Genomic DNA, 230686 nt, shown 5'->3' on the forward strand with positions numbered 1-230686 from the left:
GGCGCGTCTTGTCGGCGAGATCCTTCAGGAAGAGGGCGTTCATCGTGCCCTTGAGACCGACGTGCAGATGCGTCACGTCACCCTCCGACAGCGTAACGATACGCACTCCGCTGAAGGCCATACGCTTGAACAGTCCGGCGATATCCTCCTGATCGCGGCTCAGGCGATCCATCGCTTCTGCGAGCACGACGACGAATTTGCCGCGCATCGCATCGCTGATCAGTTCCTGAATGCCGGGACGCAACAGCGACGCGCCAGAGATTGCGCGATCGGTATAGCTGTCGACGACCGTCCAGCCTTGCTTCTCGGCGTGCAGGCGGCACAGCCGTAACTGATCCTCGATTGAAGCATCTCGCTGATTGTCAGATGAGTAGCGGGCGTAGAGCGCGACCTTCACGAGGCGGCCTCCTTACTCCGGAAGGTCTTCTCGCGTCCGGCTATCAGTTTCGGCTCGAACGAAGTCCCGTGCGGCCTGTCGCGCCAGCAGTCGGACCAGGTTGAGGAGGCGTGGATCGCGCTTTGATGACGCAAGCGCAACCGGTTCGCGGGTCGCGTCGGCGACCACAAGAAGCTGTTCGGCTGTTGTACGTCGCGGTCGCGCCACGATCGCGTCCTTGTCCTAGCACGGAATACCCCGCTGCGCGACAATGATGCCCAGTAACGGTGCATCGGCAAGATGAAAATGTATTGCAAGTCAATGGCCTGTGGCGCATCGGAGCGGATGGTGGCGGGTGACAGCGCATGGGGGGCACGGGTCGACCGTCGTCGTAGCCATAATATTTTTGTGAGCGCCCCCCTTGGAAGAGGGGCGTCTGGTCATGGTGGCATCCCCCGGCGGCACCCATACCTTCGAGAGGCCATCTTCATTTGGCGAGACCGATAACAGTTCCACCAGCCTTGCGCTCCAAAGAAAATGCGGTTATATATCTGGATATAGCACGGAGGCACGCGATGAGCAACAGTGCGCAGAAGAGAGCCCTCGAGAATTATCGGACTCGCCTGACTAAGCGTGGCATCGCGCGGTTCGAGATCCAGGCGCTCGACGTCGACCGTGATCTGCTTCGATCCCTTGCCCGGAAATTAACGGAGGACGGTCCGGATGCCGGACAGCTTCGCCGGACCATACGGCAGGCAGTGGCGGGTGAGCCTCCAAAAGCGGGGGGTATTCTCGCCGCGCTGCGTCGCTCACCTATGGTCGGCGCGGATCTTGGCCTCAGCCGCCCGCGAGAAGAGGGGCGTAAGGTCGATCTGTGACGCGCTACCTCCTTGATACCAATATCATCAGCCACATCATAAAGCCGGAGCCGTCGGATTCGCTGCTGGCTTGGATGGGGGCTCAGAAGGACGACGACCTCTTCATTGCTTCGCTTACCGTCGCCGAAATCCGCCGAGGCATCCTAGAGAAGCCAAAGGGCAAGAAGCGCAACAGCCTTGAAACTTGGTTCGCGGGCCCCGAAGGTCCGCAAGCGCTGTTCGCTGGCCGCGTCCTATCGTTCGACGAAAAAGCTAGCCTCGCGTGGGCGCGGCTGATGGCCAACGGCAAAGCTAAAGGCCGTTCGCGAAGCGCGCTAGACACAATCATTGCCGCAGTAGCCGAAGCCAACGAGTGCGTCGTCGTGACCGATAACGAAAAGGACTTCGAGGACATTCAGATCATCAATCCGCTCCGTAGCTCTGGGAGCCGGGAGGTAGGCAGGTGACGATAGCTCGGACGGTCCGGTCGATTCACTTCGAGGATTTCAGCGGCACCGAGTTCGAACGCCTCGTGTTCGCCTACCATCTTTGCGACGGCTGGACTGATCTCGCTTGGTTCGGCCAGACGGGAAGCGACCAAGGGCGTGACATCATCGGCACACGTCCGTTCGACGACCAACCGGACGAGTGCACTGTCATTCAATGCGTCTGACCCAAGCGAAGGCGGAGACCCGCATCGCGCAGCTGCCGCGGCGTCGTCAGGCCCCGCCTTCAGTTCCAGATAGGTCTGCATCAGACGGTCGCGCTGCTCCGCTAGCAGCTCGATCTTCATCGCTCGGGCTGCGAAGACCAGCGCATCCTCGGTGACGCGCCAGAAATCGGCGTAGCGTCGGCCAAGCGTCCTGAGCCGACCATACTCAAACTGCCGCGAGCGCCAGGAGGCACTCAACTCGACGCCTTGCCCGGAAACATCCCCTCAACGCGCGCGAACACCGGACGTGGATCGATGATCGGAAAACCGTCGAAGGCGATCGCCGTGAATGACGAACGCCCTGTGGCGTGCGCCTGGTAGGGCCGCGCTGCCACTGTCGCGACCGAAGCTGCGGCGCCATGGCCGTGAACGTGCGGCGATTGAGGAGCATGTGATCTCATCGAACGAGCAACGACCGTTCACAGAAAAAACGCACCGGCACAATCGCCCGATTTCGGCAGAGACCATTCCAGATTTCAAAACGATCGACGCCTCCTCGCGCGATCGTTCAGGTCAGAGAAGATTCTCGAACGCGTCTCGCGAGCTGCCCTTCACGGCCTGAAGGTGCTGTGCTAATTTAGCGTGGCGGCGAGCCATCGGATTCCGGTCGAATAATCGAAAAAGTGGGTCTTAAGAGAAAAACACATGCGTCAACCGCAACGCGCCATCGTTTCGCTCAGCCTTGCACTCGGGCTCGCCGCCTCGTCCGCCACGGTCCATGCCCAAACTGCAGCCTCATACGACGAGCTTGCCAGGAGCGCGGCGGCGGCGAACGCCGAGAACGGCAAGCGGGTCGCGCCGCTCAAATCGATCGGCAATCCCACGAGTGACGTCTCTCCCGAAATGCAGGCGATCATCGGCGCGCCCTATCCGCCGTATTTCAACGCCGACCCGAAGACCCCAGCGGAATGGAAGGATCTGTTCTTGATCACGGGTGTTCCGGCCATGAAGGCGAAGCTCGGCGTCAAGGTCGAGGAGACCAGTATTGCCGGCGTGCACTGTTTCGTCGTCACGCCGAACACGATCGCGCTCGAGAACAGGCGACGCCTGCTGATCCACGTGCACGGCGGCGGTTACGTGTTCGGCGCCGGCGAAGCGGCGTTGCCGGAGGCCATCATGATGGCGGGCTTTGGCGGCTTCAAGGTGATCTCGGTCGACTACCGGATGCCGCCGGACTTCCCCTATCCGGCCGCGCTGGATGACGCGATGGCGGTGTGGAAGGAGGTTCTGAAGTCGCATGAGCGCCATCGGCTGGCGATCTTCGGCACCTCGACCGGCGGCGCGATGGCGCTCGCGATGGTGTTGCGCGCGAAGGATGAGAGGCTGCCGCTGCCCGCCGCCATCGCGCCGGGCACGCCGTGGTCCGATATCGACAAGATCGGCGACAGCTATGCGAGCAATGAGTGGGTCGACAATGTGCTGGTGACCTGGGACGGATGGCTCGGCCGCGCGGCAAAGCTCTATGCCAACGGGACCAGCCTGAAGAACCCCTACATTTCGCCGATCTACGGTGACTTCAAGGGCTTTCCGCCGACCATCCTGACGTCAGGTACGCGCGACCTGTTCCTCAGCAATACGGTTCGCACCCACCGCAAATTGCGGCGCGCCGGCGTGATTGCCGATCTCAATGTCTATGAGGCGCAGTCGCACGCCCAGTACCAGTTCAACGTCGACGCGCCCGAGACGAAAGAGGCATTCACCGACATCGCCAAATTCTTCGACCGATATCTGAAGCAGTGACCGTGAGGGATTCTGCACCCACTTCGCTCTAAAATGCTCTGATCAGATGCCCGCGCTTGTCGCGGGCATCCGTGTACCTGTAGATTGCCGCGCAATCGGCGTTCAGGAACGGGTGAGTTGCGATGAATTACTTGCTGGTGAAATCCGAACCGTCGGTCTGGTCATGGGACCATCAGGTCGCCAAGGGCGCGAAGGGCGAAGCCTGGACCGACGTGCGCAACTTCACGGCCCGGCAGAATCTCGTCAACATGAAGAAGGGCGACAAGGCGTTCTTCTATCATTCCAACGAGGGCAAGGAGATCGTCGGCATCGCCGAGATCATCAAGAAAGCCTATCCGACCCGACCGACAAGACCGGCAAGTTCGTCTGCGTCGACATCAAGGCCGACAAGCCGCTGAAGACGCCGGTGACGATGGCCGCGATCAAGACGGACAAGAAGCTCGCCGACATGGCGCTGGTGAAGTATTCGTGGCTTTCGGTGCAGCCGGTGACCCCTGAGGAATGGAATACGTCTGCAAGACGGGCGGGCTGCAGCGGCTCACGAACTCTACTGTCGTTCCTGCGAAAGCAGGGACCCGTAACCACAGGCGAGCATTGTTAGAGCGCGCTGTGGCCACAACTCGTTCCAACAATCAACAATTAGGGTAATGGGTCCCGGCCCCGTGCGCAATTGCGTCTGGTCCCGGAGTGGGGGAATCAGCCAAACTGATCCTTCATTCCGGGAGGACCTATGGGCCAGATACTCCATGGCAGCGCCACGACCACGCACGCGATCCGAGCGGCAGTACAGCGATCGACGGCTCCGCTCAAAGAGCTAGCCGGCTCAACACGGCCGCGGACCAGCCGGGCGAGCTTCTCGGCATCCCGGCGGTTTGTTTTGATCCGATCGCCAGGCTTGTGTGGGATCAGGGACGGGGCAATGACAGCACATTCATGGCCAAGGGCTTCGATCTCTCGCTTCAGCCCATATCCCGTCGGCCCAGCCTCGTAGCAAAATCTCAAGCGTAAGCCTGGCCGCGCGAGCTTGCTGACGAGCCGTCGCACCGACGCGTTGTCAGAGGATATTTCACCCAGATAGCGGACCTCGCCGTTGCGCCCGCTCTCGGCAACCGGCCACAGCATGTTTGTGTTTGGCGACGTCCAAACCTACGAAAAGGTCGTTATAATCTTTCATGGTTCGTCCTCCTGGCGTGAGGATGGGCTCCTTGAGCAACCCTCGTTCAATACCGCCAGTGTAGGGCGAACCACCTCACCGCCGGTATCCAGAAAGGACATACGGTCTTACGATCAATTTGGCCGCAGCTCGAATTCTGTGCCTAGCCGGCCGCGGGCAACGTCGCAAGTCGCACCGCATCGCAGCGGCTACGGCCTTGGCCAGATGGTCGTGCGTACCAGCGAGGGTCTGGCGTCAGTGCCGGACAACTTAGTGATCACACAAGGAGCTGCGCACGCGGTTGTTCTGCGCCTCGAAGGAACGCCTCGTTGTGGTGGTGGGAACCGCAGTTCCCCGGGAGCTGCGCAAATATTATCGCGAGAACGTGCAGGACATCGTCTACGGCGCGATGGTGAAGTGAGCCGTCGTCTCCATGGTGCTGCGAACGTCGAGAGCTCGCGGTTCCGGCGTTCCCCACATCCAGCGATGACCGGCGATGCATTTCGACCAGAAAGAAGAGAATATCGCTTTTCCAGACTCAATGAAAAAGAGTTTGGCTTGGACTCGCCCGCCCGCAATTCTCTGAGACTATTGATTGTCAATCGATGGTGCTTGCGCGGAGGAATTCTGATGACGTGCGCCGACTTCTTGGGCGTAATGAAAGCCTGCGCATCGCGAACGTCGTGTCACACGACCTGTTGTTGACGCGCTGACATTGCAATGCGGATCAGGGCTTCTGACCGCTACGATGTTCCAAAAAGTTCCCAGGCTGACAATGGTCTCAATCAGCTCTCTCAACTCGCTGACCCCGCGCAGCGTGAATGCATAGCGCTGCCTGCTTCCGACGCGCGTCTTGCAATACTCGAAAGGGACTACAATGATGCGTTTGTCAAACGCTCTCGCAAGAAACCCGTGACAACAGAGAGCTTGGAGAAGAATGCATGACTAAGCGCCAAATCGGGCCGGCCGTCGCGGCCGCGGTCGTTCTTTGCGTCTCCGCAGCCGACGCGCAACCAGCCCACGACGGCTTCTACTGGATTGGCGAGATGAACAAGGCTTCGGCGGTCATGGTTGTCGACACCAAGATTGTCGACCGCGACCTCGGCGGCACCATTGCCGAAGCTGTTGCTAAAGTGATTCGGGATGGCGAGCGACCGGGGGCGGCTCGTTCTGATGATTACCTGCGCGTCGAGCCCCTGCTGATAGCAGCCGGAGGACCCGACGTTACGCGGCTGCACTCTGGCCGTAGTCGCCAAGGTCCTATCGAAAACTCGTTCGATGCAAACCACGTCTCGCCATTTGATCTCGATGCAGAGGTCGCAAGTCTGGTGACGGCCTCCGCAATTGTCAATAGCGCGTTGCTGGCGGATCTCCTGGACCAATACCGACAAATCCGTCCATGGTTCCTGCTGGCGGCAAGTGAAACGACGCCGAGCAGCATTATGCCGCAAAAGCGGAATCCATTACCGATGCTGCTCGCGCGTGAACAAGCGAGCCGGACTCTGGGCTTAGCTCATAATGTCGTAATGCTTGCGCATAATATTGGACCCGGTGTCATCGAGTATCGCGGCGATGCTGCGAACAACGCGTTGCAAGAGGCAACGCAGCTACAGGTGATCATGACGCGCCTCGTTCGGACTTTGCGATTCGATGGGGCCCGAGCGCTTGAGGAGGTAAACGGCGACTACGCAACTACGACAGAGTTGGCCGACGTGCTGCAGCGAGAGGCCAATATCCCGTTCCGAATTGGCCACCATTTCGCGTCCGAACTCGTGAATTTCGGACGAGGCCACGGCCTACGCGCAGTCGAATTGCCCTATGAGGTTGCGAATCGGATTTTCGCGCAATTGACTAAAGACTTGCTTGGTCAAGAGGCCGCCTTTCCGCTTTCCGAGGCCCGTTTCCGGGAAGTGCTGACGCCCGAGAATATGGTTCGCGCCAGCCGTGGCCTAGGTGGCCCGCAACCTACGCAGGTTGCCCGGATTCTCGCTGTCCAGGAAGCGCAACTCGCAGCAGATGGGAGCTGGCTCGAAGGGCGGCGCTCGGCCCTCGCGCAGGCGAGCGCATTGCTAGATGTGGCCTTCACTCACCTTAAGAACTGTGGCCTCCAAGGACCGGTGAGCTTCAGCCGCGCATAGCGCCGGCTTGTGCCCCTCTTCATTTGGAAACGGCATCCAAACTTCGGGTGGTCGAACGGGATCACATTCTCGCAGCCGTTGCCCAGCAGCCCCAAGCGCGCATCAACGTTCTCCCGCTTCAGGTCGCACTCATCGATACGCTTGAGCAGCTCGTCGAGTTTACGGAGAGCCTGCTAACGTCAAGCACCACGCGCCTCCGCGGCTAGGGCCGGAGAGGAATTATCCGAAAATGCCAGCCCCGTTCATTGCTGGGGTCGTTCACACCGTCAGAGAACTTATAAAGAAGGTCATCGATATCCGACTCGCTCAAGCCGCAAGGGTTCTTTAGGACGGTTTGGTCGAATCCAACATTCCACAAGGTGAGCAGCTCGGACTTCTGGTTCCACCGGGGATGTGCAAAGGTGATGGCCATCAGCCCGGGATATTCCCGAAAGATGCCATTTCGGGTCTGGTGACCTGTAAGATTAGTTTTGCCATCGAATTCGGGCAACGAAAACAATTGCTCACCAGGATTCCCAAACCCGATCTGCCATAGCTCCCCATCGAAACCAAGGAAAGCATTCGATGGCTGGAAAACCTCAAGCAATCCACGGAGCTTTTCGACGATCCCACGCAATGCATCCATATCGGCGATCGCGAGGCCGACATCTATGAATTGTTTTGCGAGGCGCAGAAAGTTGGAACGCACTTTTGGTAAGAACCTGTGTCGATCGTTTGGCAGGAGACGGCGATCATACTGTTGCAGCAGCGATGGATGAAGTCGCAGTCAAAGGCCTGCATCGGCTCGAGGTGCGGGACAGCAAGGGCAATCCGGACAAGGCCGTTCTTGAAGTAAGATATCGCAAAATCCGCATTCTGCCGTCGATTGGCAAGAAGGCGCGCTATCCCGGTCTGACTTTGACGGTAATCCATGCGACCGAAAGGGGAACTCCGAAGAACAGAAAGAAGATCGAATGGAAGCTCTTGACCGATCTTCCAGTGCACTCTCGTAAGGATGCAATCGAGAAGTTGGAGTGGTATTCTCTAAGGTGGAAAATCGAAGTCTTCCACAAGATCTTTAAGTCTGGTTGCAAGGCAGAGGACTTGCAGCTGCGGACCGCGCAACGATTGACAAACCTGATTGCGTTGCTCTGCATTGTGAGCTGGCGTCTATTTTGGATGACCATGCTCAACCGAGCGGCATCAAAGGCACCGCCAGAATTTGCTCTGACCAAGGCCGAAATCAAATTGCTTGATCGGCTTGTCAAAGACAAAAACCCGGTGAGCCCGTTACGAAGGACGCTCTCGCATTATCTGATCAAGATTGCCAGACTTGGCGGTTACCTCGCCCGTGCTAACGATCGGCCACCCGGCAACCTGGTCATGTGGCGCGGATTATCGCGTCTCATCGACATCGCAATCGGAGTTGAAATCTAACCCAGAAATGTGGGTAATCGTAAGCCGACGGACTGGCGCACTGCCGGACCGAGCAAGAAGCAGAGGCCATTAGGGCGGAGCTTCAAGCGAGGCTGGAAGTGTGCGGACTTCAGATGCATCCGACAAAGACGCAGATCGTCTATTGCAAGGATAACAGGCGTCGGCGCACGTATCCGAGGGTCACGTTTGACTTTCTCGGATATCAGTTCAGGCCGCGGCGGGTGGCAACGTCACACCGGAAGGAATTCTTCTGTGGATACACCCCGGCAGTCAGTCCGACAGCTCTGAAAGCCATGCGAGCAACGATCCGAAGCTTGCACATTCCCCGGCAAACGCCGGGGACGCTGGCTGAGATCGCCCAACAGATCAATCCGCTTCTCCGAAGGTGGATAGGTTATTACGGCCGGTTCAGTCGTTCGGCGCTGTTCTCTCTGGTCGACTACGTCAATCAGAAGCTGAAGGCGTGGATCATGCGAAAGTACAAGCGCTTCCGGCTCCACAAAACCGGTGCTTCGCTGTTCTTGCGAAAGTTGGCTCGGGACAATGCGGAGCTGTTCGTACACTGGCGGTTGTTCGGAACGACCACGTTCACCTGATGGGAGCGGTGTGAATCGAGAGGTTCACGCACCGTTCTGCGAGAGTTGCGCCTTGCAAGCGCGTTGAAGTCTGCCGTCTGCGATGACGGCCGCGGCAAAGCCTAGCGAGCAGCCGCGAACCGAGTCTTGCGTGGCGTCCGGTAACGGCCGTTGCGAAGCGTAGACGGGGAGGTTGGACAGGAGCATCGCCTCACGCGTTGCTCAATGCTCGTGGACCCGAGTTCTATCGAAGCCGGGAGACCTGACGTCTGTGCGCAGATCGTGGGTGTTTGCGCGCGTACAGCGAGACCCAGCGCTCTGATGGCATCTGGACCCGCGCTTGTTGCATTCGCGACGAGACAGCATGACATTCTAAAACAACCGGCGGCACTGTCGTTGGCAGGATAAGCTTTTCTCTTGGTAAATGAACAGTTTGAGTCCCTGTTTTCAGGACTGGCACGCTGCTTGCTGGGGGATCGCCCGTAACCCGAGATCGGCCCATGAAAGCCAGGATGTCACCTGCAATCCGCCCGCACCCAGGCACTTCGCACTAGTGCCTGGAACGCGACGAGATCGCAAGGACACTTACCGAAGCGATGTGTAGCGCCGTGGTGAGCAAAGACGCGATTTCGCCTTCGATCCGCGGCTGCATGCATCTGATGGTTCGTTGTTCCGCAAGGAGCGCTTCGCCGCGGATTTTGACGAATCCCTTATGCGCTCCGCAATATGGCGTTCACCCATTTGTGCGGCGGCTGAATAGCTTTGTCTGGCGAAGACCGTAAAACTGGAGAGTATCACCATGAGTGAAACGGCTTTGATCGATAATGTCATTCCGCGTGCCGACGTCATCAAACGCGCAGCGCGCATCGGCGCTGAAATCAGAAATATCAAGCTCTCGGGCGATTTGTCGAACCAGACAATCGCTGCGATCAATAGCCTGCTGCTCGCGCACAAGGTCATCTTCTTCCGCGATCAGAGGCATCTCGACGACGCAGAGCAGGAGCGTTTTGCTGCTCGTTTGGGAAAGCTTGTGCCGCATCCCACGCTCGGTGCCACCAAGGGAACGGTGTCGATACTCGAACTTGACTCCGCCCGTGGCGGTAGCCGGGCCGATGTGTGGCATGCCGATGGGACCTTCCTCGATGCCTATCCCAAGATTTCGGTGCTGCGAGGCGTTGTGATCCCACCATTCGGCGGCGACACGGTATGGGCAAACACCGCGGCCGCTTATCTTGACCTGCCGCAGCCGCTGAAACGGCTAGCCGACGAGCTCTGGGCCGTTCACAGCAACGGCTTCGACTACACCGGAATGGCCCGTACCCGCGAAGTCGACAAGAAGCATTTTGACGAGGTCTTCACCAGAACGATCTTTGAGACCGAGCATCCCGTGGTGCGTGTCCACCCCGAGACAAGCGAGCGCACGCTGGTGCTCGGCGATGTGGTGCAGCGTTTTGTTGGCATCCCGAAATATGACGGCCAAAAGCTGTTCGATCTATTCCAGTCTCATATCACCGCACCCGAAAACACCGTGCGCTGGACCTGGAAAGAGGGCGATGTCGCGATCTGGGACAACCGCGCCACCCAACATTATGGGGTCAATGATTATGGCGACCAGCATCGCGTCGTTCGTCGCGTCACCATTGATGGTGAGGTGCCCGTCAGCGTCGACGGCCGGTGCAGTATAACGCGCCTTAAGGCCAACAAGCAGCCGCCCATGAAGGTCGCGTAGCGCGCTCGCAAATTCACAGAGATCCGGCCGATGTAGACTCTGCTCTTATCGGCGCGTTCGCTGCATATGGTATCCGCCGATCAAGAGGCCTCAGGCCGGTCAGAGCAAGATCTAATCTCGACCACGCGTCTAGGTTTTAGGCGCCCAAGCCCATCCCGCTTGGGTAGGGAAGGGGAGGCTCGCGGGCATCCAGCACGGCTGTGCCACCTGCATTGGGGAGAGAACCTGCTGTCCGAGCGAACCTATGCAGCATCCATCCCGAAACCCGGAAAACCGATCCGTTCTGTTCTAGGGCCGGAGCTGAGAGCAAATGAGCGATCAACGAAGGATTGCAAGGAGATGCAGTACTTCCAGGGCGAGTTGTTTCCGTTCTGCCAGGGCGGCCGTACGGATAAGGAGGAAAGCAGTGTCGAGGGCATGCCTAACTTACCGGCACCGTCATATGGCCGTCACTCACCGGGCCGTTTTCGACTGGTTAAAGCGCGTTGAAAGAGGACGCGCCATCTGTCCAGGCCAAAGGGCTCCTAAAGCCTTGGTCCACCGGCATCGCCTAGGAAGTTATGATCTGATACGCATGGCGAACCTGCTTTCGCCGATGAGCGAGGTTGCGGGCAAGCTTGCGATCGAGGCGGCCGGTATCGCCGCGCGTTTGGCCGGCTACACATGCCCAGTGACACCACTTTGAGACCGTGCCTTCGTGACCCACGGCGACAGCTATGTCGCAGAAAATTTCGATCTCTAGCCGGCAAACGGTATCAGGTCGCTTCGTTCACTCGCAATCGGAAACTCCAAGCCACGTGCCAGCATACTACCAGTGGAGGCCTTTATTCGTCCTGGCCTTCACGCAAATCATCGCAAACTTGCAGGACGTTCGGGCTTCGGCATTATGGCGCGGCTCAACAAGGCAAGCGCAGAGTGCTTTTGAAAGATCCAGATGCCGGCAATCAACTTTGCGGCGCGTTCACGGCGACAGCATTGCATGTGCTTTTCCCGCACACGGCGTGAGCTTTGCGGCACTTATCGATGCGGCGTTCTCTTTGCCAATAAGCAACAGTCACGCCGTCCGAACGATCGCGAGAGCGTTTGACTTTGGCGATTTTTGCTTCGCACCGGGCATAGGGCCGCTTTGGCACGTGCGGTACATTATGAAGATCGACGTGCATCGCTGCGCGTCGTGGACATGGAGATGTCAACGCCGGACAGGACGTTCGCGAGCACTGAGATTTCGTTGCGGCTGTCCGTGTGATGCGAAGTCCAAGTTCCTTCCTCTCCGCCAGCACACACAGAGCTCCAATAAAATCCATAGGTCATTGATTGTCAGACGCTGGATTGCCGAAGTGATGTAAGGACAGATGGATCGTCGGCGGATGCCGAGCATGACAAATCTAGCACGTAATCTTTCGGACTGACCACGCCCCGTCGGTGCGTAATGGCCACGATCGTCGTTTGGCAGGCGAGTTGACGAAGCTCGTTGAACAACCGGCGCTCGGTCTGTTCATCGAGCGCGGAGCTGGCTTCATCAAGCAGCAACAGTCGGGGCTTGGCGATGACCGCACGGGCGATCGCAACGCGCTGCCTCTCGCCGCCACTCAGCAGCTGGCCACGCTCGCCGACCCGGTAGTTCAAGCCTCCCGGCAAGCCAGCCACCTTGTCAGCCAAGCGCACGGTCTGCAGCGCGCGGAACACGTCGACGTCCGAAAGCGGTCGACCCAGCAGCACGTTCTCGCGGATGCTCAGATTCATCATCATGGGCTCTTGAGGCACATAGCCCACATGCGCCAGGTAATCCTCCCGATGCACCGTGGCCAGATCCAAGCCGCCAACGCTCACCATACCGCTGTAGCCCTGATTCATCTGCAGCAGGATTTGCATGAGCGTCGATTTGCCGGCGCCGGACTGGCCCATGATGAAGTTAATGACGCCAGGTTTGAAATCGGCCGACACCTCGGAGAGCACCGGCCCGGCGGCGCGCGCATAGCTAAACGAAAGGGAGCTGATCGATACGATGGGTGGGGCGCAGATCGGTACCGTGAGCCAGGGCGGGAGAGCGCGCACGGGTGGCGGGTGTGCGTCGAGCAGCGCTTGCAGCGGCTTAGCCATGGCACGGGCAACCATGATGTCACGCATTGACATGCCGATAAGCTCGAATGGCCTATTCAGCTGGATTAGGATCATGCTTACAATGACAAGCCCGCTGATCTCGCCTGACCGGTCATAAAGCCACACCAAGAGTCCGAAGATCGACGCGTACTGTACGAATAGGAAGGCGGCTTGCAAAAGGCCATAGCGCAGCCGTACTCTGTAGAAGGTGAGCCAGGCTCGACGCGTGGCGGCGGCTTGGCGATCATACAGATCGGCTACCCAGGCTTCGCCGCGGAACGCTTTGATGCAGACGATGTTTGCGATCACGTTCCCCAAAAAGTTTGCGCCCTCATTGCTCGAGTCCTGCGCCTGCTCCTGGTACTTCCTCGTCACCCTATTGCTGACTAATGTGATCCACACGACCATGGAGCCGTAGGCCAGGACGAACAGTGCCACAACCCAGTTCACCGTGCCGCCCACCGCAAAAAACGACAGCACTACGTCGGCGGCTCCGGCCATCAGCACCATAAGATAGACCTGGATGTAAGTCCTGTTGGACTGATGCCAGCTTTCTACCATTGCGGCAATCTTACCCGGATTATTCTCAGCAAACAGCGTGCTCTCGGCGCGCACGAGCCCAGCCATGATCTTCTTGCTTGATAGGTTGCGAACCTCCTTTTCCAGCCGATTCGAGACAACGATCTTCACGTCCAGCAAGCATCGGGCAAGCGCTGCCGCGCCAGCAAATAATAGCAACAGGCTCAACGTGTACCAGGACGGCCCGCCGGCCAGCGTGGCCACAGCGCGCGAAAACAGCAGCGGCCCGGCGACCGTACAGGCTGACGCCGCAATGGTCGCCAGCACGAAGGCCGCGACAAGGCGGCGAGACGATCGCAGGCTCGCCTTGATGACTTGCCACTGCGGGGGTAGGAACCACCTACCTAACTTCATAAGAGTCCATCCACTCAGCAAGAGCACAGGCGCGAACCATCGCAAAGACTCGCTCCAGTCTTTGCAAGGCCATCAGCTTCACTGGAAGCATATCTCGTGTTCAGCGGTGTCCGGTTGAGGACGTCTATGTCCGGAGCCCGACACTAAGGCGGAAATATTCCGCCGGCGCGGCACGAAACACCTTGGTGTTGCTCCCTTGAAGCAAGACGGGCGCCAAGTTTAGTCAGGCATCGGGTTCGGGCGGAGGCAACGCAATCCAGATCTTAGCCAGCAGCCTCGCAGTGCGAGCTTGATCACGCAGACGTGGCATCTCATGAGGGTTACACGTTGGGCTTTGCCACAGAAGCAAGAGGTACCTGAAATGTCCGACGTAGACCCAATATCGATCCGTATCCGCTCATCACTTATGTCGCCTGTGCTGGCAAGCGCAGTAAGGGTTCGACCTTGAAAACGTTCCAAGGAATCGTTCACGCGGAGGGTGACGCGCTTGGTGCCGGACTGCATATTAATTACTTCGCGCCGCGTTTTCTCAATGTTCGGTTTCAGCCCTCCGACTGCGATCAAGATGTCTTAGCGTCCAGCAAAAGATACCTCGCCGAAGCCGGCAACGATAACGTTGCTTGTCGCCTCGCAGGTCGAACCGAATCGCGGCTAGAAACGCTGGCAGGCCATTCGCCAGCAGTAGCAGCCGATCAGCCCGTACTTTTCAGTCGCATATCGCAGCACCTTATTGAACCGTGGCGGGAACCAAGGAGGCTGTTGCGAATTCTCGCCTCCAGTCGGCATTACGTCGATAAGCTCCCTCGCATTTTCTTCACCCCAGCTCCATCCCCGGCAGGTGACTGCAGCGATACCAAGTCTCGCGGCACGTGCGGCCATCCCGGGCGCAAGAGTCTCACTGATGCGCGCCTCCTTGGCGAATCGGCGCGCTCCATCACGCTGCTTCACCACGATTGCCCACTGTGTCGATACTTTAATCTTGATTACCGCAATGAGCGGCCTATCGACGGTTAATTGCTGCTTTCGAGTGCCTTTCTTCGACGGATTTCAATTGGCCGCGATGCGCGTGTAGCAGCACTTGTCTGGAAGTGAGTACCAAGCCGAGGTGCGCTCTCTTTTTGTGGCCCTTCTTACGCGGCTCCGTCGTAATCTGAGGCGGAATGTCCGCGTGCACCACGGCAGTGGGAGCCACTACGCTCTATCTATGCCTGCTCCAGCAGGACCAAGCCTACACGTTTTTGAAATTCCCTAATCCGCCGATACGCTGCATCGCGTTCTGGGCCGCTCGGAAGCTGCCTTACGGACGCTAGGATGTTGATCAGCAATCCGAGCAGCTCCTCAAGGTTGGCCGCGTCGTCCGCCTTGTAAAGCCCGTCACTCATGCGAACACCTCCTCTATTGCCTTCCACCTTCCGCGAAGCGGGGATCGCAATGACCCAACCCCAACGGGGGGGGCCAACTCGGCAAGGATTAAGCCGCCAGCAAGGTGGGTTTATCAAGTAGCAAATATTTCCGATGAAGGAGGTCGCCAAGCTGAGGCGGCCTTACTTTTTGTTCAACGGCTTGCCTGTCTTTCGATTCAAAGGTGCAGCTTGGCATGCCAGGACAGGTGATAGGAGCGCGTCCGCATAGCGTCTGCGTGGTTGAACAAGCAACCCAGCTACGATGTTGCTGTCCAGAAGAAGAGGGGGAACGCATTTTCGCTGAACGCGTCGATAACAAAACATTTTGCCCTTTCGTTACGGAGCGATGACGAAGTCGATTGAATCCGAATTCGATAAAGCATTTTCTCGTTTGGGACGAACTGCCCTTGAGTGAGCCGCTAAGTAGGAGCCAAGGTGGTGGTCCAATGAGGAAGTGCACCGAACTACCGAGACTATTTTTCTTTTCCTCATGATTTCCCAGCGCTGATCTTGCGTTTTGCGTCGTCTTTACGGGCGCACCGGAAATCAGCTTCGGTGCCTCACGCGTAGCCTAGCGCAGAACCCGGGTGCCAGCCCATAAGCCAAGCAGGAGCGGCACGCGCCGAGCGCGTAGAAGGCCGCTAATTGTGCAGGCCTGGCGCCACTATTGTCAGCGCGCTCCTGATGCGCACCGTGGTTGGATCTGGGCCTCACATCAGTTTTCCCTTGGTGTCAGATATTTCAGCATCTTGTTGCAAGCCTCCTCGGCCTCGGCGAACGTTCTGAAGGGCGAGCCACCGACCTTGATTGCGCTACGGCTCTCGTAAAGTTCGCGCCATGACGCCACAAAGCCGGGACGCCCGTGAAAGCCGGGGCCGGTGGGGCTCTCATAGGTGATCACGAACGAGAATCCATCGCCGCTTGCGCTCCATACTTCCAGATGCTCGACGGCGCGGTGAAATTGCAGGGTCATCGCCAGTCATTCACCTGTAGCAGCTCGGCGCCGCAATCGAAATGGCCCGGGGCGCTGCGTCGTTGGGAATCGTCATTGCCGCCTCAGGTTATTCGCATGAAGAGTCGTTTGCGCCCGCAACCCGCGGTCATTGGAAAGTGAAGCAATATCCAGGCCGGACAATGTGATCACACCCGATAAGTCGGATTCCGCATTGGAGTCGCAGAAGTCGATCGCGCCGAGCGGCGCGAGATAGTCCACGAACGAGACGCTGCGTTGGTGGAGTGAGAGATCAAGCGCGATTTCGGACTTGGACGAGAAGCTCGTGATCATCTGGTCGAGGCTGGTCGTGACGCTGTGCTCGGTCGAGCTCTGCACCTCCAGCGACAGCATGTGGTGTCGAGCCGACGCTCGTCGAGCATGATCCTGGCGGTGAGGCCGAATGAACCGACGATCTGGTCGTCGTTGAACACCTGCGGATAGGTGCCCCGCGCGTTGGCAGTGCGCAATTGCCCGCAGCGCAGTTTGCCGCTGCTGGATGAGGCCGCGGTAATGCTGGCCGTAGTTGTTGTCGTAGTCGGTGCGACCCGGGAGCAGACGTCCGGACGGAAACCCACATGTCGTTATAGGCGCGCCAGCGTGGAATCGAGCGCGGTTGGAAGCGGGAAATGCGAGCTCACGATAAGGGTTGGCCGAGCGCGGGGGCAGCTTGCGAAAGCACGTGTGATCTGCGCCGCGTGTGCCTCTGTCCGAATGCAAACGCGGTTCATGTCTGAAACCCGCCGCCGACTTTCTTGGAAAGCCACATTGCGCCTAAAACGCAAGCGTTCCGTTGCTTCGTACTGGCCCAAATCCTGCACCGCGCTTTCGCGCGAGGGAAGGTGGGCGGCGACAATAGGATGGGAGTCGCGTTTGAGTCTCGATCTGCCAATCGACGATGCGGCTGCCGGTCAAGTGTCGGCGACGAAGCTCGCCTATCCGCGCCCCGCAACGAAAACGAACGACGCGCGTGCTCACCAGGGCCTCGCGCGGCATCGATCATGCTACCCGAAAGCTGTTTTCGGAATCGGGCCGGTGCATCAATGTTTGCGCGCACCAACCCTTCGATGGCGTGCGATGTCCGTAGGATTCGGTGGCAGACAACCATGTAAAGGTCGATCTAGGCAATCGGCGGACGGTGCCGGGCGTCATCGCCGAGGTCGCGGGGCGGCTTGCGGGCGCACCGCTACGCGCATTGATCAACAATGCCGGCATCTCACCCAAGACGCCGGACGGTACACGGCTGACGTCGTCAGTCGGAAGCTGGATGAGGGTATTCCGTCTCAATCTGCTAGCCCTGTTCCTGTTTCCCCAAGGCCGCTTTCACGAGTTGAAGGCGGCCTGGCAATCGATTGTCGAGGTGACCTCGATCGCCGACTCACGCGTACACGCGCTTGCCGTCCATGCCGCTCTCGTCAAGGCTGAGGGATTGCTTGCTCATTCTGAAGTGAGGCGTCAATACATGGTCGACGAACTAGATTTGCGATCATTCCAGCTACATCCACAGCGCGACGCCGTGCTCGGTGAGGTGCATGTTCGCCCTTTCTCGCGCCTTGTCTCGCCATTTAGCGTGATCCACTTTGCTTTTCTTGCGCAGGGCGAGGCGGCCGCAAGCGATCGCCGCTGCTTTGTCGATTTTTGCCGGCAGCACAACGTTCCGCCGCCTGAGCTATTGGCGAAACATCACCAGATTGGGATCGGACCCGTTGGGCTACGCTGGGAGCAGCATTCGGAATTTGCAACATTCACTTGGATCTGGAGTACCGCGAATACTCCTGCGACTCGCCAATTCGGCGAAGTCGGTGATACCGTCCAATCGCTAATCCGCGGGTTGCGGCAGGCCGGACAATTATTGGTGGCGATCAAGTTGGAGGTGGAGCGGGTCGCCTCTCCCACGAAACGCGCCGAACAGATTTTTGACAAGAGCAGTCTGGCCATGGTTGCCACAAAGGGCGGCGCGGGCGTTGTGGCCTCAGACTTTCGCGTGGACGAAAACGGCTTCGCCAGAATCCTAGTCTGCGACCTCGGATTGACGCCGCACAATCTCGGCGCGCTGGTGCAACGGCTCCTGGAAATCGAGACCTACCGTCCTGTGGCGCTGCTTGGTCTGTCGACGGCCCTTGAGCTTGCGCCGTCTGTCGATCGCATCGATCGCCGTCTTATTGAGACGCTCGAAGAGATGCAAGGCGCCGAGGGGCTGAAGTTCAACAACCATCTGCTTGCCGAACTGACGGCGTTGGCCGCCTCCTTCGAAAGGGGCGCGACCGGCAGTCTGTTTCGCTTCGGCGCCAGCAGGGCCTATAACGAGCTGGTCCAATCGCGACTATCCATCATTGAAGGCAACGATGTCGCGGGTTATCCGACCTGGTCATCGTTTCTGGCGCGCCGTATGGCGCCAGCGATGCGAACCTGCGCAACCGTTGAGGATCGTCAGGCGAACCTGTCGGTCAAGCTGGCCCGTGCCGCCGATCTGTTGCGAACACGCGTCGATGTCGAAATCGAGCAACAGAATCGTGACCTGTTGCGCGCTATCAGCGAGCGCACGAGACAGCAGCTTCGGCTGCAGTGCACTGTCGAGGGATTGTCCGTCGGGGCGATAGGATATTATGTGGTCAGCCTGTTTAGCTACCTTGCCAAGGGCGCGCACGACGTCGGACTGCATGTAAAGCCCTCGTTCCTAACCGCAGCCTTCGTGCCGATCGCGCTCGGCGTGATCTGGCTTGTCAGTTACAATATTCGGAAGCGACACCTCAAGCACGATGACGCACCGTCCGCGGCTGGCGACTAAAGTTCCTTGAGCGAAGTCAGGGCATCCGTCCTACGACGATGCGCAGGGCAGAAGCCGCATGGTCCAGCGAAAACACCATGTCGCCCGGCTCGATCGTAAGGAGAACACTTAAAGCCGGCGGTTTAGCGAAATGCCGGGCGAATTGCGAAACCTGCAGCAAATACGAATCCCGCGTGTGGTGCGACAGGTTGCGGACCTGCATGTCTTCCACCATGCGTAACCGAAGCGAGGTCATAACGAACTCCTTGACAAGCGGGACGCTGCGCGCGGACAGCAATACCATCTTGCCAAGGGCAAGCGCTTCTGAAATGCGGTGGATTACGTTGCTGTGCGGGTGGTGCCGGGGCCAGAGACACGGGCCGGCTTCAAGGGGGATGCCCCGCGCTCAACGCGGATACCCTCGCGCGGGGCGGGTTCGTCCAATGGCAGTTTATGCCGACTGCCGAACTATGCCGAATGGTTTTGAGAAGAACCCGTCGTTTGCGCGTACTTGCGGCTGGTCAAGCCGTCGTCGTCCCGGTTCATTCTGAGCTTGATAGCTGGATCGGGTTTGCGGCCGCCACAAGCGAGGGCAAGCACGTTCAGCTGTCAGCAGATCAGCATGCTTCCCTCCGCAACAACCCGCTCCTTGTCAAGACCACAATCCTGTCGGTCCCACAAATCGTGCAGAGTCGAGAGTGGATGTCGCCTCGTCGAGGATCAGGATCTCCGGGTCCCGGTACAGAACCGGAGTTCACGCAAGGCGCTGCATCTCGCCGCCGGAGAGGGGCGCGCCGATCTAGCCCAGATAGGCCTGGATGCCGCCGGACCAGCGCTCGATCAACACCCGCAGCCCTATTTGATCGCAGATTGGGTCTCATCGCGTTGCTCTGCTGTTGCAGAAGAGATCCTCGTTTGTCGAAGATGCTGAAGATACTCAAAATGGCTCGGCAATGTGCGGACTAACTCGCCCGTGCGATCCCGCACTGCTTGGAATGCCGCGACGGCAGCGCTCACGTTGGCGTGCCGCAGAGTAGGCAGACTGCGGACGGGCCGATAGTGCAACCCAAGCAGCATCACAGAATAGGAGTAGAATTCGAAGCCGTGGTAGCACGGATTGATATTCCTTTCGTTCGGAAGCCGTTTTTTCCAAAGCTGAAGACGTTGGTTGACCGAGGGAGGGACAGAGATCTCCTTTGTCGCCCGCCAAAACGGCGTGTCGGCCCTGTCAGAAGCGCGATAATGAAGGACAAGAAAGTCGCGCACCCCGTCGATGCAATCGGCCATGATCCTATTGTAGTCGGCCACTACATCCGGGTCCATCGTGGGACCTGAATAATGACGCAGGAGCTCCTCAATGCCGAACTGAATGAAGAAAATCCCGGTCGACTCTAGTGGCTCCACGAAACCGGAGGACAAACCGATTGCGACGCAGTTCTTGACCCAAGAATTGCGGCAACGGCCGATTCGCATCTTGATGTGATTCGCGATGCAATCTTTTGCGCGCGGACCCAAATGTGCGCGAAGATCAGATTCAGCTTGTTCGGAAGAGACGAACTGACTGCAATAGACGTAGCCGGTCCCCACTCGGTTATAGAGAGGAATGTTCCAGACCCAACCGGACGGTAAAGCAGTGGCTGAGGTAAAGGGCTCGATATCTGATGTGTCAGCTTGGTAGGGGACCTGCAGCGCTACCGCGCGGTCGTTCAGTAAGACGTCTTGGAACGAAACGAACGGTTCCTTGAGCGCTTGATTGATAAGGAGACCGCGAAAACCGGTACAATCTACATAAAGCGATCCTTTCACTGCCCCATTTTTGCGGGTCCTAAGACAGTCGATCGAACCATCAGTTGAGAGAAGCACGTCTTCGACATCGTCTTCGATGCACCGAACGCCAAGCGCCGTCGCATAATTCTTGAGAAAGCTCGCGAGCAGACTGGCTTCAAAATGATACCCATAAGGGTACTGCAACCGGTGATCAGATAGGAATGTATTTGGCGGCGCCTCGTTAGCAGAATTGAACGTGGCTTTGACCTTGCGATCGAAGACTTCGCCGTTCAGGTATCTTGGAGATCTGTTGTTCTCGCATAGAGAGGAGGTGCTAAAGCAGGCGGAATCGAATGGTGTCTCATTAGGCTTTAGGTGTAACCACCATTCGCCAAGATTGTTTCCGTCTATGACCTCATAGCGTTGAAACGGATGATAGAAATGACCGCCGCCAGCAGTCCAATTGGTGAATTTGATCGCGAGCTTATAGGTAGCATTGCACGGTGGCATCCATTCCGATTCATCAAGGCCAAGATAATCAAAAAATAATTTAATTGTGCTGAAGCTGGCTTCACCAACCCCAATGGTGCCAACGTTAGCAGACTCGATAAGCGAGATATCGACACCCCTCAACGCCTTTTTGAGATAGGCGGCAGTCATCCATCCTGCCGACCCGCCCCCCAAAATCACGATAGATTCACCGGTCATCATGGCTCCCATTTTCGTTCATCAAACGTTAGTTGTTCGTTGGAGTTGTCCAATCGACGGAGAGCTCCAGCTCCGCTCGAGCGAGAAGAGCATCGCTTGGCACGCTCGCGTCGAGGTCGTGTGAGGGATTTCACCGCTTGTGAGATGAAGCTAGTCCGTTAAAGGCGATAGCTCAAAACCACCGCTTGAAGGCACAGATCGCGTTCGTAACGACAGATCTGCATCGGAAATTCATAAACCTCCACTTGCGTAATGCCGTCGTGTTGGTGCTCCCGGGTACATTCGAGGCGGAACGGGCTCGCATCGGGTGAACTGACAACAACACCGCCACCATTGCTAATGAAGAGCGTGGAGACCGCCCAAATCGTCCTGCTTTTCGCTGATGACGGGATTCCTGCGGCGTGAGCCTAAGAGTTGAGACATTCGCAATCCTTGTCAGTCGTTGGAGAGCTTTTGCGTGGTCGGGGACCGCCGCCACCCATCTGAGATCGTACAATTTAACGCTACGTGCGATTCAAGCCCGCTTCGAGAACTCGGCGCATGAATATGTCCAAACTCCCGGCTCCCAGAACAGGAACAATACGAGCCGAGTCGTTCATAGGGATAGCCCCACGAAGAGACCTACAGATCCGTGAGCAGCGGTTTGCCGCGTTCCTGACGCAGCCGCAGGCGATCTTCGGCGCTCAGGCGTTGATTTCGCGCTCGATCTCGAACAGCGCGTCGATGCGCTTGACCAGCGCGATCGGCGAGATTGCCGCCGCCGTTCGTCCCCGCAGCGCACTCTTTGCGATGTCGGCCAGCGCAATAGGTTGCTGATTTTGGCTTAAGGTAGCCCCGAAAGAGATCGCAAATTCTGCGGCCCTGCGTCGAGCGGCCATCGCCGCCAGCGGATCGTTCGTGACTGCCGAGCAATTGGCTGGATTTGGCAGCCGGGAACCGGCACAGGGTTCGTGAGTTCCGCGTCGATCAAGGCACCGAGTTCGTGTCACGCGATCTTGACCTGTGGGCCTATCAGCGCGGTGTTGCGTTGGACTTCTCCCGGCCGAGCAGGCCGACCGACAATGCCTTCATCGAGGCCTTCAACGGACGTTTCCGGGCCGAATGCCTCAACGCGCACTGGTCCTGAGCCTTGCGGACGCCAAGGAGGATTGGCGCAGGCACTACAATGAAGAGCGGCACGCCAACGTAAATAATCCTCTCGTGGGGTTTCATTCTGTCGGTCTTATTGATGCAGCGAATACGTGCGCGTTTGGCCATTCTGGTGCTCCTACATTTTGCCCTTTGCCCCTTGCGTGCTCACCTACCAGGATTGGTTGGCCGCTAAAATGGAAAGCAGCGCGGGCGCGACTCGGCGTCGGTGAACGCGTGAGAAAGGCCGACAATGTCCCTACCGCGCTGCCAGAGAAGTTAGCGGCGACGTGACTCGGCGCTCAGGGCGCCCACACGCACGGGCAAGCGCTGTCCCTATCACGCGCCGCCCACTTCTACTGCCATCCATCGCCCCAGTCTGCGACGCCGACCAAGGCCGCCGGGGTGTATCAAGTTCGATGGAGAAAAATTACGTGCTCCAGGCCGGGTGGTCCCTGTGTGGCCATGTGATTCACACCTCGAAAAGTGAGATTTGACTGCGGCTGAGACGCGCTCGGCAGGATGTTATGCAAGCGCATTCCTTGTATCAGCTCTTCCGGCGCCCATTGGTCGCCGTGCTGCCAGCCCCGGGAACGTACAGTGACAGATTAGGCACGGCAGGCGCCCAGTAAGCCGCTTGATGCGCCGGGCCGGAGGTCGATGCCCCAAGGTTTTGATCCCGAGGCGCCAGGCCAATTGTGATCGAGCGCACTCATACTCTGGCCTCGACGGCCGAGCTCATCCCCCAATCCGTGAAGAGCCCGACTGTACTCAAAGGCTGTGCTCTCTTTTAAGTTTTTCCGAGCTGCGATCGCCTTATCGATGAGGCTCCGGTCTTGATCAGACAGATCAGGATGGTACGGGTTTGGACGCGCGGCAGTCTCTGCGACGGCGGCATCGGCCTCAGGCGCTTCGCCCAGGTGCTGCTCAAACTCCTCTTGCCCTGCCTGTCCCGTTTCGCAATCCTTCCTCGACGGCAGATTTCCCTTGTTGCCCACTGTCCATGTCCCGCGCGTGCTGCCACCATTACCCCGGTGGGATCCTGGGGTGTTTTTCTCGCTCGCTTCCCCCCCCGGACGCCGGCCTTCCCCGTTAGAATGGCGGGTCGGCTCCACGATGACGCTTTCGGAGCCTGCTCAGTATTCACTCGCAAGTTGCGGCCCGCATCGAGAATCTCCGCAAACACCGTGCCGTCAGCACCCAAACGGTTGCTGCCTACCGTGACACGTTGAGATTGCTCCTGGACTTCGCCTCAAAGCGATTGCGCCGCACTCCAAGCGCGATCACGCTGTTGGAACTCGACGCGCCGCTGTGCCGATCGGCCAGGTCTTTCCGTATCTGGTGGCGATCATCGATTGGGCGAGCCGTGCGGTGCTGGCCTAGCGCCTGTCGAACACGATGGACGTATCGTTCTGCGTGTCTGCGTGCGGATTCCGACGAAGTCGCCCAGGCGTACCGATATGAAGTCGCCCGTGGATTCCGAGACGATGTCGCCCACCTTTCCGATTTGATCTCGCCCAGCGGCGAGGCGTTCTGGCCGGCTGGTTCTCTGGCATCGGTCAAGCCGCGTGGTCAATCTGGAATCGCGACTTCAACCTGTTTTTCTTCTGTTGCGGTTGCTGTGGGCATGTGGGCAACGCCTTGGCGTTGTCCAAGCGCAGCGGCATGTCCACAGCGCCACGGGGCTCAGGTCTTTCGGGCGGATTGCCGGGTTCGGCGCAGGCTCTCACCGGTGAGGTCGAGCCGATGGGCATTGTGGACGAGGCGATCGAGCACGGCGTCGGCATAGGTGGGATCTCCAATGAGCAGATGCCACTGGTCCACGGGGAGCTGGCTGGTGACGATAGTGGAGCGATGACCGTAGCGATCTTCGAGGATTTCCAGGAGGTCGTGACGGGCGCCGGCATCGAGCGGCTCGAGCCCCCAATCGTCAAGTCACGTTGAGCTCAACGTGATTGGACTTATGTGCAGCGCGCAGTGATGTAGAGTTGACGGTTGACAATCAGCGCTGGTCCGGTTTTTGACAGCCCCCAACTCCACATAATTTACCCTGTAGGTCATAGCCTTCTCAACCAATCAACAATGTTGATCGCCGCAGAAGAGACGCGCCCGGCGCGAGGCGGTGCGAGGATCTCGGGGAACACCTGCATAAGCGCTTGGCGTTTTAGATCGATGTCCGCCCTTGCATAGGTCATGGTTGTGTTCAGCGACGAATGCCCAAGCCATTGGCTGATGGTCGCGAAGTCGACTCCCGCCTTCAGGAGAAAGATGGCGGTCGTATGCCGCAAGGAATGGGGATGGATCCGCTTCTGCTGCAGCGTGCGGGTTGCGTTGGCTCCGGCCGTGATGTGCTTCTTGAGCAGGTAACGAACGCCAAAGCGAGTCAACTTGTTGCCCTGGCGGTTCACGAACAGCGGAGCGTCGCTACCTCCCGAATGAGCAGCACTGTTCGACAGTTCTTGCAGAAGTCGTGCGGTTTGGGGCCAAATTGGACACAATCGCGTTTTGTCGCCCTTGCCGCGCAGCCGGATTTGATGAGGAGGATCAGTGCGGATGTCGCACAGCCGCAGATCGAGTATCTCCTGAACACGGGCTCCCGTGTTGAGCATCAGTGCGAACAAGGCATAGTCGCGCTTGCCCCGTTCCGAGAAGCGATCGATTGATTTGAGCAACGCTTCGACCTCCTGCGGCTCAAGGTATTCGATCGGCTTGCTGCGCGCGCCGCGTTTGAACGGTACGCCTAGCACGCGCTGCAGTTCGGCGAGATAGGCGGGCTGTTCGGTTGCGAGAAAGCGAGCGAACGTATGCAGCGCCGCCAGCCGCGCATTGCGAGTGGCTACTCCATTGTGACGCTCAGCCTCCAGAAACGCCAGAAAGTCCTGAACCTGCTTCGCCGTGAAATCGATGAGATCGAGATCCTCGATAGCCTTGGCCGATTGCGATGAAGTAAAGCGCAGGAACAGAACGATCGCATCCCGGTAGTTGCGTATGGTGTGTCGGCTGGTACCCCGGAGCGTCGGCAGATACTCCCGGAAGAACCGCTCGATGCTCTTGCCGAGCTCGTTAGGTCTTTGGGATCTCATGCGGCATCTCCTGTGATGAGGTGGCCGAAATGCCTCTCGAGCCGATCGCTGGCCGCAGCAGCAAGTTGTGGAATCCAGCGGAGGTAATAGGCAGTCGAAACAATTGAGACGTGCCCCATGTACATCGCAAGCTTTGGCAGATTGGATTGGACATCCGCCCCTTGCTGGTACCATCGCAACAGCGATCCGACGGCAAAGCTATGACGAAAGTCATGCACCCGCGGGATTCGCCCGTCGGGGCCCCGAACGTTGGCGACTTGGAATAGCGTTTGGACTCCTTCTCGGAGGCCGGTACCTGTGTAGCCGCGCATGCGCCCCTTGGTATTGCAAAGCAAGGGTGAATCCGCCGAATGGCTCAGAGGTGATCGAAACCGCTTCCTGAGATACAACCTCAGCTCCCGACTGGCATCCGGCGACAACGGGACGATCCGCGACTTGTGGAACTTCGACGCACGAATGTGCAAAATGCCATGGCGGGCATCGACGTCGGCCAAGGTGAGATGCAGCAGTTCGCCCCTACGGAGCCCCGCGGTGTAGAGCAGGACCACGGCAAGTCGCATCACCGCTGGTCGCAGCGGCGAACCTGACGTCGGGGCCAAACGATCGGCTATGGCCAACATCCTAGCGACTTCGGCCGCCCCAAAGATGACCGGCGGTGCATGGGGGCTCCGACGCGGGAAGCGATTGATATCCGGAACGAAGCAACTTGGCTCGGTACGCTGACGATAGAGACAAAAGTTGCGCACGATACGCTGGCGATTGCGCCGCGTGTTTGCAGAAAGATGACCTTGTGACACGCACCATCCCTCGAAGAGTGCTTGGTCGAGGTCAGTACAGGTGTTCTTCTCCAGGAATAGACGCAGAGCGTCGATTACGCGCTCCTCATGAACATAGCCGCGCCCGAGTGAACGTTGCCTCTGCAAATAACGGTCAACCACTTGGTTGAACGCGCTCGCCAATGATGTCGCGCTCATGCTGCGGCCTCCTCGATGCCGATGGTCGCCGTCGGCAGAGGAAGCGCGACCTCTCGCAGGGCCCCGGTCTGCAGCCGGAGATAGACACAGGTGCTCTCCAGAGTACGATGGCCGAGCAGATCACCGATCACCTTGACGCCGACACCACGATCGAGCAGACGCATCGCAAACGAATGGCGCAGGCAGTAGGAGGATGTATCCTGCAGCGGCAGACCGCTCTGACGTGCGCGCTTCTGGTAAAGATCGCCTATGGCGTAGTGCGTGAGGGGACCTACCGGGGTGCTTGCGCGGAGGAAAAGTTCACGATGCGCCCCGCCGGGCCGGCCGCGGCGCAGATAGCTCCTGAGAATGCGTATGGTTTGTTCGGCTAGAGGAAGTGCCAGATCTGATTTGGTCTTGCACTGCTTGACGCGAAGCGTCCGGCTATCCCAATCGATGGAGCCAAGCGTCAGTGCGATGATCTCGGAGGGCCGCAGGCCGTAATGCGCCATCAAATGAAGGATCGCATAGTCTCGCCAGCCAAGCGGCTCCGATCGGTCGATGGAGCGTAGCAGCCGCTTTACAAGCGGCCAAGCCAGAGCTCGAGGCGGTCGTTCACCTCGGTAGGCGCGCGGCGCGTCAATTGCGTCGAGCCGTTGCCGGATCTCGCCCTGGTCGAAGCAAAACCGAAGAAAGGCGCGAAGGCGAGCGACAACGTGCTGTAGGGTTTGTCGCTTAACGCGCCGTGCTTTGGTCATTACGAACCGCTCGACTGTGGCAGCTGACAACGCGTGCAGCGGGGCGCCAGCTAGCAAAGCGTGCGCGAGCAAGCTCTTCACTGTTATGATGTGCTGTTCCAGGGTCGCGCTGGTAAGACCACGCACCTCCGATAAATGCCATCTGTAGCGACCAAGAAGTGCTGAGAACGCCTCTGGTATTGGTTCTTGGACGAACAGCCGTCTCGCGGTGAGAAACCGTTCAACGGCGCGTCGGGTGCCTTGCAATGACGCGGGGGCAAATGCTTGCGACAAGAACCTTCCTGAAACGACGGTATCGCAATCAAGCCGCGCTGAACACATTCGGTCGAGAGCTTCCTTTAGGCCTCGTACGTGGTGGCAGGCCGTAGATCGGGCGTAGCCAGCCGAGATGAGCCAAATAGCGAAATCCTCCAACAAAGTGCCATTGGGCGACGCCGTGTAACTCGCGTGAACCTTCCGGAATAAGTGTTCGAGCATGGTTGCCTCCTTCGGATGAACGAGAGAGAACCACGCTACCGTCGTCAGTTATGTTGAGTAGGGACGGTCGAAGCGGCTGTTAATAGCGGGGAGATCTATATCGCTCCACATCATTGCGCGCTGCACATAAGTCGAGGATCAGCAGATCGACACGGCCCAGGCCGCGCAACAGGCGTGGATGGCGGCCGTCGCCGCGGGCGAGCGCCAGATCGTCGAACAGGCGCGGGACGCGCTGATAGAGCACGGAGCGATTGTCGCGACAGGCCTTGTGGCCGAGCGCCGAGGCGAGCCAACTCTTGCCGACGCCGGCCGGGCCGCAGATCAGGAGATTGACGTGGTCGTCGATCCAGCGGCCCTCGACAAGCTTGGCGAACAGCGGGCGGTCGAGTCCGCGCGGGGTGCGGTAGTCGACGTCCTCGACGCACGCCTGCTGGCGCAGCTTGGCGTAGCGCAGGCGAGTGGCGAGCCGCTTGTCGTGGCGCAGCGAGGCTTCACGTTCGAGCAGCAGCGCAAGCCATTCGGCGTGACCGAGGCTGGCAGCCTCGCCGGTGGCTTCGATATCGGCGAAGGCCTTGGCCATGCCGTGCAGGCCGAGGGCGTTGAGGCGGTCAAGGGTCGGATGGGTGAGCAAGGGATGGTCTCCTAATTGTAGTAGCGCGGTCCGCGGATGTTGGCATGCAGGATCGGCGCATCGTCCGCGGAGCGCTGGTGAGCGGGACGCCGATCGAGGTTGTTGGCGAGGATCGACTTGACCGATCCGTAGGTGCGTGCGCCGATGTCGATCGCCCGCGCAGCCGCAGCGTCGAGGCGCTCGCGCCCGTAGGAGGCGGCGAGCCTGAGGATGCCGAGGCAGGCGCGGAAGCCTTGCTCGGGGTGCGAGCGCTCGTCGAGAATGAGGTCGCACAACGCGCTGGTCGCCGGCCCAATGGCGGCGGCGTCCTGGCGGATACGCGCGATGGTCCAGCCGGCGTAGCGCCGATGGCTGGAGGCCATGTGCTCCGGCACGGTGGTGTGCTTGTGATTGCCGCTCATGCGCTGATGCGCGGCGATCCGCTCGCCCTTGTGGAAGATCTCGACGGTGCGGGCCGTGAACCGCACCTCGACCTCGGCGCGGGCGAAGCGATGCGGAACGCTGTAGTAATGCTTCTCCACCTCGACGTGGTAATCGAGGCTGACACGGCGGATACGCCACTCGGCGAGCACGTAGGAACTCGCCGGCAATGGCTTGAGCGCCGGCCGGTCGACCTCCTCGAGCAGTCGGCGGCGTGTCACGCCGAGCCGCCGGATCGGCCGTTCCTCGTTGAGCCTTGTGAGCAGTTCGCCGATCGCCGCATTGACCTCGGCCAGGCTGTAGAAGGTGCGATGACGCAGGCGGCCGAGCAGCCAGCGCTCGACGATGAGGACGGCCTGCTCGACCTTTGCCTTGGAGAAGGTCGTCGACTGCAGGCCGTGTAGGTACGACCCGCCAAAGGGTGCGGATCACTCATCCCTTCCATCCGCTGTGCGGTCGCATGTTCGATCTGATCTGCCGGCGGCGACATTGGGGCGAAGACCGGGTGATCTATGAAGGGCAGAATGGACGACTTTGCACGATTGCGAGCGCCTGGACCGACATCGATCCCGGGGATGAGTTTCGGCTGATTGCCGCGGGTCGAGCAGCCTTTAGGACCGTTGATCTGCTGGCCCTGTGTGATGCGCTGGATCGGCTCGCCGAGGGATTGAGGTCCGACGATGCGTAAAGAGAATTACGCCGCGTGTGTAAAGGGATTGACGCCGCTCCACAGCCGCCAAACGACGGATTTTTACCAGACTATCGGCCAAATATCGGAATGTGGTGCTGACTTGGGGCTTGATCATCAAGATATAGAGGCGTATTTATATTTACGACGATTCGAGGCCACGCATGAGGAAGGCCAAAAGACAGGATCCGAAGAGCGCGGCGCTGGCGCAGGACGGCGTCCTCAATCCCGACCCCGAAGCTGTCCGCGACATGCTGTTCGTCGGCAATCCATTCTTCGATGCCAAGGACTTGGTCCAAGTCCGTTACGAGATGGTGCGGCGGCATCAAGTCGACGGCGTTGCCATCAGCGAAGCCGCCGCGACGTTCGGCGTCACCCGCCCAACCTTCTACAAGGCCCAGAGTGCGCTGCAGAGCGCAGGAGTCGCCGGCTTGCTGCCGAACCGGCGAGGCCCCAAGAGTGGCTACAAGATCTCCGCCGAGGTCATTGCGTTCGTAGCCGATCTCAAGGCCGCAAGCCCCGAGCTGACGACATCGCAATGTCTCGATGCGATCGAGACACGCTTTGGCGTCAAGGTGCACCGGCGCAGCCTGGAGCGGGCGCTGGCGCGCAAAAAAAAACGACTCACTTCAACCTGATCGTTCCGCCGGCAGACGCCACGGACCGTTACGAGGAGCTACGCGCCGCGGTATTGCGAGGCGAGCTCACTGCCTGCTTTGGCCTCGGCATTCTTCGCCGCCAAGGGCTCGCTGCATGGATCAGAGCGCTCGGGCAGCGCCGTCACGCCGAGATGGCGTGCTGCGATCATCCGACCACGCCAGCGATCACGGTCGATCCATTGCCTGCAGCGGGCGACCTCACGCGACTCATCGCCGGCATCATTATCGCCATCGCAATGGAGCCTGCCCATGGCTGACCTCAAAGTCACTGCCGAGCATCTCAAGCGCGCCGCCTACCTCTATGTCCGCCAATCGACCCTCCGCCAAGTCGCCGAGCACGGCGAGAGCACGCAGCGCCAATATGCGTTGCGCGCTCGGGCAATCGCCGTGGGCTGGCCGATTGAACGCATCCACGTCATCGATTGCGATCTCGGCAAATCAGGATCAAGTACGACAGCACGCGAGGGCTTCCAGCAACTCGTGAGCGAGGTGGCGCTGGGCAAGGCCGGCATTGTTATGGGTCTGGAGGTCTCGCGGCTTGCACGCAACTCGGCTGACTGGCACCGCCTCATCGAGTTGTGCGCGTTGACGATGACGCTGATTCTCGACGAGGACGGAATCTACGATCCAGCCAACTTCAATGATCGCCTCCTGCTCGGCCTTAAGGGCACGATGAGCGAAGCCGAGCTGCATATCCTCAAAGCACGCATGCGCGGTGGCCAACTCAACAAGGCGCGACGTGGCGAGCTCGAGATGTGCCCTCCAGTCGGCTTGGTCTACCGGAATGATCGGACCCTCGGCCTCGATCCTGACGCCCAAGTGCAGAATGCCATCCGTCTCGTGTTCGACACCTTCGAGCGGACCGAAAGCGCCATGCAGACCGTCCGCTTCTTCCGAGAGCAAGGTCTGTTGTTCCCACGTCGATTGCGCGCAGGTCCAAACAAGGGAGACCTCCTGTGGGCGCCGCCGAATCATGCGCGCATCCTGCAGGTGCTCCACAATCCACGCTACGCCGGCGCCTTCGTCTATGGTCGCACGCGCACACGGCACAGGCCCGACGGCGGCAGCAGTGTCGTCAGGGTTGCCCGGGCGGACTGGCAGTTCGTCATGCCGGGCATGTACCAAGGCTACATCGACTGGGAACGGTTCGAAGCCAATCAGCGGCGGCTCGCCGACAATGCTCGCGCCTTCGGCGGCGAACGGCGGTCGGGGCCGGCACGCGAAGGACCGGCGTTGCTGCAAGGTCGCGTGGTCTGTGGCCTCTGTGGCGAACGCATGGGTGTGCGCTACAGCCAAGAGCACAGCCGCACAGTACCGACCTATGTCTGTCAAGCTAATGCGGTGCGGCGCGCGGGATGGACATGCCAAACGGTTCCCGGGAAGCTCGTCGATGCCGCGATCGCCGCCCTGATGATCGAGCTGATGACACCGATGAGCCTGGCGGTCACTTTGGAGATTCAGCGCGAGCTCGAGGCGCGCGCCGCGGAGACTGACGCAGCGCGTCGCCAGCATGTCGAGCGGATGCGCTATGAAGGCGAGCTCGCGCGGCGGCGCTACATGAAGGTCGATCCCGACAACCGCCTCGTCGCCGATGCACTCGAAGCGGAATGGAACGAGAAGCTGCGCATTCATGCCGATGCGGCGGAAGACTACGAGCGCCGTTGCAAACAGCAGGCCGCAGCACTGAGCGCCGAGACCCGACGGCGCATTCTCGATCTTGCCGAGCAACTGCCCCGAATCTGGCACGACCCGCGTGTCGACGTCCGCGAGCGCAAGCGCATTGCGCGTCTACTCATCGACGACGTAACCCTGATCAAAGCGGAGAAGATCACCGTTCACGTGCGCCTGTCGGGCGGCGCCACGCGCTCCTTGGTGCTCGAACGGCCGTTGCCTATCGCACAGATCCGCAAGTTCAAACCTGAGCTCGTCGCCGAGGTCGATCGTCTCCTCGACCATCACTGCGATCGTGAGATCGCTGAGATTCTCAATCAGAACGGACGGCGCACATGGGAGGCAAAGCCGTTCAATCTCAAGAAAGTCGCCTGGATTCGTTGCGCCTACAAGCTCTCGAGCCGTCATGATCGACTGCGCCGGCGCGGCATGCTCACGACGCGCGAGGTGGCCGCGAAGTTCGGTGTCTCAAAGACAGCTGTGCGCGAATGGGGCAATCAGGGGCTCATCAAAAAATGCTATACGGACAGCCTGAACCGCGGACTGTGGGAGATCCCGCCGGGCAAAATCATCATCAAGGGCCATGGCGGCCCTCGCGGTTGCCCAGCACAACTCATCTCGATCACCGCGCCATCACAGGAATGAGGTGCAGTATGAAGCAATCGTCTTGTCGCGCGGCTTGCGCGGCCGCGCCGGCAAGATGGCGGTGCCGTAATGCGCCGCCATCTCCGCATAGGTACGATTGATCTGCGGGTCGTACAGGCTCGCCTTGATGACCGCGACCTTGGTGTTGTCGGGCACCAGCAGCGCCGGTACGCCGCCGATCGCCGCGAAGGCGCCAACATGGGCGCTGATCCAGTCGGCGAGCCCCTGCGTCCACGTCGCCTGCGCGTAGGTGAAGCTCGATGCGCCGAGCACGGCAACGAAGATCTGCGCCGTTCTGCGCTCGCCGGTCAGGCGGTCGACCACCACCGGCACGCCATCGCCGGCATAGTCGACGAACAGCTTGTCGCCGGCCGCATGGGCCTGGCGCATCGTCACCGACAGGCGGCCCTCCCAGGCGCGGTAGAGCTCACAGAAGCGCGAGTACCGGTATCCGCCGGGCTCGGCGGCGATGTATTCCTCCCACAGGATCGACAGCGTCACGTGCTTGCGCTTGAGCTCGCGGTGAACGGCTGCCCAGTCGGGCTCGGCGATGCGGCGGTGACCCTGGCGGTTGCCATTGCCGGTCTTGGCGAACAGGCGGAGTTCCAGAACCGTGTCGGTGACGTCGTCCGGCAACGGCCAGCTCAAGCCCGCGGCCTCGAACCGCCGGAGCGCCAGCCGCACCGTCGAGGGCGCCGCGCCCACCCGTCGCGCAATCTCGCGGCTCGGCAGCCCGGCCGCCTTCATTCTGATCACATCGCGCACACGGCGCATCGCAAGCCTCTCCGTCGGCATCCAGGGTCCCCTTCGCAAAGCCGAAAGGGTTGACCCTATGGGAGCCAGAAGAGGCCTCGTCACCCGGGCGACATCATCCCGGAATGGTGGGCGACATCATCTCGGAATGGGTGGGCGACTTCAAATCGGAATGGTGGGCGAGATCATCTCGGAATCCTGGGCGACATCGATCGGAATCCGCAGTCTGCGCTCAAAGAGGCCTTGGCGTGCTTCGGCCGGCCTGAGATCTCAGCGCGATGCGAAGCATCGTCGCGACAATACCGACCAGGGCAGCCAGTTCACCAGCGCCGCCTTCACCGGCGCGCTGGCCGCCTGCATCGTTTGACGTACCGGCGCCTCCCGGCTGCGCTCTCCGGCACGGACGCTCCATGAGAATCGACTGCCAGGTCCACGCCTTCCTCCAAGAGATCCGGTGGGCCGCGCCCGTCATTGACGGTGCAACAGCTGGAATGCGTCGCGCGCGAGTGCCGATCACCGGGCTTTACGCTCACGTGTCTTGGTCGGCCCGACACGGCTTATTGATAACGTCATGCTTGGGTGAGAACTCATGCCTCTTGGCGATCGCAATGATTTCGAGCGCGACCGTGAGGCACCGAGTACGTCGCATTCAGCGATGTTAAAGCGGTGGCAAGTTGCGGCCAGCTGACATCCTCTTCGTTGCCAATCGGGTAGCGATGCAGCTGCGACCAGGAGAGAGCCTCTGTGTGACCAGCAATTATACAAAGTGAAGCGACCTCGGGCTCCTCCCGGAAGTGGTAGGGGGGCGCCGCTCCGTTTTCGGATATTCTTCGCCAATTCGAATGACAAACCTGTTCGCAACTAAAGCGCCGCAGCAATCACGAAACCATGGTTCGAGACATCCAGAAATCGTGAGCTCTCCAGAGGCATCCACGCGCACGGAAATCCCGAAACGTTGCCTGTTACTGATGGCCGGCTCAAGTTCTATTAATCGTTCTTTTTCGACGGAGTCGCGGGGGGAATTCTCAAAAAGGGCGCCTAGGCGGGCGAAGCAAGAGTTAGAGGCCCAAGGGAGACGATCATGAAAACGTTATTGGCAGAGCGCGGACGCGAGGATGCGTGTGTTACCCCGCTGAGCGGTCTGGATGTAAGCGAGGCCAAGCGCTTTCAGGATGATAGCATATGGCCTTGCTTCGAGCGGCTGCGAAGTGAAGATCCCGTTCACTACTGTCGAGACAGCCCGTACGGTCCATATTGGTCCATAACAAAGTACCACGATATCATCGCAGTAGATACGAATCATAGAGTATTCTCGTCACAGCAAGGTGTCATCATCGTCGACGTGCCCGAGGAGCATTGGACTCCGAGTTTCATTAAGATGGGGCCTCCTAAACATGGCGAGCAGCGCAACACCGTAAGTCCGATAGTGGCACCGGAAAACCTGGCAAAGCTCGAAGGCTTAATCCGCTGTCGCGTCAAAACGATTCTGGACGGCTTGCCGCGCAATGACACCTTCAACTGGGTCGACAAGGTCTCGATCGAGTTAACGACGCAGATGTTGGCCACGCTGTTCGATTTTCCGTTTGAGGATCGGCGACTCCTGACGTATTGGTCGGAGGTAGCCATTACAACTCCGAAAATGGGCCACGAGATCGACACTTGGGACAAGCGAAGCGCAATCCTGTCCGAGTGCTTGGACTATTTCGCACGGCTTTGGCGGGAGCGGATAAATGCCGAGCCGCGCGTTGACCTGATTTCGATGATGGCGCATTCACCCGCGACTAGGAATATGGAGCCACGTGAGTTCCTCGGAAACCTCATTCTGCTGATCGTGGGCGGGAACGACACCACGCGCAATTCGATTAGCGGAGGCCTCTTGTTCATGAACCAGAACCCGTCCGAACTACGAAAGCTACGGGACAATCCCATGCTGGTGTCGAGCGCTGTGTCCGAGATTATTCGATACCAGACGCCCATCGCACACATGCGCCGCAACGCCATGGCCGATATCATGATAGGTGACAAACAAATCAGGCAAGGCGATAAGGTCGTCATGTGGTACATCTCTGGTAACCGGGACGATGAGGTCATCGAGAACGCCAACAGCTTCGTCATCGACCGCAAGAACGTACGGCAACATCTCTCGTTCGGATTCGGCATCCATCGCTGCGTTGGTAGACATCTTGCGGAGCTGCAGCTGAAGATCCTTTGGGAGGAGATGCTGAATGGACGCCTGGACGTCAAGGTCGTCGGCGAGCCGGAGCGAGTCGCATCTAACTTTGTGCACGGTTATTCCGCACTCCCAGTGCAGATTATAGCTTAGGTCGTGGTGCTCTGAGATGGGCGGGAGCCTTGAACTTCCTGCGAATGAGTGGACAGCTGAGTAGGCTCTGAGAGCTCGGAGGTGTCGAATGTCGGCACCTTCGGACGCCTCCGTTTGCGTCGCGTTGATGCATTTTCCCGGTGCTGCGTTGCAGCCAGGTGGTCCGCATATGCAGGCTGTTTGTCTGCTGTAATGTTCCTCGGATCTCTCTGATGACGCAGATATCGGTGAGCTGGAAGCGACCGCTTTCAGTTCCATCGCACAAACGCGCAACCGTTGCGCGTTTGGCCCCCTCGGCCCTGTAACGTGCTTTGCGCCTAGGCATTCCCGGATGTCCTTTGGATCGGACATTCTGAACCGGGTCAGAAGGGAACACCTGCTTTCATGCCGCCTCCGGCGCTCGCCAACCGCCTCATCAGCCCGGCATTCTCTGCACGCGCGTAATGCTCACGGCGTGCTCCGATGACCTGACTTCAGTAGATGAGATGGTGCGCTCATGCGAGCGTAGCCAAAAGCCGCGTATAGCCTCGATTCCTTACGTCTGGACGTTTCAGCAATCCAGTTTTGCAATTGCACGCTCAAGTGTTGACATAGATAGTAATACATTGGAGATTGTATCTCGGTGGCAACCCGCCCCGACTTTGCCTCTGCCACCTCCACGCAAACGAGCCGCTCGACGAGATCAACTTCAATGGCTGCCTGCGAACGGAAGCGACGCAAGGTTCGCATTTCCAACGAACGGCGCCGATTGTAAGGGGTAGCCCCATGCTGACAAGCAATGCGCTTATTGTTGATGCTTTGCTGACGATTGGGTTCGGGCTCCAGCATTCCTTGATTGCGACGCCTGCAGTAAAGGCGCGGGCTAGTAAGTGGTTCAGGATTGATCCGTTGGGCTGGCGGTCGGTCGAATCCCTCATCAACGTTCTCTATATTCTGGGCGCAGCGATGACATGGCAGCCGGTGGATGTTGTTGTATGGCGTCTGGAAGGGATTCCGGCGGCGACCATGCTAGTGCTGTGTTGCCTGTCTTGGATTTGGTACTGGCAGCTGCATCTGTTTGAATACGATTGCGGTTTGGCATTCGGCTCGACGACTTTCGTAAGCCGGCTGAGCGGCCCGGCATCCAAACCGAAGCTGGTACCCTGGAAGGTCGGAAGCCGGCGCTGGATCAGATTTCCGGTGCACACGGCTTTCTTCGGAATGTTCTTTTTGCTTCCGACCATGAAGCTGGATCTGCTGGTCCTCGCCGTCCTTCTCAACATCTACAACGTGATCGGCAGCGTTCTCTATGACAAGCGACTGGAAAAGATCGGTGGGAGTGCCTATGCCGACTATCAGGCGGTCACGGGGTTGATCTGGCCGCCGATCTATCGCGCGCCCCATGGGGCGTGGATGGTAAAAATGCCTGAGCCGCAGCATTGGCGACGCCCGCAGATGCACTTTATGGGCATCGTCGCGGGAATCGGGCTGGCCGTTCTCTATTACTTTGTCCTTGGTGCGACTGAGCTCACGCTGGTCGACATGGTGAAGGTAGGTCTGTTCGGCCTGCTCGGGGCGATCATGGTCGGTTTGGTGCTGGGTCTGGCCTGCAAACCGGATGCCGATGACTGGGCGCAGCAGCAGACGGACCTCTCGACGACCGTCGCCTTATCCGCCGCTTTGGGAGTCATTCTCTGGGTTGGAGCGATCTGGCTCAAGACGGGCGCGCCTCCCACATTCGCGGCTTATCTTCCGCTTTGGTTTACGGTCCAATATGTCGGCCACGTCTTCGCCGTTCTCGCGGGCTGGCGGAAATGGGCCCCGACAACAGTGCCATCTATAGCGAAGCAAAGGCGACAGGAGGCGGCTGACCCAAGGTCCTTGGGAGTGGTTTCCACTGGCGGGCCGAGGGGATGACTGCAATGAACCGCTTTTGGCCCCCAAGGCCCACTCACACGGTTCTTTCTGTCTCATTGCCTGCGGCCACTCCGCTCGTCGGTTCCTTCGCGGCGAACTCGCTCAGACGCGTAGCTCAGATAGCGGAGATCATCCGGGGGTACCAGGACCTCGCGCCTGTCGAGCGTAACGATCAGGCGAAGGAGATCACCCAGCTCCGCCACGCGGAGGCCGCGGCGATGGAGGCATGCGCTGATGTGCTGGATTGTGAGGCATCGGCGACGTGCCTTCGCTTGCGCGCCGAAGCATTGCGGGGCGGCTCCTCGGCTGAACGGGCCGAGCGGTACATCGGACTTGACGAGACGAAGTTGATCTCTCTGAGCGGAGACTTGCACACCTGGCACAACAAGTCGACCGAGGTATTTCATTCGGCCTTCTTTGCCTCAGTAGACCAGCGTTACGATCGGTTGGTGGCGGATCTCGACGGTCAACTCGATGCGCTGACTCGCTACATTCGAGCGACCGTGAACCCGCGACTGATCGTGAGGGCGCCGCCCCTGTTTAAGGTTGGCAACCTCATCTTCTGCGGCGGGGAAGCCAATCGCTACCCGAAGCATTTTGCGTATTTCCTGCCGGAAGATGAAGGGATCAAGCGAGCCAAGAAGAAGAAGACGGTGGTCTTCAGCAATGTCTACTCGGCAATCTATCACGGCGTAAGCGAGCCGTTTGGTTCATCCGCCCTGATGATCGAGGGGGACGACCGTCAGATGACGGCTCTTTCGGTCGAGGACCATCTGATCTGCTGGTTTCGCGGCCACGACATCGGCCACGGGGTGGTTCTGCCGGAAACGGATTTCCGCGTGCTTGGGCAGCAAGGACGAGGGGCGTCAATGATGCTTCAGGAGGTTCTCGCCGACTTGTTTGGTCTGGTGATGGTCAGCGACGGGCCTTGGACGGGCATGGCCAACCTGCGTGGCGATGTCGCCGTCAAGGTGTTCCTGAACGAGATGCTGCGCTACGTGCGTCGCGGCGAAACCTATTTTCCGGACGCGGAAGCCGCATTTCTGGAATTGTCGTTTCTCGAGCTCAACGGTTTCGTCCACGTCGATTTCGACCGGCGAAAGATCATGACCTCGGTCGAACGCGTCCTGTCCGGCGTCCGGCAATTGCTGGCGCTTCTCACCAAAACGGCTCTCGCGAATGACGTGGAAGGCACAAAATCGATCATCGAACGATACGGAATTGGAGCTCGGGCAGAGTTTTCGTCACGATTCCGCGCGTGCTTCGGGCAATCCACCGAAGTGCTTGATTATGTGCAGACGGTCTGAACCGACGGGCTCGCGCGCGGAGGTGTTGAACTTGTCCGCTTTGAGAGGTCATACGTGAAGCCAAGGTATCCGGAGTTCCGCGGCCGACGTGTTCTTGTGACTGGCGCAGCCAGGGGGATCGGTTATGCCACCGCGTGCCGTTTCGTGGCGGAAGGCGCGCGGGTCATTGCTCTCGATGTCGATGCAATGGCTCTGGCGGCGAGTTTCCCGCGGTCTTCCGAACGGGTCCATGTGATCGTCGCCGACGTAGCCGACTACGCCGCAATGAAAAAGGCGTTCGGCGAAATCGAGTCGACGTTTGGCGGACTCGATGTGGCATTTGCCAACGCCGGAATAAGCATAAGGCACGCGTTTATCGATATCACGATCGAGGAATGGCGACGGGTGGTCGACGTAAACCTGCATGGCGTCTTCCATACCGCCCAGCTTGCGGCGCGTTGCATGGTCGCATCCGACGGCGGGAACGTGGTTCTTATGGGATCCACCAATGGAATGAGCGCGCATCCCTTTTACGCAGATTACAACGCGACCAAAGCCGGCGTGATCCTTCTTGCCCGCACGATGGCGCTCGAGTTAGCGCCAAAGGTGAGGGTCAACGCGTTGTGCCCCGGCTACGTGCTGACACCGATGCAGCGCGCCGAATACACCGACGAAATGTTAGCCGCCGTCAATGACAGGATTCCGCTCCGGCGACACGCGGCGCCCGAAGAGGTCGCCGCGCTGGTCGCCTTTCTGGCGTCCGACGAGGCCAAATACATAACTGGCCAGCACATCCCGATCGATGGAGGGGAAACCGCGTGAGTTGGCGGTAAGGCTAGCGAACCGGGTTGGTGGAGCGTTTGCTCCAGGGCTCCGCAGGCATGAGACAGGGATCATGGGAGGTCGTCGCAGATGGCAAATAGCACCTTGATGACAAAACTGCCTGGCGCGGAAGAGCTGTTCTTGCGAAGTCGGGACAGCGTAAGCACGTTCGATCTGCCGCAGGATCTTCGAGGGTATTCCGTGCTTGATCCAGGCGTAGTGCTGGACTCCGGAACGCAAGACGAGATCTATTCAGTACTGGTCCCGGTCACGACGTCGTCCTTTGGGGCTGACATGACTCCCTACTGGGCGCAACGTCGACAGCAGGGCTATTTCAATCGATTGGCCGAATTCATATTCGTTGCCGATGCGCAAGACCAGATCGTCGGCTGGACCGGATACTCCGTTCTAAAATTCGACGGCTACCAAAATATCTACATCGACTCCTCGGGAATGATTCCGGCGAAGCAGTCTCAAGGAATCATGCGGGCGCTGTGGGCCAAACGATTGGTCAACAGTGCTTTCGTGCACAACAAATCGCCGCGACTGTTGGTTTCGGCGCGGAGCGAGAGTCCGATACTCTACAAGCTATTCTGCGGCTTGGTCGGACGAGACCGCGTATACCCGAACGTGGGCGGGGCGCTGCCGGATCACATCATTCGATGCGCCGCGGATCTCGCGGCCTGGCTCGACCAGAGCGCGCTTCTGGAACGAGAGCGTCTCATTGTCCGCGGCGCATACGCGAACCTCGATGCATTGTATGACGAGCTTCCGTCGACGGGAGATTTCGCCCTCGACCGTCTCTTCCGGGAAGAGCTTGGGCCGCTTGATGCGTATCTGCTCATCGGTGAGGTGTCAGCGCCGGAGAGGCTGTGTGAGCGCGGCTGTGCAACTGGGGTCCCGATGACATGCGGGACCGTCGAGCCGTCGGACCGGTCTCTTCGGGCGTGTCCCGTTTGTATTGACGCGATCGTGCGAGGAAACTAAAAGAGCCGCACAATTCTAGGTCGTGTCGTCGTCGTGCATCATCTAGAGCTCTAGGACAGGGGCCCGGGAAGAAGGGCCTGTCGGTCGACTGAGAGGGCCGGAGGCGGTCGCGCGGGTTTCATGACGCCGTGCTGAAAGCGCGGAACATTCGTGATCGAATGACTTGATCGGGCAAGGATACGTCCATGCAAAGCGGTCTGCCGAAGATATCATCGATCTGCTACTCGGTAGGTCAGATCAGGCCTATTGAAGCGCTGGTCGAGCTCGGCATCGCCGATCAGAATGCCATCGAATCCCTTGCCGCAAGGGGAATACAGAACTTCTGTGAGGATAGTCGTCCGGCCCACGACATGTGCACGTCGTGCATTGGGGATACGCTGTTGGAGTCCGGCCTCCAGCCCTCGGACATCGGCGCTGTGGTCCTCGGACACTCCATGGCGAAGTGGGATTTCAAGGAAGAGCAATCCTTGCTTGCTGCGCTCGCTTCGATGGGTTTCTCGCGGACCCAGATTTTCGGGGTTTCGATGCAAGCATGCACCGCGGCGAATGCCGCGCTGGACCTCGCGCGACTGCTCGTCTCTTCTTCGTCCGGACCGAAGAATGTGCTGGTGATCGTCTTTGGAAAGGATTGCGAGGGAAATCGCCTGGCGCCGCAAGCGGCGACGCTCTTCAGCGACGGCGCAGTGTCCTGCATCGTTTCTTCCGACTCTGGAGCCCTCGAAATCATCGGCGCCGCGAGCCTGACGGATCCCGCGCTCGCGACGTTGGAATGGGCAGAGCCCAATTTTCCGAAGTATCTGGTTTCGGGCGTGGCTTCGTTGCGCAAGGTCTGCGAAAGCGTCTATTCGCAAAGCCGGATTTCGTCGCGCGATATCGCCGCGGTGTTCGCGACCAATGGAAGCTCGATCTATTTGCAGATGATCGGTTCCGCTTCCGGTGTCGCCGACAATCATGTCTACCGGGAGAACCTGCCGCGCTATGCCCACGTCTATGGCTGCGACAATCTGATCGGAATGCGGGATCGAATGCTCGCCCAGGACTTCAAATCGGGGGAGTACATCATTTCGGTGGCATGGGCGCCCAATGTTGCCAGTGCTTGCCTGCTGAGACGCGTCTAGGGGAGGCGACCGTGAGCTATGAAATGAGACACTGGACAGAAAAGGAAAAACTGATGGCGTCCATCTGGACGTCGGTCCTGGGACAGGCCATTCGCTCGCCTGAGGCCCAGTTCCTCGCTCTGGGTGGGTCCTCGCTTCTGGCCATGCAGATCGCCGCCAAAGCCACGGACAGGTTCGGAAGAACCGTCAGCGTAGCGGACGTTCTGATGAGTGCTTCATTGCGGGATCTCGTTTCCGGGATCGAGGTTGGCGAATAATGTTGGATCCAGAGCTTGTTTTAGCCGCGTCGGTCCAGCCAAGGTATGACTTTTCGGACCCCGTGAAGGTTCGGCTGCAAATCGCCAAGCTCTCGGCCGCATTGAAGGCCCAGGGATATTGGAGCGCGGAAGAGCAAGCGGTCTACTGCGAGGATGTGTCCGTCGCGCGGGGTGATGGAACCGCGTTCGCAGCGCGGATTTACAGGCCAAACGGCATCGTCCACCCGGCGCCTGCAATCGTTTTCTTTCACGGCGGCGGCTTCATGGTGGGCGATCTGAACTTCGAGCACGGGCGCTGCCTGAAGTGGGCGGCGGGCACGTCAAGTGTCGTCGTCTCGTGCGACTATCGCCTGAGTCCTGAGCACCGATACCCGGCTGCCGCGGAGGATTGCTATGCGTGCTTGCGCTGGGTGGCGGATCGCGCGACCGATATCGGCGTCGATGCAAGCCGCGTTGCGGTGGCCGGAAGCAGTTGCGGCGGAGGGCTTGCGGCCGCCACAGCTCTGCGAGCCCGCGACGAGGGCGGTCCCCCGATCCTGTGTCAGACGCTCATCTACCCCGTCTTGGACGATCAGATGCAGACGGGCTCGATGCGGGCCTTCGTCGATACCCCGGGTTGGGACAGCAAGAGCACGGCGCACATGTGGGCCCATTACCTGCCGGAAAGACGACTGGAAGGCGTGCCGCCCTATGCGGCACCGGCGCGTGCCTGCGATCTGTCAGGATTGCCGCGGACCTACATCATGACGGCGGAGATGGATCCATTGCGAGATGAAGGGCTGGCCTATGGCTTGAGATTGCTTCAGGCCGGTGTGCCGACCGAAATTCACAATTTCGCCGGCGCCTTTCACGCGTTCGACGCCATCGCATCCTCGAAGCTGGCTCAGCGCGCTCTCAACGAGCAGATTTCCTGCTTTCGACACGCATTCTGTCGGGAGCCAGGCAGCTCGAAAGGTTGAGAGTAGTAGCGTCATGGACCTCGAACCGGTGATCTCCGTTGCCGAACGCCCGAGCCAGGCTCTCGAGCGTCAGGTCAATGGAGGCATCATTGTTGTCGAAGGAAGCAACGTTCGCGAACGCAGCGTGCGCGAGCTCGCGCGGGACGTCGATCGTGTCGTCGGATATCTGAGCAGGGGCGGACTCGAAGCGGGCGATCGGGTTGGTATCCGGGGGCCCAATTCCTATGAGTGGCTGGTGCTGGATCTGGCCCTCGTTTCCCTCGGATGCGTCTCCGTCTGCGTGCCTTGCGAAGCGCCCGAGCTCGATTCCATGCCCGTTGCCTCATTGATCGAGGCGTTGCGGGTGACGGTGATTTTTCAGGCGCCGGACGGCAGGACAGAGCTTTTGCAGCCCGGTGTCGTCGCTCTTTCCAGAATTTTGGATGCCGCGCCGCCGGAGTTGAAGATTGGCGACAAGACCGGACGCCAGACCATCTCGATGACGAGGGACGTGTTTACGGTCGCGTTTTCCTCAGGTTCGACTGGACGGCTGAAGCGGCTGCCGATCTCATGGACGACCAATCTGAAGCACATGGAGGCGTTCAGCGAAGCCTTTGGCTTGAGCGCGAGCGATCGAATTCTGGTGGTATTGCCGTTCTCTGCCTTCCAACAACGGCACCTGATCCACTGCGCCATATGGTATGGCTGCAAAGTCCTGCTTGCGCGGCTGGACAACTTCCTGAGCGCACTGCAATACGGCAAGCCGACCTTCATGTTGGGCCCGCCCAGCTTTTACGAGATTGTCGAACAGCGGTTTAGTCTTTTGCCTGCCTGGCGTCGCTTCGGCCTATTGGCGCTCTCGCAAGCGGGAAGCATCTTCCCCGACAGGTTGCGCCGGAAATGGCGAGCGACGTTGTTTCGCGCGTTTCACCAGCTCTACGGCGGCGACATGCGGATCATGTTGGTTGGCTCGGCGCCCGTAAAGCGCTCCACCTTGGACTTATTCATGCTGGGCGGCTTTCCGTTGTTCGAGATCTACGGAATGACCGAGGCCGGCTGGATTGCCTGGAACCGCCCGGGCGCCAACAAGATCGGGACAGTCGGACGGGCAGCCTTTCCTGGAGCGGTTCGAATCGCCGGCGATGGTGAAGTAACGGTCGCGTGCCGCTGGAACCAATGCAGCTCATACGAGGCGTGCGAGGGCGAGACCGTCGAGAGTGGCGTTTTCGTCGCCGAGGGCACCTTGGCGACAGGGGACGTGGGCGCGCTCGATGGGGATGGTTACCTCACGATATCGGGCCGAAAGAAGAATGTGATCGTGACGGTTGGCGGGGTGAAGGTCGCTCCGGAGGAAATCGAGGAGAAGATCTCGGCCTTGCCGATGATCCGACACGCAATTGTGTTCGATCATCCGAATATGCCGTCCCTTGCCGCGGCGATCTGGACAGTCGCTGACACCAAACAAGACCAAAGAATTGCGGTGCAGGCGCTCACCGCTCTCAATGCCACCGCGCTGAGGAAGACTCCGGTGCTCGGAATCGTCTTCCCAACAATGAGCCTCTCGCTTGAAAGCGGCTTGCTCACCCGAAACCTCAAGGTCGATCGCGCAGCTGTGCGACGGAGGTTTTGCGAGGATCTGCGTTCGTTGAGCGCGACGCTGGATGCGCCTTGAATCGTAAAGCGGCAGTTCAGCTTTTCGTGCGGATCTCGTCCTGCCTGGCGTCCATCGGGCGATAGGGTTCACGCAGAGTAACTGCACATTCCGGATACCCTGTCGACGTGTCCGAGGCTGTCACTTTGGAGCCAATGGATCGAGTCGAAAAGGGCGGCCGCGTTTGGTCTATCGCCGGCAGGTGTTGTTTGATATACATTCTATCTAGAATAGAAGCGGCGCCGAGATGAAGCGCTGGCATATGCGTTTGTCGTTTGAGGGCATCGCGGGCTCATGAAAATTGCCATCGTAAATACCGGCGGTACGATCAGTTGCGTCGGCACACCTCTCGCCCCGATGTCGGCACAGGCGTTCGCCGAGGCCTGCAAGACGCTGATCGACGAGACCATCATCGTTCAGAATTACCCGGACACAGAACTTCACTACGCCGTGGACGTGAAGTTCCCGGAATCCTCGACGGGGACACTGGACAGCACCAATCTCCAGCCGACGGACTGGTGCATCATCGCCAGCTACATCCTCGATCACTATGCCGAGTATGACGGCTGGGTGATCCTCCATGGCACCGACAGCATGGATTTCACCGGCACGGCGCTGCCCTTCCTGCTGTCGGTCTTCAACGATCGCGGCGTCACCACCGCGCAATTGAGCAAGCCGATCATCATCACCGGCTCGCAATTGCCGATGTTCTATCAGGGGCCGACCGAGAAGGAGCCGTCGGCGCTCAGCTACAACACTGACGCGTTTCAGAACTTCTGCGGCGCGATCGCCGCCGCCCAAAGCGGCATACCCGAGGTCTGCGTCTATTTTCAGAACCAGCTCTATCGGGGAAACCGGGTTCTGAAGACCAATGCCAGCGAATTCAACGCTTTCTCTTCGCCGAACTATCCTTCGCTCGGCGAATACGGCATTCAGTTCGAAATCCTCTTCGAGAACGTCCTGCCGCCGCCGGTCTCGAAAGGCGTCAGCCTCGATGATGAGACGGCGCGAAATTCGGCGATACAACAGCTCAAATACCTCACCGCGAACATCAACAGTTTTCCGGTGATGCAGTTCAACGCCTTCCCGGCCTGGTACGCATTCAACGACAGCACCAAGACCTGTTCGGGCCTAATCGCAAACCTTCTCAACGCCTGTGTCGCAAGCGGCATCAAGGGGCTGATCCTCGAATCCTACGGCGAGGGAAACTTCCCTTCGGGCAACCCCGACAACCCCTCGGGCGGCGCCGCCTATCAAGCGCTCGCGGCTGCTAACGCCGCCGGAGTGGTGATCGTCGATTGCACCCAGGTGATTGCGGGCGTGGTCAACGACAATGCCTATGCCGCCGGTGCCTGGCTGCCCGCGGTCGGTGCTCTGAATCCGGCTGACATGACTCCCATGGCTGCATTCGCCAAGCTGATGGTCTTGCTGACGGCGGCCGGCTATCGGAAATGGACGGCCGCCCAGGTCAAGACGTTGATGCAGACCAATCTCCTCGGCGAGATGATGAACGTCAACAAGTTGGACAGCCGCATCAATCCGTTGCTGCTGGCCAATCAATCGCTGACGGCCCTGGACGGCAGCGCGACGCTAACCAACGACCCGGTGGCGGGGCCGGTGTTACGCGACAGCACGGGCGCGCAATTGTGGGCGGCCATGTCTCCGCTTCCACCGGCCGACCAGTTGCCCGGACGCCTCATCATGCAGAACGATGGAAACCTGGTGTTCTACAGTCGCTACAACGCGCCGATGTGGGCCACCAACACCGGCGTGAACACCGGCGCCTCGTCCATGCTGGTCTTGAGCGGATCAGCGGGCACGCCCGCTGATCTGTCTCTCGAAGTCTACAACTACGACCACAACAGAGTGACCAAGACCTTGTACCCCCAGACGTAGGACTGATCGGAGGAACAGATGACCAGCAGCCGTTTCGTTCGGCGTTTCAAGCTCAGCGGCCGAATTGCCGAAGACGACCAGTTCCATCAGATGATACTGCCGGGGCGAGCCCTCGAAGCGCCCGACGAGCATTTGATCCCGCCCACGATCGTCAACGTGGCCATCACCGTGCCGCCTGGCACCGGCACCATCGGGGTCCCGCAATACGGCCCCACGGTGGTCGGCGGGCCGGCGGCCAGCTACGACCCGCCGGGCGATTGCAGCGGCAACTACATGTCCTACAAGTATCAGCCCAACAACAACTGCTACGCCTACGGCTGCAACATCGCCACCAACACCTTTCCGCAGCCCGGCCGTCAAAGCGGATTCTTGCTGACGGCGTCGAACTTCGCCACGTCGGTGGCCGCGCTGGGCCAGACCGTGAGCTCCTACGCCGAGAAGGACGGCCTGGTCTTTATTGGGACCACGATGAGGGATGTCAACGGCTTCAAGTCGTCCCGCCGGAGCGCATCGGGCCTCGCGGGTCATTTCGTGGCGCTGATGGTCTCGCCGGCGGGCGATCAGAACTGGCCGGGCGACTATCACTGGGCACGCTGCGACAATTCCTCCGGACGTTGCGATTCATGGTCGCAGAAGGATGGCGGCGACCAGGTCACCAACTTCGATTTCGCAGGTCAACCGATCACGAATCCCGCCACTGCCAACTGGATGGTCAATCAGGGACCGCTATCACAGCAGTCGAACAACAACCAGGATCTGGTGGTGGACTACCAGTTCTATTGCTTCATGTTCGTGCCGGCCAGCGGCGCAAACATCATCTGACGATGAGAATGATGCCTTCGGCTGGAGCGTGATGACTCTTCTTCGAATCGTCTCCCGCTCTAGTTCTTTGTTTGAGCATGATCTCCGCGCAAACGCTTTGCGTTTGTCGCGAGGGAAAACCGGTCTCCACTTTTCCGGATCATGCTCTTAGTCACGGTCGGCTGAACTGCCGATGGTTTGACGTGCGGGGCGATCGGGCAGCCAGGTGGGCGAGTTGACGTTCCTCGAAACGTCGCCTCGCTCTATCTTGTCTTTGTCTCCTTGCGCGAACCCGATCCGGAAAGCCGGACGCAAATTTCCGGCTTTCAAAGCAGACGCTCCTGCCTCAATGTCATTACGCATATCGAAGCAGCGATTCTTCGAGCTTGGTCACCAGTACTTCGCTCTGCGCGGCTTTGATGCGCTCCGCAATCTGCTCGACGATCGTCCTCGCAAATTGCCGCACGGTGGGAGCGGAAAAGAGGCTGCGCACCGGGACACGAAGGCCCAATTCGCCGTAGACGCGCGCTATGATGCGTGTCGCCATCAGGGAGTGCCCTCCCAGATGGAAGAAATCGTCGTGTACGCCCACCTGCTCCAGACCCAAAAGGTCCGACCAATATGCGGCAAGCATCTGCTCGAGCGGGGTCGCCGGCAGTTCGCAATCCTCGGACTGACTATTGTTCGCCATCGGTACGCGCATCAAAGCTTCCCGATCGAGCTTGCCGCTTGGCGTCAGAGGCAGTCCGTCAACACAGATGATCGTGGCCGGCATCATGTGTTCCGGCAGCCGTGTGACGAGCCGGTCGCGGATATGGCCGGTATCGTTCATCGGCGGCTCGGCAACGACGAACGCAACGAGACGCCTGGTGTCCGCCGACCCGCCGACCACCACGACCGCCGCCTCGAGGACGTGTTCGATTTCCGTCAGTGCCAGTTCGATCTCGCCGGGCTCGATGCGGTAACCCCTGATCTTTATCTGGTGATCGTTGCGCCCGCAGAATTCGATGCTGCCGTCGGCGAGGCGACGCGCAAGGTCGCCCGTACGGTACATCTTCGCTCCGTACGAACCGGTCCATGGATCCGGCAGGAAGCGCTCCGCTGTTTGCTCCTCGCGATCGAGATAGCCCGACGCCACGCATGCGCCTGATGCGTATATCTCGCCAATGACGCCGATCGGCGCAGGCTGTTGGAATCGATCCAGAACGTGAACCGCCACATTTGCGATCGGGACTCCGATCGGCGGCAGGGGCGGCCACGATCGCGCAGGCCCCGCGAGGACATGCTCGGTGACGACGTGGGTTTCGGTCGGGCCGTATTGGTTGCGAAGAGAACAGTCGCCGAGCCGTTCGAACAGCCGAACGATCGCGAGCGTGATGCGAAGCTGCTCGCCCGCGGTGATGATCTCGCGCAGGTGAGGCAGCGATCCCTGGCTCATCCGCGATGCTTCCGCGAGTTGCTGAAGCGCGACGTAGGGCAGGAAGAGCCGCTGCACTTGATTCGTCCGCAGACATTCCAGGAGCTGCGTCGGATCGGCGCGTACCGCCTCATCGACAAGGACAAGCGCACCGCCGGTTGTCCATGTCGAGAACAGCTCCTGAAAGGAAACGTCGAAGCTGAGCGATGAGAACTGGAGCGTGCGGGTCCCGGCGGCACAATCGGTGTTCTCGTTCTGCCATTGAATCAGGTTCACCATCGCCCGGTGAGTCATCATCACTCCCTTGGGCCGTCCAGTCGAGCCGGAGGTGTAAATGATGTAAGTGTGGGAATCCGGGGACAGGGGCATCCGGAGATCCTTTGCCGACTCCTTCAGGCGGCCCGCATCGCCGGCAGCCAGCTCGAGCACGGGCGTCGCCCCTGCCGGATCGGCTGAGCCCGGTTGCCGAATGAGCAGAGACGCCCGCGAGTCCGACAGCATGAACGCGCGGCGAGCCGCCGGATAGGACGGATCGATCGGAACATAGGCCGCGCCGGCCTTCAACACGGCCAGCACGGAGATGAGCATCTCCGGACTGCGGGGCATCGAAATTGCCACGTGACGACCCTTGCTGACACCGAGGCGCAGCAGATGCCGCCCCAGCCGGTTTGCGCTCTGATTGAGCTCGGCGTAGTCGATGACGCGGTCGGCGGTGATGATCGCAGGTTGTTCGGGCGTGCTGCGCGCCTGCGCGGCAACCCAATCGACGACCGTCGCATACGGAGGCGTCACCATGGAGCTGCCGCGCGAGGCCGTCGTCACGCTGGCCTGCTCGCCCGCTGTCAGGATCTGCAGGTGCCAGATCCGGCAATGCGGATCGGCTGCGGCGTGTTCCAGCAGTGCGCGCAACTGCTGGATCATGCGATCGATCGTCTCGGGCTCGAACAGCTCCGCGCTGTATTCGATACCGCCGGTCAGGCCGATTCCGGTTTCGATCAGCGTCAGTGTCAGGTCGAACTTCGAGGTCCCGACCGATGGCGTTGCCGTCGGATCGGGTTGTGCCGGCTCCATGCGCTGGAAGGCTTCGGCGTAGTCCCGCAAGCTGTCCTCGGTGCCGGGCATGTTTTGCAGCACCAGCATGACCTGAAAGAGCGGATTGTGATTGAGGCTGCGCGCGGGTTGCAGCTCCTGAACGATCTTCTCGAACGGGACATCCTGGTGTTCGGCGGCTTCCATCAACACCCGGTGCGCGGTCGCTATCAGCTCGAGGAAGGTCGGGTTGCCGGAAAGGTTCGTGCGCAAGACCAGTGTATTGGCAAAGAAGCCGACCAGGGCTTCCGTCTCGACCTGCGTCCGATTTGCGATGGGCGAGCCGACGACGATGTCCTCCTGCCCCGACAGGCGCATGAGCAGGACGTTGAAGGCGGCAAGGAGGACGCAGAAAAACGTGGTGTTTGCCTGTCGGGCGAGCGCCCGCAGGCCTTCTCCCAGCGGCTGCGGCAGCGAAAACCAGCGGGCGCCGCCGCGGTGGGTCTCGATTGCGGGGCGTGGGTGATCGGTTGGCAGGTTGAGGAGTTCAGGCGCATTCTCGAGCTGGCGTCTCCAATAGCTCATGTGCGATTCCAGAAGGCTTCCGGATAGCCAGCGGCGTTGCCATCGCGCGAAGTCGGCATATTGCACGGGCAGCTCGTCGAGCGGCGGGCGTCGCCCCTCTGTGAAAGCGTTGTAGATCGTCCAGAACTCTCGGGTTAGGATTCCGAACGACCACCCGTCAAACGCGATGTGATGGATGACGATCGAGAGATAGCTGCCGGCTTCTCCTGCGCGAATGAGTCGTACACGCAGCGGCGGCCGGCGGGCGAGATCGAACGGCTTCTGCAAGTCTTCCATCACCAGCCGTTCGAGCTCCGTGTGACGCTCGTGCACCGGCACGTGCGTCACGTCGACGACCGGCAGCGCGACCGTCTGGACCGGGCCGATGATCTGTTGTGCCAATCCGGCGACCGAGGGAAATGTCGTGCGCAAGATCTCGTGTCGACTGGTGATCTCGGTGAGCGCGCGCCGGATTAGCTTTGCGTCGACGAACGTGCCGAGAGGCACCATCACGAGCATGTTGTACACCGTCGACGACGGCTGAAACTGGTCGAGAAACCAGAGCCGTTCCTGCGCATAGGACAACGGTGCACGAGACCGCCGCGGTCCGGGCGGGGCGCGGCGAATGCGGCCGAAGTGCAGCGGCTCCGGTTCGCCGGCGCCAGCCGAATCGGTCGGCGCATCATCTGCCTCAGAAATGCTGGCACCCGCCGCCTGGACGGCTTTGGCGAGCTCGGCGATGGTTGGGGCCTCGAAGAGGCGGTGGAGCTGGAGGTCGATGTGGAAGGTCTCGCGGATGCGCGAGATGACCTGGACGGAGGTGACGGAGTTTCCGCCGCGATCGAAGAAGTTGGCGTTGACGTCGAGTTGCGGTCGCTTGAGGACCTCGGCCCAGATGCGGGCGATCACCGCCTCGACCGGGTTGCTCGGCTTGTCGGTCTCTTCCGGCTCGGTGAGCGCGAAGGTGAGAGGCAGCTTGTCGGTCACCAGGATCCGACGCGGCACCAGTGCGGCCGGCAGGCGCTCGCCGGCATAGGCCAGCAATTCCTCCTCGCCGATCTTGCGGCCCGTCTGCGGCACCACGCAGGCGGCGAGCCATCGCTCCTCGCCCTGGTCCTGCACCCACACGGCGGCCTGTTGCAGCGCCGGATGCTGGCACAGCAAAGCCTCCAGCCGCTGCGGGTCGCCCCGCATCCCCTGCAAGCAGACGAGCCGCTCCTCGGCTCCGATCAGCTCGATCCGGCCGTCGGTGCGGCGCCGGCCGAGCAGACCGGTCCGGTACAGCCAGCCGCCGGCCGCGAACGGATCGGTCACCAGCGCCTCGCCTATGGCCGGACCCGGCTGTCCCACAACCGCGCCGCCGACATGGATCGCGCCCCACACATCCACCGCCTGCCGCCGCATCCGCTCGTCCAGGACCTCGATCACGCAGCCGGCGAGCGCTTCGCCGATCACCGCTTCCGGCTCCTCGAATGACAGCGTGGCGCAGCAGGGCAAAGCTCCGACGCCCCACAGGCCGACGATCCGCCGCGCCTTCCAGCGCTCCAGCGCGGCCGCGAAGCAGGGCAGTCCGAGGATCACGAGCACCGCCTTTTGCGGCATCTCCTCCGTGTTCAGCTTCGCCAGCATCTCGGGCCGCACCAGCACATGGCTTGCCCGCATCGTTGGAAGGCGCGCTGCATCGACCAGCGCAACCTCGGCGCCGGCCGCGAGCGCGGCGGCCTGTCCGAGCCGCCGCAGAGTCTCGTCACCGCCATCGAGCACCGCCAGGACACTGCGCCGCCCAAGCCCCATCGCCGCCGCTGCCGCCCGTGCCGCGACCGCCAGCGCGGTCCGGTCGCCGCCGAACGGCGCCATCGCCTCGACCAGACCCGGCTCGACCGGCAAGGCCGGACGACGCGCCGGCGGCGTCTCCTCCGGCAGCAGCATCGGCAATTGCCAGAGCGGCCTGTCTGCATCCGTCACTGCCGCTTCCAGCATGCGAAGATAACGCCGCAACAGCCGGCCGATCGTGCGATGCCCGAACAGGTCCGTCCGGTACTCGCAGCTCCCCACCAGAAGCCCGCCGCGCTCGGCCAGCGACAGCGTCAGGTCGAACTTCGAGGTGCCCACCGAATGCGCCGGCTCGCGATCCCAGCTCGGCTCCGCGATCTCCGCAGCCGCAGTCGCCGACGCCGCATCCGGCGTGTTCTGCAGCACGAAGGCCACCTGATAGATCGGGCTGTGGCTCAGGCTGCGCCGCGGATGCAGTTCGGCCACCAGCTTCTCGAACGGCACGTCCTGGTGCTCATAGGCCCCGAGGGTGACTTCCCGCACCCGGTCGATCAGCTCTCCGATGCTCAGCTCCGCCGACACCTGCGTGCGCAGTGCCAGCATGTTGACGAAGAAGCCGATCAGCGCCTCCAGCTCCGCCCGGTTGCGGTTGGCGATCGGTGAGCCGACCACGATGTCGTGCAATCCGCTTGTTCGCGCCAGCAGCGCCTTGAACACCGCCAGCAGCACCATGAACAGGGTTGCCTGCCGTTCCCGCGCCAGCTCCCGCAGCTTGTCGGTCACGCGCGGCCCGACCGTGAACATCTGCGCCGCGCCGCGATAGCTCTCCATCGCCGGCCGCGGGCGATCGCAGGGAAGATCCAAGAGCGGCGGGATGCCCGCGAGCTGATCGCGCCAGTAGCCGAGATGCTGGGCCAGCATGTCGCCCTGCAGCCACTCGCGCTGCCACACCGCGAAGTCCGCATACTGGATGCGCAGCTCCTCGAGCGGCGAGGGACGGTTCTGCACGAAGGCGGTGTAAAGCGCCTCCAGCTCGCGCATGAAGACCCCGAGCGACCAGCCGTCGGAGACGATGTGGTGCATGTTCACCACGAACAGCGCCTCACCCGGTCCGCGGCGGATCAGCCGGGCCCGCACCAGCGGGCCGCGTTGCAGCTCGAACGGCCGCGACATCTCCTCGGCCAGCAGCCGGTACGCCGCCGCCTGCGCGTCGGCCTGCCCGCGCAAGTCGATCTCCTCGATGGCAATCGACAGATGCGGCGCCACCCGCTGCACCGGAACCCCGCCCGACATCACGAAGGTCGTCCGCAACGCCTCGTGCCGCGCGACGATCGCGTTCAGCGCGCGCTCCAGAACCGCGCAGTCCAAAGGATCGCCAAACGGCAGGACGAGCGGAAGATTGTACGCGCTGTTCCCAGGCTGAAGCTGCTCCAGAAACCAAAGCCGCTCCTGCGAATAGGACAGCGGCGCCGGTTCGGACGGATTTCTCGGCACGATGGTTTCGAGCCGTTGATCGAGCGGACTGTCCATCTCGCTCCAGCGCACGAAACGCGCCAGCATGCGCAGCGGAAGCTGAGCTATTCTGTCGGCAAGGGAGCTCATTGGGCCGCCATCTCGGCTCGTCCCAAAAAGCCGCGTACGACCGCCTCATAGAGCTCGGGCTCCTCGAGGTGCTGGACATGCGCGCTGTCCTCGAACACGACGAATTCCGACCCCGGCGTCTGATGATGATATGCGGCGGTGGCCTCGGGCGTGATCTCGTCATATCGTCCGCAGAGATAGAGCACCGGGCGGTTCAAATCGCGCAGCCGGCCCTCGCGCTCGTAATCGGCGAGATTTCCGATCGGCGTGAACTCCGCAGGTCCCCACATGGTGTGATAAACCGGCCAAGCCCAATTCCGCTGCGAGCGTACCAACGGCTCCGGCCAATCCGTCTTGCGACAGACGTGCCGGCGATAGAACACCATGGCGGCGGCGCCGTAGGCCCCGCAATCGGTGTCCCCTTCGGCTTCACAGGAATCGAGGACACGCTGCACAGACGGCGGCAACGCGGCGCGCAGCCGTTGCATGTCGCTACGAACGCGCCGCATGCTCAGGCACGGCGAATTAAGGATGAGACTGGCGACCTTCTGTGGATAGGCGAGGGCGTAATCGACCGCAAGCATCGCGCCCCAGGAATGACCGAGCAGATGAACAGGCTTGCGTCCGACCGTCTCCACCACCGCGTCCAACTCGGCGACGAAACGATCGATGGTCCAGAGCGACGTGTCGGTCGGACGGTCCGACCGCCCGCAGCCGAGCTGGTCGTAGAACACGACCTCGCGGTCGTCGCCGAGAGCCGCGAGCGGCTCCAGATAATCGTGCGGAGAGCCCGGCCCGCCGTGCACGGTGATAAGAGGAGCTCTCGCGCCCCCGCCGCTGCGACGCATCCACACGCACCCCCCGGGCGCACTCACATAAGCGTCTTCGAATCGCGGTTGGGTCACGCGCATCTCGTCGCAATGGCGCGCACCAGCTCCTCGCGCGCGGAATCGATCAGATAGTGTCCACCGTTCACCATGAGAGTTTGGAAAGCTCCGGTCGTATGGTCGCGCCAGGCGGCCAGCTCGTCCGACGATACGATCGTGTCCTGGATGCCGCCGAACACGGTCAGCGGGCAATCGAGCGGACGTGAGCCGCGGTAGAGGTAGGTTTCGGCCAGCTCGAAATCCGCCCTCAGCACTGGCGACAGGACGGACCGCATTTCGGGATGCGCGGTGACGATCGCCGGCGTGCCGCCGAGGCGCTCGATCTCGGCCCAGAGCCGGTCTCCGGGCAGGGCGTGAATGGGCAGGTCGCGGTCGGGAAGATGCGGGGCGCGGCAGCAGGAGGCGAAGAAGTGACTTGGCTGGATGTCCAGAGTGCGGCGGAGCCGTTGCGCCAGCTCAAAGCCGACAAGAGAGCCGGTGCATGTTCCGAAGATTGCAAACGGCAGATCCAGATAGGGGCGGATCGCCTGCTCGAGCGCCTGAACCGCAAGGCTCATCCGGGTGTAAGGCCGCTCCGCCGCCCGTTGCTGCCTGCCGGGAAGCTGCACGGCACAGATGTCGATGTCTTCAGGAAACAGATTGACCCATTCCTGGAATGCGGACGCATTGCCGCCGGCCGCCGGCAGGCAGAACAGCCGCAACCGCGCCAGCGAATTCGGACGAAACGTCGTGATCCAGCGGTCGGCAGCGACCGTCGTATTCATATTCGACCCTCCGGGCGGGCGTGATCGAGATTGAGGGCTCGCGCCAGACCGGCAATGGTGCTGCCGCCGCACAACGCCGACAGCGAAAGATCGCTGCCGAGCTCCTTGCGGATGCGTGCGACGATGCGCGTTGCGAGAAGCGAATGGCCGCCGACCGCAGCAAACTCCTCATGGCGGCCGATGTTCGGATGGTTAAGAACCTCGCTCCAGATCCGGCTGAGTTGCCGTTCGAGCTCGCTGGGCGGCTCTTCAAGCACGGCCTCATCCCAGGAGGCATGCGGATCGCGCAGGAAAGCATCGATCGCCTTGCGGTAGTACCCTCCGAGACGGGCGATATGTTCGGCAGCAAGCTGGTCCGCATCATACTGGAAGCTCAACCGCACCTCGCCCTGACCGGGTTTCACCTCGAAATCGACCGCGAGCGGAAAATCGATGTCGGCTGGAACCGTGCGGCTGTCCGATATGGTCACCGGGGCGCCGTCGGTCTGTCCCGGCAGGAGATGGAATTGCGAGAAGTTGAAGAATGAATCGATCAGCGGCGTTCCGCCGTGCATGCGCTGAATGTCGGCGAACGGAAGTCGCCGGTGTGGCACCAACTCCGATTCCAGCTCGAAAGCCCGCCGGGCCAGGTCGAGCCAGGAGCCGCTGTCCAACGTCATGCGGAACGGCACCGTGTTGATGAACAGACCGATGATACGATCGCCCTCCGGCTCCTCCGGCCGACCGTTGACGACGAGGCCCGTCACCACGTCGCGTATGCCGCTGGCGAGGCCGATGACGCGGACATGGATCGCCAGCATGATGCTCTTGAGAGGAACGCCGGTGCGTCTGAAGAGATCCGACAGCGCCGCGCCGATGTCGCCGGCCAATTCGACCGCGTGGCCTTCAACCCGTCCTCGCCCTGAAAATGCCGCGCTGCTGCAACGGGCAAGAGGCGTGCGCGGCGCGTTCGCGAGTTTGCCGCTCCAGAATTGTCGTGCGTGATCTGACGCCTGCGTCTCACGCTCGGTCTCGATGAATCGCCGATAGGTGAGACGCGGCGGGTCGAGCGACAGCGTCGCGCCGAGTCCGAGGCGTCTTGCGTAGCGCTGACAGATCTCGGCAAGCAGGAGATGCAGGCTCCAGCCGTCAAGAATCCCATGATATTCGGCAACCATCAACTGAAATTGAGACGGGCCGATGTGGTAGGCGCCGAATCGCACCAGCGGAGCCTTGTCCCATTCGAACGCGCGTTGCAGCTCTGCGCGAACGTCGGCATCGATGATGCGATATTGCTCATCGGCCTGACATGCCGACAGGTCCTTGATTTGCAGGGTGGCGTGCGCCTGGCGATGCACGATTTGGAGAGGTTCGCTGAAGCCCGTCAGGTGAAATGAGGTCCTCAGCACCGGATGAGCCGCGACCAGCTCGTCGATCGCGCTGTGAAGCACATCGGGTTCGAGCCGGCAAAGCACACGATGCGAGGTTGCGTTGTGATAGGTCGAGGGCCTGCCGGTCAACTCGGTATGATAGACCATGCCTGCCTGCAGCGCACTCAACGGATAGGCATCTTCCGCATCCGCGGGCATGCGCGCACGATCTTCCGCGCGTATGAGGCCAAAAGCCGCGACAGCGCCCTGCGGTTGCGCCGGCTCGCCCGTCGCCTCGATGTCGCGCACCAATTCGCGTATGGTCTGACGGGCAAACAAGCGCGACAGACCAAACCGCAAGCCGCGCTTCTGGGCAAGGGCCTGAACCTGGATGCTGCGGATCGAATCTCCGCCGAGCTGGAAGAAATTGTCCTCGACACCGATCTCATCGAGACCGAGCACCTCCTTCCATATCGCCACCATGGTTCCTTCCCGCCAGTCCTCGGGAGCCGCAATGGCGCGTTGAAGGTGCAGCCGACGCGCTCCGGGCTCAGGCAGGGCCGAGAGGTCCACCTTGCCGTTACGCGTCAGCGGGAATTTCGCAAGGGCCACAAATGCCGCGGGCAGCATGTAGTCGGGCAGGCGCTCGGACAAGAAGGTGCGCATCTCGGCCGGCGAGGGAGGGGCAGTCAAGGGCCCCGCAATGTCATCCTCCGAAAGAGATCGTTCGTATTCCGGCCGCCAGGCATAAAGGCCATAGCGATCGGTGCCGTGCAGCAGCGATTCCTGCTCCACGCGAACCTCAAAACCTCTGCTCTCCAGAAGATCGAGCAGAATGTCGATGCGGCCCTGGGTCGGCGTGCCCGCCTGGTCGTGCACCTCCATCACGATCTGCTGGACGCGCGGCCAGTGGTCGTCGTCGATACCCTGCAGGACGTCGAGCTCGGCGCGCTGAACGTCGATCTTCAGTAGGTCGATCTGCTCGATTGACTGTTCGCGGATGACGTCCGAAAGGCGTCGCAGCAGGCAGGATAGCTCGACCGTGCGCAAGCGCTCCTCCAGCAGCTCGTCGGCATGCTCGATCAGCTCCGACGAGCCCTGTCCAGCGGCCCGCTCGTTGCGCAGGTACTGCTTGATGACCCTGACTTCTCCAGCTGCGTCCGAATAGGCCTTCTGGCCGGACATCATCGAATAGCCGGGATAGAAGGTGAAATCCTCGTGGAACTGCCGGCTTGACAAGCCGATCGGAAACAGCCTCGTACTCGGCGCGTGCCGTGCGAGGTTCGCCTCGAGCCGATCGAAGATCGGAGCAAGCGGCTCAAAAGCGTAGATCCGCGGACGGTGGCAACGTCGTGCGACGTAGGCCGAGAACATCCCGATATTTGCACCGACGTCGAGGACGCACGCCTCATGCCGCAGGCGAATGTTGTGCCTGACATAGATCTCCTTCTTGAAGATCTCGTCGTAGAGATATTCGGTCTCGTGGTTGTTGAACTGTGCGAGCGTCGACTTGAATGTCGACCCATCAGAGCAGGCAGCGCGGCATCTTGCATAGGCGACCAGCCGGCGATCGCCGGGTTCGCCACGCGCCACCACCAGGGCGTCTTCGACCGCGGGATGCTGGCGTATCGCGGCAGCGACCTCCCCCGGTTCGATGCGATATCCCCTTACCTTGACCTGGTCGTCCAGGCGGCCGAGAAACTGGATGCGTCCGTCGACGAGGTGGCGCGCGGAATCGCCGCTGCGATAGAGCCACTCGCCGTTGGCGCTGAAGGGATCGGGAACGAAGCGTTCCGCGGTGGCCTCGGGGTTGCCGAGGTAGCCGCGGGCGACGCCGGCGCCGGCGATGCACAGCTCGCCGGATACGCCGACCGGAACGGGATTGAGGTCGGCATCGAGAATGTAAGCGCGCACATTTCTGAGCGGTCGGCCGATATTCGGGGGTACGTCACCTCTGATGCGCTCCGCCGAGACATTCACCGTCGTCTCGGTCGGGCCGTAGACGTTGAAGAATGCGACGCGATGGCGCGCGAGTACATTCCAGCTATCCGCGTCGATCGCCTCGCCGCCGACCAGGACCACCGATGGATACTCGCCATTCCAATCCGCAAAGCCCGCGCCCATCAAGAGTTTCAGGTGCGAGGGCGTGCAATCCAGCACGTCGATCTTGTTGGCGAGGACGAAGTCCAGGAGCTCTTTGCCGTCTTGCCGGGCCGCTTCGGGAACGATGCAGAGGCAATGACCGTTCAATAGCTGGACGATCTGCTTGACCGACGCGTCGAATGACAAGGGCGCATTGACGCTGACGTTGAGGTGGTCGCCGAGTCCCGAATAGATGCGGTCGTGCAGGGCGGTGGCCAGATTGATCGCCGAGCGATGCTCGACAACGACCGCTTTCGGAGCCCCGGTCGATCCCGAGGTGAAGATCACATAGGCAGCGTTTGACGGCCGCACATCGTCCGGCTGTGGCAGGGGGGAGCAAGCGACGAGCGACGGGCTCGAGAGGCTGATCCTGGAACAGGTCTGCGCGGGGACATCGGGGGAGTCGCCGTTGACGATCACCGCGCTGACCGAGGCCGCTTCCATTAGCGCGGCAATGCGTTGCGGCGGATTGTCGGGATCGAGCGGCACGTAGGCGGCGCCCGCCTTGAGCACGCCCAGCACGGCGATGATCAGCTCGGCGCTGCGCGTCAGCAGGATCGCGACCCGCGCTTCCGGCCGAACGCCCGCTGCCCGCAATTGGCAGGCGAGCTTGTTGCTGCACGCATCAAGCTCAGCAAAGGTGAGTTGCCGCTCAGGCGACTTGACCGCCATGTCGTCCGGCCGTTCGCGCACGACGTGTGCAAACAGGTCGTGGATGCATGCATCCTCGACCGGTGCCTGCGAGGTGTGGTTCCAGTCGTTGACCAGGAGATTGCGTTCGCGTGGTCCGAGGAGTGGAACCCTCTGCAACGGCGTGGCCGCCGTCGCGTTCTGAAGCGTCGCCTTGACCGATTCTGCGATTAGGCCAACGACCATCCCATCATGACGGTTCACGTCGTAGAGGATGTCGAGCCGTAGCCGCCGGCCCGCCGAGACGCAACGCAGCAGGAGATCGCACGTCTCGAGTTCGCCGCGCATTTCGACATCGCGAAATGATATCGCCGAAGCGGTGGGAAATTCGGGAGCTTGCTGATAGTCAAATCCGATCTGCGCCTGCTCGGCGCCTGCAGAACGGCCATCGAAGTAGGGCAGGTTCTCGGTCGCCTCGGCAAAGCAGCGATCGATGCGCTCGGCAAACGTGGAGAGCGGCTCTTCTGCGGACCATGTCATTCTGATCGGAACGGATGCCGCCATCGGCCCGACGGCATCGGCAAGCTCGTCGAACATCCGCCCCGACAGGCGGCAGTGGATGGTGATGTCGCGCCTTGCGGCATAGCGGGCGACAACCAGAGCCCAGGCGGCCAGCACCGTCGATCGATCGGATGCCGGGCCCTCGACGTGCACTTCGCCGACCGCGCCAGCCGCTGCGGAACGGGCGAACGGCAAAGCAAGGCGCGACGCCGCGCCTTGGCTGACCTGGTCCCCCCAGAAATTCCAGCGAGCTGCGTTGTCCGGGTCCTCGCGGACCTCGTGGCACCATTCCGACAGGTGCAGAAACTGGATCTCAGGTCGCGGGCCGGGCTCGGCGCCATTGGCACGGGCTGCGATCTCGCGCAGGATGAACGAAAGGCCCTCGGAGTCGGCCACGAGCGACGGCGCGACGATCTGCACCACCTCCTCGTTGTCGCCGGTTCTTGCCAGCGACACGGCGAGCAGTGGCCCCTCGTGAAGCTCGAAGGCCGGCTCCTGTTCCCAAAGCTGGCGCAGCTTCTCTTCCCGCTCCTGTGTGCTGCAGGTGCGCCAGTCATAAGCCTCGACCAGGGGCCGAGCGTAGTCCTGAATGACCTGGAGCGGCGCCCCCATGCCGGGAAGCTGCCGAAAGCTCGCGCGCAGGATGTCATTGCGGTCAACGATGTCGGCGAGGCACTCTGCGAGCCAGCCAGCATCCAGAAGTCCATCGACGGTCACCCGAGCGCGGCTCAGGAACACTCCGCTCTTTGATTGACGCCGCCACAAGTCCCATTGTGAGGGCGAGAGTCGAAATCCGCTGATCGTCGCGGCTTCTGCGGTCTGCTGTACATTCATGAGCTGAGCGCTCCGCTCACATGGAGGTCCGCCATGGCGACGAGAATGCGCCGCGCACCCTTGTACGGTTCTCTGGCGTGCACGGTGATGAAGTTGTCCAAGAGCATCACGTCCCCGCGCTGCCAGGGAAAGGATACGGAGCACTCGCGATAGAGCGAGCGGATCTCGTCCAGTATCGAGGTCTCGATCGGCGTGCCGTCGCCGAAATAGGCGTTGCGCGGCAGCCCCTCGCTGCCGAACGACTGGAGCAGCACCTCGCGGATTTCCGGCTCCAGATTAGACTGGTGGAACATGTGCGCGTGATTGAACCACACCGTTTCGCCGCTCTGCGGATGCGTCGCGACGGACTGGCGGACCTGTCGGGTCCGCAGCCGGTTGCCGTCGATCCATTCGAAGTCAACGCTAAATCGCCGGCAATAATCCTCGACCGCCGCTCGGTCGTCGGTCTGGAATGCGTCCTGCCAGGTCAGGTCGAGGCCGCGGCCGTAGTTGCGGACATACATCACCTTGCGCTCGATGAAGCGCCGCTTGATCGCCGCGTCGAGGCGGGGAAAGAACTGGCGCTCGCTTGCGATCGGGGTGCAGCCGCCCTGCGCCGCCGGCGTGTCGCAGTAGAAGTAGATGCGCGCGGGCCAGTTGTGCGAATAGGACATCTCGTGGTGGTGCGGGATCCATTGGTCAGCGGCGAGCTCGGTCGACGTGAACACCTTGGGCGTGACCTTCGAACGCGCCGCCGCGCGTTCGAGATAGTCGAGGAGATTCGGGGTGAGCGCGCGCGCGAGCTCGGCGAATTTCTCCGGACTGTCGATCGAAAAGCCGCGAAACAGCAATGCGCCGTGCTCGATCAGCTTGAACATGAGCGCTGCCCGGTGCGCGCCCGCCCACTGAATCAGGTCGACTGCAGCGTGGTTAGGCTCCAGCACGAGGGGCGGTCCGCCGTCTGTGTCGAGCGGGGATTCACGCACGAGCTCGGTCTCGGACACCTGGGTGGCCTTCAGAGGCCTCCGCAGCGCGAACGCGCTTCGCTCGATTGCCTTGTTGGGCATCACAACGTCCTCTCGATCGGAGCCTGTGGGCCGCTCGCAGGGCTGCCATAGAGCTGCTCATAGGGATCGGTCATCGCGGTGCGGACCTTGCGCGATCCCTCAAAGGGCTCGCGACCGTGCGCGACCAGCATGTTGTCGAGCAGAAGCACGTCGCCCTGCCGCCACTCGAATGATGTCGTTTCGGCGTCATAGGCCTCGCGCAGCTCTCGCAGGACCGCGTCCTCGATCGGCGAGCCGTCGCCGTAATAGGTGTTGTACGGCAGGTCCTCGTCCGCGACGGCCGCGCGCAGCGATCGGCTGATCTCGTCGGGCAGACCGGTGACGTGAAAGAACAGGGCGTGATTGAACCAGGTGCGCTCGTCCGTCACCGGATGAACGCGCACGGCATGTCGGATCTGCCTGGTGCGCAGGCGCTCGCCGTCCAGCCATTCGAAGTCGAGCGATGCGGCCCGGCAATACGCTTCCACCGCGCCGCGGTCCGTGGTCTGGAACACCTCCGTCCAGGGCAGGCTGATGCCCGGCAGATAGTTGCGCGTATACAGTACGCCCAGGTGCTCGAACTTCTCGACGGTTGCCGGCGACAGGCGGGCGAGCACGCGACGGCTGTCGGCGAGCGGTGTGCGGCCGTTCTTGAGGGCCGGCTGCTCGCAGAAGAACATGATGCGCATCGGCCAGTTCAGCGTGTAGGACTGCTCGTTGTGCAGGAGAATGGGCTGATCCGACGGATGGTCGGTCGAGGTGTAGATGCCCTCGGCGAGCTCGGTGCGCGGCGAGGAGCGCTCGCCATATTGGATCAACTCCGACGCGATCGCGCGGGCGAAGCGCTGGAAATCGCCAATGCCCTCGACCTGGAAGCCACGGAACAGGACGCCACCACACTGGCGCAGATGATGCTCGACCTCGTCGCGGCGCGTGCCGACCCAGTCGGCGAGGCTCAGGCCCGGCACTTGCGCGCTGATGCGCGTGGGCAGCGCTGTGCCGAGCCAGTTCGGCTCGGTCCTGACGAGATTGCCAGCGGTGAGGGCGCTCGGCGCGGCGCGGCCCGGAAACGACCTGCGCGGTGTGGTGGTGGCCATGCTTCTTGCTCCACAATCGCCTTGAAGTGCGGTGATGGTGCTTTCGGGCGCCTCCACGATGCGACGGAGAAGCTTCGCGTACATGGTGTGGAAGCCCGCGATCTGCGCGTTGGTGAAGAGACTGGTGCGGTAGGTCCAGACGGCGCGGAGCGGACCGGTGCGGCGGTCGACCCACAAAGTGAGGTCGAGCCGCGCCTGGTCCGGGCGCAACTCGATGCCGGCATAGCTCAGGCCATCCAGCTCGCAACGCGCCTCGGGGGCATTCTGGAAGCCGAACGCGACCTGACCGATCGGCGTGTAGCGCGGATCGCGCGGGGGGCGCAGATCCGCGATGATCAGCTCGAATGGGACCTCCTGATGCTCCAGCGCGCCGAGCACGACGGTCCTGACCCGTCCGAGCAGTGCGAGAAAGGTTTCGGACGGACGAAGCGCGGCGCGGATCGGCACCATGTTCATCAGGCATCCGATGAGGTCCTCGGTCTCGCGGTGGCGCCTTCCGGCGGCCGCGGTCAAGGTGACGAAGTCGTTCTCGTTGGCGAGCGCCGCGACCAGAGTCTGGAATGCCGCGAGCATCAGCATGAACGGCGTCGCCTGCTCGCGTGCCGCAAGGGCATCGACGGCATCCGACAAATCGCGATCGAGGACAAACGATGCGCTGCCGCCCTGCGAGCCATGTTGCTCGCCCCTCGGATGGGCCGTCGGCAGGGTGAGACAGAACTGAGCGCCGGCAAGCTGTCGGCGAAAGAACGCCGTCCCCTCGCTCCAGTCGCGGCTCTGCTGCCAGGCGCAATAGTCGGCAAATTCGATCGGACGGACCGACGTCGCGGGCGGCTCGTGCCGCGCCGCTGCGCGGTAAGCAACGGCGATCTGGCGCACCAGGAGCCCGAGCGACCACTCGTCAAAGACGATGTGGTGCGCCACGACGACGAGGCACCAGTCGTCGGGCGCGAGGCGGAGCAGCTTGATCCGCACGAGCGGCGCATGCGCAAGGTCCATCGCGGTGGCCGCGAGCTCGAGCGCCTGTCGCCTCAACGCCGCTTCGCCGTCTCGGCCCGAGACGTCCTCGACGGGCAGGCGGAGCGTCAGCTCCCGCTCAATCACCTGGACGACTTGTCCGCCGCGCGACTGGATGCTCGTACGCAGCGCCGACTGACGGCGCACCACCTCATTCAGCGCAAGCTCCAACAGCGCCGGGTCGACGGGGCCGGTGATGCGAATACTGCAGGGCACGAGATAGGACGTGTTCTGCGGATCGACCTGCGCGTGAAACCACATCTGCCGCTGCGCGGCCGACAGATCGGCCTGGCCGCGCCGCGGTGCTGCGACCAGATCGGGCGCCAGCAATCGCGGCAGTCCGGCAATGGTTTTTGCCAGACCCGCGATCGTCGGGTGAGCAAAGAATTGGGGAAGCGACAGGTCGCGTTTCAGTTCGTCGCGCACGCGCGCGACGATGCGCGTCGCCAGCAGCGAATGTCCGCCGATCGCGAGAAAATTCTGCTCACGCCCAATGCGGGGCAGACCCAATAGCTCGCTCCAGATACGCGCGACGGACCGTTCGAGCGCCTCGGCGGGCGCTTGCGCGGCGGCGGCGCCATCGGTTATCGCGCTCCAGTCGGGCGGGGGCAGGCGGCTGCGATCGCGCTTGCCGTTGGGCGTTCGTGGAATGCTGTCGAGGTGGATGAAGGCCGCGGGCACCATGAATGTCGGCAGCCTGGCGGCCGCCGCTTCCCTCAGCCGGGCAATGTCTGCCGATCCGGTGAAATAGGCCGCGAGCCGCGCATCCCCCGCAGGCCCGGTTGCGACCAAGGCAATACATTCGGCTACGTTGTCGATATCGGCCAAAACACGCTCGATCTCGCCAAGCTCGACTCGGTAGCCCCGGATCTTCACTTGATCGTCGATCCGGCCGAGATATTCGAGCTGGCCATCCGGCCTCATCCGGACATGATCGCCGGTTCGGTAGAGCCGCGCCTGCGGATCGCTTCCGAAGCGATCGGAGATGAAGCGTTCGGCCGTCAGTTCTGGGCGACCGAGATAGCCGCGTGCAAGCCCCGCTCCCCCGAGATAGAGCTCGCCGACCTTGCCGGCGGGACACAGCGCCATCTCGCTGTCCACGACGTAGGCGCAGGTGCCGGGCAGAGGGCGCCCGATCGGCGGCGCCTCCTCGCTCGTCAGGTCGACTTCGGCCCATGTCGAATAGGTGGTGTCCTCGGTCGGACCGTACAGATTCAGGACCCGGATTGGCTGCGGCTGCCTTTTTAGCTCGCGGGCCAGCGCGGCTGGAAAGGCTTCGCCAGCAAGACAGATGGTCATCACGCTTGTCGGCAATTGCTGCAGCCGCAGCAGTTCTCGCATGGCAGACGGAACCGTATCGATCAGCGTGACCCGGTCGCGATGCGGGGATTCAGGTAGTTCGAGGATATTGTTCACGAGCAGGACCGTCCCGCCCCAGCACAGCGGTGCGAAAATCTCAAAGATCGACAGGTCGAAGCAGATCGATGTCGCCGCCAGCACGCCAGCCAGTTCCGCAGCCGAGAAGGCGGCCTTTGCCCAGTGCAGGAAAACGACCGCGCTGCGATGTTCGATTGCGACACCCTTTGGGCGACCAGTCGATCCTGAGGTGTAGATGATATAAGCAAGGTCGCGCGAACTAACGGCTGCCGCCGGATTGGCGGATTCCTGCAACAGTAAGTCCGCATCACAGCAGTCGAGAAACACGAGCTGCGACGATCCGAAGTCGGTCCTCAGGATCGAATTGGTGACTACGAACTGGCAGCCGGAGTCGGCGATCATGAAGGCGAGCCGTTCGGGCGGATAGGCCGGATCGAGCGGCACATAGCTTGCCCCCGTCTTGAGGATCGCCAGCATGGTCACGATCAGATCAGGCACTCGCGGTAGCGCGATGCCCACGCAGTGCTGGGGCCGGAGGCCGCGTTGCTGCAGCAAGTGTGCCAGCTGGTTCGCCCGCTCATCCAGCTCGCGATAACTGAGCCGGCGGTCTTGCCAGATCACCGCGTCGGCAGCCGGGCTGCGCACGACTTGCTCCTCAAAGAGCTCGTGGAGCGCGCACTGAGGCTCCCAAGCAGCAGGCAGCGGCGTTGCGATCACGCTCATTCCCGCGGCATCTGCCGCGTCCGGTGGCGGGGCGCTGAAAGACAAGTCTCGCGTCCACAGCTGTCCGGCGCTCAGAATTGACGTCGATAGAGTCTGCACGACGACCAGGCCCCGCGGTCAATCCACAGATAGCTTCCGCCAAGCGGCGACGTAGCTGTCGAGCAGCCCTCCCGATGCAAAATTGCGTCCTTCGGGACGTCGATGCACCACAACAATTGAGGATCGCAAAATACCCGAACGGCCTTATCATCGGGCGAATTTGTCATATAGCCGCAGAGCAGCATCACGTTCGGAATTTTGTTCGGATCCTCGATCACTTTACTCAGCCATGGGTCGAACCACTCGCTGAGATCGGCAGGGCGACCAGGACCGCCTTCGGGCACCGCTTCGTCATTGCGCTCAGCCATATTCGACCTCCGCGGTTATCATGTAACAAGACAGTCGTAGGTTGAGTACTCAGTGAACTACCGATAGTTGAGTACGTCAAGCCCCAGCCCGCAACTTTGCATTTGGGCGACATCGAAAGGCATATCATGTCGACTCCGAGTTCTCGTGCCTCGATCATCTTGCCCGAATTCGTCGCGCATTTTAGCCATCCATCATCCGATCGCCTACCGCGCCTGATCGGAGAAAATTGGGAAGACCAATTGCCGCATCACATGCGCAACTGCGTACCGAAGAGACAGCATGAGTTCATCATCGGCCGATACTGCGCCTATCGGGCCGTTCGCCAAATTCAGCCGGATTTCGATTGGCGAATGCAAATCGGCAGGGGACCGACGGGCGCGCCCGTCTGGCCGGACGGCATCATTGGCTCGATAACCCATACCGATGGCCACATCGCAGCGGCAGCGGCCCATCGCGATCGCGTGGACGCCATAGGAATCGACTCCGAGCGGATCCTGAGTGCCGAAGTCGCGCACGAAGTATCAAGCCTAGTCGTAAGTACGAGCGAACTAGTTCGAATTGCAAGCACAACCCAACTTGATCCTATCAAAGCCCTGACCCTGTGTTTTTCCGCCAAGGAATCTCTCTTTAAGTGCCTACATCCTTTGATTGATCAATACTTTGACTATTTGGACGCCGAAGTGGTGAGCGTTCAGGTCGAAGCACGCCGTTTTGGTATTCGCCTCGGACGGTCACTTTCGAGTTACCTCCCATTGGGAATGGTTCTGTTCGGCCACTTCGCCTGCGGCGATGGCTTCGTACATACCGGACTGACATTCCGGCACCGGCGTTAGCGGGATGTGGTAGTTGAGCGAGGCCAATGCTGCCTGCAGTGAGTCGCGGTCTTTTGCCAGGTCCTCCCGAGAGACTTAGGAAAGACCAGCGGCGCGCGTATGCCATGTCGATGTTGTAAACCCGTCAATTGTCCTTAGCTTCCTGAGGCGACTCCAGCAGCGACGGCGTTCTCGACGTCAGCATGAAGCTCGAGATCTCCGGCGCTTCGGACCTCGAAGATAGCGCCCGTGGTTGCTTGGCAATGAAAGCCAACACAGAGACTGCGTCCAATCGTCATACCGCGCCAAGTAAAAGGCCGCACGATCTTCGATCCTGTCATCAGCCTTCGCCGCGTGCTTTCCGACCGTACGTGAACTGGATGTTCGAATCGTACCAAGTCAGTTCCTAGAGGTCGCAAATGTGATCTGTTCAGCTTGGCACAATTGAAATGCGGCTGCATTTTGCGTGACACGACCAAAGGTCGGGAACAACCTTACATTGATTCATCTTGAGTGGATGGTACCTTTCAAATAAGACAGCTGGCGGCTCGGCATCGGGCCGGGGCGATGTGGTCGTTTTCTCGAGTGGATGATGCCTAGTGAAACGAATGGCCAATGCGACAAGCGGCCTGGCGGCAGCTTGTGCAGTTCGCGATTTAGCTATGAGTCGGTGCCCTCCAATGTCGCCGCATTTCTGAGAGGACAAGCTGATCGAATCAGGCAGCAGTGTGCCATCTCAGTTATTCAGATCGGCAAAGCTCTGATAGAGGCGAAGCGATACTTATCTCATGGCGAGTTCCTTCGTTGGGTCGAAAGCGAAGTGTGCATCCCATCTCGTTCTGCTCAAGCCTACATGCGGGCGGCAAAATGGGCAGCAGATAAACACGCAACCGTTGCGCGTTTGTCGCCGTCAGCCCTCTACTTGCTCTCTGCCTCGGGCACCCCAGAGGAATTCGCGACTGACATCCTAAACCGCATAGAGGCTGGGGAATATATTTCTCCGTCGGCCATGCGAGCCGAGCTAAAAATGCTTCGCGCTAACGAACACCAAGAGCGCGTCGGACCAGAAGTCTCGCCGGCCGAAGATCGGCTAGACCAGTCTGATTGGGAAACGACTAGAGCAGAGAGAGCGACGTCCCGCGTCGTAACCGAACTAGTGGCCATCCTGATACAGAATCTGCCGGCTGACGATTTTGCGCGGGTGCGCGACATAATGACCAGCGACGTCGTGCTATCCGATCCTCGATTGGCTCAGAATTTGGAGCGGGCGTTTCAACGGATAGCAGAGGACCGCGGTGTTCCGCGAATGGAGAGCGTCCTGCGAACAGAATGCTCGAACTTTCGCTCAGACTGAGATACGCCAGCCACGATTCAACTTGCCGGTCGACCGGCGACCGAAGTGGTTAGGACAAGCGGACGAAGAGATCGCGCCAAAGGCTCGACGGCTAGGCCTATTCACGCAAAGCAATACCCAGGTTGCGCAGCATGGCCGCGCTCTCGCCTGCGATGAAAGCGTGGGTTCCGCCGCGCTAGTGTTGGTGCGTTGATACCATATCCCATGTCGAGGGCATAAAATGCGTCTCCGGTTCGCCACAAGCTGCCGATCGCCGATCAATGAAACGCCGCTGCCGGTAATGACATAGATAACCGTCTCATAGTTATAACGGAGCTTTCGCGTGCACTCCCCGGGGCAGCTAAGCCGCCGATTGTCATGCTGATCGCTCGGCTCGGTAGATCGACCATCGAACAAGGTGCCCTCGCTGTTGCGAGAACCTAATATCGACGTCACCTTTGTGCAGCACATCGGGTGGAGCAATCTGTTGGGATTGTCCGCCACCCAGCGTCCCTTGAACCTTGTCGAAGTCTGCCGAAGCGTATTGCTTGCATTCCATTTTAAGGACCTCTTTCGAGGAGAGCGATGAAGCGAAGCAGGCCCGATATCTCCGGCGTTGAGCGTTGTTCTCTTGCAGCACGACGACCCCTTGGGTTGCCTAAATAGGATCTCATACATGGTCGGTTCTTGATCGTCGTCGCACTCGATATGGATTGAGAAGAAATCGGGTCTGCCGAGATCAACGTTAACGGCGAAAGCCTTCGACGATTTCGAGCGTCCATCGCCGCAACCAAGCCTTCCGTACCCAACACATCGCCCCGAGGCCTGCTTACCGCGCAGCTGTCGGCAAAGCATGAACATGGTATCGACTCTGCATTTCTGGAATATCGCGATCCGCAGCAAGGTCGATATCGAAGTCTTTCAGCATGTTGGGCATGAATTCGCGAATACGGCTGCGTGCATCCGTATTCGCGCCGTAACCAAGCTCGTCGGTGAGGTTGTCGGCGAGCCTCAGCACGTCTTCACCGCGGTCAAGTTGCGAGATGAGAGCGCGTAGATACCGGGTAAAGTATCCATGCTGAACAAGAAAACGGCGCACTTGATCGAGTGCACGCTTTCATCGGCGCAGCCCGTTAGAAACGGGTGACGCAAGACCCGATCCGGCCGGCCGTTAGTAGCTCTGCTATTCCGGTCGACTGTGTGGTTGTTCGACGTGAGTCATAGTCAAAAAAGGAAGTCTTTCATTGCATCAGGACCTTCTACATGTCGGGCTAGCCAATGTTGTGAGCTGAGCTATTCTTGCATTTGTCATCTGCAACATATTTTCCTGGGAGCGGCGTCGTTTCAAGGTGAGAACGTTGACTTCGTCGCCGAGAACATTCTGAATGAGTATGCCCATAACTGGCTGTATCTGCTACAGGAGATCTCACGTTTTCAGTCGACAGGTGGCGCGTGATGTACACGTTGCCGTCGGGTACGCTAAATAGATCGGTCACGGCCGTCATTGATGCCGCGTACGTGGCGGCGGTACTGCGCCATTATTACAGCAAGCTCGACGAGACGGACCGAAGAAGGGAGCTGACCAGGTACGTCGCGGGCTGTCTGACGCAAATGAGAAACGACCCCAATCTTACGCGTGTTGGATTGGCGGTCTGTCGACGATCGTGTAAGCTGATCGCTATATCAGAATAGGTTTATCGTGAGTTATGTGTAAGTTGTGCCGGCGCAGACGCTGGCGCGAGGGCGCAGCCCGCGGGCGCGAAGGTCGTCAAAGTAGTTGGTACCCAAGACGATTTCTTAGAGATCGCAAAGGCGAGTGCCGATCATTTACGTCGCAGCGTATCATCCAATGCGCGCGGTGGTACCGCATGCTTCGCAGTTTGCAGCAAACGCTCGATCAAAGTTGCAATGTAACTCCAAAACAGTAGCATGAGTGCGGCGCGTCCGGAGGGGCGCTCGACCTTTGGGAAAATGTTGAAAACCTTCAAACTTTGCTCCTATTCAGACTGAAGCCCCCTTAGAATTGGCAGTAGTAGTCATCTCTTGCTCGCTGATCGTGAGCGTCTCGGGCGAGAACCTGCGCCATAGGCCGGACCCACCAATGATGGTAACGGTGGTGGCACTTGCGGAGAATCTGAAGCTCGAACATCAAGCTTGGATTGCCGTGTACACTTGGCGAAGCTGTTGGCCCCGACGACGCAGCGGTACTTTGGCTTGAGCTATGCGCGGGCAGGCCGTGTAGCGTTGCTGTCACGGCGCCAACTTTACGGGAACGATGGTCGCCACGGCCCGGCACACCCCGAGGCCGTTTCAATTCCGGCGCCCCGCTGCCAGCCACAGATGAACGACTGGCGATGACCCTGCAATTCCATCGCGCCGTCGAGCATCTGGAAGTATGGAGCGCAAGCTGCGATGGCTTCTCATTCGTGATCACCTATGAAAGCCCCACCGGTGCCGGCTTTCACGGGCGTCCCGGCTATGTGGCGTCATGGCGTCTACTTCACGACAGCCGTGGCGCGATCAAGATCGGTGGCTCCCCCTTCAGAACGTTCGCGGAGGCCGAGGAGGGTTGCAACAGGATGCTGGAATATCTGGCGAGGGAAAACTGATGTGAAATCAGGGCCAACTACAGCGCGCATCGCTAGCGCGCGGACGGCATGTGACGTTGGGCCTGCACTCTTGGGATGGCCGGTGTTGACCGTCCGGAGGAAGGGGTAGGTTTCGGCGCCGCGGATCTTGTTCAGTCAGGTTCGGCGCCGCATGCTGCTCCACCGCCGACTGGATGACGCGCTCCCCCAAACTAGCGCAAGCGAATCGGCCTGGGGCGTCCGCCCCGACATTGGACTTGAGCTGGTTGGCTTACGCCTTTCGTTGTCGATCGTCGGGCTTTCGTTGCAATTCCGCCTTTCTCCGTTGCGAGCGTCTTGTCTAATTCCTCGCTCAGCCGGCAACAGCTTCGCTAGGCTTCCTCGCGCAGGGCTATGCCCAAGCTTTGGAGCATAGGAGCATTTTCGCAGGCCACATACAGCGCCGATTCAGTTCCGCTCGTGTTGCGGTGCTGATGCCAAGCCCATGTCGGAACATAGAATGCGTCTCCCGCGCGCCACGGCACTTCGCGGCCCTCGATCACTGAAACGCCACTGCCTGCGATCACATAGATGATCGTCTCATAGTTATGCCGATGCTTGCGGGTCGCTTCGCCTGGAGCGAGACCACCAAGGGTCATGCTGAGCACACGACTCGGAAGGTCGACCATGCGAACCAGGTGCCTGCGCTCCTGGGAGAACTTGACATCCTCCGACGTGGCGTCCCGAAGAACATCCGCGTGCAGCAACCGTTCGGGCATCGCGGCGATCAAGGAAGGGGGCACCTTACCGAAATCGGCCGAGGTAAAGTGGTTGGGTTCCATCATGAGGCCCTCTTCATTAATGCGTCAAAGAAGCGAAGCCGGGCGCTAACCGCAATGTCGCCTGCGTTGAGAGCGGTGATCCTGCTGGACGGCGACTGCTCCGACTGTCGCTCGAGAATATCGTACATGGTCGCGGCATGATCATCGTCGCATTCGATATGAATCGAGAAGAATTCGAGCCGCCGGAGATCGATACCATGATGCTGGAAGCCCTGGATGATCCGCGCATACATCGCAGGCACCAGACCCTCGGCACCCAGGCACATCGCTCCCAGGCCAGCCGTTCCGCGCGGCTGGCGGCACAGCATGAACATCGTATCGATCAAGTTCTGCGTCTCGGGATTGGTCTCGTGCGTCAAGATATCGATGCCGAAGTCCTTCAACATTGCTGCATAGATACGCGAATGCGGCGTCCTCACCTCCGCCTCCGGACCGTAGCCGAGTTCTTCAGTCAGATTCTCGGCGAGCTTCAGAACATCGTCGCTTTCGTCAAGCTGCGAAATGAGTGCACAAAGATATCGGGTAAAATATTTCGAGTATTTGCCATGTTGAATGAGAAACACCTGGAGCTGGTCCAGAGTTACGGTGCCTTCGGCGCACCCCTGGAGAAATGGATGACGCAAGACGCGGTCAATCAACTGGGCACTGGCAGCTTGCAGTTCGCCGATCTCCGGCAGTCGTTCTGACGGCTGTTCTAAGGCAGACATGGTCATGATTTCTTCTTTCAGAGGAGCGTGAAGCTCATTCAGCCTTCCGATGCAGCTCCAGTTGTGCATCCGCAGGCTCGGTCGTGTGCTGGCGCAGATCGCATGCAGAGGCGATCAACCGAACGAAGCATTCTAATACATAGCCAAGCTTAAGTAGTGTCAATCGACCTCGAAACGCTCAGGGACGCAACCGCCCGGGTGGCCCAAAGGAAGGTATCGAAACTGATATCAGCTCCGACCGCAGCGACACCCCGGAGCGAAAGCAAAACATTCATTACTTCATTGGCATTCAACTCGCTGATAGAGCGTGGCGAGACCGCGGAACCCGGGTTAGCTGGACATTGAGCGATCTATTCTGCTGCTCCTCTAGATTGCGCCACCTGCCTCGCGGGATGTTGTCCACCCCGATCGCTGCTGCTCGGACAAGCAGCGAGTTTCCAGGCCGGGCTGGAGTCCCGTCGAACATGGTATCGGGGACCCTGCCTGTAAGATCGATCTGAACTTTCCACGCTTGTTGACTCAGACGCTGCGTGGCGGACGAACCGATATGTTCCAAACGCGGCCGCGCTCGCTCGACCCGTACTATCTGTTCCTTGAGGCCAGTGGAGCGGCGGGTGCCGCAATGGCGCTGAACTCTGGCGTCGCAAGGGTTCGGGGGATCCCTGCGCGATGTTGGTGAGTGGGCAACACGCCGACGTCGGTCGGAAGCGGTCAGCAAACAACAGTTGCAGAGGATTCCCTCGACCAGAACTATCGCTCATCTCATGACCATCAAACGAAATTGCATGACCAAGGCTGACGCCGTGATCATCGCCGCCATCGAGGCTGGTGTGCCGTCCCTGGTTGAGGCCCGCGTGCTAGTCGACCAGTTCCACGACATGATTCGAATGACGAGGCCAAACTCGATGTCTGGATCGCAAACGCAAAGACAAGCCTCGTCTCATCCCTCGCCACAAGAGTTCTCAAGGACAGAGCCACAGTGCGCGCTGCGATTACCCAACCTTGGTCAAACGGCCAGGTTGAAGCGCAGATCACGAAACTCAAACTCGTCAAACGACAAATGTATGGCCGAGCGAAAATCGACTTTCTCGAAGCTCGATTGCTCGGGACTGCGTGATCCGCGACACTGTCATCAAATATGCGTCAGACCCAACCTTCGGCGCGGATAGGGGGACAAACAGCGCGCCGAATTACAATCTTGGTCTGGTACGGCCATTCGTACGATCCGCAAAAAGAGCCAAGTTGACCTTGACGATGGACACCGCCGCTTTGGAACGGGTCAAGAAATCCGCGACAAGCTGCGCAAACCCGAACCTGTCTCGAGACGCATCCCCTCACCGGCCTCGATCACGCTGGCGACAAGGGGCGCCAAGCCGCTCCCAGGTCTTGATCCGTGGGACTTTTAGCGTTGCGGTGCATCGCCCTTCGGGCCTGCGGTAAGCGTGAACCGTACAGGACATCCCAAGCCGCGAACGGCCATATAGATCTTAGTGCACAGGCCGCCGCGCGAGCGGCCGATCGTCTAATCTTCAGACCCCCTTTTTCGCCAAAGCGGCGTGCTGATGCGCCCGGACAATGGTGGAATCGACGATCAGATATTCGAAGTCCGGATCATCTGACATCGCCTCGCAAATCCGCCACCAAACACCCTTGATGCTCCATCGACTGAAGCGCCGCAACACGCCCTTCCAATCCCCAAACGCTTCCGGAAGATCACGCCAGGGAGAGCCTGGACGCACGATCCACAGCACACCTTCCACAAACATGTTGTCGCGCCCGGTGGAGCCCTTCTGGTCAGGTCGGCCTATAATCAGCGGTGGCATCCGTTCCCACGTCCCGTCGCTCAAAAAACCAACCGCTCCATCACACTTAAAACCGCCTCCCCAAAAGAAGTCTTGAATCTGATTTGCTCCTAAAAGGGAATTCTTAGAGTCCACACCGCCTAGCACTACAGTTGCATTTATCTGAGGGCTCTGAATCTATAGGCAACCATGATTCTGGATCAGATGAATGGTGGTGCTTCGGTTGAGGATATGCTGTCGCTGTGGGCGGCCTCATTGCGGGAGGCCAAGCAGCGTATTCGACCTTTGTTCACGCAGGAGCGTGTAGCCGCTTCGGCGGGCCAGTTTCTCGACGCGTTGCTCGGCAACGAGCCGCGCAAGACAGGCTGGATGCGGGCCGAGGCAGCTGGCGACAGCGGACCGTGGCGACAGCAGGCGTTACTGGGTCGTGGGCGCTGGGATGCCGATGGCTTGCGCGATATCGTTCGTGATCATGTCATCGAACATCTGGGCGACAACAACGCAGTCCTGGTGATCGACGAGACCGGCTTTCTCAAGCAGGGCAAGGCCTCGTGCGGCGTGGGGCGGCAATACACGGGTTCTGCCGGCAAGATCACCAACTGCCAGATCGGCGTGTTCGCCTCCTACGTGTCCGTCAAGGGTCACGCCTTCATTGATCGTGCGCTCTATCTGCCGAAAGCCTGGACATCCGATTCCACCCGATTGAAAGCAACCCATGTGCCGGAGACGGTGGCATTTGCCACCAAGCCACAGTTGGCCGTCAGCATGGTCAAGAGGGCGATCGCGGCCGACGTCCCCTTCGCTTGGGTGGCTGCCGACAGTGTGTATGGCGTCGGAGACCTCGAAACCGCTCTACGACGTGCCGGCAAAGGCTACGTGCTGGGCGTCCACGCCAACCACTGGTTCGGCTCATGGCACCCGGATTACCTCGTGGCTGGTGAAGCAAAGGAGATTGCCGAGGCGCTCCCCGACCAAGAGTGGAAGCGCCTGTCGGCAGGTCATGGCACCAAGGGCGAACGTCTCTACGATTGGGCCTATTGCCCACTGGCCGATCTCGACGCTGCCGAATACGACATGCAGCTTCCAGGCATCTGGACCCGCGGGCTCATGATCCGACGCGGCCTTGCCGACGGTGAACTCTCCTACTTCACCACATGGTGTCCCGAGGGTACCTCGATCGAGAGCCTCGTTCGTGTTGAAGGAACGCGATGGCGTGTCGAAGAAGGTTTTGAGACGACAAAGGGCGAGCTCGGTCTTGACCACAATGAAAGTCGCTCTTGGCACGGCTGGCACCGGCATGTCTCCCTGGTCATGCTGGCTTACGCCGTCATGACCACCGTCCGATCCCAGGTGAACGCGATCATGCCGAAAAAAACGAAATCGACGCACCGGTAAGACTCATCCGCTGGTCGGTCCAGGAAATCCGACGCCTCATCTTAAAGCTCGCGCAGCGCCGGATCCCAATCGCTCGCGTCCTGGCATGGTCCACATTCCGACGCGCCCATCAAGCCGCAGCCCGAAAGGCGCATCTCAAATCAAAAATGCAACTGTAGTGCTAGCGGACATGTGAAAAGATGGGCCGCAACCGAATTGCGCTCACCTAGTTTGACGAGTAACAACGGTTTAGAGTTTCGCAACTAGGTCAGCAAACTTCCTGCTGACCAGCTTAAAGCCCTCTTCTGTCGGATGCAGCTCGTTTGCCCAATCCTTCTTATAGGTCGTCCCGTCGTGCTTAAGCGTGTTGCGAAGATTCAGATAGTGAACATGTCCAAAGCCAGGAGTAGCACTTACGTCCTTCAACATCGCGTTGAACTGATCGATGAGCTTGACGACCACCGCGGAGTTCTTGCCGAAATCAACGTGGCCTTTCTTCCGGAACCCGGGCTCCAGCCAAGGGCCGGGCAGCAGCCAGAATCCACCCAGGTAGCCCCGGCCATCGGGAAGCGCGTAGTCGTAGCCGTGTGTCACGATGGGAATCGGCCGACCGAGATAGGTCTGCGCGATCTTGGTGAGACCGCTGATGATCCGTGCATAGGCCGCTCGCAGGCGCACATCGATCAACCCACGAACAATGTCGTCATTGATGGTCGGAAGGGACGATGCCGCGTGGTTCAGCAGGATCGCGAATTCGTCTCCGGCAATGTCATTGCCGCCGCCGGACAGCAGAATCGCTCGCGGGACCTTGTTGGCGCGCAACAACTTCTCCAGCCGGCGCGCAAACTCCTCGAACTGCCCGCCTGAATGCGCCATGTCGTCGACGGTATCGCCTTTGTGAGCAACGGATTCCACGTCGTAAAGATAATCGTCCTCGAGCATCTGCAGGACGTCGTGAAAGGGATAGTCAAACCAGGAATCGCCTTCGGCGATCAGCACGCCCGCGCTCACTGGACTTCCGAGCAAGGCTCGTGTCCGGGAGGGAATCTGTGGCGGGGCCGGCGCTCGTCGTGCTCCGGGCGCACGGTCCATCCGTCTGACCGTCGCTGCCCGCTTGCGAGTCTGTTTGGTCCGGAACGCGATGACATCCTCCGCCATCGCCTGGCCGCTCTTTATTGCGGCGCTCACGCCGGCAGGAACGCGCGCTGACCGTCTTGACCTGCGTACCTTCTTCGCCATCACTCATCTCCCGTCATGGAAAGACATTGAGCAATGCATCGAGCGCATCGAGTTTCGCGCCGAGACCCTTCAGTTTTCTTCGGCAATCCTTGTCGAACCGCTGCCGGCCGGCGACATGTTCGAATTCGCGCTGCTGGTTGAAGAACAGCGGGCACTCTTTGCTTCCCCTCGCGTGGCTGCCCAGATTGCCGTAAAATCCGGCAAGGCTGGAAACCATCTCGTTGGCGATGACGCGATCGGTTTCGCGTCCTTCCGGCTCAAGCTGGTCGAATCCAGCCACGGACTGGATCAGGATCGGCGGCTCACGATTGCTCGGCCACCAACCGTAGATATTCTCCCACTCATCATCCCGCATCCAATGACGCGTGATACAGGCGAGGATGTCGACTTCCAGTTCGACCGGCGTCCCGCGAAATCGATCTGCAAGGCGTTCCGCCCATAGATACATCGTTTTGCCTTCCTGCAGGTCCCAGACATCGAGTGGAACCGAGAGCTGGACTAGCTCGAAACCTAATTCCTTCTGAGCGGCATTCATCTGCGCGAGCGTGCGATCCAATGCCGGAAAGACATTGTCCATGTCCCAGACGGCGATGCGGGCGCTGCGTGCAGCAGTCGCGCGTCGTGCGTCAGGACGCACACGGGTTTCGGGGACGAAGCTGCGCTTTGCCGGGGGCCTGCACAGCACCAGGCTTGAATCTCGCGCGTACAGCACGGGAACGGCCCAGTCGATCGGTTCGCCGTGCAATGAATAGTTGACCGCGATGCGCGCTTCCCGCGCCGACTCGCCGAGAGAATTACCTTGGGCGAGCGACCAATAGAAGTGCTGTGCGAACGAGGTGGCGGACGAGTCCAGGACGCTGTACTGGTTTGCGACCACCGCCGGCAGCCCGTGCGCGACCAGCGACTGCGCGACGCCCTTGTTGAACTCGGCGCGCCCTGCGGCGCCGGTTTCGCAGGCGTTGAGAAACACCAGGCTCAGGTTTCGGCGGCAGAAAATTTCGCGCACCGAGCGTTCGCCGAGGCTGTGCTCCTGTCCCTGCTCATTCACGAAGACGAGGCGTCCCTCGCCGCGCTCCTCATCGTACGTCCCGTGGCCGATGAAATGGACGACGTCGAATTCGCCGTTCGAGAGATAGCCGTGCAGCTTTATGGGCGTTGCCCGCGCCAGCGTCGTAGCGGTCACGAGCCCAGCCGCGATGAGCGGCTCGAAGCCGCGCCGGATCACCGCCTCTTCCTGCTCGATGGACAAACGGGCGTATCCGACAGGCTGAGCCGAGGCGACCAGGATTCGCAGCGGTCCGAAGCCAGGGTTGATCTGGTCGGCGGGAATACTGGTCAGAACATTGCGCGTGAATCGCATCTCTTCGGTCGCAAGGAAACACTTCCGCACCGGGTCGTAGGCGAACTCCCAGGGCTTTTCGGCGATCCAGGGAATCATCGAGGTGAAGATGAAATCGAGCTTGCGGCCCTGCCGCGTGCGTGCTTCGTCGTACAAGCGGCGGACGTCGCCCTGAAACAGCGTATCGAACAGCTGTTCGCCGAAGACAATCATGTCTTTGTCCCCGGGAAGCGAGCCTTCTTCCCGGTTGGTGTATTTCTTGATGCGCTCGTGCGTGCCGATGATCTTCCCGAACTGAGTCTTCTCGCCGTCGCCGGCGCGCAGCCGCATCACCGATGTGACGCGGGCGCCGCCGTAGCTCGCGAGCACCTGGGCGAATTCAGGTGTCTCACCGCTGCGCGGCGCATCACGGATCGGCCGAAACTCGTCCATGATCACGAGCTCGAATACGTTTCCCAGACCGCTGTGCGGTGCGCTGGACGGGGCTCCGGTTCCGGGTCCCGGCGGTGTCGTGGCGTCCGGTTGCTCCCGGGACCCAGGCTCCGCCGATTCCGGCGGTGGCTGCGAGATGTCCTCGATGTCAAATGGCGGCGGTGTGGCGGTCCTGCTCTTTTTTGGGTAGAGCGACGCCGCGAACGCATGGTCCCTCAGATTGATGTCCTTGCCGCCCTTGATGGGCTTGCCGTTCTTCATGATGGCGGCGGGCAACTGATAGCACATGATCGAGATCGGATCGGCCTCCTTGGTGCCCATGATCGATTTTTTCGCCAGCGGTGTCAGAACCTGCTCTTCCACTTCTTCGGGAGTCCAGCCCTGGTCCTCGTCGAAGAAACTGATAGCCCTGTCGCGATCGATGAGCTTGACGATGTCGCTGCGCATGTGCTCGTGGTCAAAGCCCAAGGTATGCCCGGCCTCATGGCGAACGACGCGCTTGAATTCGGCTTCCGACGTTCGCATCGTGAAGCCTTCGAGGTTCATGGTCGGCTTATCCTTGTCGATCTCCAGGATCTCAGTGCCGACGTACGACCAGTAGCCTGCCTGGTCTTCGGGAGAGTCGAGCCGCGCAATGCGGACCTGTCCAACGCCGGAGGTCTCGGCAAATTTCACGTTGGCTTTCTGTCCCCAGGCGTTCATGTGCAGCAGGATGCGCTTCCGCAAATCACTCTTCGGGCTGTCCATGAAAGAGACGCTCAATTGCACTCCTTTGGCCGACCATTTGCGCCCGATCACCACGGCGATGCGCCGCGCGCCACCTCGCCGCCCGACAGGCGTGCGTTCGATCGTGTGCCGCTCGGTCTCGTTGGCTGGGTTGATTATCAGCGCTTTCCGCTCCGCGTTCGCGAGCATGTCGAGCTGAAGACTCTTCGGTCGGCAGATGATGACTGACATCGGACCCTCTGGCTCTCAGCGGTTGTTACCATACAACGGAATCACGCAAGCGTTTGCCGCGCGCGAATAGCGAGACTATTTGCTCTCTGGCACCTGCCGCCCCTATGGCGAAATTGCAATGTGCTCAGCTCTGTAAGCAGCGCTAGCTGCTGGATTACGAAGCAGATTGGTCACGGCAATATCTCGACGTACCACGCGTTCAATGGTCAAAGTGTTTGAAGCCCCCAAAAAAACCAGCCACGTAAGTGCATCGACTTCCAATGCCGACGTCAGGTTGAATGCCAGGAATCGGATTGTCAACAAGACGATCAACGGGCGTTGGACGGTTGTGCTTATTACGTAAGTTAGACCAGATGCTTAGGGTCTGTCAGACCTCGGCAATTTTCTCAGCGTAGCTCTTATTTCGACAGCCAAGCGCGGAGTGCGATAGTGAGCCGCACCGCGACCGCCGCCTGCCAGACCAGAGAGAGTACCGAGGTCATCGAGGCTGAGCGCGGTATCGACGGCGAACAGGCTACCTGCATCGTGCCGGTGATGAGCATCGGCAGCCACGGCGCGGCTTGCCGTGGGCCTGCCGCCAAGAGCGCAATCCCCAGCGCCATCGCGCGCAGCCGAGGAGGCCGCCGGCAAGCCGCGCAAGCAACGCTATCCTGACATGGGCCGATCAGAGCCGCGTCGCCTGGCCCTGCATCGCGCCGCGCAAGCCCATGCAGAACGCCTTCACGCGGGTCGCTCATCGAGACCTACAAGCGCTGCGAGAGCTTCATGTATAGACGGCCCGCGGATGCAAGGGATTTCGGCAGCACTTTGGATAACGGTCGGGTGCGTTCATGTATACGGCCTGTTTGTGCGACCGATGCCATGGCCGCTGGCCCTGATGGAGATCGCGGATCGAGGCCTCATCAACGGGTCGCGCTTGTTGCGCTTAAAGCTCTTCGGGCTTGCTCGATCCCCAGCTCCGCCGGTTTCCATCATGCTGTCATTTGCCCTCACACCTTAAGATGGCCAGGATACGCGGCAGCTCAGGCCGCGAGCTTAGGCCGATAGAATTCCCAGGTCGTCATCATCGCCCAGATGATCCGAGCCAACTTGTTGGCAACGGCGATAGCGACGACCATGGGCCGACGTCGTTCCAGCAGAGCTTCGATCCAGCCCCCTCCAACCCGTGAGCGTACCTTTGGGTACCGAACGACGTTGCGTGCCCCGATGACAAGCAAGTGCCTGAGATAGGAGTCGCCCTGCTTCGTTATGCGGCCGAGCCGGTCCTTACCGCCGGTGGAATTCTGCTTAGGCGTCAAGCCCAGCCAAGCCGCGAACTCTCGTCCGGAGCGGAACACGGTCGGGTCCGGCACGGTCGCGGCGAGGGCCGTGGCCGTTATGGGACCAACGCCGGGAATCGAGGACAGCAACTTCGCAATCGGATTTACTCTCTGAATGTGCGCCAGCTCACGCTCGATGGCATCGACCTGCCGCTCCAATTCCTTCAGTTGGTCCAAGGACAGCCAGCGCCATACGGGCGTTGGCAGGCAGTGTCAGCCCCTCGTCATCCAACAAGTCCACCAGACCATCCACCCTTTGCGGGCCTTGCCCGACAATGATTCCGAACTCAGCAAAGTGAGCTCGAATAGCGCTAGCCGTCATGGTTCTCTGACGGACCAGCAGCTGCGCAGGGATGCGCGGCCGAACGATTGGCGGGATGTTCGGTGACGAGCGCGGCCACGGCGACATCGGACATTGCGACCGAGAAGGTGATCACGGAAGGGGGGATGGTGCAAGCGCAGGTTGACGTGTCACAACCAACCGGATGGTCATCCTCGAAACCAGCGCCTCGATGCCGAGTTTATGCAGACCGGCCCCGAGCGGGAGCAAATGATAATCATGCACCCAGAATGCGTCCCGATCCCTCAAGTCGAACGCCGCGCGCGCCATGACGTCGTTGATCTCTCGGTAGCTGTCTCGGGGAGCGGCATGTCCGCCGCCTTGTATATCGCGGCCGCGATCTCTTGAGGGCGGTTTCGTTGGTCCCTCCGATGAGGGATCAGCGAGGTCCTGCTCGGCTCAGATTGGGTCCAAAGATTACGCTTTGATAGCCAAGCGAGATCGTTGGTTTCGGGCCACCAGCCTAATCCGGCATTCCGTCGTCGATCCACTCGGCGATGACCGCAAGCTGCTCGGGCGTCGCATACGGGCCGCCAAAGGGCATCCGTTCGAATCCACCGATGCCGACTGTCAGCGCGATATAGATATTCGTTTCCTTGGCCCGGCCGACGCCGACGAGTGACGGATCGATCAGGCGAAAGGCCGGATCGGAGCCAAACGGGCGGGCGACTGCATTCGCTAGCATCGCCTTGTCCGCCCAGCCGAACGCGTCTCCGTGTACGAAGGGAAGATTATCTTCGCGTCCCTTGACCAATAAATCGAGGATGGCTTTGACGTCCGCGAAGCCGACCTGTTTCTCGGTGTTGCCCATCTATTTTTTCCCGCTGAGTGCGTCCGTTGCTTTGAGCGCGCGATCGACGGCTGGAAGCTTGGTCGAATCGACCTTCCTCAACTCGGTCGCGAGCTCGTTGAGCTGGACCTTGCTGAGAGCGGCGCCGCGAGCCTCGACCGTTGCCGCCAAAGCCCCTGCGGCCTGCTCGCGGAGGGTTGGCTGCTCCTGTGCATTCTTCACCACCGCAAGCAGCGGGTCGGTTGCTCCCGAATTTCCCGCGGCGAGGCTGCGAATTGCCGCCGATCTCACGGCCTCGGGTTGGCTGCGGTCGGCGAGAACTGCCTCGATCGCCGGCCGGCTTGTTGCGTCGGGTGCAAGTGCGACGATGGCAGCCGCGCGCACGTTGCTGTCGCCGGTTGCGATATGCTTGCGGATGCTTGGCGCGTATTTGACCGCCCCGCCTGCCACAGCCAGACCGCGGATCGCATCGACGGTTGTGAAGGTCTTGTCGGCGGGATTGTCGAGCGATGAGACGAGCTTGGCAATCAATGCCGGGTCGCGATGCGATGCTAGAACGCGCAACGCGGACTGACGGACGGCGAGATCCCGGTCGGTCAGCGCGGCATGAAGCGCGCCCATCGCGGCATGGTGCGCATGGTGATCGGATTGCCCGAACATCATTTGCAGCGAAAGCGCTTCGATCGCCGCAGCGCCAAGCGCTTCGCTCCGCCCCGCCTCGTTGAGCACGCCGATGGCGGCAGGAACAACCGTGCTGTCCGGCAAGGCGGTCAAGTTTCGTAAAGCGTTGATGCGCTCCGCTTCCGGCCGGTTTCTGTCGTTCAAGACCGCGAGTGCCGCGACCGCCTCCTGATCGATTGGCCCGGAGGCAACGCCTGCGGTTTGTTGAACGGATGTCATGGTAGTCGCCGGTGTTGCCGCAGTTGCGAGCTGTGGCAACTTGATGCCGAAGGGAACGTCGTCATAGGCGAAGCCCATATCGAGGCGCTGTGCGGTAGCTCCTGCATAGTCTATTACATCCCCTGGAGTCGGGGTGGCTGGTTGAGAGGGCCACAACCCGTCAATCGAAGCCTTCGGGAAGGGACCAATATAACCCTGTGAAAGATCGGCCGGAGGCCGGTTTCCCTTGATCGTTGCGCCGGGCCCGACTGCGCTGTTCCAGGGCCACATCGTGTCTTGCAGATGGTGGCCGATAGCGGCACATCCGTTGGGCAAGGCGACGTTGCAGCCGGCTGCCGTGTCGTCATAGGCGTCATTGGGGAAATAGCTTTCACCGCTGCCATTCGGGTTCACTCGGCCGCCGGTCCATTGCCACTTGGCCCATTGCCGGTCGAAGCCGGTGTGGAACGGCCAGAACACCGGATCGCTTGGAGAGATCATGCAGTTCTGCATCCATGGGCCGGTCCAGTTGTGACCGAGATTGTGCGGATTGCCTTCCAGTTTCCTGGAAAACTTCGAGTAAGTTCCTTCGACAAACAAGGTCTCGTCGGAGAAGAACCTCGTCTTCAGATCCTGCGCATCGCTTCGCTGATATGGAAACCGGTACAGCGCCTCGCCATTCACCGCCCAATGAGCCAGAGGGTTGGATGCGGAGAACGTCGGTTCGACGAAAGTTCCGGCTTCCGCCGAAACGGCATTGGCCCCCATGAAGTTTTCGTCGAACACGCTGGGAAGCTCATCCATGATCCAGTAAGGGAGTGCAACCGAGGGGTCGATCTTCTGTAGCTCGCGTTCGAACGACAGAAGATATGCGCGATGGAAGGCCAGGAACGCGGGACCGCGGTGTGCGAGGTCGGGCCAAAAATAGACGGCCGGATCCTGGTATTTTCCCATCGACGCCAGTTCGTGAACGCGCACAAACCGCTCGTAGCCTCTCTGCTCCCGAAGGAATCGCGAGAGGGCCGTGAGGAAATTGATGCGTTCCTGATCGGTGAGGTCCCGTTGATTCTTGCGGATGCGCACCATGGCGGCGTGACTGTGAATCCGCGGACCCGTCGCCGATCCTTCGTGGACCTCGATGACGGCGTCCTTGTCGGCCGAGCTGGCACGAGGGAAACTGCCGGCGACAAAGAAGTTCACCCAGGTCCCGTCCTTTGGCAGGACGAGCTCCAACGTCTTTTCGGTCGCGGTCGCGCCGGACGTGATCGACTTGGCAAAGGCAACATTGCCATCGAGCGGATATTTTCGGCCGGGCGGGACCGGCCCCTCCGCGTCATTGGTGAGGATGACGACCTTGTCTGTCGCCCCCGCCTGTGGAATTTGGCGGATGCGCGCCGGCGCCGGCGCCCAGGTGAGATAATCGTCGGTGGGGTCCGCCGTGCGAATCTGAGTTTCGATCTGCTGTGCCAGGCCCGCCGCAGGCGCAATCGCGACCAGCGCCAGAAAACCTGCAAGACATCCCGATGCAGCCCGCGCTGCAGGAGCGCGATAGGAAATCCCGGCAACCACATTCGACCTGTGCCAAACGCTTGTCATTGGTCTTCCTTTCGGTTCAGGCGATGCCGAGCAATGCAGCGGCAGCGCATCCTTCAATGGTGCCCATTCGCCACGCCGCCCGCACCGTCGGGGATTGCGATCCGGACGTTTTGCATCATCCCCTGATCCTCGTGGTCCAGGATGTGACAGTGCAATACGAAATCGCCGACATAGCGCCGGTAGCGCGAACGGACGATGGCCGTGTAACCTTGCTTGACGAAGAGCGTGTCGCGCCAAGCCCCATTCAGTTTGGCATATTGAGGATCGTCCGCTTCGCCATCGACGCTCACGTCGACATTTGCAGGATTGCGGATTGCGACGATCTGGAATGGATTGACGTGGATGTGGAACGGATGTCCAGGCGGTCCGGCCGTCAACGTCCATTCGTCCGCCGATCCGAGCGTGAGCACGCGCGGCGCTCCATTCGGATCGTAAGGCACGCCGTTCACCTGGAATCCCGCCGGGCCGATCCTCAAGTCGGCCGTTTGCTGTCCCTTGATCTCGTTCGTCTGGATGTCGGCGTGCGGCGCAAACGATTTGAGGCGCAGATCGTTCGACAGATCATCGCGCACCGTCTGGCGCACGCCAACGGGCATCGTTCGGTCTGCAGCGGCAAGGAGTTGCGTCTGGAGAAACGTCTTCAGATCGTCGCCAGGCGAAACACCCACACCGACGTTGATCCGGCCGAGCAGCTTGCGGCTCTTCAAATTGGCATTGACGGTGGCGGTCGCCAGTGCTTGGTCGTCGATGACGCAATAATCGCCGGCCTCGGGGAAGACGATGAGAAGGTCTTCGCGATATCCCGGCTGCAGCACGGTGGTCTGCCGTTGCGCGATCTGGCCCCGCGTCAGGCCGTCGCTGGCAAGCGCGAAGTGCGATAGCGGACTGTCGAGACAATTGGCAGCGACCCAGTCCTGCTGCGCCTGTGCATCCGCAAGCTGGTCCTCGCTGGCACCCGGGCGCATCTTCTTGAACTGCAGCTTGACGCTGTCACGCACGCCCGCATGCGCGATGCGCCAGCGCTCAATGCGACCCGCTTGGGCACCAGCGAAGACAGGCAACACCTCGCCGTTGATGCTGGTGTATCGACCGGAACGCGGCCAGGAATTCGGACCGAACTGGTCGTATGCGTCGATGCCGCCGACCTGACCCGGCTTGCACACATAGGCATTGTTGGCGCCGACCTCGATCTTACCATTGGCGTCCCGGCAGGCGTACTGGACCTGCTGCAGCAGCACGAGCCGTTCGGCAAAGGGCGCCCCCGTCGGCTCTTTCAGCAGCGTGTCGATGTCCCCGGACGACGCCGGCGTCGGCAGACGGCTGCCCCGAATGATCAACAGCCCGGCCATGCCGCTTGATACCTGGAGCGCGGTCGAACCGTGCAGGTGCGGATGATACCAGAACGTTCCCGCGGGATGATCCGGCGGCACGTTGTACTCGTACTGGAAGTCGACGCCGGGATTGATGCTGACCAGCACATTGTCGCCGTTGCCCGTCGGGCTGATCCACAGTCCGTGCGAATGCAGATTGGTACGATTGAAGCAATGCGGTGTATTCACGTTGCCGTCTGGCGCCGGGCAATTCTGGTTCGCGACGGGCAACTTGTTGTGGAGCGTGAGGCGAACGGTTTCACCCGGCACAATCTCGATGGTCGGGGCAACGAACGGGATCTTTGGCGGTGCGGCCTGTTTGGTGTCGCGATAGGAGCGCAGCCGCACCGGGGCGTACTGGCCGGTCGCTGGATTGTAGATTTTCGAATCGGTGAAATCGATATCGAGCTCGATCAGCGCTTCACCGCTGGCTGCCGGCGGACCGGCGATGATCGCGTCCAGCGCGAACGGAGTGATGCTGGGGCGCGCGCGGAGCACCTGGGCGGCTGGCGGCGAGGTCACGATTCGCTGCAGCCGCTGTGCCTGCTGGCTGTGAGCGGGATTTGAGCCTGTGGTCAGCGCTGTGACTGCGGCCAACAGCGCGGCGTGCAAGACGCCGCGGCCACGCAACGCGCCTGCGCCACGCGACCTGATAGAGTCTTGCTCGACATGCATGGATGCTCTCGCTTTCGCATTGGCGCCCGAAGAGGCCACTAGCTTTGCTTCACGGCAATAAACGACGCGACATAGCCCGCAGGGGCACCATTGTGTGGTTTTGCTCGGATCACCGTGCCGACCAGGGCGGGGACCTGATCAATGCCGTTAGGCCATTGGTAGGCGACGCTTGCGCGGTAGTCGTATTCCCAGCCTGCGGTATCAGTGTCCGGCCGTCCTGTTCCGACGATTGCGACGGAAAGGGGGGGTCCCGCATTCGCCGGCTGGATCGTCCCCTGCAAATTGAGCCCGCCGCCTTGCCAGTCGAGTGCGCCCGTCAGCATCGTATCGGCCACCTCGAAGGTGAAGACTGCCTCAGCCGAAGATCAAGCGCAGTGCCTCTTGCGGATCGCCGGCAACCAGTGCGGCACGATTGTGGAAACTGCGATAAGTCCATTTGCCATCGAACATCGTGCCCTCCTATTTGCTGACACTTCGATCCTGCGTTGCACCAGGCCAACCACTCATCCCGATCACGGATCGTTCAGAACGATCATTCAATCGAACCGCCGATGATGCGTTTTTGCGCTAGCGCAACCGCGGCTAACGGAACATGCGAATCTCGAACGAGTAATCTCAGCATCCCGGGTGGCGCTTGAGCCAGCGGGTCTTCGGCCGCTGCATGATCCGTATCCCGAAGCAACTACGATCGCGGCCGGCCACGGCAACGACCACCTTCGTGGCAACGAGATACGGCACATCGCGCTGGAGATCCGCACAGCGTCCTTTCGCTTGGCAGTTTTCGGGTGCCTTCCTTACTAACCTCAAAAAATTTGGATGGTACTCCAATGAACTGGCATCAACGGGATTGGGGTTGTCGCAATGGAAACTATTCAATCTACTGTTGCATTCAGCCAGAGGTTTTGCAATGAAAAACTGGCATCCGTCGATTGGGCAGATTGCTTTACTCGATTTTTAGGCCTGTGCAGTTTGTTGCTGTAATATGACAGAAGCGTTGAATAGCCTGACCGCAGGTGTGGGAAAGGCGGTACCGCTCCGGGCTCCGAACGATTTTCGGCGACTTCATGTGTGAGCTTCGCGGGGGGCCTGGGAAAGCTGAGCAACAATTTCAAGCTTTTTGCCCGACTCGATGGCAAACCCAGGGTCGTTTTCTACAACCTACATGGATCGTGGTAGCGCAAGCCCAAGGGATACGAAGATATCCAGCCCGCCCAAGACTACAGCCGCCTAGCGAGACTGCTTGAAAACAAAGCAAAACTCTTGCGAAGAGTTGGGCGAAAGCGCGAAGCCAAGGAGACCGAAGAGCGCCGCCAAGAGATATGACCGTCCTAACAACCGCTTCAGGTGTTTGCTATCCCTCTTGAAAATCGTCCGGCCAGCAGTCGCTTGGCAACCTCCGTCCGGCGATCGATCTCAGCCGAATTCCGAATTGCGGATGTCATCTTAGCGATTTGTGCACGACGAACTGTCATTCGTGCACGCGGCGTCTTGCCTCTGCTTTTCCGAGTCCGCAACTCGCTTTTAGGGACATCTAGAGGTGTCCCGCATGGTCGATCATCCGAATGCTGGTGCCACATGAAGCGGCAAGAGTGCGGGCCTGTAGGCTCGCGATTATTGCTCGATGCTACAGTAACTGCGGTCCACCTACGCGAAGTTGCGTGGCTTCGAGGCGGAACGAGCAACCATCAAACTGATCGCGACGGTAATGGTCAAAGAGCACGGGCGCGTTTGTGAGCGGTCTGGCGTTTGAAATAGGCCAAGTCCAATCCGTTCGGAGCTTGTCTGCATTTCTGATCGGCCGAGCCGCCCCGTCGGGTGCACGCAACGGTAGCCCGACGGGTAGAAGTGAAAAGACCGCCGTGGTTTACGTGGGAACAGTGGTCTTCTACAGCAACACCACCGATGGAGGCGATGGGCGCGAATTCCTCAAGTTCATGGGCACGGGGAACCAGCTGAACTAGGTGATGCTTTCCGACGGAGACGGAGACGCGGATCAGCCCGAACGTGAGCGAGATGTCTCTGGCACGTGATTGCGAGGATGCGTAGAGTCCGCGTGGTGTTTCGAAAATCCTAGGTCGGAGGGACAGCTCGTTGTTGCCGCTTGCCATTATACGCGCGTGGCTCGGCGCCATCGGCGCGATGCTGCGATTTTTGGGAAGAAGAGCGCATACAACCCTGTATGGGGCACGCACCACCCTTGCATTCATCGCCGTTATCCTGCTGACGTTTCTTGCCGCGCCGCAAGCTGAAGAGCTGGCAATGGCCCGCGCCGAAGCTCCGCTGGCGCAGATGCGGATGTTGGTTGCCTTAATCTGGTTTTCGGCGACGATCTGGCACTGTTCCGACACGATGTTCAGGTCTAGGCGCATTCTGCTGGCGGGCCGCGTCGCCGCGTTCCGTCGCTCGGTGATGCCGGCACTGCTCGCGATCAGCTTTGCCGCGGTAATGGCAGCCTCCGAAGTTCGGGCGATGCACATCGCGGCTGCAATGCCGCTCCATCCAATTCGGCCGTATCCGCTTCTCGAATTGCAATCTCTTGGCGTGCTGATCCTTCCGGCGGCTCTTCGCTCCGTCGAAATGTACGCCCGCCGCGATCTTTGGTGCGCAGGGCTTGCACTCGTCCGCACCTTGCGAAGCCGGCTGCTGTTTGGCGCCGTGGGTCTCGCCTTGTTCGTATGGGCTTTCTTTACGCCGGTCGGCTTCGCGTGGACCGTGGGGCCCGAAGCAACATTGCTGTTGGCTGCGTCATGCTGGCTGACTGCGGTCACCTACGCCCAACTTTATTGGCGACGTGCGTGGGCTGCGATTCCGTTGTGTTTGATGGGGGTGGGGATGATAACGAGTCTTTGGATGGACTCCCACTCGATCCGATGTACCGACTGCAGCGAGAAGTCGTTTCCCGAAATCCGCACGACACCGTCGGAGGGCTCCAAGGAAGACGATCGCAAAGTGAGCCTTCGCGGGCCGGCACCCCTTACGAACAAGCTCTATGCCTACGAATTCCTGCACGAAGTCGACGAGCGACGACCCATCTTCCTGGTATCAGCCGCAGGAGGCGGTCTGAGGGCCGCATATTGGACGGCAACGATACTGGGCGACATCCAGGATCGGTTTCCCGCGTTCGATCGGCACACGTTCATGATCAGCGGCGTGTCCGGCGGCTCTCTCGGGGCTGGTGTGTATCGGGCCCTGCTTCAGCACGCGCGACTTGGCAAGCCGGTCATGTGCCGAGACCACGCGGGAGGGACCATTGTGGGCTATCGACTATGCGCTCAGGCCATCCTGGATCACGACTTTACGGGCCCGGTGCTTGCAGCGCTTCTCTTCCGCGACCTTCTGCCCCTGCCATGGGTACCAGACCGCTCGGCCGTTCTTGAGGCCGCCTGGGAGGCCGCGTGGCAAAACACTATGCTCGATCCCGGAGAAGGACTCTCCCGGCGATTTGATTGGATCGACGCGATGTCCCGCTTTCCTGTGCTTGTTCTAAACGGAGTTTCTGCTCTGACCGGGCAGCGGGTACTTGCCGCCGGCCTAACCCAGAACGAGCAACTGCTCAACGTCGCGAAAGTCCGGCCACTGCCTCTCTCGGCCGCAATCGGGATCAGCGCGCGTTTTCCTTACATCGAGCCGGCTGGCTCCGTATACGACAGAGCCGGCCGCTTCTACGACTCAGTTGTGGACGGAGGATACGTGGAAAACTTCGGATCGAATTCTGCCCTGGAGGTGCTTCGCGAGATCGGCAATCTCATTCAGGACGACCGTGAACCCCATCCCGTCGGCACTCGAAAATTCATCCGGACCGCCGTTTTCGTGCAGGTCAGCAGTGATCCCACTTTGGACGATGGATCGAATCTTCTGTTCAGCAACGGCCTCACTTCGATCTCCGTGTTGCCGATCGGCCCGGCACGGGCGGCGGACACGGTGCCTAATCTGGAGCAGATCTGGCTGCCATTCTTCGCGCTCCTACGTGGCCAGTCGACGCAGAGCACTTTCACGGCGAGCCTGGTGTCCACCTACGTGGCCTCAATCAACGGAGTGTTCAGTCACTTCCGCCTTGCCGACCGCTACGCTCATGCGCCGGTCCTCGGGTGGACGCTGTCGAAGCGATCGCAGGCACAAATCGACGGCGAACGTATACAGATGGGAGGCCGGATCATTGTGCATCTCGAGCGGCTCCTTTCCGGTCCCTGACCGCCATCCCGTCCGCTGGCCGAGTGGCATAGCCGGCTGATGTGGGGAAAAGCGGTAGCGCCCCCGACTCGACTCCCAATCGATCCACTCGTGCAGCGAGGCGCACCTGTCGGCACAAGGCCAGCACCGAGCGCTGCGCCAATCTTGCCCGATACGTTTGTAAGTCGCAGTTGGGCGAATGATCTTCCGGCGGGCGGGGGATAGGGTCTGTAGGACCAACCCGTCAGCAGGCAGCGCCATGTCATCAAGTCCAGGGCCATTTATTGCGGCACTCGGTGTTCTGGTCTGTGGTCGGACGGAATCCTCCGACAATTGAAGGATTGATCGACGCGGTATCCCGGTGCAGCGGCGCTGACGCGTGAGATCGGTGACCGGGTGCCGCGATGACCGATGCGGACAAACGACATCATCGACAAAGGCCGAGGCGCTAAATCCCGCCACCGCGATATTTCAGGCGAAAACATGATGCCGATGGAAGGGCGGGCTCCGAGCGTGTCTGACCGGACCGACCCTTCGTGCTCTCGGCGCGTGCCGCGGCAGAACAAACTGGTGATTGTAGCGGTGCCCCAACGCTATAGTCGGTGCGTGGGGGACAAAAGTGTCGAATTTCGGTTGGGCCTATCTATCGCGGAGCGTGCTGCGGCGTGCCGAGCACCAATTATCCGGTGCCGGGGAGGGCGTCCGCTACGAAATCGGCTTCCTGACTATTCATCAACGTTACGCCGATTATTTTTTCCTGGCACGTCGGTGTTGCACACCCGCGTCCGATATGCGCTTTTCGTGCCCTGGATTTACCAGACCCTCTACGAGGAAGCATCGCCGGGACGCGTCGCCGAGAGCCTACAGAGGGCCGAAGTCAGGCTTGCGGGCCGTCTGAAGCCGGCCAATTCCTGGGGGGTGATCGGGGGCTTGAACTTTCGCGCCCGACCAGCCAGCCGCCATCGGTCAGCTATTGGGCCACACTCGGCGCATGGGGGATTCTTCGAAAGCTGGATGGACGGCTACCTTCGCGTGCGTACGTGCATGCGGTTCTGCAATCGAAGCACCGAAGAGCCTTGGACGATGATGGTCAGGCGCTTCACCGCGCGGAACTTCCGTTTTCAACCCTGCCATCACGGCCGCCCGATCTGGCTAGCGCTGATCCAATGCCTTTTGATCTGTTGCCGCGTGAAGCTGAGTTCTTGCATCGGCAGTTCATCGACCTTCGTCCGGCGCGTGCGCCCGGGCACGTAAGCGTGCTCGCAAAGCTCGCCGCTGGCCGACCGGTCCATGCCGACATCTGCTATGCGCCGGGCATCCGCGAGATCGCCAAGGAGGACGGCGCGATCTTGCGCCGCGCGGGACATGCCGCGTCGCTGGCCGCTGTCGGTCGGGCCGTCTATGCAGCCCTCGTTGAAACCTTGCGTGAGGAGGATGATCAGGCGACGTCGCGCGTTCACCGCGACTATTCTTCGACAACATTGATCAAGTGGTCGCGATGTCGGCTTGAAGTCTCCCGCTTGTTGTCGGCCTCGACCATATGTTCGAGAAGCGCGTCGTAGACGGCGCGGCCCACACCGGCGAGACTTGCGGCCTGTCGCGCCCGAACAAGCGGTGCTTGGTCAGAGCCGGCGATCGCACGAGTCTCGTCGGCCCACATAGCAGGTGGTGCCGCAACCTCGGTCCGGACCAGCCGTGGAGCGGCTGTCCATCGTCATCAATCGCCGCGCCCGCGCTCTTCAGCAACCGATGTGCTTCCGCCCGCGAAATTGTTCGTCCGTCCGGACGTGGACGCAATATTCCCCAGACCGCCATCGCATCCCAATACACGGTTGATGGCGGCTGGCTTGATGGTTTGGAAGACACGGCCGCCAATCACCTGGCTTTCGCCTGCATCCTTGAGGCGGCCAGCGAGCTCCCGTTCGCGTTCGCGCAAAGCACGCACGGCCGCCGGCCCCGTCAGTCCCGCCAGATCCTCGAACAGTCAGGGCACGAAGACGGCATAGCGGGCGCGGGTATGCAGCACCGATGTGCCGGGAAAAAAGCGATCGGCATAACGCTGATGGATCGTCAGGAAGCCGATCTCATCGCGCACGCCCATGGATTCTTCGTCCATCCGCGCCTTGGCGCGGGCGAGCGCCTCTCGTGACAGATAGGTCCATCCTAAAGCGGGCTCGATCGGCGAGCCGCTTCTCGTGCGGGATGATCTTGTGGGTTGGCGCATGCCGCTCAGCCCCATAAAGAGGACAAGGGCGCCCCGGCCAGCTTATCGCCGAAGGGCACAAGGTTAGCGCTGTCATAGATCGCGACGCCGAAGGCAAATCGGTGCGTGAAGGGATCGGCAGTCATAGGCGGGTCCTAGTTTCGTTGAATTATATTGAAAAATGGACGTTTTTTGGCGAAATTTGCATATGCCGCTGGTTTTTTTCCAGATTCATATTCAAAAATGGACATTTCAAGGCTATTTTTGAATATGATGATGCAAGCCGGTTCCAGTCTCCCGAACTTCGTCACGTCCCTCCAATCGGAGGGTCGCATTACGTTCACGCGCGCCGAAGCCATCGCGGCCCTCGGCATCACGGAGGCTGCCTTCCTCAAAGCCGCCGCGCGACTCCAGAAACGCCACATGCTGTTCAACCCCCGGCACGGTTTCTACGTGGCCGTCCCGCCGCAATTCATGAGCTGGGAGGCACCACCACCCCCTTGGTACATCGACGCGCTGATGCGGCATGAGGAGCGTCCCTACTATGTCGGCCTGCTCAAGGCGGCTGAGCTGCACGGCGCCACCCATCATGCCGTCATGGAATTCCAAGTCGTGACTGACAAGCAACTCCGCAAGATCCGGGCGGGGCGCTCTTGGGTTACGTTCTATTTCCGCAAAGACCTGGAGAGCGTCCGCCAGGGTATCGTTGATCGAAAGACGGATACGGGCAGCATGAAGATTTCAGGGCCAGAACTAACGGCGCTTGACCTCTTCCGTTACATGCATGTGGCGGGCGGCATCGATGCCGTGGCGACCGTCATGACGGATCTGGCGGAAAGCATTGAGGGTCAAAAGCTAGCGGAAATGTCGGCGCATTTCGAGCGCGCTTGCGGCCAGCGGGTCGGCTATCTACTTGATCGGCTCGGTCATGCCGAGCGCGCCAATGCGCTTCGCGACCGGCTCTTTGAAAAAGAGGCAATGCCGTGGGTCACGCTCGAACCGGAGCATCGAAAGGATAAGGCGCAACGCACGCCTGTCGAGCGCAACGAGCGTTGGCGCGTGATTGTGCAGCGTTATCCGGAGATCGATGAATGATCCCCGCTCAGAACATCATCGCATGGTCAAAGCATGCGCCGTGGGCTGAGCGGCGGCAAGTCGAGCACGACCTCATCATCGCACGGGCGCTCGTCGAGCTGTTCAACGACCCATTCCTGCGCAAGGAGCTTCGCTTCCGTGGCGGAACGGCGCTCAACAAATTGCACTTCCCAAAGCCTCTGCGTTATTCGGAGGATATCGACCTTGTGCGGACCACGGCGGGCGCAATCGGCCCGATCCTCGACCGTGTCCGTGATACCCTTACGCCTTGGCTCGGCAATCCGCGCTTCGATCAAAGCGAAGTAGCACCCAAGTTTCGCTTCAGGACCGAGGCCGAAGACGGATCAGGCCTCATCCGCCTGAAGGTAGAGATCAACACGCGCGAGCGTGAGGCTTATGACCCGGCCATCACGTTTCCTTTCAAGGTCGATAACCCGTGGTTCTCCGGCGCGACGGAGATTCCGACGTTTTCCAACGAAGAACTCCTCTCGACCAAGCTGCGCGCGCTGCTTCAGCGCAACAAGGGGCGCGACCTCATTGATCTTTCACATTCGCTCGACATCTTCGAGACGCTCAATACGAAGCGGCTCATCGAGCTGTTCGGGAAGTATTTGGATCTATCCGGTCAGGCGATTTCGCGCGCACAAGCCGAACAGCGCATGTTCGAGAAACTGGAGCGGCCCGATTTCCTCGCCGACGTCAAACCCTTGCTCACGGCGGAAGAGGTGGCGCGCTTCACCGACGAGACGGGCAGGGAAGAGTTCGCAGCCGTGTTCCGCGACATTATTCAGGTGATCCCAGGCGAACCTTGGGCGAATACGGCCGATAAAATCGAGCAACACGAGCTTGCCGATCTGCTCGCGTCGTAAAAGTGCGGTTCATTGCCGGAGCAGAGCTGAGATCTTCGCCCGCAGAGCGGTGCCGCGCCGCAGAACCTCAGCGCCCCCTGGGACCGCAAGCGCTGAGTCGCCTGAGACAAGGCCAAGCTGGACATTATAGCGGTTCCATTGCTGGCCGCCGGGATGGAGGAGGCCGCCGAGAGTGCGAGCCCCATCGAGGCGCCCGATAGCCGCAAGATGTTCGAGCGCGCGCAACGCATTCGGTTCGAAGGGCACAAGCCAAGCCTTGGGCAGCATGGCAAGTTCGACCGCAAGGTTCTCTTCGATCATACGCCGCATGAAGGGGGGCCGCAATGCGGCTGTCTCCGGCGTAGTTGCCGGATTTCTTCAGCACTGGATAGCGCAAGGCCGATGTATAGTGCGCCCGGTGTGCAGCGCTGGGCGACCTGCTCGGTCACTCCGTTCGATTTGGTGTCGGGGGCGAAGTTATGGCGGCCGGCGAGGGCATCGAGACGATGCTGTCGCTCCGTTGGGTGTTGCCGCGGGAGCTGATAGAGGCGCTGAGGCCTCCTCAGTAGTGGGCGGTTACTTGGCGAGAGCTAGCGCCGAATGAATTCCTGCAATTCATCATTCACTTCGTGCCGGCCGTGCCGATGTACAGGCGTGGAAACCATCGATCGACGACCGTAAGCGGGAAGCCAAGCCGTACGGGCGCCCGCGATGTTGACGAGACCAGGAAGCCTTTTTCAATGAGTGTGTTGAGCACCGTTCTGGCCTGGCGTTCTTGATAGCCAGTAAGCTCGGGAGCTTTGCCACGGATAAATTCGCCCGCGAGGAGGGCTTCGCGAAGCAGCGCCCAGCTGCCTTTCGGCAAACGATCGGCACGGACTTCTTCCTCGCACCAGATTTCCATGCGCCGCTGAAGCTCGGTGGGTTCGAACAGGGATTCCATGAAGATCACCTGGTCAACACAGCTAGAAAGGAAAAACGTGCAGAAATCGACCAGGCCTGCTTGGGTCAGGTTGCCGCGACCGGCGAGGTCGCCGCGGCGCGGTTCATCGGCCGCTTGCAAGACTGCCTTGTATTTGTCGACAGCGCGGGCGAGACCGCGCGAGACTGACCAGAGGCTTGAGCCGATGCCGAGTTCTTTCAGGAATGCATGTGAAAAGAGGCGCCCGACGCGGCCATTGCCGTCAGCGAATGGGTGAATCCACAGCAGGCGGTGATGTGAAGCTGCCACACCAATGATGCGCTGGATCTTGGGAAGCCTCTCATTGCCGTAGGCCGTAGCGAAGCGCTCGAGAAACGGAGCGAGATCTCCTGGGGCAGGGGGGATGCGCTCGGCGCTGTAGTCGCCAGCCAGAGCCCTATCAATATCGATCGGATGGGTATCGTGGCCCTCAATGAGGTTGCTGTAATAGCAGTTCATCGAACGGACGAGATCGCCCATGCCCTGCTGAATGAGGGGATGGAGGCGGCCCGCCAGTGCGTTGCTCTTGGCGACGAGATCAGTGGCGAGGTCGGAAAGGGCTTTGTTTTCGTCTGGCAGCAGGGGTTCCATCGTGGTGGGAGAGGTCGTTTTTGCCACTTTCTTTGCCGGTTATTGTGTATAGAAATCAGTATATTAAATAAGATTAAGATCTCGAAATTGCCGGCTCCTTTTGCCGGTTTTCGTGCCGGTTGGCAACGGAGGATCGCATTAGGGTCGACAGCATCTTTGGCTTGCCAGCGAGCATGGGTAGTGGGTCAGTTTGAAAAATGACCCCGAAAAAATTCGCGGCTTGTCGTCGAAAATCATTGGAGCCACGATAGTCGCTGCGCAGATCCTTTAGCCGCGCGTCTGATGGAATTAGCTGCAACGTCCCCGGCCCGAGCGGCGTCGTAACTCGCCAACCTGATCGAAGAACACGGCCTTGTGCCTGGCGACCTGCCCGAGGAGCTCGAAATCGGTGGCAGCCGCCTTCCCCTCGGCGGTGTCGAGCAACATCGCGATGTCGTAATAATGCCGCGAGAAGTATTGCGGCGTCGGCGACTCCTTAGGCCGGTGCGCCTCGCAGACAGTACGGTGACGATGCAGTCGGGGTTCGAAGAAATCGGGATAATCATCCGCTGCGTAGGGACGGATAGCTTTCTCTTCGGTCGGCCATGGACCGCCGCGCGCACCGAACTCCAGCTTTACCGGGGAGTGTAGGCCATGCCTTCATACTCCTTCTGGGAGAGCGCGATCGGATAGTGAAAGTTCACGGTTTGCGGATCGCTCTCTCGGGATCTCCGCGCGTAGAGCGGGCATCAACTTCTCGGATATGCCTTTCAACGTCCCGAACAAGATCGTCGATCAGCTTGCCTGCCTGCCTGCTTCTTGCTGATCCCTTCCTTTTCGGGGTCGCGATCACCGGTATAACCGAGATCGGCACGGTCGAATGAGAGGTCGATGTCTTCGGAGAAGCGGCGGATCGCGTCGAAGGCCTTGGACAAGGATGTGCTACCCTTGACGATCAGGGTGGGCGCATCCTCGTTCTGTAGCTCGAAGAGGCGCTTCAAGGTCCAGCAGACCCAGAAGTCCTTTTCAATGATCGTGTTGCCGACGCCTCGCGTTGCGCCCGTCTCGCCGAACAGAGCCGAACGCTCGGAGCCGTCGAGAAGGGCAACCTTATCCATCGGCCGTACTCGACATCTCGGCGATGGAGACGAGCGTCGGCCGCATCCATGCGGGCGCTTGGACGGCGCTTGTCGCTAGCAGTCTCTTATCGCTTGCCGAAAGTCGGCGCGCGGCGACACGAGCAACATCGCTCGCCCGCATGGATCCGAGATGCCGTAGAGCCTGGACGACCATGCCGGCGGGCCTACCTGGGGCAATGAGGTGCTTGGGCGAGGCGTGGCGCAGGTCGACGACCCGCTTGCCAAGCACGACACGGCGGGACGGACCGTCGGTCAGATAGGTGGTCTTGGCCGGGACCTGGTTGGTCAGGCCGAGAGCGTTCGCCGCACGGGCGCCGGTGATCTGCACCTGCGAGCCGGTCTGCCGGGCGAGCGCCTGTGCGACATCGTCGGGAGCGGGCGAAAGCGGTCCGAGCTTGGGATGCACCTTGGGAAAGTCGTACAGGCCGCGCGCCAAGCGACGCAGTTTGCCGGCCTTAGCCAGGCGGGACAGTGCCTGGTCGACGGCCGCGCGACCGGCCACATCCAGAAAGTCGCTGGGCGTAAAGACGCCGCCGCGTCCACTGGCGCGTGCGCGCTTCATGATCTTGTCCGGAACTGATGCGATCGGTTTCATGTGTCAGAAAATAATCATCTGACATTCAAGCTCTTACATGGCCCTCCTCTCGCCTGCCCCGCGGCTATCTACCCCTCCGGCAAAGAGACGCACCCGGTTCCAGACGGTAGAAACTGCAACAGTTTCGTGTCATGGTTGCCATAAGGGGAGATTCACAACCATGGCTGACGGGTACGAATCGCTTGCGCGACGGCGCATGCATCCGAAGCTTCGGGTCTTGGCCAACAGCGACGCGCGGGTTAACGCCGCCAAAGCCGAGGTGCAGGGCTGCCTCAAGGTGACTTCCGCCCTCGCCGCACAAGCCCCGCGGCTCGGCACCGCCGTTGCTCCTGGGGAGATTTCCAAACGTAAAACCACGGTCAAAGATCTGAATACCGCCGACCGGCGTGAAAATGTCGAGGTGAATGTTTTCGTCCGGTCGACCGAGCCGGTGAGGCTCGGACCGCATGATCGCGCTCAAGGCCGGCTCGCCGCGATGCGGCTCGGGCTTGAAGAGATCGAGAACCTCGCCGGCGATGCCAATATCGTCATCATCGAGCCGGCCGAGACTTTGAAACCGCCGCGGCCGCTCAAAGGCAGCGCAACGACTAGCAGCCCGACGCTCCGCGTGGTCGGCAACGAACGCAAGAAGCATGGCGACGGCGCCGGCGTCATCATAGGCATCATCGACGTCGAAGGATTCGACTGGGCCCATCCCGATTTCCTGGATCAGGCTGGCAAATCGAGATTCGTCAGCATCTGGGATCAGGGCGCGAAAGGCGGCACGCCACCGAAGGGCTTCAGTTATGGCCGCGTCATTACTTCACCCGACATGGCTCAGGCGATTACCGAGGCCAAGCAGGTGCATGTGTCGCCGCATGATCTCGAGCCGCAGTCGCAGATGGTCGTGGGCTCGCACGGCACGCATGTGGCCAGCATTGCGGCGGGCGCCAGTGGGGTTTGCAGCAAGGCCGACATCGCCGCAGTCCTAGTCTCGCTTCCGGACGAAGACCTCGAGCGCAGAACCTCATTCTACGATTCGACGCGGCTGCTCGACGCCGTCATCTACCTGCTTGATCTCGCTGCCGGCCGACCGATCTCGATCAACATTAGCCTCGGAACCAACGGGCATGCGCATGACGGCTCTAGCGCACTCGATCGGTGGCTCGATGTCCTGCTCGCCGAACCCGGCCGATCGATCTGCATTGCGGCCGGCAATGCGGGTCAGGAGCGACCCGAAGCGCCGGACGACCTCGGATACATGCTGGGCCGCATTCACGCTGGCTCGTGCATCGCGGCTCAGGGACTCGATCACGACCTTGAATGGGAAGTGGTCGGAGACCGTATCAAGGATGCTTCCGAAAACGAGATGGAGGTTTGGTACGAACCGCAGGACCGCTTCGCAATCAGCATCCGTCCGCCGGACGGGCAATGGATCGGACCAATCGCGCCGGGCGAATTTCTGGAGAACTTCCAGCTCGGCGACCGCACCATGCTCAGCGTCTACAACGAGCTGCATCATCCCGCGAACGGCGCCAACTATATCGCGGTCTACTTGACACCTTTCATGGGCGACGTCGTGGTCGGCGTGAAGGCAGGAACCTGGCTGGTGAAGCTCCACGGTTTTGTAGTCCGCGACGGCCGCTTCCACGCTTGGATCGAACGCGACGATCCGGCCGATATCGGCGACGGCGCACACTACTGGCCTTCGTTCTTCTCGGCGCGATCGAACGTCGATGCCTCCTCAGTGAGCGCGCTCGCTTGCGGCCAGCGCGTCGTCTCGGTGGCGAATCTCGATGAGGCGCGGCGCAGCGCACATATCACATCGAGCCAGGGACCGACCCGCGACGGCCGGCCCAAGCCCGACATCGCGGCACCCGGCACCGACATTGTCGCCGCGAACGGGTTCGGCGATCCGGCCGAGCCATGGCTGCCCATGACCGGCACCAGCATGGCGAGCCCGTACGTGGCGGGCGTGATCGGATTGATGCTCGCGGTGGAGAAGACCCTCACGGCGGCGCAGATCCTCGGCATTCTGAAAGCGACCGCGCAACCGATGCCGGGTGGCACGTTCGAATGGGTGAACGATTGCGGCTTCGGGGTAGTCATGCCGGAGGCCTGCCTCAAGGAGGCGGGACACGTCACAGCCCGGTTCGACGCCAAGGATCGTTTCAAGGGACGCGTGTCATGAAGATCACGTTGCTCCCCTCGGAGAAGGGCGATTGCTTGCTGATCGAATCCGGCGACGTCGCCATCCTCGCAGATGGCGGCATGCCAGGCTCCTACGTGGCCGAGGTACGGCCTTTCCTCGGACGCTTCGCTGCGGCGGGTGGTGAGCTCGATCTCGTGTATGTCTCGCATGTCGATCAGGATCACATCGCCGGTGTCCTGCAGCTCCTCGAAGACATGGTCCAGTGGCGCGTCCACAAGCACAAGGTCGCGAACAATCGACCTTCGACCAAGCCCAAGTTCGATGAGCCGCCGGCCGTCAAGCGCATCTGGCACAATTCCTTCAAGGCGCTGGTTCCGCAGAATGCCGGCGAAATCGGCACCATGCTGGCGGCGCGGGCCAACACTCTGTCGAGTTCAGGCAATCCCGCCGCGATCAAGCTCGCGGCCGCCTACAGCAACATCGCCAACTCCATCCCGGAGGCGATCAAGGTCTCGCGGCGCATCGCGGCCGATCAACTCGACATCCCCTTGAACGGCGAGTTCAACCACCTCCTTGCCATGGTGCGCGGCAATAACGCCATCAAGCTCAAGCACGGAAGCAAGCTGTCGATCCGCGTCATCGGGCCATTCGAGAAGGATTTGGAGATACTCCGGGACTATTGGAATGCATGGCTCAAGGACGTAAAGAACGCCAATGCGATCAGAAGCCTGAAGGAGTGGCTGGAAACCAACCGGGCGGGTCTTCCCGCCGGGACGCTCGGCCTCTCGATCGACGACGAGATTGGCCGGCGCTCGAAGGTCACGGAGCCGAACCTCGCATCGCTCATGTTGCTGCTGGAGGAATCGAAATCCGGCGGCGGCGTCGCGCGCGCCATCATGACTGGCGACGGCCACCACGAGGACGTCCTGGCCGGGCTGGAGCATCACGGCCTCCTGGCGGACGGCCAGGGACTTCATGTGGACCTGCTCAAGATCCAGCATCACGGCTCGGAGCACAACCTGGACCGGGATTTCGTCAAGCGTATCACCGCCGATCACTACGTTTTCTGTGCCAATGGGGAACACGAGAATCCCGACCTGCGGATCATCGAGGTGCTTTTGAAGTCCCGCCTCGGAGAGGACGACGAGCTCTCGCCCAATCCCGAGGCCGGCCAGTCCTTTACGGTGTGGCTCAACTGTTCGAGCCAATATCTCAAGAAGCAGATCGAAGCCAAGGAGGAGGCCGGCAAGTCGACCAAGAAGCTGGAGAAATCGCTCGAGCATTTCCTGCTTGTCGAGGAGGCGCTGGCGGAAGCGAAGACCGGGAGCGGCGGCAAGCTCAAGGTGAAAACGCTGAAGGCCAATCCGCTCGTGCTGGAGATCTGATCGGGGATCGCGCGCAGCTGCCGGCGTTGGACCACCCTTCACCATCGGACCGACGGGTACGCCGGCAACAGAGAAGAGCCGATGGAATTTCAGCTCGGTGTTTCTCGCTGCCACGGCCGCGATGCCCGCCTGCCGGTCAGGCGCGCGGTCGACGCCACGGCTGGTGAAAGTCGGGTCACTGGAGCTTGTCCTGATCGCGCCAGGGATAGAGCATGATGGGAGCGATTAAGCTTGGCGTTTTGTCAGCTCTGCGCCGTTCTTCCTTTCGGTGCATGCCGAGCGAGAGATAGATCAGGGCCGCGCGCGAGCCGGTAGAGGTGGATCGTCTTGGCCTGAAGATCGTCGCGAGCGATGGAATAGGCAAGACGATCCGCAAACATATCCGAGATCGGGCCGCCGCCGGATCGAGGCAGCAGCATTTCGTGGACCCTTGAGATAGCTGTGCTCCAGCTTGTTCCGGATAACCGCAATTGCTTAAGACCTTCTTGCTGAATCAGAATCGGGCGGAGAGCGGCAGAGCGCGCGCTCTTGCACCCAACTGACCTTGCCTTGTGGCCCACCGTGACGAGGGCAACCATAAGGGCTTAAATTGGACAGAATGCTTTCTGCCATCCATATCGGCGCGCGGCAAAGCTTTCCGGGGCCTACGGAGTCCACCGCGCGCCAAAAATACTGGTTTATGCGCGCAGGCAGTCTCGAATAGGCCGTGGGCGAGTTGTCGATGTCGGGAAATCGTGCAGCTGCCGGCCCTCGCCGAAATACCATCCAACAACTACGCTGGTTTGTACGAGGTCGTAGGCGCCTGGCTCGCCAAAGTTTCCTCATCTCGCCAGCCGATCTTGCTCTTCAGGAAGCGGAAACCCAGCACTTGAAAACCGGCGCGCTCCTTGTTGTTCTTGCCATAACCGTGGCCGCCAGCGGCGAGTTCGTAGAGATAGGCTTCATAGCCCATCGCCTGCAGCTTCGCCACCATCTTGCGGGCATGGCCGGGGTGAACGCGATCGTCGCGCCGCGTGGTGGCGATCAGGATCGGCGGATAGGGCTGTCCTGGTTTTGCAGCATGATAGGCCGAATAAGTCTTCAGCCACCTCCATTCCGCTGCGCTGTCGGGGTCGCCATATTCAGCGATCCAGCTCGCTCCCGCGAGGAGCTTGGTGTAGCGGCGCATGTCGATCAGCGGGATCGTGCAGAACAGCGCGCCGAAGCGTTCAGGATATCGCGTCAGCATGTTGGTGATGAGAATGCCGCCGTTCGATCCGCTCTCGGCGGCGATGCGCTTTGGCCGCGTTACGCCGCGGCGGACGAGGTCGGCGGCGACCGCTGCGAAATCATCGTGCGACAATCTCTTGCCGGCGAAGCGGCCGGCATCGTGCCAACGCGTGCCGAACTCGCCGCCGCCGCGCGCAAATTCGCCTGCACAGTGGTGCCGCCGCGCTCCAGCCACAGCTTGCCGAGCGCTGAATTGTAGTACGGCTTCAGCGAGATCCCAAAACCGCCGTAGCCGCTCAGATGGACCGGCGCATGGCCTGTCTCGTCGGCCGGACCAGTCTGTACATAGGGAATGCGCTCGCCATCGATCGAGATGGCCTCGTGCCGCGTGACCACGAGACCATCCGCCGTAAACGTCTTCGGCGCTCGTTTTAGCACGGCCGGACTGGCGACGCCGCGCTCAATCAGCATCAGGGAAGGCGGCGTGAGCGGATCCTGGACGTTGGCGAGCAAGTCGCCATTGCTCTCGGACGGATCGCAATCGAGAGACCAGACGTCCAAGACGCCAATATCGGGAAGTCCGCGCAACTGCTCGCGGGTCCAGCCGTTAGCGTGTGGCGTGAAGATCTCGAAGACGGGTCGCAGCTCGTCGAGAATGGAAAGCACAAGCTTGCCCGCACTCCAAAAGAACCCCTGCAGCGCGCGGCGTGGGCCTGGCTCGAAGAGGACCTCGAACTGACGGTTGCCTCCAAGGAAAGCCGCCAACGAGATGACGAGTATCGTATCCGCCGCATAGGCCTGCCCTGCTACAGACCACGCTTCGCGCGGCTTCATGGCAAGCCAGTCGCGATGAGGCTGCATCCAGACGCTGGTCGGCAGATCTAATTTCGTCCTGGCGCCCGATTCATCGCCGAGCCAGCCGGCCGAATTGAAGGCGTCCACCTGATCGACGAACCACATCCTCGATGGTGCGGCGGTGTGGTCGACATTGCAGCCGACTCCCACATGATCGGCTGTGGTCTCAAATATCACTGGCGCTTGGTCCGCCGGCGTGCCGCGCCGCCACAGCCTCACCGTGCGTGCATAACCGGAGATCGTCGCCATGCCGGCTCCATACGAGCTCGACAGCACCAGCGTATCGGGATCGACCCAATCGACGCTGCTCTTGGCTTCCGGCAGGACGAAGCCATTGCCGACGAAGTTGTTCGTGTCGGTATCGAACTCACGCAACGTGACGGCGTCGCTGCCGCCGCGCGACAAGCCCAAAATCGTCCGCGAATGATTCCCAGGCAGCGAGGTCGTCGCGTTCAGAAGCCAATCTTCGCCTTCGCTGAGGGCGAGCTGATCGATGTCGAGCAGGATTTCCCATGTCGGCCTCGGCGCGAGAAACTCATCCAGAGTGGTTCGCCGCCACAGGCCACGTGGATTGTTGTCGTCCTTCCAGAGATTGTAGAGATAGCTGCCGCGCCGGCTGACATGGGGAATATTGTCCGGCCGGTCGTAGATCGCGGTCAGCGCGTCGCGATCCCGTCCAGTTGCCGCTCCGCCGAACACCTGCAGCGTTCTGCTATTCTGCCGCTCGACAAAGTTTAGCGCCTTTATGCCTTCGATCTGTTCCAACCATAGATAGGGATCATCGTCTGGATCGGTGAGCGTGGGCTTTCCAACCCCCGACTTCGTCGGCGCGCTTGCTTTGACCACGTTTCACTCCCAACCTCGGCAGCGACGCGCACTTTCGATGTGGCATCAAAGCGGCACTGCGAACGTTTGCTCCCCAAGAATGTAAGCTAACACGGCGACCTTTGAGAGCTACTAGGGTCTGTAGGTAAGCTTCCGAGGGTGTCCGAGGGAGGCCACCTTGGTGTACGACTGCATGATTACCGGCGGTGTGGATACCGTATCGACTGTCAATGATGTGAAGGCTTTATTCGCTATCTACCAGCGGTAGCTGATTTGACCGCCGACCGTGCCACCGGTCGCATTGTAGCACCCCATGAAAAGGGGCGGTGCGACGACAATGCCGCCTGCGTTGACCGGGTCCCAGCACTAATGCGCGGAGCTGCCGGCGCTATTGATGCCGACGTAGAAGCCGGTCCAATCCTAGAGCGGAATGACCATCGGGGCGCTTTGGCGTTAAGCCGTGCGGCCAGATCAGCAATAGAGGCAGGAGCGGCCAGCGCGGTGGGGCCATCGTGCCCGGCAGGACTTTTGCATACGTCTTGACCCAGTTTCGAATCAACTTCGTCGACCACGAGACCCCATGCGTCCATTTTCTCCATCAATTACTTAGGTTCGTAGTTGACTGGATCGCAAGCGTCGCCTCACAGTCCGGTCGATAGACAAAAATGTATGTCGGATCGGTGGCGGATGCCGTGAGCCGCGGGGCGAGCTTACTTGCCCAGAACTTTGACGGCGAGGGCCTGCAGACCGTCTTCACCGAGCTCCTCGACATAGCTGACACGCGAGCCGACAGTGATATTCGCGCGACCTTCCACAACACTGATAAAACTGAAGTAGATCTCCTGGCCGTTAGCGCTCTCGAGGAAGCCGAACTCGGCACCTGGATCGATCCACACCACGGTCCCAACCGGCTCTCCTTCAGAGAACCTTGTCTGGCCGCTAACCATCGGGTGCTCTTTGGACTGCAGCTGGCTCCGCGCTAGGTTGAACGTATTGTCCACGGCATAGGTGAGATCAGCGTAACGCTCATCCTGCTTAAGCGTCCGTCCGACATTGACCTCGCGCCCATTGGAAAGCACGAGCCGGATGCTCACCTGATACTGACCACCCGGCTCGTGACGACCAAGCGGCCTTCGCATGGTGATGCGCCCCGCCGTCACTCGACCATACAGTTTTTCCAGCTCGAAGATGTGCTGCTCGATGGCGGCTTGCAGGTCTGGGGGCGGCGTCAGATCTTCGAATTCGATTTGAGCCGTGGTTTGCATAGTGTTGCTACTCCGATCTGACCACGCTGGCGCCTGCCAAGCTCCATGAAAATGTCTTTTGACCATCAGCGACGTGAAACTTCAAACGAGAACCAATTGGATGCCGGCAGCGACCAGAATCGCCGAGAGGATTAATCTGGCGGCTGTTTGGCCAACCATTTCAGGGCCGATGGTCATTCCTGCGACGGTGCCCCCCAAAGTGTGGCGATTGCGTAAAGCCTGAAATACAAAGACGAAAATGGCGAGTGCAAGGAACTCCGACCAACCACGACGATGGCGTTCGCCAGGATAAAACGGGCCCACAGTGCGGCGGTCTGCTTCGGTGACGCCCAATTCAGTGCGATGAGCGTCGGGGCCAGGAACACTCCACCGGGTCAGTTTAGAAATAAGGCCGACGATCGCTCCAACACTCACGGCTCCCCAGAGCAGAGTTTCGCGATTCCGATCGACGGCGTGGCCGCGCCGCGAGATCATCGCGACGCCTGCTAGAAGTACGACCCCGGTCAGCGTCTTGTAAATGCGTTCTCCGAGCGCGATAAGGCCACCGGCGAGCGCCGTTGGCATCGATGAAAGCAGAAGCGCACGCAAAATTGTCCAATCGAAGATTTTGTTGCGTTGCGGATGAAGACCCATGTCGAATAACTCGCGACCACAATGTTAGGCGCAAGCACCGTCGGGCGCATTTCTGTCGGTGAAAGAGCGGCGAAAGCCATAATCGGCGATGCCCTCGTCGCGATGATAACGACGAGTTTGCGCATCCAGGCATCGGCGTGGCCTGATCTATATTGCATTCAAGTTCCTTGACGGTTGATTGACCACGATTGCCATGCATCCGTCATCCTCATCAACTGCTAAGCTTGGTAGCTGATTGAGCCGCAAGGCCTTGTAGGGGATTGCGGCTATCGCCGAAAAGTACAAGCCGTTCTGTCTGCGGAAAAACCGGTGCTTCATTGGCCTTGGGAAAGCTGGCCTCGCGAGACGAAGCTGTTGGTGCACCGGACGCCGGAATGACCACATTTGTGTTGTAGGTCAGCGAGGGCCTGCGTGGCACGCCCGTTATTCGAGGCGGGTCGCTGTGTTTGGTAACAGCCGACGGAGGGCGCGTGAAATTGTCCCAGTCCGGTCGGGTTTCAGGCCGCAAATCTTCGGCGATCAACCCTCGCAAATTGATCGAACGCCCGGGTAAACGGCAGATCAGACGGGAAAGGATGACTTGTGAATCTCGTCGTCGTGTCGAACCGTGTTGCCGGCAGCGACGTCAATCAACCCAAGACAGGCGGGCTTGAGGCGGCGCTGGTTCCGCTGGTGCAACAATCCGGAGCAATTTGGGTAGGGCCCTCGCGCCCGTTGCAGGCTGATCCGCCTGTCCTGGCGCTCCGCAAAGGCAAGCTCGTGAGGGTGGATCTGCCTGACTATGGCCGACATTACATTCGCTGACAGACCGGATCTCCTTCTCGGAAGGCGATTATAACAGCTACCGCAAAATCAACGCCCTCATGGCGGATGCGCTGCTCGAGTACATGGACCGGGACGCGTTCTGGGTGCATGATTATCATTTCCTCACGCTCGGTGCTGAGCTGCGTGATCGGGACGTCGACCGGCCGATCGGTTTCTTCCTGCACACGCCATGGCCGGCGCCCAACGTGCAGCTGCTGCCGCATCATCGCGAACTGACCGAATTGATGCTTGCGTATGATTTGGTGGCGTTCAGACGGACGAGGACCGGCAGAATTTCCTTGCCTGTGTCCGTGTTGATCTCGGCTCATACCCAGCGAAGACGGTGTTGTGATCTCACGCAGTGGTGGTGTGACGAGATGCCAAGTGTTTCCGATCGGCATAGATACAGACAAATTTGCACAATATGCTGCAGACGCGGGTTCGAATGCCGATGTCTCGTCGCCATTGGAAGGTCTCGATCATGAGAAGCTTGCCGTCGGCGTCGACCGGCTCGACTACACCCAAGAATCTTGACAATCGCGTTCGGGCTTTCGATCACCTTTTGAAAGAAGACCCGCGCCGCCTCTCGCTTTTGCAGATCGCCCCACCTCACCATCCAGCATCAAGAGCTACAGAGATTATCGGAACCATGTCGCGACTCTCGTCGACGACGTCAACGCTCGCCACGGCGCGGACGGCTGGAAGCCGTTCCGCTACGAGACGAAGCCTGTCAGCCAGGCCGTACTCGCGGGTCTCTACCGGGCCGCACGTGTTGGCGTGGTGACGCCGTTGCGTGATGGGATGAATCTCGTGGCGAAAGAATATGTCGCCGCGCAAGAGCGCAGCGATCCCGGCGTCATGGTTTTGTCGAAATTTGCCGGCGCGGCCAAGGAGCTCGACGCGGCGCTGCTCGTCGATCCCAACGATACCGATGACATAGCAGACAAGAATTCGACGGCAATTTCGATGTCGCAGCCCGACCGCATCTCGCGCTGGCAAAAGATGATGGCGAAGCTTCGAGCGTATCCCATCCAGAAATGGTCGGCGCACTTCATTGACGAGTTGGAGAAAATTCGGACTGAGAAACTCGCGGGACAGAGCCCGCGAGATGTGGGGGAGCCCAGCAGTGCGAAACGAAAGGTCGAGGGGAAATTAGCCGGCGGGGCAAGCCATTTGGACCTGCCGCGGCAGTTGTCGCGTTCCGCGTTCGATCTGCAGGCTAGGAGATTATTAGACGATGATTTCACGCACATCGTAGGCTCGGGCTGGAACCACGGCCCCCAACCGGCCCCGGATGTTCTGCTCGGCGAGCCGAATAGAGTGGACGCCTTCCCGAGGCCGTTCCGGCCGACGACAAATTTTTACATCCACGGTCATCCCTACATGGCGCTGTTGGCTGCAGGGATAAGGGAGGTGACCCCTAACAATCCGTTGGGCGTCAACGTTATTCTCATACCTCGACTCAAGGGTGGCTGAACAGCGGGTCTGGAGTGTAAGCCGTCGCTAAAGCTTTCACTTATCCATAACGCTGAGCACTCTGACTGGTCCGCTGATAGGCAAAATCTTGCCGAAAGAATAACTTGTGGTTCATGCCCAAGATCTGCACAGTTGTCGCCTACGATATCCTGCGCTCCTACCACAGTCGGATCAAGGACGCGCTCCCGGATCCGGCCGGAGCTAATGGAGATCAACTCTTGTCGCAGTACAGGAACGGGACACAGGGCAAAGAGAGTGCCGCACTGCCGCACCACGAAGCTAAATAGCTCCGAGCACCGCAACTTGCGGTGAGCGCACAGGACACTCACCGTTCAGCTGTCGTCGCCGTTAGCATCCCTTCCAGTTAAGACCCGACGGCGTCCTCAGTGTCGAGCCAATTGTCGGGCCGAGGCTCGTCAGCTTCTCGAAAGCTAGCGCCGCTACTATGAGATCTCTGGACAATTGACCAACGCAAGGCTCTTGGCTCGGCCGCAGTGAAAATTGCAAGGGGTATATGTCAGATTTCAAGGGCTGTTGTCTTCGAGGTCGGCGATCAGCTTCTCAAGCTGAACCCAGCGGCCGGTACGCCAGATCCGAGCTTAGCTCGGAGGTTGCGAAACCTCTATCTTCTCCAGCGAGAGTAGTGTGTGGATCAGAACAATTCAATCGACCGATGCAACCTGGCAGGCGTTCCAAATGCGGCGTTGACCAGCCAGATGGGGAAGCGTCGCGGCCGAGCGAGATCCTGACCCAGGAACCGAACCCATCCGCCCGTGATGATCTGTCCGGGCTCCGGGCACTGCACAGACACTTGTGCGCATTCCTAAGGACAGCACAGCGGTTTGATTACAGCGAACACATTGTCGGCTGCATCGGAGATCGACTTTGATGAACATTAGCGGACGTGGGCGGTCGGACGCTTCCGAATCTGGAGCTGACGGTACTGAGGGCGCGGACGGGGTTCGCGCTGAACTAGATGGTGCCCCCGGACAAGGAGGCCAATCGTTCAGCTCTGTCTTGCAGCGGATCCGCTTTGATCCTCAACAGTCAGGCGTACCAAATCGGGAAGCAAGCTCCTCGCGTTCTGGCGAAGAACATTGGCGAGGTGATCGAGCATCCGGAAGTTCTCAAACAGGTGCGCCCCGCCCCCGTAGGGAATCCCTGCTGCCTGAATCAGGAAGGCAGCGTATCGAAGATAGCCTTCATGAGCAGTCTCATAGATATTATCGTGACGCGCTAGATCGAGGGGCAAGCTCCTCACGTTCGCGCGGTGAGTCCTGGCGTACCGATCAAGCACAAGGGAGCTCGCATCTGGACGCGCCCCCACGACATGGGCAATTCGTACCCGATCGCAGGGTTGGACCAGGAAGGCCGCGTGGCGGCGAAGTCGCTGCTGTGAGCGTGAAGGAGCAGCCTTATAGATCTGATCGTGATGCCCCAAATCGGGGAACGCCCTCGGTGCGGTTTGGCGGCGAGCATTTGCGGGGCGATCGAGCAGCAGGGGCCTCGCAGACGGGCGCGTTCTTGCGAGGTAGCCAATCCAGATCCACCCTGGGTGGCGGGCTCGGAAAGCGGCGCCTCGACGAGGTGGCTGGCTATAGCGTGCACGGTGCAACCTCGGAACGACAGAGGCACGCAGAGCTTGACGAGCCAAGATTTCGTAAGGCGGTAGAAACGATTGACCGCGCTCGTCGGGCCCACGACCTCTATAGATTCTCAACCGCTGTGGTGGACCATACAAAACAGGGGCATCCCAAGCAGCTGAAGATGCCGGAACTGGCAACCTTCCTGCAAAAGGCTGCGACCCATTTCAAAGATGAGTTCGTGCCACGCTGGGAGGACGATGTCCGCCGCGGGAAGTCATGGGGGTACGCGACGACATGCAACGCCGTGAGCCAGCCGGCTGGAGGTCAAGCAGGTCTGCAAGCCTGCGAGGCCGTGGCAGGACAGGTGTCGCGGCTTGATAACCGGCTGATGAAGAAAGTCGAGCCGAAAGCGCTTTCGCTCTTCGCATTGTCATTCGGTCGTCACCCAGATTCGACGACCTGCCGCGATGCAACGATGAGAATCGCCAGATTTTGTCGCGACGAAAGCTGGGTACTTCAGGAGCTGAACAGTCAAAATCTGTCATTGGTGGTAAATGGGTTCAGCAAGTGGCCGAAAGAAGTGGACTGTCGCGACGGCATAATCGCGGCTGCTAGAGAAGTCGGCGGCCGCGACCGGCTCTCTGACTTTACTCCGCAAAGCCTGGCGAACCTGGTGAACGGCTTCAGCAAGTGGCCGGGAGAGACGACCTGTGGCCAGGCCACAGTCGCGATAGCCAATGAGATCCTAGGCCCCGCCCACCGTGCCGACCGCCTCTCTGGTTTTAATAACCAGGGCTTGGCGAACCTGGCGAACGCTTTCAGCAAGTGGCCGGGAGAGACGACCTGTGGCCAAGCCACAGTCGCGATAGCCAATGAGATCCTGGGCCCGCCCACCGTGCCGACCGCCTCTCAAGTTTTACTAACCAGGGGTTGGCGAACCTCGCGAACGCTTTCAGCAAGTGGTCGGACGAGGCAGCCTGTAGCCAAGCCACCGCCGCAATCGCCCATCAGGTCCGCGATAACGAACGGCTCTCTACTTTTAATCCGCAGGAGCTGGCGAACCTGGTGAACGGCTTCAGCAAGTGGCCGGACAATACGACCTGTGGCCGAGCCACAGTCGCGATGGCCAATCAGATCCTTGGCCCCGATCGACGTGCCGACCGGCTCTCAACCTTTAATTACCAGGAACTGGCGAACCTAGTGAACGGCTTCAGCAAGTGGCCGGGCGCGACGAGCTGTGGCCAAGTCACCGCCGCCATTGCCAGTGAGATCCTTCGCCGCCGCGCCAATCCCAAGGACCGATTCTCTGGTTTTTCGCCGCAGGAGTTGGCGAATCTGGCGAACGGCTTCAGCAAGTGGCCGGACAATCCGACCTGTGGCCGAGCCACAGTCGCGATCGCCGATGAAGTCGACGGGAGCGATCGGCTCTCTCAGTTTACTCCGCAGCAGTTGGCGAACCTGGTGAACGCTTTCAGCAAATGGCCGGGCGCGACGACCTGTGGCCCAGCCACCGCCACCATTGCCAGTGAAATTCTTCGCCGCCGCGCCGATCTTAAGGACCGATTCTTTGGTTTTACGCCGCAGGAGCTGGCGAACCTAAAGCGGATTCCTGTCATTTAGAAGCATAGCCTGCGTGAGCGAAATAGTTGGTGCATTCGCGTGGGCTTAGTTGTGGGATGAACGAACGGATCGCGCGCGTGAGATGCGGAACTGTTCGTGCCGCGACCTTACGCAAGTATGCCTTAAATTTGCTGTAGGGCAGCTCGATCGGATTAAGATCAGGCGAGTATTTCGGGAGATACCGCACGCTCGCCTTTGCCTTCTCAATCGCGTGCCTAACGGCAGGCGCCATGTGAACTCGGCAGTTGTCCATCACGACGATGTCGTTGCGCCGAAGGGTTGGAACCAAGCACTGCTCAACATAGGCGAGGAACATTTCTCCGGTCATAGCTCCCTCGATCACCATCGGGGCAGTCATTTTATTGTGGCGCAAGGCCGCCACGAAAGTGATGGTCTCCCATGACCCCAGCGGAACGGCGCCGATCACCCTGACACCCCTTGGCGCACGCCCCCGGAGCCGCGCCAGATTTGTGCTGACCGCAGTCTCGTCGATAAAAACGAGCCGGGCGGGATCAAGAAAACCTTGCTCTCGTATCCAACGTCGGCGAGCTCGCGCAACGTCCTCTCGCTGCCGTTCAGTAGCCTGCAGGCTTTTTTTTAAAGGTGATGTTGTGACGGTCGAGAAAGCGCCAGAGCGCGCTGCGGCTGGTTCGAATTCTCCGCTTGCGCAGCTCTGCAAGCGTCTCCACCAGGGTCAGGTCTGGATGCTCAGCAACCACAGCCAAAATCTCGGTTGCGAACTCTTCGAGCGGCGAAACGCTTCCGCCGCGCGGCTTCGCAGCGGCGCTGTTATCGTCCCGCCAGCGCTGCACCCACTTGACCGCCGATGCTACACTCACCTCGAAGCGTTCGGCCGCCTCGCGCCGCGACGCGCCCGCAGCCACGGCCTCGATAACGCGTTCCCGCAGGTCACAAGAATAGGCCTTCGGCACCGCCCGCCCCCGCCGGCAAGGAGAATCAATGCACACAGTCTCCATCATCGCTAACCGTTTGGGAATCCCCCAGATTCAAATCGGGCGAAAACCGCTATAGTGAACGGCTTCAGCAAGTGGCCGGACAATCCGACTTGTGGCCGAGCCACAGTCGCGATCGCGGATGAAGTCGGCGGGAGCGGTCGGCTCTCTCAGTTTGCCCCGCAGCACCTGTCGAATCTAGTGAGTGGCTTCAACAAGTGGCCGGACAATCCGACCTTTGGCAAAGCCACGGTCGCGATCGCCAATGAGATCCTTGGCCCCGATCGACGTGCCGATCGGCTCTCAAACTTTAGTAACCAGGACCTGGCACGACTGATGACCGCCTTCAGCAAGTTGCCGGACGATCCGACTTGTGGCCAAGTCACAATCGCAATCGCCGGTAAGATCTGCGACAACGACCGGCTCTCCGGTTTTAATGAGCAGGACTTGGCGAACCTGGTGAACGGCTTCAGCAAGTGGCCGGGAGAGACGACCTGTGGCCAAGCCACGGTCGCGATAGCCAATGAGATTCTCGGTCCCGACCGGCTCTCAAACTTTAATTGCCAGGAGCTGGCGATCCTGGTGAACGCTTTCAGCAAGTGGCCCAAAGAAGTGGACTGTCGGGAGGCCACAGTCGCGATAGCCAATGAGATCCTTGGCCCCGCCCGGGGCGACCGACTCTCGAGTTTCAATAACCAGGAACTGGCGAACCTACTGAACGGCTTCAGCAAGTGGCCGGAAGAGCCGGCGTGCTACCAGGCCGTAGTGTACATCGCGCGCGGTCTCGGTCGGGGAGGTCGACAATTTGGTGTGTTCACGATGCCTGAGCTCAGCATGATCGCCAATGCTCTGGGGCGAGGTATCATGAAGGGGGAAGACAGCGGAGAGATTGCTGAGGGCGCTCCGCTGCAGGATCGGCTGCATCAGCTCGCCCATTACTTTCACTATGCCAATGATCGGCTGGAGCAAACGGATGTTCTGAACATCACCACCATTTTCAAGGTGCTGGCCAAGGTCCAGCTGTTCGACGACCTCGGTTTGCTTGCACCGTCAGGGCTGAATCGGCTCACCGAGTTACACCGTTGCCCTGGTTTTGCCGCCGAGAATAACCTCGAAACCATGGGCAATCTCTGCGCCGCTCTGCTACCGCTGGCGCGCAGCCCACGGAAGCAACTGCGCCGGCACCGCAGGCAAGCCCTGAACTTGCTGAACGACGTCCAACCAGTTGTGGAGCACAAGATCGAGGCACATCTCAAAGCAAGCGAGGCCGGGCGGACTCGCGGACCATTCTCGAGCCGCTGCCCGGCCTTGTCAGTCTATCAAGTGCTGAAAGCCCGTGGTGTCCTGGAGAATCTTTACCGGCGACCATATGTCGAGGGCAAGAAGCGCGATTTGCAGGTGAGGCAGCAAGAGCTGCAGCGCGGGACCAAAGAGATTCTGGCCAGCACGCGCACCCTCATCGCAAGCGACCTTTCCAATATGAGCTGGAATCTGATCGCGCAGATCGAGGCGGACAGTCCAGTTGATGCGCTGGACTCGTTCATGGCGCAGGATGCGGCGACGATCCGGGCTCAACGTCCTGCCTCCGTCTTCGACGTCCATCAGGTGCTGCGATCCATGGATCACGAGCCCAGACCGCCGCAGGGTGAAGCGGGACTGATGCAGTTGCCTGTCGTGGACATGCAGGGGCAGCGAGTGGCCACGGAGCCCGAGACACGCTATTCGATTTTTCATCGCCTGACCTCGGGGGCCGTGCCAGTGGTCGCGGTGCAACTACCGGGAAAGCCGAGCGCCTTCATGTTGGCGCGTACGCTTGCCGTCGATGGTGTGCCATACCGCATGGACCTATTCGGCGGAAGCAAGTTAAAAGCGCCGAGACCGACGGTGGCGGAGATCGCCGCCCGCGCCCGGCGAGCAGCCAACGACTTCCGGGGGCAAGCTATTGGCCATTCCGTATGCCGACACCGCGCCGGGCACGGACTTCGAGCAGCTCTCGCGGGCCTGGGCCCCCTTCAAAGAGGCCTACTACTACACTCAGCGCAGGGGCTTTGCGGCGCCTCCGTCGATCAAAGGTCTCGGTCCTTACGACTATGCGCTGGAGGGCGCCTTCAGGTTGTTGCTGGCGCCGGATCGGCCGGGCAACGACGAGCATCCTTTCAAACTGACGGGGCCGGAAGGCCCGATTGCCTTGCGACCGCATGATGGCTGCGGCTTCATCAAGGCCTCGTTGGCCGAGCGTATGCCAGCTGTTCTCCGGGCTGGCCACCAGGAAGGTCCCGATCGGGTGCTTGCCTTTGGTGAGGGAAGGAGATCGGCCGTGCCGGCCTCGGCGCTGCAACATTATCCGCGCAGCGAGCAGGTGGCGGATGAAGCGCGAGCGAAGGCCAAGACCTGGCTTCAGAGCAGGCAAGAGCAAAAGCTGACGTCCGAAGAGCTGTTTCGCACCGTGACGGCCGGACACATCGACGGTCCCGGCGCCGTCGCCGTCCCGTCCGGTGATGGATGCCTCCATGTGCCGACACTCAAGAGCGATACGTTGTCTGGTGGCGTGCTGATCGGGCGAGCCCCCTATGACAAGCCGAACCTGCGCCCGTTTGCCGCCGAGCAAGTCAAGTCAGCACGCGATGGCGATCCGACCGCTGTGTTTCTCGATAGCTGCATGGCCATCCAATACAGCTTTAATGTCACACAAAAGTCAGGGGAGAAACTGGCAACCGAGGATCCTAGCCTCTTTGCCAAAGGCATTCTGATTGTGGTGCCGGATAAGATGTGGCCGGCCAACTACGCCGACCGTGGACTGGTGATGTCGGCCGAGGACGTCAAGTGCCATTCGAGCTGGACCAACAGCAAGGACCGCGTAAAAGTGGACACGCCGGTCGACTGCGTCGGCATCCTGCAGGCGACCGAGGTGTTCGCTCCGGGGTCGTTGATCGCCGTCCCGCCCAGCGAACAGAAAAAGCTCGACGGCGATTTCGATGGGGATACCGTCGTTATCGTCGGCGACCGGCCGCAGCTTTATGAGCATGTACGTGAGTTCGATCAAGAGGAGCAAGCTCGCGGACTTCGCTCGCTCAAGCCGCCAAAGTCGCATACCCCAGCGATCGAGGAGGAGCGTTACCAATTCAGTCGGGCCCGCCAGATCCTCGCTGCCACGCTAGGTGTCTTGGGAACTTATGGCTCCCTGCAGCGAGACTTTCTGGCTCAATCCGATCAAGCGCGGCGCTGGTTTGCCGAGCGGGCCATCTTTGGCATCTACGAGGGCGTTCACCACGAGCTCAGGCGAGATATCCGTGAGCTATTGAACCGGGAGCGGGTGAGCGGCCAGGATATTCAAGACATGCTCGAGAGGGCGAGCGGTGATATAGAGACCGCGAACCATCCGCTCGCCCGTGAGGTCGCCGAGTTGCTCGTTGCTGACCTTGCGGCGTGGGCGGCGATGGCGGATGAGCAGGTCCTGCCTGAAACAGTCGAAAGCGGGAGCGACGCAAATCCGATCTTGAGCGGACAGCTATGCGAGCTTTTCCCGGACCTGGCGGAGCACTATTCGGCCGCTCCTCAGCCACGCGACCGTATCGAGGCCTTGCTCGACAATTATCCTGCGCGCATTGATCCCCGACCAGATGGGTACAATCCGGACGATCTGATCCAGAGCGCAAACAACCTCCTGAGCCTCGGCATCAAGGTCGGGACCGACGCCTATAAGTCCGACACTGGCGCCCGCCTCTTTATGAAGAAAAGCAGTGAGCTTCAGCGCCTCCTGCAACAGACGCCGGGCCTGACGTCCGTACCCTACCTCAAGAGCATCGCGGCGCCGCTCAACCAGGGGAGGCTCGATGTCGATGCGACCTTGGAGGATCTGAAGGACAATCCGACGCTGGCGGCTTCAATCATGGAAACCTCGATCAAGCTTGCCGTGGAGAACCGCATTCTGCCCGAACCTTATGAGCGGCAGCCTACAGCCGGGGATTCCGCCATGAAGGTCACGCTGACCCGTGAGGAGGCTGCGGAGCGCGCCAAGATTGAAACGTCTCGCGCTAAAGCCGAAGAGCAGGAAATCACCACAACGACACTCTACGTTGCCGAAGCTCTCAGGCAAGCGGATATCCAGATAAATATGCCCCACTTCGATCGCCGCTTGAGATCGAAAGGATCGATGACAGACCAGCTGACCGGGATGACCGCTAGCTCCGGCGGCGACTCGCAGCTGATCGACAATGCCATACGTCATGTCTTCGAAGTCCCCGACAAGGATTTTGCGCACGCCTTCAGGAAGGCCATTCTGGCCTTCTATGAGCACGGCTACGCCGAGGTCAGCACCACCAACTGGTTCCGTATGCGCAATCCGGCCTTTGTCGGTGTCAAGACTGTGCTCGCTACCCAGGGCGACTACCGCTTTGAGGTGGAGTTTCATACACCAGCTAGTTACATGGCCAAGGTTGCCAATCACGATACTTACAAGACGCTGGAGAAGCTTCAGCAGCAAGCGAGCGGAGATGCTCTGGCGCAAGCCAAGGAACCGCTCGTCCAGCGCGCGCGAGAAGTCTGTCAGCAGGTGGCGATCCCTGATGGCGCCATGGACATTTCCCATTGGGGACTCAAAGTGGACACTCGAGGTGTCGCCGGTACGGTCCTTGGCCCACGAGCTGTCGAACGGCCAAGAACGCTTGAGAGATCACCGATCGCAACAGAGGTTGTCACAGCGCTCGGCACGCGGCCGATCGTGCTCGTCGGCCTGCCGGCTGCCGGCAAATCCACAATCGGCTCAGCACTCGCGCGACGACTGGGGCTACCTTTCATCGAATCCGACAAACAGATTGAGAAGGTGACCGGCATGTCGATAGCGGAGATTTTCGCAACCAAAGGCGAGCCGTGGTTCACGGAGCGCGAGGCGGAGGTGATCGCGCAATCGCTCGAGAAAGGACCCGCGATGCTTGCGATCGGCGGCGGCTCGTTCATGCGTAGCGAGACCCGAGACCTCGTCGGCGGCAAAGCGGTCTCGATCTGGCTCCACACCGACGAGACGGAGATTTGGAAGCGCATTTCAAAGGATAAGAGCCGTCCATTGCTGCAGACCGACAACCCGCATAACACCTTCAATGAAATGGTCGAGAAGCACACGCCGCATTATCGCCAAGCTGATATCACCTTCGTTCCGCCCCACAAGAGGAACAACAACAAGAATGCGGATGTATGCGCGCAGGTGCTGCACACCTATCTTTGCGGCGATCGCGCCCCGGCGCGCGGAAGTGACGCCACGTCAGGGTTAACCAAGGTGGGGAAACCGTCAGACATCTACGGCGGTCTTGGCTCTCTGGTTGATCTCCCGTCCACACCGCACGAGCTGCGTGATCATGCTCATCATGCGCGCGTGTTTCCGAGTACACCGTCCGATGCTCAGATCGGGGCTTTGGATCCGACAGCCTCGTCCCACGGCCGCAGCGGACTGACGCTCGGACCCAGGGACTGGCTGACCGACCAGCATATCGGGGCAGATTACGCGCTCCTAGAGCAGGAGTTGCAGAGGGACAAACCGGATCTGGCCGCGCGGACGCGGTTCGTGTCGCCCGCGACAGTCCATGTGCTGCGCTGGACCCCGAGCGAGAGGGTCCGGCTAGAAATGCTCCAGGGGATCGTTGGTGACCATACCGCCCGCTTCCTGTTCTTGCCAGTGAGCGATGCTGAGGCAGGTGGCGGCGGTTGCCATTGGTCGCTGCTGTTCCTTGATCGCCACGCGCCAGAAGGGGCGGTTGCCTATCACTACGACTCCGCCGGGGCACACAACAGCACCTATGCAGAACAGCTCGCAGCAAGGCTGAGCGCCCGCCTGCAGCGAGCCCGCATGGCCCAGCAGCAGAACGACTTTGATTGCGGCGTCTTTCTGGTGGACGCCACGCGGGCGCTGGTTGGACGATTAGGGCAAGGAGAGCGGCCAGGGCACGAGCCGCTGCACCTCAACAACCTCGTCGCCGATCGGCAGGCACTCCAAAACCGACTCAGGAACCATTTCGGCTTGGGCTGATGGAGTTGGATGGCGCGGCGCTCGTCGACCCCATGCCAACGGGGCGCCTGACGAGCGGATCAGGGCGACAAAGTCGGCCAGGGCCTGAGGGCCTTTCAATTACCCATAATTTTTGCCTCGATCGCGGCTCCCAGTTCGATGTCGGTCAGGCGCGATAGTCCGCGCCAGATCACGGTATTCCCTGGAGGCGGATCGTTGGCTCGGGTTAAGTATCCGCCAAGCCGCGCGATCTTGACCACGTAGTGCGAGAGCGTGCTTCGTCGAGAGCGATCGCCACTCCTGTCTTTCACCAAATGATCAAGAAGCCTGATTTCGGGATCTGTCAGCGCCGTTTGCGGCAGGGCATTCGGCGAGGAACGATTGAGCATCGTCATCCAGAAGACGCGCCAACTCACAATGCAGAAAACCGCGATCAGATTGACCAGACGCTCAGCGGCTCGCAATGTCGACTCCTCCGCCTCGCCCGATTTGAGGATCTTATGGAAGACTTCGATCTTCCACCGCAGCGCGTACCATTCGATCTTCTCGATGGCGTCCTTGCGCGATTGGACCGGGAGATCGGTGAGGAGCTTCCACTCAATCTTCTGTCGCCGCTTCGGCCTTCCCCGCTCTTGAGCATGGATCACCGTTAGAGTGAGTGCGGGATATCTCTTCTGCTTGCCGATCGGCGGCAGAATTCGAAGCTTGCGGAAACGAATTTCCAGAACCGCTTCGTCCGGATCGCCTTTGTCGTCCTTGACCTTGATCCGATGTAGACCTTTCACCGTAACCTCGTCCATTTCGTCGGCAATTGGATGATTGCTGTCCCCGGCAAGCCGATCCACACAGGTTCGCACCAGGAAATGCGTTCCAACCTCCTTGGCCAAGCAAAACAGCTGATAGATGTCGCTCTCGCGATCACCAATATGAACGCATCGTCCAGGGGCGGCGAGAAGGTCGGTCGATTGCCGTAACTTCTCCAGCCAGCGGATGCTCTCCTTCTGCTCGATCGGAACCTGGGTCGGATTGATCTTTCGCTTCAGCGCCGTCGTTCCCTTGAACTTCTTGCGGGTCCAGAGCTTGATTGCCGCCAGACCGAGCCGAAGCCCCTCCGTCGTCACGGCGAGGCTCGAATGCATCAAGATACCGCACTGCGTGCGCCCTGCCGTCTTACCCGTAAAGCCAATCAGATCCGGCTTCTCGCGCTTGACGCTGAATTCCGTCGTGTCGTGGAGGACGAGGATCGGTCCCTCCGTCGCCGTTACGCGCCCGCGCGTCGCCTCGAAATGACCGCAAAGAATATCCGCTTCATTGACCCGTTCGTTGGAGAAGAAGCGAGAGGCGGCCTTCGTGTTGGCCCAGTCCTGACAAACCAACGGGATGCTTTGACCCATGTCGCTCCCGATTTGTGCGAGCAATTTGCAGAACCGGCAAGCCAAGCCGCTCATCCTTAAACTCGCATCCCGCAGCTTCCCGATCAACCCACGTCTCGATACCGGTGGTCAATTGCCGAGCACGCGTCTCCGCGCGTTCCTTCTCCAAGCCCGTCGAGCACCCCACTTCCGAATCAGGTGCTCAACAATGAATCACAACAGATTCTGCCGATTCAAGATTTCGCCCGCGGCGCATCGTTCAAATCCGACGTCAAATGTGGGTAATTGAAAGGGGAAATGACCGCGTACGTTCTTTCTATCGAGCTGAGTTGATCAAGTTGTGTTTATGGAGTCGCTATTTGAACCAACCGAGCTTCAGCGACGCATCGAGATCTGGTGCGAGGAGGAGACACGTGCAGAACGCTTGCGGAAGGGAAGCTGGGCGCTTCTGCGCGAAGCTCTGCTGGCGGAGGAGTTCGCCCGAGGCAACGCTCCCGACCTTACCGGCTACCAGGAATGTCAAGCCAGAACGTGGTTAATTCCCTCATAGAAAAAGGCTTCCTGGTTTCGCCCACATCCCGCTCTGCTGTGCGGCTGGGCTTCCCCCTTGCAATCGTCGATAGATGGTTTCCGCTCCTGCACACCGGTCCGGCCAACGCGAAGTAATGGGTACATCATTGTTGATCGAGAATCGTGCCCCTAGCCGGAAACACCCAAAATGAAGTCGAAAGTTCTACATCTATTTCCGGACGTCAATCTCTCTGCCCAGTGCCGAGCCCTTGAAGCGCTTGATTGGGATCGCTGGGAAGACTACGACGAAGTGAATCTTATCGTCGATGAAGATGGTCATCGGCTGGCGCCGTAGCTCGTGGATGTCGAAGTCGGACGTCTCCGTCGCTGCGGAAATCAGTCCATAGACTCATCGCCATGTTGACGTTGACCACGGCGCTGTTGCTCGTATCGGGCTCGATCGAGCTGCAAAATATTGATTGAAACTGTGCTGAAAGTTCACACCTAAGCGCGAGACATTGGCCTTAGAAGTGCTCTCCGGTGAGGCCCATCTTGGTGCAAACCTCCTTCAGTACCTCCTTGGGAGTCGCCCAGGTCGGGTCCCAGTTTTCCTGGTCGTAGCGAACGTCCTTGAACAAATCCCACATGATAATCCCGGGTTGACCCTACTTCACCGTCTCATCGACGAGCTGCTTCAGCTTACCTTTGGTCAGGACCAGATTTTCGGTCGAAGCCAGTTCTGTACCCTATCGATGAACTCGAGGCCTGGGACAGGAAGAATCTCGTCACCTGTCTATCGCCGAAGACGCTCGACCACGCCTCCCGCATCACATTGGCTATTGGCGAGGCCTCACCCAGCGTATGACACCGAGAGTCATACAAACGAGCACGCCGCGGGTCGCGCCGGCGACCCGAAGGTAGTCCGCGAGCTGACCCGCAGGGACGCGCATGTCTTTGTCGGATGGATCAACATCGCTCTTGCAGTCGACCACGATGTCAGCGGTCACCATTATAGGCAATGGCATCGATGCGTCCTTCAAGCGCTGCCGTCGCCGACCGATCTTTAAGCAGGTCGTAGACTGGCCATTCCGGGATCAGCCGTGCGCGCAGAGCCCGGGAAGCTGCAGAGTCTGCCAGGCGGTTGCGGCAATTTCGCTGGCATCGGGAAGCAGGGGTGTCATTGGTCGAGGATGCCTCAAAGCTGCTCGGTTCGCCGGACCCCTGGCGAGGGCAATCGCCAAAGCGCGGAGAGCTTGCACACCATACATGGTATCGAGGGCGACGATCTGGACGCCTGAACAGATCACGAGCAGCGTTGCGCTCGGGATGAATGCCGAAGATCACGACAACATAAATGCGGATACAAACCTCATGCTGTCACTGAGCAGAACACTAACCCAAGAGACCGAGGTGTTGTTTCTGGGCGGCAATCTGGATGACTATCGGATCGCCAGCGAACCGAATCCGTACAAGGACGGTCCAAGCGGCAATGAAGGGGCTCAACCATCGGCCCCGTGCGCTGATGGAGCACGCGATCCGCTCCCCGATTGGGCAGCTGTGTTCGGGATTGCGTTCGGCCAGGAGGATATTAACGACTCACGATGAGTTGCTGTACGATTGTGATGGACTGCGCGTCTGCTGCCAGCGCTCGGGAACACAATGGTTGGCGGCGTCGCTCGGCTCGATAGCATGAGCGGCGGCAGCCACCACGAGAACGGCAGTTGCAACTCGTAAGGCGTGTGGTTGGCGCTGTGGCATTCCAGCTCGCACTGATCGCGGAAAATGTCGCGTTGGCCCTCAATGCGCCCCAATCACAATCGCATGAACGTATCGGAGGCGACACGGTGCCTCTGGCTACCGCTCTACCACCCAGCCCCAGCGGTGGAGCGGATAGTCGCATGCCGTCACGGCGACGAGGGCCACCCAAACACGGTTACCATCTCTTTCGTCCGAAGATGCTCCGCCGTCCGCGCGCTAGAGCTGTGCGCCGGTTGGGATTATGCTGGCTGAGCAAAGACGTACCGTTGGTCTGGCTCAAGGTCGTCGGTTCGGACTTGGTCGCTGCGAGCAATCAAGTCTGAAAGCTGGCTCACATCAAATCCCGGATGGCGGCGTCCCACACGTAAAGACCCGTTGACGTGTCGCCGGCAAGGTTGTCGGATCCGTCAGCAGTTGCTCCTGGAAGTGCATTTCGATCGCGCCGTCGTATGCCTCGATCCCGATCTTCACCCAATATTCTCGAGCTTACCTTGGTTGCGTCGGACAAGCTTAAACACGAGGAGCAAGACCCGGCCGAGTAAGCTAAAGGCATCCGACCGCAATTACCGGCGACGATTCCAATCGACGTGCCACACAAGACATTATGCAGTCCTTGCTTGAAGGTGGCAAAACCGTCCGCGTCCGCTGCGCCGGGCGGAATATTTGTATTAGGTTTCGGACATGCACGTCTTGAACCGGATATGGCTTCCGAAAAATTTGGGCGTCGGTGGCGTTCCTTCCCTCACTCGTCAGCTTCCCGAAAGCCGCCCCTGCGAAACTAAAGCCTGAATCAACCCGTACTCGAGGGGAATAGAATGGATATCGCCCCACGGAACACCGCAGACTCCATTGAAGCTTACGATCTCCAGCGGCAGCGGCAACGCGCGCCGCAGCAGCCGGGCGAGGTGAACGCACAAACCAGCTCATCAGCACCCCGTCCGCGGATCAACCGAACTTTAAGCAGCAGCTGAGCGATCTGCGGCCAATCCACCAGACATCAGATTGAGCTGCCGCGTTCGCCCCCGAATGATCAACCGCGATTGCACGTCGGTGCAGCAAGCGGACACCGGACGTTCCTGCAGAAGATCGTCGACTTCCAGCGCAAATCGCCGGGCTGCGCGCCACAGGCGCTGCGGAAATGCCCGCGAAAGGCCGCGTGCCTCTCGAACCTTGCCTGAAGCGCGATCTCGTCGGCGGGAAATCCGCAAATCGCGCTTCAGCGCTACTAGAATGCCAGCCTTCCTGTATACAAAATATGTACAAAATCCCAGAGACATCGGACGTTTCGGCCGCTTTGAGGCCACACTGTATACATACGGTATTCTGTATGTTCCGAAGGAGGTTAGACATGCCAAAACTCTTCCCCATGAACGCCTGGTACGCCGCCGGTTGGGATGCGGAGGTCAAGCATGCGCTCTTGCCGCGTACGATCTGCGGCAAGCACGTCGTGATGTATCGGAAGAGCAATGGCGAGGTCGCAGCACTTGAGGATGCCTGTTGGCACCGCCTGGTGCCGCTATCGAAGGGATGGCTCGAAGACGACACCGTGGTCTGCGGCTATCACGGCCTGAAATACAACGCGCAGGGCCGCTGCACCTTCATGCCCTCGCAGGAGACGATCAATCCGTCGGCCTGCGTGCGCGCCTACCCCGTCGTGGAGCGGCATCGTTTCATCTGGCTCTGGATGGGCGATCCCGCGCTCGCCGATCCCTCGCTGGTGCCGGACATGCACTGGAATAACGATCCGGCCTGGGCCGGCGACGGCAAGACCATTCACGTCAAATGCGACTATCGGCTCGTGGTCGACAACCTCATGGACCTCACCCACGAGACGTTCGTGCACGGCTCGAGCATCGGCAATGCCGCAATCGCCGAAGCGCCGTTCGATGTCACCCATGGCGAGAAGACCGTCACGGTGATGCGTTGGATGAAGGGGGTCGAGCCGCCGCCATTCTGGGCCAAACAGCTGGGCAAGCCCGGGCCGGTCGACCGTTGGCAGATCATCCGGTTCGAGGCGCCATGTACCGTGAACATCGATGTCGGCGTGGCGCCGGCCGGGACTGGCGCGCCGGAAGGCGACCGGTCGCAGGGCGTGAACGGCTATGTGCTCAATACGATCACGCCGGAGACGGAACAGACCTGCCACTATTTCTGGGCCTTTGTCCGCAATCACCGCCTCAGCGAGCAGCGCTTGACCACGGAAATCCGTGAAGGCGTCGCCGGCATCTTCCGTGAGGACGAGATCATCCTGGAAGCGCAGCAGCGTGCCATGGACGAGAATCCGGATCGCGTGTTCTACAACCTCAACATCGATGCCGGCGCGATGTGGGCGCGGCGGCTGATCGAGCGCATGGTGGCGAAGGAAAATCCGCCGCAACGGCAGGCCGCGGAGTAGCCCATGGCCGAGCGCGACGCCGACCGCTCCGTCTCGCAGACCGTGCGCGCGCAGCTTGCGCTGCGCGACCTGATCTTATCGGGCGGTTTGCGCCCTGGCGAACGCATCTCCGAATTGCAGGCGGTCGAAACCACCGGCGTCTCCCGCACGCCGGTACGCATGGCGCTGGTGCGGCTGGAGGAGGAAGGCTTGCTCGAAGCAATTCCCTCCGGCGGCTTTATGGTGAAAGCCTTTTCGGAGCGCGACATCCTTGATGCCATCGAGTTGCGCGGCACGCTGGAGGGGCTGGCGGCGCGTTTTGCGGCCGAACGCGGCGTCTCATCGCGCGACCTCGAACCGCTGAAGGAATGCCTGGGCGAAATCGACGTGCTGGTGCGACAGGATCCGATCTCGGTGGAGGCCTTCTCCGCCTACGTCACGCTGAACGCGCGCTTCCACGCGCTGTTGACCGAATTGTCGCGCAGCCCACCGGTGATACGGCAGATCGACCGTGCCTGTGCGTTACCCTTTGCCTCGCCCAGCGGCTTCGTGATGGCGCAGTCGCGAGTGCCCGAGGCGCACCAGATCCTCTTGATCGCGCAGGACCATCACCGCGTCGCGGTCGACGCCATCGAGAACCGCGAGGGGGCGCGCGCGGAAGCGATCATGCGCGAGCATGCACGGCTCGCCGTGCGCAATCTGCGGCTGGCGCTGCGCAGCCGCACCCATCTCGATCTGCTGCAGGCACTCGCGTTGGTCAAGTCGGCTGCGGCCGAGTAAGTGGAGGCTCCGATGCGCTTCATCGAAATCTGGACACAAGCAACTGTCGTCGCCACGCGTGACCTTGCGCCTGGCATTCGCGAATTCCTGCTGCGCCCGGACGGCATCGCGATCGCCTCCTATCCGTTCGGCAGTCACATCGAGGTCGGCGTTAGCATTGATGGTCGGCCGCAGACGCGTTCTTATTCACTCGTCGGCGAAGCGGATCGGTTGGGCTATCGGATTGCCGTCCGCCGCGCACCGGATTCGCGCGGCGGCTCGCGCTACATGTGGTCGCTGGCGCCTGGCGCGCGGATCAGCATCACGCTGCCGAGCTCGCTGGTTCAGCTCGACTGGACCAGGCAGCATTATTGCCTGGTCGCCGGCGGCATCGGCGTCACGCCGATCGTCGGTGCCGCGCAGGCGCTGGCCCGCCGCGGCGCCGACGTCACGCTGCATTATGCTGTGCGCTCGCGCAATGACGCGGCCTATCTTGATACGCTCGAGGCTCTGCTCGGTGATCGCCTCGTGGTCCATGCCGGCGACGAGGGCCGCCGTCTCGATCTCGACGCGCTGTTCGCCTCGCTTCCAGCGGACACCATGGCGCTGTTTTGCGGCCCGATGCGGATGCTGGATGCTGCGCGGCATGCATGGAGCGGTGCCGGCCGTGCGCTCGATGACTTCCGTTACGAGACTTTTGGCTCGAGCGGCCTGCTGCCGACCGAAGCGTTCCGGGTGCGGCTCAAGGACGTAGGCACCGAGATCGAGATCCCGCGCGACCGCTCGATGCTCGACGTGCTCAACGACGCCGGCCATGAGGTGATGAGCGACTGCCGCCGCGGCGAGTGCGGCGTTTGCGCCATCGACGTCGTCGCCTTCGACGGCGAGATCGACCATCGCGACGTCTTCTTCAGCGAACACCAGAAGCGCGAAAACCGAAAGATCTGCGCCTGCGTCTCGCGCGCCCGCGGCACAATCACGGTCGACACGCTGCATCGGGCGGATGCGCCATAGCTGGCTCGCCTGGCCCGGATGCGCTACGCCGCGTGCGTTGATCGCTTTTTCCTCAGATCGAGCAGGCCGCAACCTGGTCGGCCGACACCGGCCGACCGGTCAGGTAGCCTGGACGTCGTCGCTATTGGTCTGCCGCAGATATCCGAGCTGGCCGGTTGTCTCGACATCCCTGCGCCACGACGTTGATCTGCAGGTCCTGCGGCTAGTAAATAGGCGCGCCTCGGGCTCCCTGACAGATTCTTGCCGGTTCTTACCGGCGCCCGGTTGGGAAGAACCTTGCATTTCTGAACTTTGATTTCAACCGGCACTAGAACCGGCAATTTCAATGGCTTTCATTCGCGCAACGCGGCCGGGCCGCCGCCCGACGCAAACCCTTGGCCGCAATCGCGCGTGGCCGGGCCGTGGATCTGACCGGACGAGGAGATTGTCGCGATCGAGGCCAGTGTGATGGAATCCGGATGCCGAGCTCGACGTGACGATTCTGAACGCCGGGCGTGGAGGGTAGGGAGGGGCTCTGCCGAGCTCGTTGCCGATCCGCCCTTTGCATGGGATACCCACGCCCCAACTTACGGATACACAATCAGCTATAGAGAAGCGACCCGTGGCCTTCCGTATTAAGAATCCTGAGAAAGGTGCGCTGGCCCACGAGGTGGCCGCGCTCTGGCCTCACGGAGGCCGTGCACGCCCCGCTCGCTCACGAGCTCGAGCGGGAGCAGGGCACCCCTTCCCTGGTCGAGGCTGGCGTCCAGTTCTGCCGCGACCTGCGCGCAAAGGGCCATCCAGCCAAAGGCCAACCGGCCGATAAGGCGTTCCGCGACAGCCTTTACGAGGATGGCTGATGTTCATCGATGCCTCGGCACTGACGGCGCTGCTCATTGATGAGACCAAAGAACTTCTGGCGCGCCTGCAAACGACGGGACCCGCCTGACCTCGCCGCTGGCGGTGTAGGAGGCTGCCGCGCGGCGCGCGGGTGCTTGACCTGCGGATCAGCGAGGCAGCGGAGGCCGTCGAATCCTATTCTGCGTTCGTCGACATCGAGATTGTGGCGATAGCCGCGTCGCGCCGCTGATCTGTCACGAGCAACTGCTCGTCTGGCCCGTCCTGCAGTCGATGCTCCAGTCGCCCGACGTGCTTGTCGCGATTTGCAACGACTGGTGGATCGCCGGAACCAACGTGCTCGCGATTCAGAGCGCCAGCACCGAAGCCTGGCCTCTTCGGGATGCCGGTCGTGCTCTCGTTCAACACGTGAAGGGGAATCATCATGATCGATGCCGCCACCATTCATCAATGCGCCGATCCGGGTCTGAAGCCCGCGATCGTCGAGAAATTCATCCGCGCGGTCGGGTCGCCCGATCCGCTCGCCGTCACCGTCCGGGCTGCAAACCGCGTCATCCTGGTGACATTGCTCAAGACGCCGGATGACGCCATGGAGCTGGTCCGCCGTTACGTCGGCCAGGCGATGGTCCGCGTCGGGGTGACCCAATATCCGGATATCCGGCCGGGCTCGGCGTCACCGAGCTCAAACCCGATCTCGTTGACGCCTGCGCCAATATCAGGATGGGTACCGCGCTGTTTGGCAAGGTTTATCGCATCGTCACCAAATGGTATGGCGCGCCGGTCGACGACGCGTTCGGCGATGCGATCGACGCCTGGAAGTGCGGGTATTTCGACAGGAAATATGTATTCGACGAGCCCGATCCCGGCAGCCTGCCAGCCGGCAAGGGGGCGTCGGACGCTGGCGGCAAGCTCACGGACGACGATGATGCGCGGAGGTCCGCGAACAGTCCAGACAATGGGACCCCGCAGGACAAGAAGTCGGATGATCCGAACAAGGCGGGCATCAGGATCGATCTGACCGGCATTGGCGTCAGCAAGCCGAAATAGGCCTTCGCGGATAGCAACGACCTCGGCTGGAAAGCCAGGGTCTCTAGGTTTTCGCGGCCAAGAGCAGCATCTCGGTCTGGGCCGTGGCGTAAAGTGTTCGCCAGGACTCCCGCAACTCCGGGGTGAAAGAGGCGCCGAACTTGCGCTCAAGGCTCCACAACAACGCCTCGCCCATTGCGACATAGTCCGATGGCTGAACGCCAAGTCTGGCGTGGCTGTGACCTAGAAGCGTGATCAGCGGGAACGTCGGACTCTTGTCGAGCGCGGCGACCAGCACCGTGATCATATCCAGCACTTTCAACCGCTGCCGCTCGATGTCGCCGGCGAACAGGTCTCTTGCACCGGGCGCTAGTTCGACGAACCGGCTGTAACACAGGTCAGCGATGTCGCGACGGATCGGCCACATCGCGTCGAACGATATCCTTATGAGGTCGACCTGCTCGGGCGTCATTGGTCAGACGAGCAGGCTCGTAAAGAATGGTTCGGTGATCTCGGCGACTGACGGCTCCTTCTCGTCAGAAGTGACGACGGTGACAAATTCGTGTTTGCAGTTCCAGCAGCGCCAAAGATCATGGACTTCGTGCGCATTGACGCGTTCATGCCAATCGAGGTGGACTAACCCAGAATCACAGCGAGGGCATTTTCGTGATGTCGTAGTGAGATTGATGCCATGTGGAACCTCGTTTCCCATGTGCAGATAGATCCTTACGTCGTTGTCTCTCGAAATGACCCTCGTCAGTGATTGCTATCTTGAGAGACGAGCTGCGCCCTAGGATTATCCGGCTGTCCGCTCCCTCGCGCGATCGAACGCTCCCGTTCTGGCGAAGATCAATATGTCGCTACGACCGCGCCACCCCAGCGGTAGTTCACACGGACCACACCAATGTCGACGTCCTGACCAATACGGGCGGTCCCTGCAAGAGCGCCCGCCGGAACACCCACCATTCCGGTTGAAAAAAAGAAGTCCACGTCCCGATGACCCATGAACAAGTGGTCGTACTCAACGCCGATGGACCAGTTCGGAGCGAAGCCAAATTCAAGGCCCGCCCCTATCGTGCCGCCCCAACGGGTTTCGCTGCCGTTATCGATGGTCAGCCCAGTCGCAAAATCGAAGGCCCGGTATCTGTCGCGGACGACCGCAGCGCCACCTTTCACGTAGAGCAGCACGTTATTCCAGGCGTAGCCAACCTGGCCTGTGAACAGGCCGAACGCATCAATCTTGGTTTCATCCTGGACGCCTGCGAAAGCTAGGTTGGCATTGGAGCCCTTGAAATCGGCCCAGTTGCCCTGCGCCTCCAGGCCGAACACTGAGTTCGCTATTTGCGAGCGGTAGCCGATTTGACCGCCGACCGTGCCTCCTGTCGCATTATGGCACCCCATGGCAAGGGGCGGAGCGACGACCACGCCGCCGGTGTTGACCACATCCCAGCACTGACGCGCAGAGCCACCACCGCCATTGACGCCGACGTTGAAGCCGCTCCAATCGTAGATCGGAGGTACCATCGGGGGCGCTTTGACGTAGGGCCGCGCGGCCAGATCAGCGGCAGAGGCAGGAGCAGCCAGCGCGATGAGGGCTACTGTGCTCAGCAGGAGTTTTTTCATTCTTCTGGACCCAGTTTCGAATCAGCTTCCCTGACGGTGTATCGATGACGATTGGCATGTGTCCGTCTCCTCTATCAATTGCCAAGGTTGGTAGTTGACTGGGGCCTTGAGCGACCGGTGTCAGGCCAGCGGCGGATGCTGTCTGCCGACTAATGATCAAGAGGCTCGACACAAAAATGTCTAATCGCCGTTGTCCCTCCCGCTGTGCCGCTTCAAAGCCTCGGGCGATTACGGGGCTTTTTGTGAGTCTCGCGCGATTTTACGTTGAAGCGTAGCGGTCGCCGCTGCCGCGCCGCTGTGCCGAGGGGGCCTCGACCATCGCCTGTTTGCCACGCACAATTTCGCGACACATCCCGGCGCGGCGCCGCTCACCCTTGTCGGTGTAGTCGCGGATATCGAGTGCCCAACGCGCAAAGACCCGATGCGTGTGCGCGCCATGCTGAATTCAACCCCGGGGCAGCAGCCGAAAAGAGGCGTGGATCGGCAAGCCATGGGTATTGGTGGCCTTTCCAACGGCGATGCCGGCCCTTCCTTCCGTGTATCCCATCTGTTATATACGGATACACGATATCGTCTAGAGGAGCGCGCCATGGCCTTCCACATCAAAAATCCCGAGACGGATGCGCTGGCCCGCAAAGTGGCGGCGCTGAAAAAAATCGGCCTCACCGAAGCGGTGCACGCGGCACTCGCCCATGAGCTCGAGCGCGAGCAGGGCAAGCCGTCTTTGGTCGACCTCGGCGTCCAGTTCTGCCGGGACCTGCGCGCCAGGGGCAATCCGGCGAACGGCCAGCCGGCCGACAAGGCGTTCCGCGACAGCCTGTATGAGGACGCCTGATGTTCGTCGACGCCTCGGCGCTGACCGCGCTCCTGACCAACGAGGACGAGGCGCGCGAACTTTTAGCGCGCCTGCAGCAGACCGGAACGCGTCTGACCTCGCCACTGGCGGTGTGGGAGGCGGCAGTCGCGGTGGCGCGGGTGCTGAATCTTTCGGTCGGCGCCGCCGCGGAGGCGGTCGAAGACTATCTTGCGTTGATCGAGATCGTTGTGGTCGCGGTGCCGCCGGAGACGGCGCGCATCGCGCTCGACGCCTTCGACCGGTTCGGCAAGGGCCGCCATCCAGCGAGCCTCAATTTCGGGGACTGTTTTGCCTATGCCTGCGCCCGACATCTGGGCCAGCCCTTGATGTTCAAGGGGGGCGATTTTCCGCAGACCGATATCGAGGCTGCCTGACGCCCCGCGGCGCTCGGCGGCGGCGCCAGCGTCCGACCGGCGCCGCGGCGGGGAGGGGACTTTTTCTTCCGGAAAGGGGGCCGGCATGGGGATGCGATTTCTCGCCGATCTTACGCTTGGCGGGTGCGATTTCCGGCGTCCGGATGGCCAGACTCGCTGATTTGCGATTCTGTGTCCAACCCTATCGATAACGGGTAATTTTCGATAATGAGAGTGACACGCGAGGACACATCGCTATGGCGCAACGTTTCGATGCGTCACGTTGTCAGAGTATTGCACCCCCGCTAACAGATCCCCGATCAGCTGCTTTGGGACGCCCTCGCCGCCGCCGAGGATTCTTGGGCCCGCCTCGACGAGCGCCTCGCCAAAAGCCCGATCCGCGAGGGCTGAATCAGCCGGATTCATTTCGCCGACGCTTCTGGCAGTCTGTGGCTCGAACGCGAGCTCGTCCATCTCGAAGATCTCGTTCTCCACGACGCTCACATGGACGTCCGCTCGGACCCACGAGCCCACCCGCGCGTACGCCGTGTTGCGCGCGTCGGCGGATCGCCGAGGCCAAGCCCGACTGGGCCCTGTCGGCGGCCGCTTCGCCGGGCTGTGCGGCCGGGAAGGAAATGGGGACCGGGACGAGGAGGCCGCGTCGAGAGGCGAGAGCCTGGCGTCGATGTGGACAAAACAGCAGACGATGAGGACGCTGTGTCGTTCGCGGATGCTAGAGCATGATCCGGAAAAGTGTGAGGCGGTTTTCCGAAAAGATCATGCTCAAACAACAACCTAAAGCGCGATGACGATTCATCCTCATCTCATCGCGCTTTAGAAGACCTTGTGGCCCATGTCCGCGCAATGGTTCGCCAGCGCCTGTTGCGGTCCGGTGCGGCCGACTTCGACGGTTGCCCCATTGCTTGACCGGCAAGGCGACGCGCTCTTTGTCATCGTGCCTCATCCAGCTCGGGCTCGGCCCGACAGCGGCCCGCGGGCTGCCGTCGGCGACAAGGACTATGCCAGCAAAGCCAACCGTCAAGCCGCTGGCGTGGCATCATTCCCATGATCTCGCTCAATACCAATCGGGGAAGCCACCTTGGATCTACAGGGAGCCGCGCCCGGATCGACACCGCCTAGCGTGGGACATTGGCCTTACAATTATAGTGCGCTCCGGCGAGCCCCATCTTGGTGCAAACCTCCTTCAGTACATCCTTGGGAGTCGCCCAGGTCGGGTCCCAGTTTTCCTGGTCGTAGCGAACGTCCTTGAACAAATCCCACATGATAATCCCGACTTGACCGTACTTCACCGTCCCATCGACGAGCTGCGTCAGCTTATCTTTGGTCAGGACCAGATTTCCGGTCGCCGGCTGACCCACCTCAAAGCCGACGGTGATCGGAGGTGATATTAGGAGTTTGCGAGGCTGGATCGACGCTTTCGCATGGGTTCGCGACCCGGAGAGTTTGACATGGGATGTCGTTAACCCGGAATCCGCCGGAAGCCCCCCGCCGGTCTTCAGCCAGGTGGCGAACTGGTTGTAGTAGAAGTTTACCTGTCCGACGAGGTCGCAGGGGATCTCGGAATCGGGATGATCCCCGTCCCTGCAACCCCGTTCGCCGAGGTCGTATGACATGATTCCGACGTAGCTCAGCTTGTCGATCTCCTCCTTGTAGAGCAGGGCAGTGTTGTAGATCAGCCCATATAAGTTTCCGCCCCACCAGGCGCCGCCGTAAATGCCCGAGTTCGACGCGACGGTGCCCCAGTTGGCGGACATATTGGGGATCCCGCCGGTCGCAGGCGCTGCGGTACTCAGCTTCAGCGAAGGGTTGATGCTTTTGATCGACCTCTCGAGCGACTTCAGAATCGCCGCGAACTTGTCCACCGTCGCCGGCATGGCACGTGCATATTTTTCGGAACCTGGGTTGACCTCCATCTGAGGATTATAGACGTCCTCGCCCAGGCCGAGCTGCTTCAGCTCAGCGTCGCTCAGCCGCTGAGGGACTCCATTTTCGACGGGTGGAACGATCGTGTCGGGATTGAGCGTCCAGGATTTGGCATTGATGTCGGCATGCCAGAACTCTTCATAGTCGACATCGATGCCGGCGGCGCCCAGATCGTTCGCGAGATCAACAATGTTCTTGTATGCACCCTCGGCTGCACTGCCCGTGATATTGCTTTCAAAGCGGGGGATAGTCTTGGATGGATTCGGAAAAACATCGTATACTTGGTCCACAGGGCCGCATGCGTTTTGCGTTCTCGCCGTCCTGTCGTAGATGTCGGGATGGCAACTGAAATTCCAACCGCCGACCGAGATGTAGGTTTGAACGCCGTGGGCTCTCAGGTTCGCGAGAATGCCCTTTAGCCTCTTGAAGTCCGCTGCCCCATCTGTAGTTTCCTTGGGGGCCTCTTTGCCTTTGAGGCAGATATATCCGAACAGTCCCGTACAGGTCAGGCTGTTTGGCGTGTATTTGGTAAGACTAGGCTGTACGAACGACAGCATCAGATTGTTGAAGTTCGAGCCCTCGGCGGCGATCTTATCGCTGAGCTCCTTCAGGTTCTCCAAGCTTGCATAATAGGCGGGCGTGCCCTTCTTGGCCGAGGGGCCGCTTAGGTAATAGGCCGAGATTTCTGGCGCTGCCACTGCATACTCAGAAAGACCAGATGCAAACGCGGCCGACAACAGGACCAACCGCAATGTCATAGTACTCACGAGGTGCCTCCTTTGACCAGATCAACGGCGGATCGCCGTTGCGACGCACATCGGTGCGCCATTGCTGCGCGATACTAGCTTGACACGCAGGAGCAATACCAATGCACGCGCACCGCTTGCCGTTTGACGACGCATGGCGATGTCGAAGGCGCCGTCGTGGTTCGGCGAACTCACCGGCCCAATCGTTGTAGCGGAAAATGACCTCGCCGTCGGCCGGGCTACCGGTCGAGGACGCCAGTCCCGATCGAGCTGAGCGTCGTGCGATCTGCGCGTAGCAGGGTGCCAGGAGAAGATGTTTCTTCGCGTTCCTCTTGTACTCCTGGTCGTGGTTCTTGCCGCCCTGCGGGCCGCGCTGGAGTGTCCCGCCAACTGCGCCCATTCGGTGGCAACAATGGTGAGCTTTGTCCATTCTTCATCGTGAGTCGGTCTTGATGGCCTCCTCGAGGGCATCGGCTTCCTTTTCGTCGACATGTTCAGCGAGCCTGATCATAGAGTCTCCTCGGTTCGAGCCACAGTGTGGTGCGCTTGCTGGCGGCAAAGACAACGAGGTTGGGATAGTTCTGAGCTTGAGGTCTTCTCCGGCGGAAAGCGGGCACTATTTCTGCAAGGTCGGTAGGATCGTCGCCTTTGCCTGGATACTTCAGGGCTTGTTGGACCTCATCTTGTCCGAGCGAGCACACAGTGAAATCGCTTGAAAGTCTGCCAGGGCATGATCCACAGCGCGCGATCTCGCGTTGAGCCCTTTGAGGCCCGGAGGGGATCTAAAAGATCACCTCTTGAGCCCTTCAAAAGGGGCCGAATTGGATCTAATTCGTAAGCATTTGAATTTACAAGAGAATTTTTCTAGATCCAGCCTCTTGTAGGATGTCAGAAGTTCTCCTATGTTTCTGACACTGGAGTGAGCTATGACCTCCCTGAGCACCCGGATTTTGGAAATTACCAAAGAACTGCCCGAAGGCGCGCCCATTGCTGCCAAGGCGCTTTTGCATCTTGGAAAGCGTGCTGCCGTCGATCAGGCTCTTTCGCGTCTTGCCGAGCGAGGAAAACTTCTGCGCGCAAGGCGAGGGATATATTTGCGTCCGGTCGAAAGCCGTTTCGGGGTTAGAGCTCCGTCGGTCGAAAAGGTCGTTGAGGAAACCAAGGCTCGCAGTGGTGAGACCATTGTTTCCAGCGGCGCTGCGGCGGCCAACCACCTCGGTTTGACAACGCAGGTACCTGTTCGTCAGGTTTATTTGACCTCCGGTCCCTCTCGCGAGCTGCACCTCGGCAAGCAAATTGTGGAGCTCAAGCATGCGCCGTGTTGGCAGCTTACCCTAGCCAACCGACGTGCAGGTGAGGTAGTGCGTGCACTTGCTTGGGTTGGTCCCAAGACTGCAGCACGAGCATTGCGGTCCGTCAGGCAGAAACTGACCCCAACCGAAGTGCGCGAACTTAAGTCTGCCGCGTCCTGGTTGCCGACTTGGCTTGCCAGGCCGGTAAGCGAACTGCGTGCCTGACAAGTTCTTAAATCTCTCTGATGCCGAGCGTCGTGAGGCGCTCGGCGTCGCTGCCTCCAATTCAGGACGCCCGGCACATCTTCTCGAAAAAGATGTCTGGGTTGTTTGGTGCTTGAACGCACTCTTTTCCTCTCCATTGGGAGAGCACCTCGTCTTCAAGGGCGGAACGTCCCTTTCGAAGGCTTACGGCGCAATCCGCCGTTTCTCGGAAGACGTCGATCTCACCTACGACATTCGGGCGATAGCTCCGGATCTGGTGAACACAAGCGATGACAATCCGGTCCCTCAGACCCGCAGTCAGGGCAAGAAGTGGAGCGCCCAGGCCCGAGAGCGCCTCCCGGTCTGGGTCAAGGAAGAGGCGCTGCCGGTTATCAATCAGCGCCTGAAAGACGACAAGCTCAACGCAACGGCTGAAGCCAAGGACGACAGGATTTTCGTCAGGTACGATCCCTTGGAGACCGGGAGCGGCTATGTGAGCCCCGCTATTATGCTCGAATTCGGCGCACGATCGACGGGCGATGCGACGCTGTGCTGATCTTGAGAAGCGAGCGAACAAGGTTTCGAGATAAAGAAAGCTGCGGCCGATGGGCAGTAAAGTAAGAAGCGCGAGCGCGCTTCTCCTCCCCGAACCGTACGTGCACCTTTCAGCGCATACGGCTCTCTGTTCAAGCTTGGCCCATGGCCATAGCAACATCATGATAGTGCGAGGTGACAGTGCTGCGGGCTTCCTTTGGGAGCATGGATGGATTTTCCTCCGGATTGCGCCACCGGAACTGCGCCTTCGGGCTTGAGACAAGCCGGTAAAGTGCTTTTCCGTCGGTCCCGCCGCGTTCATTCCGACCAAACACGAGCTAGGTTTTCGCCTTGCCCGGTTCCGGGGTTCGGTACCATTTTCAGCATCAAAGGTTTTGATGCGAGATCGGTATTTGTGCCCAAGCCAATTCGCCATTTTCCAGAATACGACATGGTCGATGCGCCGGAAACGGTGTGGACGCTTGATTCGGCAACGGCGTACTAAGCGGAAGCCGCCGCCGGCTTGGCTTGGACAAACCGGCTCGGCGGCTTCGCAAATGATCGCGCTGGGTCGGGCCGCTATACTCTGTTCGAAACAATCCACGCCGGTGCAGCACAGCGCGCCCGAAAAGGGTGCCGTTTCGACCAGCAGCGTGCCCGACATGCTACGGTAGATATCCGATTGCCATGATCGGCAGGATGCCGACCGCAAATCTCAATTCGTCAATTATCAAAGTCGCCTTTGTGCAATCTTGGCAGGCTTCGCACCTGATTGGGCTTTTTCGAGCTCTTCTTAACATCGATCGGGAGGTCGACGGGCGGGGCCGGCAAGACCCATGGCTAGGGCTCTATCGGGCGTGGCGGCGGGATGAACTGGCAGACACCGTGAAGCTGACTTTAAGATTCATGACCAGCCAAACTGCCCTAATGATCCGTATGCGTATCATCATCGATAGGAAAGATATGTTTAGGATTCACCCTTGACTGTGTTTTTTGATCTGTTTACATATCATTCAGCAGCAAGATGATCCGAGAACATATCATGGCCTCCATCCCAGATCCATTGCTCAAGGACCTCGGCCTGCGCTTTCGCAAAGCCCGCTTGGCCGCTCGCTTGTCACAGGAGCAAATCGCCCAGCGTGCCAATATCAGCAGGCCTCGATATCGGGACATCGAAACGGGTGTTGCCGCCGCCCGTGCAACGACGCTCGTCAACGTCGCGCGCGCCCTCGGCATGGAGATGATGCTGATCCCGCAGGCGATGGTGCCCGCCATTCAGTCGATGCTGCAACCCGCTGCCGAGGATGATGATCGTCCCGCGTTCACGTCTGACGCCGAAGTGGAGGAAGGATCATGAATCGGGCTCTCCTCGCAGCTGAACGTATCCAATCGCTCGATATCTCATTGAGCGGTCTTGCCGTCGGTACCCTCGTCCGAACGCCGGGTGACTACAACGCATTCAATCTTTTGCCCGCTTACCGGAGCCTGAATAACCCGCCGGTCTTCAGCCTGTCGCTTCGCTCAGCGGATGGCAGCCTCCGTAGGGATCCCAAACCCATACGCGGCGCACTGCCGCCGTTCTTTGCGAACCTGCTGCCCGAAGAGAAACTGCGCGAGGCGATGGAAAAGCACCACGCGGCGTCAGTAAGACCTGGAAACGTGCGACATTGCGCCCCTAAAGATCGTTGCGTTCCGCGCGCTTGCCAGCCATGTCGCAATTTCGCCGGAGACCAGGCGGCAGCGAAAGCCGACCTATGGCGCGCCTATCAGGGATGCGCTTGTGGCTCTGTGGGAAGCCTCGGATCTGCGGCAAGCGGCTCAGGGTAATGATTCCGACGTTGCTGCCTTCGCTGGAGCGGCATGGCCGGCTCAAGCTCGATCAGACGGATCGAGCGTTGGTGCTCGGCGTCAGCGCAGCCACGATTGATCGCCTGCTGGTCGAGACCAAAACGGCCGCGACCGGCGGTAAGCGCCGACGGGTCGGCTTTTATTCGGCGGTACGGCGGGAAGTTCCGATCCGGACGTTCAATGACTGGCACGATCCACCGCCGGGGTTCTGCGAGGTCGACATGGTGGCTCATGGCGGCACATCTGTAGCTGGCTCGTTCATTCAAACGTTGACGATGGTCGACGTCGCGACTGGTTGGACCGAATGCATGCCGCTGGTGACGCGCGAGCGCGGCCTCGTCGTGCGAGCCATGGAGCGCTCACAGAACCTGTTTCCCTGGCTCATTCGCGGCGCCGACTTCGACAATGACAGCGCGTTTATGAACGATGTCGTCGTGCCCTGGTGCGGCACGCAAAAGATCGAGGTGACACGTTCGCGCGCCTACAAGAAGAACGATCAGGCTTTCGTTGAGCAGAAGAACGGCGCGGTCGTCCGGCGACTCGTGGGATACGGTCGCTTCGATGGTGTCGAGACGACGCGCGTGCTTGAACGTTTGTATGCTGCATCTCGGCTGCACACCAACTTCTTCCAGCCGTCCTTCAAGCTGAAGGTCCAGCGACGCGAGGGCGCGAAGGTGATCAAGCGCTATCATGTTCCAGCCACGCCCGATGAACGAGCACTGGCGCATGCGAGGTTGAGCAAGGTCGTCAAACGGCGTCTTCGAGAGCTTTATCGTATGCTCGATCCCGTGGCCTTCTGGCCGAGATGCGAGACGCCCAGGCGGAGCTCGGCACGCGCGTCGACGCCCGATCGGGCAGGCTCGCGGCGGCAACCAGCCCACCGGCCCCGGCAAAGAACGCAGCAGCGTTCGCGAAGGGGCTCGGTAATGACGTGCATCTAGGGGAGCAGCGCATCATCCATCGGCGCATGCGCAAGCCATACAAAAAACGTATGAGAATGCCATCAATGCTCGATCCGCACCTCGCCGACATCGAGCGCTGGCTGGCGGTCGAGCCCCGTCTGACCGCGCTGGCAATTCTCGGTCGCCTCGCTGAACAACGCCCCGAACAGTTCGGTCCGCCACAGCACACCATCGTGCAGCGCTTGTTGTGATCGCTCAGACGCAAAGCAGCCGAGACGATCATCCCGCGCATGGCTGAAGGTGCGGCACTGGCCGGTGATCCCGGGACTGGGGCCGCCGCTGCGTGTGATGGGCACTCCGCGACGTCCCCAGTCCCTCCGATCCTGAGCGCCATGACGCAACCTCGGACCGGCCGACAGTCGGAGCTACATCCGTCAACCGAAAGTAACATCCTCAGGTGAGGCAATACGGGGGTCAAAATTTGGAAGCCGATTGACACTAGGTTCGCTCCATGGATCCGGATGTGACGCTTCTGGCGCTAACCGGCTCCTCGATCGTCATCTACGCCCCGACGATGCCGACGGGGTTCGCCATCTTGACCTGCGTGAAGTTGCGGTGGCGGTTGTTCAAAGCCTTGAGTTTCGCACAATCGATCGCAATCGCTTGGGGTCTGTAAGAGGTCCATTTGCCGGCACAACGCAACGAACCCGATCCGACATCCCGGTCTCGTCGATCAAAGCCTCAATTGCTCGAACCAGAGACCCTTTCGGCTCCAGCGGCTGAAGCGGTCGTAAATCGACGCGTAGGACCGTATTCCGGCGGATAATCCCGCCAGCTGGCCCCAGCATGTTGCGCGATCCCGCAGATCACCAGCCAGTCGTCCGCCCGATGCGCGCCACGCCGTCCAGATGGCAGTAGGGCTTCAAGGCGCTTCCAGTGCGCGTCGCCCAACGAGTAAAGCTGCTTGCGCATCAAGGCCTCCAACAATCGAAGTAGTACCCGCATAAGAATCCTTGTTGTGTCCACTCCATGCCATGCGCCGGAGCGGGGCTGTCGCATCTCCGACGTGTGTAAGAAGTCTCACCACGACCTAAGCAACCACTCTCAGCAAGTCCCCGCAACAATCTCCATCCAGGCCGGATTTTCAGCGACGCCTCAATGGTACAACACTTGCTATTCTCAAGCGGAACTCCAGTCCCAAGCTCTGGAGAAGCACATGCACAATGTCGTCTGCATCAAGCAGGACCTCGAACATCGCGAACTGTCGGGAAAATGCTGGTGATCCCTGCAGAGCACAATGAAAGCCGAAATGCCTCCCGAGACCTGGCTTTTCATGTGTTCGCTTGGCCCCGCGGCTTGCCACGGCAAGAATGTAGGATGCAAACTAAGCTCGGCGTGAAGTGCAGGGAGTCTAAATGGACAAAGCCGCAAACATTGAATGAGGTCCAAATTAGTCTAGTCGAGCAATCGCGTGAAGTCCGCAATATAGGTTAGCAACCCTTGAATCAAAGAGTGGAGCGCACGGCAGGCCTAGTACCCATTGATCGGGATCCTAGAGCCCGGAAAGAAGCCAGCAAGATGCGCAAGTTGCCGATCTTGAAAAGCCTTCACCTTTTCGAGGCGGTCGGCGAGTTTCCAAGCTTCTCAAAGGCAGCTGAAGCACTAAGCATGACTCACGGGGCCGTAAGCTATCAGATGCGCACTCTCGAAGATTGGTTTGGGAGGAAGTTGTTCATTCGCCACAAGTCAGGGGTGCGGCTTACGTCCGATGGCGAACGGCTCAAGCGCTGCTGTGCGGGCGCGTTCGCAATGCTTGAGCATGGATGCTACGAACTGCGAGGGCGCGATATCGGAAGCTCCGTAGTGGTGGGGTGCTCATCTACATTTCTATCGCACGGTCTCTTGCCTCGGATTGGTACATTTCGGCAAGCGCATTCGGATGTCGAGTTTGATTTCAGAACGGACGCCGATCCAAACTCGGTGACTGTTGGTGCCGTGGACGTATTGTTTGTTTGCGGTGTATTGAAGCAGCCGCATCCCGTTGATGCGGTACACGTATCCAATGAGACAATTGGCCCAGTATGTGCGCCGACTGCGCCCTACCTGATGAAAAGCCCAGAAGATATGTCGTCAATTCCCTTACTACACGAATCGCCTAAGTTGGAAGCGTGGAACGAATGGGCTCGGGCGACTGGAATGTCCTTGCGTTTATCTCGTGATATTGTCTTCGATACATTTTCGCTAGCTATCGAGGCGGCGAAGAGCGGGCTTGGGGTTGCGATATCGCCGGAAGTGCTGGTCAGAAGCAACCTTGAAAAGGGAGAGCTTGTGGCGCCGTTCGGCTTCACGCCCGTCAAGCGGTCAATTTACATGCTTGTCAGCGACCATGCACGAAGAAAGCCGGCAGTCAAAGAGTTTCGGTGTTGGGCGATTGCAGAAATACTCAGCTCAAAGGTCCGAGAATCACCTCTAACGAGGTGCAAACTAGAAGAAAAACATCCTTATCGAGATTTCGGGTGAAGCTGCTTCATTCGTCGGGTTTCTTGTCCTCGCGCCTTCCGCCACCTATGCTAGGTATGTGGTTCACGCGCGAGGACCAAAACGGGGTCATTTGCCCGCGAGGAGAGGGGCGTAATCGATGGTTGATTGTACATGCGATGCAACCTGCAGGAGGTCGATCATGGTGCTTCGATCATGCCGTGGTTATAACAAGCCCGAAGTCCGCACGCGGCAGAGCTTGCGTTCGATGGCATCGCACCGTTGGCAGCTCACTCTGTGATTTTTTCGATAGCTGGCGGAGGCGTGTACGGCCCGAAATGTGCTTGCATCGATCAGATCCTCACGGATGGGGTTCCGGAAATCCGTGACGCACAACTAAAAGCTTAAGGATCGCAAGCGGATCGTCGACATAGGCTCGGCCATTCACGAATTCTGCCTTCGGTGGTACACCACTTCCCTTCTCCATAATGAGGACGGGCACCGACTGATGATCGACGTCGAGCCTCTCGATAAGCTCAGCCCTCGGCCGCGGCCAAGCAACTCGACGAACCTCGAGGTTGGTGCTCCGGTCTGGGAATGCGGATAGAACCCCCTCTATCAGGGCACAGTGCCAGCAGTAGAATTCTTTGCCTGGAAATGCCGGATCTTCAAAAGGCGGTTTTAGAAGAAACAACTGATCCCGTGGCATCTGATTGATCTCGGACCTATCGCTCGATCGTGCGTGATATTTGCGAGTGTGTAGTCTGCGTTATGGCCAAGGTTGCGACGCCGAAGGCGAGAAATGCGCTACCCGCACACATCAGCACTATGTTCCCGAAAGCAAATTCATCACCCAGAATCGAGAAGAGGATTCCGTTGCCTGCGATGCCACCGTACATGCAACATTGAAACAGGCCGGAAAGACGCCCGGCGCGATCCGGTGCCACTGACGAAACCATGTGCGTATGGGCAGAAACCGCGAATGTTTGGCCCAGGCCGAGCATCGCGCTGCTGGATGCGACCACTAAAGGCAGGCCAGCATCGAGTGACATGGCCACCAAGGATGCCGACATGAGCGCCGCTGCGTAGGCCATCGTTGGCAAGGCTCCTAACCGCTCGAAGAGCGGCTTGACGGATAGCGCACCTAAAAAGCCGCAAGCGCCATTCGTCATGACAATCGTCAAGAGTACGCGTCTATCAAGCACTCCTCCAGTCGTGGCCCGTATTGCGGGGTAGACGTTGATGATGCCCGCCCCAAGATTAAGAAGACAAACTGCAAAGAGGGCTGGATAGAGCGGTTTCAAATCCAAAATGGTTCCGGAGGGGAGCGTTCCGGCGGTACCGGCGGACTTCGTTGAATGTTGCTTGAGAGCGAATAGCACAATCAGGGAAAGCACAAGTGCCGCAATGTTAAAAGCCAGAACTCCGGACAGGCGCAATTGACCAACGAGCATGGCGCCTGCAAACATTCCCAGAAGATATGTGAGCCACTCGATATTGGTAATATTTCGCAGCACCGAGATCATACCGTCTTCTGGCGTGATGCGCCGAAAGAAAGCGACTTGGGCCGACATGTAGACGGGTTGGACCAAGCTCAAGACCGCGATCGAGACGTAGGCTGAAACGGTATCGATCTCGATTGAACCAAACATGGGAAGAAGCGCAAGAATGCGTATGACATTAACGCTTACCATGATGGTCCGTGGATCACCTCTGTCGACCAGGGGCGATAGAAAAAGGCTACCGAGCATGATAGGTACAAAAATTACAGCAATTCCAACGCCCGCCGCCCCCATACTGGATTGAAGGAGGCCGATCAGGATGCCGATCCTGAATGCCCAACTCCCGATCTGAGTGATAAGATAAGACAGAAATAGGAGTTGCCGTGTGCTCGGTCGGGCCATCGCTCAGCCCACCCTTGCACTGTGGAGCGAACCTGGTTGCAGATGATACACGACATTCGACCATAGATCCGGACATGACGTCGACAGAAGGCCGCCGCATTCGATGACGTCCTCGGCTTGACCTTCAGTTTCGCAACCTGGGCCCCTGTGATCGATGGCGCGATCGCCGCTACCTCTGGTGAAGCATCGCCGCATCGAGTGCTGGATCGCGTTTAACTCGCGCAGCGCGTGAGTGTGGCCGCGAATTGCTGGTGAACTGGAAGAGATTGACTGCTCTCGGGATCTGCAAAGGAACGAATGCCGTGGTGCCGGTATGTCGGTACGGTGAAGCCCTGAGGATGCGACGGGCGCCTCAAGAGGCTGACGACATCGAGACATTCTGGCCGGCCTAGGTTCAGGTGGAAGGGGATTAGTGTAGAGGCAACCCGTCCGTTGGGACCTGCGAATCGTGTCGTCGATCGTCGGTAAGGCAAGATCAGCTCTTACAAGCTTGTCGGCGGCTAATAAGCGGTTTCCAAATGCGTCCATCTGGTCGTGATTGAAATAGTGCTTTATCGCTTCGGACGGACTCTGCCGGGTATCTCGACTGAGTTTCAATGTTGCGAGCGTCATTCTCTAAACACACTTATCGCAAAGCCGATCATTGGCAAGCGAGCCATTGCCCGGCTCGCTTGAAAATTCGCCGCGTGGAAGAGGTAGGGACTCCTCCCTCGCTGCACGCCAAGATCAGCTTGCCATCCTCATCTGGATATGTTCGCGGGTAGAGTTGTAGTCCGGGTCTCCGCCAATCTCGGCCGCGACGGTGGCATGGTGAAGCGACTTGTCTCGCTCACTCGCGTTAAAATACTCAATGGCCAGATTGTTGTGCGTGAGCGCGTGCCGCGGATTGAGTGCAAGTGCCCGAAGATAATGCGCGATGCTCTCGCCACTGTCGCCAAGCTCTGAATAAGCCAGGCCGAGGTTGCTTTGCAGATCTGCGCTTTGGGAGTTGATCTCGGACGCGGAGAGATAGGATTCGAGAGCAGCCTTCGCCTTGTCTTGCCCCATCAGGATGTTTCCCCTCTCGAAGTAGGCTCGCCATTCATTCGGCTTGATTGTAAGTGCTCTGTCGAGGTCACTGAGAGCGCCAGCGGCGTCTCCCACTCTGGCGCGCAATGTTGCCCTGTTGAGATGGGCTTCGTAATAGGGCGGGCATAACTCAATCGCGCGGGCATATGCTTCTAGAGCCTCTACTTCACGGCCGGGCACTCTGGAAAGCAAGTTTCCCAGGTCGTTCTGATACTCCCCATAGTAGGGGTCGTAGGCGATGGCCTCGCGCAGTTGCCTCTCGGCGCGATCGAGATCATGGACGTATTCATAGACCTGGCTGGTGTTGTAGATAAGAATCGATTGGTGAAGCTTGAAACGGTTGTCACCATAGACCTCTAGCATCTTCGCATGTCCTTCTGCGCAAAGAGCGAGCGCTTCATCGTATTTTTCCTGCCGTGCTTTAATGTAAGCATAAGCATTCTCGGCAAAGACCTTGATGTACTGATATTTGTCGTGGTCCTTGAGATCGCGTTCAATAGTTTTAAGATTGCGCACGGCATACTCTTCGGCTACCGTCAAATTGACCGGCTGCTGATAGCGCCCGTAAGTCATCGATTGGGCATAAAGAACGGTCGGTGTGTATCGGCTCTTGGGGAAGGTTTGGTAGAATTCATCGAGATAGGGAACCGACACCCGGCCGCAGCCGAGGGAATAGAGCACAAATGCCGCGCTGATGAATGCCGCGTTCACAGGGTCATCTCCTGATCCAAATGCGCGGAGCGCCGGATCAGCAAAAATCTCCCCGAAATAACTGAACCATATATCATAGAGACCGATGCTTTGCAGGATCTCACTCGGCTCGGCCACTAGTTCCAGCCGCTTGTATTTGTTCCTGATAGAGAGAGCATGAATCATGACGAGCGGTGCCTCGCCGGAAAAATATTGCTCCAGGCAGTCGCGTTGGCGCTTCTCGTGCAGCTGATCCGCAGTCGCGTGATCGAAAGTCTCATAATTTCGCTGCGCGATCAGATCATATGTCGTGCAATTGGACTCAATATATGATTGAAGAAGGCTGCGCCGTTCGTCGCCGGACAGACTCGCCAAATAGAGGTCCACGACCGCAATTGGGTCGAGATAGCCAATGACCGGCAATCCGGCCGCCTCACATTTAGTCAAAGCCTGCGCCATTAGCGGATTTCCGCGACTTGCCTCATAGATCTGTTGTCGCTTTTCCAGAGTGAGATCCTGACTAAGGATCGGCGCCAGCTCCTCCGGACTGTATCTGCCGAAATACAGTTCATTGGCACCAGGAAAGTAAAGGCGCTGTTCGTAGTCGATCAGGATGAATCGAAACAGACTCGCACCGCTCTCCAACCTGACGAGAAGTTTGATGAGGTTCTTGGCGGAATTGGACAGTGAAGACGCGCGGTCGATGACGACGACGCGCCTTTCGTTCCGCTCCCAAGCACATTCGATCAAAAACTCCGCTAATCCGACCAACAGCTTGTTTTGATATTCGTGATGGTAGAAGCGTGTGCGCTCCTCTTTTGTCGACGTGTTGGTCAGATCCTTAGGCACGGTAAAGCCGTCACTGACCATGAGAGGAAATAGCCGTTTTAAGGATTGCTGGTCCGCTTCAATCAGTTGCGGCTTGTTGTCGGCAGCCCATCTCAGTTCGTCGTCGACAACGTCTTGCAGACCCGCGAGGTAGCCGCCGGTGCGCCAGTCGCCATCTGTGATTGATAGGGACCAACCAGAGTTGGAGAGCGCCGTTTCGATCGTCGGCACTGGCGCCATGCCTGGTTCTGCCTTCAAAATCGTGATCGGACTGGCATCGACGGATGCTGAGATGGTCGAAGCAATGCGCGGCTGGATCAAATTAGACATTTCTGCTTTCCTGGTCCTGACACTAGGGAAGGTGGTTGAAAGACCACCTTCCCTAGCTTACTCCGCCGTACTTGTTACAAAGCGGGGTCGTTCAAGGCGACCAATCTCACAACCTTAGACCGTTCCTTTGTACGGAGTGGTGGTGCGGATAGTCGTCTTGATTTCGGCAACTTTCTTTTTCATCGCACTTTCCTTTCCTTCACGCATGAGAGACCGGGCAAATACTCGGTCAGTCATGCAGGTTGAGCATAGAGACTTACAGCGCGAATCCGGAACGAAATTCCTTCACGGCTGCAGCTAAAGAAATTAGCAGGTGCAAATGAAGTGGACCCTATGCTGAGGACCACTGGGTCCGGTTTCTTAAGTGGAACTGCTGCCGTTCGTTCTTGCCAATAACTTTACGCTACTCTTGCTTGCTGCTGTTGTGGCTGTGGGGATGTGGGCAACGCGCAGCGTTGTCCAAGCTTCTCGCTTGCGAGAAGCGTCATATCCACAGCCTCTTCGCCGAATGCGCCGGTGACACCGGCCCGCCAGACCGCCATCGGCGCGCGGTTTTCCAGCGCCTGATGAGGGCGCTGGAAATTGTAAAACTCGATCCATCGGGCGATTCCGGCTTTGGCCTCGTGGCCATCCGAATAACCCTTGAGATAGATGTCCTCGTATTTGAGCGAGCGCCACAGCCGCTCGATGAACACGTTGTCCATCCAGCGCCCGCGACCGTCCATCGAGATCCTGACGCCGGTGGCGGCCAGCGTGCCGGTGAAGGTGGCGCTGGTGAACTGGCTGCCCTGGTCGGTATTGAAGATCTCAGGCCGGCCGAAGCGTGCCAAGGCCTCTTCGAGCGCAGACACGCAGAACGATGTGTCCATCGTGTTCGACAGGCGCCAGGCCAGCACCGCACGGCTCGCCCAATCGATGATCGCCACCAGATACAGAAAGCCCTGGCCGATCGGCACATAGGTGATATCGGCCGCCCACACTTGATTCGGCCGGTCGATCGCCAGATGGCGCAGGAGATACGGGAAGATCTTGTGTCCCGGCGCCGGCTTTGTGGTTCTGGGCTTTGGTCCCAGCGCTGCGATGCCCATCTTGCGCATCAACCGCTGCACACGCTTGCGATTGATGCGACAGCCTTCGCCATTGAGCATTGCCGTCAGCCGCCGCGAGCCCAGGAACGGCCAGGCCGTGAACAGCTGGTCGATCCGCCGCATCAGCTCAAGGTCGTTGTCATTGGCCGGCCGCGGCGGCCGATATACGCTCGATCGCGCAACGCTCAGCAGTTGGCATTGCCGGCGGATCGACAGACTCTCATGATCGCGCTGAAGCAATCCTCGGCGATCCGGCGCGCTCATCTTCCGGACCTCCTGGCTAAGAAATCTCGCTCGACCGTCAATTGTCCGATCTTGGCGTGGAGCTTCTCGACCTCCAGTTCGTGGGCCGCCTCGCCATCCCGACCAGCGCCCGCGTCGAACGCCCGAACCGCTTGATCCTGAAGCTGCTTCTTCCAGGCGTAAATCTGGTTCACATGCACCTGGTAGCGCTGCGCCAGATCCGTCACCGTTGATTGTTCTCGCAGCGCCTCCAAGGCGATCTTTGCCTTCAGCGCCGCGTCGATTTTCCGTCTCGTCTTCTTCATGGTCCGCTCCGTTTATCAAAACGGAACGGCATCCGCACCACCTAAGCCGCTGGTCCAAAATCCGGGGTCCACTTCACAAAAGGGTAAAGACTCGTCGCTGCCGGCACTGAACGATGAGACCATCCTCGTCCCTCCGCCGCCGCTCGTTGATTCGGGACACGATGCTGACGTTCGCCGTCCGATGCGTAGCTGGGAAATTTGATCCTGACGAGACACGGGAAAACGCGCTTTAGTGAGCCCAGCGAGTAGTTTGTCGTGGAGTTCGAGCGCGACCGCCTGACGCGGCCTGGGAGCGAATGACCTCGCGGACGACCTCCGATAGGTCTCGGAACCTATGCTGCGATGGCTACAGCTACAACATCAGTCGTTCGAGACCGACGGCCCAGGAACAGCTGGTAGAGAGCAAAACGACCTGGCATCGTATGTCAGGTTTCCATCCTTGGCCTGTTGCCCTTAGCGCCAACCAGAAATAGGGACAATGCCGCCGGAGAAGCAGAACAAATCGTTGGTACGTTTCGGACAAAATTGAAGCGGCACGAATACAGTGACGAAATCAAGAACGCGTTCTGTACGTTACGTACAGACCTTTTCTTTTACTGGATCATCTTTTCGGCTACGCTGCGACTTGTTGACTTGGATCGAGCAGCGGGGGCGCTAGAAGATCGACAGCACTTATGAAGGTGAGATGCGCGAAGGCATTGTAAGTTACGTTGCTTGCTCCGACGACTTTCTGATGCGACAGGCGGCGTCCCCGTTTAGTTGTCCTGCCCGCGGATATTTGCTTTCTGCTTCCCCTCGATTGCGTCTTCTCTAAGACCTTCTCCGAGTAGAAAGCTCGTGCCTTTCGGCAGAGACGAGCTGATCGACAACATCAATCGGGAACTGGTCTCGAACGTCGGGGCTGCGCTTCGCGGCGCGCACTACCACCTTTCGAAAGCCTGGATATAGGACAAGCTAACGATCGCATGCTTATGCATGGCTGGTACAATAATTCTGGACTCCGCGCGCGAGGTAGTTGTATCGAGCAAGATGATCATCAAGATCAAGGAGCCCACCTTCAAAAATGGGCGCAGCTGCGAGAGAACCAGATCCTCTCCACTTATTTGCATCTGGTACGTTTTTTTCTGCAACCAAGACTTATATGCTGAGCAAATAACCAAATGAGTATCTACAGCGAGCCGGGATTTGTAATGGCGCGCGAGTATTCGACCTTAAGGCTTGGCGCGATCGGCGAGATCATGACGGCCGATCGCCACGGCCCGGACGCGCTCCAGGATGTTCGTGGCCGCGTGATTGAGCAGAGGCTGGAGAGCCTCTACGGCCGACGCGCTGCGGTCGAGGACCCGTTTTTCGGCTGCAGTCTTTCGGGCGCTCTGCCGGCTGCGCTCCGCGGCGAGGGCGCTCAATGAGGATCGACTGCGAGGTCCATGCCTTCCGGCGAGAGGCTCGGCGGGCCGTGCCCGTCATCGACGGCTCCATGGAACAGCTGGAAGGCGCCGCGCGCGATTGCGCGATCACCGGGCTGGTCCTGGTCCAGCCCGCATTCCTGAGCGGCGACCTGACGGAGCTGTTCGCCCAGGCGAGCCAGGCCCAAATGCCGGTGAGGCTCGTTCCGCCCCTCGTGCAACCACTAGCGCCTGAGGTCCTTCACGGGTGGGCCCGATCAGGCGCCGTTGGTTTGGCGTTAACCTTCGACGATCCCGATCCACTGGCCGAGTCGTTCGAGGCTGCCCTTCAGCTGGGCCTGCACCTGGAAGTGTCCGGCGGCCTCGAAGGACGTGAGCGCTTGGGCGGAGCTGCTGCTGGCTGACGGCCATCGTCTGGTGTTCCGTGGCTTTGGAGTTGCCGATAGCGCCCGCGATCCCGCCTGGGATCCACGCTTGGACCGGCTCCTGGCGCTCGCTAAAGGTGCCGAGGCGTGGGTGAAGCTGTCGGGGATCGGACGCGTCAGAGATGGCTGGGCCAAGCCAGCGGCGAATAGGATGCTGGAGGAGCCCGGGCCGGAACAGCTGCTCTGGGGCTCGGAGTGGCCGCACGTAGCGGCCGACCACGCCTATGCGCCATCCTATGCGCAGACGCTGGAGTGGCTTCAGGAACTCGTCCCAGACGAGGACGCTAGATGCCGGATCCTTGGCGAGACCTCTGCCGCCCTCTACAGATTTCGGCAAATCAGACCTGTAGACCTACGGAAATAACCAAATGAGCATCTCCACGGCAGGGCTCGAGTTCAGGGCTCTGTTGGCGCCGAAAAACACTTCGCTTGAGGGAATCGGTAGATGGAGGCGGTCCATCAAGGCTTTAGAACCCACACAGCAGTGCGCACAAGACCAGGACGGCGCAACACGGGAAGTCGCAGCGGCGTAGGTTGCGCTGTGGATGCGGGAATGCAGATTGCTGGTGGGGTTTTGGCTTAAGGGGCTGATGCTATGTCTGAGCGATTTCCAGTGTTCGAGGTTTTCTTAAATCAGCAGGGGCGAAGGTGGTTGTGGTCGGTCTGCACGACCGAAGGCACGCTGGTAATGAGGGGTTCAAGAAGCAGCCGATCCGCCGCCAGCTATGAAGCCAACAGAGCGCTTTTTCTATTGCTGCTGAACGCGCCGTATCGTTCGCGGCTTTCGGCTCGAGCGATCCAAGTTAACCAGGACGTTCGCGCGCGGCGCTCGCTTCCTCCCAACCTTTAGTGTCTTCGCTCAGGATGCCCACGAGGTGTGCCCAGACGCGATTACACCGCCGCGGAATGAAGGCGAGGTGTGGCAGTCCGAGTATTCCAAGTACGTGCCGTACCTGATCGCCCATAACCAAAAGAAGGCAAGATGGACGATCTGGAAGCTCGCCTGGCGGCGTTGGAAGCACGATGAAACGCGCTGCTTAAGGTTCCGGAGCGTCGCGCCACTTCGCTCCGGGCCGGAGCGGGGCGACGGCACCACCCGATCAGTTCCCGGCGATGTACCGGATAGCCGCGAAAGCGCCGATCACCACGAGGGCGGTCACAGCGATTGAAAAAAGGAGTCGCATAATCGAACCCTTCAATCCGATTCCGGTTCGCGCCGGCGGCCAATCGCAATGCCCAGGCGGTTGCCCACCCAAGCCGCCGATGACAGCAAAGATGATCAAGACAACCGATGACGAAACGCCTCTTGCCCCGCCACCCGCTGCTATTCCCATTCCGCCTACCAAAAATCCGGGAATCGTGCCAACAGCCGCACCGACGATAGACCAAAACATTTCCGGCCGTGTCTTCGCAAATTTCATCATCGGCCTAATCTTGTTGCGATCGCGGCGCTCGCGCACAAACGGCGTCAGTTTGTGTTATCACACCATTGGACAGTTCTGATCGCCGTTGGCCCGGGTGTCAAGGATGCGGGGGTGTAAGCTGAGTCGTGCCGATTTTGCTGACAGCATTCTTCACGTCGATGATTCCGGTAACGAAGCAGCCCAAGGAAGTAAGCCCGACCAAGATGGAAGACATGAAGGATCCGTGCGGCGCGTAGGAGCCGCTTCGATCGAGGCGTCGGGCTCACCCAAGGGTGATCCATATCCGCTTTTTTGCGGCGACGCTGTCTGCCTGCAGGAGGTTGATGATGTATGCCGCAACCGTGGCCAGCAGCGCGAACGCGACGCCGCCGGCGGTGCCTCCAACGCGCCCCTGAGCGGCCAAGCTCCCTATGAATGCCAATAGCGCGACCGCAGCGCTGCCATTGACCAGGATCGCAGACCGCAGAGCCAACTGCGCCGCATCAACCGCAGCCTTGTTCCTGCTCGACCACTCTTCGTGGCGCTGATCGTGCGCGCGCTCACCATCCTTCTTAGCGAGTTCGTGAGCCCACTGTACGCATCAGAGGAAGGCCGCGTAACGGTCTCTCGCGCGAGCAGTCGTGACTGCGTTATGATGGAGGACAGTTCAGGCTGCGACGGGCCGCTGATCGGCGGGCTTTTCGACCTCGCGCAGCCTTTTCCATTCCCAGGGAAGCAGCTCGTGCAGGCGCGAAGCAGGCAGATCGGCGATGCGCGCGAGGATGTCGGCGAGCCAGGCTTGCGGGTCAACGTCATTGAGGCGTGCGGTTGTGATGAGTGTCAGCATGACGGCGGCACGGTCAGCACCGCGCTGAGAGCCGGCAAAGGTCCAGTTACGTCGTCCAAGAGCGATACCACGCAGCGCTCTTTCCGCCGCGTTGTTGGTCAGGCAGATTCTGCCGTCATCGAGGAAGCGGGCGAAGTCGGTCCAGCGCTTGAGCATGTAATCGATCGGCCCGCGGACCTCGGAGGCGCGAGAGAGAGTAGCGCGTTCCGTGGTCAACCACTCGTGCATCTCATCGAACAGCGGCTTGCTCTTTTGCTGTCGCACGGCAACTCGCTCGGCGGCGGTCAGGCCGTTGATCTCGCGCTCGATGGCGAAGAGTGCATCGAGGCGCTTGACGGCCTCCAGCGCCATCGGGGAGATCGGCTTGCCTTTCTTGCCCTCCCGCGCATTTTTTCCGATGTCGGCCAGCTCGAAGAACTTCCGTCTCGCATGCGCAAGGCAAAATCCCGGCGTGATCGGCAACACTTTTTTCTTCGGATCGAACAGTGGCTCGAAGCCGTTATAGCAATCCGCCTGCAGGATGCCGTTGAACAGCGCCAGATGTTTCTGCGGGTGCTCACCCCGCCGGTCGCCGGAGGCGTAATAGACCGCCGCCGGCGGCGCGGTGCCACCGAAGGGACGATCGTCACGCACGTAGGTCCAGATCCGTCCGGTCGTGCACTTGCTCTTCGCCAGAATGCGGATGGTGGTGTCGTCACCGTGAAGCCGCTCGGCGGCGAACACATGGCTCTTGATCAGCTCGAAGAGCGGCATGACGGCGAAGGTTCCGTAGCCGACCTGATCGGCCAGCGTTTGCGTCGACAGGTCGATCCCTTCGCACTTGAAGCGCGTGCTCTGACGATTGAGTGGCAGATGCTGGTTAAATTTATCGACGAGGATCATCGCCAACAGACTGGGACCGATGAAGCCGCGCGGCGTGGCGTGGAACGGCGCCGGCGGCTGCGTGATCGCCTCGCAATCCCGACAGGTGAACTTCTCGCGCACCGTCTCGATCAGCTTGTAACGGCGCGGGATCGCTTCCAATGTCCGGGTCACATCCTCGCCCAGCTTCGACAGCCGCGATCCGCCGCAGCAGGCGCAGGCGGCCGGGGGATCGATGACGACGCGCTCGCGTTCGATGTCATCCGGCCAGGGCTTGCGGATCGGTCGCTTGCGCGTGAAGGCGCGCACGGTCTGGGTTTTCGCCGCCGCGGCCTGTGCTGCGAGCTCATCCTCGGTCGCTGACGTCACCAGGTCTTCCAGCTGCAGCTCCAGCTGCTCGATCAGCCGTGCCGTGCGTTCGGAGCGCGGCCCGTGCAACTCTCGTTTCAGCTTCTCGATCGTGAGCTGCAGATGCGCGATCAACGCTTCGGTGTCGGACAGCTTCGCCTGCGCACTGGCGGCTTCGACCTGCCAATTGATGGCCTCGACCTGTACCTTGGCGGCTTGGGCCACGGCCGCATCGCGCTCAACCTCAACCTTCAGCCGCGCTTCGCGTTCAGCCCGCAACGATTCACGTTCGACCAGCAGTGCGGCCTGGGCGCTGGCAAGGTCCAAGGGAAGATCATCCGGCTTCAGACTCATGAAGCCAATGAATCATATTTGCTGGCAAGTTCAACCGCAAATCGCTATCCAACTCGCGTTGGACGCCACGTTTCTTGAGGATTGCGCCAGTCGATTCCGGACAAGAGATAGCTCAATTGCGCCGGAGAGATCGTCACTGCTTCGCCTGCCACCGAAGGCCAGACGAACCTTCCTCTCTCGAGTCTTTTTGTAAACAGACATGCCCCCTGGCCATCGTGCCAAATGACCTTCAAAAGATCGCCGCGCTTCCCCCTGAAGCAAAAAAGATTCCCGCCGAGCGGATTTTGCTTGAGCACTTCCTGCACGCGGAGAGCCAAACTCGGAAAGCCGCACCGCATGTCGGTGTAGCCGGTGGCAAGCCAGACACGAACGCCCGTCGGAATCGGGATCATCGCCCCTCCAGCACTCTCAAGACGCGCGACAAAGCGGCGGTATCGACATCCACGCCAACGATCAGACGAACACCGCTGCCGAGCACGATCTCCATCCGTCCAACAGTCTGCTCGCAGCGAGCGTCGTCACGGCTCCCTTCGCTTCTCGTTGGCTCCGGCTCAATCAGCGCCGCGACAAACCCGTAATCGCCATCTTTGGCGTTCAGCGCTGCAAGAGTGCCCTGCCGCGCCAGGCGTCGCCACCCGAACAGTTGACCAGGAAAAAGTCCGTGGCGGCGAGCAACGACAGAAACAGGATCGCCACAGCAATAACTCTCCTCCACAATCCGCTGCTTCGCTTCAATGCTGAACCGTCGGCGCCGTCCTGTGTCGACGATCTCCATAACTTTCGCATTATTGGCAGTCGATATGGTGTCCATACTGCCTGTAATCATGCGATAGCCAACCTCTGCAAGGCGGCCGCCCTCGGATGAGTACAGCCCACTTGCGCTTTTCGAATTGATTGCCGTCAGTCATGTTGCTGGCGTGGCGGGCTTCTTTGTCGCAATTGGAGGTGCAGCGGCCGGCGCCTCTTGCTGACGTTTTTGTTCTGCAATCGCAGCAAGCTCTGCTTGTTTTGCCGCGGCTTGATCTTCCGGAACCTGGAGATAGCCCTTCTCAGCCATACATCCGCGGGCGACGGTATCTGCTGCGTTCGAACGCTTTATTTCGGCGGCTACTCCAGCCAAGCCACCGCCGCTGACCATCACGCCAGACAAGGCTGCCTTGTTGTGTTCGCCAAGGCATGAGTTGCTGTCGAGTTCGAATTGCGTTATGAGCGCCGGATTGCCGTTGGCTCTCTGTCCATCGGCCCTTACCCACAGCATCTTTGGCGCGGCAGCGCAGAGCGCCACCACGATCAAAATACGCATGAATATGTTCCCCCGAAACCCAAGCCCGCATCAACCGCAACCGGCGCGCTTCACCGCGAAAAGATCGCGCCATTGTGCCGATGCCGGATCGTTGAGCTTACGCGCCATCGCTTCCTTGGCCGGGCCGTGGTCATCGACATGAGCTTTCTTGGTCGCCGCCCTTGATGCATTGGCGGCCTTATCGAAACACGCCAACCGGGCTTACGCGTCAGCAATGGATTTGCAGTCAGCCACAGTGGCGGAATTGCCGCAAGCAGCGCAAGCGCTGCGAAAAACATCTTCATAAAGAAGTCTCCCCAGACCCGCTGCAATTTTAGATGGGCGGAGGGTGGGGATGGCAACTAGGATTTTGGCTTGGGCTTTAGGATGATGGCTGCTCATCCGAATAGACGCGCCGTCGTCCGGCGCAAAGCAATTAATATCGAGTGAACTTTGTCTTTGCTCGAAGCAAGGTCTCAATCCTTAGCTAAAGCGGATTCCTGTCATTTAGAAGCATAGCCTGCGTGAGCGAAATAGTTGGTGCATTCGCGTGGGCTTAGTTGTGGGATGAACGAACGGATCGCGCGCGTGAGATGCGGAACTGTTCGTGCCGCGACCTTACGCAAGTATGCCTTAAATTTGCTGTAGGGCAGCTCGATCGGATTAAGATCAGGCGAGTATTTCGGGAGATACCGCACGCTCGCCTTTGCCTTCTCAATCGCGTGCCTAACGGCAGGCGCCATGTGAACTCGGCAGTTGTCCATCACGACGATGTCGTTGCGCCGAAGGGTTGGAACCAAGCACTGCTCAACATAGGCGAGGAACATTTCTCCGGTCATAGCTCCCTCGATCACCATCGGGGCAGTCATTTTATTGTGGCGCAAGGCCGCCACGAAAGTGATGGTCTCCCATGACCCCAGCGGAACGGCGCCGATCACCCTGACACCCCTTGGCGCACGCCCCCGGAGCCGCGCCAGATTTGTGCTGACCGCAGTCTCGTCGATAAAAACGAGCCGGGCGGGATCAAGAAAACCTTGCTCTCGTATCCAACGTCGGCGAGCTCGCGCAACGTCCTCTCGCTGCCGTTCAGTAGCCTGCAGGCTTTTTTTTAAAGGTGATGTTGTGACGGTCGAGAAAGCGCCAGAGCGCGCTGCGGCTGGTTCGAATTCTCCGCTTGCGCAGCTCTGCAAGCGTCTCCACCAGGGTCAGGTCTGGATGCTCAGCAACCACAGCCAAAATCTCGGTTGCGAACTCTTCGAGCGGCGAAACGCTTCCGCCGCGCGGCTTCGCAGCGGCGCTGTTATCGTCCCGCCAGCGCTGCACCCACTTGACCGCCGATGCTACACTCACCTCGAAGCGTTCGGCCGCCTCGCGCCGCGACGCGCCCGCAGCCACGGCCTCGATAACGCGTTCCCGCAGGTCACAAGAATAGGCCTTCGGCACCGCCCGCCCCCGCCGGCAAGGAGAATCAATGCACACAGTCTCCATCATCGCTAACCGTTTGGGAATCCCCCAGATTCAAATCGGGCGAAAACCGCTATAGTGTCCCGACTCTCAAATGCCCTGTAATAACTCATGCTGCCTCGACTTTGACGAGTGCGCCACGGACGCGGTTGATTTTTTCAAGGATCGCGGTGCCTTCGGCCTTCCAGGTGTAGGGTCTTGGGGCGGCATTGCGATCGGAGAGATAGGCTTCGATGTCACGGACGAGTTCGCCGATCGAGGCGAAGCTCCCGGAGCGGATCACGTCCGCGGTCAGATCAGCAAAGAAGCGTTCGACGAGGTTCATCCACGACGAAGATGTCGGCGTGAAGTGGGACTTGAAGCGCGGATGGCGTTCAAGCCACGCCTTGACCTTCGGGTGCTTATGAGTGGCATAGTTGTCCTGGATCAGATGGACGTCGAGTTCCTTGGGCGTTTCGCGGTCGATCTGCTTCAGGAATCTCAGCCATTCGACATGGGTGTGGCGTTCCTCGGTACGCGTGATCAGCTTGCCTTTCATCGCATCGAGTGCGGCAAACAATGTGATCGTGCCGTGCCGGATGTAGTCGTGGGTCATCGTGCGGGGGCGTTTCGGCGCAAGCGGCAGACCGAGCTGAGTACGCTCCAGAGCCTGGCATTGGCTTTTCTCGTCGCAACATAACACCAGAGCCTTGGCCGGTGGATCGAGATAGAGCCCGATCACGTCCCAGAACTTTTCTTCGAATTTTGGATCGTTCGAGAGCTTGAACGTCTTCACGACATGCGGCTTCAAACCGTTCTTCGACCAGATACGCTGCACGGTGCTGTGCGATATACCGGCATGGCGGCCCATGCTGCGCACGCTCCAGCGCTTGCGGCTTTTCGGCGGACGCGTGACTTCGGCGACAACACGTTCGATTTTCTTCTGTGGTATCGACGGCTTGCGCCCGCGACCGACCTTGTCATTGAGACCGTCGAGGCCGTGTGTCTCGAAGCGCGCGGACCATGTCGACACCGTGGGCATCGATGTCTTCAACCGCTCGGCGACACTCTCGATCTTCAGTCCTTCCAGACGCAGCAGGATGATGTTCGCTCGGAAGCGGTCACGATGCGCACTTGTCGACGCCTTGGTCCTGCGCTGCAATTCCGCCCGCACCTCCTCACTCGCAGTGATCATCTTGACTGGCCGCGCCATCCCTCAGCTCCCCGCTTGCCTGCAGCAACCACATTTATTTAAACTGATTTGCGAGACAGAACACTAGTTTCCTGGCGCAAATCAAAACCAGGGAGAATGCCGCTGGAGGAGACAGATCAAATCGTTGGTGCGCTTCGGACAAAAGTGAGGCGTAACGAACACAGCGATAGCATTAAGTGCGCGTTCTTATGTTACGTACAGACCTGTTCCCTTGGCGTCGGCTTGGACGGCTCGGTGGGCGCTGATTCTGCGACAGGCTACGTCGTTCCAGAGCCGGTCGGTGATACACCAACGACATTCCTCTCACGCTCGCGAACTGGCGACCAACTGATGTCGTAACGGATTTCCGGTAATGCTTAAGGGGCGTCTTGAACAGAAATGGCCACTACGTGACACTCAACAAGCCGCAAAGGGCGTTCGAGCAAATCCATCGCGAAATCAGAATAGTCCATCAAATTAGTTGATGCTTGTCACTCGCCTATTGCTTCCGAATCATAGCGTGTGTCAGCAGAAACACGCGCTTTTCTTCGCGTGTGAGAGCGATCGATTTCACAGCCGGGAACAGGAGACGCGCTGGTCTCGTCGACGCGGGGGTTGACTTTAATGGGAACGCGCCTCGGTATTGATAGAAGGGTGCACCCGCTACGGATCTACACCACGCGCTGGTTGCGGCGCCCTTGCGGGAAAAGGGTTTGAAGTGAGGGCCACCGATGGAGACCTATCTGATCTGGTCGAACGAGCATAAAGCGTGGTGGAAGGCCGGCCGCCACGGTTATGCGACCGGGCTGGCCGGGGCCGGTCAGTTCGCGCGCGACGAAGCCATCCAGTTGTGCCGCGAGGCGTTACTTACTGCACCGGACATCGGCATGATCGCCGAACTCCCGGTGCGGCTCACCGACATTATGGCCATCGTGCGCGATCAAGCTGTGCCCGATGCCGTGCATGCGGGCCGCTGCCCGTGGACAAATGAAGATTGATCGATGTTTACGCTGTAAGTCGATGCCGACCATCTGCGCAGCAAGCGTCAATCCCGCGAGATCGCTGCGAATGACGCCGGGACCGCCAACATTGGCAGCAGCACGTCGGCGAGTTGCGCCCGTCGTCCATAGTTAATTTGGATGTTGTTGCGCATGATCGATTTGCGGCATCAGTTCGTAATTGCCGGTGTGCAGGCACCAGCGCCAGATGCCTGCGTGCAAGTTGAGACAGACTAACGGACGTCAACCTATCGCAACGCTGGCGCTCGCAGACCCTCGCACGATTTCCCGCCGACGGCGAAGGGATCGCCATTGGCTGCGATAACAATCACGGCTCTGATCTTTTGCACACCAGACGGCCTCCGGCGGTTTGCCACTGAATCCGAATTTCCTTTGTGGAGGTACAATTTCCTATGCGGTACCGTTGGCGTGCACAAGCATTAAGGGAGATGTTAGCTGGGGCCACCCGTCGTTGCGGGAATCATTGCAGGCTCGCAAGGCTGCACGAGAAAGCACTGAAGCAAGTTTCGGCGACCGCGACCAAGAAGCGAGAGCCGACACCTCCGGACTTCTCCGGGCACTGGGTGAACGAGCTTGGCTCGCACATGGAGCTGTCCATTGGCGGCAACGCGGTGTCGGGTACCTATACCAGCATCGTGAGCAGCGACGGTCAGCAGATCAGCGGTCCGGTGACAGGCTATGTTGCAGGCGATGTCATTGCCTTCGCCGTCCTTTGGCCATTAGCAACGCCCTCGATAACATGCTGGGTCGGGCAAATCACAGTGCAGGCTGATGGAACGGTGAAGTTACAGACGCTGTGGCATCTCATCGTCGACGTTCCAGATGCGCAAGATCCGAATGGCATTTGGACCCCCATCCACGCCGGATCCGATATTTTCCATCGTTGATGGACCGCGGTTTGGCTGCGATCGACTGAACCTGCCCAAGAACAAGCCGGAGAATGACGGATGTTGCCTAGACTTATTACGCTGGGTCTTTTTGCTGTTTGCGGCCGCACCCTTTGCAAAAGCAGTCGCTGCAAGTCCCGTCAACATGGAAAAGTCAGAGAGGGTTCTATTCTCTTCATTGCCTCCATTGACGACAAGGGCGCGATCAGGGGCACTTACGTCAATAACGCCCCAGATACGCAATGCATAGGATCGCCGTTCGACCTAAGTGGGCAGCTCAAGGGAAGAATGATCATATTCTATGTTAACTTCACCGGCTGCTATACTGTGACGGAGTGGCGTGGTGTCTTGCGAGGCTCCGACCTGCCGACACACTTCGAAGCCGCGTATCCGCAGGCAAACGGAAGGCTCAAAATCTGGAAAGCCGTCGACGTCTTCGTGAAACAACAATTCCGCAACGTTCAGCGAATCTCAATTGCGGGTGATGATGCTGTTCAACGATGTCATTAGTCTTTCGCGATATAATCCGAGAGCCGATATCCCAAGCGCCGGTGCGCTGGTTGATCCTCGTCGATTCTGCAGCACCTTCCGCCGTGATCCGTCGGCCCGCAGAGCAGCCAGGTTTGCTTGCCGCTGGTTAGCCAACAGGAATTTGCGAGGGGGATTGTCAGACTTGGAGAAGGCTTGTCGTTGAGCCAGAGATGGATCGAACAAAAACTGCCGCGGCGCCGAATTTCAGGACCTCTGTCTCAAAATCGACCCGGTGCAATGCCGCTTTTGGAAGCGCCGTGATAGCGTCATGCGGTTTAGGCGGCTTCCAAAAGAGCGGCCTTTTTGCAAAGGCGGACCAGCCATCGGCAGAAGGCACGAGCGATTTCGGGATTGTCACTGCGGTCGACTGCATAGGCCCGATATTGCATGCCGCTGGGAGTACGCGATCCTGGTATCACATGCAGAACCCCCTCGCGCACCAGATCGCTGACAATAATTTCGGGTGCTACCAGAAGGCATTTTCCTGTCATAACTGCCGGCAGAGCAAGGTAATTATGATCATATCGCGCCCCCGATCTTATATCTTTGGAGGTCAGGTTCATCGCTCGCAGCCACGTCGGCAGTATGTCAGGTCGGGATGTGATGTTCAGAACTGGGATTGAACGAATGACTGAGAGGTTTTGGCGCTGCACGTAATTTGGAGAGCCCACACAGACGAGTTGCTCGGTGTAAATTTCCCAATCGTCGGCCGGTTCGATGACCGAAAGATCGCGAGTAATCAGGATGTCGAAATTGTCGGAGGATGTCGGCGGAGACAATGAACTGATCACGTCCACGATGACGCCACCCATCTCAGCGGAGAACGCCTCGAGATTCGGAATCAGAAAGGAGTAAGCGAAGGTCGAAAGCGACGTGCGGACCACAATCCGATTGGCGTCCGGTCGATTCCGACGCCGCATTCTCTTAGCGGTAAAGAGCACCGTATCAAGCGGTTCGGCAACGGTGCTCGCGAAAAGCCTCCCGAATTCCGTCAATTCGCTCTGCCGACCGCGCCGTTCCACGAGGTCACTACCGAGGTAGTCCTGTAACACAGCCAGGTAGCGGCTGACCGAGCTCTGTGTTGTGCCCAATGCTCTCGCCGCGCGCGTGACGCTTCCTTCTCGCGCAATGGTCACAAATACCCGGATTGCATTGAGGGGCACTTCATCGTGTTCGGCAGCCATGTTCTGCTCCGGTGGCTTTGGAATGTCCGCCAATTGCCACGGCAGCTCATTGCCAAAAATGAATGTTCGATCACATTATTTGATGCGTTAGCCGGATTACTGTTATCAGCGAAATGTCGCGCGCAAAATCGGCTTTCTCAGTACGATTCGTACGGTTGGGTCACGACTTCAATTGATGTTCGCAGCTTTTTTCAGAGCTTTAAGCGTCCCGTGAGAGTGGTCGGCGCGATCGCTGTTCGCGCAGTCGTCAGCACGCGACTTTCCAGAAGGACAAAGCCATTTACTCAAACTTTCCCAACAGCGTCAGGATAGCGCCTGAGCAGAGCTCGGGCGCTGAGTATCCGGAGGGCGCCAAAGGCAGCGTTCAGCGAAGGAAGCGAGCTTCAGACGCCTTAACTTCGTGCATCTTCTGGAGCCTGAAAATCTCCTCCACCGATAGAATGTCCTTGTGGACGTTCTGGACCCCGCCGTCGCCAATGATTCGGCGAAAGATCTCCTGCATGGCGGTGGCGGAAGCGCGAATGCCGTAGTTGCCGTAGATCATCATGCGGATGTTGCGGAGTGCCTTGACGCGCCCAGCGTCGAGATCCGGGTAGGCGTTCGGCACGATCACCAGCGGCACCGATCCGGTCCAGGCGCGCGAAAAGCTTTCGATCTCGGAAGGGTCCTTCTTCTTTGAATGGATCAGGATCATGTCGGCGCCAGCCTCCACGTAGGCTCGCGCGCGGTGCAGCGCTTCCGCTTCGCCGAGGCCTGCGATCAGGGCCTCGGTGCGAGCGATGATAAGAAAATCCGGGTTCCGTCTTGTCGTGATCGCAGCCTCGATCTTGCCCTGGAACTCCTCAATGCGCAGCAGGTCCTGCCGCCCTCCGGCAGCAAGGCTCGTGACCTTTGGAAAGGTCTTGTCCTCGATGACAACGGCGCTGGCGCCGGCGCGCTCGTATTCCGTGACGGCATGGATGACGTTGATGGCATTGCCATAGCCCGTATCGATGTCGGCGACGATTGGCAGCGTCGCGCGTCCGGCGATCGCCCGCAGCATGTCGAGATGCTGTGTCATCGAGATCAGGCTCATGTCTGCGAGACCATAGAGTGCCGCCAATTCGAAGCCGGAGGCCCATAGGCCATCAAATCCGGCTTCTTCAGCGAGGATCGCCGATAGCGGGCTATGGGCGGCCATGATGTGGACGAGGCCAGTCTCGGCCATGCGGGCGCGCAGGCGTTTGGCAGGGGACATCGGCGGATCTTTCAGGACAGGGCCGCGCAGGCGGCGATGATGCGGTCGCAGGCGCGGGTCAGATCCTCGAGCGACGAAGCATAGGAAATGCGGATATAGGGTGAGGCCATGAATCCGCTGCCGGGCACGACGGCCACGGCGAAGGCGTCGAGCAGATACATGGCAAAATCGGTATCGGTCTCGATCACCTTGCCGTCGGGCATGCGTTTGCCGATAACGCCTGCGCAGGAGGCGAAGACGTAAAAGGCACCGTCCGGCACGCGGCACGAGAGCCCCTCGGCCTGGTTCAGTTTGGCGACAACGAGATCGCGGCGCTCCCGAAAAGCGCTCGCAAATTGCTTGATATGGTTCCGGCCGCCGGCCAGCGCCTCGATGGCGGCGTATTGCGAAATCGAGCTCGTGTGTGAGGAGGTCTGGCCCTGGATGATGTTCATGGCCTTGATCAGTGCCAGAGGCCCTGCGCCATAGCCGACACGCCAACCGGTCATTGCGTCGGCTTTCGACACGCCGTTGACCGTCAGCGTGCGCTCGTAAAGGTCCGGCGCGACTGCGGCCACGGTCGCGAACTCGGCGTCATAGGTGAGCTTTTCATAGATATCGTCGGAAAGCACATGGATGCGGGTATGGCGGCGCAGCACCGCGGCGAGCGCGCGCAATTCGCTTCGGCTGTAGACCGCGCCTGTCGGATTGCACGGCGAGTTCAGCATCAGCCACTTGGTGCGCGCCGTGAGCGCCGCCTCCAGCGCCTCCGGGCGCAGCTTGAAGCCATGAAATTCATCGCAGGCAACGAGAACCGGCTTGCCGCCGGCGAGCGCCACCATATCGGGATAGGAGACCCAGCACGGTGTCGGGATCACCACCTCGTCGCCTGCATCGAGGCTGGCGAACAGCGCGTTGAAGACGACCTGCTTGGCGCCGCAGCCCACCGTGATCTGGTCGATCTCGTAATCGAGACCGTGATCGCGGAGAAAGCTCTCGCGAATAGCCTGGCGCAGCGGCTTGATCCCGGCGACGGCCGTGTATTTCGTCCGGCCGTAGAGGATCGCCCGGATGCCGGCTTCGCAGATCGCGGACGGCGTTTTGAAATCCGGTTCGCCTTGACTGAGCGTGATCACATCTGCGCCCTGATCGCGCAGCTCGGCGGCACGCGCCGTCATGGCCTTGGTTTCAGAGGGGCGGACAACCTTGAGCCGTTTTGCAATAAGAGACAAACTAAAACACCTGAGAAGTACGAAGCAAAATGTGTGGACAACCTCTAATTGACCTCAAGCGCGCTAACCAGTCGGACTATCGTGTTTTTGAATGGAATGATCGAAAGTTGCGATGATTTACCTCTATGGAGCGTCCGCCGATGGCTTCAAGCTGCTGCCCCGAGGCATTGGAGTAGCGCTTCCATGAGGAAGGCTAGGTCGCAGTTGGAGCAGATCTGATCGCGCAGCAGTTCTGCAGGCGACGAGCCCGTCCATCGATCAGGTCTGTTCGCGCGAAAAGATTGCGGCTGATGTTGCATGCTGAACTCTTTGCAGGTGCGTTGGACCTGCCCGACGTTGATCAATCGATAGGTGACATGTTTCTGTCATCTAGATCAATTGCTAGCGTTGGTAGTTGACCGGGACCCAAACGTTTGAAAGCTGACACGTACCTGACGCCGGAATCGCTGCTAAGCCCCGATAATGTCAAGATGTTTGTTCGTTCGCAGCAAAAATTGGAACACGAACGCTTTCGCGCAGTCAATGCGTGCATCGGGTTCATCGCGCTGGATAGTTGATCTTGCAATCCTGCGGGCGTTGTCGCGACCGGCGCGATGCGGGCTAAGGCCTTTAAGATCTCTCATTCTAGGACCTTTCGGACCGTTGAAAGCGTAGAGAGCCAACCTCGAGGTGCTTCGGTCCATAACGTTGCAGACGTGCGAACTCATACCGAAACCCATATCGCCTTAGATCTCTATTTCTGTATTGATTTAAGGAGCTTTGCTAGTATCCTGCGATGCGGCTCTGCCGGACACTTGTGGACTGGTCGTTTTCGCTTCTAAATCACCTTACGTAAACTACGCGGTGGATGTGGCCGTAATGGCTCAAGCCATATAGGAAAAAATGGCCAACGACAAATTAGCGAAGCTCCGCAAGGTGCGAGACGCGTAGCGCGGCTTATCCTAATGCTCCACCTGGCCGACAACTGAGGTGATAAAAAAAATCGCTAACGTGTTCTGACACCGACCGTCGGATCTGCAACATAGTGTCGGGGCGCGACACGTCTGCTTTAGCAGATAGCCTTTACAAATCAGGCCCTCGCAATTGGCACGAGCCTTGATAGGGAGATGTCGTGCAGCATCGCCTGCTCAAGGAGTCGCACTGATGGCTTGCAAGATTATCGCTTCTCAGTTCACTTTATGCGGCGGGTGCGAATTCGACTGCCCAAACGCCGCTATCCGTCTCAATGCGCGTCCGCGCACGATTTCGTGGCCGTGATCGACCACGGGTTCGCGGTTCGTGCGGACACCGATGCGCGCGCGCTCTACGGCGCTGCGCCTGTGCCCGGCGCTGTGCCCGCCGGCACCAGTGTCCGTGATGCGGCCGAATTCGAGCAGCTCGAAGCCGAGGTGCGGCGCATGGATGCTGGCGGACCAGCTGCGGTTGATTGGCGGAAAGTCAGTAAGCTGTCGCTCAATATCCTGGCGAACCAGTCAAAAGACATTCTGGTTGCCTGTTGGGCGACCTATGGTCTGTTTCGCACCGAGGGATATCAGGGCCTTGCCGTCGGTTTAGGCATCTTGCGCGGTATGGTGGACGCGCATTGGGAAGGGCTCTTTCCGCCGGTCAAGCGGGAACGTGCGCGGGTCGGAGCAGTCGATTGGCTCGTCGGTCGCGTTGGACCGGTAGTGGCTGACAATCCACCGACTGAGGCCGATTATCCGGCGGTACTTGCCGCCTATGATGCGCTTGATGATCTCGATCGGCAGTTCGGCGAGAAGCTGATCAGTGAACAGGTCGCTTTGGGCGAGTTAGCTAGGGCGCTGAGATCGCACTACGAAGAAGCCAAGCGCGCGAGCGCCGCTGAGGCTGAAGCCGCGGGTGACGCGGCCCGTGCTGCTGAGCAGGCCGCGGCCGCGCCGGCAGAGTTCGCTCCGCCGATTGACCAGCCTCATCCGGCGGTGATGGGTCCAACGGTACTGTCTGCCGCCGATGGCGACTGGGCCGGCTTGGCGGAACGCTTACCCGATATGCTGCGGCAGGCCGCCGCCGCCCTGCGCATCACATCTGGCGCAGACCCAAAGGTCTATCTGCTCAATCGAGTCGGCTCGTGGATGCGCTTTGACGCGCTGCCGCCCGATACGGCAGGCCGCACCGACGTGTTTCCGCCGGATAGCATCGCTGCGTTAGAAGCAATGGTTGCAGCCGGTCAGCACGCCGATGTCGTGAATTTGGTCGAAGAGATCGCTTGGACCGGACCGTTCTGGTTCGACGCTCACCGCCATGCCGCCAAGGCGCTGGCGCAAATGGGGCCGTCATTTGAGCCGGCAGCCGCGGTCGTGCGCGCTGCGGTCGCCATGCTGGTCACACGCTATCCGCAAATCCTGGAGCTTCATTTCAACGACGGCCGGCCGTTCGCGGACGATGAAACGCGTGCTTGGGCCGCCGTGGGTGCGAAAGATGGGTCGATCGGCCGTGATCCTGTGGAGGAGGCAGTCGCCGAGGCATACAAGCTGATCGGCGGCGGGCAGCCGCAGGCCGCACTCGAGAAGCTGTCCCGTGCGCTGGATGGCACGACCGGCGAACGTGCGCGTTTCGTCGGCCAGCTTGCGCAAGCACGTTTCTGCATCGAGACCGGCTTTGTTGCGACCGCCGCGGCGCTGCTGGAGCACATGGAAGGGGTTGTCGCCGAGCGCGAACTGGAAAGCTGGGAGCCCGCGCTTGCGCTCGAAATTGCCGAACTGCGCTTCCGCGCGATGACCCATTCCGACTCGCAACAGATGATCGACGAGCCTCGCCGTCGTCTCGCGCTGGAGCAGATTAGAACACGGGTCGCACGCATCGACATCGCACGTGCGAGCCGGCTCGCTCGCCACTGATTTCGCCAAAGTCAAGGTCGTAACGGGAGCTCATATGGCAAAGGAAAGCTCGGTCGCTCCGAAGGAGCGCATCAATATCCGCTTCAAGCCCGCAACCGGCAACCTCAAGGAGGATGTCGAGCTCCCGCTCAAGCTGTTGGTTTTGGGCGACTTCACCGGACGGGCCGATGACCGCCCGGTTGAGGATCGGGAGCTCGTCAGCATCAACAAGGACAATTTTGACGAGGTGGTCAAAGGTAAGGAACTGAGCCTCGATATGTCCGCTGACAACAAGCTCGACGATTCGGCCGAGGCCGGCAAGCTGTCCATATCCCTCAAGTTTGAGAGCCTGAAGGACTTCGAGCCCGAGCGTGTTGCACAACAAATCTCGGAACTGCGCGCGTTGACCGAATTGCGCGCGGCTCTCATCGCACTTAAGAGTCCGCTTGGCAACGTGCCAAGCTTCCGTAAAGCCATCCAGAACCTGCTCGAAGACGACGGCGCGCGGCCGCGCCTCCTGAGCGAGCTCACCGTCAAGGGCGAGTAAGCGGATCGATAAGCGTTCAAGGAGCGAAGGCGCTATGACCGATACAAGCGTGCAGCAAGTGGCCGAAGTCATCCCACCGACAACTGACCTTTCGCTGCTGGATCTGGTTCTCGTCGAAACCAAGATCACCCCGCGCGACGAGGGTTACGACGTCGCCCGCCGGGGTGTCGCGGCGTTCCTCGCCGAGCTCACCAAACCGGGGCGGGCCGAGGAGAAGGTCGACAATGCGCTTGTCGATCGGATGATCGCGGAGATCGATCGCAAGATCTCAGAACAGCTCGACGCGGTGCTGCACACCGACGAGTTTCAAAAGCTCGAGTCGGCCTGGCGCGGGCTTAAGTTCTTGGTCGATCGCACCGATTTCCGTCAGAACATTAGAATAGAAATTCTCAGCGTCAGCAAGGATGAGCTGCTCACCGATTTTGAGGATAGCCCGGAAATCGTCAAGTCCGGCCTGTACAAGCACGTCTACACCGCCGAGTTCGGCCAGTTCGGCGGCGAGCCCGTGGCGGCCATGGTAGCGAATTATGAGTTTAGCACCGGCAGCCAAGACGTTAAGCTCATGCGCTACATGAGCGCGGTAGGCGCTATGGCGCATGCGCCGGTCATTGCCTCCGCGAGGCCGGACATGTTCGGGGTCGAATATCATGAGGAGATCGCAAATCTCCGGGACCTGCAATCAATCTTTGAGGGGCCAAAATACGCCAAGTGGAAATCGTTCCGCGAAAGTGAGGACGCACGCTATTTCGGCCTGACGCTACCGCGTTTCCTGCTGCGCTTGCCCTATGGGCCGGATACGGTTCCAGTAAAGAGTTTCAACTACCGGGAAGCGTCGGATAGCGAAACGGACAACTATTTATGGGGCAACGCCATTTTTGCCTTCGCAACGCGCCTGACCGAAAGCTTCGCCAAGTATCGCTGGTGCCCGAACATCATCGGCCCGCAGTCGGGCGGGGCGGTGGAGGACCTCAATCTGCATGTCTACGAGTCGATGGGACAGTTGCAGTTCAAGGTCCCGACGGAGGTCCTCATCTCGGACCGGCGCGAATTCGAACTCGCCGAACAGGGCTTCATGGCGCTGACCATGCGCAAGGGCTCGGACAACGCCGCCTTCTTCTCGGCCAATTCTGTGCAGAAGCCGAAGTATTTCGGCAACACCCAGGAAGGCAAGACAGCCGAGCTGAACTACAAGCTCGGCACCCAGTTGCCGTACATGTTCATCATCAACCGTTTCGCGCACTATATCAAAGTGCTGCAACGCGAGAACATCGGCTCGTGGAAGAGCAAGGAAGAGCTGCAGAGCGAGCTCAACGACTGGATCCGCCAGTATGTCGCTGATCAGGAGAATCCGTCAGCAGAAGTACGTTCGCGGCGGCCCTTGCGGAAGGCGGAAATCACAGTTGAGGACGTGGAAGGTGAACCGGGCTGGTACAGCGTCGGCATAGCTGTCGTTCCACACTTGAAGTACATGGGCGCGGATTTTGCCTTGACGCTAAAGGGTAAGCTCGACAAGCAATAGAGAGGTGGGCAGGCGATGTTCGACCGTAGCCTTCTTGAACGCTTGGAAGCAGCAACAGCGCCCGTGGTCAAATTGCAGAAGCAGGGTTCGTTCGACAGTATCCAGGCCAGTGTCCTGGAAAATCTGCGCCGGATCCTGAACTCCCGCCAGGGCTGCTGCGAGGTACGGCCTGACTTCGGTATGCCAGATCTCAACGATGCGATCGGGCAGGGTGCCGAGGCGGTGCGCGCGGTCGCACATTCGCTCAAGCAGCAGATCGAGATGTTCGAGCCGCGCCTCAAGAATATTTCAATCCGCTTTCATGCCGATCCCAACAACCCGCTGCAGCTGATATTCCACATCAACGCGATGCTGAATTATCCTGACCAGGTGGAACGTGTCTCGTTCGATACCATCTTGGGCGACGACAAGCGCGTCCGCGTGAGGGGCTGAATCGATGGCCCTTAACCCCCATTACGAGGATGAGCTGTCCTATTTACGCGAGCTCGGCCGCGACTTTGCCCAAGCCAATCCGAAGCTTGCGCCCTTTCTCGGGCGTGACGCCACTGATCCCGACGTGGAGCGGCTGTTGGAAGGCTTCGCCTTCCTTGTCGCGCGGCTGCGCCAGAAGCTCGACGATGAATTCCCAGAGTTCGTCCATGACCTGTTGCGGATGGTATGGCCGCAATATCTTCAAGCCCTGCCGCCGATCACGACGCTGGCCTTTGCGTTGAGGCCATCGGCGAGCGCCGCGAGCCTGAACGTGCCGGCGGGCACGAGCGTCCGCTCACGCCCGATTGAGGGAACGAACTGCACTTTCGTCACCTGCTACCCAATTGACGTGCTGCCACTGGAGATCAACGACGTCCAGCTCGAGAACCGGACGACTTCGGCCCGCCTGACCTTGGGTATCAAAGCGACCGGTCAACAAAACCTGTCATGCCTTCAGAATGGCCGGCTTCGCCTTTTCTTCTCGACGGAGCGAGAGCCGCAAGTGGGGCGCTGCCTATTGACCTGGTTGTGCCGTCACGTCACGCAGGCAACTGTTAGCGTAGCGGATCGACGCATCGCCGCTATCGGTTCAGCACAGATCGCGCCAATCGGGTTTGGCGATGACGAGGCCGTTTTGCCCTGGCCACGCAATGACTTCTCAGGATTCCGAATCATTCAGGAATATCTGAGTTATCCGTCGAAATTTCTCTACGTCGAACTGTCCGGTCTTAAGCCAGTCGGGGCCCACGCGGAGACACAGTGCAGGCTCAGCCTCGAGTTTCAGCGTCCGTTCCCGCCGCAATTGCGCTTGGGCCAGGGCCAGATTCGCTTGAACTGCACGCCAGCGATCAATGTGTTCAGCCACGGGGCGTCGCCGATCCGTCTAGAGCGGGCGAAGACGGAATACCGCGTCCTTGCCTCCGGAGGGCCGAACTTCAGCGTCCGTTCCGTCGATCGCGTGACCGGGCATGTGCAAGGGCGCCCCGAACGCATCGACGTTGAGCCATTCGAGCTGTTGCGCCACGATCTACCCGGCGCTGAGCGCAATCGCACTTACTTTCGCCAGCGTATCCGCCCCGCAGTGGTCGGCCGGGGCGTCGATCACTATGTAAGCTTCGTCGATCGGCTCGACATCAGCCAACATCCGCCGATCGAGGTCGCCTCGTTGCAACTGACCTGTTCCAATGGACCTATCGCCGACCGGCTGCCGGTTGGTGCAGTCGATCTTCCGACCTCCGACACGCCTCGTTCGGTCACCTTCTCCAACATCACGGCGGTGGTCGCAGAGGTGCCGCCACCGGTCAATGACGGCCTGTTGCGGAGACTGACGGCCAATCTGGCACGCAATTACGGCGGTATCGGCAATGTTGACACGCTGCGCACGGTGTTGGCCAGCTACGATTTCCGTGCGGTTTATGACATTCAGGCGCGCCGCCGCCTGGAGTTGTTGCTCGAAGGCCTCAACCAGTTCGCAACCACCGACACCGATCACGTGATACGCGGTGCGCCGATCCGGATGCGCAACATCGAATTGGCCATGGTCGACAGCAAGATCGGCGGTGAGGGCGAATTGTTCCTGCTGGGGGCCGTGCTCGACGCTTTCTTCGGGACCTTCGCCGGCATCAATATGCTGCACCGGTTTTCGGTCCGCGGCACGGAAAGCAACGCGCATTATACATGGCCAGCGAGAACCGGATCGATCACGCCGTTCTGACCGCGCCTCATGATCTCAAGGAGCTCGCAACCTACGGCTTCTTCTCGCTCGCCGCGCTCCTCGAAGGTCGCTTCAGCGACGCTCCTCCAATCGGATCCACTGACAATCCCGAGCGTGAGGCGGTTCGCTTTCGCGCGGCGGCGACGCTCGGCTTTCCGGCCGAGGAGATCGCGGAAGTCAGACAGGTCAAGGCAGCCGGCGAGCGGCTAGAGGTGTACGTCAATTTTTTGGGGCTGCACGGCCCCTCGTCGCCGCTGCCGCCCTTCTACACCGAACGTGTGATGCACGTCGACGGCACAGCACCGCTCGCCGATTTTTTCGATTTTTTCAATCACCGTCTGATCAGCTTGCTGCTGCAGATTTGGCGGTACTATCGCCACCATTTGCGGTTCGAGAAGGGGGCAACCGACGCGATCTCGGTGCTCGTTGGTGCGCTCTTTGGGCTCATGCCCAGGGAAAGTACTGCCGACGAACGCGAATGGCGGGCGCGGCTGCTGCCTCATGCCGGTGTCCTTGCATTGTGCAGCCGGTCGGCGCGGCTCATGGCCAGCGTGATTGCCAGCCATCTGGATCTTTCGGTCCGGATCGAGGAATTCATTTGGCGCGAGATCGACATTCCGCCGGAGGCGCAGTGGCGGCTAGGCCGCCCTGGTCTAGAGCTTGGCGTTGACACCCTTGCTGGTGAAACCATGCCGGACGTGGTGGGCAAATTCCGCCTCTGCCTTGGGCCGCTCAATCAACGGCAGTTTCGGTCGCTGCTGCCCGGCCGCGAGGCCCACGCCATCCTTTGCCGTCTTATCAATGTCATCTTGCGCGAACCCCTGGCCTGGGATCTCAAGCTAGAGCTGGCGCCCGGTCAGACGCCGGAATGGGCTCTGGGCGAAGGAGAATTGGGCTGGACGACATTGATCGACCCGCCCAAGGGGACAAAAAGCTCAGTCTTGTTGTGATTGCCATCGACGGTTCACGCGTCAGGTTCGATGGATTGAAGCCGCGAGTTGCTCGATCTCGAGCGTGATGACTTTCCTCCGAATCACCATCTCGCTTTAGATCTTTCTTTGAGCATGATCTTTTTCGGAAAACCGGTATCCACTTTTCCGGATCATGCTTTAGCAGGCGTTCTTTGACGCGTTGAAGGGTCGAAACCAAAAATCGCCGCCGGCCGGCATCCAGCGGTGGCCGAAGTGGCGGTTAACGGGCTCAGCAAGGATGAACAACACCTTTGGGATGAGGCGACTAGACGTCACATCCGGATCAGACCGGGTTGACGCTTGTCCAATGTCTGACGGCCGCACGATCTTCGTCACGTTCGAAACACCAGCCGTCATTTGCCAAGCCGCAATTCTTCAAGCCCTAATCAGTAGCTTAAATAGCGAGATGACATTGGCACGACCGTTGCTAAAGAAGAGCATCATGAGATGCGGCGACACTGAGTGAGGGCTTCAAGACATGAAGACACGCAAGACGAGCGATGCTTCCTTGAACCCGTGTGCCTCGTTTCTGAGAGGGACACCAAGCACGACCTCCAATGCATCGATAGAGCGCACGAAAAGACCTGCTCTTTCTTCCTGCACAACAGCGTTTGAGAGCCGGTCGATCGGGCTTCCAACATGATGCGAAAAGGGCAGCAATACTGGCGCCGCGCGCAAGTCTCTTGCGAGGCTCGGATACTGACGCGTGCCGGTAAGCAAGGCTGAACAAGGTGTCGGATGCGCGTCATTCTTGGAGTCGTCGGAGCGAACGCTGAAGCCTTGGGCCGTAACGCAAAAAAGGCGTTCGGAGTGGAAGGTGGCTCCCTCGGGCGCGGACAAAGCTGCCAGTGGCAGCTTCCAGATCCAACCAACACGCTGTCGGCCCGGCACGCGCTGATCGCATTCAACGGCATCGGCTTCACGATCACCGACACCAGCACCAATGGTGTCTACATCAACACCGTGGACACGCCGTTGGGACGCGGCAATGCGGCGCCGTTGACCGATGGCGATACATTATACATGGCGAGTTACATCATCTCAGTGATGATCGAGAACGATCCAGTCGAGAAACATCAACGGCTCGGGTTGACGGGCTCGAACGCCGTGCCCGTCGGCCGTGTAGCGCCAGCCAAGTCGTCGCCTTCACTCGCCCAAAAGCTCCCCGATGCACTCATTAGGACTGCCGGACCGTTGGGCAGCGATACGAATCTTCAACTCGATCCGTTGCTGGCGGCTGGGGGACGCCAGGCGTCCTCCTATTCGCCTGCACAACAGAGGCCGCAGGCCGCAGTTCCACCACAAACGCGCGATCCCCTGCTTGAAGACGAGGCGCTCGGCAAGGAAGAAGTCTCTGCCGAGCCAAATCTGCTAACAGATTTTCCTCGTACGGCGCGACTGTCGAACGCGACCAACGCGAAAGCGCCGTCCTCGCACGCGCTGTTCGGCAAAATGCCATCAATTCCGGTGCCCTCGGTGGCGCCCCCATTTGTCGAGCCATCGCATCGGCCGCCCTTGGCACTTAACGATGGCAGTGATGGGCCGCCCAATGGCCATCCTGCACCGCTCATTCCAGAGGACCTTGACCTCAGCGATCTGTTGCCGGGTGCGGCCTCGCGCCGAGCGCCGCCTGTGCCACCGCAGCGAGCGAATCCGAGCCTCGGTGCGCCAAGAGCCGCGCTTCAGCTCGCGCGTAAGCCGCGTGCTCCTGCTCTGGCCAATGATCTCGGGTCATTATGCGCTCCCGGCGTATCGGCGCCGCCGCCTGGAGAGCGCGAGCTTATTCGGTTAGCTATCCTGAGGCGGCGGGATGCGCAGCCGGTAATCGGCGCTCCGGAGCTTGACAAGGCGGCACCCATCGCGGCGCCGCTTTCGCCCGCGGCCTCGACGCTCGACAAGGACGAACTGCAGGAGTTCTGGAGCGCGCTCGGATTGGATCCGGACCTCGTGCCGCTGGCGCGGCGGCGGGAGGTCTTCGCCGAGCTCGGCCGCGCCCTGGCTGAAATGGCCCAGGGCCTACATTCGATTCTCGCGGCGTGGGCTATGGCCAAGAAAGAGTTCCAGATCGACCCGAGGCGGATACGCGCTGGCAGCAATGTTTTCAAGTTCATGAAAAGCGGTCATGGCGCGCTGCGCGAGGCGCTCGAAAAGCATCATGGATTCCTGCCGCTTTCCCAGGCGGTGCGCGAAGGCTTCGACGACATCAAGGCGCATGAACTCGCGGCCATAGCGGCGATGCGAAACGCAGTCGGCAATGTGCTAACGCACATGAGCCCGCAGCGAATCGAGAGCGACGGCGCCAATAGCGGGCTTTTCGGCGCCCGCATCAGAAAGGCCAAGTTGTGGGACCGGTTTGTCGAACTGCACGCATCGATGGTCAATGACATCGATCAGATCGCGCGCAGCTATATCGCGGAGGAGTTTGCCCGAAGCTACGAGTCGCAGCTCTCGGTGCCAGGCCAGGCTGCAAAGAAGACGAAGTGATGGTCCCACCGAACAAGCTTCACCGGTTGTCCGTGGTTAGCGGTGCGCTGCTAGTGGCTACCGCAGCGGTCAGTTGCGCGACTGATAAGAGCTCGAAAACGACGCCAATCAAATTCGTGATCCAGGCCGATCAGCTCGTCAATCCAAACGCGCGCGGCGAACCGTCGCCGGTTGTCGTTCGTATCTATGAGCTGAAGTCGACGACCAATTTCGTCCAGGCGCAGTTCTTCGAGCTGTTCGACGATGACGCCAAGCGTCTCGGCGCTGATCTGGTCGCTAAACGCGAGATCGAGCTGCAGCCTGGCGAGAAAGTCGATTTCGAGCGCAACACGCCGGTCGAGACGCGAAATATCGGCGTGATCGCCGGTTTCCGCGGCGGCGATGATGCGCAATGGCGCTCGACTGCCAAAATCAAGGCCGACCGCGACAACACGATCTTGGTGAAACTTACGGCGCAGGCGATCAGCATTGAGGAAGAGGCGAGCCGAAACTGGTGGAAGGTGTTCTGATCACGTCTTTTGCGGTCCTGGCGGAGCGCCGGGCCGTTGGATCTTTCTAAGAATAAACAAAAGGCGACTGAAGCAGTGTCTGTGACAAGCAAACCGATCTGGTCGGAAGGCATGTTGGTGCGGCCGCACCACTTGCAACAATACGATCGCTGGATCGAACAACTGCTCGAGAACCGCGTCGTCGGTCTGGTCGGCCACGGCTGGGGCGTTCGAAAAATTGCCTTTGATCGCGACCTCCTGGCGCTCGGACAAGTCGCCCTTACCGAACTCGAGGCCATTATGCCTGACGGTACGGCGCTACGCTTGCCGGAGCATGCTCGCCTGCCGGCCGGACGAAGCCCTCCGGCGGCGGCGAGGAGCCTATTGGTCAAGATAGCCGTGGGTATACGCCAGCACACCGGCAGCAATCTCTTTTCCGGGGATGCACCTGCGCGCCGCCACGGTGAGGAGGTCTTGCAGGTCCGCAATGCGACCGCGCCGGAGAAGCCTCCCGTCGATATTAATGTTGCGGCGCTGCAAACATATGTCCTATTCGACGGCGAAGAGCAGAGCGATCTGATCACGCTGCCTATTGGCCGCATCCGGGATATCGATTCGGCCGGCGCGATCACGTTGTCCGACACCTACCTCCCGCCAGCCATCGACATCCACGCGATGCAACCGCTGATCGCAATGCTGAACGAGGTCAGATCGCTGTTGCGGACGCGTGCTGAGGCGCTTGCTGCGCGCGCCGATCCGTCGCGCTCGACGCCAGACGGCGCGGGACTGATCGATCTTGTCACCTTGTCCATCGTGAATGGCGCCGAAGCTATTTTCGACCATTTCGCAGCGACACGCGGGCATCATCCTGAAACTCTCTTCCGCGCGCTGCTTGGCCTCGCAGGACGGCTGTCGAGCTTTGCCGGCGATCGTCGTAAACTGGAAGATATGCCCGCCTATCGGCATGAGGATCTCGAGAACAGCTTCATGCCGCTGGCAGGTGTCCTGCGCAAGCTGTTGTCCGTTGTAATGCAGAGCGCCGCAATATCGCTCCCGTTGCAGGATCGCGGTTACGGCATCCTCATCGCCATCATCGTCGATCGCACCTTGTTTCAGGACTGTCGCTTCGTTCTCGCCGCTGTCGCGAGCGTACCGACCGAAACATTGCGCAACCAGCTTCCGGCGCAAATGAAAATAGGTTCGGTCGAGCAGATACGCGATCTCGTTAATCTTCAGCTCCCGGGGGTTCCCATTCGCGCGCTGCCCGTGGCACCACGCGAGATGCCCTATCTCCAGAATGCGGTCTATTTCGAGCTGGACCAGTCGGTGGAGCTGTGGCGCACCCTGCCGCGCGCGGCGGCCTTTGCGTTCCACGTCAGCGGCGACTACTCGGATCTGCATCTCGAATTTTGGGCCATCCGAGCCAAACGTGGGTGACGAAGGCTGAAACACATGGATGAGCCGACAGTCATTGCACGCAGACCAATCGGTCCGACCCGACGCGGGCAATCCTCCGGTGGCGTTTCGCCGAAGCTCGCCGCCACGGTCCCTTCCGCGCCATCGCCAGCATCTAACCCCGGCGAAGTTCGGGCGGCCCATGATGCCGAAATGCTCGCGCAAAATCTCTTTGAGCCAAAGGCGGCGGAAGACGTGTTAGTTGCGGCCGCGGCACCGCTCTTTTTGCTCGTCGCGCAGCTTCGAGCCGTCGAGAACGCCGATATAGGCGCGCTGCGCCGCGGAATTTGCGAACAAATCCGCCGCTTCGAGGAACGCGCCGTCAAATATCAGGCGCGTAGCGGCGATGTGAGCGTCGCCCGTTACGTGATGTGCGCGCTCGTCGACGAGGCGGTGATGACCACGCCTTGGGGCGGCGAAAGCGCCTGGAGCGACAACAGCCTGCTGAGCCAGTTCCATAACGAGACCTGGGGCGGCGAGAAGGTCTTCCAGATCCTTGAGCGCGTCGAAGGTGAGCCGGCCAAATATCTCGGGCTGCTCAAGCTCATCAATCTCTGTTTGCTGATGGGCTTCGAAGGAAAATATCGCGTGGTGGAAGGCGGGCGCGAGCGACTTGAAGACCTGCGTTCAAACATCCATCGCCTCTTGCGGGAATATACAAGCCCGCCGCCTGCGGAGCTATCCAGCCAATGGCGCGGCATCAGCGCGCGCGCCGGCATGCGTAGCTACATGCCGTTGTGGATTGTCTTCCTCGCCGCCGCCCTTGTGGCGATCATCGGCTATGGCTTCATGCGCTGGCGCCTGTCGGCCGAATTACAGACTGTCGAGCAGTTGCTCGATTTGCGCTGAGAGGCGCTATCAAGGGAGGCGCAGGTGTTCAGAGCTCAATTCGCGGCGCTCTTCTCGGTTAGAGGCATCATAACGCTTGCCGGCTTGGTGGCGATTAGCGTGCTCATTTGGTTCGGCGGCCCTTATGTCGACCTGTTCGGTCGACATCCGTTCGATTCGGTGACCGTTCGCGCGCTCATAATCGCAGGCCTGTTTTTTTTGGTCGTGCTTGTCACCCTTGCCCGTTATTGGCTGGCGCGCCGCGCCAATCGGCGCGTCATCAAGTCGCTGATGGAAGGCGAGGGCCTCATCGCGCCCATCAACGATCGCCGCCACGAAGAGCTCGAACTGATCCGTAGGCGCTTCGAGGACGCGCTGACGGTCCTGCGCGATACGGTGTTCGCCGGCAAGCGGGGACCGAGCTATCTCTTTGAGCTACCCTGGTACATCATCATTGGCCCGCCCGGCGCCGGCAAGACGACGATCCTGCGCAACTGCGGCCTTCAGTTCCCGCTGTCCGAGCGGCTTGGCATCGACCCGGTCGCGGGCTTCGGCGGCACGCGAAACTGTGACTGGTGGTTCACCGAAGAAGCAGTCTTGATCGACACGGCAAGCCGTTACACCACGCAGGATACGGACCCCGAGGTCGATCGTGCGGCTTGGCTCGGCTTTCTTGATCTTCTCGCGACACATCGGCGCCGGCGGCCGATCAACGGTATCTTAGTTGCGATCAGCCTGTCCGATCTCGTGCTGTCCAACGAGAACGGGCAGCGGCGGCACGTCGAGTCAATTCGTTCGCGGATACAGGAGCTGCTGACGACCTTCGGCATGCGCATTCCGGTCTATGTTCTGGTGACAAAATGCGATCTGGTGTCCGGCTTCGCTGAGTATTTCGACAATCTCGACAACGAAGACCGTGCCCAGGTTTGGGGCAAGACCTTTCCCCTTGAGGGAACTGGTGATCGCGTCGACGACGTCGTGATCCTTCAGATGCAGGAGCTTGCCGAGCAGCTCGAGGCAAAACTGCCTCTGCGTATGCATCACGAACGCAATCTCAGCCGTCGTGCTATCATGTATGCGTTCCCGAAAGAATTCTGGGGCATCCGGACCGCAATCGCCGGCTTCGTTAGCGAGGTCTTCCGATCCAGCCGCTTCGAAGTGCTACCGATGCTGCGCGGGGTCTACTTTACCAGCTGCACCCAGGAGGGAACACCGATCGACCGGATGGTCCGTGCGATCAGGGGGAATTTTGGTCTGCAGCCGGCCCCACGCATGCCCTCAACCGGGACGGGGAAGGCGTTCTTCATCAAGAGGTTGCTGACCGACGTGATCTTCGCCGAGCAAGGTCTGGTCGGCCGCAATTTGAAACTCGAACGCAAGCTCGCGCTGGTGCACGGCGCCGGCTATGTTGCGGCAATTATGCTGGCGGTGGTCGCATTGACGCTGTGGTACGGCGCTTTGGCCCGCAGCGAGGCGCGCATCGCTGACACCAGGATGGCCGCGCAGACAACCCACGCGCGCCTGCAGGAAATACGCGGACCGTTGGACCTGAAGACGGTCTTGCCGACCCTCAATGCCGCGCGCCAGCTGCGTCTGGCTACCGGCGAGGACAGCTGGCTTGCCTGGCTTGATGGCGTCGGCATTTCGGCGACCCCGGCGCTCGCGCCGGCTGCGCAACATGCCTACGACCACATTCTGCTCGATCGGCTGCTGCCGGTTTTCGCAAGCAGCCTCGCTGTCCGCATCGATAGGCTGTTGCGCGCCGGCAACGACACTTTGCTGGACAAGGTCAGGGACGTGTTCCGCACGTATTTGATGCTGAGCGATCCGGGGCATTTCGACCGCGGCAAAGTCGAGCAGTCCGCGCGCAATGAAGTCGCGCTCGCGTTTGCGCTCGATCCGACCTCAGCGGCCGAACTAAACCAGCATTTTAAGCGCCTCATCGAGTTGCTGCCGAACCCCATCAATGTCGACCAGCAATTTGTCATGGCGGTGCGGGCGCAGCTGACCAAGCGCTCCCCCGTCGAGCAGGTCTACGCGCGTCTCTTACTTGAAGGTGAACAGAACACGCGGCTGCGGCCGATCGACCTGGTCAGCCTGCTGGGCTCCGGCCAGCTTGAGATCGCGCCGACGGGTACCTCTCCGATTGCCTTCCCCGCAATTGGTCAGCAGGAGCGCGCTTATGCAAGCGCTGCCGCGATAATTCCGGGCATCTTCACGCGCGAGGGGTTCCTTAATTTCGTGCTGCCGCGCCTGCCGCTCCTCGTTCGAGAAGAGCAGAGTGCCGACTGGGCGCTCGCCGGTAGCCGGCTCGACGGGGCGGATACGCAGCAGGTCACCCTCAAGGTCATGGATCGGTATGTTGCTGACTATATCCGCATTTGGACAAATGCCCTGAGCAGCATCCGCGTCGTCACGTTCGACGATATGCAGCGCGGCTCAGCGATCCTGCGCGGGCTGGCCGGTTCGCAAAGCGCGCTGCAGCAGATCATTTCCTTGGTTCACGACAACACTAACCTGCCGTCGCCCGAAGAGGGTCTTGCTGCAAAGGCCCGTGCTGCCCTCGCCGCCGTTGGCGGTGCCACGGCCGTTTTGCCGGCGGAGTTCGGCGACACACCTTGGCCGGGAAGACGGATCACTGAAGCGTTCCGCCCTCTGGCTCAACTGGCCATAGCCGAGGGGTCGGGACAGTTGGCAGGCATGGACCACATCCGCGATCTATTCGGCGGCCTCTCCGCAGCGATGGCCAGCATCGCGACCGCGCCGGATCCAGGCGAGGCCGCCTTTCAGCTCGTTCGGCGGCGCGTCAAGGACCCGAAAAACGACGCCTTCGGCGCCTTGCGCGCCGACTCGGCGCTGCGGCCGCAGCCGCTCCGCACCATCATGAACGATATCGCGCTCGCGGCATGGAGCGTCTTGCTCAAACAGGCGCACGACTATGTGGATGCGGTTTGGGCGCGCGAAGTGGTCCCGGTCTGCCAGGCCGCCATTTTCCAACGCTATCCATTGTTCGCATCTGCGAGTGAGGATGTGACTCTCAAGGATTTCGGCGACTTCTTCCGTCCCGGCGGCGTTATCGACGATTTCTTTCAAAGATACTTGTCGCCGCTGGTCATCGAGCGCCGCACCGGCCTTGTGCCGGCGACCATCGATGGCGCGGCGGCGCCCATCCGTGCGGATGCGCTGGCTCAATTTCAGCGCGCGCGGGAAATTCGCAAGGCGTTCTTCAACGGCTCGGGCTCGGCACCGGCCGTGAAGTTCAGCATCAAGCCGGTCTTTCTCGACCCCAACCTGCTGCGCGCGACGTTTGTCATCGACGGCAAGGAAATCATCTATCGTCACGAGGCGCCGCGTGCCTACGACCTCGAATGGCCGACTCGAACGGATGCAAGCACGACCTCCGTCACCCTCGCCGCCGCGGATGGAACCGAGGAGAGGGTCGAACGCTCAGGTCCATGGGCACTGTTCCGGCTCGTCGATACATCGCGGCTTTCCTCGCGTGGCACTTCCGATCGTTTTACCATCACCATCGGCAAGCCTGACAAGCCCAACGTAACCTACGAACTGCGCGCGGCAAGTGTGAGCAATCCGTTCAGCCTGAGTGTCCTTCGTTCGTTCCGATGCCCGGATAACCTATGACAGCAGCCGTCGAAGTTCTTTCCGTTATTTCCGGTGCCATGGTGACGAATGCCGCCGTCGTCACGTCGAGGCAGCAGTGCTTTTCCGTAAATGAAGCCCTATTCCGGGAGGTCGCTTCGTGGCTGGGCCATGTCATCATCGGATCGACCCTGGCTGCGATCATTATTAGCGAGCATTTCGCCGTCTGCATTTTTTTGAGCGACACGAGTGTCAATCCGCGGCGACGGGGTGAACTCTATCGGCTCACCAAGAAACACACGCTTGAGGCCGAGGAAGATATCGAGGAGGCCGGCGGCATCCTGACCCGGGCGGTCGGTTCGGCCAAGACGCCGGTGCTGAAACTGCAGGTGAGGACAATCAAGCCCAGCGACACGCCCCTGGCGTGCAGCGACGGCATCAAGAAGGTACTGTCGCATCACGAGCTGAATGGATTTCTGGCCGAGCCTATTGAGGGTCTAGCTGTGGGGGTGTTGGCTCGCACTATCGCACAGGGAGCAACCGATGATGTTAGTCCGATTGTCTTCCACTTGGATGGTGCGGGACCGTGAGCGCGTCTTCGGAATGTTCGGTCGCACCCTTGGGATACGTGCTCGGCGGCCGTTTCGACCTCGTGGAAGTGATCGGCGAGGGCGGCATCAGCACCGTCTATCGTGCGATAGATCGGATCGGCCACTTCGCGCGCGAAGGTGATCCCGAAGTGGCAGTGAAGGTCATCCGACAATGTCCGAGCATGCGCCAGGAAGTCGTCGAGCTGCTGCACCGCCAGGCGCGCCTTTTTCGTGACCTGGTACACCGGAACTTAGTGCGAACATATGACAGCGATTACGACGGAAGGTACCACTATTTTGTCATGGAGCTTCTAAATGGCCGCTCGCTCGCGCAGATCCTGGCCGATCGTCAGGGCCGGCCGCTGTCAGCCGATGTGTCCTTTCGTGTCATCCGCGCGGCAGGGCAGGGACTCGCCCACATGCACCGCCTCGGCATCGTCCATGGTGATCTCAAACCGGCAAACATTTTCATGACGTCGACGGGGGAAGTCAAAATTCTGGACTTTGGGACGGTGCTGATGCTCGACGTTTCGCCGCTACGCGACAAGGCCATGCTCGATCAAATCGGCCTGCTGACGCCGGCTTATGCTTCGCCAGAGATGCTGATGGGCGGACCACCGGCGGAAACCGACGACGTCTATTCTCTCGCGGTGGTAGCCTATCTGGCCTTGACCGGCACGCACCCATATGGGCGGCGGCAGGCCGACGAGGCGCTCAAGGAGAATCTGACACCGCCGCCGCCGCCGACCATTTCGCCGGCGCAATGGCGGGTGATCGCTTCAGGGCTTGCCCTCAACCGCCGCGACCGCATCCAGACAGTCGGTGAGTTCGTCCAGCGTCTCGGCCGCCCGCCCTGGTTTTACCGGTTGTGCGGCCAGCGCTAGCCATGCGGCCATCGTAAAACGATCAAGGAGGCACCATATCGTGACCAACAACTGCAATCTCAGCCTTACCCTTGACATTCTCAGCCAACCCGACGTCAAGCTTGACGTGCAAGGGTTCGAGGGCACAGAGTGCATTTCCCTGCCGTTCAGCTATCTCGTTTACGCCACGACATCGAGCGATGCCGACATCGGCTCCTTGATCGGAGAGCGTGCCAAGCTGACGGTCATAACCGCATCCGGACAATGGATTACGTCGGGCCTCTGCGCGCAGGTCGAGGAAATGGACCCCGTAACTGAACTCCGTGTGCTCCAGTTCGTTCTGCGCCCGCGCTTTGCCGTCACCGAGCTCTCCATCGCGAGCCGCATTTATGGTCCTGGCCAACCGGTGGGCGTCGATGCCATCCTCAAGCAGGAGCTGAATAAGGCGACCATTAGCATTCCCACCGAATACAATCTGGAGAGCTATCCGAAGCGAAATTATGTCGCGCGATACAATGAAAGCGATTTCAGTTTCATTTCCCGCCTTTGCGAGCGGAACGGAATTTTCTATTTCTTCAAGCAGGAAGACAGCGGTGAGACTATCGTCTTCGGCGACCAGAATCTGGCATTCCCAAAGGTCAAGTTCGGCGCCAACTCGGCGATCCGCTATTCTCACCAACGCGACCGCAACATGCCGCGGCGCCTCGACGAAAGCGCCGTTCTGTCATTCCGGCAGCGGCGCCTTCTCTCGACAAAGACGATCACACTGCGCGATTACAACGAAACGGTGCCTTCCCGTCATATCCGTCGATCAAGAAGTCGGACAAGGCAGCGGCTTTTTGGGCAAGACCGAACGGTTCGGCGGGCATTTTGCTAACGAAGCAGAAGCAGCCACGCTGGCCAAGATCCGCGCCGAGCAGATCGGCGCCAGCCAGACGATGTACATCGCCAACAGCGACGCGCCAGAGCTGCGCGCGGGCGTCATTTTCGCTCTGCAGGACCATCCACGGTTCGACGGCGAATATCTCGTTGTTGCCGCCGATCACTCCGCGTACCGGCCGGCGCCGACTGGATTCCACGCGTTGCCACACAACGGGCGGGCCTACTACAACATGGTCCACTGCATCCGCTCGGACGTGCCTTACCGTCCGGTCGTTATGACGCCTGTCCCGCTCGGCGTCGGCCTCCACACCGCCAAGGTCGATGGAGAAGCGTGGAACGAGCGGGCCGAGATCGACGAGCACGGCCGCTACAAGCTGCAGTTTACGTTCGCCGACGAAGCGGCGCCGAAAGGACGAGGCAGCGACTACGTGCGGAAGCTCGAAGCTTATGTGGGCCCGAGTGAAACCGGGCTTCATTTTCCCCTGGTCGCTGGAACTGAGGTTCTGGTTGGCTACATGAACGGAGATATTGACCGGCCGGTGGTGGTGGGCGCGGTGCACAATCCCGATATGAAGGGAGTGGTGACTTCCGAGACGCACTTATTCAATCGCATCAAGTCGCAATCTGGCGCCTTGATCGAGATCTACGACGGGCCTGCGTCTTCACTTCGTGACGCTTTATGACTCTCTGGCGGCCCGCGACCCACGAGATCGACCCGCTATTGGAAGCGGTCGCCAATGCAGTGCGAGCGACCATCCTGCCAACAGCGTCCATCAACGTACCGCCTCCGACGGCCGATGGCATTCGCTCGAACCGGCTTCGCGACGGACGAGAATTGCGCCTGCAGCTATCCACGCAGTATCTGGAGCAGGGACAACGCGACTCTCGCACGGTAGTCGTCTACGCGGTGGGGGGCAATGCGGTCGTCGACAACCGCATGGGTTACCAGGTGACGGGGCAGGCTGTGCTCGACCTTGCCACCCGTGCGTTTCTTGATGTCGAGTGCCGGTTGGAGTCAGTTGGTACTGTCCCGCTGTGACGTCGCTGTGACGGCTCGCCGTCACAATTGCGCAGGTGACCTTGCTTGACGGTGTCGGAGCGCGACAATCCGCGCAGCGCTATTTGACCGTCATATCCCGAAGACCTGGAATATCAATGCTCCCTGTGCGCACGACCTTTGGCACGGATGTTGCGAGTCTGTCGTGCCGGTTTGTGCCGGCGTATGCCAAACGATGGAGACAAAAGTGTCACTTGAAGCCTACATGACTATCAAGGGGAAGAAGCAGGGCGACATCTCCAAAGATGCGTCCAAGCCGGACAGCATCGGACAGGTCGCCAAGAGCGACTCCGGCAATCAGTCGAAGATCACCGTCGTCGCGTTCGCCAGCGGCATCATCGTTCCGCGCGATGCGACGAGCGGTGTCGCCACGGGCGCTCGCAATCACCAGCCGGTCGTCATCACCAAGTTCTTCGATCGCGCCTCGCCGCTGCTCTGGCAGGCGCTGGCCACCAACGAGGTGCTCGAAGAGGTGGTATGCGAGTTCTACCGCGCCGATCCAGGTGGAATGCCGCAGCCGCAAAACTTCTTCAAAATGACCTGGAAGAATGCGACCTTGATCGAAGGCAAGGCTTATGTGCCACTGACGATCAATCCGCAGAACAATTTCTTCCAGAACATGGAAGACTGGTCGTTCACCTACAAGGAAGTGAAATGGGAACACGTTCCCGGCAGCACCAGCGGCGAGGATAAATGGTGACAACGCCGTGACTTTTGCCCTGTCCCCGTGTTGCGGCGGCGGGGATACATTCCAGCTCGCAGCTACACAAGAGATTGTGACTCTGCTCCCTCGGTGGCTGCCCCGATCTCAAGCAATTGCTCGGGCGACTTGCTGCCTATGGTGGCAGCCTCCCGGCGACTACAGGCTTATGCGTTTCGCGCGGCAATTTCGTGGGGATCGATCTCGTCATGCAGTATGGATTGCAGGGCTGTGCGGGCGATTTCATCAAAGTCGACGAGCATGCGTCGTTGGTCCACGAATCTTGGATTGCATCACCCTCGAGATGGCTAAAGATCACGTGAATTCCTGACCACCTCAAGGAGGATGGGGTGGATGGGCTGTAGCGAAGATCTTGAAGGTATAGGAGTGGCATCATCTCCCATGACCAAAAAAATCCGCAGCGCGTTCAGCGCGCCTTTGCGCATTCTTTGGTTGTAATCGCCGGAGCCCGGTTCGCTAGCCAACTTTCACGCCGAAGGAGCGGGGCTGTCTAGGTGTTCAGGTCCCGTTCGGCATCTGACACAGCCGAGCGCGGCCTTGAGGCCTAGCCGCCTGTCTGTTGGCCAAGCGTGCCGGCTATCGACCTTTATCGGCAGCGCAATCTTGGGCAGCAAGCGCAGCACCGCCCAACAGACCAACCGTCACTCACGACTTCAGTGAACGCGACGCACGACCGTCGTGTGTAATACGGCCCTGCTCGCGCACTTCCCAGCCTGGGGCGGCAATGTGCCGGGAAGTGCGTCCAAGCCGGCACACGCACGTCTATCGCGGTTGACACCGTGCCTGCGAGACGACTTCTCATATCCCGTTGCGAAAAGGCGGCCCGTTTTAGTCTAGTCGCGTGCCTTTACCGATGAGCCTTCGCCTTAATCTCATCGAACTCGAACGTCCGCGACTTGTAAGCGGCGATCATGTCCTTTGGTCCATTTGCTGTCCGCATTGCCACTACATCGGTGTAGGGCATCGTCATTGTCTCGAGTCCATCAAACAATGGCTCGGTTGACCCAATGCCTCTGGCGCAGGTTGACCGTGACCCCAGACCTAAGCGACCGCTGGTCCTTGACCGGTTTCTGACAGTGCTGCAGCGCTTACCCGATTCGAGACACCGGTCGGCGTCTGCCGCGTGCGATTTGTTCTAAGCAAAACTTAGGCGGACGCCGCTGGCACGGCCCTTGCTGCTAAGTGCAGCAAGATTGAGTGGGGGCTAAGTGCGTTCTCTTGACGAGAAAGTTATTGGCTACTTCAAAGCCAGGGCAGCTCCTGAGCTCCAAGCCTTGGTAGAGCCGCTGAGAAGATTTTGCGCCTGGCTTCGCAACACTCGAAGGCGGCCACTGGCCGGTCGGTTTCTCGGAGAGGAGGAACTGAATACGGATTTGCAGGCCTATGCGAGAGAGCAGCCGAATGAGCGGGACTTGGTTGGATTTGCAATCATACAGCTCGGGGCACTCGCTGGTATGAGAACGGGGAACCCGGCCGCCCCCTTCGACATAGACGAAGCGCTTATCTCCCAGTTTCAAGACGAAGCCGAGGCAACGTTTGGTAGAAGGCACAGCTATGGCCGGAGGCTAGCGGACGCGCTGAGGGGGCTTAGTGCCTGGCTTGGCAACACCGGCAACCTACCAATGGCCGGTCGATTTCGTGCATTGGATGTGGATTGTGAGGCCTATCGGAATGGGACCCGTGGGGGACAGTCGGTGGCGCCGCGGTACGCGGGGTTCGTCAGACCAGCATTGACACACTTGCAGGGGCTCGGTGAAGGACAACCGGTGACTCACAGAGCGGTCGCCCGCGTCGGGTTTGCTGAAGACACCCGGCTTGTTGAGAGCTTCGCGAAGAAATTGCATGACCTCGTCACCAGGCACGCAGAACTTCTTTTCAACTTCATTCAGTGGCTCCATCAAATGGACAAGGCCCCCATGGATGGCCGAGTGCACGACGAGACGCTGGACAGGGATACTGATGAATATGCTCGTATTGAGCCTGACATCATTCACGCAGTGAAGGGCCTTCGGCGGGCGTTCCCGTCGCGTGAGGAAGCGGCGCCGTCAGCCGGCGCCGGCGCTCCGCCGCTGGTGCAGACGGGTGAAATCGTGCCGCCGAGGCGAACACTGTCTTTGTTCCCTGAAGCACCGTCGTCTGCGAGGGCTGAACCGTACCCGACCTACGGCGCTCCTGCAGCGCCCATAGAGTACGGTGGGGCTTTGAGCCAAGGCGCTCCGCCGGCAGTGCAGATGGGTGAAATCGTGCCGCCGAGGCGAACACTGTCTTTGTTCCCCGAAGCACCGTCGTCTGCGAGGGCTGAGCCGGACGCGTTCTCCGGCCGTCTTGCAGCGCCCACACGGTACAGCGGGGCGCCCGCGCATAATCTTGGCCTATCCCTCTCAGACTACAGCTCCGAACCTCGCATGTCAGCGCCTGATCTCAGCCCTTGGCTCCCCTTGGGCTTTGAGCACAGCGTCCAACCCGTTCCGGTCTCCGTGAGGGACGCACTGGCCAGAGACGGCAGCCTGCCGGGGAGCTCGCAGCCGGCACGTGTGTACGCCCACGGTCGGCCCTATGCACCGGAGTGGCAGGTAACGAGAAGGGAGGTTACCCCAACCAATCCGCTAGGCGCTAGCATTGTTCTTACCCATCCAGTTGCCACGGAGCCCTACTGGTCAGCAAGCACACGCGTCGCAGCCTCACTGTCGTCTGCGCAGGGGGCATCGTCGTCTGCCAGGGCTCGGCCGTCGTCCGGGCCATCACCGTACCCCGAGCGAGGATACGAAGCCCGCCCCCCGTCGGCCGGGCCTGGGGAGGAGGAGCTGCCGGATTTCGGAAATGTGGTCGGCAACATCTGGACACACAGCGACTGGACCGTTGGCAACAAGGAGGTTCCGTCGCGCCTGGAGGACGCACTACGTGAACGAAAGCGCCTGCCGAGCGCGCGCGGCCAGGAAATTACGATCTTCCAAATCCACAGTCACCTCTACACGGCCGAGTTGAGAAATGATCGCTTTTATCTCACGCATCACCCTAGTGACTGAATCGGCGACCATGGCCGACCGCATGAAGGAGCACGGTGGATGGGCTGCAGCGCGATCGAGATCACTGCATGGACCCCAAAACCACATTAGGCATGTGTTCTTCCTGCAACATTCCCGCAGGAAGCGTCAGTTCAAGCGTTGTTTCTTCACAGACTTGGCCGTTTCATCGTCGGGTCGCGTACGCGCGACGTGGCTGGCAAGCGCGAGGGCTTCATCAAACTGGCCGACAAGCTGCACAGGACGCGCGCCAGAGCAAGCACGGCGGAAGGATCCGATTTGCGCATGCGTACGAACTGCGTGAGCTCTGCAATGCCCCGATCCACCTCACCATTGGCAATCCTAACGCGGGCCAGGATTTCGCGCGCGCCAAGATGGGCTGGCGCATAGGCGAGCAGATTGTTGCAGGGGGCCTCCGCTTGCGGCCAGAGTCCGGCCGGGGCACGGCAACAGGCCAGGTGCAAGAGCCCTGCTGTGTTGAGCGCGGCGCGCAGATGCGCGCGTTCCGCAAGGTCTCCACGTGTTCCGCCGCCCTGTGCAAAACAGGCTACGCAGCGACCTTGTCTTCCTTATCTGCGCCACGCATGACGATCTTCAGCGCGTCGTCGGGCAAAGGGTGCTGCAGCGCCTTCGCCTCGTCCCAGGGAGCGCGCATCCAGACGTCGCGCTCCTCCTCGCTGGTCAGGATCACCGGCATCGCTTTGGGGGATTGGCTGGACGACCGCATTGGGTGACGTCGTCAGGAAGCCGTAGACGAGGTGGGGCCCAGGGATCGGCTTCGACTTCGTGCCGCGGTCGCCTCTGAACTCGGTCCAGATGCCGGCGAAACAGAACAGCGGCCGGCTTTCCTCGATCGCGAACCAGACGACGTCCTTCTTCTTTGTCTCCGGATCTGGCTCGGGGGCATACTCGGCGAAACTGTTCGCCGGCACGAGGCAACGGTTCTCCGGCCTTAGCCAGCCGCGCCAATGCGGCGACGACGTGTTGCGGATGTTTGTGACCGGTAGCCCGCTCGTCTTGGGTGGGGGCGGCATGCCCCAGCGCATCAGCGCCATTTCTTTGGCATCGCCGACATTTCTGATCACTGGTGCCGGATAGTCCGGAAAAACACCGGGCATCGGCGCCAGATTGCCGACATAGCGGTTCATGCGCCTAGCTAAACAGACCGGCGATCGCCGCCTGGTTAGTTGTGATCGAATAGATTGCACATCAGCCCGCATCGTCTCCGATCTCAGGACCCCCTTAATATTACCCGCCGCACCGACCCAGTGATCGGTTGCCAATTGACTCCATGTTCTTGATTTGTTCTAATCAAGCAAAACCCGGTGACAGCAATGGGACTTGAGCATATCCGCTCGGAGATCGAACACATGCGCGCGCAGATCAACCGCCAGCGCCGCGAAATACTCCAGCTTCAACGTGCGGGCATTGCCACGGCCTCGGCCGAAGCGCTGCTTGAACGGATGCTGGACAAGGTTGATAGGCTTTGCGCCGAGCGCGACGGGCTGAAGGCGGCGCAACCGCAACCGAAAAAGCGCAAGGTTCTCGGAGGAAGGAAGTGGTGAACCGCCCCCTCCAATGGTTTGACGACACCACCGACCATCCGCCCTGGATCAAGGCGTTGGAAGGGGTGCGACGGCGGGCGACACGTGAGGGTTATTGCTATCATCACGTCCAGGCCATCATTGTTGCGATCGACCAATACGCCGAAGCCGCCCTTGGCAATCGCGAAATTCTTCTGGAGCCGACCATACCGCATAGGATCTGGTGGCGAAGGCCATTAGCGACGGATCACGGCGTCCGGCTTGCCATTGGTGAGGCAAGGCAAGGCAAAGGCGAACCGCGCAAGAAGCCGAATGCGGACGCATCAACTGCGCTCAAAACGCCGCTTCAACAACCTCAAATTCGCCCAATGACATCACGGCATGTGGCGTTTATCATGATTCGTAAGACTCCCATACGAGACGGCGGATGCGTTATCAAGCTCAACACGACAGGCGACGAAAATGATCCAGCAACCAAGCCCTAGCTGGACCTCCGACTTTGGCCTCAATGATCGACTGGCTCCTGCCTTCTTTGCCAATAAAGACAGCCTTACCCCGTCAATGTCGCATGCACATGTGTTGCGGCGCGCCTTTGATCTGCTTGCACTCGATGGGATTCTCTGCGTGGACAACACGCCGCTCATCTATTTCAGGCTCGTAAAAGACCTGAGCTTAGACACTATTCTACCAATCCAACGTCAGTTCTGGAATCACGGTGGAGCACCGATCCTCGTCCTCGTCTCGAACGAAAGGATACACATCTATTCGGCGATGTCGCGGCCTGTGCCCGCTCATGAAATTCGCGACAAACCGCCAAGCCTTGTTGCTGAACTAGATCGCATTGCAGACGGGCTCCGCAGCTTTATCGTATCCGTTGAATCGGGCGAGTTCTTCAGACAGCATGCGCGTTCTTTCGATCCTAATCAGCGCATCGACCGCGACCTCTTAAGCAATCTGAAGGAGACGCGCGATGTCCTCGATGAGATTACGAACCGCAATATTCAACCGGAAGTCCTCGACGCATTACTTTGCCGCGTCGTCTTCACCTGCTATCTCTTCGATCGAGAGGTTATAGGGCAAAAATATCTTTCTTCGATCGGCATCGAAAATGCCTCCCACTTGCGTGACGTGCTGAGCTTGCAGCCTCTGCGCAACGCCAAAAGCACGCTCTACGAGATTTTCTCGAACTTGCAGAACGACTTTAACGGCGACCTCTTCAGTGATGACCTTGAAGCAGAAGCCAGAAAGATCACGCACCAACACGTCAGCACGCTAAAGGACTTCTTTGAAGGTACACACGTACGTAGCGGTCAAAAGGCATTCTGGCCCTATGATTTCAGCGCGATCCCTATCGAAACGATCAGCGCCATCTATGAACACTTTCTGAAGGCCGCCGACGAAACCGGCGCGTTTTATACGCCTCGTTTTCTGGCCGAGATTGTGTTGGATACAGCTCTCCATGGCGGTGACGGCCTCATTGGAAAGACTTATCTCGATCCTGCATGCGGTTCGGGAATCTTTCTCGTCGGCCTTTTCAATAGAATGGCCGAGGAGTGGAAGCACGCGAATCCCAATGCACGAAACGACCGGCGAGCGCGCGAGTTAATGCAGCTCCTCACCGAACGCTTGTTTGGCGTTGACATCAATCCAACGGCTTGCCGAATTGCCGCGTTCAGCCTTTATCTCGCTTATCTGGATCAGCTCTCACCACGCGACATCCAAGAGCTACAGGCAAAAGGGCGCGCGTTGCCACATCTAGTCGCTCCGTTGTCGCCGAAGCGCGCCCCCAATATCCAATGCGCCGATTTCTTTTCGCCGACCTTGAAATTGCCAGCAGTGCCTTCTGTGATAGTCGGCAATCCCCCGTGGGGCAGTATTGCCACCGCCGATACGCCTGCGGGCCGGTGGTGCGTGGAAAATAAAAAGCCATTGCCCGATAAACAGATCGCAAGCGCTTTTATCTGGAAAGCCGCGACCACCACCCCCGAAGGAGGATACATTTGCTTCGTGCTGCCACATGGCACTCTGTTCAACCACGGCAACAAGGCAGTAGAATTTCAGAAGGCGTGGCTCACGCAATGCACTGTTGAGAGCGTGCTGAACCTTGCTGATTTCCGATGGTTCCTTTTTGAAAAGGCGGTACACCCAGCAATCGTCGTTCGTTATCGCCCACAAAACCTGACGAACCAACGAAGCAAGATTGAATATCTGGCTCCAAAGGTCGATTGGGCGGCGACGCAAGCCGAGATTATTTCAGTTGCGCCCGTTGATCGATCGTGGATAGTTCTTAGCGAAGTCGTAAAAGATTTGGACGGACCGGACGCGCCACAAACCTGGAAGCAGCGCTTCTGGGCCACGCCTCGTGATCTTCGCTTTCTCGACAGGCTTTCGCTTTACCCCCGACTGCGCGACCGGGTCCGGAGTCCCCGCGAAGTCGGCGACAAAAAGCCTTGGGTAATGGCTGAAGGCTTTCAGCCGCTTGGGCCAAACGACGATCCTGAAAAGGCGAAGGTCATACAGCTTCCGTCGAAGCTCTTCATCGAAGCGACGAGCCCTGGCATCGATCTATTCTTATTGCCTGAGGATTGCAGGACCTTGCGCTCCGCAAACATAACTGTGCGCGGACGCTCGAATAAGAGCACCGAGGTCTACAACGCTCCCCACGTCCTCATCACGAAGGGATTCCAGCGGATTGCGTTTTGTGACTTTCCGGTTGGCTTTCGCCACGCGCTCAGAGGAATCCGCGGGCCTGAGAAGCATCGGAACCTTCTCATGTTCCTGGCAGCCTATTTGCGGTCAGGCCTAGCGAAATACTTCATGTTCCACACGTCATCGAGCTGGGGAATGTATCGTCCCGAAGGGCATGTCGAAGAGGTGCTTCGCTTGCCGATGCCCTTTCCGGAAGATCTTCCCGAACCTTCAAAGCACAATGAAATCGTCGAGGAAGTCGCTCGTATCATCACCAAGCACGCCAAACGGGCCAGCGAGAATTTCATCCAGCGCTCTAATGCGATCGCCGAAGCCAGCTCTCTAATCGAGCCGCTCATCCAAGACTACTTTGATGTTCAGCCAACCGAACGCATCCTGCTCTCTGACACGCTTGATGTAGTTATACCGAGTATCCAGCCTACGCAGAGCCGAATGCCAGTGCCGACGGTCGAGCACTCAACGAGTCAGCAACGTGATTTGTACACGCACTGCCTATGCGAGACGTTGAACGGCTGGGCTCGACGGACAGAGTACGTCGTCGCGGGCTCGACCTCAGCCTCTGACGGGCTAGGCATTGGACTTGCGGTTCTACGCAAGGTCCCGAGATCGGAAGGTGTTTCGGCTGCACCGCCAAATGATCTCGACCTGCTTCAGACTTTTGATCGGCTACGAAAGGCGGCTAATCCTCTCGACGGCGCGATCACGGCCGCCCGCGGCGTGATGATTTTTGACGAAAACAGCCTTTATTTGCTCAAGAGCATCAATCACCGGTATTGGACGCAGACCACGGCCCTTAATGATGCCGACGAGATTGCGGGCTCTATCCTCATGCATAGCCAGCGGGCAACAGCATGAACGTTGTTGGCAGCCCGTCGCATTGGATCGACCTCATTGACTCACTTCTTCCGGATATTTTGCAGCTCGTTGTAGCCTCGTGGCAGTCCATGCCGCTGCTGGAGCTCGACGCCCGTGAAGACCCGACGACCGAGGCTCTTTGTCGCGTGCTGCGGCAGAACCGAAGCGCTAAAGCGGATTCCTGTCATTTAGAAGCATAGCCTGCGTGAGCGAAATAGTTGGTGCATTCGCGTGGGCTTAGTTGTGGGATGAACGAACGGATCGCGCGCGTGAGATGCGGAACTGTTCGTGCCGCGACCTTACGCAAGTATGCCTTAAATTTGCTGTAGGGCAGCTCGATCGGATTAAGATCAGGCGAGTATTTCGGGAGATACCGCACGCTCGCCTTTGCCTTCTCAATCGCGTGCCTAACGGCAGGCGCCATGTGAACTCGGCAGTTGTCCATCACGACGATGTCGTTGCGCCGAAGGGTTGGAACCAAGCACTGCTCAACATAGGCGAGGAACATTTCTCCGGTCATAGCTCCCTCGATCACCATCGGGGCAGTCATTTTATTGTGGCGCAAGGCCGCCACGAAAGTGATGGTCTCCCATGACCCCAGCGGAACGGCGCCGATCACCCTGACACCCCTTGGCGCACGCCCCCGGAGCCGCGCCAGATTTGTGCTGACCGCAGTCTCGTCGATAAAAACGAGCCGGGCGGGATCAAGAAAACCTTGCTCTCGTATCCAACGTCGGCGAGCTCGCGCAACGTCCTCTCGCTGCCGTTCAGTAGCCTGCAGGCTTTTTTTTAAAGGTGATGTTGTGACGGTCGAGAAAGCGCCAGAGCGCGCTGCGGCTGGTTCGAATTCTCCGCTTGCGCAGCTCTGCAAGCGTCTCCACCAGGGTCAGGTCTGGATGCTCAGCAACCACAGCCAAAATCTCGGTTGCGAACTCTTCGAGCGGCGAAACGCTTCCGCCGCGCGGCTTCGCAGCGGCGCTGTTATCGTCCCGCCAGCGCTGCACCCACTTGACCGCCGATGCTACACTCACCTCGAAGCGTTCGGCCGCCTCGCGCCGCGACGCGCCCGCAGCCACGGCCTCGATAACGCGTTCCCGCAGGTCACAAGAATAGGCCTTCGGCACCGCCCGCCCCCGCCGGCAAGGAGAATCAATGCACACAGTCTCCATCATCGCTAACCGTTTGGGAATCCCCCAGATTCAAATCGGGCGAAAACCGCTATAGCGACCTGCCGTTTCGAATCGACACCCAAATGGTCGAACTCGACCCCGCCGCTGGTCAGGATCAGGGTAGGTTAGATATCGCATTTTCTCCTCTCGTGAACCGCGAGGACATCTATTTTTGCCTAGAATGCAAAAGGCTAAACGTTCCACACAATCCCGGCGTTAGAACTTACGCCAACGAGTATGTCGTCTTCGGAATGGTCCGCTTTGTACGAGGGCAATACGCCGCGATGGTAAGACATGGCGGAATGTTGGGGTACGTTTTGGACGGTAATATTAATGCTGCCATCCAAAGCGTGTCAGCGGCGATCGTCGCCCATGCTGCTGATCTCGGCATGTCGCAACCCGCTCAAATTTCCATATCGTCAGTACAGCAATCAAATGGCGATATGAGAGAAACCTATCATCAACGCGATCAATGCTTGGGCGCGTTCTTAATCCACCATATGTTCGTTTCGAACTAAGCTCGGGTCCACTCAACGCACGACTATTCCGGTATTACTTGTTACCGCCGCCGCGGTCGACCTTGAATTTGCTTACAGCAAGGTCGGATAAGCCGAACCTGATCTCGATTTCGTCATCGTCTTTATCCGAAAGCTTCGTGAATTCTACGGATTCAATCGTGAGACCCTGTTTTGACGCGCGCGCGAACGGGTTGTCTAGGGCGTGCCCTGGACGGGTGTAATTGGCAAAGAGCTGATCGGTCGTAATCAGGCCTGAAGGAATTTCCTGAATCTTGCGGGCGGACATTTTCACAGATTGAGTCATCATCCCTCCACTAGTCACGAGTATGTCGATCGCTTTTTCCTTCGAGCGGCCGCGACCGATCGATCCAATAGAGCGCGTCGCGCGGTGTTGCGACCGCTTGCGGTAGCTTGGCCAGCCCGCTATTGAGTTGAGTCAGTAGCGCCGCTTCCGGCACCGCGTTGGTTGCACGAGAATTGGAATACACACGGCCAGTGATCCGCAATTCCTTGACAACGCCAGTGAACACCTCAACGCGTGTCGGCGGAAAGACAAGCACCACAACAAAGGCGATTGAAGAATTTTGCCAAAAAAATTCGGTAGTAACCTCGTCAAGGCCGACCTGCATTTGCTGCCGTCCTGGCCTGGAAAGTGGGCTACAGCCGCCATCGCAGAGAAAGATGCCGAGAGGATCCGTTGCGCCGGATTTCTTGAGCCGTCCTGCTTTGGACTTGAGCGCGATGTAGACTGGGTTGCGCGCGTAAGCGATTGCGCGGCAGTATAGGATGGATAGGAGCTGCCGCCGTTCTCGCGTTCGCTCATAAAGGCAACTGTATTGGATGGACAGCTAGTCGATCGGCTGCCGAACTCCTGGATGGAGCTGTTTGAAGCTCAAATCGCCGGCTCATTTGTGCCTCACGTCTGCGTCTCACGCTCAAATTTCCTTCCTGGTTTGCTCGCGGATCGGAGCCCATGTCTGTGCTGCTGCTCGCGTAGTGTCGGCGGCGCTCTCGATAGCTCCGGGGCCTCGGACTCGTATCAAAGGCGGTTTTCAAACAAAAGCACAATCTTCGGTGCCGCGTCTGGCCAGAAGTGGTCATAACGCGCCCCCTCTTTCCAGCGCAAGGCGCGTCGAGTTTTTCTGAGACGCTTAGGTTAGAAGAGGCTGGGTTCAAATCTGAGCACAATGCCAAAAAGTGAAACAGACGGATCTGGCACGTTGGTTCGGTCACAAACACATTTGTTCGATGGTCAACATGTTTGCTTGCCTCGTCGGGCAGTCCGGGAATCGGACCACTATTTCCGATGCTGTAGCCATCGGACAGGAATGCAATCGGCCGTCGAAGGCCTATCTTCGGCAGCTTCGGCGCGGCACGCCATTTGCTAAGATCTTGGGCGATCGTTCTGAGGGTAGGTCTATAAATGGCTAACTTCTGGAGAGATGGGTCACGTGGGCGGCCGAATTCGCCACCGCCGCCACTGGCTCTTCGCTGTTGAATCAGATCCTCTTCGAAACCAGGATCACCCCTTGCGACGACAGCTACAACCTCGCCCGCCGGACGTCGCAGCTTTCGTCGCCGAGCTCACCAAGCCGAGGGATTTCGAGAAGATCGACAATGCGTTTTGTCGATCAGATGATTGCGGAAATCGATCGCAAAATTCCGGCTCGCTCAATGCTGTGCTGCACACCGATAGGTTCTAGCAGCTCTAGTCGGCCTGGCGCGGACTAAGTTCCCGGCCGATCGCACCGGTTTTCGTCAGAACATCACGTTAGACATTCTCAGCGTCAGCAGAGATGGACTGACCGATTTCGAGGACAGTCCGAAGATCGTCAAGTCCGCCCTGTGCAAGCAAGTCTACGCCGCCGAATTCGGCCATTTGACGGCGAGTCGGTAGCGGCAATGATCAGCCTACGAGTTTATCATTAAGCGTATGTGGTATAGGAGCGCCGTGGACGCCATGGCGCATGCGCCAGTCATCGCCTTCCGTTTGCGCAGGAAATGTTCGGCGTCGAAAAACATGAGAAGATTGTCAATCTCAACGACGTGAATCGGTCTTCGAGGCGCAACGTACACAAGTGGAAATCGCTCCGGCTCAGCAAGGATGGTCGATCGGGGGATGAAGTGAAAACACCTCATGTCTGGGCTCGACCGGCTTGACGCTTGTCCGGTGTCTGACAGTCGCATCGCCTCTGTCAGGTTGAGAACACCTGCCGTCATTTTGCCGAAGCTGACTTTTTTCAAGACCTAATTAATAGCTTGAATGAGGAGACGCCACTGGCACGGATCGGAGCGGTCCACAAGCCAGATGTGAAGGGAGGAATGACCTCGGACGCGTACTTGTTCAATCGCATCAAATCGCAATCTGGCGCCTTCATCGAGATTTACGACGGGCCCGCGTGATTTTTATCACCTCATGGCGCCCTCATGACTGTCTGGGAGCCCGCGACTCACGAGATCGCCCCGCTATTGGAAGCGGTCGCCAATACGGCGCGCGACCATCCTGCCAACAGCGTCGATCAACATACCACCGCCGTCGGCCGATGGCATTCGTTCGCAACGGTTTCGTGACGGACGAGAATTGCGCTTCAAATTATCCGCGCAGTACCTGGGGCAAGGACAACGAGGGTTTTGCACAGTGCTCATCTACGCGCCGCAGGGCAATGCCGTTGTCGATATCTGCGCGGTCTGCCGCGTGCAAATGCTTGAAAGCTTAATCAACTGCTCGAACCGGGCGAACGCCGCTGGCATGAAGGTTGCCATTGAGGTGCAGCAACACTGAGCAACGACTGAATGCATTCGAGCCTGCATCGGAGATATATTATGACGAGCAGTCCACCGCACAAAAAGCAAAAACTCAGTCGGTCGGACGAGATCGAGCAAGCGGGTCAGTTCGCCGCGGAACAGAGTTTGGAGCAAATCCCCGAGACATCGTCGGCTGTCAACGCTGCGTCTTCCTCGATCTTCGACGCGCCGGCGCCGAACGTTTCGGAGGTCGCTGCCGGAAGCGTGGTGACCCGCCGCCCCCACGCGGGCGGCTATTGGGAAGCGAAGTGTGCTGAAGACGACGAGCTTATTTCAAAGTTCAGGACAACATCGAACTCGGCCGCGCGGGCGGCGACTGTTTTGCAGTACGCAACGGCTCTTCGTAGGTTTAGTGACTGGCTCCACGACAGCAAGAAGAAGCCTATAGCTCGCCGCCTTTATGACGATGGGCTGACGTTAGATGCTAACACGTTTAAGGCTGTGGATAGCAGGATCCATGCCGCGTTGACGATGCTTAGGGAATCGGGGCGTGTCCAAACCGGACGGCCCGCCGCGGAAGGCAGTTCGCGGCAAATCCCCAGGGCATCGTCTGCAAAGGCTGCGTCTTCCTCGACGTCCGGCGCCGCGACGCCGAACGTCGGGGAGGGCGCTGCCGAAAGGGCCGTGACTTCCCGTGCGCGCTGTAGCCGCTATCTCGAAGCGAAATATGCTGAGGACGAGGATCTCATTTTCAAATTCGGGACAACACCAAACTTGAATCTGCAACCGGTGACCATCCGGATCTACTCAGCGGCACTTCGCAAGTTCAGTGACTGGCTTCACGACAGCGAGAAGAAACGGCCTATACTCACCGACTGTGCGACGATCGGCTGATGGACAATGCTAACGCGTTTAAAGATGTATTCAAAGATCACCAAACGATTATCGCGGCGTTGACCAAGCTTCGGAACTTCTGGCGTGAGCAAGAAGGGGCGACAGCTCGGGTGGGCGCTCCGCACCCCGACACGAGGCACGAGCAGCCTGCCGATGAGCCAGAATTCCCGAGCTCGACACCGCCAGACGTCGCCCGGCCATCGTCGGCGAGCGGGGCTGCGGAATTGTCACAAGGTTTCGACGCGGGGTGGTCGGTGCCGGAGTTCGGACATAGCGTCGGCTTGGGCTGGAGCCACGGCCGCCAATCGGCCCCGGAGCCCCTGATTAGCGCGCTGAACAGAGGCGGCGTCGGGCTGAGGCCGTTTCAGTCGACAGATGTGTACATCCGTGGTCAGCCTTACAGGGCGCAATTGGAGCCTGGGAGAGCGGAGCGAACCCCCAATAATCCGCTGGGCGATAAAATCGTTCTCAGCCCTCAACTTGGATCAGCGGGGGAGCGCCTCCAAGGCTTCCCGCCGTCCGCGGGAGAGGCATCCTCCTCTGCCAGGGTTCGCGAGCCCTCCTCAGCGCCCGGCGGCTCAGCAACATATCGCGGGTTAAGGGATTTCCGAGCGGCCGTCGGCCCGAACTGGATCCATGGCGATCAAGAGGCTCCACGCAGCCTGATGACGGAATTACACAACTGGGACCAACTGCCGAATCCGTTCCGGCGAAGGATCGATCTCTTCATACATGGTGAACGATACACGGCCGAGTTCAGGACGAGGGAAAGGGATCCGAACCGGATCCTAGGCTCACAGCAGAGCGGCTTCGTTTATCTCATCCATCAACCTCGACGCCGCTGAACAACGCGTTTGGGCTGGGACCTCGGCCGCCAGAGGGGTAACTGGTCCACAGCTCGGCCCGTGGCTTCGAAGGGCGAATAAGACGCTCGCGGAGGGAAATTAGGGACGTAAGATCCTTCAACTCAAACCCAGAGAGTCTACATCATCGGACGTACCGAGCCGCCGCCACGCTTGGCAAACTGGAGCCTTCCAGATGTTATCGTAGGAGCGCGCCGCTCAATCGATCGTTGGTGCGCGTAGCAGTGCCTCGAGCCGGCGCCGACCTTCATTGATTGCTCCAGCCCAGTCACCGAGCCGTTCCTGCACGACGACTTCGAATGATGGGTACCACAATGGCTTTCCCCCTGCCTGGGCCCAATACCAAGGATAGCCGCGCGGCACGAAGACCACGCCGGGAACGCCGAGCGCCCCGGCGATATGGATGGCGAAGCTGTCCGGCCCAACCACCGCATCGAGATTGGCGATCGCTGCGATCAATTCCGCTGGGCACCCGATATGCGCACCAGCATCGATCGGACGGCTCCATCGCTTCATGTCATGCCGTTGCGCGTCGGCCATCAAACTGATCGGCGTAACGGAGTGAGGAACCACAGCGGCGATCTGCTCCATCGATAGGCCGAGAGCGCCGCCCTCCCATACGATGCCGACTAAGGGCCTTGCGAACGCGGCTAGAGCATCCCGCCATTTGGCAAGGAGCTCCGGCTCGGGTCGCAGGTAGGGGATGCCGTCGGCAATGTTTCGCGCGTCGGTCGCCAGTATCCGCAATAACGATTGCAGCGGCGTTGCGGAGAGCTTTGACCTCGGCTCGTCCGGAATGATCCGCTCAGCCAGGCTGGTAAGAAGAGCTTGGTAGTGTGGTTCCGCGACGACTCGCACAACTTGCTGGCTCGCCAGCTGACGCAGGAGACGAACGAGTGCCACGAATTCGAGCGCGCCGGTCGTCGCGGGCACGACTACCCGTGTCACGAGCGCCAGAGCGGCAGCCTCGGGCGTCGGGAAGCGACCGAGCGTCAGTTCAAGTGTCGACTTCAGAGACTTGGCCGTCTCGTCGTCAGGTCGCGTATCCGCGACGTGGCCGGCAAGTGTCAGGGCTTCATCAAACCGGCCGACAAGCTGCAGGACGCACGCCAGGGCAAGAGCGGCGGAAGGGTCAGATCTGCGCGCGCGTACGAATCGCGTGAACTCCGCAATGCCCCGATCCGCCTCGCCCTTGGCAATCATGACGCGGGCTAAGTGTTCGCGCGCGCCGAGATGGGCCGGCGCATAGGCGAGCAACCTCTTGCAGCTGGCCTCCGCTTGCGGCCACAGTCCGCTCGCCGCACGGCAATAGGCCAGATGCAAGAGCCCGGCTGTATCGAGCGGGGCACGCAGATGCGCGCGTTCTGCAAGGTTGAGCGCCTCGTCGAAGCGGCTGCGCTCGAGCATGAGCACGGATAAATTGCGCAGCGTATCGGGCTCGTCCGGGGCAAGCTCCAACGCGCGAAGCAGGACGACCTCCGCTGACGAACGGTCGCCTAAGGCGAGATCAATCGAACCGAGTTGAAGAAAGGCGCGCGCATTGCATGGCTCGTGTTGTACAGCTGCCTCCGTAATCGCGCGGGCTTCCGTAACGTCACCGCGGCTCAGCAGGGCATGAGCGAGCGTAAGCTTGATCTCGCAGTTGCGTGGGGCGAGGGCGGCCGCGCGTTGGAGGCAGATAACCGCCTCATCAAGGCGGTGCAGCAATTGGTGGGCGACACCCAAATTAGTGATGAGGCCGGCGTGCTCGGGATAGACGGTCGCCGCTTCCGCCAGTATCTCGAACGCAAACTCGGTCCGCCGCCGCGCGAGCGCGAGTGTGGCCTTTGCATTGAGTGTATCGGGATCGTTCGTTGCGACGCTGACCTCGTCCAGGAGCGCCTCCGCCTCGTCGAGACGGCCTGCGGCAATGAACTCCTGCGCTGTTCTCAGGCGATCTTGCCGGGTCGGGGCCTGAGTGGCAGTCGTTGGCATGCTCGCTATGCGACCGTCACGCGTTTGCCGTCGAGGCGGAGATCCTCCGTCACGGCGATGACCTTGCTGTGGGCCGTTTCGGAGGCAATCCCGGTGACCTTGGTCGCCTGGATTTCGGTCTGCAGTAAGTCGATACGGTCGATGACGGCGATACGTTCGATCGCTTTTATCGTAAGCGAATCTGCGCTTACTTCCTGGATCCGCGCTGAGCTGCGGAAACGGTCCGCGATCAAACTGTAGAGCTTGCCGATCCAGGTAGCCTTGTCCGCGACCACGGCGAATAGCTTGGCCTGCAGATCGACACTCTCGGCGCGCAAGGACAGGCGCTGGCGCACGGCGATGGCGATGGTCTCGCCCTCGATGGACATGTTGCCACGTCCGGGTAAGGCGATCACGCCCCGATTAGAGCCCGCCCGCTCGAGCACGGTCAGGACGAAGGCTTGCCTCGCATCGCAGAACAGCAGCACGAGGTCCCGTGGAATCGGTCGAACCAGGCAGCCGACAGCCAGCGCCGCCGCATGACGAGCGCCACCGACTTCGACCTCTACCGTCGCGCTATCGTTGTCGACCGACACGATACGGGCGATGTGATGTCCAGGGCCAAGTAAGCGCTCGGTTGTCGCCAAGAGATCGGCCCTTGTGGCACGGACAGTCATTGTCATTGTTGCACTCCTGCAGCAGCCTACATGTACATCACCTGCGTCCATGTTTTGACCGCACGCTCGCCCACTTCGGTCAAAAGTTCGTAGTTTCTGTCCACGACCTCCCGCTGATCGCTGCTCGTTCGGCCGCTTGTAACCTCCGAGTCTGTTACCACCACCTTTTTCCTGCAGCGCGTTCCATCGAGATCGACCCACTTTACGTCGTCCCCGTAAATCCTCTTGAAGTAGTTTCTGGCATACTTGGCGTCAGTTCCATTGACGACCAGCGTGTTAGATCCCTGGATTTTACTGATAAGATTGCGCGTCACCATCCTGAACTCGTTACCGACTGTTAGGCAATTCGCAAAACCGAAGCTGATTACGCTGCGGCCGCCAACGCTGATTGAAAAATCGCGGCTAAGCTTGGCGCAGACCGCCCCGCCAATGAACAGCGACACGGTTGCTCCCACCATGCAGGAGAGCTTGGCGCCGCAGAAAAACTCCATTGCATCTCCTGCCGTACGCTTTTCCGAGTGGCCATGGGTGACCTCGGACAACGAGCCGTGGGCGGTCTGGTTGATGGAGCCCGAGGCGGTCAGGCTGATATTGGCAAGCGTGCCGTTGGCACCGGCGTTGACCGACACGCCGTTCTCCGCGGAGACCTCATGGGTGCCCTTCGAGACGGTATATTTCGCGTCACCATTATTGACCTCAGTGGTGTGGCCGAGACCGATTTTCGTCAGCGCTGCGCCTTTGATGTTCGCCTGAAAGTCCTTGTTGGTGTAGACAAGTACGCCAGCGCTATCGGTTTTGCGCGTGCGGGTCTGGCTGGTCGTGACCTCTTCCAGTTTTTGACCGGGCGTGCTGAACACGCCGGCCGTGGAATGCGCGTCGGATATGCCCGTGATACTCTTGGCCGAGCTTTGGCTGCTACTTGTCTCGAGGCCGGTTACAAGCGTCGACTCATCACTCGAATAAGCGCCGAGGCGCAAATAACTTGAATCGGACAGGGCAGAGCCCATTGTGTCCGGAACCGAAACGCGTGTGTAGGCATTCGGCATAGTGAACTCCTCAATCGTATGACCTCCGGCCTTAGCGCTGCGCCATCAACCGGATTTGAGACGGCGATGTCGAAACTCCGAACGCGTTCGGGCTGGTGCCGTTCTGCTTGGTCGGCATTCCCATCTTGGTTGCCGGTGGCCCTCCGATGAATAAATTGGCCGATCCGGTTTTGGCGCGCCCCGGACCCATGACCGTGCCGGACATGACGCCGAGGCTGACACCAGCGTTGTCGCCGGTCGACATCGATCGTTCCGTCGTCATGTTGTGCGCTGGCATACTCATGATAAGGAAACGAGACTGCGTCGGATTGGCCATGGTGCTCATGTTGACGTTTGGATAGGGATTTGGCGTCACGGCAGGACCGGCCGGCGTGTTGCACACGTCGGGGAAGGCGTGATCCTCCGCCACCATCGGGCCATTGGAATTGACATAAGACATAGTTTAGCACCCTCCGTTGAAAGGAATGACACGGGTTGTGTCGTAGAGCTCCGCGACAGCGCGTTCAGGCACAGTTTGCAGGACGCTGCCGTGCTTGGCCACGAACAGGCTGCCTTCGGTCGACGCGCAATGAAAGTCAGTGCGTAGAAAGCGCGCGCCGGAGAAGTCGCTGCCATCGACGTTGGCATGGTGCATCAGCGCGTAGGACATGTCGGCGCCGGCAAACGAGACGGCGTTGGCCGACGCGCGCGTAAACACGGCCATCCCCAATTTTGCGCCCGTGAGATCGCAGCCGTCGAGGCGCGCGTCCAGAAAGATGCATTGCTTCAAATCGGTGCTGCGCAGGCTGGCCGCTCGCAGGTCGGCCCTCGCAAACAATGTATTCACGACAGTGGCGCGCGAGAGGTCGGCACCTAAGAGGCTGGCGCCTGCCAAGATCGAGCCGGAGAGGTCGACTCCGGACAAGTTGGCGCGGTTCAGCTTAGCACCGCTCAAGTTCGCTCGCGCTAGCGTCAGGCCCCTGAGGTCCCGTTCCGACAGATCGCATTCGGAGAGCAGGATGGTGTCGCATCGCATTCCCGCTAACTGCGCGCTACGCAAATCGGCCTCCGTGATGGCGGCGTTCATCAGCGTGGCGCCACTGAGCACAAGATTGGTGATCTCGCAGTCCATGATGGCGCTTTGTGACAAGGTCGCGCCGCGCAGAATGCAGTAGGCCAAGACGCAGCGCATCGCTGTCGTTTGGGTGAACCGCGTCTCGCTTAGGTCGCTACGGCCGAGATCCGATTCCATGAAGGTCGACCGGGCGAAGGTCGCCCCTCGGCAGTCGGAGCAGCCAGCGCGGCACCTGACGAATATGCATTTTTCAAAGGACGCGCCGGCAAAGCACGCGGCGCTAAAGTCGCAGTCCTGAAACATCATGCCAGTCAGAGCGGCCCCTGTGAAGTCGCTGTGGCGGAAGGAGGAGCTCAGCACCACGCCGTGGTTGAGGGCCAGTCCAGACAGTGTCTCGCCATCGAGGTTTGCGTCGCGTACCGGGAAGCGGTGGGCGATCGACTGTAACAGGAGATCAATTGACATGGCGTGGGACCATCAGGATAGTGCGATTGATATTGGCGTTGCTGAAATCTGCGGCGACCAATGCCGATTCCATCAGGTCGGCACCGTAGAGATTTGCATGACGCAGACTGGCGCCGGCGAGGTTGGTCTGGTTGAGATGCGCCTCGAGCAGGTTGGCCGCATAGAAGTCGGCGCCGCGCAGATCGTTGCCGGTGAAGACCGCACCTTTCAGCGAGGTCATTCGGAAGTTCGCACGCGACAGAGCCGACTTGCCGAAATAGATACCGTTGAGCTGCGCCATGCTGAAGTCGCCGCCGCTGATGTCGGCGCCCTGAAAGGAGAGCGTGTGACCGCTGCTGCGATCGAAGCGGGCATCACGCAGGTCGATGTCGCCGATGAAGCCGACTTGGTCGAACTGCGAAGTGCTGAGATCGAGTTGCGGCGCTGCCACCTTGAGGAAGCAGGTTTGCTCGAGGCGCGCGCCGGCAAAGACCGCACCGGACAGCGATAAGTCCATGAATTGCGCGCGCTGGAGAACGGCACCCTGCCATACGCTGTTATCGAGGGCGACTTGAATGAAACAGCATTGACGCAGCCGCGCAGAGCGGAACGTAGCCCCGATCATCGGCACATGCAAAAATTGCAGGTCGGCGAGATGCGCTCGATCGAAGGACGCGCCCGCCATGCGGGCGCCGAGAACATTGGTACGCACAAGGCGGCCGTCTAAGAAACGCGTGCCGCGACAGTCGCTCTCACCAAGGTTGGCTTGAGTGAGGTCGGTCGCGCTTAAATCAGCGTTGACGAGCGCCGCGCCGGCAAGCGTGGCCCTCATCAGTTTTGCGCCGGCGAGGTTGCTCCCGTTTAGCTTCGTGCGTTCGAGAAAGGCGCCCGAGAAATCCGCTTTCGCGAATTGTCGGCCGGAGAGGTCGGCGCCGGCCAAATCACGACCGGCAAGCACACCGCCGCGGCGGTACTCCTCCTCCACAAGGTCGCCCAGCGCACGCGCCACAGCCGGCGTCAGCACCGTTTCAGGCTTGAGCGGCTTGGGTGAGGCAAGCCTCGCCGCGGCCATGCCTGCCGTCAGCTGACCTTCTGCTTTATCGATCTCGGTCCGCAGGGCGGCCAATGCTTGCTTATTTTCCTTTGTGGCCGCGGTCATCGCTGCGTCGGGCGTAACGGCGATGGGCGACTCGTTGGTCGCGGCCAATGCCTCGAAGGGCGCTCGGCCGTTGGTGGCTAGTCCAGGCAGGGCTTTTCTGAGCGCCGCTTCAGCATCGGCGAGGGCGGTGCGCAGATTTTGCACGGCTTCAGGAGGCGTGCCGGGGCGCTCGATCTGCGCCACTATGTCGTCAATCGTCAGGTGCGACGGCGCGTCGGGCTCGACGCTTTGCGCTTCCTCCGGCAGCAGAAGCGCTGGAATATCGGGCAGCGAAAAGGCGTCTTCCGACAAGGCCTGGCGTATCGGCTCGAGCGGTCGTCCAGCCGACAAGCCAAAGAAGCGAGCATGCGCAAGTTCGAATTGTTCTTGCTCGTCGACCAGCATCGTTGCCGCGCCAAGGATCTCGCCACGCCAGTTCTTCGCCCGCGCAAGCTTTGCTTCGACATCGTTCATGACGTCTGGATCAGCCTCCGGTGGCAGGGCCGGCAAAGGCAGAAGTTGCTCAAAACTTGCGTCAATCGACCGCGCGGCCTCCGTATCGCCGATCGCGGCAAACAAGGCATCGATATCGGCCGACGCGGCATTTCCGCTGGCAATCTTTTCATAGGCCGAGCGCGCGGGTTCATTTTGAGCGGCGATCGCCTCGATGTTGGACTGGGCCTTGGCTTGGACCGTCTCCAAAGCATCGAGAATCTCGGCTAAATCGATTTCTCCGCTCTCGAGTTCTTCCGGCAACAGTTCTGGAATGCTCGACGGCTCGATGGGTGGAATTTCGATCGCTGGGTGCAGCGAAGGCGGAAGGTCGATGCGTGCGAGTTCCTGATCGAGCGCCCAGCGCACGGAGGCCAGCTGGCGCGCTGCGCGCTCTTCGGCCAATTCGCGCCGCCGCGCCGCCCGTCGCGCGCGCTCAGCCGTCGAAAGCTCGGGTACAAGTTGGTGTTCTGAAAAGGCATAGCGTGAGGCGGTCCTCGGGTCGAGCCGTAGCCGCCGAACGTTCAGATAATGATCCAGCGGCCGCGCTGGTTCGCTCTGCCGCTCGTAGGCGACCATGACGTCGGCAACGTCGCTGCCGTCCAGTGTCGTCAAGCCGATCGTGGCACGATAGATCATGACGCCGCGGCTGGCACCGGCGAACAGCCATAGCGTATCAATCTGCGTCTGCAGTTCGGTTACGCAACGCGCTGCATCGCTCCAGCCGATGAAGCAGCGCACGCGAAAGGCCGGCAGGCGACCTTCAATCAGCGGATGCGCCGAGGAGAAGTTCTGCAGCGCGTACGGTTCTCCGCCGGAGAGAAAGCCGGGCATGCGCTGATCCGGCGGTGCGAACAGGAAGAGCCGCGGATCGGCATCCGTCGCCAATGCTGGTGCGGCCGATTTCAGCCATGCGGCGTCGTAGGTGCCGGCGTATTGCAAGCGCTCCCTATCATCGAGCGCCATTGGTCCAAAGGCCGCGGGCGAAGCGATTGTTTCGATGAACTCAATCGCGTGCTCGGGGTTTTCCACGTTGGGCAGCGCCACCAGTTCGCCGGCCATGCTGCGGCGAAGAGCTTCGTGACCGGTGCCGCTGGGGTTCGCGGCATAGGCAGGCCCGCCGAACGCGCGTTGCCGCGTGAGTGGCATGTGCCGGAACGGTTGCGTGGCAGTCGGCCGCCAGCCGGAGGTGGTCATCTGCCAATAACGGTTGCCAGTCACCAGGAGGTGCTTCTGGATCGGTCCGAGCGTGTAGCCGAGCACCATGCGCTGGGTTGGCCGTCCTTGAGGTGCCGCCGCATGTCCGCCGATGAGCACTTCCGCTTGCGGCTTGGGCATGCCGATGTCGAGGGGGCTGCCAGGTGGAAGCTCTTTGGCGGCCGTCAACCAAAGTCTTTGCTCGCCTTCCAGACGGTCCGCGCCCGGGTTGGCGAGATCGAACATCGCGAGAACGGACACGATGAGGCTTGCCCCGGGAGGACGGCGCTCGCATTTGGTCAACAGACCCAGCGTGCGTGGCTTTACGACAACAGGCATGAGACCCGTGAGGAATGTTTCACATCGTAACCGTATTTCGTGAGCGTGACAGAGTTGCAGTCCGCCCGTGCGGACGCGTCTCTGTGTCACATACCAAACTAGGCAGGTAAGAAATTCGGTCGGCGACAGGGGGCACCCATGGCCGATCCGAACTTCAAGTTTCTGGTCGTCGAGAACAACGAGCTACGCGCGCAGCGGCTTCAGCGGCTCGGATTCGCCCGATCGACGACGGCGTACGGGACGCTGGCGGGCGATGGCCGAAAGGTACAGGCGCTTCCATACGCGAAACCCGTGCTTCGCTGTACTTTCGAAAGGGGGACTCGAAAAAATGCGAGGCTGTTTGTGTATTGGTGTCTGAACGACCACATATGCCTTGAGGATGTGTGTGCCGCACCGTCATTCAAACCGACAGGCCGACGAAGCGCGCATGAAATCATTGATCTGGGTCGGGCGTCAGGTCGCGGATCGCCGCCGGTAGATCAAACCGTCACGTAGGCCACGCGATGCGGCGAGAGGCCTCACTCCGTCTCCGCAATTCCGCACCGCGCAGCCGGCATGCCGAAATGTCTTTGCATCCAATGTTCCGTTTCCAGCAGGAAAGCTGAATTCCAATGCGCGCGTCTGATTCTGGTTTGATTTGGCTGAAAACGATAGTCGAACCATGTTGATGAATGCCAGGTAACGGGCGGAACAAATAGGAGAGGAGGGATGACCCGTGAGCCTCGTCGTCGTTTCGAACCGCGTTGCGCGCGGCAGAGCAAATGAACCCATGACCGGTGGCCTTGCTGCGGCCCTACTTCCCGTGGTGGAACAATCTGGAGCAATCTGGGTGGGGTCCTCGGGCCAACTGAGCTATGGCGCTCAGCCGGAACCGGCTATCGAGCCGCTCGGCAGAGGCAAGCTTGTGACGTTGGATCTGCCTGCCAAGCATTATAGTGGCTATTATAATGGCTTTGCCAATTCCGCACTATGGCCGGCCTTGCATTCGCGCACCGACCTGATCGACGTCTCGGATTTAGATTATCTAAGCTACTGCGAGATCAATGCGGTCATGGCACGCGCGCTGCTCCAGTTCAAAGAGCAGACCGCGTTCTGGGGGCATGACTATCATTTCCTCGCGCTCGGCGCCGAGCTGCGCAAGGTCGGCATTAACCAGCCGATTGGCTTCTTCCTGCATACGCCATGGCCGGTGCCCGCAATGATGCAGTGTGTACCATATCATGGCCAACTGATTGCGGCGATGCTGGCTTATGACTTGATTGGCTTCCAGACGGATGAGGACCGGCGGAATTTCCTGGCTTGTGTCGGCCCCCCTCTCGGCCGGATCACCGAGGACGGAATTGTGAACTCGCGCCACGGCCGAACGCGATGCCGAGTGTTTCCGATTGGTATCGATGCGAACAAATTCGCGCAATATAGTGCAAAGTCGATCTCGCATCCCGTTGTGGCATCGCTGCGACGCAGCCTCAATGGCGGGAAGCTTGCGATCGGCGTCGACCGGATCGATTACTCCAAGGGTCTCGACAACCGCGTCGACGCCTTCGATCACCTGTGGAAAGAGCAGCCGCGCAGCATCTCGCTGTTGCAGGTTGCGAACCCGTCGCGGAGCGGGATCAATGTCTATCGCAATCTGCAGAACTTCGTCGCCCGTCTCGTTCGCGACGTTAACCGCCGCCATGGTGCGGTCGACTGGACGCCGATCCGCTATCTCAATGCGAGCTTCAGTCAATCCGTGCTTGCGGGTCTTTACCGCACTGCGAAAGTCGGCGTGGTGACGCCGTTGCGTGATGGCATGAATCTCGTGGCGAAAGAGTATGTCGCCGCGCAAGACCCGGGCGATCCCGGGGTGCTGGTCTTGTCGAAATTTGCCGGCGCGGCCAAAGAGCTCGACGGGGCGCTGCTCGTGGATCCGCACGACATCGAGGATATGGCGCGCGTGATTTCGAGGGCGGTCTCGATGCAGCCGGATGAGCGTAGCTCGCGCTGGGAAGCCATGATGCAGAAACTTCGAGGCTATACCATCCAACAATGGTTCTCGGACTTCGTTGCGGAGCTCGAAGAAAGCCGGGCTGAGAAAGTCGTGGGGGAGTTCCTTCCGAGGGGTGTGGGAGCGCCCAGCGGTTCAAAACGGCGGAAGGTCGAGGACGACTCAGCGGGGACTTCGAGCCACTTGGCCCTGCCGCGGCAGTTGTCATATCCGGCAGTCGACGTACAGGCCAGGGTGCCAGATAACGATTTCGGACATATCGTAGGCTTGGGCTTTAGCCACGGTCTCCAAACGGCCCCTGACGTCCTGCTCGGCGCACTGAACAGAAGCGGTCTTTTCCCGAGGCCGTTCCAGCCGCCGACAAATTTCTACATCCAGGGTCATCCTTATTCGGCGCAGGCGCAGTTGGGAGTAGGGGTAAGTCGGGTTACCCCAAACAATCCGCTGGGCGTTCAGGTCATTCTCATCCCTCGACTTAAAGGCGGCTGAACAACGCGCTTGGACTGCAAGCCGACCCAGAACGGGTAAGCGGATTTAGAACCATGCCACCATCTGGTAAATTATGAACTCTCTCCGTCGTGCTTGGACGGGCCCCTTCGCGAAACGGCGGTCCGAGATGATCTGGCTGAAGCACTGAGTTAGCGCGCAGACATCTTCGGTTAGCTTCTTTCAGGAAAGATTGTGTAGCCTGATGAGAGATTTCGAATTGTCTTATCGCGAGCGAGTATCCAAGCTAACGTTTCAACTCGTGTTGCAATGAACTGACTGGGAAGATCGCGGCGGGGTCCAAAGCTGTCTTGAGAGGCCTACCAAATGAACCGAACCATCGTGAGATCGAAGGCACTCCAAAATACTGGACAATTGGGGCAGCAAAGACGTTGGTAGCCCACATGCTCGACCTTTGACAAGGACCCGCGTCTGATAGTTGTCAATGACTAGTGAAAAGCCGCAGGCGAATGCCCTTATCGTTCGCAACTTCATCGCGGAAGCTCGTTGCTACATAGTCGCGCATGTTCACTCCAATGATGACAACCTGATTGACGTCGTCGATGCGCATCCGAGCCCCGTCACGACTGATCACCACCTTCAGGCCATATTTTAATGCTGCCGGAACTCCGCACCCCAACCCAATTTTGCGGTGCTGCGCTGTTCCGATCCGCCGAGCGTTCAGGTCGAAATGGGGTTCATGTCGAAAGTGACCGATGAGACTCTTCTGAGCCGGATCATCATCGTGTCCAGGTCGTGACCGCCTTTGCACGGCAATGAAATCTGCATGGACCTTTTCATCGCGCCGGAGAGAGCTGGTCTGAACTGTGAGGCGCGGATCGGGGTGACTCGACTGCCAATATCTTCGCGACGCTTACGTAACTCGTGCTGGGAAGCGAGCTGCTACTGACTCGGATAAGGATGGTCGGCCTTCGCTGAATGACTGAAAGAGCCTTGATGGAAGCGTCGCCTTCAGCTCTCCATCGGCGGGATGCTGTTTGCCTCCAGTCAGCGTCCGGGATTTTGGGGAGCGGCTGCCCTTGTCAGTTACCGTCTTAGCGCAATGCCGTGTTCCTAAACAGCGTGTCGGATCCGAGACATGATGCGCTGCTTTCGGACAAAAGCAAGGGCGATAAGCCAAGCTGATTTGCGAGCTCTCAAAGACCGCTCAGCGTTCACCGCCCTGCGCTTTCACCCCCTCTACTGCTACTAGCGCTGCGTGATAATTTTGACTGAACAAGAGGCGGTTAAAACGCGAGCGCTACCAGTTGCTCATCATGCGGACCTTGCGAGGGGCCGTCAAAACAGTGGTTTTTGGGCGCGGCTTTGCCGTTGATGGACACGTACTATCAGGGTGAACGCAGTGCGCGAGTCTGCCGTAATGAGAGGTCGCTCTGGCTTTCTGTACCTTAATGAAAAAGGGCGCTGGCCGAACAGCCCTTAGTGCCACGAAGTCGCAGGAGTGCTTTGCGTCAATCAGATTGGCTGGCGACCGTCGCTGTTGTTGGGCAAGCCCAACAGAAAAGCTATGAAGTACCTGACCGACGGCAATATGTCGCAATAGCTTCGATTGCCTAACGCGACGCAACCGATCGCCTACTTTCTCAAGCGTTTGCCCCCACGCCTGATTTCGCGAGCGTCGCAACTGGTACGAGACTTGCTGTTCTCATCCCAGGTTCTCGGAACTTGTGGAGTACCGCATGCACAGTATCGCTTGCATGAAGCACGTTTCCGACTCTGCGCAGAGCTGCGTGCGCCTCGTGGCGGGCAGCTCCATGCGCCAAGGGGAGGCGGATCTTTATCAACGCCTACGATCTTTTCGCCCTGCTCGCAGTGCCGGAGCTAAGCGACAAGTTCGCCGGCGAGCTTACCATCCTCACAGTGAGCCTCCAGATGCCGCTAAGTCCTTACCTAAGGCACTAACCTTCAGCGCCGACCGCGTCGAGCGATCATTCATCGCGTCCTCGCCGGCGTCGGCGCACTGGCGGTCAGCCATACGACCGCAATCCGCAAGACCGGAAAAGAATTTGGCCAGCCAGATCATGTCTTCACTGGCAAGTAGACGATCGCAGGCGACACCGCCAAGGTGGCGCCCGGCAGTTCCAAGCAGCTCGGCCTACTGCTGCTCACCTGCGTCGCCAAGATCGGGGCCACGAACCTCGCCGCCCCCACGATCGAGACGAAGCAGCGCACAATTGGTCGCGGACCGCGGATCCGCAAAATCCAATCTCGCCTGTGTCAATGTCGTGGTCGCCGACGTTCTTGGGCTCCGATCACCGGACAATCGTCAAACGGTAGGCCAGCTCGCCGCTGTCCTTCGCGCTGAGTATGTCTGCTCAGATCCGCTGGCGCGAAAGGGCTTGGTCACCCCCGCCCGGCAGATCGGTCACACCGGCAAGTCCATCCGGCCAAACCTCGATGTCGCCGCAGGCAATTCCGATGCGATCCAGCGGCAGGTCGGCGTCAAGAGCGGACACCTGATCGTCGCCATCAAGATCGAGAAGAACTCGTCGATCCTAGACTTCGCCCATATTGATATTGGCGGTGACGCGATCCCGCCGCTGCAGCACCGATGGCCGCATTTCGTGCGCGGCTGCGCGCGATCGGATTGCGAACTGAACGAGATTTTCACGCTCAAGATAAGGTCCGATGACCATCCTGGTCGGAGCCGCGACGGCCCGCAATGCAGCCGCGCAAGCTACGGCCAACCACTCATGAAGGCGCTGCGGCCCGAGCGCGGCGAATATTCGCCCGCGCCTGGTACGACCCGCACGATCGAGAAAATCAAGCGGCGGCTTCCGAAACACATCATGCGTAAACAAGAAACTGAGATGTTGCGCTCCTCGTGGTGACTGAGTACGGAGACGAAAACATGAGCTCGATCCCTCCCTGTGGCTCGAGAAGGAGCTGTTCGACAACAGCGATCTCGTCGATGTCGGTCTCCATATCAGGGTGTGTGCGCACACCGCCGTCACCGCATGAGAATTCAGGAATGGCGCGCGACGCAGTGCGCGAGAGTGCAGGCTGCATGAAGAGCGGAGCCAAAAGGCTTAGATGAGCGGAATGGAACTGGGGTCTGCTTAAAGCAGGCTCAATCAAACGGCGCAATATCGGCGTTTTGTGCCGGCCTCGTGAGGCGCCAAAATGGACATTTTCAACTTCATCGAATGCGCAAAGAACACGAGATCTACGAAAGCGCTCTTCGATCTTCTTGTGAGCTGTGCGAGCGAGGAGGGCTTCAGTGAAGTCGCTTACGGAGCACTCACGTTCGCGGAGCCTCCGCGTCTACCGGAGTATCTACCGCCCGCAGTGACCGTGAACTTCCCGCCTGACTGGTGTCACCGCTATTTTGAACGCAACTATCATGTCATCGACCCGGTCGTCCGGCGGACACCAATGCTTTCCGGCCCGTTCGTGTGGGACGAGCTCGCCAAGCAATATCAACTGCAATCCGGCGAGCAGCGCGTGCTAGACGAGGCCAGAGAGGCAGGTCTCAAGCACGGCGTGAGCGTACCATTATTTGGGCCATTGGGCAGAGTATCTGTAGTGTCGTTTGCATCCCAGTTCGAGGATGCCGATCCTCAGTATCGTATGAGCCATCTCAATACACTAGCCTGGCAATTTCACATCGCGTTTGGGGAGATCACACGTCCCTCGGATAGCAGCTGCAACAGAAAAGTGACCCTGTCTGAGCGCGAAAAAGATTGCCTGCGCTGGGTGGCAGAGGGCAAATCGTCTTGGGAAATTGGGAAGATACTGAAGGTCAGCGAGAATACAGTCAATTTTCATCTTAAGAACGTGACGCGAAAGCTGGGTACGACGAACCGGACCCAGGCCATCGTCAAGGCAATTCGCCTCAATCTCATTGAATTCTCGGCAGCGTCTCTGCCCAAGCCGATGCTCACGTAGCCGAGCGTGTGGGGCCGCTCGCAGGCTTTTCTATGGCATGGTGATCCAATGTCTTTGAATTGCAGCTGCGGCAGTCGCCACGAAGCGGCCGCCACCAGTTCGTGCCCCTGTCGGGTTTCGGACAGCGCAGGTTTCTGTCGGGTTCAAAACGGCTAAAGCTATCCGCTGCGTCGCAATCGAGGGCGAGATCAGCAGCTTAGATCTTGCGAGCGCACTGGCACGACGGTTGCTATGAGGATGCAGCAGCACTGGGGCAAGCGTGAGTGCACCGAAACGGGTAAGATAAACGATGCCATCCTGTTCTGGAGCCGATGAGAGCTATTGTGGATAAAACAACGATATGGGCGCTTCACCTTTTACGCAACTTATCAGTTGCCGCCGTTGCGATGCTGGGCTCATCACAAGCTAGCGCCGATGATGATTTGATGAGAGCTGCGAGGCAGATTTTCAACCCGATCCCCTCGATCGTACCTGCAGTGAAGGACAACCCAGTCACCCACCAGAAGGTCGAACTCGGCAAGATGCTGTTCTTCGATCCGCGGCTGTCGGCCAGCGAGATCATCAGCTGCAATAGCTGCCATAATCTTGGTACGGGCGGAGTCGATGCCGGTCCGACCTCGGTCGGTCACGGCTGGCAGCAGGGTCCGCGTCGGGCACCAACCGTTTATAACGCGGTGTTCAATGTGGCGCAGTTCTGGGATGGCCGCGCTGCAGACCTCAAGGCGCAAGCCAAGGGACCCGTGCAAGCGACTGTCGAAATGAACGCGACCCCAGATCATGTGCTCAACACCTTGAACTCGATGAATGACTATGTGGTCATGTTCAAGAAGGCGTTTCCGAACGAGGCGTCGCCGGTCACCTTTGACAACGTCGCGAAGGCGATCGAGGCTTTTGAAGCGACTCTAATTACGCCAACTGCTCCGTTTGATCAGTACCTTGAAGGCGATACGACTGCTCTCAATGATCAGCAGAAGGCAGGATTGAAGCTATTCATGGAAAGGGGATGCTCCTCTTGTCACAACGGAATCAACGTCGGTGGACAGGATTATTTCCTGTTCGGTGTAATCGAAAGGCCGGACACAAGCGTGCTTCCGACCGCTGACAAGGGCAGATACGCGATAACCAAAGCGGCGAGCGACGAATACGTTTTTCGCGCCGCGCCGTTGCGAAACGTCGCGTTGCGCGCCCCATACTTCCATTCAGGCCAAGTTTGGAGCCTTAAGCAAGCGGTTAGCGTGATGGGTGAAATCCAGCTCGGCCTCAAACTGAGCAATAGGGACAAGAACGATATTGTTGCGTTTCTGAATTCGCTGACTGGGCGGCTGCCCAAGATTGAATATCCGATATTACCCTCCCGCACCGACGCAACGCCACCGCCCTCTTTAGGCAGATAGTGTGATTCCTCACCGTAGCGGCATGATGCCTTCTTTGAAGGCAAAGAAGGACGGCGCAGGCATTCGGGTGTCTGCGATCCACGAAGTCGCAAACGCGGAGCACGATGGGAGGGACATGAAATCAGCTGTCCGAAGAAATCGTTATCGGCCAACACCAACTCCGGAAGGCCATAAGGATTGGCGCATATAACCCGGGACGTTAACGCAGGTAAACAATGGATCGGGTTTGACCTCAATCGTTAACAGGCACGAACGGGTTTCTCCGGCTTGTCTCCGCGTGTTGAGCCAAGGGCGGATTGTGAATGACAATTTGACCAAGCATTCTTCATACCCGGCGGCCCGCAAAACCGCAAATGCCGAGCAGAAGCAGTACCATACTCTTACTAATCTGGTCGTCTGAGCGGACTTGAAACCCGATCCGGCGCTTCCGAACGTGTGCAAGCTGAACATTGAGGAACGCGGAATGGACGTAGGTCTCGGCTCGAATATCCGCGGAAGCATGCGTTGCGCTTCTGAACCAGCTGGCCTTCCGACTGCGTAGGTACTCATCCTCTAACCTTGGAGCACCACTATGCGGGGCCGTGTAAGGTTCGCCAGCACCATTTAACTGTTGGAGTTTGGTGGTGAGCGCTTCGACCATGCTCAATCGATAGGGCTTCCAGGCAGAACGGCTTTGCGTAACGTCAAAGCCAACTTTTCCGCAAAAAATACAGAATATTGTTAGGTAGTCCTTGCGCGGCAGGTGAATAGCTCAAGAAAGAGCCCGGCCTGAGGGCCGGGCTCCCGATGGCCGCTCGAAGGCGAAGAGATTAGTACTTGAGAACCACCGGGCTGAACTTGTAATTCAGCCGCGCGGTCACGAGATCGAAATCCTGGCGGATGCGATCGGTCGCGACCGCACCAGCGGCCGTGGTGAAGCGCACGTCGCCGTCCTGCATGAATAGGTGGTCGTACTCAAAGCCAAGTGACCAATTCGGCGCGAATCCGACTTCGATGCCAGCGCCGACCGCACCGCCCCAGTGGGTGCTGTCGGTGCTCGTAAGTGTCGTGCCGAGAGTCGAGTCGATCTGATAGGTGTTGCTCGTCACCGCAACACCGCCCTTGGCGTAAAGCAGCACGTTGTTGACGGCGTAGCCGACCTGACCGGTGATCAGGCCGAATGCATCAGTCTTGGTGCGGTTGATATCGGCTGGGAAGACACGGCTGACGTTCGAGCCGCTGAAATCAGCCCAGTTGCCCTGGCCTTCTATGCCAACCACCACTCTGCCCATCTGCCAGCGATGCCCGATCTGACCACCGATCGTGCCGCTGCTCGCATTCTGGGAGCCCTCGGAGTTGACGCCTGCGAAATCCCAGGAGTTATGGCTCGAACCCCAGCCGCCGTTCATACCGATATAGAAACCGCTCCAGTCGTAGATCGCATTCGCAACCGGTGGCGGTGGCGCCTTGGTGTAGATGGGCTGCGCAGCGAGATCCACGGCCAATGCAGGCGCAGCCGCGCTGAGCGCGGCGATGCTTGCAGTCACAAGCAACAACTTCTTCATTTCCAGTTTCATTCCGTTTTTGAGTGCCCCAGCGCCTCGGCGTCTTAGCAGCGTGATCACGAATTGCTGTAACTGTCGGGCAACAGTCAGTTCGAAGAAATGGCTCGAACCTTACGCTGCGTTAGGTTGTAGGTTTGAGATCATGAGCAAACGATCTCAAACGTAAGTGTCGATGGCGTATCGGAACTGAGGGTGTGCGCGTCAACACCAACATCGGCGTGAAGCGTATTGGAATTGAGCCTGAGGATAGAGGTGCGCATGGGAACGGGCAGCAGTGCGGACGCTCTAGGTGCCCCAACAAATTGTCAGGTTCTAAACATGATGCGTTTGCTTTCCGACAAAAGCATGCATGATAAGACAAGCTAATTTGCGATTTCTCCAAAAGCCCCCAGCGCACGGCCCTGCGCTTATGGCCCTGCTCTTGCTAATAGCACTGCAGAAATGAGCTTTTGGGTGCGCCTTCACCGTTGATGGTGGCGAATGCGCGCGAGATCGTGCCGTAACTCAGAGGAGAGCGTTGGCTTCCGTAACGTAATGAAAGAGGCCGGTAACTGAGCCCTAGTGTCATGACGTCGCAATAGCGTTTTGCTTGAATCAGAGTGACTGGCGACTGGCAGCGGACGACAACCTGATAGAAGGGCGATGAAGTACGTGAACGACGGCGAACACCTGTCAAAGACCGAGACACAACTCGCTCATCTCGGCCGAGAGCCCGGTAAACATGGTGGAATGGTCAATGTGCCCATTTATCGGGGCTCTACAATCCTTTCGGAGACGTTGGAAGAATGGGAGTCGCGGAAACGCAATCCCATACATACTTATGGGCGATTCGGCTCGCCGCTGTCTCGCGCACTTGAGACGGCCGTTTGCGAATTGGAGGGCGGCTATCGTTCCATTCTATTCCCATCGGGCCTATCTGCCTGCACCCATTCGCTTCTCGGGGTCCTGAAGGCCGGCGACCATCTGTTGATCAGCGATAGCGTCTATCAGCCGATGAGAAGTTTCGCGGACCAGGTGCTCGCGAGGCTGCAGATCGAAGTGCAGTATTTCCGTCCGACGTTGGGTTCGGAGCTCGCGGCGAAGATCAAAGCAGACACCCGGGCCGTCTATCTGGAGTCGCCTGGCTCCATGACCTTTGAAGTCCAGGATGTCCCCGCACTGGCTGCCATCGCGCATCAGGCAGGTGCGCTCGTGCTCATGGATAACACTTGGGCGACGCCTCTTTATTTCAAGCCCTTTGAGCACGGTGTCGACATCTCGATCCATGCGGCGACGAAGTATATCGTTGGCCATTCTGATGCACTACTCGGCATTGCGACTGCGAATGAGGCCGCCTGGCCCGCGCTACAGTCGAGTGCTCATCATTTTGGAGAAACTGCTGGGCCAGATGATATGTATTTGGCCCTGCGGGGACTGCGTACGCTAGGAATCCGCCTGAAGCAGCATTGGCAAAATGGTCTCAAGCTGGCGCAGAGCCTGCAGACGCATCCGGCTGTTGACAAGGTGTTGCACCCAGCGCTTCCGAACGATCCTGGCCATGAAATTTGGAAGCGGGACTTTTTGGGCGCAAGCGGGCTATTCGGAGTCGTGCTGAAACCAATGTCGCGGCCTCAACTTTCGGTTCTCTTTAATAGGCTGCGGCTGTTTGGCATTGGCGTGTCCTGGGGCGGGTATGAAAGCCTCGCATTACTGGTCGATCCACCGAAACGAACGGAACCGGCGGTCGCTCTCGAGGGGCCACTAATTCGCATTCACGCCGGCATGGAGGGCGCGAGTGATCTGATCGGGGATATGCATCAGGCGCTGCAAGCGGCGTGCGAAGTCGCGGTTGGCGAGTGCGCTCGCCGGCAAGAGGGCGGGTTCTAGCCCTACAGCGCTCCGTACGTGGGCGTGCAGGTTACCCATATCAATTGTCAGCGTTAGCCGCCACCGAATTCGCCGACCGCAAATGTTTGACTCGGGTAGACGTTGCGCCTCCCAAACTATCGGGGCGCAGAAGCCGAGGAGGGGGTCCTTGTCGATGGCTTGCAAGAATTCTGTTTGGCCCAGTCCGCGTTGGCGGAGATGCCGAACGATGCTCTCACTTGGTGCGGCTCAAATCCAACCAGATTCGACATACCTCACGATACCGTTCGGTTACCGCCGGCCCCCTATCCACGATTCCGGCTTGCTGTGCGTGCCGAAACTCTTGCTCATAACCGAGCCCCACAAGAAGCTCGGCGCCGATTAGGTCGGTTACTGCTTGCATCTCTTCGGTGCTCAGTTCAGTTTGCCAAGTGTGGAGTGAACGGTCATCGACGGCCTTTCGGTCCAGAATCTTTCGATCCCCGAAGTTACTGGACCGGAGATAATCCGTTTGCGCCATCGTCGCCGATGCAATGCCCGCTGTATCGTAGCCGAGGCCAGTGATCACGCGCCGGATTTCCTCGTCGGGGCGCGCCACCAGGACTTCGTAATGCACCACTTGCGCCTGGCGGCGAGCGCGGTGCGCGGCGAGCGTAGGCATGCCGAGAACCAGATCGGCGAGAGAAGATGCGATGCTGGCCGGCAGGCTGCGCACGAGATCGACGAGAGAAGATACGCTGGGGGGCGGGCCGCTTTCTGAAAGGAGCGGGATGCCCCAGGTCGATTTCAATGATGCGGCAATAGCATAGGGGTTACGTAGTAGAAGGATCTGTGGCGCTTCTGGATAGAGCGTATCCAAAAAGTCGAGCACCATCCAATAGCGCGGAGTCTTGTCTATGAAGATGCGCTTGTCTGCTGCTGCCAAATACTGGCCGTAAGCCGCATCGGCAAAAGCGCGGCTGACGATAGTGCGATCTATTCGGCCCAAGAATTCGGAAATCGCGTCCTGAATCATTGATGCCCCGGCTGGGTGACGTTGGTCCACCCTGCCAAACGCCTCAAGTGCGAGCATTAACCAGGGCTCAGGCGGGGCCGCAATGTCCGGGTGTTGCTGGAGTAAATGCGCCAGCAGCGTCGTTCCCGAACGCGGAGCGCCGAGGAGAAAGCAGACAGCAGGCGAATGATTAACATCCCGGCTCATGATTCTATCCCCGTTATGCTGGATAAAACGTGCGGCCGCCCGAAATCCCCTTCATCCGGTTGAAAGACGTAACGGCGGCCGTGCTGTTTCCATGTAGGGCGTGACCGCTTGCGCAGCATCGTCATACAAGAAGGCATTCGCCAGCATTTTGAAATGCGATCCATTCGGCTGGCTCGACGTAGCGTTCTGCAATTGGAAGCTCCCGATTGCTCGCAAAGCTAAGGCGAATTCGAGGGCTGGCTCATTGTATGGAGATAAGCGGCCGACATAGAAAGCCATACGGAGGTTTATTGGTAATAAGCGCAGCTTGTCACATCGAGCCGGCGCGATGCTCCTTGCGCAGTCCGCCAAAGGCCGCAATGGACCTGCGCCTCGGTTGATCCCTGGCGTGCACCTGAGAATGGGGGATGTCCCGGGTTCTGTTGAATTTCTGAAGAGGTCGGCGTTGCCCACCTTGAGCCGGTAGGCTCGGGGTGCTGATTCCACAAAAGGAGAGCAACGCCATGACGAGAGATATCACACCGGCTGGTTCGCCGGCGACCTGGGCTGTGGACGAAGCGTTTGCAGACGTGCGGGCAAGCTTCGATCGGTTCTGCCTTGCGGCAGGGATCGAGGCGCTCGGCACGATGATGGAGGCGGATGTCACGGCGGCCTGCGGTCCGCGCCACGGTCGCGATGCGGCGCGGCGGGCGCACCGTTGGGGCCGAACGCGGGGACGGATCGGCTTCCACGGTGGCAAGATCGAGGTCGAGCGCCCGCGGGTCCGGGGCGTGGACGGCCGCGAGGTCACGATCCCGAGCTGGGAAACGGCGGCGCAGAAGGATTGGCTCGGTCGCTGGGCGATGAACCTGATGCTGATCAATGTGTCGACGCGCCGGTTCGGCCGCGCTGTCCGGTTGCCCGAGGGTGACGTGCCGGCACCGCCCGGATCGGGGGTTTCGAAGTCGGCGGCCTCGCAACGGTTCAGGCCCTGCTGGACAACCTGGTCTCGCGCGGGCTCGCCCCGACGACGCCAAGACTGTTCATCGTCGACGGTGCGAAGGCGTTGTCGAAGGCGATCCGCCGCACCTTCGGTTCGGCCGCTGCGATCCAGGGCTGCCAGATCCACAAGGCGCGCAACATCGTAGAACGCCTGCCGAAAGAGCATCATGCGGCCGCCCGTCGGGTGCTGCGCCAGGCCTGGGAGCTCGATGACGCCGACAAGGCTGAAAAATTGATCCGCAATCTTGCGCGTCGGCTCGACCAGCAATGGCCCGGCGTAGCGGCCAGCTTCTCGAAGGCCTCGACGAAATCCTGACTGTCGTCCGGTTGAAGCTGCCGAAGGAGCTTCGTCGATCGCTCGCCTGTACCAACATCGCCGAGAACATGATGGGCACCATTCGCCGCGTCACGCGCAACGTCAAACGCTGGCGGGATGCCGGCATGGCCTTGCGCTGGGTCGCGGCCGGCATGATCGAGGCCAACAAGGGCTTCCGACGATTGAAGGCGCATAAGCAATTGCCGGTTCTGCGTGCGGCCCGTCAAGCTCACTACGATCGCATGACGATCGAGCCCGTTGCCCACGTCACGAAGGCCGCGTAACATTGATTCCGGCAACGTCGGCCCGACGTAGTTCAACAGCGATCGGGAGTACGTCATGAAAGCTGATGCGCGCCTATGAGTGAGAGTCTCATCTGATCAAAGCCGTAGCAGGCAGATCAGGACCGAGTCTTGCGGGCGTCGCGGTAACGCGGCGTCTGAAGTGTAGACAGGGGCCATGTGGGGTGCGGGATTGAGCCACGAAATGCTGAATGTCACGGAGGCCGAGTGTGTTCCCGACCACGAAGGCAGAATGTGCGCCGTCGCTAAGCGAGACGGTGATGCTCCGTCGGGGTCGAAGGCCGGATCACGCATGGAAAGCACGCATCGGAACATGAGAGGCCCGACTGGGTCCACCGGAATGATCCCCGGTGGGGGATGGCGACAAGGCAACGCCGGAGCCGCCATCCGAGCTGAGGTCGGGAGTCGGACTGGTTTATATTACCGATGAAGCCATCGAAGGAAACGAGATGGGCTGAGGGAAGGAACCAGCTCGAGAGGAGCCCCAACGAGAGGGACAAGGACCGGACGCAGAGCCGGGGTGTCTTGCCGCCCAATCTCGCGAGGGTGAACGCGGCGGCCCGCAAGGCCGCCCATACCCAATTTACGGCCTTGCTGCATCATGTGAATGTCGAAGCGCTCGAACGAGCGTTCCGGCGGCAGAAGCGGCGGGCGAGCGCGGGGGTCGATGGGATCACGGTGACGGATTACGAACAGAACCTGGGGAGCAATCTCGAGGAGCTCTGTCAACGAATCCACACCAACCGATACCGGCCGCAGCCGGTCAGGCGTGTACATATCCCGAAGGCAGATGGTGGACGGCGTCCACTCGGCGTGCCGACGCTGGAAGACAAAATCGTTCAAGGCGCGGTTGCCGAGGTGCTGAGCAGCATCTACGAAGTCGACTTCATGGGGTTCTCTTACGGCTTTCGGCCGGGGCGCAACCCACATCAGGCTCTCTCAGCATTGCATACAGCGATCATGAGCCAGCACGTGAACTGGGTGCTCGATGCCGACATTCGCAGCTTCTACGACTCGATTGATCACGAGTGGCTGATGCGGATGGTGGCGCACAGGATTGCCGACCCTCGGATCCTCCGGCTCATTCGGATGTGGCTTGAGGCCGGTGTCCTTGAGAGCGGAGAATGGTACGAAACGGACAAGGGGACACCGCAAGGGGCAGGCATTACTCCCCTTACGCAAAAGGCAACTTCACCTTCGATCGGGTGATTTGTGGCTGGCGCAGAGGGCTAGCTGTGCTCGACCTGCGTCTTAAAAGGTAATATGCGTGCGGGGCTAGTAAACGAGTTGTTAACTATGGTTATGTCAAGAAGAAATACGTTTATGTCAGATGGCACGTTCAACGAAGACGCAGAAGGCCCTGAACTTGAACGCGGCGCACGGCCTGTTGTCGCGGGGAAGCAGCGTGGCAGAAGCGGCGACCATGTTGGCGCAGGAACGCGGCATCTCGCTGCGGCAAGCGTATCGATATCTGCAACGCGCGCGTGCGCTCCGACGTGCGATGCCGGTTGGAGAACCGTCGGTGCCAGCAACGTTCAAAATTCCCCGCGACGTGCTCGCGCAATTGCGTGCGTATTCCAGGCGCAGCGGTTTGCCGCTGAGCGTGATTGTCACCGAGGCGATCGAGAAGCGTTTGACCGCAACACGTCGGCGCGGAAGACATGGCTAAGCGCTCTGCAGAGCGTCCTGCCGTTTGTTTGGAATTTGCTTTCGATCGCCTGCTCCCCATCAAGTTACAACAAGCCTATGGGCTGCTGGTTGCGAACTGTGTTCGTCCCGTAGGGCAGGACTCCGAGAAGAGAGGAGACGGCCGTGAAGCCTGCAGCGATCTACGCCAGGGTCTCGTCGGACAAACAGAAGGAAGAACATACCATTGCGAGCCAAACGGAAGCTCTGCGCGGCTTCGCCCTACAGCAGGGCTTCAGCGTGCCCGATGAATGGGTGATCGAAGACGAGGGTTACAGCGGAGCTACGCTCGTTCGCCCGGGCCTGGAAAGGGCTCGCGATTTGGCGTCGGAGGGGCAGATCGATGCAGTCCTCGTTTATTCACCAGATCGACTGAGCCGAAAGTATGCATATCAGGTGCTTCTCATTGAAGAATTTGCACGACATAACGTCCAGACGGTGTTCATCAAAGCGCCCCAGACAGCTACAGCGGAAGATCAGCTGTTGTTGCAGTTCCAAGGCATGATCGCCGAGTATGAACGGGCGCAAATTCTGGAGCGGTCACGCCGGGGCAAAAGGCACCGTGCACTGCAGGGAGTTGTCAACGTTCTTTGCGGCGCTCCGTTTGGCTACCGCTATATCCGTAAGACTGAGCACGCACCCGCGTCTTACGCGATCATAGACGCTGAGGCGGCCGTGGTGCGCAAGGTCTATGAATACTACACCGTTGCGGGTTTGAGCATCGGCGCCATCACGCGTCTGTTGAACGAACAAGGCATTCCTACGCGCAAGCGTATCTCGCGTTGGGAGCGTTCGGTGGTTTGGGCGATGCTGCGCAATCCTGCGTACAAGGGAACGGCATGCTTCAACAAAACGAAGACGGCGAAACGACAACGCATCACGCGGCCAATCCGTCTGCGGGGCGGATTTGCCTCACGTGACAGCGCCCACCACGAGCGGCCACGAGAGGACTGGATCGAGATTCCGGTACCACCGATTGTCACCGAGGAAACCTTTGCACTGGCTTCGGAGCGGCTTAAGGCGAACAAAGACCGTGCGCCTCGCCGCACGATCACACCCAGCGTCGTGCAAGGCTTGGTGTCGTGCCGCAAATGCAGCTACGGTCTTTATCGCACTTCGACGCGGACAAGTGCGCGTATGATCCACTACTATCGTTGTCTTGGCTCCGACGCATGGCGCCGCCTTGGCGGGCCGGTGTGTGATAGTAAGCCGATACGACAAGATCTTCTTGACGAGGTGGTATGGCGTGAGATCCTCAAACTGCTGGAGAATCCACGCCTCATTCAAGAAGAACTGGAACGGCGATTGGCTGCGGCACGCACTGCCAGCCCCGTCAAACGCCGTGAAGAGCACTTGCAGCGGGAGTTGGCACGCGTACGAAAGAGCATGGAACGTTTGATGACCGCGTATCAGGAAGAACTGATATCGTTAGACGACCTCCGCCGTCGCATGCCCGAGCTTCGCAAACGTGATCAGGCAATCAGCGCCGAGCTAAATGCGCTTGAGACCCAACTTGCCGACCGCGCTGGATATCTGCGTCTAGCAAAAACCATGACAAGCTTCCTTGCACGACTACGCGAAACGGCAAAAACGCTGGAGGTCGCGGAGCGTCAGCGCATTGTGCGACTCCTGGTCAAGGAGATCCTGGTGGACGATGACACGATTGTCATCAGACACTCGATTCCAGCTCCAACCGAATCAACTGACGGCAGTGGGCCGCCCTCGCGCTCCAAAGGTCACCAACCGCTAGGCGACGCAAGTTACCTTTTGCGTAAGGGGAGTAATCAGCCCGTGCCTCGCCAACATCGTCTTGCATTACGCCCTCGATCTCTGGGTGCATCAATGGCGCCGTCGGCACGCGCGCGGTCGGGTATCGATCGTGAGGTATGCCGATGACTTCGTGATGGGCTTCGAACGGCTGGCAGATGCCCGACGGATGATGGCTGACCTCAAGGAGCGACTGGCGCGCTTTGGCTTGGCACTCCACGAGGACAAGACGCGTCTCATTGAGTTCGGCCGCTTACCGGCCATGGCTCGACGGCAACGCGGCGCGCGGCGACCAGATACATTCGCCTTCCTCGGCCTCACCCACTACTGTGGATGGACCAGGGACGGCAGATTTATCGTAAAACGCAAAACGCAGAGCAAGCGCATGACGCGAAAGTTGAAGGCGTTGCGGCAGGAAGCGTGGCAGATCATGCATGCCCCGATGGCGACACAGCACCGCTGGTACTCCAGCGTGCTGCGTGGCCACTACGGCTACTATGGTGTCCCACACAACTGGCGCTCTCTCAACGGATTCCTGCAGGAGGTCCGGCGCATCTGGCTCACTTGCCTCAGACGGCGCAGCCAGAAGAACCGGAACAAGGGCCGGGATTGGTTTGAGACTGTGGAAGCGCGTTTTCCCTTGCCCCGGCCACGTATCATTCACTCATGGGCGTAGGAGCAAACCGATGCTGGTGACTCTCGAGAAGAGCCGGGTGCGGGAAATCTGCATGCCCGGATCTGTGAGGGCGAAGCCGAATGGCTTAGCTACTCGACCATCCCCTGAGAATGCTTCTCACCAGGACAAAGATCTATGGCCATCCCGTTATGCCTGAATCAAATTGTCCAACCGAGTCTTAGCTATCCGTCATTCCTAGGATTGGCAAAATCGATTGTTTTGATGGAACGCATCCACATTCTGGATAAGTCGGGATCGTGCCTTCGGTGACCCTAATGTAAATCTCCTCGTCGCGATCGAGGCTCTCTAATGGTCAAAGGCAGGCTCACCGCAGTGTTGCCAATGGTTCAGCTGCACCCCGGGTCGGCGCAATCTTCGGCCAGCAGAACGTTGTCTCCTCAAGCGTCTTGGTGAACCAACACACCGCTGCCTTCCCACAAAACCGCCTTGATCCGATCCGCTTATTTCGAACGAGCACGTCCGGCGCGCTGATGATTGGGGTGGCCCGACCAACTTGCACCAGCGCCATGGCGGTCAGTCAAACTCCTATTAGGGGCAGGTGCTCCACTACCGAATGGAGAAATTGTTTCGAAAGCGGAAGTGGTCAGGCAAATCAGAACGAGCTTTGATCTTTTCGACATGATCCTGAACAGTTCCGCAGTGAATACGATATCACCTGCTGAACATAGGCAGCTTTATCGACAAAGGATTAGCGCGAATCGTCATTTCGAGCTCGAAGGAGCGTCCGGTCTGCAGACTAAGTGACGTGATTTTCCTCGCTCTCGCGCGATGGTCGCCAAGCAGGATGGTGCGAGCGGTAGGACCACTTGGCATCTAGACAATCTCGACGCTGTGCTTTGCGCCCGGTTTTTCCGTCTCAGCGGCGGTGTGTCGGTCGCGCGCCGCCTTGGCCTCGATCAACTCGTTAAGTTTGCTATGATACGCTTCCTGCAGCTTGGCAAGCGCACTGCTCTTACGAGCATATACCGCCTCCATCTGTCGAAGCTCCACCTCAATTTGTGAAATCTTTTCCATGATTTGCCTTACTGTCTCAGGTTGATGCACGGCTATGCCGTGCAAATCGTGCTATTTACCCTATAATCGACCGCTGCGTTTCTCGGCACATAGCTTGCTCCGTCCGATTGCGAGAGAGCGCCGCCTCGGGGCTGATGTGATTGATCTCCGCGAACCGCCGAATACCGATATCGTTCTCGTCGACAATAGCGGCCCTTTAATCCAGTTCGCAAGCAGACAGTATTTGCAGCAATGCTAGCTCGGCCACCACGATATCGACTTTCGCACGATGTCCTCCATCCGCCCAGTGTTGTGGCTACCCGCGTCATGACATACCCACTTGCGTGATGATCCGCAGCGTAAACTCGGTCCGGTTGCGAATCTCGGTCAGCAAGTCGGGATTCGCGTTATTTCGGCGCGAGAGTATGCGAAGCGCTTCTCCGCTATAAGGGCCTAGGCATTCGAAACGGCCGCAGGGATGCGCTTTCGCGTTGCGCCTCCTGCTTCGCGATATGGTCGAGAATTCTGGCCTTCGCGAGAACAAGATCCTCATCGAGCAGTGCATGCAGCGTGGCACGGACGCAAGGAGAAATAGAGTTGTCAGTGTCGATCATGTCCCGAAGGTTCTGATACAAACGATCGATTCTCGCGATCGGATCGCCTGCCATGATTATTCGCCGCTCAGACACCGTCTATCGTCCTCCTCGTTGTCAGTAGTGGTTGCGCTTGGCATCCCTGCGTCTCGCTCCGGGCCTTCTTCGGCAAGCCGAACGAGATCGCGTAAAACGTCTGTTCAGCGCTCGAACGCTATCGCGGTGCGCTTCGACATAACCCTCGATCCCCCTTCTATTATCGACGGAATGACCAGATGGCCTACCACGCCCAAATACTCAAACGATGCGATGTTGTGAGCCTCACGCGCGATTTGATGTTGTGTAGTGCCAAACTCTGCAATGTATGTGGGAGTTCCGAATCGAGCTCTGGTAGATAGACCACACGACTGTTAGTGGTGCAGCTGCGTCCAAATGAGCTTGCGAATTTCCCGCTCTGCCAGCGCGAAGTTGCTGAGGTTGAAATGAGTGCGCCGATACGCAGCAACGCGTTCCGCTCGCGATCCCATGACGCCGGATCTCTCGCGCTTATACATCTCGTCGCGTGCTTGGCCGAGGGCCTCGCGTACGGCCTGTCGGATTTCCCCTTTGATTTGAGGAGTTGTGTTCGCCGTGGGCTCAAAACTAGTTAAGAGTTGCAGTGCGCGGGTCTTGATCTCCTCGAAATACGGACTAACGCGCACTGACGGGTTCTCCTCTGGTGAATGATAAGACTGCATATATGCGTTTCGATAGTGCGGCTAATGGCATCGCTATGGCGATGAGACCTTTTGTGATGAAAAGACAGTCGCAATGTTAGCTTACCCATCGCACATTCCGCTGATCGCATCCTACAGTTTCTCGGAGGTCGCCAAGGCAATTGCGGACCGATGTCCGCTCGACTTGGCAACAGGTCGGTCCATCCGAACCGCATCGATGGCCCTGGCGGCGTTTGCCTCGAGGCCATTGCAGCTGCAGGCGTGCAGCTATGCCTCGTTTAACGCTTGCCCGATATCTGCAATCAAATCGGACGGATGTTCGATGCCAATCGACAATCGGATGGTGGCGTCGAGGACACCGATTTCTTGACGGATGTCGGCCGGAACCCCGGAGTGGGTCATGCGCGCAGGCAGGCTGGCAAGCGACTCGGTGCCGCCCAGGCTCACCGCCAGTTTGAAGATCTGCAGCGCGTTCAGGAATTTGAATGCAGCGGCCTGTCCCCCAACGATATCGAACGAGAACGTTGATCCCGCGCCGAGGCATTGCCGCGCGAACAGACGGCCCGCCGGGGAGATGCCTTCGTGGTGGCCGAGATAATGGACCTTCTCCACTTTGGCGTGATCACGCAGGTAGTTCGCCACCAGCCGCGCGTTTCTGTCGGCCCTTTCCATACGCAGGCTCAGTGTTTCGAGTGATCGGCTGATCATCCAGCAGGAATGCGGGTCGAGTTGGGTGCCGATGGCGCCTCGCAGCGCCTTGACCTCTTTCATGAAAGCTCTTGAGCCGAGCACAGCGCCGGCGATCAGGTCGGAATGACCGCCGACATATTTCGTCAGCGAGTACAACGAAAGATCCGCGCCATGTTCGATCGGCCGCTGGAACAGCGGTCCGAGCAACGTGTTGTCGCATGCGACGATCGGCGTGTAGCCCTGGGCCTGGCCGATCATATCGGCGATGCTGCGGATCATCGCGATATCGACCAGGCTGTTGGTGGGATTGGCCGGGCTTTCAATGAAAATCATCGCAACCCGGCCCTTGCGCATGGCGTCCTCCGCCGCCATCGTGACCGCGTCTTCGTCTATGCCGTCGGCGAAACCCACGGCGCCGATGGAAAGACCGGCAAGCGTCTTGGCGAACAGGGTTTCGGTCCCGCCATAGAGCGGTTGGGAGTGCAGAATAACGTCACCCGGACGTGTGAACGTCAGGATTGTGGTTGCAATCGCTGCCATGCCGGATGAGAACAGTCCGCAAGTTTCTGCGCGCTCGTAGACGGAGAGCCTGTCCTCGACGATCTCGCTATTGGGATGATTGAACCGCGAATAGACCAGGCCAGCGCCAACACCCTCGGCAGGCTCGCGGCGGCCTGAAACGAAATCGAAGAAGTCCCTTCCGTCTTCGGCGGTCCTGAACACAAAGGTCGAGGTCAGGAAGACCGGTGGCTTGATGGCTCCTTCTGACAATTGCGGATCGTAGCCGTAACTTAGCATCTGCGTTTCCGGATGCAGAATATGATTGCCGATATGGGTCTTCGACGAGAAATATTTCACCATGACCTGGCTCGCTTCTAGACTCGGATGTCTGCCCTGCGCTGGCAGTGTTCCGCTATGGTGGGGCGAACCCGCAACGACTCGTTGTCGCGCGATACGCCACAACACCGTCAGCAGATGCTCTCTAACAGATCACGGCTGTTTCACCAGACTCCACTTCTTGATCACCGCCTCACTCATCTGCCCAGCCTCTTCCGCGCAGGCTATTTCCTCAACCTTTACCGAGATCCTCTTGCCAACCCGTGCCCGCAGCTGATTGGCGTGCTCCTCGCCGGTTGTAAGGAGCTCAAACGTCACAGGTCCAATTTCGAGGTTGCACAGCGCGTCCGGCTCGGGCAACCGGCGCGGCACGGTGATGATTTGGTAGGTCGTGACCTTCTTGTAGTTTTTGGCATCGCGCCCGCGTAACGCGTTAAGCTCGCCTGACAACACGTCGCCCGGATTGATCGGCCTGTTCAGCTCCGCATGCGCAGGTTCCTGCGCCCAAGCGGCGGCTCCAGGAAAGCTCGCCAACAGAATGGATGCAAGGGACAAGCTCATAGCGAATAGGTCTTTTGTCATTCGTGAGTCTTTCGTAGGTGTGGTTAAAGAGGCCTGCGTCGCCCGATCGCACCAGACGGCGTACCCTCGTCGAGCAATGGCCGGTGTGCCGAGCGAACAGATTTGCGGATCGCGAGCGCATGCTGGGCGCTCCCGTTGACTTAAGTCAGTGCCTGCCGACTGTAAGGAGAAGGTCAGGGAGCGCTGCCACAGCGATGGACCTCCCAAGTCGACAAGTCGAACCAGTGTCAGCCAAATCCAGCCATGATTTCGGATTGGATTGCGGCCGCGGTATATAGGGAGGCATCTACTGGCAGATTACCAAAGGCGAGTTGACAAAGAAGATAGTTCGCACCCGCCTCTTCCAGCTGATTAAGAAGAATTCGTCGCGCAGAAGCTGGAGTTCCGACCACACACAGTTCACTCTCGATCGCTGCATCAAACGTCAGCGGGAGGGTTGGTGGAGTTGGAATGGCATTGAGCTCGTAAAGGAATTTGAAGCTTTGGAGCCATCGTTCGTAAGCAGGTGCCGCGAGCGAATAGGCATCCGTATCAGAATGTGCGATCACGACCATGCGGACCAATCCAAGAAATGGCGCTTGGTCGTCGACGTCAGGGTTGGGCTTTCGATGTGCGCGGAAGGCGTCCGTAACTTTGCGGACAGCCGCGGAAGGGCCTACGGACGCAAGATTTGCGCCATTAGCCGCTGCCCAACACGCGGACTCGGGGCGATTGGTGGCAATCCATGTCGGCGGATATGGGCGCTGATGAGGTGCTAGCGTCAACGGGACGCCGTTTAGCTCAAAATGGTGGCCTTGGTGGGATAGCGTGCCGCCTTTCAGCGCCCTCGTAAGGATCTCGCTCGCCTCCTCGAAACGGCCTGACGCCACGTCCGCAGTAATCCC

Annotated in this window: 170 protein-coding genes and 22 pseudogenes (2 of these 192 cut by a window edge); 103 read left to right on the forward strand and 89 right to left on the reverse strand. The window is 59.7% G+C overall.

What is annotated here, in order from left to right:
* Positions 1 to 397: the 5' end (the start) of a recombinase family protein gene (locus ACVJGD_RS39495; protein WP_456639211.1), read on the reverse strand. 1289 nt of this gene lie to the left of the window's left edge; 397 of the gene's 1686 nt are visible here — the first part of the coding sequence; the start codon lies at positions 395 to 397; its stop codon lies off the left edge, out of view.
* Positions 398 to 951: 554 nt separating this feature from the next.
* On the opposite strand from ACVJGD_RS39495, the gene ACVJGD_RS39500 reads away from it, so the two are divergent.
* The 6 genes and pseudogenes from ACVJGD_RS39500 to ACVJGD_RS39525 all read left to right on the forward strand — a co-directional run.
* The gene (locus ACVJGD_RS39500; protein WP_456639212.1) at positions 952 to 1254 is read left to right on the forward strand and encodes a hypothetical protein; all 303 of its coding nucleotides are present in this window, start codon (positions 952 to 954) and stop codon (positions 1252 to 1254) included.
* Complete coding sequence (locus ACVJGD_RS39505) at positions 1251 to 1700, forward strand: PIN domain-containing protein (protein WP_456639213.1); 450 nt, start codon at positions 1251 to 1253, stop codon at positions 1698 to 1700. The genes ACVJGD_RS39500 and ACVJGD_RS39505 overlap by 4 nt, the downstream gene beginning before the upstream one ends.
* Complete coding sequence (locus tag ACVJGD_RS39510; RefSeq protein ID WP_456639214.1) at positions 1697 to 1906, forward strand: hypothetical protein; 210 nt, start codon at positions 1697 to 1699, stop codon at positions 1904 to 1906. Before ACVJGD_RS39505 ends, ACVJGD_RS39510 begins: the two co-directional genes overlap by 4 nt.
* Before the next feature lie 328 nt (positions 1907 to 2234).
* Positions 2235 to 2507 carry a hypothetical protein gene (locus ACVJGD_RS39515; RefSeq protein ID WP_456639215.1) on the forward strand — a complete coding sequence of 91 codons (273 nt, stop codon included), beginning with the start codon at positions 2235 to 2237 and terminating at the stop codon, positions 2505 to 2507.
* 83 nt (positions 2508 to 2590) lie between these two features.
* Positions 2591 to 3685 (forward strand): alpha/beta hydrolase, encoded by a 1095-nt coding sequence (locus ACVJGD_RS39520; protein ID WP_456639216.1) that lies wholly within the window; start codon positions 2591 to 2593, stop codon positions 3683 to 3685.
* A 122-nt stretch (positions 3686 to 3807) separates the two neighbouring features.
* Positions 3808 to 4216, forward strand: a pseudogene (locus ACVJGD_RS39525) (EVE domain-containing protein); the annotation flags it as partial.
* A 303-nt stretch (positions 4217 to 4519) separates the two neighbouring features.
* Here the strand turns inward: ACVJGD_RS39525 and ACVJGD_RS39530 are convergent.
* Positions 4520 to 4859: pseudogene (locus tag ACVJGD_RS39530) on the reverse strand (IS110 family transposase); the annotation flags it as partial.
* A gap of 920 nt (positions 4860 to 5779) precedes the next feature.
* Here ACVJGD_RS39530 and ACVJGD_RS39535 point away from each other — a divergent pair.
* Positions 5780 to 6976, forward strand: coding sequence for a hypothetical protein (locus ACVJGD_RS39535; RefSeq protein WP_456639217.1), 1197 nt, complete (start codon positions 5780 to 5782; stop codon positions 6974 to 6976).
* Positions 6977 to 7178: 202 nt separating this feature from the next.
* Here ACVJGD_RS39535 and ACVJGD_RS39540 read toward each other — a convergent pair whose 3' ends face one another.
* On the reverse strand, positions 7179 to 7664 hold the full coding sequence (locus ACVJGD_RS39540) for a hypothetical protein (protein ID WP_456639218.1): 486 nt from the start codon (positions 7662 to 7664) through the stop codon (positions 7179 to 7181).
* 26 nt (positions 7665 to 7690) lie between these two features.
* Between ACVJGD_RS39540 and ACVJGD_RS39545 the strand changes: the two genes are divergently transcribed.
* From ACVJGD_RS39545 to ACVJGD_RS39555, 3 genes are all read left to right on the forward strand, one after another.
* Positions 7691 to 8392, forward strand: a complete 702-nt coding sequence (locus ACVJGD_RS39545) for an IS4 family transposase (RefSeq protein WP_456640529.1) — start codon at positions 7691 to 7693, stop codon at positions 8390 to 8392.
* 293 nt (positions 8393 to 8685) lie between these two features.
* Positions 8686 to 8988 carry a group II intron maturase-specific domain-containing protein gene (locus ACVJGD_RS39550; RefSeq protein WP_456639219.1) on the forward strand — a complete coding sequence of 101 codons (303 nt, stop codon included), beginning with the start codon at positions 8686 to 8688 and terminating at the stop codon, positions 8986 to 8988.
* Positions 8989 to 9766: 778 nt separating this feature from the next.
* A complete protein-coding gene (locus ACVJGD_RS39555) occupies positions 9767 to 10696 on the forward strand; it encodes a TauD/TfdA dioxygenase family protein (RefSeq protein ID WP_456639220.1) in 930 nt (309 codons plus the stop codon).
* Positions 10697 to 12013: 1317 nt separating this feature from the next.
* Here ACVJGD_RS39555 and ACVJGD_RS39560 read toward each other — a convergent pair.
* Positions 12014 to 13729, reverse strand: a complete 1716-nt coding sequence (locus tag ACVJGD_RS39560) for an ATP-binding cassette domain-containing protein (RefSeq protein WP_456639221.1) — start codon at positions 13727 to 13729, stop codon at positions 12014 to 12016.
* Between the two features lie 399 nt (positions 13730 to 14128).
* Here ACVJGD_RS39560 and ACVJGD_RS39565 point away from each other — a divergent pair, with 399 nt between their 5' ends.
* Positions 14129 to 14743, forward strand: coding sequence for a DUF938 domain-containing protein (locus ACVJGD_RS39565; RefSeq protein WP_456640530.1), 615 nt, complete (start codon positions 14129 to 14131; stop codon positions 14741 to 14743).
* Between the two features lie 188 nt (positions 14744 to 14931).
* Here ACVJGD_RS39565 and ACVJGD_RS39570 read toward each other — a convergent pair whose 3' ends face one another.
* From ACVJGD_RS39570 to ACVJGD_RS39580, 3 genes are all read right to left on the reverse strand, one after another.
* On the reverse strand, positions 14932 to 15111 hold the full coding sequence (locus ACVJGD_RS39570; protein WP_456639222.1) for a hypothetical protein: 180 nt from the start codon (positions 15109 to 15111) through the stop codon (positions 14932 to 14934).
* Positions 15112 to 15847: 736 nt separating this feature from the next.
* Positions 15848 to 16105 (reverse strand): hypothetical protein, encoded by a 258-nt coding sequence (locus tag ACVJGD_RS39575; RefSeq protein ID WP_456639223.1) that lies wholly within the window; start codon positions 16103 to 16105, stop codon positions 15848 to 15850.
* A gap of 72 nt (positions 16106 to 16177) precedes the next feature.
* Positions 16178 to 16477 (reverse strand): hypothetical protein, encoded by a 300-nt coding sequence (locus ACVJGD_RS39580; RefSeq protein ID WP_456639224.1) that lies wholly within the window; start codon positions 16475 to 16477, stop codon positions 16178 to 16180.
* Positions 16478 to 17261: 784 nt separating this feature from the next.
* On the opposite strand from ACVJGD_RS39580, the gene ACVJGD_RS39585 reads away from it, so the two are divergent.
* Positions 17262 to 18911, forward strand: a complete 1650-nt coding sequence (locus ACVJGD_RS39585) for a DUF3422 family protein (protein WP_456640531.1) — start codon at positions 17262 to 17264, stop codon at positions 18909 to 18911.
* A gap of 16 nt (positions 18912 to 18927) precedes the next feature.
* On the opposite strand, the gene ACVJGD_RS39590 is transcribed toward ACVJGD_RS39585, so the two are convergent.
* The 3 genes and pseudogenes from ACVJGD_RS39590 to ACVJGD_RS39600 all read right to left on the reverse strand — a co-directional run.
* On the reverse strand, positions 18928 to 19146 hold the full coding sequence (locus ACVJGD_RS39590; protein ID WP_456639225.1) for a hypothetical protein: 219 nt from the start codon (positions 19144 to 19146) through the stop codon (positions 18928 to 18930).
* A gap of 599 nt (positions 19147 to 19745) precedes the next feature.
* Positions 19746 to 21368, reverse strand: a complete 1623-nt coding sequence (locus ACVJGD_RS39595; RefSeq protein WP_456639226.1) for a tryptophan halogenase family protein — start codon at positions 21366 to 21368, stop codon at positions 19746 to 19748.
* 621 nt (positions 21369 to 21989) lie between these two features.
* Positions 21990 to 22165, reverse strand: a pseudogene (locus tag ACVJGD_RS39600) (IS66 family transposase); the annotation flags it as partial.
* 152 nt (positions 22166 to 22317) lie between these two features.
* Here ACVJGD_RS39600 and ACVJGD_RS39605 point away from each other — a divergent pair.
* Positions 22318 to 22559, forward strand: a pseudogene (locus tag ACVJGD_RS39605) (integrase core domain-containing protein); the annotation flags it as partial.
* A gap of 1620 nt (positions 22560 to 24179) precedes the next feature.
* On the opposite strand, the pseudogene ACVJGD_RS39610 reads toward ACVJGD_RS39605, so the two are convergent.
* The 6 genes and pseudogenes from ACVJGD_RS39610 to ACVJGD_RS39635 all read right to left on the reverse strand — a co-directional run.
* Positions 24180 to 24428 (reverse strand): annotated as a pseudogene (locus ACVJGD_RS39610) (ATP-binding protein); the annotation flags it as partial.
* Positions 24429 to 24550: 122 nt separating this feature from the next.
* The gene (locus ACVJGD_RS39615; protein WP_456639227.1) at positions 24551 to 25576 is read right to left on the reverse strand and encodes a tyrosine-type recombinase/integrase; all 1026 of its coding nucleotides are present in this window, start codon (positions 25574 to 25576) and stop codon (positions 24551 to 24553) included.
* Positions 25573 to 26550: a tyrosine-type recombinase/integrase gene (locus ACVJGD_RS39620; protein WP_456639228.1), complete on the reverse strand. Its 978-nt coding sequence runs from the start codon at positions 26548 to 26550 to the stop codon at positions 25573 to 25575. The genes ACVJGD_RS39615 and ACVJGD_RS39620 overlap by 4 nt, the downstream gene beginning before the upstream one ends.
* Positions 26547 to 27287, reverse strand: a complete 741-nt coding sequence (locus tag ACVJGD_RS39625) for a tyrosine-type recombinase/integrase (RefSeq protein ID WP_456639229.1) — start codon at positions 27285 to 27287, stop codon at positions 26547 to 26549. The genes ACVJGD_RS39620 and ACVJGD_RS39625 overlap by 4 nt, the downstream gene beginning before the upstream one ends.
* A gap of 607 nt (positions 27288 to 27894) precedes the next feature.
* Positions 27895 to 28395 (reverse strand): annotated as a pseudogene (locus ACVJGD_RS39630) (ATP-binding protein); the annotation flags it as partial.
* Between the two features lie 11 nt (positions 28396 to 28406).
* A pseudogene (locus ACVJGD_RS39635) lies at positions 28407 to 29243 on the reverse strand (Mu transposase domain-containing protein); the annotation flags it as partial.
* Between the two features lie 32 nt (positions 29244 to 29275).
* Between ACVJGD_RS39635 and ACVJGD_RS39640 the strand changes: the two are divergent.
* A complete protein-coding gene (locus tag ACVJGD_RS39640) occupies positions 29276 to 29503 on the forward strand; it encodes a DUF5372 family protein (protein WP_456639230.1) in 228 nt (75 codons plus the stop codon).
* Between the two features lie 164 nt (positions 29504 to 29667).
* Positions 29668 to 30141, forward strand: a complete 474-nt coding sequence (locus tag ACVJGD_RS39645) for a helix-turn-helix domain-containing protein (RefSeq protein WP_456639231.1) — start codon at positions 29668 to 29670, stop codon at positions 30139 to 30141.
* Positions 30142 to 30179: 38 nt separating this feature from the next.
* Here ACVJGD_RS39645 and ACVJGD_RS39650 read toward each other — a convergent pair whose 3' ends face one another.
* The gene (locus ACVJGD_RS39650) at positions 30180 to 30413 is read right to left on the reverse strand and encodes a hypothetical protein (protein ID WP_456639232.1); all 234 of its coding nucleotides are present in this window, start codon (positions 30411 to 30413) and stop codon (positions 30180 to 30182) included.
* Here ACVJGD_RS39650 and ACVJGD_RS39655 point away from each other — a divergent pair.
* Positions 30412 to 32478 (forward strand): recombinase family protein, encoded by a 2067-nt coding sequence (locus tag ACVJGD_RS39655; protein WP_456639233.1) that lies wholly within the window; start codon positions 30412 to 30414, stop codon positions 32476 to 32478. The genes ACVJGD_RS39650 and ACVJGD_RS39655 overlap by 2 nt on opposite strands.
* A 21-nt stretch (positions 32479 to 32499) precedes the next feature.
* Here the strand turns inward: ACVJGD_RS39655 and istA are convergent.
* Positions 32500 to 33252: pseudogene (gene istA / locus ACVJGD_RS39660) on the reverse strand (IS21 family transposase); the annotation flags it as partial.
* A 151-nt stretch (positions 33253 to 33403) separates the two neighbouring features.
* Between istA and ACVJGD_RS39665 the strand changes: the two are divergent.
* From ACVJGD_RS39665 to ACVJGD_RS39720, 12 genes are all read left to right on the forward strand, one after another.
* A complete protein-coding gene (locus ACVJGD_RS39665) occupies positions 33404 to 33598 on the forward strand; it encodes a hypothetical protein (protein ID WP_456639234.1) in 195 nt (64 codons plus the stop codon).
* A gap of 714 nt (positions 33599 to 34312) precedes the next feature.
* Positions 34313 to 35554 (forward strand): cytochrome P450, encoded by a 1242-nt coding sequence (locus ACVJGD_RS39670; protein WP_456639235.1) that lies wholly within the window; start codon positions 34313 to 34315, stop codon positions 35552 to 35554.
* Positions 35555 to 36319: 765 nt separating this feature from the next.
* Complete coding sequence (locus tag ACVJGD_RS39675; protein WP_456639236.1) at positions 36320 to 37450, forward strand: hypothetical protein; 1131 nt, start codon at positions 36320 to 36322, stop codon at positions 37448 to 37450.
* A gap of 5 nt (positions 37451 to 37455) precedes the next feature.
* Positions 37456 to 38757, forward strand: coding sequence for a hypothetical protein (locus ACVJGD_RS39680; RefSeq protein WP_456639237.1), 1302 nt, complete (start codon positions 37456 to 37458; stop codon positions 38755 to 38757).
* 54 nt (positions 38758 to 38811) lie between these two features.
* A complete protein-coding gene (locus ACVJGD_RS39685; RefSeq protein ID WP_456639238.1) occupies positions 38812 to 39558 on the forward strand; it encodes an SDR family NAD(P)-dependent oxidoreductase in 747 nt (248 codons plus the stop codon).
* Positions 39559 to 39648: 90 nt separating this feature from the next.
* Complete coding sequence (locus ACVJGD_RS39690) at positions 39649 to 40545, forward strand: GNAT family N-acetyltransferase (RefSeq protein WP_456639239.1); 897 nt, start codon at positions 39649 to 39651, stop codon at positions 40543 to 40545.
* Between the two features lie 185 nt (positions 40546 to 40730).
* A complete protein-coding gene (locus ACVJGD_RS39695) occupies positions 40731 to 41663 on the forward strand; it encodes a hypothetical protein (RefSeq protein ID WP_456639240.1) in 933 nt (310 codons plus the stop codon).
* A gap of 11 nt (positions 41664 to 41674) precedes the next feature.
* A complete protein-coding gene (locus ACVJGD_RS39700) occupies positions 41675 to 41920 on the forward strand; it encodes a phosphopantetheine-binding protein (protein WP_456639241.1) in 246 nt (81 codons plus the stop codon).
* A gap of 62 nt (positions 41921 to 41982) precedes the next feature.
* Positions 41983 to 42879, forward strand: a complete 897-nt coding sequence (locus ACVJGD_RS39705) for an alpha/beta hydrolase (RefSeq protein WP_456639242.1) — start codon at positions 41983 to 41985, stop codon at positions 42877 to 42879.
* A 13-nt stretch (positions 42880 to 42892) separates the two neighbouring features.
* Positions 42893 to 44530 (forward strand): AMP-binding protein, encoded by a 1638-nt coding sequence (locus tag ACVJGD_RS39710; protein WP_456639243.1) that lies wholly within the window; start codon positions 42893 to 42895, stop codon positions 44528 to 44530.
* Between the two features lie 273 nt (positions 44531 to 44803).
* Entirely contained in the window at positions 44804 to 46405 is a 1602-nt protein-coding gene (locus ACVJGD_RS39715; RefSeq protein ID WP_456639244.1) for an asparaginase domain-containing protein, read from the forward strand.
* Between the two features lie 18 nt (positions 46406 to 46423).
* Positions 46424 to 47227: a hypothetical protein gene (locus ACVJGD_RS39720; protein ID WP_456639245.1), complete on the forward strand. Its 804-nt coding sequence runs from the start codon at positions 46424 to 46426 to the stop codon at positions 47225 to 47227.
* A 334-nt stretch (positions 47228 to 47561) separates the two neighbouring features.
* Here the strand turns inward: ACVJGD_RS39720 and ACVJGD_RS39725 are convergent, their stop codons facing one another.
* From ACVJGD_RS39725 to ACVJGD_RS39755, 7 genes are all read right to left on the reverse strand, one after another.
* The gene (locus ACVJGD_RS39725; protein ID WP_456639246.1) at positions 47562 to 53591 is read right to left on the reverse strand and encodes an amino acid adenylation domain-containing protein; all 6030 of its coding nucleotides are present in this window, start codon (positions 53589 to 53591) and stop codon (positions 47562 to 47564) included.
* Complete coding sequence (locus ACVJGD_RS39730; RefSeq protein ID WP_456639247.1) at positions 53588 to 54481, reverse strand: proline iminopeptidase-family hydrolase; 894 nt, start codon at positions 54479 to 54481, stop codon at positions 53588 to 53590. Before ACVJGD_RS39730 ends, ACVJGD_RS39725 begins: the two co-directional genes overlap by 4 nt.
* Complete coding sequence (locus tag ACVJGD_RS39735; RefSeq protein ID WP_456639248.1) at positions 54472 to 55221, reverse strand: thioesterase II family protein; 750 nt, start codon at positions 55219 to 55221, stop codon at positions 54472 to 54474. The genes ACVJGD_RS39730 and ACVJGD_RS39735 overlap by 10 nt, the downstream gene beginning before the upstream one ends.
* The gene (locus ACVJGD_RS39740; RefSeq protein WP_456639249.1) at positions 55218 to 60737 is read right to left on the reverse strand and encodes an amino acid adenylation domain-containing protein; all 5520 of its coding nucleotides are present in this window, start codon (positions 60735 to 60737) and stop codon (positions 55218 to 55220) included. The genes ACVJGD_RS39735 and ACVJGD_RS39740 overlap by 4 nt, the downstream gene beginning before the upstream one ends.
* Positions 60734 to 61783 carry a TauD/TfdA family dioxygenase gene (locus tag ACVJGD_RS39745; RefSeq protein ID WP_456639250.1) on the reverse strand — a complete coding sequence of 350 codons (1050 nt, stop codon included), beginning with the start codon at positions 61781 to 61783 and terminating at the stop codon, positions 60734 to 60736. The genes ACVJGD_RS39740 and ACVJGD_RS39745 overlap by 4 nt, the downstream gene beginning before the upstream one ends.
* Entirely contained in the window at positions 61783 to 65973 is a 4191-nt protein-coding gene (locus tag ACVJGD_RS39750) for an amino acid adenylation domain-containing protein (RefSeq protein WP_456639251.1), read from the reverse strand. The genes ACVJGD_RS39745 and ACVJGD_RS39750 overlap by 1 nt, the downstream gene beginning before the upstream one ends.
* Before the next feature lie 71 nt (positions 65974 to 66044).
* Positions 66045 to 66380: a hypothetical protein gene (locus ACVJGD_RS39755; RefSeq protein ID WP_456639252.1), complete on the reverse strand. Its 336-nt coding sequence runs from the start codon at positions 66378 to 66380 to the stop codon at positions 66045 to 66047.
* A gap of 126 nt (positions 66381 to 66506) precedes the next feature.
* Here ACVJGD_RS39755 and ACVJGD_RS39760 point away from each other — a divergent pair, with 126 nt between their 5' ends.
* Both ACVJGD_RS39760 and ACVJGD_RS39765 read left to right on the forward strand, forming a co-directional pair.
* Positions 66507 to 67214, forward strand: a complete 708-nt coding sequence (locus ACVJGD_RS39760) for a 4'-phosphopantetheinyl transferase family protein (RefSeq protein ID WP_456639253.1) — start codon at positions 66507 to 66509, stop codon at positions 67212 to 67214.
* Positions 67215 to 67785: 571 nt separating this feature from the next.
* Positions 67786 to 68547: a DUF3102 domain-containing protein gene (locus tag ACVJGD_RS39765; protein WP_456640532.1), complete on the forward strand. Its 762-nt coding sequence runs from the start codon at positions 67786 to 67788 to the stop codon at positions 68545 to 68547.
* Between the two features lie 808 nt (positions 68548 to 69355).
* Here the strand turns inward: ACVJGD_RS39765 and ACVJGD_RS39770 are convergent.
* Together ACVJGD_RS39770 and ACVJGD_RS39775 are read right to left on the reverse strand one after the other, a co-directional pair.
* Entirely contained in the window at positions 69356 to 69625 is a 270-nt protein-coding gene (locus tag ACVJGD_RS39770; RefSeq protein WP_456639254.1) for a hypothetical protein, read from the reverse strand.
* A 724-nt stretch (positions 69626 to 70349) separates the two neighbouring features.
* Entirely contained in the window at positions 70350 to 70514 is a 165-nt protein-coding gene (locus tag ACVJGD_RS39775) for a hypothetical protein (protein WP_456639255.1), read from the reverse strand.
* A 366-nt stretch (positions 70515 to 70880) separates the two neighbouring features.
* Here ACVJGD_RS39775 and ACVJGD_RS39780 point away from each other — a divergent pair, with 366 nt between their 5' ends.
* The gene (locus ACVJGD_RS39780; RefSeq protein WP_456639256.1) at positions 70881 to 71135 is read left to right on the forward strand and encodes a hypothetical protein; all 255 of its coding nucleotides are present in this window, start codon (positions 70881 to 70883) and stop codon (positions 71133 to 71135) included.
* A 350-nt stretch (positions 71136 to 71485) separates the two neighbouring features.
* On the opposite strand, the gene ACVJGD_RS39785 is transcribed toward ACVJGD_RS39780, so the two are convergent.
* Entirely contained in the window at positions 71486 to 71938 is a 453-nt protein-coding gene (locus tag ACVJGD_RS39785; RefSeq protein ID WP_456639257.1) for a cupin domain-containing protein, read from the reverse strand.
* A complete protein-coding gene (locus ACVJGD_RS39790; protein WP_456639258.1) occupies positions 71935 to 72648 on the reverse strand; it encodes a TenA family transcriptional regulator in 714 nt (237 codons plus the stop codon). The genes ACVJGD_RS39785 and ACVJGD_RS39790 overlap by 4 nt, the downstream gene beginning before the upstream one ends.
* 505 nt (positions 72649 to 73153) lie before the next feature.
* On the opposite strand from ACVJGD_RS39790, the pseudogene ACVJGD_RS39795 reads away from it, so the two are divergent.
* Positions 73154 to 73759 (forward strand): annotated as a pseudogene (locus ACVJGD_RS39795) (transposase); the annotation flags it as partial.
* Between the two features lie 291 nt (positions 73760 to 74050).
* On the opposite strand, the pseudogene ACVJGD_RS39800 reads toward ACVJGD_RS39795, so the two are convergent.
* Positions 74051 to 74506, reverse strand: a pseudogene (locus tag ACVJGD_RS39800) (IS5 family transposase); the annotation flags it as partial.
* A gap of 127 nt (positions 74507 to 74633) precedes the next feature.
* Between ACVJGD_RS39800 and ACVJGD_RS39805 the strand changes: the two are divergent.
* Positions 74634 to 75839, forward strand: a complete 1206-nt coding sequence (locus ACVJGD_RS39805; protein ID WP_456639259.1) for an IS701 family transposase — start codon at positions 74634 to 74636, stop codon at positions 75837 to 75839.
* A 228-nt stretch (positions 75840 to 76067) separates the two neighbouring features.
* Here ACVJGD_RS39805 and ACVJGD_RS39810 read toward each other — a convergent pair whose 3' ends face one another.
* Both ACVJGD_RS39810 and ACVJGD_RS39815 read right to left on the reverse strand, forming a co-directional pair.
* Complete coding sequence (locus tag ACVJGD_RS39810; RefSeq protein ID WP_456639260.1) at positions 76068 to 77057, reverse strand: GDSL-type esterase/lipase family protein; 990 nt, start codon at positions 77055 to 77057, stop codon at positions 76068 to 76070.
* Between the two features lie 13 nt (positions 77058 to 77070).
* Positions 77071 to 79785 (reverse strand): CHAT domain-containing protein, encoded by a 2715-nt coding sequence (locus ACVJGD_RS39815; protein WP_456639261.1) that lies wholly within the window; start codon positions 79783 to 79785, stop codon positions 77071 to 77073.
* A gap of 429 nt (positions 79786 to 80214) precedes the next feature.
* Between ACVJGD_RS39815 and ACVJGD_RS39820 the strand changes: the two genes are divergently transcribed.
* A complete protein-coding gene (locus ACVJGD_RS39820) occupies positions 80215 to 80439 on the forward strand; it encodes a hypothetical protein (RefSeq protein WP_456640609.1) in 225 nt (74 codons plus the stop codon).
* Between the two features lie 368 nt (positions 80440 to 80807).
* On the opposite strand, the pseudogene ACVJGD_RS39825 reads toward ACVJGD_RS39820, so the two are convergent.
* The 5 genes and pseudogenes from ACVJGD_RS39825 to ACVJGD_RS39845 all read right to left on the reverse strand — a co-directional run.
* Positions 80808 to 81447, reverse strand: a pseudogene (locus ACVJGD_RS39825) (IS110 family RNA-guided transposase); the annotation flags it as partial.
* Positions 81448 to 81907: 460 nt separating this feature from the next.
* The gene (locus ACVJGD_RS39830) at positions 81908 to 82255 is read right to left on the reverse strand and encodes a hypothetical protein (protein ID WP_456639262.1); all 348 of its coding nucleotides are present in this window, start codon (positions 82253 to 82255) and stop codon (positions 81908 to 81910) included.
* Positions 82256 to 84709: a tyrosinase family protein gene (locus tag ACVJGD_RS39835; protein ID WP_456639263.1), complete on the reverse strand. Its 2454-nt coding sequence runs from the start codon at positions 84707 to 84709 to the stop codon at positions 82256 to 82258.
* Positions 84710 to 84762: 53 nt separating this feature from the next.
* Positions 84763 to 86754: a multicopper oxidase family protein gene (locus tag ACVJGD_RS39840; protein WP_456639264.1), complete on the reverse strand. Its 1992-nt coding sequence runs from the start codon at positions 86752 to 86754 to the stop codon at positions 84763 to 84765.
* A 38-nt stretch (positions 86755 to 86792) separates the two neighbouring features.
* Positions 86793 to 87077 carry a hypothetical protein gene (locus ACVJGD_RS39845; protein WP_456639265.1) on the reverse strand — a complete coding sequence of 95 codons (285 nt, stop codon included), beginning with the start codon at positions 87075 to 87077 and terminating at the stop codon, positions 86793 to 86795.
* A 1768-nt stretch (positions 87078 to 88845) separates the two neighbouring features.
* Here ACVJGD_RS39845 and ACVJGD_RS39850 point away from each other — a divergent pair.
* Together ACVJGD_RS39850 and ACVJGD_RS39855 are read left to right on the forward strand one after the other, a co-directional pair.
* Entirely contained in the window at positions 88846 to 90945 is a 2100-nt protein-coding gene (locus ACVJGD_RS39850; RefSeq protein WP_456639266.1) for a hypothetical protein, read from the forward strand.
* Positions 90946 to 91416: 471 nt separating this feature from the next.
* A pseudogene (locus ACVJGD_RS39855) lies at positions 91417 to 91734 on the forward strand (hypothetical protein); the annotation flags it as partial.
* Positions 91735 to 92057: 323 nt separating this feature from the next.
* Here the strand turns inward: ACVJGD_RS39855 and ACVJGD_RS39860 are convergent.
* From ACVJGD_RS39860 to ACVJGD_RS39870, 3 genes are all read right to left on the reverse strand, one after another.
* Positions 92058 to 92384 carry a hypothetical protein gene (locus ACVJGD_RS39860; RefSeq protein WP_456640610.1) on the reverse strand — a complete coding sequence of 109 codons (327 nt, stop codon included), beginning with the start codon at positions 92382 to 92384 and terminating at the stop codon, positions 92058 to 92060.
* 257 nt (positions 92385 to 92641) lie between these two features.
* The gene (locus tag ACVJGD_RS39865) at positions 92642 to 92869 is read right to left on the reverse strand and encodes a hypothetical protein (protein WP_456639267.1); all 228 of its coding nucleotides are present in this window, start codon (positions 92867 to 92869) and stop codon (positions 92642 to 92644) included.
* Between the two features lie 39 nt (positions 92870 to 92908).
* On the reverse strand, positions 92909 to 93163 hold the full coding sequence (locus ACVJGD_RS39870; RefSeq protein ID WP_456639268.1) for a DUF6361 family protein: 255 nt from the start codon (positions 93161 to 93163) through the stop codon (positions 92909 to 92911).
* A 156-nt stretch (positions 93164 to 93319) separates the two neighbouring features.
* Between ACVJGD_RS39870 and ACVJGD_RS39875 the strand changes: the two genes are divergently transcribed.
* From ACVJGD_RS39875 to ACVJGD_RS39885, 3 genes and pseudogenes are all read left to right on the forward strand, one after another.
* A complete protein-coding gene (locus tag ACVJGD_RS39875) occupies positions 93320 to 94222 on the forward strand; it encodes a type IV toxin-antitoxin system AbiEi family antitoxin domain-containing protein (protein WP_456639269.1) in 903 nt (300 codons plus the stop codon).
* Positions 94219 to 95091: a nucleotidyl transferase AbiEii/AbiGii toxin family protein gene (locus tag ACVJGD_RS39880; protein ID WP_456639270.1), complete on the forward strand. Its 873-nt coding sequence runs from the start codon at positions 94219 to 94221 to the stop codon at positions 95089 to 95091. Before ACVJGD_RS39875 ends, ACVJGD_RS39880 begins: the two co-directional genes overlap by 4 nt.
* 404 nt (positions 95092 to 95495) lie before the next feature.
* Positions 95496 to 95603 (forward strand): annotated as a pseudogene (locus ACVJGD_RS39885) (DNA primase); the annotation flags it as partial.
* Positions 95604 to 95692: 89 nt separating this feature from the next.
* Here ACVJGD_RS39885 and ACVJGD_RS39890 read toward each other — a convergent pair.
* The 4 genes from ACVJGD_RS39890 to ACVJGD_RS39905 form a co-directional block, all read right to left on the reverse strand.
* Positions 95693 to 96649 carry a Fic family protein gene (locus ACVJGD_RS39890; RefSeq protein ID WP_456639271.1) on the reverse strand — a complete coding sequence of 319 codons (957 nt, stop codon included), beginning with the start codon at positions 96647 to 96649 and terminating at the stop codon, positions 95693 to 95695.
* Between the two features lie 261 nt (positions 96650 to 96910).
* The gene (locus tag ACVJGD_RS39895) at positions 96911 to 97234 is read right to left on the reverse strand and encodes a nucleotidyl transferase AbiEii/AbiGii toxin family protein (RefSeq protein ID WP_456640533.1); all 324 of its coding nucleotides are present in this window, start codon (positions 97232 to 97234) and stop codon (positions 96911 to 96913) included.
* Between the two features lie 137 nt (positions 97235 to 97371).
* Positions 97372 to 97719, reverse strand: coding sequence for a nucleotidyl transferase AbiEii/AbiGii toxin family protein (locus tag ACVJGD_RS39900; protein ID WP_456639272.1), 348 nt, complete (start codon positions 97717 to 97719; stop codon positions 97372 to 97374).
* Positions 97712 to 98302: a DUF6088 family protein gene (locus ACVJGD_RS39905; RefSeq protein ID WP_456640534.1), complete on the reverse strand. Its 591-nt coding sequence runs from the start codon at positions 98300 to 98302 to the stop codon at positions 97712 to 97714. The genes ACVJGD_RS39900 and ACVJGD_RS39905 overlap by 8 nt, the downstream gene beginning before the upstream one ends.
* A gap of 193 nt (positions 98303 to 98495) precedes the next feature.
* Between ACVJGD_RS39905 and ACVJGD_RS39910 the strand changes: the two genes are divergently transcribed.
* Positions 98496 to 100505 carry a S8 family serine peptidase gene (locus ACVJGD_RS39910; RefSeq protein ID WP_456639273.1) on the forward strand — a complete coding sequence of 670 codons (2010 nt, stop codon included), beginning with the start codon at positions 98496 to 98498 and terminating at the stop codon, positions 100503 to 100505.
* Positions 100502 to 101851: an MBL fold metallo-hydrolase gene (locus tag ACVJGD_RS39915; protein WP_456639274.1), complete on the forward strand. Its 1350-nt coding sequence runs from the start codon at positions 100502 to 100504 to the stop codon at positions 101849 to 101851. Before ACVJGD_RS39910 ends, ACVJGD_RS39915 begins: the two co-directional genes overlap by 4 nt.
* Positions 101852 to 102623: 772 nt before the next feature.
* On the opposite strand, the pseudogene ACVJGD_RS39920 reads toward ACVJGD_RS39915, so the two are convergent.
* The 3 genes and pseudogenes from ACVJGD_RS39920 to ACVJGD_RS39930 all read right to left on the reverse strand — a co-directional run bounded on the left by ACVJGD_RS39920 (position 102624) and on the right by ACVJGD_RS39930 (position 106638).
* Positions 102624 to 104761 (reverse strand): annotated as a pseudogene (locus ACVJGD_RS39920) (prolyl oligopeptidase family serine peptidase).
* Between the two features lie 689 nt (positions 104762 to 105450).
* Positions 105451 to 106005: an HPF/RaiA family ribosome-associated protein gene (locus ACVJGD_RS39925; RefSeq protein WP_456639275.1), complete on the reverse strand. Its 555-nt coding sequence runs from the start codon at positions 106003 to 106005 to the stop codon at positions 105451 to 105453.
* 81 nt (positions 106006 to 106086) lie between these two features.
* Complete coding sequence (locus ACVJGD_RS39930) at positions 106087 to 106638, reverse strand: sulfite exporter TauE/SafE family protein (RefSeq protein WP_456639276.1); 552 nt, start codon at positions 106636 to 106638, stop codon at positions 106087 to 106089.
* 582 nt (positions 106639 to 107220) lie between these two features.
* Between ACVJGD_RS39930 and ACVJGD_RS39935 the strand changes: the two are divergent.
* From ACVJGD_RS39935 to ACVJGD_RS39945, 3 genes and pseudogenes are all read left to right on the forward strand, one after another.
* Positions 107221 to 108603: pseudogene (locus ACVJGD_RS39935) on the forward strand (alpha,alpha-trehalose-phosphate synthase (UDP-forming)); the annotation flags it as partial.
* Between the two features lie 2082 nt (positions 108604 to 110685).
* Positions 110686 to 111573 (forward strand): hypothetical protein, encoded by an 888-nt coding sequence (locus ACVJGD_RS39940; RefSeq protein ID WP_456639277.1) that lies wholly within the window; start codon positions 110686 to 110688, stop codon positions 111571 to 111573.
* Positions 111570 to 112124 (forward strand): hypothetical protein, encoded by a 555-nt coding sequence (locus ACVJGD_RS39945; protein ID WP_456639278.1) that lies wholly within the window; start codon positions 111570 to 111572, stop codon positions 112122 to 112124. Before ACVJGD_RS39940 ends, ACVJGD_RS39945 begins: the two co-directional genes overlap by 4 nt.
* Here ACVJGD_RS39945 and ACVJGD_RS39950 read toward each other — a convergent pair.
* Positions 112117 to 113101, reverse strand: a protein-coding gene (locus tag ACVJGD_RS39950) for an IS630 family transposase (protein WP_456640512.1) whose coding sequence is annotated in 2 segments (ribosomal slippage) — positions 112117 to 112708 and positions 112707 to 113101 — 987 coding nt in all. Because the reading frame shifts where the segments join, the coding sequence is not laid out codon by codon here. The two genes, ACVJGD_RS39945 and ACVJGD_RS39950, sit on opposite strands and share 8 nt — an antisense overlap.
* 1918 nt (positions 113102 to 115019) lie before the next feature.
* Between ACVJGD_RS39950 and ACVJGD_RS39955 the strand changes: the two genes are divergently transcribed.
* Positions 115020 to 119096 (forward strand): shikimate kinase, encoded by a 4077-nt coding sequence (locus ACVJGD_RS39955; protein ID WP_456639279.1) that lies wholly within the window; start codon positions 115020 to 115022, stop codon positions 119094 to 119096.
* Positions 119097 to 119191: 95 nt separating this feature from the next.
* Here the strand turns inward: ACVJGD_RS39955 and ACVJGD_RS39960 are convergent, their stop codons facing one another.
* Positions 119192 to 120556 carry an IS4 family transposase gene (locus tag ACVJGD_RS39960; RefSeq protein WP_456639280.1) on the reverse strand — a complete coding sequence of 455 codons (1365 nt, stop codon included), beginning with the start codon at positions 120554 to 120556 and terminating at the stop codon, positions 119192 to 119194.
* A 610-nt stretch (positions 120557 to 121166) separates the two neighbouring features.
* On the opposite strand from ACVJGD_RS39960, the gene ACVJGD_RS39965 reads away from it, so the two are divergent.
* On the forward strand, positions 121167 to 121313 hold the full coding sequence (locus ACVJGD_RS39965; protein WP_456639281.1) for a hypothetical protein: 147 nt from the start codon (positions 121167 to 121169) through the stop codon (positions 121311 to 121313).
* Between the two features lie 169 nt (positions 121314 to 121482).
* Here ACVJGD_RS39965 and ACVJGD_RS39970 read toward each other — a convergent pair whose 3' ends face one another.
* Complete coding sequence (locus tag ACVJGD_RS39970; protein ID WP_456639282.1) at positions 121483 to 121605, reverse strand: hypothetical protein; 123 nt, start codon at positions 121603 to 121605, stop codon at positions 121483 to 121485.
* A 679-nt stretch (positions 121606 to 122284) separates the two neighbouring features.
* Here ACVJGD_RS39970 and ACVJGD_RS39975 point away from each other — a divergent pair.
* The 7 genes and pseudogenes from ACVJGD_RS39975 (at position 122285) to ACVJGD_RS40005 (ending at position 128747) form a co-directional block, all read left to right on the forward strand.
* Complete coding sequence (locus ACVJGD_RS39975; protein ID WP_456639283.1) at positions 122285 to 122563, forward strand: hypothetical protein; 279 nt, start codon at positions 122285 to 122287, stop codon at positions 122561 to 122563.
* 1501 nt (positions 122564 to 124064) lie between these two features.
* Positions 124065 to 125111, forward strand: coding sequence for an aromatic ring-hydroxylating dioxygenase subunit alpha (locus ACVJGD_RS39980; protein ID WP_456639284.1), 1047 nt, complete (start codon positions 124065 to 124067; stop codon positions 125109 to 125111).
* 3 nt (positions 125112 to 125114) lie between these two features.
* Entirely contained in the window at positions 125115 to 125870 is a 756-nt protein-coding gene (locus ACVJGD_RS39985; RefSeq protein WP_456639285.1) for a GntR family transcriptional regulator, read from the forward strand.
* Between the two features lie 12 nt (positions 125871 to 125882).
* Positions 125883 to 126863 carry a PDR/VanB family oxidoreductase gene (locus ACVJGD_RS39990; RefSeq protein ID WP_456639286.1) on the forward strand — a complete coding sequence of 327 codons (981 nt, stop codon included), beginning with the start codon at positions 125883 to 125885 and terminating at the stop codon, positions 126861 to 126863.
* Positions 126864 to 127540: 677 nt separating this feature from the next.
* Positions 127541 to 127702: a hypothetical protein gene (locus tag ACVJGD_RS39995; RefSeq protein WP_456639287.1), complete on the forward strand. Its 162-nt coding sequence runs from the start codon at positions 127541 to 127543 to the stop codon at positions 127700 to 127702.
* Positions 127703 to 127973: 271 nt separating this feature from the next.
* Positions 127974 to 128285 carry a hypothetical protein gene (locus ACVJGD_RS40000; RefSeq protein WP_456639288.1) on the forward strand — a complete coding sequence of 104 codons (312 nt, stop codon included), beginning with the start codon at positions 127974 to 127976 and terminating at the stop codon, positions 128283 to 128285.
* Positions 128179 to 128747 (forward strand): annotated as a pseudogene (locus ACVJGD_RS40005) (conjugal transfer protein TraH). Before ACVJGD_RS40000 ends, ACVJGD_RS40005 begins: the two are co-directional and overlap by 107 nt.
* Positions 128748 to 128790: 43 nt before the next feature.
* Here the strand turns inward: ACVJGD_RS40005 and ACVJGD_RS40010 are convergent.
* Positions 128791 to 129198 carry a globin domain-containing protein gene (locus ACVJGD_RS40010; RefSeq protein WP_456639289.1) on the reverse strand — a complete coding sequence of 136 codons (408 nt, stop codon included), beginning with the start codon at positions 129196 to 129198 and terminating at the stop codon, positions 128791 to 128793.
* 377 nt (positions 129199 to 129575) lie between these two features.
* A complete protein-coding gene (locus tag ACVJGD_RS40015) occupies positions 129576 to 130349 on the reverse strand; it encodes an outer membrane protein (protein WP_456639290.1) in 774 nt (257 codons plus the stop codon).
* Positions 130350 to 130938: 589 nt separating this feature from the next.
* On the opposite strand from ACVJGD_RS40015, the gene ACVJGD_RS40020 reads away from it, so the two are divergent.
* Both ACVJGD_RS40020 and ACVJGD_RS40025 read left to right on the forward strand, forming a co-directional pair.
* Positions 130939 to 131184 carry a type II toxin-antitoxin system VapB family antitoxin gene (locus tag ACVJGD_RS40020; protein WP_456639291.1) on the forward strand — a complete coding sequence of 82 codons (246 nt, stop codon included), beginning with the start codon at positions 130939 to 130941 and terminating at the stop codon, positions 131182 to 131184.
* Positions 131184 to 131579 (forward strand): type II toxin-antitoxin system VapC family toxin, encoded by a 396-nt coding sequence (locus ACVJGD_RS40025; RefSeq protein WP_456639292.1) that lies wholly within the window; start codon positions 131184 to 131186, stop codon positions 131577 to 131579. Before ACVJGD_RS40020 ends, ACVJGD_RS40025 begins: the two co-directional genes overlap by 1 nt.
* Before the next feature lie 234 nt (positions 131580 to 131813).
* On the opposite strand, the gene ACVJGD_RS40030 is transcribed toward ACVJGD_RS40025, so the two are convergent.
* Positions 131814 to 132053, reverse strand: coding sequence for a hypothetical protein (locus tag ACVJGD_RS40030; RefSeq protein WP_456639293.1), 240 nt, complete (start codon positions 132051 to 132053; stop codon positions 131814 to 131816).
* A 641-nt stretch (positions 132054 to 132694) separates the two neighbouring features.
* Positions 132695 to 134269 (reverse strand): hypothetical protein, encoded by a 1575-nt coding sequence (locus tag ACVJGD_RS40035; RefSeq protein WP_456639294.1) that lies wholly within the window; start codon positions 134267 to 134269, stop codon positions 132695 to 132697.
* A 905-nt stretch (positions 134270 to 135174) separates the two neighbouring features.
* On the opposite strand from ACVJGD_RS40035, the gene ACVJGD_RS40040 reads away from it, so the two are divergent.
* The 5 genes and pseudogenes from ACVJGD_RS40040 (at position 135175) to ACVJGD_RS40060 (ending at position 139067) form a co-directional block, all read left to right on the forward strand.
* Complete coding sequence (locus ACVJGD_RS40040) at positions 135175 to 135765, forward strand: DUF6088 family protein (RefSeq protein ID WP_456639295.1); 591 nt, start codon at positions 135175 to 135177, stop codon at positions 135763 to 135765.
* A pseudogene (locus ACVJGD_RS40045) lies at positions 135758 to 136285 on the forward strand (nucleotidyl transferase AbiEii/AbiGii toxin family protein); the annotation flags it as partial. The gene ACVJGD_RS40040 and the pseudogene ACVJGD_RS40045, both read left to right, overlap by 8 nt.
* A gap of 1035 nt (positions 136286 to 137320) precedes the next feature.
* Positions 137321 to 137635 (forward strand): helix-turn-helix domain-containing protein, encoded by a 315-nt coding sequence (locus ACVJGD_RS40050; protein ID WP_456639296.1) that lies wholly within the window; start codon positions 137321 to 137323, stop codon positions 137633 to 137635.
* Positions 137632 to 137937, forward strand: a pseudogene (locus ACVJGD_RS40055) (HipA N-terminal domain-containing protein); the annotation flags it as partial. The gene ACVJGD_RS40050 and the pseudogene ACVJGD_RS40055, both read left to right, overlap by 4 nt.
* A gap of 167 nt (positions 137938 to 138104) precedes the next feature.
* Positions 138105 to 139067: an integrase catalytic domain-containing protein gene (locus tag ACVJGD_RS40060; RefSeq protein WP_456639297.1), complete on the forward strand. Its 963-nt coding sequence runs from the start codon at positions 138105 to 138107 to the stop codon at positions 139065 to 139067.
* A gap of 62 nt (positions 139068 to 139129) precedes the next feature.
* Here ACVJGD_RS40060 and ACVJGD_RS40065 read toward each other — a convergent pair whose 3' ends face one another.
* A complete protein-coding gene (locus tag ACVJGD_RS40065; protein ID WP_456639298.1) occupies positions 139130 to 139384 on the reverse strand; it encodes a hypothetical protein in 255 nt (84 codons plus the stop codon).
* 1222 nt (positions 139385 to 140606) lie between these two features.
* On the opposite strand from ACVJGD_RS40065, the gene ACVJGD_RS40070 reads away from it, so the two are divergent.
* Complete coding sequence (locus ACVJGD_RS40070) at positions 140607 to 141548, forward strand: LysR substrate-binding domain-containing protein (protein WP_456639299.1); 942 nt, start codon at positions 140607 to 140609, stop codon at positions 141546 to 141548.
* Between the two features lie 319 nt (positions 141549 to 141867).
* Here the strand turns inward: ACVJGD_RS40070 and ACVJGD_RS40075 are convergent, their stop codons facing one another.
* From ACVJGD_RS40075 to ACVJGD_RS40090, 4 genes and pseudogenes are all read right to left on the reverse strand, one after another.
* A complete protein-coding gene (locus ACVJGD_RS40075) occupies positions 141868 to 142215 on the reverse strand; it encodes a DUF3088 domain-containing protein (RefSeq protein ID WP_456639300.1) in 348 nt (115 codons plus the stop codon).
* Positions 142216 to 142231: 16 nt separating this feature from the next.
* Complete coding sequence (locus ACVJGD_RS40080; RefSeq protein ID WP_456639301.1) at positions 142232 to 143410, reverse strand: MFS transporter; 1179 nt, start codon at positions 143408 to 143410, stop codon at positions 142232 to 142234.
* A 726-nt stretch (positions 143411 to 144136) separates the two neighbouring features.
* On the reverse strand, positions 144137 to 146326 hold the full coding sequence (locus ACVJGD_RS40085; protein WP_456639302.1) for a tetratricopeptide repeat protein: 2190 nt from the start codon (positions 146324 to 146326) through the stop codon (positions 144137 to 144139).
* A gap of 542 nt (positions 146327 to 146868) precedes the next feature.
* Positions 146869 to 147962: pseudogene (locus ACVJGD_RS40090) on the reverse strand (IS3 family transposase); the annotation flags it as partial.
* 1160 nt (positions 147963 to 149122) lie between these two features.
* Between ACVJGD_RS40090 and ACVJGD_RS40095 the strand changes: the two are divergent.
* The 3 genes from ACVJGD_RS40095 to ACVJGD_RS40105 are packed head-to-tail and all read left to right on the forward strand — an operon-like array spanning position 149123 to position 150157.
* Entirely contained in the window at positions 149123 to 149371 is a 249-nt protein-coding gene (locus ACVJGD_RS40095) for a hypothetical protein (protein WP_456639303.1), read from the forward strand.
* Entirely contained in the window at positions 149368 to 149772 is a 405-nt protein-coding gene (locus ACVJGD_RS40100; RefSeq protein WP_456639304.1) for a hypothetical protein, read from the forward strand. The genes ACVJGD_RS40095 and ACVJGD_RS40100 overlap by 4 nt, the downstream gene beginning before the upstream one ends.
* A gap of 13 nt (positions 149773 to 149785) precedes the next feature.
* Positions 149786 to 150157: an amidohydrolase family protein gene (locus ACVJGD_RS40105; RefSeq protein ID WP_456640535.1), complete on the forward strand. Its 372-nt coding sequence runs from the start codon at positions 149786 to 149788 to the stop codon at positions 150155 to 150157.
* Between the two features lie 736 nt (positions 150158 to 150893).
* Here ACVJGD_RS40105 and ACVJGD_RS40110 read toward each other — a convergent pair.
* From ACVJGD_RS40110 to ACVJGD_RS40145, 8 genes are all read right to left on the reverse strand, one after another.
* On the reverse strand, positions 150894 to 151217 hold the full coding sequence (locus ACVJGD_RS40110) for a hypothetical protein (RefSeq protein WP_456639305.1): 324 nt from the start codon (positions 151215 to 151217) through the stop codon (positions 150894 to 150896).
* A 262-nt stretch (positions 151218 to 151479) separates the two neighbouring features.
* Complete coding sequence (locus tag ACVJGD_RS40115) at positions 151480 to 151689, reverse strand: hypothetical protein (RefSeq protein WP_456639306.1); 210 nt, start codon at positions 151687 to 151689, stop codon at positions 151480 to 151482.
* 174 nt (positions 151690 to 151863) lie between these two features.
* Entirely contained in the window at positions 151864 to 153606 is a 1743-nt protein-coding gene (gene tnpC, locus ACVJGD_RS40120) for an IS66 family transposase (RefSeq protein ID WP_456632752.1), read from the reverse strand.
* Positions 153607 to 153650: 44 nt separating this feature from the next.
* Complete coding sequence (gene tnpB, locus ACVJGD_RS40125; RefSeq protein ID WP_456632751.1) at positions 153651 to 153998, reverse strand: IS66 family insertion sequence element accessory protein TnpB; 348 nt, start codon at positions 153996 to 153998, stop codon at positions 153651 to 153653.
* A complete protein-coding gene (gene tnpA, locus ACVJGD_RS40130; RefSeq protein WP_456636252.1) occupies positions 153995 to 154417 on the reverse strand; it encodes an IS66-like element accessory protein TnpA in 423 nt (140 codons plus the stop codon). Before tnpA ends, tnpB begins: the two co-directional genes overlap by 4 nt.
* 93 nt (positions 154418 to 154510) lie before the next feature.
* On the reverse strand, positions 154511 to 154909 hold the full coding sequence (locus ACVJGD_RS40135; RefSeq protein ID WP_456639307.1) for a hypothetical protein: 399 nt from the start codon (positions 154907 to 154909) through the stop codon (positions 154511 to 154513).
* A gap of 482 nt (positions 154910 to 155391) precedes the next feature.
* Positions 155392 to 156376, reverse strand: a protein-coding gene (locus ACVJGD_RS40140; RefSeq protein ID WP_456640512.1) for an IS630 family transposase whose coding sequence is annotated in 2 segments (ribosomal slippage) — positions 155392 to 155983 and positions 155982 to 156376 — 987 coding nt in all. Because the reading frame shifts where the segments join, the coding sequence is not laid out codon by codon here.
* Between the two features lie 85 nt (positions 156377 to 156461).
* Positions 156462 to 157544, reverse strand: coding sequence for an IS630 family transposase (locus ACVJGD_RS40145; RefSeq protein WP_456639308.1), 1083 nt, complete (start codon positions 157542 to 157544; stop codon positions 156462 to 156464).
* A 710-nt stretch (positions 157545 to 158254) separates the two neighbouring features.
* On the opposite strand from ACVJGD_RS40145, the gene ACVJGD_RS40150 reads away from it, so the two are divergent.
* The 3 genes from ACVJGD_RS40150 to ACVJGD_RS40160 all read left to right on the forward strand — a co-directional run bounded on the left by ACVJGD_RS40150 (position 158255) and on the right by ACVJGD_RS40160 (position 159939).
* The gene (locus ACVJGD_RS40150; protein ID WP_456639309.1) at positions 158255 to 158521 is read left to right on the forward strand and encodes a hypothetical protein; all 267 of its coding nucleotides are present in this window, start codon (positions 158255 to 158257) and stop codon (positions 158519 to 158521) included.
* A 449-nt stretch (positions 158522 to 158970) separates the two neighbouring features.
* Complete coding sequence (locus tag ACVJGD_RS40155; RefSeq protein WP_456639310.1) at positions 158971 to 159429, forward strand: avidin/streptavidin family protein; 459 nt, start codon at positions 158971 to 158973, stop codon at positions 159427 to 159429.
* Between the two features lie 60 nt (positions 159430 to 159489).
* On the forward strand, positions 159490 to 159939 hold the full coding sequence (locus ACVJGD_RS40160; RefSeq protein WP_456639311.1) for an avidin/streptavidin family protein: 450 nt from the start codon (positions 159490 to 159492) through the stop codon (positions 159937 to 159939).
* 296 nt (positions 159940 to 160235) lie between these two features.
* Here ACVJGD_RS40160 and ACVJGD_RS40165 read toward each other — a convergent pair whose 3' ends face one another.
* From ACVJGD_RS40165 to ACVJGD_RS40175, 3 genes are all read right to left on the reverse strand, one after another.
* Positions 160236 to 161144, reverse strand: a complete 909-nt coding sequence (locus ACVJGD_RS40165; RefSeq protein WP_456639312.1) for a LysR family transcriptional regulator — start codon at positions 161142 to 161144, stop codon at positions 160236 to 160238.
* 364 nt (positions 161145 to 161508) lie between these two features.
* Complete coding sequence (locus tag ACVJGD_RS40170; RefSeq protein ID WP_456639313.1) at positions 161509 to 162381, reverse strand: isocitrate lyase/phosphoenolpyruvate mutase family protein; 873 nt, start codon at positions 162379 to 162381, stop codon at positions 161509 to 161511.
* An 11-nt stretch (positions 162382 to 162392) separates the two neighbouring features.
* Positions 162393 to 163592, reverse strand: a complete 1200-nt coding sequence (locus ACVJGD_RS40175; RefSeq protein WP_456639314.1) for a pyridoxal phosphate-dependent aminotransferase — start codon at positions 163590 to 163592, stop codon at positions 162393 to 162395.
* Positions 163593 to 164740: 1148 nt separating this feature from the next.
* Here ACVJGD_RS40175 and tssA point away from each other — a divergent pair.
* The 18 genes from tssA to ACVJGD_RS40265 all read left to right on the forward strand — a co-directional run bounded on the left by tssA (position 164741) and on the right by ACVJGD_RS40265 (position 187642).
* Entirely contained in the window at positions 164741 to 166450 is a 1710-nt protein-coding gene (tssA, locus tag ACVJGD_RS40180; protein WP_456639315.1) for a type VI secretion system protein TssA, read from the forward strand.
* A gap of 34 nt (positions 166451 to 166484) precedes the next feature.
* Complete coding sequence (gene tssB, locus ACVJGD_RS40185; RefSeq protein ID WP_456639316.1) at positions 166485 to 166976, forward strand: type VI secretion system contractile sheath small subunit; 492 nt, start codon at positions 166485 to 166487, stop codon at positions 166974 to 166976.
* A gap of 34 nt (positions 166977 to 167010) precedes the next feature.
* Entirely contained in the window at positions 167011 to 168495 is a 1485-nt protein-coding gene (gene tssC / locus ACVJGD_RS40190; RefSeq protein WP_456639317.1) for a type VI secretion system contractile sheath large subunit, read from the forward strand.
* Between the two features lie 15 nt (positions 168496 to 168510).
* The gene (tssE, locus tag ACVJGD_RS40195; protein WP_456639318.1) at positions 168511 to 168927 is read left to right on the forward strand and encodes a type VI secretion system baseplate subunit TssE; all 417 of its coding nucleotides are present in this window, start codon (positions 168511 to 168513) and stop codon (positions 168925 to 168927) included.
* Between the two features lie 4 nt (positions 168928 to 168931).
* On the forward strand, positions 168932 to 170680 hold the full coding sequence (gene tssF, locus ACVJGD_RS40200; protein ID WP_456639319.1) for a type VI secretion system baseplate subunit TssF: 1749 nt from the start codon (positions 168932 to 168934) through the stop codon (positions 170678 to 170680).
* The gene (gene tssG, locus ACVJGD_RS40205; protein WP_456639320.1) at positions 170644 to 171630 is read left to right on the forward strand and encodes a type VI secretion system baseplate subunit TssG; all 987 of its coding nucleotides are present in this window, start codon (positions 170644 to 170646) and stop codon (positions 171628 to 171630) included. The genes tssF and tssG overlap by 37 nt, the downstream gene beginning before the upstream one ends.
* An 831-nt stretch (positions 171631 to 172461) precedes the next feature.
* Complete coding sequence (gene tagH / locus ACVJGD_RS40210; protein WP_456639321.1) at positions 172462 to 174135, forward strand: type VI secretion system-associated FHA domain protein TagH; 1674 nt, start codon at positions 172462 to 172464, stop codon at positions 174133 to 174135.
* A gap of 53 nt (positions 174136 to 174188) precedes the next feature.
* Complete coding sequence (gene tssJ, locus ACVJGD_RS40215) at positions 174189 to 174644, forward strand: type VI secretion system lipoprotein TssJ (RefSeq protein WP_456639322.1); 456 nt, start codon at positions 174189 to 174191, stop codon at positions 174642 to 174644.
* Between the two features lie 36 nt (positions 174645 to 174680).
* Positions 174681 to 176060: a type VI secretion system baseplate subunit TssK gene (gene tssK / locus ACVJGD_RS40220; RefSeq protein ID WP_456639323.1), complete on the forward strand. Its 1380-nt coding sequence runs from the start codon at positions 174681 to 174683 to the stop codon at positions 176058 to 176060.
* A 171-nt stretch (positions 176061 to 176231) separates the two neighbouring features.
* The gene (icmH, locus tag ACVJGD_RS40225; RefSeq protein ID WP_456639324.1) at positions 176232 to 176927 is read left to right on the forward strand and encodes a type IVB secretion system protein IcmH/DotU; all 696 of its coding nucleotides are present in this window, start codon (positions 176232 to 176234) and stop codon (positions 176925 to 176927) included.
* Between the two features lie 24 nt (positions 176928 to 176951).
* Positions 176952 to 180545 (forward strand): type VI secretion system membrane subunit TssM, encoded by a 3594-nt coding sequence (gene tssM / locus ACVJGD_RS40230; protein WP_456639325.1) that lies wholly within the window; start codon positions 176952 to 176954, stop codon positions 180543 to 180545.
* A complete protein-coding gene (locus ACVJGD_RS40235) occupies positions 180542 to 181093 on the forward strand; it encodes a PP2C family protein-serine/threonine phosphatase (RefSeq protein WP_456639326.1) in 552 nt (183 codons plus the stop codon). The genes tssM and ACVJGD_RS40235 overlap by 4 nt, the downstream gene beginning before the upstream one ends.
* Before the next feature lie 38 nt (positions 181094 to 181131).
* The gene (locus ACVJGD_RS40240; RefSeq protein ID WP_456640536.1) at positions 181132 to 181977 is read left to right on the forward strand and encodes a serine/threonine-protein kinase; all 846 of its coding nucleotides are present in this window, start codon (positions 181132 to 181134) and stop codon (positions 181975 to 181977) included.
* A 40-nt stretch (positions 181978 to 182017) separates the two neighbouring features.
* On the forward strand, positions 182018 to 182833 hold the full coding sequence (locus ACVJGD_RS40245; RefSeq protein ID WP_456639327.1) for a contractile injection system protein, VgrG/Pvc8 family: 816 nt from the start codon (positions 182018 to 182020) through the stop codon (positions 182831 to 182833).
* Positions 182796 to 183521, forward strand: coding sequence for a contractile injection system protein, VgrG/Pvc8 family (locus tag ACVJGD_RS40250; RefSeq protein ID WP_456639328.1), 726 nt, complete (start codon positions 182796 to 182798; stop codon positions 183519 to 183521). Before ACVJGD_RS40245 ends, ACVJGD_RS40250 begins: the two co-directional genes overlap by 38 nt.
* A 38-nt stretch (positions 183522 to 183559) precedes the next feature.
* Positions 183560 to 183877, forward strand: a complete 318-nt coding sequence (locus ACVJGD_RS40255; protein ID WP_456639329.1) for a hypothetical protein — start codon at positions 183560 to 183562, stop codon at positions 183875 to 183877.
* Between the two features lie 205 nt (positions 183878 to 184082).
* Positions 184083 to 184595 (forward strand): Hcp family type VI secretion system effector, encoded by a 513-nt coding sequence (locus ACVJGD_RS40260; protein WP_456639330.1) that lies wholly within the window; start codon positions 184083 to 184085, stop codon positions 184593 to 184595.
* A gap of 2843 nt (positions 184596 to 187438) precedes the next feature.
* Positions 187439 to 187642 carry a hypothetical protein gene (locus ACVJGD_RS40265; RefSeq protein ID WP_456639331.1) on the forward strand — a complete coding sequence of 68 codons (204 nt, stop codon included), beginning with the start codon at positions 187439 to 187441 and terminating at the stop codon, positions 187640 to 187642.
* Positions 187643 to 188186: 544 nt separating this feature from the next.
* Here ACVJGD_RS40265 and ACVJGD_RS40270 read toward each other — a convergent pair.
* Positions 188187 to 188842, reverse strand: a pseudogene (locus ACVJGD_RS40270) (SOS response-associated peptidase).
* 131 nt (positions 188843 to 188973) lie between these two features.
* On the opposite strand from ACVJGD_RS40270, the gene ACVJGD_RS40275 reads away from it, so the two are divergent.
* Genes ACVJGD_RS40275 through ACVJGD_RS40290 form a run of 4 tightly spaced genes read left to right on the forward strand, consistent with a single transcriptional unit; the run spans position 188974 to position 192947 of the window.
* Entirely contained in the window at positions 188974 to 189204 is a 231-nt protein-coding gene (locus ACVJGD_RS40275) for a hypothetical protein (RefSeq protein WP_456639332.1), read from the forward strand.
* On the forward strand, positions 189201 to 189668 hold the full coding sequence (locus ACVJGD_RS40280; protein ID WP_456639333.1) for a hypothetical protein: 468 nt from the start codon (positions 189201 to 189203) through the stop codon (positions 189666 to 189668). Before ACVJGD_RS40275 ends, ACVJGD_RS40280 begins: the two co-directional genes overlap by 4 nt.
* On the forward strand, positions 189646 to 192747 hold the full coding sequence (locus ACVJGD_RS40285) for an HsdM family class I SAM-dependent methyltransferase (RefSeq protein WP_456639334.1): 3102 nt from the start codon (positions 189646 to 189648) through the stop codon (positions 192745 to 192747). The genes ACVJGD_RS40280 and ACVJGD_RS40285 overlap by 23 nt, the downstream gene beginning before the upstream one ends.
* Positions 192744 to 192947 carry a hypothetical protein gene (locus ACVJGD_RS40290; RefSeq protein ID WP_456639335.1) on the forward strand — a complete coding sequence of 68 codons (204 nt, stop codon included), beginning with the start codon at positions 192744 to 192746 and terminating at the stop codon, positions 192945 to 192947. Before ACVJGD_RS40285 ends, ACVJGD_RS40290 begins: the two co-directional genes overlap by 4 nt.
* On the opposite strand, the gene ACVJGD_RS40295 is transcribed toward ACVJGD_RS40290, so the two are convergent.
* A protein-coding gene (locus ACVJGD_RS40295) for an IS630 family transposase (protein WP_456640512.1) occupies positions 192932 to 193916 on the reverse strand; the annotation gives its coding sequence in 2 pieces (ribosomal slippage) (positions 192932 to 193523 and positions 193522 to 193916; 987 coding nt in all). The genes ACVJGD_RS40290 and ACVJGD_RS40295 overlap by 16 nt on opposite strands.
* Positions 193917 to 193999: 83 nt before the next feature.
* Between ACVJGD_RS40295 and ACVJGD_RS40300 the strand changes: the two genes are divergently transcribed.
* The gene (locus ACVJGD_RS40300) at positions 194000 to 194434 is read left to right on the forward strand and encodes a hypothetical protein (protein ID WP_456639336.1); all 435 of its coding nucleotides are present in this window, start codon (positions 194000 to 194002) and stop codon (positions 194432 to 194434) included.
* A gap of 34 nt (positions 194435 to 194468) precedes the next feature.
* Here the strand turns inward: ACVJGD_RS40300 and ACVJGD_RS40305 are convergent, their stop codons facing one another.
* Both ACVJGD_RS40305 and ACVJGD_RS40310 read right to left on the reverse strand, forming a co-directional pair.
* Complete coding sequence (locus ACVJGD_RS40305) at positions 194469 to 194741, reverse strand: hypothetical protein (RefSeq protein ID WP_456639337.1); 273 nt, start codon at positions 194739 to 194741, stop codon at positions 194469 to 194471.
* 7 nt (positions 194742 to 194748) lie between these two features.
* Positions 194749 to 195063 carry a hypothetical protein gene (locus tag ACVJGD_RS40310; protein ID WP_456639338.1) on the reverse strand — a complete coding sequence of 105 codons (315 nt, stop codon included), beginning with the start codon at positions 195061 to 195063 and terminating at the stop codon, positions 194749 to 194751.
* A 1088-nt stretch (positions 195064 to 196151) separates the two neighbouring features.
* On the opposite strand from ACVJGD_RS40310, the gene ACVJGD_RS40315 reads away from it, so the two are divergent.
* From ACVJGD_RS40315 to ACVJGD_RS40325, 3 genes are all read left to right on the forward strand, one after another.
* Positions 196152 to 196331: a type VI secretion system contractile sheath domain-containing protein gene (locus ACVJGD_RS40315; protein ID WP_456640537.1), complete on the forward strand. Its 180-nt coding sequence runs from the start codon at positions 196152 to 196154 to the stop codon at positions 196329 to 196331.
* A 741-nt stretch (positions 196332 to 197072) separates the two neighbouring features.
* Positions 197073 to 197216: a hypothetical protein gene (locus ACVJGD_RS40320; protein ID WP_456639339.1), complete on the forward strand. Its 144-nt coding sequence runs from the start codon at positions 197073 to 197075 to the stop codon at positions 197214 to 197216.
* A gap of 41 nt (positions 197217 to 197257) precedes the next feature.
* Positions 197258 to 198073, forward strand: a complete 816-nt coding sequence (locus ACVJGD_RS40325) for a hypothetical protein (protein WP_456639340.1) — start codon at positions 197258 to 197260, stop codon at positions 198071 to 198073.
* Between the two features lie 1061 nt (positions 198074 to 199134).
* Here ACVJGD_RS40325 and ACVJGD_RS40330 read toward each other — a convergent pair.
* From ACVJGD_RS40330 to ACVJGD_RS40355, 6 genes are all read right to left on the reverse strand, one after another.
* Entirely contained in the window at positions 199135 to 200643 is a 1509-nt protein-coding gene (locus ACVJGD_RS40330; protein ID WP_456639341.1) for a tetratricopeptide repeat protein, read from the reverse strand.
* Positions 200644 to 200915: 272 nt separating this feature from the next.
* The gene (locus tag ACVJGD_RS40335; RefSeq protein WP_456639342.1) at positions 200916 to 201536 is read right to left on the reverse strand and encodes a DUF3540 domain-containing protein; all 621 of its coding nucleotides are present in this window, start codon (positions 201534 to 201536) and stop codon (positions 200916 to 200918) included.
* 56 nt (positions 201537 to 201592) lie between these two features.
* Positions 201593 to 202612, reverse strand: a complete 1020-nt coding sequence (locus ACVJGD_RS40340; RefSeq protein WP_456639343.1) for a hypothetical protein — start codon at positions 202610 to 202612, stop codon at positions 201593 to 201595.
* 31 nt (positions 202613 to 202643) lie between these two features.
* On the reverse strand, positions 202644 to 203051 hold the full coding sequence (locus tag ACVJGD_RS40345; RefSeq protein WP_456639344.1) for a DUF4150 domain-containing protein: 408 nt from the start codon (positions 203049 to 203051) through the stop codon (positions 202644 to 202646).
* Between the two features lie 3 nt (positions 203052 to 203054).
* Positions 203055 to 204131 (reverse strand): pentapeptide repeat-containing protein, encoded by a 1077-nt coding sequence (locus ACVJGD_RS40350; RefSeq protein WP_456639345.1) that lies wholly within the window; start codon positions 204129 to 204131, stop codon positions 203055 to 203057.
* On the reverse strand, positions 204121 to 207198 hold the full coding sequence (locus tag ACVJGD_RS40355) for a DUF2169 domain-containing protein (protein WP_456639346.1): 3078 nt from the start codon (positions 207196 to 207198) through the stop codon (positions 204121 to 204123). The genes ACVJGD_RS40350 and ACVJGD_RS40355 overlap by 11 nt, the downstream gene beginning before the upstream one ends.
* A gap of 793 nt (positions 207199 to 207991) precedes the next feature.
* Between ACVJGD_RS40355 and ACVJGD_RS40360 the strand changes: the two are divergent.
* Positions 207992 to 209353 (forward strand): annotated as a pseudogene (locus tag ACVJGD_RS40360) (trehalose-6-phosphate synthase); the annotation flags it as partial.
* Between the two features lie 838 nt (positions 209354 to 210191).
* Here ACVJGD_RS40360 and ACVJGD_RS40365 read toward each other — a convergent pair.
* Positions 210192 to 210320, reverse strand: a complete 129-nt coding sequence (locus tag ACVJGD_RS40365) for a hypothetical protein (protein WP_456639347.1) — start codon at positions 210318 to 210320, stop codon at positions 210192 to 210194.
* Positions 210321 to 211791: 1471 nt separating this feature from the next.
* Here ACVJGD_RS40365 and ACVJGD_RS40370 point away from each other — a divergent pair.
* The 3 genes from ACVJGD_RS40370 (at position 211792) to ACVJGD_RS40380 (ending at position 215052) form a co-directional block, all read left to right on the forward strand.
* Positions 211792 to 212601: an FAD-binding protein gene (locus ACVJGD_RS40370; RefSeq protein WP_456640538.1), complete on the forward strand. Its 810-nt coding sequence runs from the start codon at positions 211792 to 211794 to the stop codon at positions 212599 to 212601.
* Between the two features lie 292 nt (positions 212602 to 212893).
* Positions 212894 to 213658: an autoinducer binding domain-containing protein gene (locus ACVJGD_RS40375; RefSeq protein WP_456639348.1), complete on the forward strand. Its 765-nt coding sequence runs from the start codon at positions 212894 to 212896 to the stop codon at positions 213656 to 213658.
* 386 nt (positions 213659 to 214044) lie between these two features.
* A complete protein-coding gene (locus tag ACVJGD_RS40380; protein ID WP_456640539.1) occupies positions 214045 to 215052 on the forward strand; it encodes a cytochrome-c peroxidase in 1008 nt (335 codons plus the stop codon).
* Between the two features lie 809 nt (positions 215053 to 215861).
* Here the strand turns inward: ACVJGD_RS40380 and ACVJGD_RS40385 are convergent.
* Entirely contained in the window at positions 215862 to 216596 is a 735-nt protein-coding gene (locus tag ACVJGD_RS40385; RefSeq protein WP_456640540.1) for an outer membrane beta-barrel protein, read from the reverse strand.
* A gap of 642 nt (positions 216597 to 217238) precedes the next feature.
* Between ACVJGD_RS40385 and metC the strand changes: the two genes are divergently transcribed.
* Entirely contained in the window at positions 217239 to 218462 is a 1224-nt protein-coding gene (gene metC / locus ACVJGD_RS40390; RefSeq protein ID WP_456639349.1) for a cystathionine beta-lyase, read from the forward strand.
* A 214-nt stretch (positions 218463 to 218676) separates the two neighbouring features.
* Here the strand turns inward: metC and noeE are convergent, their stop codons facing one another.
* Positions 218677 to 219642, reverse strand: a complete 966-nt coding sequence (gene noeE / locus ACVJGD_RS40395; RefSeq protein ID WP_456639350.1) for a nodulation protein NoeE — start codon at positions 219640 to 219642, stop codon at positions 218677 to 218679.
* A 503-nt stretch (positions 219643 to 220145) separates the two neighbouring features.
* On the opposite strand from noeE, the pseudogene ACVJGD_RS40400 reads away from it, so the two are divergent.
* The 5 genes and pseudogenes from ACVJGD_RS40400 (at position 220146) to ACVJGD_RS40420 (ending at position 225370) form a co-directional block, all read left to right on the forward strand.
* A pseudogene (locus ACVJGD_RS40400) lies at positions 220146 to 221223 on the forward strand (transposase).
* A 543-nt stretch (positions 221224 to 221766) separates the two neighbouring features.
* On the forward strand, positions 221767 to 222450 hold the full coding sequence (locus tag ACVJGD_RS40405) for a reverse transcriptase domain-containing protein (RefSeq protein ID WP_456639351.1): 684 nt from the start codon (positions 221767 to 221769) through the stop codon (positions 222448 to 222450).
* A gap of 121 nt (positions 222451 to 222571) precedes the next feature.
* Complete coding sequence (locus ACVJGD_RS40410) at positions 222572 to 222910, forward strand: ribbon-helix-helix protein, CopG family (RefSeq protein WP_456632515.1); 339 nt, start codon at positions 222572 to 222574, stop codon at positions 222908 to 222910.
* Between the two features lie 143 nt (positions 222911 to 223053).
* Positions 223054 to 224823: a recombinase family protein gene (locus tag ACVJGD_RS40415; RefSeq protein WP_456639352.1), complete on the forward strand. Its 1770-nt coding sequence runs from the start codon at positions 223054 to 223056 to the stop codon at positions 224821 to 224823.
* Positions 224762 to 225370, forward strand: a complete 609-nt coding sequence (locus ACVJGD_RS40420) for a reverse transcriptase domain-containing protein (RefSeq protein ID WP_456639353.1) — start codon at positions 224762 to 224764, stop codon at positions 225368 to 225370. The genes ACVJGD_RS40415 and ACVJGD_RS40420 overlap by 62 nt, the downstream gene beginning before the upstream one ends.
* Positions 225371 to 226204: 834 nt before the next feature.
* Here ACVJGD_RS40420 and ACVJGD_RS40425 read toward each other — a convergent pair.
* From ACVJGD_RS40425 to ACVJGD_RS40450, 6 genes are all read right to left on the reverse strand, one after another.
* A complete protein-coding gene (locus ACVJGD_RS40425; protein WP_456639354.1) occupies positions 226205 to 226405 on the reverse strand; it encodes a hypothetical protein in 201 nt (66 codons plus the stop codon).
* A gap of 422 nt (positions 226406 to 226827) precedes the next feature.
* Positions 226828 to 227052: a hypothetical protein gene (locus ACVJGD_RS40430; RefSeq protein WP_456639355.1), complete on the reverse strand. Its 225-nt coding sequence runs from the start codon at positions 227050 to 227052 to the stop codon at positions 226828 to 226830.
* 335 nt (positions 227053 to 227387) lie between these two features.
* On the reverse strand, positions 227388 to 227714 hold the full coding sequence (locus ACVJGD_RS40435) for a hypothetical protein (RefSeq protein ID WP_456639356.1): 327 nt from the start codon (positions 227712 to 227714) through the stop codon (positions 227388 to 227390).
* A gap of 246 nt (positions 227715 to 227960) precedes the next feature.
* On the reverse strand, positions 227961 to 229244 hold the full coding sequence (locus tag ACVJGD_RS40440; protein WP_456639357.1) for a cystathionine gamma-synthase family protein: 1284 nt from the start codon (positions 229242 to 229244) through the stop codon (positions 227961 to 227963).
* A gap of 129 nt (positions 229245 to 229373) precedes the next feature.
* Entirely contained in the window at positions 229374 to 229802 is a 429-nt protein-coding gene (locus ACVJGD_RS40445) for a hypothetical protein (RefSeq protein ID WP_456639358.1), read from the reverse strand.
* Positions 229803 to 230029: 227 nt separating this feature from the next.
* Positions 230030 to 230686: the 3' portion of an LLM class flavin-dependent oxidoreductase gene (locus ACVJGD_RS40450; RefSeq protein WP_456639359.1), read on the reverse strand. It continues 372 nt past the right edge of the window; 657 of the gene's 1029 nt are visible here — the last part of the coding sequence; the start codon falls outside the window, past its right edge; it ends in the stop codon at positions 230030 to 230032.

This window comes from Bradyrhizobium sp. USDA 10063, assembly GCF_054063735.1.

Coding starts and splice junctions, on each gene's coding strand:
- ACVJGD_RS39725 (WP_456639246.1), bottom strand. CDS start 53,591: ATGAGCTCCCTTGCCGACAGAATAGCTCAGCTTCCGCTGCGCATGCTG.
- ACVJGD_RS40110 (WP_456639305.1), bottom strand. CDS start 151,217: ATGATGAAATTTGCGAAGACACGGCCGGAAATGTTTTGGTCTATCGTC.
- ACVJGD_RS40050 (WP_456639296.1), top strand. CDS start 137,321: ATGGCCTCCATCCCAGATCCATTGCTCAAGGACCTCGGCCTGCGCTTT.
- ACVJGD_RS40435 (WP_456639356.1), bottom strand. CDS start 227,714: ATGCAGTCTTATCATTCACCAGAGGAGAACCCGTCAGTGCGCGTTAGT.
- ACVJGD_RS40440 (WP_456639357.1), bottom strand. CDS start 229,244: ATGGTGAAATATTTCTCGTCGAAGACCCATATCGGCAATCATATTCTG.
- ACVJGD_RS40145 (WP_456639308.1), bottom strand. CDS start 157,544: ATGGCGCGGCCAGTCAAGATGATCACTGCGAGTGAGGAGGTGCGGGCG.
- ACVJGD_RS40310 (WP_456639338.1), bottom strand. CDS start 195,063: ATGCAGGTCGGCCTTGACGAGGTTACTACCGAATTTTTTTGGCAAAAT.
- ACVJGD_RS40085 (WP_456639302.1), bottom strand. CDS start 146,326: ATGTCTAATTTGATCCAGCCGCGCATTGCTTCGACCATCTCAGCATCC.
- ACVJGD_RS40025 (WP_456639292.1), top strand. CDS start 131,184: ATGTTCGTCGACGCCTCGGCGCTGACCGCGCTCCTGACCAACGAGGAC.
- ACVJGD_RS40235 (WP_456639326.1), top strand. CDS start 180,542: ATGACAGCAGCCGTCGAAGTTCTTTCCGTTATTTCCGGTGCCATGGTG.
- ACVJGD_RS40070 (WP_456639299.1), top strand. CDS start 140,607: ATGCGCAAGTTGCCGATCTTGAAAAGCCTTCACCTTTTCGAGGCGGTC.
- ACVJGD_RS40075 (WP_456639300.1), bottom strand. CDS start 142,215: ATGCCACGGGATCAGTTGTTTCTTCTAAAACCGCCTTTTGAAGATCCG.
- ACVJGD_RS40000 (WP_456639288.1), top strand. CDS start 127,974: ATGCTCCAGTCGCCCGACGTGCTTGTCGCGATTTGCAACGACTGGTGG.
- ACVJGD_RS40150 (WP_456639309.1), top strand. CDS start 158,255: ATGGAGACCTATCTGATCTGGTCGAACGAGCATAAAGCGTGGTGGAAG.
- ACVJGD_RS39640 (WP_456639230.1), top strand. CDS start 29,276: ATGTTCGATCTGATCTGCCGGCGGCGACATTGGGGCGAAGACCGGGTG.
- ACVJGD_RS39930 (WP_456639276.1), bottom strand. CDS start 106,638: ATGGGTCTTCATCCGCAACGCAACAAAATCTTCGATTGGACAATTTTG.
- ACVJGD_RS40425 (WP_456639354.1), bottom strand. CDS start 226,405: ATGGAAAAGATTTCACAAATTGAGGTGGAGCTTCGACAGATGGAGGCG.
- ACVJGD_RS39560 (WP_456639221.1), bottom strand. CDS start 13,729: ATGAAGTTAGGTAGGTGGTTCCTACCCCCGCAGTGGCAAGTCATCAAG.
- ACVJGD_RS40100 (WP_456639304.1), top strand. CDS start 149,368: ATGAGGATCGACTGCGAGGTCCATGCCTTCCGGCGAGAGGCTCGGCGG.
- ACVJGD_RS39985 (WP_456639285.1), top strand. CDS start 125,115: ATGGCCGAGCGCGACGCCGACCGCTCCGTCTCGCAGACCGTGCGCGCG.
- ACVJGD_RS39645 (WP_456639231.1), top strand. CDS start 29,668: ATGAGGAAGGCCAAAAGACAGGATCCGAAGAGCGCGGCGCTGGCGCAG.
- ACVJGD_RS39675 (WP_456639236.1), top strand. CDS start 36,320: ATGCTGACAAGCAATGCGCTTATTGTTGATGCTTTGCTGACGATTGGG.
- ACVJGD_RS39695 (WP_456639240.1), top strand. CDS start 40,731: ATGCAAAGCGGTCTGCCGAAGATATCATCGATCTGCTACTCGGTAGGT.
- ACVJGD_RS40285 (WP_456639334.1), top strand. CDS start 189,646: ATGATCCAGCAACCAAGCCCTAGCTGGACCTCCGACTTTGGCCTCAAT.
- ACVJGD_RS40080 (WP_456639301.1), bottom strand. CDS start 143,410: ATGGCCCGACCGAGCACACGGCAACTCCTATTTCTGTCTTATCTTATC.
- ACVJGD_RS39615 (WP_456639227.1), bottom strand. CDS start 25,576: ATGAGATCCCAAAGACCTAACGAGCTCGGCAAGAGCATCGAGCGGTTC.
- ACVJGD_RS39840 (WP_456639264.1), bottom strand. CDS start 86,754: ATGCATGTCGAGCAAGACTCTATCAGGTCGCGTGGCGCAGGCGCGTTG.
- ACVJGD_RS40135 (WP_456639307.1), bottom strand. CDS start 154,909: ATGCGTATTTTGATCGTGGTGGCGCTCTGCGCTGCCGCGCCAAAGATG.
- tnpA (WP_456636252.1), bottom strand. CDS start 154,417: ATGGACACCATATCGACTGCCAATAATGCGAAAGTTATGGAGATCGTC.
- ACVJGD_RS39710 (WP_456639243.1), top strand. CDS start 42,893: ATGGACCTCGAACCGGTGATCTCCGTTGCCGAACGCCCGAGCCAGGCT.
- ACVJGD_RS39650 (WP_456639232.1), bottom strand. CDS start 30,413: ATGGGCAGGCTCCATTGCGATGGCGATAATGATGCCGGCGATGAGTCG.
- ACVJGD_RS39575 (WP_456639223.1), bottom strand. CDS start 16,105: ATGACCCTGCAATTTCACCGCGCCGTCGAGCATCTGGAAGTATGGAGC.
- ACVJGD_RS40160 (WP_456639311.1), top strand. CDS start 159,490: ATGTTGCCTAGACTTATTACGCTGGGTCTTTTTGCTGTTTGCGGCCGC.
- ACVJGD_RS39835 (WP_456639263.1), bottom strand. CDS start 84,709: ATGACAAGCGTTTGGCACAGGTCGAATGTGGTTGCCGGGATTTCCTAT.
- ACVJGD_RS40020 (WP_456639291.1), top strand. CDS start 130,939: ATGGCCTTCCACATCAAAAATCCCGAGACGGATGCGCTGGCCCGCAAA.
- ACVJGD_RS39570 (WP_456639222.1), bottom strand. CDS start 15,111: ATGAGTGACGGGCTTTACAAGGCGGACGACGCGGCCAACCTTGAGGAG.
- ACVJGD_RS39810 (WP_456639260.1), bottom strand. CDS start 77,057: ATGGCGAAGAAGGTACGCAGGTCAAGACGGTCAGCGCGCGTTCCTGCC.
- ACVJGD_RS40350 (WP_456639345.1), bottom strand. CDS start 204,131: ATGTCAATTGATCTCCTGTTACAGTCGATCGCCCACCGCTTCCCGGTA.
- ACVJGD_RS39520 (WP_456639216.1), top strand. CDS start 2,591: ATGCGTCAACCGCAACGCGCCATCGTTTCGCTCAGCCTTGCACTCGGG.
- ACVJGD_RS40060 (WP_456639297.1), top strand. CDS start 138,105: ATGATTCCGACGTTGCTGCCTTCGCTGGAGCGGCATGGCCGGCTCAAG.
- ACVJGD_RS39535 (WP_456639217.1), top strand. CDS start 5,780: ATGACTAAGCGCCAAATCGGGCCGGCCGTCGCGGCCGCGGTCGTTCTT.
- noeE (WP_456639350.1), bottom strand. CDS start 219,642: ATGAGCCGGGATGTTAATCATTCGCCTGCTGTCTGCTTTCTCCTCGGC.
- ACVJGD_RS40305 (WP_456639337.1), bottom strand. CDS start 194,741: ATGATGACTCAATCTGTGAAAATGTCCGCCCGCAAGATTCAGGAAATT.
- ACVJGD_RS39735 (WP_456639248.1), bottom strand. CDS start 55,221: ATGAATACGACGGTCGCTGCCGACCGCTGGATCACGACGTTTCGTCCG.
- icmH (WP_456639324.1), top strand. CDS start 176,232: ATGCTCGCGCAAAATCTCTTTGAGCCAAAGGCGGCGGAAGACGTGTTA.
- ACVJGD_RS39590 (WP_456639225.1), bottom strand. CDS start 19,146: ATGACCTCGCTTCGGTTACGCATGGTGGAAGACATGCAGGTCCGCAAC.
- ACVJGD_RS39670 (WP_456639235.1), top strand. CDS start 34,313: ATGAAAACGTTATTGGCAGAGCGCGGACGCGAGGATGCGTGTGTTACC.
- ACVJGD_RS39830 (WP_456639262.1), bottom strand. CDS start 82,255: ATGGGCAACACCGAGAAACAGGTCGGCTTCGCGGACGTCAAAGCCATC.
- ACVJGD_RS39940 (WP_456639277.1), top strand. CDS start 110,686: ATGCCGGAACTGGCAACCTTCCTGCAAAAGGCTGCGACCCATTTCAAA.
- ACVJGD_RS39620 (WP_456639228.1), bottom strand. CDS start 26,550: ATGAGCGCGACATCATTGGCGAGCGCGTTCAACCAAGTGGTTGACCGT.
- ACVJGD_RS39515 (WP_456639215.1), top strand. CDS start 2,235: ATGACGAACGCCCTGTGGCGTGCGCCTGGTAGGGCCGCGCTGCCACTG.
- ACVJGD_RS40345 (WP_456639344.1), bottom strand. CDS start 203,051: ATGTCTTATGTCAATTCCAATGGCCCGATGGTGGCGGAGGATCACGCC.
- ACVJGD_RS39805 (WP_456639259.1), top strand. CDS start 74,634: ATGATTCTGGATCAGATGAATGGTGGTGCTTCGGTTGAGGATATGCTG.
- ACVJGD_RS39595 (WP_456639226.1), bottom strand. CDS start 21,368: ATGATGACCGGTGAATCTATCGTGATTTTGGGGGGCGGGTCGGCAGGA.
- ACVJGD_RS39790 (WP_456639258.1), bottom strand. CDS start 72,648: ATGACCATGTCTGCCTTAGAACAGCCGTCAGAACGACTGCCGGAGATC.
- ACVJGD_RS39870 (WP_456639268.1), bottom strand. CDS start 93,163: ATGGGGCTGAGCGGCATGCGCCAACCCACAAGATCATCCCGCACGAGA.
- ACVJGD_RS39625 (WP_456639229.1), bottom strand. CDS start 27,287: ATGACCAAAGCACGGCGCGTTAAGCGACAAACCCTACAGCACGTTGTC.
- ACVJGD_RS40340 (WP_456639343.1), bottom strand. CDS start 202,612: ATGCCGAATGCCTACACACGCGTTTCGGTTCCGGACACAATGGGCTCT.
- ACVJGD_RS39905 (WP_456640534.1), bottom strand. CDS start 98,302: ATGAAGCGCGCACGCGCCAGTGGACGCGGCGGCGTCTTTACGCCCAGC.
- ACVJGD_RS40275 (WP_456639332.1), top strand. CDS start 188,974: ATGGGACTTGAGCATATCCGCTCGGAGATCGAACACATGCGCGCGCAG.
- ACVJGD_RS39715 (WP_456639244.1), top strand. CDS start 44,804: ATGAAAATTGCCATCGTAAATACCGGCGGTACGATCAGTTGCGTCGGC.
- ACVJGD_RS39750 (WP_456639251.1), bottom strand. CDS start 65,973: ATGAGCGTGATCGCAACGCCGCTGCCTGCTGCTTGGGAGCCTCAGTGC.
- ACVJGD_RS39780 (WP_456639256.1), top strand. CDS start 70,881: ATGACCCTGCAATTCCATCGCGCCGTCGAGCATCTGGAAGTATGGAGC.
- tnpC (WP_456632752.1), bottom strand. CDS start 153,606: ATGAGTCTGAAGCCGGATGATCTTCCCTTGGACCTTGCCAGCGCCCAG.
- ACVJGD_RS39760 (WP_456639253.1), top strand. CDS start 66,507: ATGTCGACTCCGAGTTCTCGTGCCTCGATCATCTTGCCCGAATTCGTC.
- ACVJGD_RS40040 (WP_456639295.1), top strand. CDS start 135,175: ATGACCTCCCTGAGCACCCGGATTTTGGAAATTACCAAAGAACTGCCC.
- tssC (WP_456639317.1), top strand. CDS start 167,011: ATGACCGATACAAGCGTGCAGCAAGTGGCCGAAGTCATCCCACCGACA.
- ACVJGD_RS39580 (WP_456639224.1), bottom strand. CDS start 16,477: ATGCTGTCGCTGGAGGTGCAGAGCTCGACCGAGCACAGCGTCACGACC.
- ACVJGD_RS40015 (WP_456639290.1), bottom strand. CDS start 130,349: ATGAAAAAACTCCTGCTGAGCACAGTAGCCCTCATCGCGCTGGCTGCT.
- ACVJGD_RS39965 (WP_456639281.1), top strand. CDS start 121,167: ATGAAGTCGAAAGTTCTACATCTATTTCCGGACGTCAATCTCTCTGCC.
- ACVJGD_RS40155 (WP_456639310.1), top strand. CDS start 158,971: ATGTTAGCTGGGGCCACCCGTCGTTGCGGGAATCATTGCAGGCTCGCA.
- ACVJGD_RS40300 (WP_456639336.1), top strand. CDS start 194,000: ATGGTCGAACTCGACCCCGCCGCTGGTCAGGATCAGGGTAGGTTAGAT.
- ACVJGD_RS40380 (WP_456640539.1), top strand. CDS start 214,045: ATGCTGGGCTCATCACAAGCTAGCGCCGATGATGATTTGATGAGAGCT.
- ACVJGD_RS39915 (WP_456639274.1), top strand. CDS start 100,502: ATGAAGATCACGTTGCTCCCCTCGGAGAAGGGCGATTGCTTGCTGATC.
- metC (WP_456639349.1), top strand. CDS start 217,239: ATGAAGTACGTGAACGACGGCGAACACCTGTCAAAGACCGAGACACAA.
- ACVJGD_RS39845 (WP_456639265.1), bottom strand. CDS start 87,077: ATGCTGACGGGCGCACTCGACTGGCAAGGCGGCGGGCTCAATTTGCAG.
- ACVJGD_RS40410 (WP_456632515.1), top strand. CDS start 222,572: ATGGCACGTTCAACGAAGACGCAGAAGGCCCTGAACTTGAACGCGGCG.
- ACVJGD_RS39745 (WP_456639250.1), bottom strand. CDS start 61,783: ATGCCCAACAAGGCAATCGAGCGAAGCGCGTTCGCGCTGCGGAGGCCT.
- tssB (WP_456639316.1), top strand. CDS start 166,485: ATGGCAAAGGAAAGCTCGGTCGCTCCGAAGGAGCGCATCAATATCCGC.
- tssF (WP_456639319.1), top strand. CDS start 168,932: ATGGCCCTTAACCCCCATTACGAGGATGAGCTGTCCTATTTACGCGAG.
- ACVJGD_RS39900 (WP_456639272.1), bottom strand. CDS start 97,719: ATGGATAAGGTTGCCCTTCTCGACGGCTCCGAGCGTTCGGCTCTGTTC.
- ACVJGD_RS40290 (WP_456639335.1), top strand. CDS start 192,744: ATGAACGTTGTTGGCAGCCCGTCGCATTGGATCGACCTCATTGACTCA.
- ACVJGD_RS40165 (WP_456639312.1), bottom strand. CDS start 161,144: ATGGCTGCCGAACACGATGAAGTGCCCCTCAATGCAATCCGGGTATTT.
- ACVJGD_RS39785 (WP_456639257.1), bottom strand. CDS start 71,938: ATGATGGAACCCAACCACTTTACCTCGGCCGATTTCGGTAAGGTGCCC.
- ACVJGD_RS39815 (WP_456639261.1), bottom strand. CDS start 79,785: ATGTCAGTCATCATCTGCCGACCGAAGAGTCTTCAGCTCGACATGCTC.
- ACVJGD_RS39970 (WP_456639282.1), bottom strand. CDS start 121,605: ATGTGGGATTTGTTCAAGGACGTTCGCTACGACCAGGAAAACTGGGAC.
- ACVJGD_RS39555 (WP_456639220.1), top strand. CDS start 9,767: ATGAGTGAAACGGCTTTGATCGATAATGTCATTCCGCGTGCCGACGTC.
- tnpB (WP_456632751.1), bottom strand. CDS start 153,998: ATGATCCCGATTCCGACGGGCGTTCGTGTCTGGCTTGCCACCGGCTAC.
- ACVJGD_RS39980 (WP_456639284.1), top strand. CDS start 124,065: ATGCCAAAACTCTTCCCCATGAACGCCTGGTACGCCGCCGGTTGGGAT.
- ACVJGD_RS40375 (WP_456639348.1), top strand. CDS start 212,894: ATGGACATTTTCAACTTCATCGAATGCGCAAAGAACACGAGATCTACG.
- ACVJGD_RS40010 (WP_456639289.1), bottom strand. CDS start 129,198: ATGACGCCCGAGCAGGTCGACCTCATAAGGATATCGTTCGACGCGATG.
- ACVJGD_RS39690 (WP_456639239.1), top strand. CDS start 39,649: ATGGCAAATAGCACCTTGATGACAAAACTGCCTGGCGCGGAAGAGCTG.
- ACVJGD_RS39655 (WP_456639233.1), top strand. CDS start 30,412: ATGGCTGACCTCAAAGTCACTGCCGAGCATCTCAAGCGCGCCGCCTAC.
- tssE (WP_456639318.1), top strand. CDS start 168,511: ATGTTCGACCGTAGCCTTCTTGAACGCTTGGAAGCAGCAACAGCGCCC.
- ACVJGD_RS39550 (WP_456639219.1), top strand. CDS start 8,686: ATGCGAGCAACGATCCGAAGCTTGCACATTCCCCGGCAAACGCCGGGG.
- ACVJGD_RS40385 (WP_456640540.1), bottom strand. CDS start 216,596: ATGAAGAAGTTGTTGCTTGTGACTGCAAGCATCGCCGCGCTCAGCGCG.
- ACVJGD_RS39925 (WP_456639275.1), bottom strand. CDS start 106,005: ATGCAAACCACGGCTCAAATCGAATTCGAAGATCTGACGCCGCCCCCA.
- ACVJGD_RS39990 (WP_456639286.1), top strand. CDS start 125,883: ATGCGCTTCATCGAAATCTGGACACAAGCAACTGTCGTCGCCACGCGT.
- ACVJGD_RS39665 (WP_456639234.1), top strand. CDS start 33,404: ATGGTGGGCGAGATCATCTCGGAATCCTGGGCGACATCGATCGGAATC.
- ACVJGD_RS39720 (WP_456639245.1), top strand. CDS start 46,424: ATGACCAGCAGCCGTTTCGTTCGGCGTTTCAAGCTCAGCGGCCGAATT.
- ACVJGD_RS39755 (WP_456639252.1), bottom strand. CDS start 66,380: ATGGCTGAGCGCAATGACGAAGCGGTGCCCGAAGGCGGTCCTGGTCGC.
- ACVJGD_RS39880 (WP_456639270.1), top strand. CDS start 94,219: ATGATCCCCGCTCAGAACATCATCGCATGGTCAAAGCATGCGCCGTGG.
- ACVJGD_RS39730 (WP_456639247.1), bottom strand. CDS start 54,481: ATGCGCGTGACCCAACCGCGATTCGAAGACGCTTATGTGAGTGCGCCC.
- ACVJGD_RS39975 (WP_456639283.1), top strand. CDS start 122,285: ATGAATGCCGAAGATCACGACAACATAAATGCGGATACAAACCTCATG.
- ACVJGD_RS40095 (WP_456639303.1), top strand. CDS start 149,123: ATGAGTATCTACAGCGAGCCGGGATTTGTAATGGCGCGCGAGTATTCG.
- ACVJGD_RS40365 (WP_456639347.1), bottom strand. CDS start 210,320: ATGCGCATCGACGACGTCAATCAGGTTGTCATCATTGGAGTGAACATG.
- ACVJGD_RS40325 (WP_456639340.1), top strand. CDS start 197,258: ATGACGAGCAGTCCACCGCACAAAAAGCAAAAACTCAGTCGGTCGGAC.
- ACVJGD_RS40370 (WP_456640538.1), top strand. CDS start 211,792: ATGTCTTCACTGGCAAGTAGACGATCGCAGGCGACACCGCCAAGGTGG.
- ACVJGD_RS39740 (WP_456639249.1), bottom strand. CDS start 60,737: ATGAATGTACAGCAGACCGCAGAAGCCGCGACGATCAGCGGATTTCGA.
- tssG (WP_456639320.1), top strand. CDS start 170,644: ATGGCCAGCGAGAACCGGATCGATCACGCCGTTCTGACCGCGCCTCAT.
- ACVJGD_RS40430 (WP_456639355.1), bottom strand. CDS start 227,052: ATGGCAGGCGATCCGATCGCGAGAATCGATCGTTTGTATCAGAACCTT.
- ACVJGD_RS40445 (WP_456639358.1), bottom strand. CDS start 229,802: ATGACAAAAGACCTATTCGCTATGAGCTTGTCCCTTGCATCCATTCTG.
- ACVJGD_RS39680 (WP_456639237.1), top strand. CDS start 37,456: ATGAACCGCTTTTGGCCCCCAAGGCCCACTCACACGGTTCTTTCTGTC.
- ACVJGD_RS39765 (WP_456640532.1), top strand. CDS start 67,786: ATGCCTAGTGAAACGAATGGCCAATGCGACAAGCGGCCTGGCGGCAGC.
- ACVJGD_RS39910 (WP_456639273.1), top strand. CDS start 98,496: ATGGCTGACGGGTACGAATCGCTTGCGCGACGGCGCATGCATCCGAAG.
- ACVJGD_RS40170 (WP_456639313.1), bottom strand. CDS start 162,381: ATGTCCCCTGCCAAACGCCTGCGCGCCCGCATGGCCGAGACTGGCCTC.
- ACVJGD_RS39500 (WP_456639212.1), top strand. CDS start 952: ATGAGCAACAGTGCGCAGAAGAGAGCCCTCGAGAATTATCGGACTCGC.